Origin of the sequence: Helicobacter pylori (assembly GCF_021062735.1) — a bacterium.
GTDB classification, from domain to species: Bacteria; Campylobacterota; Campylobacteria; order Campylobacterales; family Helicobacteraceae; genus Helicobacter; species Helicobacter pylori_DN.
The window spans coordinates 1-173,240 of record NZ_JAHXLB010000002.1 but is presented as its reverse complement, the minus strand read 5'-3'; the positions used below and the strand labels follow the sequence as shown (position 1 = coordinate 173,240).

Annotated in this window: 154 protein-coding genes, 1 tRNA gene, 1 other RNA gene and 12 pseudogenes; 73 read left to right on the top strand and 95 right to left on the bottom strand. The window is 38.9% G+C overall.

Going from position 1 to position 173,240, the window contains the following annotated elements:
* Positions 1-446: gp7 family phage scaffolding protein (locus tag KX581_RS02110; RefSeq protein WP_231175453.1), on the top strand; the 446-nt coding region annotated here is incomplete at its 5' end.
* An 8-nt stretch (positions 447-454) separates the two neighbouring features.
* On the opposite strand, the gene KX581_RS02105 is transcribed toward KX581_RS02110, so the two are convergent.
* The 12 genes and pseudogenes from KX581_RS02105 to KX581_RS02050 form a co-directional block, all read right to left on the bottom strand.
* Positions 455-1,045 carry a uracil-DNA glycosylase family protein gene (locus tag KX581_RS02105; RefSeq protein WP_231168690.1) on the bottom strand — a complete coding sequence of 197 codons (591 nt, stop codon included), beginning with the start codon at positions 1,043-1,045 and terminating at the stop codon, positions 455-457.
* 44 nt (positions 1,046-1,089) lie between these two features.
* On the bottom strand, positions 1,090-2,496 hold the full coding sequence (gene aspA, locus KX581_RS02100) for an aspartate ammonia-lyase (RefSeq protein ID WP_001217488.1): 1,407 nt from the start codon (positions 2,494-2,496) through the stop codon (positions 1,090-1,092).
* A gap of 57 nt (positions 2,497-2,553) precedes the next feature.
* Positions 2,554-3,822: a UDP-N-acetylglucosamine 1-carboxyvinyltransferase gene (murA, locus tag KX581_RS02095; RefSeq protein WP_231175452.1), complete on the bottom strand. Its 1,269-nt coding sequence runs from the start codon at positions 3,820-3,822 to the stop codon at positions 2,554-2,556.
* Between the two features lie 2 nt (positions 3,823-3,824).
* A complete protein-coding gene (locus KX581_RS02090) occupies positions 3,825-4,232 on the bottom strand; it encodes a hypothetical protein (protein ID WP_231175451.1) in 408 nt (135 codons plus the stop codon).
* A gap of 11 nt (positions 4,233-4,243) precedes the next feature.
* Positions 4,244-5,065, bottom strand: a complete 822-nt coding sequence (galU, locus tag KX581_RS02085) for a UTP--glucose-1-phosphate uridylyltransferase GalU (RefSeq protein WP_120998106.1) — start codon at positions 5,063-5,065, stop codon at positions 4,244-4,246.
* Positions 5,062-6,744: a lytic transglycosylase domain-containing protein gene (locus tag KX581_RS02080; RefSeq protein WP_231175450.1), complete on the bottom strand. Its 1,683-nt coding sequence runs from the start codon at positions 6,742-6,744 to the stop codon at positions 5,062-5,064. Before KX581_RS02080 ends, galU begins: the two co-directional genes overlap by 4 nt.
* 8 nt (positions 6,745-6,752) lie before the next feature.
* Positions 6,753-7,046, bottom strand: a complete 294-nt coding sequence (locus KX581_RS02075; protein ID WP_231175449.1) for a YggT family protein — start codon at positions 7,044-7,046, stop codon at positions 6,753-6,755.
* The gene (gene gltX, locus KX581_RS02070; protein ID WP_231175448.1) at positions 7,043-8,362 is read right to left on the bottom strand and encodes a glutamate--tRNA ligase; all 1,320 of its coding nucleotides are present in this window, start codon (positions 8,360-8,362) and stop codon (positions 7,043-7,045) included. The genes KX581_RS02075 and gltX overlap by 4 nt, the downstream gene beginning before the upstream one ends.
* Positions 8,363-8,525: 163 nt before the next feature.
* Positions 8,526-9,178: pseudogene (frxA, locus tag KX581_RS02065) on the bottom strand (NAD(P)H-dependent flavin oxidoreductase FrxA).
* Between the two features lies 1 nt (position 9,179).
* Positions 9,180-10,037: an NAD(P)-dependent oxidoreductase gene (locus KX581_RS02060; RefSeq protein ID WP_231175447.1), complete on the bottom strand. Its 858-nt coding sequence runs from the start codon at positions 10,035-10,037 to the stop codon at positions 9,180-9,182.
* Positions 10,038-10,051: 14 nt separating this feature from the next.
* On the bottom strand, positions 10,052-10,555 hold the full coding sequence (locus tag KX581_RS02055; RefSeq protein ID WP_231175446.1) for an SRPBCC family protein: 504 nt from the start codon (positions 10,553-10,555) through the stop codon (positions 10,052-10,054).
* 13 nt (positions 10,556-10,568) lie between these two features.
* Positions 10,569-11,777: a CCA tRNA nucleotidyltransferase gene (locus tag KX581_RS02050; protein WP_231175445.1), complete on the bottom strand. Its 1,209-nt coding sequence runs from the start codon at positions 11,775-11,777 to the stop codon at positions 10,569-10,571.
* Positions 11,778-11,839: 62 nt separating this feature from the next.
* Here KX581_RS02050 and queC point away from each other — a divergent pair, with 62 nt between their 5' ends.
* Positions 11,840-12,520, top strand: a complete 681-nt coding sequence (gene queC, locus KX581_RS02045) for a 7-cyano-7-deazaguanine synthase QueC (protein WP_231175444.1) — start codon at positions 11,840-11,842, stop codon at positions 12,518-12,520.
* Between the two features lie 50 nt (positions 12,521-12,570).
* Here queC and oipA read toward each other — a convergent pair whose 3' ends face one another.
* Positions 12,571-13,485, bottom strand: coding sequence for an outer inflammatory protein OipA (gene oipA, locus KX581_RS02040; RefSeq protein WP_231175443.1), 915 nt, complete (start codon positions 13,483-13,485; stop codon positions 12,571-12,573).
* 176 nt (positions 13,486-13,661) lie between these two features.
* On the opposite strand from oipA, the gene KX581_RS02035 reads away from it, so the two are divergent.
* Positions 13,662-14,114, top strand: coding sequence for a hypothetical protein (locus KX581_RS02035; protein ID WP_231175442.1), 453 nt, complete (start codon positions 13,662-13,664; stop codon positions 14,112-14,114).
* Positions 14,115-14,250: 136 nt separating this feature from the next.
* The gene (locus KX581_RS02030) at positions 14,251-14,664 is read left to right on the top strand and encodes a hypothetical protein (protein ID WP_231175441.1); all 414 of its coding nucleotides are present in this window, start codon (positions 14,251-14,253) and stop codon (positions 14,662-14,664) included.
* 4 nt (positions 14,665-14,668) lie between these two features.
* On the opposite strand, the gene hydE is transcribed toward KX581_RS02030, so the two are convergent.
* The 5 genes from hydE to KX581_RS02005 are packed head-to-tail and all read right to left on the bottom strand — an operon-like array spanning position 14,669 to position 20,329.
* The gene (gene hydE / locus KX581_RS02025; protein WP_231175440.1) at positions 14,669-16,207 is read right to left on the bottom strand and encodes a hydrogenase biosynthesis protein HydE; all 1,539 of its coding nucleotides are present in this window, start codon (positions 16,205-16,207) and stop codon (positions 14,669-14,671) included.
* Between the two features lies 1 nt (position 16,208).
* A complete protein-coding gene (gene hydD / locus KX581_RS02020) occupies positions 16,209-16,745 on the bottom strand; it encodes a hydrogenase biosynthesis protein HydD (protein WP_231175439.1) in 537 nt (178 codons plus the stop codon).
* Positions 16,742-17,416: a Ni/Fe-hydrogenase, b-type cytochrome subunit gene (gene cybH / locus KX581_RS02015; protein WP_231175438.1), complete on the bottom strand. Its 675-nt coding sequence runs from the start codon at positions 17,414-17,416 to the stop codon at positions 16,742-16,744. The genes hydD and cybH overlap by 4 nt, the downstream gene beginning before the upstream one ends.
* Before the next feature lie 12 nt (positions 17,417-17,428).
* Positions 17,429-19,165: a nickel-dependent hydrogenase large subunit gene (locus KX581_RS02010; protein WP_180629944.1), complete on the bottom strand. Its 1,737-nt coding sequence runs from the start codon at positions 19,163-19,165 to the stop codon at positions 17,429-17,431.
* A gap of 9 nt (positions 19,166-19,174) precedes the next feature.
* On the bottom strand, positions 19,175-20,329 hold the full coding sequence (locus KX581_RS02005) for a hydrogenase 1 small subunit (protein WP_180629943.1): 1,155 nt from the start codon (positions 20,327-20,329) through the stop codon (positions 19,175-19,177).
* A gap of 160 nt (positions 20,330-20,489) precedes the next feature.
* Between KX581_RS02005 and mdaB the strand changes: the two genes are divergently transcribed.
* Positions 20,490-21,074, top strand: coding sequence for an NADPH:quinone oxidoreductase MdaB (gene mdaB / locus KX581_RS02000; RefSeq protein ID WP_180629940.1), 585 nt, complete (start codon positions 20,490-20,492; stop codon positions 21,072-21,074).
* A 43-nt stretch (positions 21,075-21,117) separates the two neighbouring features.
* Here the strand turns inward: mdaB and KX581_RS01995 are convergent.
* From KX581_RS01995 to ispG, 4 genes and pseudogenes are all read right to left on the bottom strand, one after another.
* Positions 21,118-23,166: pseudogene (locus KX581_RS01995) on the bottom strand (DUF262 domain-containing protein).
* A 206-nt stretch (positions 23,167-23,372) separates the two neighbouring features.
* On the bottom strand, positions 23,373-24,431 hold the full coding sequence (locus tag KX581_RS01990) for a tetratricopeptide repeat protein (RefSeq protein WP_231175437.1): 1,059 nt from the start codon (positions 24,429-24,431) through the stop codon (positions 23,373-23,375).
* Between the two features lie 11 nt (positions 24,432-24,442).
* A complete protein-coding gene (locus KX581_RS01985) occupies positions 24,443-25,648 on the bottom strand; it encodes a 2,3,4,5-tetrahydropyridine-2,6-carboxylate N-succinyltransferase (RefSeq protein WP_180604768.1) in 1,206 nt (401 codons plus the stop codon).
* Positions 25,649-25,650: 2 nt separating this feature from the next.
* Entirely contained in the window at positions 25,651-26,730 is a 1,080-nt protein-coding gene (gene ispG / locus KX581_RS01980; protein ID WP_231175436.1) for a flavodoxin-dependent (E)-4-hydroxy-3-methylbut-2-enyl-diphosphate synthase, read from the bottom strand.
* A gap of 118 nt (positions 26,731-26,848) precedes the next feature.
* Between ispG and KX581_RS01975 the strand changes: the two genes are divergently transcribed.
* Genes KX581_RS01975 through KX581_RS01960 form a run of 4 tightly spaced genes read left to right on the top strand, consistent with a single transcriptional unit; the run spans position 26,849 to position 31,941 of the window.
* Entirely contained in the window at positions 26,849-27,976 is a 1,128-nt protein-coding gene (locus KX581_RS01975) for a succinyldiaminopimelate transaminase (RefSeq protein ID WP_231175435.1), read from the top strand.
* Entirely contained in the window at positions 27,969-29,318 is a 1,350-nt protein-coding gene (gene murC / locus KX581_RS01970) for a UDP-N-acetylmuramate--L-alanine ligase (RefSeq protein ID WP_231175434.1), read from the top strand. Before KX581_RS01975 ends, murC begins: the two co-directional genes overlap by 8 nt.
* Positions 29,318-29,683 carry a hypothetical protein gene (locus KX581_RS01965; RefSeq protein WP_231175433.1) on the top strand — a complete coding sequence of 122 codons (366 nt, stop codon included), beginning with the start codon at positions 29,318-29,320 and terminating at the stop codon, positions 29,681-29,683. The genes murC and KX581_RS01965 overlap by 1 nt, the downstream gene beginning before the upstream one ends.
* Before the next feature lie 14 nt (positions 29,684-29,697).
* Positions 29,698-31,941, top strand: a complete 2,244-nt coding sequence (locus KX581_RS01960) for an endonuclease MutS2 (protein WP_231175432.1) — start codon at positions 29,698-29,700, stop codon at positions 31,939-31,941.
* A gap of 148 nt (positions 31,942-32,089) precedes the next feature.
* Here the strand turns inward: KX581_RS01960 and ppa are convergent, their stop codons facing one another.
* The 6 genes from ppa to KX581_RS01930 are packed head-to-tail and all read right to left on the bottom strand — an operon-like array spanning position 32,090 to position 38,335.
* Complete coding sequence (gene ppa, locus KX581_RS01955; RefSeq protein WP_001047362.1) at positions 32,090-32,611, bottom strand: inorganic diphosphatase; 522 nt, start codon at positions 32,609-32,611, stop codon at positions 32,090-32,092.
* Between the two features lie 55 nt (positions 32,612-32,666).
* On the bottom strand, positions 32,667-33,953 hold the full coding sequence (locus KX581_RS01950) for a glycosyltransferase family 25 protein (protein ID WP_231175431.1): 1,287 nt from the start codon (positions 33,951-33,953) through the stop codon (positions 32,667-32,669).
* Positions 33,954-34,010: 57 nt separating this feature from the next.
* Entirely contained in the window at positions 34,011-35,009 is a 999-nt protein-coding gene (locus tag KX581_RS01945) for a glycosyltransferase family 25 protein (protein ID WP_231175430.1), read from the bottom strand.
* 24 nt (positions 35,010-35,033) lie between these two features.
* Positions 35,034-35,609 (bottom strand): adenylate kinase, encoded by a 576-nt coding sequence (locus KX581_RS01940; protein WP_231175429.1) that lies wholly within the window; start codon positions 35,607-35,609, stop codon positions 35,034-35,036.
* Positions 35,610-35,625: 16 nt separating this feature from the next.
* Positions 35,626-37,359, bottom strand: a complete 1,734-nt coding sequence (aspS, locus tag KX581_RS01935) for an aspartate--tRNA ligase (RefSeq protein ID WP_231175428.1) — start codon at positions 37,357-37,359, stop codon at positions 35,626-35,628.
* A gap of 34 nt (positions 37,360-37,393) precedes the next feature.
* Positions 37,394-38,335 (bottom strand): chemotaxis protein, encoded by a 942-nt coding sequence (locus tag KX581_RS01930; RefSeq protein WP_231175427.1) that lies wholly within the window; start codon positions 38,333-38,335, stop codon positions 37,394-37,396.
* Between the two features lie 78 nt (positions 38,336-38,413).
* On the opposite strand from KX581_RS01930, the gene ligA reads away from it, so the two are divergent.
* Entirely contained in the window at positions 38,414-40,384 is a 1,971-nt protein-coding gene (ligA, locus tag KX581_RS01925; RefSeq protein ID WP_231175426.1) for an NAD-dependent DNA ligase LigA, read from the top strand.
* Between the two features lie 100 nt (positions 40,385-40,484).
* Positions 40,485-40,817, top strand: coding sequence for a ribbon-helix-helix domain-containing protein (locus KX581_RS01920; RefSeq protein ID WP_231175425.1), 333 nt, complete (start codon positions 40,485-40,487; stop codon positions 40,815-40,817).
* Here KX581_RS01920 and KX581_RS01915 read toward each other — a convergent pair.
* The gene (locus tag KX581_RS01915) at positions 40,796-40,945 is read right to left on the bottom strand and encodes a hypothetical protein (protein WP_231175460.1); all 150 of its coding nucleotides are present in this window, start codon (positions 40,943-40,945) and stop codon (positions 40,796-40,798) included. The two genes, KX581_RS01920 and KX581_RS01915, sit on opposite strands and share 22 nt — an antisense overlap.
* A 192-nt stretch (positions 40,946-41,137) precedes the next feature.
* Between KX581_RS01915 and KX581_RS01910 the strand changes: the two genes are divergently transcribed.
* Positions 41,138-41,839 carry an ATP-binding cassette domain-containing protein gene (locus KX581_RS01910; RefSeq protein WP_220846015.1) on the top strand — a complete coding sequence of 234 codons (702 nt, stop codon included), beginning with the start codon at positions 41,138-41,140 and terminating at the stop codon, positions 41,837-41,839.
* Complete coding sequence (locus tag KX581_RS01905) at positions 41,839-42,594, top strand: ABC transporter permease (protein WP_000500917.1); 756 nt, start codon at positions 41,839-41,841, stop codon at positions 42,592-42,594. The genes KX581_RS01910 and KX581_RS01905 overlap by 1 nt, the downstream gene beginning before the upstream one ends.
* A 59-nt stretch (positions 42,595-42,653) precedes the next feature.
* Here KX581_RS01905 and KX581_RS01900 read toward each other — a convergent pair whose 3' ends face one another.
* The 9 genes from KX581_RS01900 to KX581_RS01860 form a co-directional block, all read right to left on the bottom strand.
* The gene (locus KX581_RS01900; RefSeq protein WP_231175459.1) at positions 42,654-52,214 is read right to left on the bottom strand and encodes a vacuolating cytotoxin domain-containing protein; all 9,561 of its coding nucleotides are present in this window, start codon (positions 52,212-52,214) and stop codon (positions 42,654-42,656) included.
* Positions 52,215-52,387: 173 nt separating this feature from the next.
* Complete coding sequence (locus KX581_RS01895) at positions 52,388-52,957, bottom strand: outer membrane beta-barrel protein (protein ID WP_000725042.1); 570 nt, start codon at positions 52,955-52,957, stop codon at positions 52,388-52,390.
* On the bottom strand, positions 52,954-56,040 hold the full coding sequence (gene hefC / locus KX581_RS01890) for an efflux RND transporter permease subunit HefC (protein WP_231175424.1): 3,087 nt from the start codon (positions 56,038-56,040) through the stop codon (positions 52,954-52,956). The genes KX581_RS01895 and hefC overlap by 4 nt, the downstream gene beginning before the upstream one ends.
* Before the next feature lie 12 nt (positions 56,041-56,052).
* Positions 56,053-56,757 carry an efflux RND transporter periplasmic adaptor subunit HefB gene (gene hefB / locus KX581_RS01885; RefSeq protein WP_064432237.1) on the bottom strand — a complete coding sequence of 235 codons (705 nt, stop codon included), beginning with the start codon at positions 56,755-56,757 and terminating at the stop codon, positions 56,053-56,055.
* Between the two features lie 9 nt (positions 56,758-56,766).
* Positions 56,767-58,200: an efflux RND transporter outer membrane subunit HefA gene (gene hefA, locus KX581_RS01880; protein WP_231175423.1), complete on the bottom strand. Its 1,434-nt coding sequence runs from the start codon at positions 58,198-58,200 to the stop codon at positions 56,767-56,769.
* Between the two features lie 9 nt (positions 58,201-58,209).
* Positions 58,210-59,229, bottom strand: a complete 1,020-nt coding sequence (hemE, locus tag KX581_RS01875; RefSeq protein WP_231175422.1) for a uroporphyrinogen decarboxylase — start codon at positions 59,227-59,229, stop codon at positions 58,210-58,212.
* Positions 59,230-59,297: 68 nt separating this feature from the next.
* On the bottom strand, positions 59,298-59,915 hold the full coding sequence (locus KX581_RS01870; protein WP_162967938.1) for a hypothetical protein: 618 nt from the start codon (positions 59,913-59,915) through the stop codon (positions 59,298-59,300).
* Positions 59,912-60,568: a 3-methyladenine DNA glycosylase gene (locus KX581_RS01865; protein ID WP_180604806.1), complete on the bottom strand. Its 657-nt coding sequence runs from the start codon at positions 60,566-60,568 to the stop codon at positions 59,912-59,914. The genes KX581_RS01870 and KX581_RS01865 overlap by 4 nt, the downstream gene beginning before the upstream one ends.
* Positions 60,569-60,695: 127 nt before the next feature.
* Positions 60,696-62,228 (bottom strand): flagellin A, encoded by a 1,533-nt coding sequence (locus KX581_RS01860; RefSeq protein WP_000885496.1) that lies wholly within the window; start codon positions 62,226-62,228, stop codon positions 60,696-60,698.
* Between the two features lie 159 nt (positions 62,229-62,387).
* Between KX581_RS01860 and KX581_RS01855 the strand changes: the two are divergent.
* The 4 genes and pseudogenes from KX581_RS01855 (at position 62,388) to pbp1a (ending at position 68,666) form a co-directional block, all read left to right on the top strand.
* Positions 62,388-64,169 (top strand): annotated as a pseudogene (locus KX581_RS01855) (ATP-binding cassette domain-containing protein).
* A 71-nt stretch (positions 64,170-64,240) separates the two neighbouring features.
* Positions 64,241-65,542 (top strand): chemotaxis chemoreceptor TlpD, encoded by a 1,302-nt coding sequence (tlpD, locus tag KX581_RS01850; RefSeq protein ID WP_231175421.1) that lies wholly within the window; start codon positions 64,241-64,243, stop codon positions 65,540-65,542.
* A gap of 22 nt (positions 65,543-65,564) precedes the next feature.
* Positions 65,565-66,686: an aminotransferase class I/II-fold pyridoxal phosphate-dependent enzyme gene (locus KX581_RS01845; RefSeq protein ID WP_231175420.1), complete on the top strand. Its 1,122-nt coding sequence runs from the start codon at positions 65,565-65,567 to the stop codon at positions 66,684-66,686.
* Positions 66,687-68,666 carry a penicillin-binding protein 1A gene (gene pbp1a / locus KX581_RS01840; protein ID WP_231175419.1) on the top strand — a complete coding sequence of 660 codons (1,980 nt, stop codon included), beginning with the start codon at positions 66,687-66,689 and terminating at the stop codon, positions 68,664-68,666.
* A 2-nt stretch (positions 68,667-68,668) separates the two neighbouring features.
* Here pbp1a and KX581_RS01835 read toward each other — a convergent pair whose 3' ends face one another.
* From KX581_RS01835 to mltG, 10 genes are all read right to left on the bottom strand, one after another.
* Positions 68,669-69,187, bottom strand: a complete 519-nt coding sequence (locus KX581_RS01835) for a tumor necrosis factor alpha-inducing protein (protein ID WP_269201235.1) — start codon at positions 69,185-69,187, stop codon at positions 68,669-68,671.
* A 184-nt stretch (positions 69,188-69,371) separates the two neighbouring features.
* An RNA gene (rnpB, locus tag KX581_RS01830) (RNase P RNA component class A) lies at positions 69,372-69,687 on the bottom strand.
* 35 nt (positions 69,688-69,722) lie between these two features.
* On the bottom strand, positions 69,723-71,195 hold the full coding sequence (locus KX581_RS01825; RefSeq protein WP_231175417.1) for a disulfide bond formation protein B: 1,473 nt from the start codon (positions 71,193-71,195) through the stop codon (positions 69,723-69,725).
* 8 nt (positions 71,196-71,203) lie between these two features.
* Positions 71,204-71,368, bottom strand: coding sequence for a hypothetical protein (locus tag KX581_RS01820; protein WP_000394822.1), 165 nt, complete (start codon positions 71,366-71,368; stop codon positions 71,204-71,206).
* 141 nt (positions 71,369-71,509) lie between these two features.
* Positions 71,510-73,288: an HAD-IA family hydrolase gene (locus KX581_RS01815; RefSeq protein WP_231175416.1), complete on the bottom strand. Its 1,779-nt coding sequence runs from the start codon at positions 73,286-73,288 to the stop codon at positions 71,510-71,512.
* A gap of 113 nt (positions 73,289-73,401) precedes the next feature.
* Positions 73,402-73,956, bottom strand: coding sequence for a 2-oxoacid:acceptor oxidoreductase family protein (locus KX581_RS01810; RefSeq protein ID WP_108303020.1), 555 nt, complete (start codon positions 73,954-73,956; stop codon positions 73,402-73,404).
* Positions 73,956-74,777: a 2-oxoglutarate ferredoxin oxidoreductase subunit beta gene (locus tag KX581_RS01805; RefSeq protein WP_231175415.1), complete on the bottom strand. Its 822-nt coding sequence runs from the start codon at positions 74,775-74,777 to the stop codon at positions 73,956-73,958. The genes KX581_RS01810 and KX581_RS01805 overlap by 1 nt, the downstream gene beginning before the upstream one ends.
* A 1-nt stretch (position 74,778) precedes the next feature.
* Complete coding sequence (locus KX581_RS01800) at positions 74,779-75,906, bottom strand: 2-oxoglutarate synthase subunit alpha (RefSeq protein WP_231175414.1); 1,128 nt, start codon at positions 75,904-75,906, stop codon at positions 74,779-74,781.
* Positions 75,906-76,247, bottom strand: a complete 342-nt coding sequence (locus KX581_RS01795) for a 4Fe-4S dicluster domain-containing protein (protein WP_001096895.1) — start codon at positions 76,245-76,247, stop codon at positions 75,906-75,908. The genes KX581_RS01800 and KX581_RS01795 overlap by 1 nt, the downstream gene beginning before the upstream one ends.
* Positions 76,248-76,430: 183 nt before the next feature.
* Positions 76,431-77,420, bottom strand: coding sequence for an endolytic transglycosylase MltG (gene mltG, locus KX581_RS01790; protein ID WP_231175413.1), 990 nt, complete (start codon positions 77,418-77,420; stop codon positions 76,431-76,433).
* Between mltG and KX581_RS01785 the strand changes: the two genes are divergently transcribed.
* The 20 genes from KX581_RS01785 to KX581_RS01690 all read left to right on the top strand — a co-directional run bounded on the left by KX581_RS01785 (position 77,338) and on the right by KX581_RS01690 (position 96,277).
* Positions 77,338-80,271, top strand: a complete 2,934-nt coding sequence (locus KX581_RS01785; protein WP_231175412.1) for a DUF3971 domain-containing protein — start codon at positions 77,338-77,340, stop codon at positions 80,269-80,271. The two genes, mltG and KX581_RS01785, sit on opposite strands and share 83 nt — an antisense overlap.
* Before the next feature lies 1 nt (position 80,272).
* Positions 80,273-80,503 (top strand): FeoA family protein, encoded by a 231-nt coding sequence (locus KX581_RS01780; protein WP_000174147.1) that lies wholly within the window; start codon positions 80,273-80,275, stop codon positions 80,501-80,503.
* Positions 80,500-81,144 (top strand): endonuclease III, encoded by a 645-nt coding sequence (gene nth / locus KX581_RS01775; RefSeq protein WP_231175411.1) that lies wholly within the window; start codon positions 80,500-80,502, stop codon positions 81,142-81,144. Before KX581_RS01780 ends, nth begins: the two co-directional genes overlap by 4 nt.
* Positions 81,145-81,225: 81 nt before the next feature.
* Entirely contained in the window at positions 81,226-81,597 is a 372-nt protein-coding gene (fliN, locus tag KX581_RS01770; protein ID WP_050843968.1) for a flagellar motor switch protein FliN, read from the top strand.
* A complete protein-coding gene (locus KX581_RS01765) occupies positions 81,594-82,490 on the top strand; it encodes a hypothetical protein (protein ID WP_231175410.1) in 897 nt (298 codons plus the stop codon). Before fliN ends, KX581_RS01765 begins: the two co-directional genes overlap by 4 nt.
* A complete protein-coding gene (locus KX581_RS01760; RefSeq protein WP_231175409.1) occupies positions 82,474-83,445 on the top strand; it encodes an energy transducer TonB in 972 nt (323 codons plus the stop codon). Before KX581_RS01765 ends, KX581_RS01760 begins: the two co-directional genes overlap by 17 nt.
* Positions 83,446-83,448: 3 nt before the next feature.
* Positions 83,449-84,468 (top strand): dihydroorotase, encoded by a 1,020-nt coding sequence (gene pyrC / locus KX581_RS01755; RefSeq protein WP_231175408.1) that lies wholly within the window; start codon positions 83,449-83,451, stop codon positions 84,466-84,468.
* Entirely contained in the window at positions 84,444-85,562 is a 1,119-nt protein-coding gene (locus KX581_RS01750) for a 3-deoxy-d-manno-octulosonic acid hydrolase subunit 2 (RefSeq protein WP_231175407.1), read from the top strand. The genes pyrC and KX581_RS01750 overlap by 25 nt, the downstream gene beginning before the upstream one ends.
* A 6-nt stretch (positions 85,563-85,568) precedes the next feature.
* On the top strand, positions 85,569-86,123 hold the full coding sequence (locus KX581_RS01745) for a 3-deoxy-d-manno-octulosonic acid hydrolase subunit 1 (protein WP_231175406.1): 555 nt from the start codon (positions 85,569-85,571) through the stop codon (positions 86,121-86,123).
* A 5-nt stretch (positions 86,124-86,128) separates the two neighbouring features.
* Positions 86,129-88,156: an LTA synthase family protein gene (locus tag KX581_RS01740; RefSeq protein WP_231175405.1), complete on the top strand. Its 2,028-nt coding sequence runs from the start codon at positions 86,129-86,131 to the stop codon at positions 88,154-88,156.
* Positions 88,157-88,234: 78 nt separating this feature from the next.
* The gene (gene folD, locus KX581_RS01735; protein ID WP_231175458.1) at positions 88,235-89,107 is read left to right on the top strand and encodes a bifunctional methylenetetrahydrofolate dehydrogenase/methenyltetrahydrofolate cyclohydrolase FolD; all 873 of its coding nucleotides are present in this window, start codon (positions 88,235-88,237) and stop codon (positions 89,105-89,107) included.
* A complete protein-coding gene (gene lepB, locus KX581_RS01730; RefSeq protein ID WP_231175404.1) occupies positions 89,107-89,979 on the top strand; it encodes a signal peptidase I in 873 nt (290 codons plus the stop codon). Before folD ends, lepB begins: the two co-directional genes overlap by 1 nt.
* 8 nt (positions 89,980-89,987) lie before the next feature.
* Positions 89,988-90,686: a site-2 protease family protein gene (locus tag KX581_RS01725; protein ID WP_231175403.1), complete on the top strand. Its 699-nt coding sequence runs from the start codon at positions 89,988-89,990 to the stop codon at positions 90,684-90,686.
* A 20-nt stretch (positions 90,687-90,706) separates the two neighbouring features.
* Entirely contained in the window at positions 90,707-91,162 is a 456-nt protein-coding gene (gene rpiB / locus KX581_RS01720; protein WP_231175402.1) for a ribose 5-phosphate isomerase B, read from the top strand.
* A 50-nt stretch (positions 91,163-91,212) separates the two neighbouring features.
* Entirely contained in the window at positions 91,213-91,545 is a 333-nt protein-coding gene (locus tag KX581_RS01715) for a hypothetical protein (protein ID WP_000495089.1), read from the top strand.
* Positions 91,546-91,602: 57 nt separating this feature from the next.
* Positions 91,603-92,142 (top strand): adenine phosphoribosyltransferase, encoded by a 540-nt coding sequence (gene apt, locus KX581_RS01710; RefSeq protein WP_001006106.1) that lies wholly within the window; start codon positions 91,603-91,605, stop codon positions 92,140-92,142.
* Positions 92,143-92,156: 14 nt separating this feature from the next.
* Positions 92,157-92,735 carry a DedA family protein gene (locus tag KX581_RS01705; protein ID WP_000393402.1) on the top strand — a complete coding sequence of 193 codons (579 nt, stop codon included), beginning with the start codon at positions 92,157-92,159 and terminating at the stop codon, positions 92,733-92,735.
* 47 nt (positions 92,736-92,782) lie between these two features.
* Entirely contained in the window at positions 92,783-94,273 is a 1,491-nt protein-coding gene (locus KX581_RS01700) for a leucyl aminopeptidase (RefSeq protein WP_231175401.1), read from the top strand.
* Position 94,274: 1 nt separating this feature from the next.
* Positions 94,275-95,375 carry a redox-regulated ATPase YchF gene (ychF, locus tag KX581_RS01695; protein ID WP_000524599.1) on the top strand — a complete coding sequence of 367 codons (1,101 nt, stop codon included), beginning with the start codon at positions 94,275-94,277 and terminating at the stop codon, positions 95,373-95,375.
* Positions 95,376-95,404: 29 nt separating this feature from the next.
* Positions 95,405-96,277, top strand: a complete 873-nt coding sequence (locus KX581_RS01690) for a radical SAM/SPASM domain-containing protein (RefSeq protein WP_231175400.1) — start codon at positions 95,405-95,407, stop codon at positions 96,275-96,277.
* Between the two features lie 143 nt (positions 96,278-96,420).
* Here KX581_RS01690 and KX581_RS01685 read toward each other — a convergent pair whose 3' ends face one another.
* A complete protein-coding gene (locus KX581_RS01685; protein ID WP_231175399.1) occupies positions 96,421-97,467 on the bottom strand; it encodes an AI-2E family transporter in 1,047 nt (348 codons plus the stop codon).
* Between the two features lie 115 nt (positions 97,468-97,582).
* Between KX581_RS01685 and dapF the strand changes: the two genes are divergently transcribed.
* Both dapF and KX581_RS01675 read left to right on the top strand, forming a co-directional pair.
* Positions 97,583-98,404, top strand: a complete 822-nt coding sequence (gene dapF / locus KX581_RS01680; protein ID WP_231175398.1) for a diaminopimelate epimerase — start codon at positions 97,583-97,585, stop codon at positions 98,402-98,404.
* 90 nt (positions 98,405-98,494) lie between these two features.
* Positions 98,495-99,142 (top strand): YkgB family protein, encoded by a 648-nt coding sequence (locus tag KX581_RS01675; protein WP_231175397.1) that lies wholly within the window; start codon positions 98,495-98,497, stop codon positions 99,140-99,142.
* Positions 99,143-99,164: 22 nt separating this feature from the next.
* Here KX581_RS01675 and KX581_RS01670 read toward each other — a convergent pair whose 3' ends face one another.
* A complete protein-coding gene (locus KX581_RS01670; RefSeq protein ID WP_000418865.1) occupies positions 99,165-99,410 on the bottom strand; it encodes a ribbon-helix-helix domain-containing protein in 246 nt (81 codons plus the stop codon).
* 172 nt (positions 99,411-99,582) lie between these two features.
* On the opposite strand from KX581_RS01670, the gene KX581_RS01665 reads away from it, so the two are divergent.
* From KX581_RS01665 to KX581_RS01635, 7 genes are all read left to right on the top strand, one after another.
* Positions 99,583-100,833 (top strand): hypothetical protein, encoded by a 1,251-nt coding sequence (locus KX581_RS01665; protein ID WP_050824174.1) that lies wholly within the window; start codon positions 99,583-99,585, stop codon positions 100,831-100,833.
* 100 nt (positions 100,834-100,933) lie between these two features.
* Positions 100,934-101,146 carry a 30S ribosomal protein S21 gene (rpsU, locus tag KX581_RS01660; protein ID WP_001117778.1) on the top strand — a complete coding sequence of 71 codons (213 nt, stop codon included), beginning with the start codon at positions 100,934-100,936 and terminating at the stop codon, positions 101,144-101,146.
* Positions 101,147-101,182: 36 nt separating this feature from the next.
* Positions 101,183-101,926 carry a 3-oxoacyl-ACP reductase FabG gene (fabG, locus tag KX581_RS01655; protein ID WP_120872009.1) on the top strand — a complete coding sequence of 248 codons (744 nt, stop codon included), beginning with the start codon at positions 101,183-101,185 and terminating at the stop codon, positions 101,924-101,926.
* A gap of 230 nt (positions 101,927-102,156) precedes the next feature.
* Positions 102,157-102,393: an acyl carrier protein gene (gene acpP / locus KX581_RS01650; protein WP_120872007.1), complete on the top strand. Its 237-nt coding sequence runs from the start codon at positions 102,157-102,159 to the stop codon at positions 102,391-102,393.
* A gap of 103 nt (positions 102,394-102,496) precedes the next feature.
* Positions 102,497-103,735, top strand: coding sequence for a beta-ketoacyl-ACP synthase II (locus KX581_RS01645; protein ID WP_033604981.1), 1,239 nt, complete (start codon positions 102,497-102,499; stop codon positions 103,733-103,735).
* Positions 103,736-103,757: 22 nt separating this feature from the next.
* Positions 103,758-104,696, top strand: coding sequence for an acetyl-CoA carboxylase carboxyl transferase subunit alpha (accA, locus tag KX581_RS01640; protein ID WP_001029386.1), 939 nt, complete (start codon positions 103,758-103,760; stop codon positions 104,694-104,696).
* Positions 104,697-105,170: 474 nt separating this feature from the next.
* Positions 105,171-105,608, top strand: coding sequence for a hypothetical protein (locus KX581_RS01635; protein ID WP_180510444.1), 438 nt, complete (start codon positions 105,171-105,173; stop codon positions 105,606-105,608).
* Between the two features lie 72 nt (positions 105,609-105,680).
* On the opposite strand, the gene KX581_RS01630 is transcribed toward KX581_RS01635, so the two are convergent.
* From KX581_RS01630 to rpmE, 5 genes are read right to left on the bottom strand one after another with little or no spacing between them, the layout of a single operon-like run.
* Positions 105,681-106,502 carry a hypothetical protein gene (locus KX581_RS01630; protein WP_180510446.1) on the bottom strand — a complete coding sequence of 274 codons (822 nt, stop codon included), beginning with the start codon at positions 106,500-106,502 and terminating at the stop codon, positions 105,681-105,683.
* Positions 106,499-107,464 (bottom strand): sialidase, encoded by a 966-nt coding sequence (locus tag KX581_RS01625; RefSeq protein WP_180629243.1) that lies wholly within the window; start codon positions 107,462-107,464, stop codon positions 106,499-106,501. The genes KX581_RS01630 and KX581_RS01625 overlap by 4 nt, the downstream gene beginning before the upstream one ends.
* Positions 107,465-107,476: 12 nt before the next feature.
* The gene (gene rlmB / locus KX581_RS01620; RefSeq protein WP_120871999.1) at positions 107,477-108,160 is read right to left on the bottom strand and encodes a 23S rRNA (guanosine(2251)-2'-O)-methyltransferase RlmB; all 684 of its coding nucleotides are present in this window, start codon (positions 108,158-108,160) and stop codon (positions 107,477-107,479) included.
* Positions 108,161-108,172: 12 nt separating this feature from the next.
* Positions 108,173-109,036 (bottom strand): 16S rRNA (cytidine(1402)-2'-O)-methyltransferase, encoded by an 864-nt coding sequence (gene rsmI, locus KX581_RS01615; RefSeq protein ID WP_120871997.1) that lies wholly within the window; start codon positions 109,034-109,036, stop codon positions 108,173-108,175.
* 24 nt (positions 109,037-109,060) lie between these two features.
* Positions 109,061-109,264, bottom strand: a complete 204-nt coding sequence (rpmE, locus tag KX581_RS01610; protein WP_000715278.1) for a 50S ribosomal protein L31 — start codon at positions 109,262-109,264, stop codon at positions 109,061-109,063.
* 259 nt (positions 109,265-109,523) lie between these two features.
* Here rpmE and rho point away from each other — a divergent pair, with 259 nt between their 5' ends.
* Both rho and murI read left to right on the top strand, forming a co-directional pair.
* Positions 109,524-110,840, top strand: coding sequence for a transcription termination factor Rho (gene rho, locus KX581_RS01605; RefSeq protein ID WP_001005101.1), 1,317 nt, complete (start codon positions 109,524-109,526; stop codon positions 110,838-110,840).
* A 37-nt stretch (positions 110,841-110,877) separates the two neighbouring features.
* Complete coding sequence (murI, locus tag KX581_RS01600) at positions 110,878-111,645, top strand: glutamate racemase (RefSeq protein ID WP_231175396.1); 768 nt, start codon at positions 110,878-110,880, stop codon at positions 111,643-111,645.
* A 155-nt stretch (positions 111,646-111,800) separates the two neighbouring features.
* On the opposite strand, the gene KX581_RS01595 is transcribed toward murI, so the two are convergent.
* Positions 111,801-112,154: a C-terminal helicase domain-containing protein gene (locus KX581_RS01595; protein ID WP_231175457.1), complete on the bottom strand. Its 354-nt coding sequence runs from the start codon at positions 112,152-112,154 to the stop codon at positions 111,801-111,803.
* A gap of 123 nt (positions 112,155-112,277) precedes the next feature.
* Between KX581_RS01595 and KX581_RS01590 the strand changes: the two are divergent.
* Both KX581_RS01590 and KX581_RS01585 read left to right on the top strand, forming a co-directional pair.
* Positions 112,278-112,382, top strand: a pseudogene (locus KX581_RS01590) (RNA-guided endonuclease InsQ/TnpB family protein); the annotation flags it as partial.
* A 268-nt stretch (positions 112,383-112,650) separates the two neighbouring features.
* Positions 112,651-112,902, top strand: a pseudogene (locus KX581_RS01585) (ergothioneine transport permease/ergothioneine binding protein EgtU); the annotation flags it as partial.
* Positions 112,903-112,915: 13 nt separating this feature from the next.
* Here the strand turns inward: KX581_RS01585 and KX581_RS08390 are convergent.
* Positions 112,916-113,486, bottom strand: a pseudogene (locus KX581_RS08390) (Hpy99I family type II restriction endonuclease).
* Positions 113,480-114,200, bottom strand: a pseudogene (locus tag KX581_RS01570) (DNA-methyltransferase). Before KX581_RS01570 ends, KX581_RS08390 begins: the two co-directional pseudogenes overlap by 7 nt.
* 355 nt (positions 114,201-114,555) lie before the next feature.
* Between KX581_RS01570 and egtU the strand changes: the two are divergent.
* Positions 114,556-116,217 carry an ergothioneine transport permease/ergothioneine binding protein EgtU gene (egtU, locus tag KX581_RS01565; RefSeq protein WP_120871987.1) on the top strand — a complete coding sequence of 554 codons (1,662 nt, stop codon included), beginning with the start codon at positions 114,556-114,558 and terminating at the stop codon, positions 116,215-116,217.
* Positions 116,218-116,220: 3 nt separating this feature from the next.
* Positions 116,221-116,862: an ergothioneine transport ATP-binding protein EgtV gene (gene egtV / locus KX581_RS01560; protein WP_120871985.1), complete on the top strand. Its 642-nt coding sequence runs from the start codon at positions 116,221-116,223 to the stop codon at positions 116,860-116,862.
* Positions 116,863-116,873: 11 nt separating this feature from the next.
* Here the strand turns inward: egtV and KX581_RS01555 are convergent, their stop codons facing one another.
* On the bottom strand, positions 116,874-117,053 hold the full coding sequence (locus tag KX581_RS01555; RefSeq protein WP_001874585.1) for a hypothetical protein: 180 nt from the start codon (positions 117,051-117,053) through the stop codon (positions 116,874-116,876).
* Between KX581_RS01555 and KX581_RS01550 the strand changes: the two genes are divergently transcribed.
* The 7 genes from KX581_RS01550 (at position 117,045) to KX581_RS01520 (ending at position 123,455) form a co-directional block, all read left to right on the top strand.
* A complete protein-coding gene (locus tag KX581_RS01550) occupies positions 117,045-117,506 on the top strand; it encodes a hypothetical protein (protein ID WP_120871984.1) in 462 nt (153 codons plus the stop codon). The genes KX581_RS01555 and KX581_RS01550 overlap by 9 nt on opposite strands.
* On the top strand, positions 117,507-119,291 hold the full coding sequence (gene uvrC / locus KX581_RS01545) for an excinuclease ABC subunit UvrC (RefSeq protein ID WP_120871982.1): 1,785 nt from the start codon (positions 117,507-117,509) through the stop codon (positions 119,289-119,291).
* Positions 119,292-119,301: 10 nt separating this feature from the next.
* Positions 119,302-120,567 (top strand): homoserine dehydrogenase, encoded by a 1,266-nt coding sequence (locus tag KX581_RS01540; protein WP_231175393.1) that lies wholly within the window; start codon positions 119,302-119,304, stop codon positions 120,565-120,567.
* Positions 120,567-120,911 (top strand): YraN family protein, encoded by a 345-nt coding sequence (locus tag KX581_RS01535; RefSeq protein ID WP_180629237.1) that lies wholly within the window; start codon positions 120,567-120,569, stop codon positions 120,909-120,911. Before KX581_RS01540 ends, KX581_RS01535 begins: the two co-directional genes overlap by 1 nt.
* An 88-nt stretch (positions 120,912-120,999) precedes the next feature.
* Positions 121,000-121,320 carry a thioredoxin gene (gene trxA / locus KX581_RS01530; RefSeq protein ID WP_180629236.1) on the top strand — a complete coding sequence of 107 codons (321 nt, stop codon included), beginning with the start codon at positions 121,000-121,002 and terminating at the stop codon, positions 121,318-121,320.
* 5 nt (positions 121,321-121,325) lie between these two features.
* Positions 121,326-122,261, top strand: a complete 936-nt coding sequence (trxB, locus tag KX581_RS01525; protein ID WP_000564429.1) for a thioredoxin-disulfide reductase — start codon at positions 121,326-121,328, stop codon at positions 122,259-122,261.
* Between the two features lie 372 nt (positions 122,262-122,633).
* Positions 122,634-123,455: a glycosyltransferase family 25 protein gene (locus tag KX581_RS01520; protein ID WP_231175392.1), complete on the top strand. Its 822-nt coding sequence runs from the start codon at positions 122,634-122,636 to the stop codon at positions 123,453-123,455.
* Positions 123,456-123,690: 235 nt separating this feature from the next.
* Here KX581_RS01520 and KX581_RS01515 read toward each other — a convergent pair whose 3' ends face one another.
* The 7 genes from KX581_RS01515 to KX581_RS01485 all read right to left on the bottom strand — a co-directional run bounded on the left by KX581_RS01515 (position 123,691) and on the right by KX581_RS01485 (position 130,291).
* Positions 123,691-123,939 carry an RNA-binding protein gene (locus KX581_RS01515; RefSeq protein WP_000790557.1) on the bottom strand — a complete coding sequence of 83 codons (249 nt, stop codon included), beginning with the start codon at positions 123,937-123,939 and terminating at the stop codon, positions 123,691-123,693.
* A 324-nt stretch (positions 123,940-124,263) separates the two neighbouring features.
* Positions 124,264-124,944 (bottom strand): F0F1 ATP synthase subunit A, encoded by a 681-nt coding sequence (locus tag KX581_RS01510; RefSeq protein WP_000401209.1) that lies wholly within the window; start codon positions 124,942-124,944, stop codon positions 124,264-124,266.
* A gap of 121 nt (positions 124,945-125,065) precedes the next feature.
* Positions 125,066-126,511, bottom strand: a complete 1,446-nt coding sequence (gene guaB, locus KX581_RS01505) for an IMP dehydrogenase (protein WP_053575352.1) — start codon at positions 126,509-126,511, stop codon at positions 125,066-125,068.
* 9 nt (positions 126,512-126,520) lie between these two features.
* Positions 126,521-127,882: an Asp-tRNA(Asn)/Glu-tRNA(Gln) amidotransferase subunit GatA gene (gene gatA, locus KX581_RS01500; RefSeq protein ID WP_231175391.1), complete on the bottom strand. Its 1,362-nt coding sequence runs from the start codon at positions 127,880-127,882 to the stop codon at positions 126,521-126,523.
* Between the two features lie 58 nt (positions 127,883-127,940).
* Complete coding sequence (gene coaE, locus KX581_RS01495; RefSeq protein WP_180629233.1) at positions 127,941-128,531, bottom strand: dephospho-CoA kinase; 591 nt, start codon at positions 128,529-128,531, stop codon at positions 127,941-127,943.
* 1 nt (position 128,532) lies between these two features.
* Entirely contained in the window at positions 128,533-129,321 is a 789-nt protein-coding gene (locus tag KX581_RS01490) for a spermidine synthase (RefSeq protein ID WP_120828698.1), read from the bottom strand.
* Between the two features lie 91 nt (positions 129,322-129,412).
* The gene (locus KX581_RS01485) at positions 129,413-130,291 is read right to left on the bottom strand and encodes a hypothetical protein (protein ID WP_231175390.1); all 879 of its coding nucleotides are present in this window, start codon (positions 130,289-130,291) and stop codon (positions 129,413-129,415) included.
* A gap of 76 nt (positions 130,292-130,367) precedes the next feature.
* Between KX581_RS01485 and der the strand changes: the two genes are divergently transcribed.
* The 9 genes from der to KX581_RS01440 all read left to right on the top strand — a co-directional run bounded on the left by der (position 130,368) and on the right by KX581_RS01440 (position 138,768).
* Positions 130,368-131,756 (top strand): ribosome biogenesis GTPase Der, encoded by a 1,389-nt coding sequence (gene der, locus KX581_RS01480; protein WP_231175389.1) that lies wholly within the window; start codon positions 130,368-130,370, stop codon positions 131,754-131,756.
* A 141-nt stretch (positions 131,757-131,897) separates the two neighbouring features.
* The gene (locus KX581_RS01475) at positions 131,898-132,182 is read left to right on the top strand and encodes an HU family DNA-binding protein (RefSeq protein WP_001029085.1); all 285 of its coding nucleotides are present in this window, start codon (positions 131,898-131,900) and stop codon (positions 132,180-132,182) included.
* Positions 132,183-132,239: 57 nt separating this feature from the next.
* Positions 132,240-132,316, top strand: a tRNA-Arg gene (locus tag KX581_RS01470).
* A 451-nt stretch (positions 132,317-132,767) separates the two neighbouring features.
* The gene (locus tag KX581_RS01465) at positions 132,768-133,373 is read left to right on the top strand and encodes an LPP20 family lipoprotein (protein ID WP_001236594.1); all 606 of its coding nucleotides are present in this window, start codon (positions 132,768-132,770) and stop codon (positions 133,371-133,373) included.
* Between the two features lie 19 nt (positions 133,374-133,392).
* Positions 133,393-134,010: an HP0838 family lipoprotein gene (locus KX581_RS01460; protein ID WP_025309719.1), complete on the top strand. Its 618-nt coding sequence runs from the start codon at positions 133,393-133,395 to the stop codon at positions 134,008-134,010.
* Positions 134,007-135,770 carry an OmpP1/FadL family transporter gene (locus KX581_RS01455; protein ID WP_231175388.1) on the top strand — a complete coding sequence of 588 codons (1,764 nt, stop codon included), beginning with the start codon at positions 134,007-134,009 and terminating at the stop codon, positions 135,768-135,770. Before KX581_RS01460 ends, KX581_RS01455 begins: the two co-directional genes overlap by 4 nt.
* Before the next feature lie 3 nt (positions 135,771-135,773).
* Positions 135,774-136,757 (top strand): UDP-N-acetylglucosamine 4,6-dehydratase (inverting), encoded by a 984-nt coding sequence (gene pseB / locus KX581_RS01450; RefSeq protein ID WP_120872658.1) that lies wholly within the window; start codon positions 135,774-135,776, stop codon positions 136,755-136,757.
* Positions 136,754-138,031: a bifunctional phosphopantothenoylcysteine decarboxylase/phosphopantothenate--cysteine ligase CoaBC gene (coaBC, locus tag KX581_RS01445; protein ID WP_120872656.1), complete on the top strand. Its 1,278-nt coding sequence runs from the start codon at positions 136,754-136,756 to the stop codon at positions 138,029-138,031. Before pseB ends, coaBC begins: the two co-directional genes overlap by 4 nt.
* Entirely contained in the window at positions 138,031-138,768 is a 738-nt protein-coding gene (locus KX581_RS01440; RefSeq protein ID WP_120872654.1) for a hypothetical protein, read from the top strand. Before coaBC ends, KX581_RS01440 begins: the two co-directional genes overlap by 1 nt.
* Positions 138,769-138,876: 108 nt before the next feature.
* On the opposite strand, the gene thiE is transcribed toward KX581_RS01440, so the two are convergent.
* From thiE to KX581_RS01410, 6 genes and pseudogenes are all read right to left on the bottom strand, one after another.
* Positions 138,877-139,539 carry a thiamine phosphate synthase gene (gene thiE / locus KX581_RS01435; protein ID WP_231175387.1) on the bottom strand — a complete coding sequence of 221 codons (663 nt, stop codon included), beginning with the start codon at positions 139,537-139,539 and terminating at the stop codon, positions 138,877-138,879.
* Positions 139,532-140,341 (bottom strand): bifunctional hydroxymethylpyrimidine kinase/phosphomethylpyrimidine kinase, encoded by an 810-nt coding sequence (gene thiD / locus KX581_RS01430; protein WP_231175386.1) that lies wholly within the window; start codon positions 140,339-140,341, stop codon positions 139,532-139,534. The genes thiE and thiD overlap by 8 nt, the downstream gene beginning before the upstream one ends.
* Positions 140,338-141,117, bottom strand: coding sequence for a hydroxyethylthiazole kinase (gene thiM, locus KX581_RS01425; RefSeq protein WP_231175455.1), 780 nt, complete (start codon positions 141,115-141,117; stop codon positions 140,338-140,340). The genes thiD and thiM overlap by 4 nt, the downstream gene beginning before the upstream one ends.
* Before the next feature lie 87 nt (positions 141,118-141,204).
* A pseudogene (locus KX581_RS01420) lies at positions 141,205-144,197 on the bottom strand (HsdR family type I site-specific deoxyribonuclease).
* A 4-nt stretch (positions 144,198-144,201) separates the two neighbouring features.
* Positions 144,202-144,864: a restriction endonuclease subunit S gene (locus KX581_RS08560; protein ID WP_231175454.1), complete on the bottom strand. Its 663-nt coding sequence runs from the start codon at positions 144,862-144,864 to the stop codon at positions 144,202-144,204.
* A pseudogene (locus KX581_RS01410) lies at positions 144,865-146,436 on the bottom strand (type I restriction-modification system subunit M); the annotation flags it as partial.
* Positions 146,437-146,612: 176 nt separating this feature from the next.
* Here KX581_RS01410 and KX581_RS01405 point away from each other — a divergent pair.
* On the top strand, positions 146,613-147,299 hold the full coding sequence (locus KX581_RS01405) for a phosphatase PAP2 family protein (RefSeq protein ID WP_120872641.1): 687 nt from the start codon (positions 146,613-146,615) through the stop codon (positions 147,297-147,299).
* An 8-nt stretch (positions 147,300-147,307) separates the two neighbouring features.
* On the opposite strand, the pseudogene KX581_RS01400 reads toward KX581_RS01405, so the two are convergent.
* Both KX581_RS01400 and KX581_RS01395 read right to left on the bottom strand, forming a co-directional pair.
* Positions 147,308-148,251, bottom strand: a pseudogene (locus KX581_RS01400) (HrgA protein).
* On the bottom strand, positions 148,248-149,849 hold the full coding sequence (locus tag KX581_RS01395) for an ABC-F family ATP-binding cassette domain-containing protein (protein WP_231175384.1): 1,602 nt from the start codon (positions 149,847-149,849) through the stop codon (positions 148,248-148,250). The pseudogene KX581_RS01400 and the gene KX581_RS01395 overlap by 4 nt, the downstream one beginning before the upstream one ends.
* Before the next feature lie 198 nt (positions 149,850-150,047).
* Here KX581_RS01395 and KX581_RS01390 point away from each other — a divergent pair, with 198 nt between their 5' ends.
* A complete protein-coding gene (locus KX581_RS01390) occupies positions 150,048-151,025 on the top strand; it encodes a GMP reductase (RefSeq protein WP_231175383.1) in 978 nt (325 codons plus the stop codon).
* Between the two features lie 90 nt (positions 151,026-151,115).
* On the opposite strand, the gene gmhA is transcribed toward KX581_RS01390, so the two are convergent.
* From gmhA to cdh, 15 genes and pseudogenes are all read right to left on the bottom strand, one after another.
* Positions 151,116-151,694: a D-sedoheptulose 7-phosphate isomerase gene (gmhA, locus tag KX581_RS01385; RefSeq protein ID WP_180510349.1), complete on the bottom strand. Its 579-nt coding sequence runs from the start codon at positions 151,692-151,694 to the stop codon at positions 151,116-151,118.
* The gene (rfaE1, locus tag KX581_RS01380; protein ID WP_180510350.1) at positions 151,687-153,072 is read right to left on the bottom strand and encodes a D-glycero-beta-D-manno-heptose-7-phosphate kinase; all 1,386 of its coding nucleotides are present in this window, start codon (positions 153,070-153,072) and stop codon (positions 151,687-151,689) included. Before rfaE1 ends, gmhA begins: the two co-directional genes overlap by 8 nt.
* On the bottom strand, positions 153,069-154,061 hold the full coding sequence (gene rfaD, locus KX581_RS01375) for an ADP-glyceromanno-heptose 6-epimerase (protein ID WP_231175382.1): 993 nt from the start codon (positions 154,059-154,061) through the stop codon (positions 153,069-153,071). The genes rfaE1 and rfaD overlap by 4 nt, the downstream gene beginning before the upstream one ends.
* Before the next feature lie 8 nt (positions 154,062-154,069).
* Positions 154,070-154,594, bottom strand: coding sequence for a D-glycero-beta-D-manno-heptose 1,7-bisphosphate 7-phosphatase (gene gmhB, locus KX581_RS01370; RefSeq protein WP_231175381.1), 525 nt, complete (start codon positions 154,592-154,594; stop codon positions 154,070-154,072).
* On the bottom strand, positions 154,581-155,318 hold the full coding sequence (locus tag KX581_RS01365) for a sulfite exporter TauE/SafE family protein (protein WP_231175380.1): 738 nt from the start codon (positions 155,316-155,318) through the stop codon (positions 154,581-154,583). The genes gmhB and KX581_RS01365 overlap by 14 nt, the downstream gene beginning before the upstream one ends.
* Positions 155,309-155,980, bottom strand: coding sequence for a type III pantothenate kinase (locus tag KX581_RS01360; protein ID WP_231175379.1), 672 nt, complete (start codon positions 155,978-155,980; stop codon positions 155,309-155,311). The genes KX581_RS01365 and KX581_RS01360 overlap by 10 nt, the downstream gene beginning before the upstream one ends.
* A gap of 4 nt (positions 155,981-155,984) precedes the next feature.
* Positions 155,985-157,604: a plasminogen-binding protein PgbB gene (gene pgbB, locus KX581_RS01355; RefSeq protein ID WP_231175378.1), complete on the bottom strand. Its 1,620-nt coding sequence runs from the start codon at positions 157,602-157,604 to the stop codon at positions 155,985-155,987.
* A gap of 4 nt (positions 157,605-157,608) precedes the next feature.
* The gene (locus KX581_RS01350) at positions 157,609-158,265 is read right to left on the bottom strand and encodes a tetratricopeptide repeat protein (protein ID WP_231175377.1); all 657 of its coding nucleotides are present in this window, start codon (positions 158,263-158,265) and stop codon (positions 157,609-157,611) included.
* On the bottom strand, positions 158,262-158,699 hold the full coding sequence (gene dut, locus KX581_RS01345; protein ID WP_000694128.1) for a dUTP diphosphatase: 438 nt from the start codon (positions 158,697-158,699) through the stop codon (positions 158,262-158,264). The genes KX581_RS01350 and dut overlap by 4 nt, the downstream gene beginning before the upstream one ends.
* Positions 158,689-159,183, bottom strand: coding sequence for a transcription elongation factor GreA (greA, locus tag KX581_RS01340; protein ID WP_001031343.1), 495 nt, complete (start codon positions 159,181-159,183; stop codon positions 158,689-158,691). The genes dut and greA overlap by 11 nt, the downstream gene beginning before the upstream one ends.
* A 40-nt stretch (positions 159,184-159,223) precedes the next feature.
* Complete coding sequence (lpxB, locus tag KX581_RS01335; protein WP_231175376.1) at positions 159,224-160,306, bottom strand: lipid-A-disaccharide synthase; 1,083 nt, start codon at positions 160,304-160,306, stop codon at positions 159,224-159,226.
* Positions 160,306-160,767, bottom strand: a complete 462-nt coding sequence (gene mua, locus KX581_RS01330; RefSeq protein WP_219026009.1) for a nickel-binding protein Mua — start codon at positions 160,765-160,767, stop codon at positions 160,306-160,308. The genes lpxB and mua overlap by 1 nt, the downstream gene beginning before the upstream one ends.
* Positions 160,768-160,773: 6 nt before the next feature.
* A complete protein-coding gene (gene hypA, locus KX581_RS01325) occupies positions 160,774-161,127 on the bottom strand; it encodes a hydrogenase/urease nickel incorporation protein HypA (RefSeq protein WP_000545280.1) in 354 nt (117 codons plus the stop codon).
* Positions 161,128-161,185: 58 nt separating this feature from the next.
* Complete coding sequence (gene flgE / locus KX581_RS01320; protein WP_000946402.1) at positions 161,186-163,342, bottom strand: flagellar hook protein FlgE; 2,157 nt, start codon at positions 163,340-163,342, stop codon at positions 161,186-161,188.
* Between the two features lie 199 nt (positions 163,343-163,541).
* Positions 163,542-164,359, bottom strand: a pseudogene (gene cdh, locus KX581_RS01315) (CDP-diacylglycerol diphosphatase).
* A gap of 268 nt (positions 164,360-164,627) precedes the next feature.
* Here cdh and KX581_RS01310 point away from each other — a divergent pair.
* The gene (locus KX581_RS01310) at positions 164,628-164,957 is read left to right on the top strand and encodes a zinc ribbon domain-containing protein YjdM (RefSeq protein WP_231175375.1); all 330 of its coding nucleotides are present in this window, start codon (positions 164,628-164,630) and stop codon (positions 164,955-164,957) included.
* Between the two features lie 52 nt (positions 164,958-165,009).
* Here the strand turns inward: KX581_RS01310 and KX581_RS01305 are convergent, their stop codons facing one another.
* The 3 genes from KX581_RS01305 to KX581_RS01295 all read right to left on the bottom strand — a co-directional run bounded on the left by KX581_RS01305 (position 165,010) and on the right by KX581_RS01295 (position 167,847).
* Positions 165,010-165,225, bottom strand: a complete 216-nt coding sequence (locus KX581_RS01305) for a hypothetical protein (protein ID WP_001206520.1) — start codon at positions 165,223-165,225, stop codon at positions 165,010-165,012.
* 84 nt (positions 165,226-165,309) lie between these two features.
* The gene (locus KX581_RS01300) at positions 165,310-166,185 is read right to left on the bottom strand and encodes a twin-arginine translocation signal domain-containing protein (protein ID WP_231175374.1); all 876 of its coding nucleotides are present in this window, start codon (positions 166,183-166,185) and stop codon (positions 165,310-165,312) included.
* A gap of 144 nt (positions 166,186-166,329) precedes the next feature.
* The gene (locus KX581_RS01295) at positions 166,330-167,847 is read right to left on the bottom strand and encodes a catalase (RefSeq protein WP_000247370.1); all 1,518 of its coding nucleotides are present in this window, start codon (positions 167,845-167,847) and stop codon (positions 166,330-166,332) included.
* A gap of 311 nt (positions 167,848-168,158) precedes the next feature.
* Between KX581_RS01295 and KX581_RS01290 the strand changes: the two genes are divergently transcribed.
* Complete coding sequence (locus tag KX581_RS01290; protein ID WP_231175373.1) at positions 168,159-170,534, top strand: TonB-dependent receptor; 2,376 nt, start codon at positions 168,159-168,161, stop codon at positions 170,532-170,534.
* On the opposite strand, the gene ruvC is transcribed toward KX581_RS01290, so the two are convergent.
* A complete protein-coding gene (gene ruvC, locus KX581_RS01285; RefSeq protein WP_180594223.1) occupies positions 170,535-171,008 on the bottom strand; it encodes a crossover junction endodeoxyribonuclease RuvC in 474 nt (157 codons plus the stop codon).
* A 131-nt stretch (positions 171,009-171,139) separates the two neighbouring features.
* Here ruvC and KX581_RS01280 point away from each other — a divergent pair, with 131 nt between their 5' ends.
* Positions 171,140-171,865, top strand: coding sequence for an NYN domain-containing protein (locus tag KX581_RS01280; protein ID WP_000646773.1), 726 nt, complete (start codon positions 171,140-171,142; stop codon positions 171,863-171,865).
* 781 nt (positions 171,866-172,646) lie between these two features.
* Here the strand turns inward: KX581_RS01280 and KX581_RS01275 are convergent.
* Positions 172,647-172,928: a hypothetical protein gene (locus KX581_RS01275; RefSeq protein ID WP_231175372.1), complete on the bottom strand. Its 282-nt coding sequence runs from the start codon at positions 172,926-172,928 to the stop codon at positions 172,647-172,649.
* A gap of 185 nt (positions 172,929-173,113) precedes the next feature.
* Positions 173,114-173,240 (bottom strand): annotated as a pseudogene (locus KX581_RS01270) (DUF3519 domain-containing protein); the annotation flags it as partial.

The following is a 173,240-nucleotide window of genomic DNA, read 5'->3' as shown; positions in this document are numbered from 1 at the left end:
ACCAAAACGCTTATTTAGACATGCTCTATGAAAACCCTTTAAACACCATTGATGGGAAAGCTTACTTTTACCAAGATTTGAGTTTTAAAAAAATCTTAGATTTTTTTAAAACGATTTTAGAAAACGACACGATTTATCACAATAACCCTTCCACTCTTTATCGTGATTTGCATGATCCGTTAGTATCCATTGATGATTTGAGGGTTAATTATGAAAATTTGAGGGTTAATTATGAAAATTTGAGGGTTAATTATGATAATTTGAGGGTTAATTATGATGATTTGAGGGTTAATTATGATGATTTGAGGGTTAATTATGACCGGCTTTTGCAAAACGCCTCGCCTTTATTAGAACTCTCTCAAAACACCACTTTTAAAATTTATCGCAAAGCTTATCAAAAATCCTTACCCTTATTGTGCGCCATAAGGAGATGGGTTAAAAAATAAGGCGTCTTTTAAGACTGATTGAGAAATTGGAGCGCTATTTTAAAATGTGCTAACGCTTCTTTTTTGAGCGTGGGGTTTTTGAGCATGTCCTCTAAAGCATGGGTGCTTAAAAAATGTTTGGTTTTTAAAGACACGATGCGCCCAAAGGATTCTTCTTTAGAAAGGTTTAAAAGGCGTTTGGGCAAAATCTCGCCAAATACCACAATGACTTTTGAAGCGCTGTTGTCTAATTGCCATGTTAAATGAAATAGGCATGCGTTGATTTCTTCTTCTAAATTAAGGCTGTTAGAGTCGCATTTAAGGAGCGATAAAATACTGCAATCTTTTAAGGGGTAGTTAAAAACCTTTTGGATAATGCTCTCTAACATGGCTGCTTTTAAATTGTTTAAGAAATGCAATTGGCTATCCAGCATGGGGGTGAGCGTGATGAAAGCGAGCTTGGAAGTGGGGTTAAAAAGCCCGATCACCGGTTTTGAATGTTGATGGCGTTTGCACAAATTACAATTTTCTATACCCTCATGAACTTGTTTGTTAAGGGGCTTATTTTGGGGCTTGGTAAGGTTGGTATTGGTGTAAGTTTCGCCCAAAAGACGCTCCATATAAAGGGAGCGTAAAGTTTGAAGGCGTGAAAATTGCAAAGCGTTTAATCTTTATGCTTTTTGAAAGCGTGAGGGCTTAGCATGTTTTCTGGCTTGAAAATATCGTCCAGTTGCTCTTTAGTTAAGATTTTCTTTTCTAAAGCGATGTCATAGATAGAACGATCGCTTTTTAAGGCTTCTTTAGCGATCATAGCGGATTTTTCATAACCGATATGAGGGTTTAGCGCGGTAACAATGCCAATGCTGTTAAAGACATAATCGTGGCAAATCTTTTCATTAGCCGTGATGCCTTCCACGCATTTAGTCGTTAAAGTTTCAATCGCACGCCCTAAAATCACAAAGGAATGGAAAAGCTTGTAAGCGATAACCGGCTCAAACACATTGAGTTGCAATTGCCCTCCTTCTGCGGCTAACGCCACGCTCAAGTCATTCCCAATCACCGCAAAGCACACTTGATTGACCACTTCAGGGATCACCGGATTGACTTTACCGGGCATAATAGAGCTACCCGGTTGCATTTTGGGTAAATTGATTTCATTCAGCCCGGCTCTAGGGCCTGAGCTGAGCAACCTGAGATCGTTACAAACTTTAGAAAGTTTGACCGCAATACGCTTTAACACCCCACTCACTTGCACATACGCTCCCGTGCTTTGAGTGGCTTCTATCAAGTTATTAGCCATGACAAAGGGGCGGCCCGTTACTTCTTGGATTTTCTTTTCAATCAAACTGCGATAATCCGGGTGCGAATTGATCCCTGTGCCAATAGCCGTGCCTCCTAAATTAAGCTCTCTTACCCAATTCCTAGCGTCTAAAACCTGCTCAATATCCCTATCAACCATCAAGGCATAAGTTTCAAACTCTTGCCCTAAAGTCATAGGCACAGCGTCTTGAAGCTGGGTGCGCCCCATTTTAATCACATGGGAAAATTCCTTAGCTTTTTGAGCGAAAGCGTCCCTTAAGGCTTTCATGGGGGCGACTAGATTGCTCAAGCGCTCATAAATCGCAATTTTTAACGCGCTAGGATAGGCGTCATTAGTGGATTGAGAGCGATTGACATGGTCGTTTGGGTGGCAAAATTGATACTCGCCCTTTTGATGCCCCATGTATTCTAAAGCCAAATTAGCAATCACTTCGTTCATGTTCATGTTCGTGCTTGTGCCAGCCCCCCCTTGAATCATATCCACAATGAATTGATCATGGTATTTGCCATCAATGAGCAAATCGCACGCATGGCAAATCGCAATTTTAAGCTTTTCATCAATCAATCCTAATTGCGCATTCGCTAAAGCAGCCGCTTTTTTGACTTGAGCGAAAGATTTGATAAAAACAGGATAACTGCAAAGCTTGTCGTTGGTAATGAAAAAATTTTCACTCGCTCTTAAAGTTTGGATCCCGTAATAAACTTCATCGCTAATTTCCATTTGCCCAATGAAATCATGCTCAATACGCATAAAAGCTCCTTATGTAATAATTAAAAAATATTCTAGCTATTGTAACCAAATCTTGGATTATTTTTCTTTTAAGCGCAACACTTTTGCCCCTAAGGCGTTGATTTTATCCTCTAATCTCTCATAACCCCTATCCAAGTGGTAAATCCTATGCACCCTACTCACGCCCTTAGCCACTAATGCGGCTAAAATGAGAGCCGAAGAAGCCCTTAAATCCGTCGCCATCACATCGCTTCCGGTAAGCTCTGTGGATCCGCTAATGGTAGCCACATTCGTTTTTAGGCTGATATTAGCCCCCAAGCGTTGCAATTCGCTTGCATGCATGAAGCGGTTTTCAAAAAGCGTCTCTTCAATCACGCTCGTCCCCAAACACTGCGTGGCTAACGCCATGAATTGCGCTTGCATGTCTGTGGGAAAGCCTGGGTATTCTTTCGTGGTGATTTCAAAGGCTTGTCGTTGTTTGGCCGGATAGATTTCTATAGAATTTTCTTGAATGTCTAGCGAAAAACCAATTTCTATGAGCTTATCCGTGATCGCTTGAAGATGGTTAGGGATGATACGATTGATTTTAAGCTGGCTGTTAGTGATAGCCCCTACGCACAAATAAGTGCCTGCTTCAATCCTATCGGGTATGATTTGAATGTCTTTTAAATTTAAAGCGTCGCTTTCTACCCCCCTAATCTTTAACTCGCTGCTGCCAACACCCTCAATTTCTACCCCCCCACTCTGTAAAAACGCGCACAATTGAGCGATTTCTGGCTCTTTAGCCGCATTAATGATGCGCGTGATCCCTTTAGCTAAGCTTGCTGCCATGAGAGCGTTTTCTGTGCCTGTAACGCTGATTTTATCAAATAAAATATCATTCCCTTTCAAGCCTTTAGGGGCTTTTGCATGGATATAGCCTTGCTCAATTTTGATTTCAGCCCCTAATTGTTGCATCGCTTTTAAGTGCAAATCCACTGGCCTTGCTCCTATAGCGCACCCACCGGGCAAACTCACCAAGCATTCTTTAAAACGCGCTAATAGTGGGCCTAAAACCAAAATGGAAGCGCGCATTTTACGCACCAAATCGTAAGTAGCTTCGGTGTGGCGTAAGGATTTGGCACTGATTTGAAGCGTGTTAGGATCAAGCCATTCTAAGTTAGCGCCTAAATTTTGCAACAATAACGCCATCGCCTTGATATCCACCACTTGGGGCAAAGATTTGATTTTGACTTCCTGTTGGCTTAAAAGCGTGGCGGCTAAAATGGGGAGCGCGGAGTTTTTCGCCCCAGAAATTTCTACCCCCCCTTTTAAAGGGACTTGTCCTACAATCTCTAAAAAATCCAATTCTATCCTTTTTCTTTTTTATTCTTAAGGGCTAAGCCGGTAGCGTTAGCGATTTTTTGCGCATGACTAGGGTTAGCTTTTTCTAATTCTTGCCCAAAATTAATAGCGTCTTCTAATTCAAAAAATTCTGAAGCGACTAAATTTTGAATCGTTTCTAACCACAGAGTTTCTTTGTCTTTGGGGCAAATTTTAAAACGCTCATTGAAGTCGTTTTTCAGTTTTTCTAAAGCTGACGCGCTTTTAAGGTTTTTGATTTGTTCGCTCAAATCTTTTAAAGAGAGGCTTTTATTAGGAAGATTTTGTTTTAAGGGGGGGCGAGAAAGCCTCCAAACAAGCCCCACCAATAACACAGGCAGCAAGCATGCAAAGAGGATCAAATACATGTAAGCATAATAAATCAAATTGCCCATGTTGATAAGATTTACAAGCGTTTTTTATAATAAGCGTTACTCGCTTCAATATAGCCTTCCACGCTCCCGCAATCGTATCGTTTGCCTTTGAATTGGTAAGCGATGATGCGCTTTCTTTTGGCTTGAGTGAGTAAAGCGTCTGTGATTTGGATTTCATTGTTTTTACCCGGTTTAGTCTCGCTTAAAATTTCAAAAATATCCGGAGTTAAAATGTAGCGCCCTATCACGGCTAGGTTGCTTGGAGCGTCTTCTTGATTTGGTTTTTCCACCATGTCTTTAATCTCATACACCCCCTCTTCTAACCATTCGCCCCTGATCACGCCGTATTTTGAAACTTCTTCTAGCGCCACTTCTTCAATGGCTACAATGGAGCATTGGTATTTTTGATACAATGAAGTCATTTGCTTTAACACGCTAGGATAATCATGGCTTATGCATAAGTCATCGGCTAAAATCACCGCAAAAGGCTCATTGCCTATGAGGGCTTCTCCGGTTAAAATCGCATGCCCTAGGCCTTTCATTTGCTTTTGGCGCACATAGGAAAAACAGCATTTCTCTATAATGTTACGAATGCTTTTTAGGGCGTTTTCTTTGTTAGTGCCTTGGATTTGATGCTCTATTTCATAGCTCGTGTCAAAATAATCTTCTAAACTGCGCTTGTTTCTTCCTGTAACAATCGCCATCACTTCACAGCCCGCTTCCATCGCTTCTTCCACAGCGTATTGGATTAAAGGCTTATCCACAATGGGTAGCATTTCTTTAGGAATGGTTTTAGTGATCGGCAAAAAGCGCGTGCCATAGCCAGCGGCAGGAAAAAGGCATTTTTTAATCATGGTTTGTCCTTTGAGTTAAGAGTTTGTTCTAAAAATCCATCAATAGGGATGAAATTCCCAAAAATTTCTTGATAAATCAAGTAATTGAGCATGACCCTAAAGCCATACAAACGGGTTTCGCTATAAGGCATAAGCTCCATGCTAAGCCATGGCTCAAAATGATTTTTTTCTTTAAATCGTTTGGAACTTTCTAACCACCTCCTTAAAAACCCAGGCCCAGCGTTATAAGCGTAGGCGACAAAAAGGGGGTGGTTGAATTCTTTTTTCAAATGGTTCAAGTAATAATTGCCAAGTTTGAGAGCGATGTTGGGGTTAAACATGTCGTTTAGATCAATGTTATCCATGCCAAGGCGTTTAGCGAAAGGCCCTACATTAAAGGGCATGATTTGCATAAGCCCCAGAGCGAACGAGCGCGAAATGACTGCCGGGAGCAAAAAGCTTTCTTGCCTAGCGATCGCATACGCCATAGCCTTTTCATCAACATTTTGCCATTCAATAATGCCTTCATAAGGGGATAAATAATAATAAATCTTGTCTTTATTGTGTTGGCTTAAAAGATAGGTCAATTCAGGGGCGCTTTTTTCATAATACAAGCTTTTTAGCATCGCATTAAACGCGCCCTCATCTTTCAAACTCAAGGTTTTTTCCTTAAAAATTTGCCACGAAAAAGGATCGTAGGTGTTAAAAGGAGGGTCTTCTTGACTTAAATTTTGGATGTGAGAAATGATGCGGTAACTGGGCGTGGTTTGGAGCTTGCGGCTCGCATAAAGACTATAGAGGTTTAAGGCGGGGCTTTGTGAAAGGCGTTCCAAAGTTTTTTTCTTTTTAGAGACTAAATACTGCCAAAAAATCGCTCTGTCTTTTGAAAAATCATCATCTTTAACCACCGCTTCTGAGCGTTCAAAATACTTGAGCGCTTTAGAGGGTTTTTTGCGCAAGATTTCATTAATCCCTAGAATAAAAAAGGTTTGCGCGTTGCTGTGGGTAGCGTTACTTTTAGCCAGAGCGTCTTTAAAATGATCCAATTTAGGATCTAAAATAACTTGATAGATCAAGCGGTTAAACGCCGGGTAATCTTCATCTAAAAGGCGGTTTAACTCTTTAATAGGGATATGCTTTTCAAAAATTTGGAGCTTTTTTTCATAACTCAAATGATTGAAAAGCGTGCTAAACACTTGCGCGTTAGCCTTAAACAAAGAAGCGCTCACATGCTTACTTTGCAAGATTTCTAATTCTTCATAGAGAACGGGGTAAGCCTCTTTGATTTTAATTTGTAAGGGCTTAAGGGTTTGAAGGGGGATTTTATCAAAATCTCTGATTTTTGATTTTAAAGCGATAGCGATACAACTCGCTTGGAAAGTGTCTGTTGTTTCCAACATGCTTTCTAGGGTAATTTGCTTGCAATAAATATCTTCAGGCAATTTAACATCAGGGCTTTTTTCTGCATTGTCTGAGCCTTTTTCTTGCATGGCCTTTTGTAGGGCGTTATTTTTATTTTGAGTCAATTCATAGGCTTTTTTAGCGTTTTCTAAAGTGGTTTTTTTATCGCTAATATAACGCCATAAATAATAATCCCTAACGATCCCGGCGGGCTTTTTTTCTAAATCTTTTAAATTGAACTCGGTTTGAGAAAAACCAACGCCAAGCGCACCGATAAAAAATAAAATAAAAAAACGCATGATTTTCTTTAAAGGTTTTTAGCAAGCATGAAAAACCACTGAATGAGCGTGAGATCCAAGAATTTCAAAACAATGACCACTACTAAAGGAGAGAAATCCAACCCGTTAAACACCAACTTGAATCTAGAGCGTAAAAAATAAAACACCGGCTCACATAAGCGAGAGAGGATTTGCATGATGGGGTTATTAGGGTTAGGCTGCACAAAGCCAATAAGCGAATAAATGATCACCACCCACATATAAATCGTAAGGAGCGAGCTTAAAATCACCGCTATCGCATTAATAAGGGTAGAAAATATCATGCTTTGAGCCTTAAAACTTCTTGATGATGGCTTTGGATATAGGGGAAGATCAAAGGCAATTCAACGCCATGCGAGTTCCCGGTTAAAAGAATGCGCAAAGGTTTGAAAAAATCCTTACCCTTAAGCTGGCTTAATCGCATGGCTTCTTTTTTAAAACTTTCAAAATCCTTATACGCTTGAAAATCCATGCTTTTTAGAGCGTTAAAAAGCGCTAAACAACGCTCTTTAAAATCTTCATTTTCATAAGTTTTAACAATATCCTTTGGCTCTAAAAACAACGAAATTTTTTCTTTCAATTCTAAAAGCGTGCCGCATTCTTCTATAAATAATCTTAAAAGCCCTAGGAGGTTTTTATCTTTTATTGAAGTGAGTTCTAATAACTTTTCATCGTCTAAAAGCTTTAAATGCTCGTGGTTTAAGTGTTTTAAATATTTTAAATTAAAATGAGCCGGGGAACTGGAAAGATTTTCTAAACTAAACCATTCTATCGCTTCATCAAGGCTAAAAACTTCCTTAGGTACTTTATTACCGATAGTGATGAGGTAATTTGCAATCGCAACCGGTAAAAACCCTTGATTCAAAAGCCATTTCACGCTGGAGGCTTCATCTCTTTTGCTCATCTTTTTACCGCTTACTTCATCTAAAATAATGGGCAAATGCGCATAAACAATCGGATCACTTGAGCCTAAAGCTTGCTGGATTAAGATTTGTTTGGGGGTGTTACTCACATGATCTTCGCCTCTAATGATCAGACTGATTTCATAGAGCAAATCATCGCATGCACAAGCGAAATTATAAGTAGGGCTTTTATCCTGTCTCAAAAGCACAAAAGAATCCAATTCATCAGGCTCAAATTCCACTTCTTTTTTAATCGCATCATTGAAAGACACCGCATGATTTGGGGCTTTTAAACGCACCACAGGGGCATGGTTTTTGTCTTTTTCTAAAGTGGCCCACTCGTTTAAATACCTGAAAGGGCGTTTTTCATTCTTGGCTTTTTCTTTTTCTCTTTCTAAAAACTCCGCACTCGCATAACAATAAAACGCTTTATTTTCTTTCAGTAATTTTTCTGCCATTTCTCTGTGATAATCTATGTTATGGCTTTGATACACGAGCTTGTCCCAACTTATCCCCATAAGCTTTAAAATCTCTAAAATTTCTTGGTCTTTGCCTTCAATGTTACGCTCTTTGTCCGTGTCTTCAATGCGAATGAGAAAGGGTTTGTGTTGCTGTTTGGCTACAATGTAATTGAAAATGGCTGCCCTTAAATTCCCTATGTGCATATCCCCTGTAGGCGAAGGCGCAAAACGAAGCATAAAAACCCTTTATTTAAAAATAGTTTTTGATTATACCTAAAGAATACTTAATTGTGTTGTGGTAGTTCTGTTTTATCAAACATGAATGGGCATCATTTAAGAGATTAGCGCTTGGCTAACGCCAAGCTTTTTATGGTTGGTTATCAAAAAGCTAAAAGCGTTTTTATTCAATCACTTCATAAATAACTTCTGTCTTCCAACGGGTTTTAGGGGTGATTTCTTGGTTGCGATAACCAAAACAAGCCATTACCGACACGCCAAATTCCGCCGTGTTCAGATAGCCCTTTTCCTCTAAATAAGCCTCCACTTTTTCTTGATCATACCCTTCAATCGGGCAAGAATCAATCCCTAACATGGCCGCTGCCATCATCATGTTCGCCATTTGGATATAAGTCTGCTTGCTGGCCCAATCAAACAAAGATCGTTCGCTATTGAGTTTCATATCGTTCTCTTGGAAATTTTTGATGATTTGAGCGAACCTGGAATTGGTGTCATAATCCCTTTTTTTAACTTCATGCATCACTTTCTTAACGTAATCGCTGTCATAAGTAACGCCTTTTCGCGCAAGATAAATGACAAAATGGCTCGATCCCTCTAAACCAAAAAGCGCCCCCCAGGCCATCGGTTTTAAATCTTCTTTCATGCGTTCATTTTTCAATAAAAGCATTTTCCATGGTTCAAGCCCGATTGAAGAAGGGGCTAATCTCCCCACTTCAACCAAAGCTTCCCAATCCTTTTGGGAAATACGGCGATTGGGATCGTATTTTTTGCAGCAAATCGTCGGTGCTGTAAAGCAACCACTTGTTCTCTGTCCATTTTAATGTTCTCCTTTTTCTAAATAATGATAAACGGCTGCCATATCCATTTCGCCTAAACCGGATTTTTCCGCTTGAGAATAAAGCTCTTGCGCTTTAGATAAGAATGGTAATTGAATCGCCTCTCCTGCTTCATTGTTAGCTAAACGAATGTCTTTGAGCATGAGTTTCAAACTGAAAGCGGCCGGATAGCTATCTTGCAACCACATGCCTTTTTTAGCTTGAAAGAGAGGCGAATTCATGCCAGATTGGCCAATAATTTGTAAAAACAACTCTGCATCAACTCCTAAATGTTTGGCTAACAGCAAAGCTTCTGAATAAGCGACCCCCATTTGAGCCAAAAGGCTATTAATGGATAATTTAGCCCCTGTCCCTTGACCAATCTTACCCAAATAAAAAGTTTGACTCCCCAAATGCGCCAAAACAGGTTTGAGTTTAGAGATAACTTCTTCATCGCCTGCCGCTAAAATCAATAACGCCCCGGCTTTGGCTGCGCCAACCGATCCTGAAACGGGCGCTTCAAGGTAGGTTACTTGATGCTTTTGAGCGATTTTTTCTAAAGATAAGCTTTCCAAAGGGGCGATAGTGCTCATATTCACCACGATTTTTTTAGACATCTGTTCCCAAAATTCTGGCGCTAAAACAGCATCAATCGCCGTTTTATCCGAAAGCATGGTAAAAATCAGATCAACTTTAGCGGCCAAATCTATGGGGCTAGTATAAACCACTACGCCCTTTTCTTTTAAGGAGACTGCTTTGCTCTCTGTTCGGTTATAAACCGACACTTCTAAATTTGCATCATGCAAGCGAGCCGCCATAGGAGTCCCCATAGCCCCTAGTCCAATCCATCCGATTTTCATTCAATCCTCACTTATTAGCGTGAATACGCCACTAAACCATCTAACCAAGCTTGATGGCCATTTAGCATCGCATTAGGCACAGATTTCGCTAAAGCTTTAGCAGAGACTCCTAACTGAGTTTCTTGGGTTAAAATACGCACACGATCATTATCTAATTTTTCAACTAGCCATGCGTGATAGACTTCAAGATACTCATCGCCTTTAGCTTCATTCCAACCTCTCCAAGCCAAACGCAGTATGGTGTCTTTCAATTCAAACTCTTCCACCTGTGCCTCCACTAAAAAGCCAAAAGTTTCAAAACGGAAACGAGTCTTGTCTTTAAGAATAGTATTGTCTTGATTATGCATGCGGACATTCCCTGAATTTTTGTAATACTTTTCCCAATGGGACGCGTCTCTTAAGTGTTGCACCACTTTATTAAAATCCAAACCTTTGACAATGACTTCATTGGACACAAAATTATCAGTCTCTCCTGGAACCCATTTCTTAGGCCATTGAATCGCATTCATCGTTATCATGTTTTCTCTGTTTTTAATTTTTTCTGCCTATTGGCGAGTGATTTATAGCATCATTAGGTAAATAATGATCTTTAACCCATTTTATCAGCCACTCTAAAGCGTTATTTTTAGGATTTTCAATGACTAAATTTAAGCATGCGTTTAAAATTTCGCCGATTTTTTGGTGCTGATAACCCAAGCTTTGAAGCGCACCGCCCTTAAGGGCTAGGTGCTCTTTTTTAAAAGGCTCGTTAGAATCAAAGATTTCTTTTAATAATCTTTTAATTTTTAAAGCGTGTTTGGGGTTTTTGAGTGCATAAAAATCTAAAGCCAAATTAAAAGGCTCTAAATCGTAGTTTTTCAATAAAAATTTTAACTCTGTTTTGTTATGAATATTTAAAAAAGCTTTATGGCATTCTTTAGCTTGAGTAAATAAAACACATGTTTTTTTAGGGTATCGTAGATTTTCTAAACTTTTTTGATGTTTAAAAAACCCTAACAATCTTAATTCCAGATTGAAAGGCACGTTTTTTAAAAACCCTAAATTTTCTATTTTTTCTTGAATAACCAACTCTAAAATTTCTTGATATTCTTTGGCCACTTCATAGGCGTTTTTCCCCATAAGAAGCTTATTCAACTCGCTTTGTAAGCGCTCTTTGGAGAGGTGTTTTAACAAATCCTTACACGCAAAAACCGCTCTTTTGGTGTTTGGCGCTATCTTAAAGCCTAAAGTCGCGCTAAATCGCAACGCTCTTAAAATCCTTAAAGCGTCTTCAAAAAACCTCAATCGCGCTTCCCCCACGCATTCAATCGTTTGATTTTCAATCGCATTCTGCCCTTTAAAAGGATCAATAATCCCTTTTGTAGGGCTATAAGCGATCGCATTCATGCTAAAATCGCGCCGCTTTAAATCGTCTGTCAAATGAGCGCTAAAAACCAATTCTTTAGGCTTTCGGTGCTTGATATGCCCTTTTTCAATTCTAAAAGTTGTGATTTCATAGCTCTGATGGTTTTTAAGAGCCGTGATCGTGCCATGTTTGATGCCGGTTTCTAGCACCCTAAAATGGCGCTTTAAAAGAAGCTCTTTACTTTCATTGACTAAAGCGTTTGAGGTTAAATCGTAATCTTTTGGGGTAATACCCATTAAATGATCGCGCACGCACCCCCCTACCAAGTAAAGCTCATAAGGGGATTTTTCATAAATGTCAAACAATTCTTTTAATTCTTTGTCTAGTTCAAACACGCTTTTTACTCTTAAAATTTCTTTGTGTTATTATATCTTTTTAGAATTTTCAAGGAATTTTGATGGAACAAGAAATTTGTGCAATCAGTTTTAGTGGCGGGCAAGACAGCACCACTTTAGCCGTATGGGCGAAAAAGCGTTTTAAAAAAGTCCATTTAGTGGGGTTTGATTACGCGCAAAAACACTCTGTGGAATTAGAATGCGCTCAAAAAATCGCTTCTCTTTTACAACTCCCCTATGAAATCATCTCATTAGATTTTTTAGAAAATATCACCCACTCTGCGCTTTTTAAAAACTCTAACGATTTAATAGGGCATTCGCATGCGCAAAATAAAGATTTACCCAACTCTTTTGTGCCTAATCGTAACGCTATTTTTATCACCCTTTTGCATTCTTATGCGCAAAAAATAGGGGCTAGTAACATCGCTTTAGGGGTTTCGCAAGCGGATTTTAGCGGCTATCCGGATTGTAAAGAAGATTTCATTAAAAGCATCGAGCATGCGCTCAATTTAGGATCAAACACGGCGATTAAAATCCTAACGCCTTTAATGTTTTTGAATAAAGCGCAAGAATTTCAAATGGCTAAAGATTTGGGGGCTTTAGATTTAGTCATCAAAGAAACGCACACATGCTATCAAGGAGAGCGAAAGATTTTGCATGCTTATGGTTATGGCTGCGATGAATGCCCGGCATGCCAATTGAGAAAAAAAGGCTATGAAGAGTTTGAATCTCATCAAAAATAAGGCTTTGTTTTAAAAAACCAACTAAAAAAAGCGTGTCTTAATTTTTAAAGTTATTTAAAGTTATATGTATAGTTAAGATAAACGCTCACCACTCTTTTATAATCCAATTTATCCCCATAATTATCGCTATAGTAATTGACTTTAAAAGCTGGCACTTTAACCCCTAATTCAACACTAGAACCCCCAAGATATATTTCATCGCCATAGCGATCAATATCGTATTCATCGCTATTATAACGAACGCCAAATTTTCCTTGTAACTGAAAAATCGTGTGGCTCTTGACTTGATTAAAAGGGGTGAGATTGTTGCTTGCAAACCAAGTGCTAGCCCCTACATCCATGCCAATCACAAGCCCTGAAGATTTTCTAAATACATGCCTTGATACTTTTTTTAATGTATTAGCGTCTAGCGTTCTGCCGGTCATGTCTTTGTAAAATATAGAGAGCCCTTTTACCCTTCGTTCAACATATTCTTGGGACGCTCGCTTATCGTTAGTCCAATTAATGAGCAAATCCGTATTGAAACCATAGGGTAAAAAAACGATTAAACCGCTGCCAGGAACAGAACCAACGCCACCAAGTTGGTAACCGAAAAAAAGAGAGTGCCTAAACCCTATAATCCTTTTTTTACCCAAAAAATATTTATACCCAAAGCTGAGTTCATTAAAAAGACCGCCCGATCCACCATTTCCTGCGAATCGGTTAGCGATTTTTGTTGAATCTTTCACTTTGTTTAAGGCGTTTTGTGCATCTCTTATGGCTTTTGTGTTTTGTTCGGGGAATAATGAATTTTTTGCGTTATTGATCGCTTGATTTAAGGCGTTTTCTGCTGAAGCTTTTTCGCCGATGCTGCCTTGTCCTTTAATATAGCTTCCTTCTGCAAAATTTAAACCCAAATAAAATCCATTCCTTTCAGCGTGGAGCCAAAACAAGAAAGAGAGAAAGAGTAAAAGGGTTTTTTTCATGGTTTTTCTTTGGTTTAAGATTTGATATTATGACTAGGTAGTTTATCATAAAAATAAGATTTTAGTTATTGGGTTTTAATGGAAAACAAAATTAAAATGAAATAGCCACAAAAGCTTAATGGATATTGAATTAAAAACATGTTAATCTTTAGTTATTTTTAAATTTAGGAAATCCCATGCATCAAAACAATAAAACTTTTTTACCCAACCAATCCGCTCACCTCTCTAAAACCATTCTTTTTTTAAACGCTGGCTTTTTAGCCTATCTGTTAAGCGCTTGTGGGGCGAATGTGCCTATAGAAGAAGTGCTAGTTAAAGATCCTAAAGAGACTAAAGCCCAAGAAGTCGCCAGAGAAGAAAAGGCTATCCAGCAAGAAAACGCCACTATTGATGCGCACACCACGCCCTTAATCAATCGTTTCACTAATTATAACGCTTATGGGTCTTTAAACGGCTTTTACAATTCAGTGGATAATCTCAATTCGCCCATGCAAAACGGGATGTATGGAGGCTATTACATGCCTTATTATTACATGCCCTATGGTTTCATGCCTTATGGGTCTGGCCTTATGCCTTATGGGCCTTATGGGTATGGAGCGCCTGGATACTTCCCTTACGCTTTTTATTGATTAGCTTAAAACAGCTTGCACTAAACAATAAGCGTGTTGGTGTTTTTGCTCAAACGCACTTGTGTTTTCTAATGGTTATTTCTAACATGCTAGGGTGGTGTGATAGAAAAAGACTATATTAAGAGGAGATATTCTTATGCGTATAGTTAGAAATTTATTTCTTGTATCGCTTGTGGCTTGTAGTAGCGCGTTTGCAACAGATTTAGAAACCGAAACCAAAAACGGCAAAAAGAGCAGTAAAAAGTTTTACAAACTCCATAAAAACCATGGATTAAAAACCGAGGCTAAAAACGACAAAAAGCTTTATGATTTCACTAAAAATAGCGCTTTAGAAGGCATAGATTTAGAAAAAAGCCCTAAGCTTAAAAGCCATAAAAAAAGCGATAAAAAATTTTACAAACAACTCGCTAAAAACAATATCGCCGAAGGGGTGAGCGTTCCAATCATTGACTTCAATAAGACTTTATCTTTTGGACCTTATTTTGAAAGGACTAAAAGCAAAAAAACCCAATACATGGACGGCGGGTTGATGATACACATCCGCTTTTAAGCCCTTATTCATAATCCAAAAACTCGTGCGTTTTAAGGGCTAGGGTTTTAGGGAAATACCGCACAAACAAATCCAAAAACACTTTTTCGCCAAAGAAATCCCCAGCGATCGTTACTTCTTGGACGCTAAAATTTTGTGCGTTATCCCAAATGAAATTCCCTAAAAACTCCGCTAAAGAATCCAAAATCCCCAAACTCAAGATTTCATTTTCCACGCCTGCGAGCCTGAAACTCATCGCGCTGTGCATGATCTTTGAAAAGTTTAAAGCCATTTTCAAAGAATCGTCTTTAAGGATTTTATAATCAATCCTAGGGCCTTTAGGGCGTAAGCATTCTTTGGCCAAAGGAATAACGCTCTGCGTGCAAAAATCCTCGCTATAACCCAAAACAAACCCTAAAATGCGAAAAAAATCCAATAAATTCGCGCCCCCTAGATTGTATTTAGAAAGCTCTAAAAGGCGCGCGTAAAAATCAGGGAATTTAGTAGCGTAGTTTTGTAGCATTCTGGAGGCTTTTTCATCTTGTTTGAGGAGGTTAAATATTTGATTGAAATCAAAACTAATGCTTAAAAGCGTTTTTAAAGAACCATTAGCATGCAATAACAACCTTGTAGGGCGCTTGAAACTAAAATATAGAACGATAGAATTGGGGGTTGCGCTTAAAAACTCTAATTCATCTTTAAAGGGAAAGGTAGAAAAATTATTTTCTAGCACGAATTTTTTAGTGGGTGTGATCAAGCGTTTAGGGGTTTTAAAAAGCGCTTCATAATGTAACAGCGCTTCACAAGAACGGCTTTCATGCATAAAAACAAATTCTATCCCCTCATCTTGTAAAATACGGCACAATAAATTCAATATGGGGTCATAGGGTAGTTGGGCTATGATTTCATCGTTTTTAAAAGTGTCTTTAAACACGCTTTTTAATGGGGCTTTGATGGATGGTTTTTCCAAACTGGCCAAATATTTAGCGTCCTCTAAAGGCAATTTAGTGCAGCTCAAAACGCTAGAAAGATCGCTAAAAATAACGCTTGGAGAGGGATTTTTTAAAGAAAGGGATAACGCCCCCCTAGAAGTGTGAACAGGGATAAAATCCTGTGTTTTGAGCATGCCTTTTAATTGGGTTAAGCAATCTATAAGCTCTTTAGGGCTATGGATTATAGCCCCCTTAAAAGCGGTGTTTTTGACAAAACCCAACGCATTGGCATACAAAGATGAATTTTTGTCTAAAAAATCTTGATGCTCTTTAGCGTTCATAAAAAGGGGCTTTGAAGGGCTTGTTGTTTGGAAAAGATTTTCATCTAAAGGCTCTGCGATCTCCTTTAAAGACAAAAAGCTAAAATCCAAAGAAAAGGGCAAGATCTCGCTTAATTTTTGCGCGAACTCTAAAGTGGTTTCAGCGCTCGCTTGGAGGTAGAAAGAAGCGGTATTGTCCTTATAAACACTATAAAAACGCGCTTGCAAATCGCATGCCATTTGCTCTAAAAGGGGCGTAAAATTCAGGCTTGTTTCTTCATTAACGCATTTAAAAAGAAAAACAAACGCCAATTCAAAAACCCTTATAAGAGAGTTCAGCAATACATTCTAATGCGATATGATCGGTGCGTTGCATTTGAACTCCCCATGCGTTGAGTTGGTTTTCTATGGCTTTTAAGGCGGTTTCTAAAGCGTTTAAAATCTCGCTTGAAAGCTTGAAAGTAGTCTCGCTCCCTATCACAAAAGGCACAAGCCCCACGATAAAAGTTTTAGGCAGATCCCCTAAAAACTCCGTGAGCCTTAAAGTGTGTAGCATTTCCACCTCATGAGCGCTCCCAGCCCATGTGATTTCTTTAGGAGCGTCCTTAAAATCAAAGGCATAGACTGAGCCTATCTCAACGCCTTTAGCGCTCACGCAATCCAAAATCAAAACCTTTTCATACGAAGTGATTAAAGGAATGAGCTGTTGTGCCATAGTCCCCCCATCTATAATATCCACGCTAGGGAAAAAAGAAAAATTCTTTTTAAGGTAGTGGGCTAGATGCACCCCAATCCCTTCATCGCCAAAAAGGATATTGCCAATGCCTAGAATTAGGATTTTTTGACTCATTCTTTGGTATAACCATAGCCATTAATCATAGAATCCGCCCCCGAACTTTCATACCTAATAGAATGGAAAAACACCATATAAACATGCACAGGGACAAACAAAATAATCCCCCAAGTCGCTAAGTGGTGGATAAAACGAACATTCGCTAACCCCCCACAAAGCACCTCAAACCACTTAAAAGCGCTTCCTAAAAACGCTCCAAGCCCCGCATGATAGACATTATAATACAGCACTATCCCGCTCAAACTCATCAACACGATCAAAACAACCAAAGTGAAATAAGCCACGAGCTGGATAGGGTTATACGCTCCTTTAGTGTGGGGTTTGCCGCTGATAAGAAAATACGCTTTCATCTGATCTATCCAAGCTTTTGGGCTTAAAAGTTGGCTAAAACTCCTGCGTTCCATCAAGCTTTCTTTAGTGAAAAAAAGATAGGTTCTAAAGATTAATGCACTAATGAGCAAAAACCCAAACATGACATGAAAAGAGCGCACATAAGCTTGTAAAAGATACACCCCTTTATAAAAGCTGGAATTAGGCTGCAAAAAAGGGTAAGCAATGTAAAACCCTGTAGCGATTAAAGTAAAAATACTCAAAGCCCTAACCCAATGGAAAAAGCGCACAAAACCTGAATACTCTTTGTGTAAAACGACCTTATTCATTTTATCCATGCGTAACCCTTTTTAGAATTTAGCGAAATTAGGCTCTACTTTAAACTCGTTTAAAGACTGTCCTTTAAAATCCATCACATGCACTGAGCATGCGATGCATGGGTCAAAAGAATGGATAGTCCTAATGATTTCTAAAGGCTGGGTTAAATCAGCGATTTTAGTGCCAATCAAGCTCATTTCATAAGCCCCCCTTTGATTTTGAGAATCTCTAGGCCCCGCATTCCAAGTAGAAGGCACCACCGCTTGATAATTTTCCACCACGCCGTTTTTAATACGCACCCAATGGCTTAGCATGCCCCTTGGCACTTGACCAATATAGCGCCCTTTATATTCTTGATTTTTATCAATGTGATAAGGAACGCAAGTGCTTTGATCGCTTTTTAGATTTTCCACTAACGCATCAAACGCCAAAAGGCCATTATCAGCGATCGTTTTAGCTTCAATACACCTTGCAGCTGTGCGCCCAAGCGTTGAAAACAACGCCTCTAAAGGCAGTTTAGTGTCTTTTAAAAACTTAGTAGCCACTTCAGTAACATAGGGGTTTTTCGCCGCTAAACCTACCACTACGGAACTTAAAGGGCCTACTTCCATGGGCTTACTATCGTATCTGGGCGATTTTATCCAAGAATATTTATTTTTAGTGTCAAGCACTTTAGCAGGGATGATTTTATTTTCAATCCCCACGCTCTCGCCGTCTTTTAAACCGGTATAATGCGGGTTAGTTTGCCCGTCATAAGGGTGGAGTTGCACTTCTTTAGTGTCTTCATATTGATACCAAGAATGCGTAACCTCTTCTTTAATCAAACTCTCATCAATGGGGTGCAGTTTAGAAATATCCCCATCAAGCACCACCCCACTACTCAAAAGGTATTTATCCCTTCCGAGCAACACTTCTTCATAAGCGATAAAATTCCTTAAGCCACAGCCTTTAATGACAGATGGTTCGTTAGCGAACATTTCGCCTGCCATCACCAAATCAGGGTAATAAGCATGGTTGATAAAATTAGCCACCACTTCAAACTTGCTCTTCCATTCAGCCAATCTCGTCGGATCCAATATATCCATAACACTCGTAACACCCCCCACCGTTAGGCTTTGTGGGTGAGGCTGTTTGGCCCCAAAAATAGCGGTCATTTTCGCTGCTTCCCTTTGGATTTCTAAAAGCTTGAGGTAGTGGCTTAAGACGATTAAATTTTGCTCTGGGCTTAAACGATAGGTTTTATGCCCATAGTAGCCGTTACTAAAAGGCCCTAAAGATCCGCCTTTAGCGAAATCATTCAAGCGTTTTTGAACCGCTTTTAATTCGCCGGCACCGGTATTAATGGGATAAGGGCTGTATTTGAAAGAAAGTTTTGCCGCTTGAATGGGATCGGCTTTTAAAGCGCTCATAATATCGCACCAATCAAGCCCATGCAAAGTATAGAAATGCACCACATGATCATGAAAAAGCAGTGCCATGTTCATCAAAGATCGCACCAATTGCGCGTTCAATGGGGGGGTAATGCCTAGAGCGTTTTCTACCGCTGTGATGCCGGCCTTATAATGCGAATAAGTGCATACCCCGCAAATCCTTTGAGCGATGAAGCCTGCATCTCGTGGATCTCTGCCTTTAATGATCGTTTCTAGCCCCCTAAAAAGCGTAGAAGAAGAAAACGCATCAGTGATCACATTATCATCATCTACGATCACTTCAATCCTTAAATGCCCCTCAATCCTGGTGATAGGATCGACTACGATTTTTTTTGACATGTTAATCCCTTACTCTTTGTTTTTGATCGCTTTAGAAAGGAGCACATGCGCGACAATGCCAATAGCGGTTGCGCTCAGCAAAGTCGTGCCTACTTTATCCGCTACTTTATCAGCCCCTAATCCATCAAAGGCGGTTTTAATGGAGCGGTTCGCCAAAGGCTCTTCAAAAGGACTCATCGTATCCCAAAAATTAGGCTCAGAACACCCTATGCACCCATGCCCTGCGCCTATGGGCCAAGAAGTGTGTGAATTGAAGCGGAGTTTGGAGCAATTGTTGAAAGTGTAAGGCCCTTTACAGCCCATTTTATACAAACAAAAGCCCCTTTTAGCGTTTTCATCGCCAAAATGTTCCACAAATTCGCCCGCATCAAAATGTCCTCTCCTTTCGCACAAATCATGGATCCTATTCCCATAAGCCCAAGAGGGGCGGTTATACGCATCCAATTTAGGGAGAGCCCCAAACATCAAGTAATAAAGCACATTGCCCACGATATTTTTTTCACTAGGCGGGCAACCGGGAACATTGATCACGGGTTTATCAATGATTTTATGCAAGGGTTGTGCGTTAGATGGGTTAGGGTAAGCCGCTTGAACGCCCCCAAAACTTGAGCATGTGCCTATGGCAAAAATAGCGGCTGCGTATTGAGCGGCTTTTCTGCACTCTTCAGCCCCCGTTTCAGCGTTTGGGCCTTGAGTGAGAAAGTATTCCGTGCCTTGGGGGATACCGCCCTCTACCATTAAAATGTAATTGTTTTTATGCTTTTCTATGGCGTCATGCAAGCTTTTTTCAGCCTGAAAACCGCTCGCTACCATGATGGTCTCATGGTATTCTAGGTTGATGTAATCAAAGATAATGCTATCAATGGTGGGGTCTGCGCTCCTTAACAAGCTCTCGCTACAGCCGGTGCATTCTGCCATGTGCAACCAAATCACAGGCAATCTGTTAGCCACTTCCACCGCTTTCAAAGTCAAGGGAGCGAAACTAGCCGGCAAGGCTAGAGTTGCGCTCATCATGCCCGCCCACTTCAATAAATCACGCCTGGAAATGCCCGCACCTTTAAACTCATCTTGTAAGTTTTTATGCTCGTTATGGGCGTTAAACGAACTAATTACTTCAAGGCGTTCTTCAATCTTTTGATAGGTCTTTTTTTCATCGTAGAACATGACCACTCCTTAACTATAAATTTTCATTATCTTAACATAATAAAAATAATGTAGTGGCAATTGATTATTTTTTAACTTTTATTTTAGATGAAAGAAATTTCTTTAACATTAAGTTTCATTTGGATAAAATTCCCCCCTATTTTATTAAAAAAGGAACAAAATGAAAAAAGTACTCATCATTAATGGGGGCAAAGCGTTCGGGAGCTCTGGGGGGAAACTCAATGAAACCTTGACTGATCATGCAAAAAAGACTCTAGAGTCTTTGGGGCTAGAAGTGGATACTACGATCGTGGATAAGGGCTATAATCATAGCCAAGAGGTGGAAAAGATCGTTAGTGCTGATGCGACGATTTGGCAAATGCCTGGCTGGTGGATGGGAGAGCCTTGGATTGTGAAAAAATACATTGATGAAGTCTTCACTTCAGGGCATGGGAAGCTTTATGCTAGCGATGGCAGGAGTTCGAAAAACCCCACTAAAAACTACGGGAAAGGGGGCTTGATGCAAGGCAAAAAATACATGTTGAGCTTGACTTGGAACGCTCCCATTGAAGCCTTTAATGATCCTAGTGAATTTTTTGAAGGGGTGGGTGTGGATGTTGTGTATTTGCATTTGCATAAAGCGTTCCAATTTTTAGGGCTTTCAGCGTTGCCCACTTTTATCTGCAACGATGTGGTGAAAAATCCCCAAGTGGAGCAGTATCTTAACTCCCTAACCACGCATTTGCACCAAGCTTTTGGCAAGTGATTTTAAAATTTTTTTAACCCCCCCATTTCTTTGGGGGGCTTGTTTATTCCACAATAAAATCTCTGGGATTAAGATCGCAGCCTAAGATAAGATCCTTAAGATTACTGCCCACCGTTTGATAACTCGCATTGCTCACAAAGTAGAATCCGTATTTTTCAAAAGGCACAACCAAAGTGCCATCTCTATCCCTTAATTGCGCTTTTGCTTTATCCCAACAAATATATCTTTGATATTCATCGTCTGTGTAGCTTTCAAAGGCTTCTCTGGCGTTTTCTAATAAGTAGTCTATGACAGCGCTAGCCAATTCCTTAGCGTTTCTTGCCATGTGCCTTTGGCCATTGGGGAGCTTAACGCTTTGAAGATTATGGGAAGTTAAGTCATCATCAAGGGTTTTGTGAAGCTCTCTGGTGCGGTATTCTTTAGGCAAATCTTTAAACAATCCCACTTGACAGAATTGATCCGCTAAATATTCGCTCCTATTCCTCACTTCTTCTATCCCCCAAGAATGGGTGTTATTGATGAAATAGTCGTTTAAATGCAAGGAGCTGTATTCTTCCATAAGTGCAATTTTTGCCTCGTAAGGTTTGTTGCCAAGCTTTTAATTTTGCCCTGATAAGGTCAGATTCCCAAAATTATTGAGGCAGTCTTGTTCAAAAGTGAAATAGTCCCCCACCATGTCGCGCCATTCTTGGGTGGGGGTTTTTGGGTAGAAATGCTCCACTTCTAAACTCTCTTCTTTTGGCGGTTCAGCGTTACTTAATTTTTCTATCTCAAGCAAGATGAATTTGCACACTTGATTTGCTGCATAAGCGTTACGAACAGCAAACGCCACCTTAATTTTATCGTCATTGGGGAACGCCGCTTGACCAACGCTCTTGCCCAAATACCGCTTCAATGCATCGGCTGAAACATTTTCTAGCTGTCTGTATAAAGAATAAAGAAGTTCAGTAAGTGCAGGGACAGGATCCCCGCACACGCTTCGGCGCACGAAGTAGCTAATAAGGATTTGCAAGATTTCATGGAAGTTTTCATAATCCAATTTGCCTTCTTCAAAATCTCTAGCGCAACGCAAAATAAAGGGCTTTGCCACGCCAAATTTGATTTTCACAAGATCTTTAATGCACAAGCGTAAATTCGCTAACTGTTGCGGACCTCCACGATGTAAAAAATAATGATCTCTGTCTAAAAAGATTTGATAGATTCTGCCATATTCACGCATATCGCTCATAAGACCTTGTATATCATCAGAGAAATTTTCTCTGTGGTGGTCTTTTAGCGCGTAATACACTTCGCGCTCTCCCTCTTTTACCTTATCTTCAAAATAGATCCTAAGGTAAGTTTTGATAAAATCATTCAAGTCTTTTTCACCAAGCCAATTTTCTAAAGGAACCCAATAAGTATCATAGAGATGTTTCTGTCTGTCAGAATTTTCTCCCATCATCAGATAGTTGCGGATGAGATCTAGCCCTTTTAATTGCACGCCTGTAGCGTTGATGCTCTCAAACACCACTTGCGGATCGTCTTCGCCCAACTCTAAGCCTATGGCTACGATTTTAAGCCGCAAAAATGCGCCATAAATCTCTTCTATGCGATACCCTTTGCTGATATAATTGTCAAGCTCTTTGGTGAAAAATTTATAATTATTCCTAATGTGTGATACGCCTTGTATTTCATGCGATCGATTTTGCATGACCAGATCAAAGGCTTCTTTGTCGCTTTTAATGGGCTTGAGACGCAACTTTTGTCCGGAAAGATTGAGTAGTCCGTTAATTTCTTTTTTTATCTCTTCATTTGGTATCTTGGTCTCTATGGCTTTAAGCAAAAGCATGATGGTGGTAATCCTTTGCTGCCCGTCAATGATGACAAATTCTTGCAGTTTCCTTAAGCTCTTTTCATCATCAATCAAATGCAAAATATAAGTGATAGAACCCATGAAATGCGTTTTTTTATTTTGAGAAATACCGATAATATCTTGCAGTAATTTTTCGCAATTTTCTTCTTCCCAAGTGTAGTTCCTCTGGTATACAGGGATAGAAAATATCGTGCCTGTTAAGGCAAAAAAGTCGTTAACGTTGCTTTGTTTCGCTTCCATCGCTTTTCCTTTTAAGTGAGATTATCATTGCACCGAGTATTAAATCAAAAAAAAAGAGCTTAAATTTTTGAAAAAACCGCAATTTGCGGCTGAATTTATTCAAAAAAATAAAAGAGCTTTGCGCAAAGCAAGTAGTAATCTCTTAAAAATGCGATCTTTAGGGGGGTTTAGTTAATGGGAGCGAGAATGATTTCAAAATACCCCTACTAGGGTATCTCATAAGAATTATACGGCATGAACAAGCGCCCGTAATTAGGATTCACGCGCAATAAATGCTCTTTGAAATTCCCGTAATTACGGCAGCTTGACTCAAAACCATTATCGCACGCATACGAGAATAAATCCAAAGCCCTTTGATCGTCTTGAGGCACGCCTAAGCCCTTTTGATACAGCACGCCTAAATTGTTACAGCTCCCCAAAATCCCCCCATCGCATGCCATTTGGAAATATTTCGCTGCGTAGTGGTTGTTCAAAGGAGCCCCTAAATCCCCATTCGCATAAATCCAGCCTAAATTCGCGCACCCCATCATATCCCCCGCGTTACAAGCCAAATAATTCAAATCCACTTGACTGAGCTGTGCCTTATCAATGCCATAAATATTATTCACATTAGACATCAAGCCCAGATTATAACACCCCATATCATTCCCATTCTCGCATGAAAATTTATAATAACTTATCGCTTTGTAATAATCTTTTGGGACCCCACTCCCATTAGCAAACATCCACCCCAAATTATTGCATGCGATCATATCCCCCCCTTGACAAGCCACCGCATACAATTGCAAAGCGTTTTCTTTATCGTTTGAATCAGCGTTTTTTTTGTTTTCATACATTTGAGCCAGATTCGCACAAGCGGTCGCATCGCCCCCACTGCAACCCATTTCATAATAGCGAGCGGCTTTTAATCTGTTGGTTTGGATCCCTACCCCATTAGCATACATCGCTCCCACTGCAAAACACCCGGCCGCATTACCATTATCGCACGATTGGGAAAAAAGCTTGAAAGCCCCTTGATAATCGCCCTTTTTAGCCAAATCAATACCGGCAGAAAGCTCGGTTTGAGCGTTTTCAGGCGAACCTAATTTGTCTAACAGGTTAGAATTATCGTTTTTAGGAGTGATCTGGGTGTTAGGGTTTGGCGCGCCCTTAGCGTTAGCGGGGTTTAATTCAGGGGGCGTGTTTTTTGGGGCTTGATTATTTTCTTCAGCACCGCTAATCTGTAAGACTAAAAAAACAAGCAATAACAAACTTTTTTTGAGCATTCTTTTAATCCTTAATGCAGGTTTTGATTCAACTCAATTTTTTTCACACTCCTAAAAGCAATCAGCTTACCATTTTGGCTATTGGAGCGAAAATGCACGCCATTTTTTCCGGAAAGCTCTTTGCCTTTGTAAAGATTATTGGCATGTTTTTCTAAAGTGCTATTCACTTCTAAAAGCTTTTTAAACTCATTTTCTTCAATTTCTATCACGCTCCCGGCTAATATGGCAACGCCTGCATCCACAATACAGCCATCGCCTAGACTGATTCCGGTAACGCTATTAGCCCCTAGCAAACAATTTTTCCCGATGCTAATGGGGTTGTTATTCCCTCCGCTTAAAACGCCTAAAACGCTCGCTCCCCCACCAATATCAGTGCCTGCTCCCACCACCACCGATGAAGAAATACGCCCCTCATTCATGCACACTCCCATAGCCCCTGCGTTAAAATTCACGTAACTAGCCCCGGGCATTTGAGTGTAACCTCCGGTCCCTAAATACGCCCCAAAGCGCGTTTTTGAGCTATCCAGTAAGCGGATATTGTCAAATTCAGGGATTAATTGCATCAAATAGCGCGGGAATTTATCTATAAAATCAATGCTAGGGAAATGGCCTCGCATTTTTAAAGCCACTTCGTTCGTTCTAAGCCATTCTAATTCATAAGGCTTGTTACCGCTCCAAGCCGCATTAGAAAGCTGGTTAAAAATACCCTCTAAATTCAAACTCCTTAAAGGGGCTTTACCTAAAGAGAGCGCTAAAAGTTTCATATACGCGCTCTCCACGCTCTCGCAAGGCTTGTCTTCAAACAAGATCACCAAACGATAAAGAGACTCCCCATCGCTATTTTTCAAACGATTTTCTTCTAAAGCCTTTAAAAGTTCTAAAACCACTTGGATGTTTTTATGAGCCATTTTATTGGAATAGGCTTCATTCAAAAAGGGCGTATAAAAATCCAACGCTTTTAACACAAAACTTTCATCAATCTCAATGACGCGCTCGCTCGCGCTTTCTTTTAGGATTTTTTCTTTTGAAAGCGAGTTGCAAAACACCGCATAAGAGCCTAAATTTTCATCTTTCCAGTTCAAAACGGGGTAAGTGGCGCATAAAATCTTTTTGGAAATAGGGGCAATATCCACTCTGGCAATGCCAAAGCCTAAAGGCTCTTTATAGTTATTAGATTGCTGGTAGTTGCTCACAAAATTTTTAAACTTATTGATCATGCCTAATCCTTTAAACTTTTTTCTCTTTCTTTAGCTAAATTTTCCACTTCTACCACAAAAGTTTCAAACAAATCCTTTTCAGCCAGTTTGTGAATGACTTTACCCTCTTTAATGATCAAACCGCTGCGATTCCCAAAAGCGATCGCCATGTCTGCATGCTTGGCTTCACCTAAAGCGTTCACCACGCAACCCATCACGCTAATGTCTAAAGGGGTTTTAATGTGGCTTAGGCGTTTTTCTACCCTGCTCGCCATATCCACTAAATTGGCTTCAATGCGCCCGCAAGTGGGGCAAGAAATCCAATTAATCCCTTCTTTCAAACGCCCGCTATGGCGTAAAATCGCTCTGGCCACTTTGATTTCATTTTCTAACTCCCCTGTAATGGATACGCGCATCGTATCCCCAATGCCCTCCATTAAAAGCCCCCCTAAAGCCATAGCGGATTTGATACTGGAGCTAAAAAGATTACCCGCTTCAGTAACCCCCAAATGGAAAGGATAGATCACAAGAGGGCGAAGCATCCTGTAAGCTTCTATGGTGCGAATCACATCGCTCGCTTTCAAAGAAATCTTAAAATTGGTAAAATCCAAATCTTCTAAAAGTTTGGCGTTATACAAAGCGCTTTCTACCATGCCTTTTGGGGTGGGTCCGTATTTTTGATCAAACTGCTTTTCTAAACTCCCGGCATTCACGCCAATTCTTATAGGAATGTTTTTTTCTTTACAAGCATCAACCACCGCTTTGATCTTGTCTTTAGAGCCGATGTTTCCGGGGTTAATTCTTATCGCATCCACGCTTTGAGCGGCAATGAGAGCGAATTTATAATGGAAATGGATATCAGCGATTAAAGGCAAAGGAGACACTTTTTTCAATTCTTTTAAGGCTAGGGCGTCCTTTTCATTACTCACCGCTACCCTCACTAAATCAGCCCCGGCGAGTTTGAGTCGGTCAATTTGATTTTTAGTGCTTTCAATATCAGCGGTTTTGCTAAAGGTCATGCTTTGCGTGCTAATAGGAGCATCACCCCCTATGGCGACGCCACCGATAAAAATTTTCTTGGTCTTAACTCTATTTTCTAGCATTAAACCTCTTCATCAGTTAAATTCTTATCTGCTATTATACTCTTTCTTAATGATTTCATACCATAACGCTTAAATTTTAGGTAAGATCAACTATTCCATTTTAAATTAAAGTAGTCCTATGACCTTTGAGCCTTATCCTTTTGAACGATTAAGAGCCTTGTTTAAAGAGATCACCCCTAAAAAAAAGGGGCTAGATTTAGGCATCGGCGAGCCGCGATTTGAAACGCCTAAATTCATTCAAGACGCTCTCAAAAACCACACCCATTCGCTCAATATCTACCCTAAAAGCGCGTTTGAAGAGGGTTTGAGAGCGGCTCAAAGGGGTTTTTTTAAACGCCGTTTTAAGATAGAATTGAAAGAAAACGAACTCATCTCCACGCTGGGATCTAGGGAAGTGTTATTCAATTTCCCTAGTTTTGTTTTATTTGACTATCAAAACCCCACTATCGCCTACCCTAACCCCTTTTATCAAATCTATGAAGGATCAGCAAAATTCGCTAGAGCTAAAAGCCTTTTAATGCCCTTAACTAAAGAAAATGGTTTCACGCCAAGCTTGAATGAAAAAGAGTTGCAAGAAGTGGATTTAGTGATCTTAAATTCCCCTAACAACCCCACCGGAAGAACCCTTTCTTTAGAAGAGCTGATCGCTTGGGTCAAACTCGCTTTAAAACATGATTTTATTTTAATTAATGATGAATGTTATAGTGAAATTTATGAAAATACACCTCCTCCTTCGCTTTTAGAAGCTTGCATGCTGGCTGGTAATGGAGCGTTTAAAAATGTTTCAGTGATCCATTCGCTCTCCAAACGCTCCAGCGCTCCAGGGCTAAGGAGTGGTTTTATCGCTGGGGATAGCAGCCTTTTAGAAAAATACAAAGCGTTTCGCACCTATTTAGGCTATACGAGCGCTAATGCGATCCAAAAGGCTAGTGAAATCGCTTGGCTAGATGATAGGCATGCAGAATTTTTCCGCAATATTTATGCGAATAATTTGAAACTGGCGCGAAAAATCTTTAAAGACACGCTCATTTATCCTTATAGTTTTTATGTGTATCTGCCCGTTCAAAACGGCGAAAATTTTGCTAAAAGACTTTATCAAAATGAAGGCATTACTACTTTACCGGCTTTGTATTTAGGGCGTAATCATATCGGCGCTGACTATGTGCGTTTAGCCCTTGTCTATGACACCCCCCTTTTAGAAAAGCCTTTAGAAATCATAGAAGCTTACCGAGAAAACCATGCTTGAAACCCCAAAAGTTTTACTCAAAAACTTACAAGATTGCAAGATCCATTTTATCGGTATAGGGGGGATTGGTATTTCAGGCTTAGCTAAATACCTTAAAGCGCAAGGGGCTAAGATCAGCGGATCTGATATTGCCATAAGCCCTAACGTTAAATATTTGAAAGCTTTAGGCGTAGAGGTTAATATCCCGCATGATCCAAAAGCGATTAACAATCAAGATGTCATTATCCATTCAGCCATTATCAAAGAAGACAATACCGAAATACAAAGGGCTAAGGAACTAGAAATCCCTATTTTGTCTCGTAAAGACGCTTTGTATTCTATCCTTAAAGACAAGCGCGTTTTTAGCGTGTGTGGGGCTCATGGAAAAAGCAGTATCACGGCCATGTTGAGCGCGATTTGCCCCGCTTTTGGAGCGATTATTGGGGCGCATTCTAAAGAGTTTGATTCCAATGTGCGAGAGAGCGCGAATGATAGCTTAGTTTTTGAAGCCGATGAAAGCGATTCAAGTTTTTTATTTTCCAACCCTTATGCTGCGATTGTGCCTAACACAGAGCCAGAACATTTGGAGCATTATGATCACGATTTAGAACGCTTTTTCTCCGCCTATGAATATTTTTTAGACCATGCTCAAAAAAGAGTGATTTATAAAGAAGATCCTTTTTTGAAAAACTATTCTAAAGACGCCATTGTTTTAGAAAAAAAAGACATTTATAATATCCAATACATTTTAAAAGACGGCGAGCCTTACACTTCATTTGAATTGAAAGATTTGGGGGCTTTTTTGGTGTGGGGGTTAGGCGAACATAACGCTACGAATGCGAGTTTAGCGATTTTAAGCGCTTTAGATGAATTGAATTTAGAAGAAATTAGAAATAATTTATTGAATTTCAAAGGCATTAAAAAACGCTTTGATATTTTGCAAAAAAACGCGCTCATCCTCATTGATGATTACGCCCACCACCCCACTGAAATTAACGCCACTTTAAAAAGCGCTAGGATTTATGCTAACTTATTGAACACGCAAGAAAAAATTATTGTGATCTGGCAAGCGCACAAATATTCTCGCTTAATGGATAATTTAGAAGAGTTTAAAAAATGTTTTTTAGAGCATTGCGACAGATTGATCATTTTACCCGTTTATAGTGCAAGTGAAGTCAAAAGAGACATTGATTTGAAAGCCCATTTTAAACATTATAACCCCGCCTTTATAGACAGGGTGCGTAAAAAAGGGGATTTTTTAGAGCTCTTAGTCAATGATAATGTGGTAGAAACGATTGAAAAAGGCTTTGTGATAGGCTTTGGAGCGGGGGATATTACCTATCAATTGAGAGGCGAAATGTAATGGGTGCAGCGGTTGTTTTATTTTTAACGCTGATTTTATTGTTTTTAGTTTTAAGGGATTTTGGTTTAGCAAGCCCCAAACAAAAGATTTTAGCTTTTTTAATCGTAGGGGTTATAGGAGCGAGCATCAGCGTTTATACTTACAAGCAAAACCAGCAAAACCAACAAGAAATCGCTTTGCAAAGAGCGTTTTTAAGGGGGGAAACCTTGTTGTGTAAAGGCATTAAAGTGAATAACCAAACCTTTAATTTAGTGAGCGGGACTTTGAGCTTTTCAGGCAAAAAACAAACCCCTATGAAAGACGTTCTTGTGGATTTGGATTCTTGTCAGACGCTCCAAAAAGATCCCTTAATCCAACCCCAATGAATACCCAATGAATAATGAATAATAATACCCCACCAAAACCCCTAGAAGAAAGCCTGGATTTAAAAGAGTTTATCGTTCTTTTTAAAACCTTTTTTGCAAAAGAAAGAGATACTATTATTTTAGAAAACGATCTCAAGCAAACTTTCACTTATTTAAACGAAGTGGATGCGATCGGTTTGCCCACCCCTAAAAGCGTGAAAGAAAGCGATCTTATTATCATCAAACTCACCAAATTAGGGACGCTCCATTTAGATGAAATTTTTGAGATCGTCAAACGATTGCGCTACATTGTCGTTTTACAAAACGCTTTTAAAACTTTCACGCATTTAAAATTTCATGAACGCCTTAACGCTATTGTTTTACCCCCTTTTTTTAATGATCTAATCGCTTTATTGGATGATGAAGGGCAAATCAAACAAGGGGCTAACGCTACCCTAGACGCTTTAAATGAAAGTCTGAACCGCCTTAAAAAAGAGAGCGCCAAAATCATTCACCATTACGCGCGCTCTAAAGAGCTTGCCCCTTATTTAGTGGATACGCAAAGCCATTTTAAGCATGGTTATGAATGCCTTTTATTGAAAAGCGGGTTTTCTAGCGCGATTAAAGGCGTTGTGCTAGAAAGGAGCGCTAATGGCTATTTCTATCTTTTGCCTGAAAACGCGCAAAAAATCGCGCAAAAAATCGCGCAAATTGATAATGAAATAGATTGCTGTATTGTTGAAATGTGTCAAACTCTAAGCCATAGCTTGCAAAAACACCTTTTATTTTTAAAATTCCTTTTTAAAGAATTTGATTTTTTAGACAGCTTGCAAGCTAGGCTTAATTTCGCTAAAGCCTACAATTTAGAATTTGTCATGCCAAGCTTTACTCAAAAAAAAATGATTTTAGAAAACTTTTCGCACCCCATTTTAAAAGAGCCAAAGCCCTTAAATTTGAAGTTTGAAAAATCCATGCTCGCTGTTACCGGCGTGAATGCAGGCGGGAAAACCATGCTCTTAAAATCGCTTTTAAGCGCGGCTTTTTTAAGCAAGCATCTTATTGCTATGAAAATCAACGCCCATCATTCCATTATCCCCTATTTTAAAGAAATCCACGCCATTATTAATGACCCCCAAAACAGCGCGAACAATATCTCTACTTTTGCCGGCAGAATGAAGCAATTTAGCGCTCTTTTATCCAAAGAAAACATGCTTTTAGGCGTTGATGAAATTGAGCTAGGGACTGACGCTGATGAAGCGAGCAGTCTGTATAAAACCCTGTTAGAAAAATTGCTCAAACAAAACAACCAAATCATTATCACCACGCACCACAAACGCCTGAGCGTGTTAATGGCAGAAAACAAGGAAGTGGAATTACTAGCCGCTCTTTATGATGAAGAAAAAGAACGGCCCACTTACACTTTTTTAAAAGGGGTTATTGGCAAAAGCTATGCGTTTGAAACCGCTTTGCGCTATGGCGTGCCGCATTTTTTGATTGAAAAAGCGAAAGCCTTCTATGGCGAAGATAAGGAAAAATTGAATGTTTTGATTGAAAATTCCAGCGCGTTAGAAAGGGAATTGAAGCAAAAAAATGAACTTTTAGAGAACGCTTTAAAAGAGCAAGAAGATTTAAAAAATGCATGGCTTTTGGAAATGGAAAAACAAAAAGAAATCTTTCACAATAAAAAATTGGAATTGGAAAAATCCTACCAACAAGCCCTAAATCTCTTAAAAAGCGAAGTCGCTTCAAAAGATACCAGCTCCATGCATAAAGAAATCCATAAAGCGAGCGAAATTTTAAACAAGCATAAATCAAACCAGGAGATCCCACAAATCATAACGAGCTTTCAAGCCAACGAAAAAGTGCGCTATAAAAATGAAAGTGTGCTGATTGTGCAAATTTTAGACAAGGGCTATTATTGGATAGAAACCGAGCTTGGCATGCGTTTAAAAGCGCATGGGAGTTGGTTGAAAAAAATCCAAAAACCCCATAAAAACAAATTCAAGCCCCCTAAAACAACCATTCCTAAACCCCAAAAGGCGAGCTTGCGTCTTGATTTAAGGGGGCAACGCAGCGAAGAAGCCCTAGATTTACTAGACGCTTTTTTAAACGATGCGCTTTTAGGGGGCTTTGAAGAAGTGCTTATTTGCCATGGCAAAGGGAGCGGGATTTTAGAAAAGTTTGTGAAAGAATTTTTAAAAAACCACCCTAAAGTGGTAAGCTTTAGCGACGCTCCCATTAATTTAGGCGGTAGTGGGGTTAAAATCGTTAAATTGTAGTTTTTGGCGCTTTTTTATGGGGAATTAATACAAAAATCCGCTTTTAAACCATAAAGCCATTTCACACCAACACTAAATGAGAACAAAACCTTTTTAAAAGAGTGCTAAAAGGGCTTTAAGCTTAATTGAGCCAAAACCCTTAAAATCTTTAGCCTTGATAGGCTTTTATCGCTTTCTCTAAAACCTTAATCGCGCTCTCTTTGTTTTCAAACCCCTTGACTTTCACCCATTTATTAGGCTCTAAATCCTTGTAAGTTTCAAAAAAATGCTTGATTTTATCTAAAGTGTGTTTGGATAAATCATCAATGTCTTTGACATAGGAATGCGTGGGATCGATCTTATCTATGGGTAGAGCGAGTAATTTTTCATCCATTCCGCTTTCATCTTCCATGTTCAAAACCCCAACCAAACGCGCTTTCACCACGCTCCCGGCTTGAAAAGCCACATCGCTTAAAACAAGCGCATCTACAGGGTCGCCATCAGATCCTAAAGTGTTAGGCACAAAGCCATAATTGGCGGGGTAATTTTGCGCCCCATAAAGCACCCTATCCACCATTAAAGCCCCGCTTTCTTTATCCAGTTCATACTTGATATTAGAATGCTTGGATATTTCAATCACCACGCACAAAGCGTTAGCGTCATGGCTAATTTCTAGTTTTTCTAAATTCATTGCAATCTCCTTTGAATAATAAAAAAGACTTATTCTAACATAAAGCCCGCTCTTTTTAAACCTCTTTAGGGGTTTTTAAAGGAGCGTATTGTTTGCTGTATTTGTGAAACGCTCTCAAGCACTTTTTGGTGTTTAATTGATGATAAAAAAGATTATCAAAATAAGATTTTTTAGGGGGTTTTAATGAAATATCAGGCTTTTTCGCATTTTGAATGGTGCTATTGAAAGCATGCTTGTTTAAAGAAACAGGGCAAGGCACATAGGTAAAATTAGCAATATCATGGTAAGTGGGGTTGTTTATAAACATATCCACCGGCTCTATGATTTTAAAACGCTCCGTAGCTTCTATAAAAGTTTTAGCACCCTTAGGCGTGAGATAGTAGCCTGCCGTAGTAGAAACATACACGCTAGTGAGGTAAAAATGCTCTAAAAAAAAGGCTTCTTTTTCGCTATCAGCACGCCTTTCCCAAAAGGTCTCTTTGATGTTTGTCTCTTTTGCCAACAAGGATTCGTATTTTCCTGTGAGATCATCGTATTTTCCTGTGAGATCATCGTATTTTCCTGTGAGATCATCGTATTTTCCTGTGAGATCATCGTATTTTCCTGTAAGATCATCGTATTTTCCTGTGAGTTCATCGTATTTTGCCACGAGTTTCTTATACACTTCTGTCCGAGCTAAAATATTTCCAATGAAGTGGTTGAGTTTTCTTTTAATTTTTTTAAAAACCACTTGATTAAAAGAGATTTTTTGGGGCGCTATTTTGCAAGGGTTAGATGGTTCTTTGGGGTTTTGTTGCGTTTCATTAATAAAATCTTGTTGCGTATCTTGTGTGGAATTGGGGGGGGGGGTAACTTCATGGTTTTCAATAGGTGCTTCAGGTGCTTCAGCCTCTGTATAGATAGGGAGAGTGCATAAATTGGTTTTATGGCCTCCCCAATAATGCCCATAGAGTCTCACAAAATCAAAAGGGCTTTTCAAGCAATCTTCTAAGGCTTGCATAAAGTTAGGCTCTAGCATTGCATCATCTTCTAAAATAACGATCGGTTGGTTTGTTTTAACGCATTCTTTCCATAAAAAATAATGGCTTAAATAGCACCCAAATTCTTGGGGCAATAATTCTTGATAACAATAATCAGAATGGAACCAATCGGATTTTAACAAACTTGAAGAATCATAAAGCTCTTGAACGAATTTTTCAAAATCTTCATGTTTAGGGCTAATAGCGTCAAAGATTTGAAAAACACAACGGCCTTTAAATTTTTCATTGGATTCTAAAACGAGTTTTTCAGTATCCAAACGCCTTTGACTTTCTTTTAAAGAAATGATATAAACTTGTGTCAAATGAACTCCTAAATATGGCATTCTGTGACATTCTACCATAAAGTTTTTTCATTCTTTTTAAACCTCTTTAGGGGTTTTTAAAGGAGCGTATTGTTTGCTGTATTTGTGAAAGGCTTTTAAACGCTTTTTAGCGTTAATGCTGTAGTAGAAAAGATTCTTAAAAGTTGATTTTTTAGGTGGAAAGGGGTAAGATTTCAAGCTCTTTTTTTGGGGCTTTTGAATGGTGCTGTCTAAAGAATGCTCACTTAAAGAAACAGGGCAAGGCACATAAGTCAGATTCATTACATCATGATAAGCAGAATTATCCATAAACATATCCACCGGCTCTATGATTTTAAAACGCTCCGTGGCTTCTATAAAGGTTTTAGCGCCCTTAGGGGTTAAATAATAACCGGCTGTAGAGGCCACATACACGCTGGTGAGGTAAAAATGCTCTAAAAAAAAGGCTTCTTTTTCATGCGTTGCGTAATAGCTTTTTTGTATTTTTTTGAGAATATAGTGGATGACTTTATGGGTAGAAAGATTTAAAAATCTAGAAACATCAAAAAATTTTTTAAATTTTTCTAAAATAGGGTTATTTTTAAAATGATAATCAAAGGGAGGAAATACAAATTCTTTGGGTAAAACATGGAATTTTGTCTCGTGGTAATACCAATAGCACCCATAGAGTCTCACAAAATCAAAAGGGCTTTTCAAGCAATCTTCTAAGGCTTGCATGAAATTAGACTCTAGCGTTACATCATCTTCTAAAATGACGACCGGTTGGTTTAATTTGACGCATTCTTTCCACAAAAGATAATGGCTTAAATAGCACCCTAATTCAGGCAAAGTCAAACCAGCGCCCACATAAGAATGATACCAATCAGATTGCAATAAACTTTGAGCGTCATAAAGCTCTTGAAGTAATTTTTCAAAATCTTCGTGTTTAGGGCTAATAGCGTCAAAAATTTGAAAAACACAACGGCCTTTAAATTTTTCATTGGATTCTGAAACGAGTTTTTCAGTATCCAAACGCCTTTGACTTTCTTTTAAAGAAATAATATAGACACCAATCACAGCTCATTCTCTTTGGAACGCATTTTAATTCGCAAAAGACAAAATATACTCTTGCATTTCGCCCACAATCTCTTCAATGCTCCTCTCCCCATTGATCGCTTTATACACTTTCTTATTCTTGTAAAAATTTTGGATTTCAGCTAAGGGATCTAAAAACACCCGCATGCGGTTATGAAACACGACTTCATTATCATCAGCCCCCCTAGAGCGCCCTAAAACCCTTTCTTTAGCGGTGTTTTCACTCACTTTTACTTCAATCACGCTTTTCAAAACCACTTCGTTTTGAGCGTTCAATTCCTTATCCAAAGCCTGCATTTGTTCCACACTCCTGGGATAGCCATCAATTAAAATGATCCCTTTACTAGAGCTTTTAATCGCTGAAAGGATCGTTTCTACCACAATTTCTAAAGGCACTAACTCGCCTTGAGAAGTGAATTTCTCAATCAATAAACCTCGCTCAGTCTTTTTAGCGCTCTCAGCCCTTAATAAATCCCCAGTAGAAAAATGAGCGATTGTTTCGCTGTTATTCTTAGCGATAAGCTCTGCATCAGTGGTTTTACCACTCCCTGGGGCTCCAATAATCAAAAATAGTTGTTTCATATCGTATCCTTTTAAATTATTTTCTCAAGCGAATGTGTAATTCCCTTAGTTGCTCTTCATTAATGGGGCTAGGCGCATCAGTCAATAAACATGAAGCTTTTTGCGTTTTAGGGAAAGCGATCACATCTCTGATGCTACTGGATTTAGTCATTAGCATGATCAAGCGATCAAAGCCTATCGCAAAGCCCCCATGAGGAGGAGCGCCAAACTTTAGCGCTTCTAATAAAAAGCCAAATTTCTTTTGCGCTTCCTCTTCATGGATATTGATTTTTTCAAAGACTTTTTTTTGCATTTCTTCTTTATGAATCCTAATGCTCCCCCCACCAAGCTCCACGCCATTAAGCACCACATCATACGCATGCGCTTCAATCTCTTCTATATCTTCGCATTCTATATTTTTAGGCATCGTAAAAGGGTGGTGCGCGGCATGATAGCCGTTTTCGGTTTTTTCAAACATGGGGAAATTGACTACCCATAAGAAATTCAAAGCGTCTTTATCAATCAAATCAAGCGTTTCAGCCACCTTCAAGCGCAAACGCCCCATGTAATCTAACACGATTTTTTTATCCCCGGCTCCAAAAAAGACAATATCCCCAGTTTGTGCACCAGTTTTTTCTAAAATATTCTTCAGCCCCTTTTCGCTCAAAAATTTAACTAAAGGCCCTTTAACCCCATCTTCTTTAATTTGCAAATACGCCAAGCCTTGAGCCCCAAATTGGCGCACAAATTCTTCTAATTCTTTTAAAACGCTGCGGCTAAAAATCGCATCAGCCCCCTTAACGTTCAAAGCTTTAATGCGTTGGTTTTTAGGATCTTGTGCGATATTAGAAAAAATAGCGTTTGAGCTGTCCATAAAACAATCCCCCACTTCTATTAAAGGCAATCCAAAGCGTAAATCCGGCTTATCGCTCCCATAATTTTCCATCGCTTCCTTATAGGGCATGCGTTTAAAAGGTTTAGAAATATGATGCCCAATCGCTTTAAAAATCTCTTGCAACAAATCTTCCACAACGCCCATCACATCATTTTCACTACAAAAACTCATTTCCGCATCAATTTGCGTGAATTCTGGCTGCCTGTCCGCTCTCAAATCTTCATCTCTAAAGCAACGAGCGATTTGAAAATACCTGTCCATTCCCCCCACCATTAAAAGCTGTTTGAATAATTGCGGGCTTTGAGGGAGCGCGAAAAATTCGCCCTCATGCACCCTGCTTGGCACTAAATAATCCCTAGCCCCCTCAGGCGTGGTTTTAGACAAAATGGGGGTTTCAATCTCTAAAAAGCCCTTTTGGGCTAAAGCGTTACGAGCGATTAAAGCCACTTCGCTGCGCAATTTAAAGATTTCATAAGCATTCAAAGAGCGCAAATCCAAATAGCGGTATTTCAAACGCAAATCTTCATTCACATTTTTATTGCCAATTTCAATCGGTGGGGTAGCGCTTTTATTTTCAATGACTAACTCTTCTAAAACAATTTCAATTTTACCGGTCTTTAGTTTAGGGTTTTCTAAACCGGGCCCTCTTAAACGAGTTTTTCCTTTAGCCACTAGCACAAATTCACTCCTAACTTCTAAAGCCCTTTCATAAGCCTTAGAGCTAGGATCACAGACTAATTGCACTAAGCCACTTTTATCCCTTAAATCAATAAAAACCACGCCTCCATGGTCTCTATAAGTGTTACACCATCCGGCCACTTTGATGGTTTTACCCACATCTTTTTCACTAATTTCTGCACAGAAATGACTTCGCATGTTTTATCCCTTTAAATTAAAACAAAAATTAAATTTATGAAAGCGTTTTTCTAAGCATTTCATGGATTTCAAGAATGTTAGATTTTACCACAAAACCATCCGCTTCTAAAGATTGGGCTAATTGGCGGTTAGAATCGCTGCTCATGGATGAATTGATAATCACAGGAAGATGCTCAGTCCTGCTATCAGCTTTAATGGTTTTTAGCACTTCAAACCCTGAAATAACAGGCATTTCTAAATCCGTAATGACCACGCCGACCTGTTGGTAATGTTCTTTTTCATACAAATAATCCAACAATTCTCTCCCATTTGGAAAGGCTAAATAACGCAATTCTAAAGTTTGAACGATTTTTTCTAAGGTTTTAAGAGCGCTCAAAGAATCTTCAGCGATTAAAATGAGTTTTTGGCTTTGAATGGCTTCTATGCAACGCAAAGTCAAATCGTCTAAATCTTTCAAGCTAGGGAAAACATCGCTAATCATCTTTTCCACATCTAAGATCTGCACCACTCGTTCTTCATCAAAACGAGTGATAGCGCTAAGCTTACCCTCTTCATTAATGCCTTGTTTATCCCCGGCGCTAATCTCAGTCCAATTTTTATGGATGATCCTTTCAATTTTTAAAACCTTTAGAGCGATGGAATGGTTAGAAAAATGGCACACGATCACCAAATTATGGTCGTCTTTAACGCTGCATTCTTTTAAATTGCGGCTCGGATCACTAGCGTTATAATGCAACCACCTTTTCACATCCACTAAAGGAATGGATTCGCCCCTAACGCTAAGAAACCCGAGCATCACGCCATCGCTCCCCCCAAGAATCTCTGTAACTTCTCCGTCATAATGGATGATTTCTCGGATCTTAAAAATGTTCATGCCATAAAGCTGAGCGTCTTTTTCTTTATCCAATCTAAAACACAGAAATTGCGCTTCGTTGTTTAAGTGCAACGAAGTCGTTTTGTCAATACCTCTTACCACCTAATTTCCCCTAAAGCCCTATCAAAAGATTAAATGTTATAATACTACCCTAATTTAGTTTAAAAGGTTTTTACAAAAATGATAAAAAGCCAAAAAGAATATTTAGAAAGAATTGCATATTTAAACACCCTATCGCACCATTATTACAACCTTGATGAGTCAATCGTAAGCGATGCGATCTATGATGAACTCTATCAAGAATTAAAAGCTTATGAAGAAGAAAACCCTAATCGCATTCAAGCTAATTCCCCTACCCAAAAAGTGGGGGCTACTACCACCAATTCGTTCAATAAAAACCCCCATTTAATGCGGATGTGGAGCTTAGATGATGTGTTCAATCAAAGCGAATTGCAAGCGTGGTTGCAACGCATTTTAAAAGCCTATCCTAGCGCTTCGTTCGTGTGTTCGCCAAAACTTGATGGGGTTTCGCTCAATCTTTTGTATCAACATGGCAAGCTAGTGAGCGCGACCACTAGGGGCAACGGCTTAGAAGGAGAATTAGTTAGCGCAAACGCTAAACACATCGCTAATATCCCCCACGTTATCGCTTATAATGGAGAAATAGAAATCAGGGGCGAAGTGATCATTTCTAAAAAGGATTTTGACGCTTTAAACAAAGAGCGCTTAAACGCTAACGAACCCCTATTCGCTAACCCTAGAAACGCCGCATCAGGGAGTTTGAGGCAGCTTGATAGTGAAATCACTAAAAAGCGTAAATTGCAATTCATTCCTTGGGGCGTGGGCAAGCATTCTTTAAATTTCCTAAGCTTTAAGGAGTGTTTGGATTTTATTGTCTCGCTGGGTTTTAATTCTATTCAATACTTAAGCCTAAACAAAAACCACCAAGAAATAGAAGACAATTACCACACCCTAATTAGAGAAAGGGAGGGCTTTTTTGCCCTTTTAGACGGCATGGTGATCGTTGTGAATGAATTGGATATTCAAAAGGAGCTAGGCTACACGCAAAAATCCCCTAAATTCGCTTGCGCTTATAAATTCCCGGCTCTAGAAAAACACACCAAAATCATAGGAGTCATCAACCAAGTGGGGCGCAGCGGGGCGATCACACCGGTCGCTGTTTTAGAGCCTGTAGAAATTGCTGGGGCTATGATTAATAGAGCGACCTTGCACAATTATTCTGAAATTGAAAAAAAGAATATCATGCTCAATGATAGGGTGGTCGTCATTAGAAGCGGCGATGTGATCCCCAAAATCATCAAGCCTTTAGAAACTTACAGAGACGGCTCGCAACATAAAATTGAACGCCCCAAAGTTTGCCCTATATGCTCGCATGAGCTTTTATGCGAAGAGATTTTTACTTATTGTCAAAACCTTAATTGCCCGGCAAGATTGAAAGAAAGCTTGATTCATTTCGCTTCTAAGGACGCTTTAAACATTCAAGGCTTGGGCGATAAAGTCATAGAGCAACTTTTTGAAGAAAAACTCATTGTTAACGCCCTAGACTTGTATACTTTAAAATTGGAAGATTTAATGCGGCTAGACAAATTCAAAATTAAAAAAGCTCAAAATCTATTGGACGCTATTTTAAAAAGCAAAAACCCTCCCTTATGGCGTTTGATTAACGCTTTAGGGATTGAGCATATCGGCAAGGGAGCGAGTAAAACGCTGGCTAGATACGGCTTAAACGTGTTAGAAAAAAGCGAAGCCGAGTTTTTAGAAATGGAAGGCTTTGGGGTGGAAATGGCACGCTCTTTAGTCAATTTTTATGCGAGCAATCAGGAATTTATCCGATCGTTATTTGATTTGTTAAACCCTAAAAACAGCGATATGGCCAAAGAAAAGCAAGAAAGCTCTTCTGTTTTCAGTCATAAAACGATTGTTTTAACCGGCACGCTTTCTAAACCACGGCAAGAATACGCTCAAATGTTAGAAAATTTAGGGGCAAAAATTTCTTCAAGCGTGAGCGCTAAAACCGATTTTTTAATCGTTGGAGAAAACGCCGGCTCAAAACTCGCTCTAGCAAAAAAACATGGCGTGAGCGTTTTGAACGAAGAAGAATTATTAAAGCGCCTTAAAGAATTGGATTAAATTCTAAAGAAAAATTCCAATTTTCATTCTTAATGAATTTACTCACAAAATCCTATTTTATAGTAGAATGCGAAAAATAAAGATATTTTAAGGAACAATGATGGAACACCATAAAGCGCACACAACCATTCAGACTTTACAAGCCAAACGAAAAAAATTGCTAACAGAATTAGCCGAGTTAGAAGCAGAAATAAAAGTGAGCAGCGAACGAAAAAGCAGTTTTAACATTTCGCTTTCGCCGAGTTTGTTAGCCGAAATAGAAGAGATAGAATACGAAGAAAAAACAAGTAAAGAGCGAAGAATCAATCATAGCGTTTTACTTTCGCCTAGTTTTATGGCTAAAGTGGATGAATACATGAAAGAGAAAGGTTTTCCTAATCGCTCGCTTCTCTTTGAAAAAGCGTTGGAATTTTACATGTTAAAACACCCATAAACCAGTAACGGACAAAAAATGAGAGGGTATTTAGGGTTTTGAGAATGGAAAATCAAAAGCTCCGTTTCTCTTTTAGGGTCTTTCTTATTTAAAGCCGTGGCTTTGTCTATTTTTTGGAGTTGGAGCACTTTTTAAAATCGTTTGATGTTGTTTTATGCGATTAGAGTGTGTTTATCAGTAACGTTTTTGGCTCGTTTTAACAAAGATTGATTAATTTTTTAGCAACACTACGCTAAATAAAACCATCGTTTGAGTACAATAACCCTAGATGGGATTTTAAATCATTTCTATCAAAGGAGATTTTATGCAAAGGGAATTTTATGATTTCTAACATCAGCATACACCCAAAAACCATGTTTAAAAACGCTTTAAATATACAAGATTTTTCATTTAAAAGTCATACTAGTACAGCCATTATTGGCACAAATGGTGCTGGAAAATCAACGCTTATCAACACTATTCTAGGCATTAGATCAGACTATAATTTTAAAGCACAAAACAATAATATTCCATACCACGACAATGTTATACCACAACGCAAACAATTGGGAGTTGTCTCTAACCTATTCAACTACCCACCTGGATTAAACGCAAACGACCTTTTTAAATTCTATCAATTTTTTCACAAAAACTGCACTCCAAATCTATTTGAGAAAAATCTTTTGAATAAAACCTACGAACACCTAAGCGATGGACAAAAACAGCGCTTAAGGATTGATTTAGCTCTTAGCCACCACCCCCAATTAATTATTATGGATGAACCAGAAACTAGTTTAGAGCAAAACGCTCTTATAAGACTATCAAATCTCATAAGCTTGCGCAACACCCAACAACTTACAAGTATCATCGCCACTCATGATCCTATTGTCTTAGATAGTTGCGAATGGGTATTGTTCCTTAAGAATGGCAACATTGCCAAATACGAACCTTTAGATTCCATATTAAAATCTGTAGCTAAAACTTTTAACTTTAAAGAAAAACCAACCACAAAAGACTTATTAGCATTACTAAAGGATATTTAGTGGGAGCAATTCTATCTATCCTAAAACTTGAAATCAAATCTTATCTCACCAATACAAGTGCGCTATTTTGGACTTTTATTTATCCTATTTTAATGCTCCTATTACTAATTTTTGTTTTTTCAAAAAATACCACTGAAATTTTTTACTTTAATAACATTATAGGTCTAATGGGACTCCTTATTATTTCTAGCGCGATCTTTGGTCTCACACAAGCTATAACAAGCTCTAGATCGCATAATATATTCTTGTTCTACATGCTATCACCAGCAACTTTCAAACAAATAACTCTAGCATTAATCGCTTCAAGACTAATCGTTGTAATCCTATATGCTTTTATCTTTATTGTTCTCTCTTTTTATGCGCTCAATATCATCACTATTCTTAATTTTAAAGCGCTTATTTTGGGGTTTGTTAGTGTTTTTTCAAGCGCATTGTTTTGTTTTTGCTTGGCAATTTTTGTAGCTAGAATTTTTCAAAACGAACAAAGCATCTTAGGATTTTGTAATATTATCAATCTCTATGCACTAATGTCTTGTAATGTTTTTGTTCCTTTAGAATACCTACCTAATATTGGTCAATTATTTATCAAAACATCTATTTTTTACTACCTTAATCAACTTCTAATCAAAGCTTTTCAAGGGATTGATACTATACTGGTTTTAGCAACTTCAACATTTTTCATTATTGGTGGCATTATTTTATTTTTACTAAGCGCTAATCGCATGTTACTAACACCAAAAGAACGCATGCGTTAAATCCTTAATCCCACCATTGATTTGTTTAATGGCTCAAAAAAGGGGTAAGCCCTAACCCCCTAAAACGCTAAACGCATTCCAATGTTTCCGGTAATGTTGATCATTTTGTAATCCAATCCAAACCTAGCCCCCACCCCAGCATTCGCATAAAAGCTTTTAAACAATCTCACTTCCCCGCCCGTAGTGATGCTCGCAAAAGTGTTATAAAGCTCGCCTTTTCTATAACTCAAAATGTTATCGCCAATGAAACGCACCAATTTATCCCCCATTGATCGCACCAGCAAATCCCTACCAACGCCGCCAATCGCATAAAAATAAGAGTTTGTGTTGAAATAATGGCGGTTCTCTAAAGCGAAATCAATCGTTAAAACGGATTTTTTAGACGGATCGGCGTTCGCTTTAAACTGATTGTAAAGCGCGTTATCCATCACCCCATCTAAACCGGTCATGCCAATATAGTAATACCTTAAACCAATTTGAGGTTTTAAAATGATGCTTTTATTTTTAAACATGAAATCATACCCGTAATTAACTTTCGCGTTCGTCGTCCATGTGCTGTATTGATAAGACTGGTTGATCATAGAAAGTAGAGTGTCGTTGGAGCTGATTTGGGTTTTATTAGCCCCCCAAGTTTCATTGACGCTAAAAGTTAGCTCGCTCTTTTTAATGAAAGCCCTCGCATACAAGCCCACATCCACATTATCGGATTTAGAATTAGTGATGCGTTCATAAAATCCGCTATACCCATAAGCCGCATACCCTCCAACAATCACACCCTTAATGAATCTGTCATAGCCCACATTGACACCATAGAGCGTTCCTGTGCCATTTTCCACAAAACTCACGCCCCCAATGCCGGTCGCCCAAAGGTTGTTTTTTAGTTTATCCCTTTGAGAGTATTTTAAAATCACATCCATCGCGTTAGGGATTGCATCAGCAAATCTTTGGTTTTTAAGGCTGCTCAAGCGTTCGCTAAAATCCGTTGAATCAAAAGAAGCGAAACTGGAAAGCTTGGCTAAACGGCTCATTTGTTGCGTGTAAGTGTTGAGCTGTAAAACATCGGTGGAATTGTTTTTAAGATTGGGTTTAGAAAGCATGCCTAAAGCGCTGCTCACATCTTCCATTAAAGTCACAATGTGTTCAGTGGGATTGTCTTGCAAATAATAAGGAGCGAACAAGGGATTACCCCCCTTAGCCACAAAAAGTGCATTCAGCCACATAAGGGAATTATTGCCCGCAGATTTTATCGCATTCAAACCAGTGCTGCCTTGAATGTATTTGATGTAATACTCCAAACTAGGGGCTTGAATGTTAATGGGTTTATCAGAGACGGTAACTTGAACTTTATCATAAAGGATAGATGAATACACCATTTGCCCTTGAGAATCTTTAAAGCTTACCACAAGACCCCCATCTTTAATATTGACCGGTTGGTTGTCATAGCTTAACGAATCGCCATTTAATTGCATGCGTTTGCCGTTAAAATCAATGAGAGTGTAAAGCTTGAGATAATCGCTCAAGCTCCCTCCAAGAATCATTTGATTATCATAGCCATAAACCATGCGTTTAGCATTAATAAGCGTGTAAGCGCCTTGCTTGAGTTGAGTGTTTAAGTTGATTAAAGCTTGATTATTGTAAGACATGATCGTAGAAGCGCCAGTTACATTAATAATCGTTTGATGGGTGGGGTTATTAAGATTAAAGATTAATGGCCCTTCGCTCTTGAAATCGCCCCCCACATTCAAACCATTTTCATTCGTGCTAAGAGTCGCTCCTTTTACCACATTGAAATTACCGCTGATATTGACCCTGTAATTAGAATTGTTGTTAAAAGCGTTATTCACGATCAAATTGTTGGCTTTAAAAGTGGCGTTTGGCTCTAAATTTAAAGTCCCGATAGTCGTATTTTGCAAGACTTTTGAAAAATCCACTAAGCCATTCGCTCTAATTGCACCTAAGAAAGCGAAATTATTGGCATTCACTTCTAGCGTTTCATCGGTTGGGGCTGTCGCGCTTGAAGAATGAGCTTTTTTCTCGCCCATGCAATCTAAAACATTCACGCAAATTTGACCTTTTTGAACGATAATATCGTTTCGTGGCGCGTTAAGAATTAAACCATTGGTAGCGTTTAAGGTATCTAATGAAATATGAGAAAAATCTTGAGAAATCAATGAAAGCCTGCCCTGATATTGCGTGAAATTAATGGTGTTTTTCCCATTAAAGATAATGGACTTGCCCGCTATAAAATTCAATTCCCCCCCTGTGGCGTTACTAAACGAGCTGTTATTCACAAACACATAATCTTTAGCCACAAAATTGAAATTCCCTTTTTGCCAAAGATTGTGCAAGCCCCTAGAGCCTAGTAAAGATCCCAAGCCAAATTGTTCCAATTCTTTTTGTAAAGATTTAGGGAGTATGGATCCTAAACCTTGATGATAAACGCCTCCTAAGCCCTTATCAGCGATGATTTTATTAATCATTTGCCCTAGGACTTGATTGCTCATGATTTTATTCACTACGCCTTCGCCTAATAAGTCATTTAACGCTTTTTCACCTATGCTAGAAATGGTGCTAGTCAGCTCTTTACTAGAGTTAGTGATGCTATTTAAAGCGATATTGACTAAAACGCTCAAATCTTGTGGGCCTAGCCAAGAAATGAGCTTATTGATTAAGGGGGCTTGTTCAATCATTTGATTGAGAATATCCCCAAAAGTCGTTTTGTTTAAGAAACCCTGTAAGTCTTTGGAATCAGAGCTAGAGCCTATTTTATCAAGGGCTTGATTTAACCCTCCAGGCACAAAATTATTGGCAAAAGAACTCAAACTTTGCTTGCCATACCAAGTATTGATGAAATTCTCTACATTTTCAATCCCTAAAGTTTTAACGATGAATTTTTCAAACCCTGAAGAATGGGCTTGGATTTGCTCTAAAAGCATTTGATCGATTTTTTTTCTTTCCGTAGGATCTAGAGCGTTTAAAAGCCCGTTTTCACCAAAAACATCGCCCACCGTTTTAGAATTTAAAATTTCCATGATCGCGTTTTTGAATGCACTCACGCCTAAGAGGTTATTCACTTCAGTAGGGCCAAGCAAAGAGCTTAAAGTCTTAGATCCAAAATCTTTAGGGATCATACTAGCTAAATCTTTAGGGATAGCGTTATCATTCAAACTCTCTTCATAAATGATATTAGAAAGCACATTCCCTAAACCTTTTTCTCCAAAAAGCTTTTCAATGCCCCCTTGCCCCAGATAAGAAAAGATTTTATCGGTCCCTTGAGCGTCAATATTGGCTTGATTAAGCACTAAATTCGTCGCGCTTTCAAAAGACACATTTGCACTCCCTCCGCTCCCCCAAGCGTTCCCGCTGCCGATGGTTCCGGTAATGTAGATGTTTTTAGCCCTAAAATTAGCATTAATGTAGCCTAAATAAGGCGCGCTAGAATGGAGCAACTGCCCTAAATTAGTCTGCCTAAACATCTGGCAAGTGTTATCCCCAACCGCGCATGGCTCTTTATACCCATCGCCTCCAAACCACACCACGCTTTTAGTGTTCGTTTGCCCTTCTTTGATCGCTCCTACCACGAGATTGCCTTGAGAGAAATGATAATTAGCCGTGTTGGAAAAATTATTGATAATCTTTAATAAGCTCTTCCAATTTGCTTGAGTTAAAGTGATACCGTATTTTTCAAAGATACCAAAAAGAGTTTCAAAACTATTCGGGCTATTGAGATTGAGATTGTCTAAAGCCCCTGAAGCGATAAGCTTAGCCATTTTAGGCAAAAATTCCTTGCCCAAACTGGCAATAACGCTTAAATCCTGCTTAGTGATAGCCTGATTATAAATGTGTAAGGCTTGTAAGGGTTGGTTTTGCGCGTTATAAGTCCCTAGTGTTTCATTGTTTTGATTAAAGCCTTTGATATTGCTCGTTAAATAATGAGTGCCGGCCTTATCGCTTGTGTAATTATAGGAATTAGAGCTTTCATCATAAGGGTTTTTTTGGTAATCATACAAACTAGGAGCGAGATTGAACATCTCATTATTAGAAGCACCGTTTTGAGAGATCTGCACTTTCAAGCGGTTGTTATGCAAAGTTTCTGTAATCGTTTCAGTCGTATTGAGTGGGTTAGTGAAACTCCACGAATGAACGCCGTTATTAAACGAGTAATCAGCCTTTTCAATCTGTATGCCATAAAAACGGATCTTTTCATAGCCGTTATTCCCCATCAAACCCTGAATATTTTGAGCTTGTAAAATATTATAAACTAAGGGCTTGTTTTCTGCATCAAATAAATTCACATTAGACAGATTTAAAATCCCTTGAGTTCCAAAGCTGAAATTCCCGCTTGCATTAATGGATAAAGCGTTAGCGCCATTGCCTAAAAGGTTTAAAGCACCATTTAAAAGAACGCTTTGAAAATTTAGGGTGCTGTTGTTGTTTAAATCAAAAGAAGCGTCTGCATTAAAGGCCGCTAATTTAGTGAAAGAAATTTGAGAATGATTAGCGTAAAAACTCACAGGAGCGTTAAAAACGCTATCGCCATTGAAATTCAACAAGCTTGAGCCGTTGAGGTTGAAATTCGTTTCCCCTTCTACTTTGAGAGCGTTAAAGCTCGCTTGAGAACTTTCAGCTAGATTCATCGTAGAGTTATTTTCAAAAGTGGAAGCCCCTTGGAAATTGATATGGATATTTTTAGCCCTTAAATTGAGCGTGGCTTGATTAAAATTCGTATTCCCTTTGAAATTGATAAGGCGTGTGGAGTTGCCAAAATCAGGCGTTTTACCAAATAGCGGGATGCCATAAAAAGTTACATTAGCGTTATTGAAATTTGCTTGATTGAAGCTTACTTGAGCGTTAGGGTTCAAATTCAAATAAGACACCCCGTTAAAAGCGGTTGTGCCGTTAAAATTCGCCACGCTGTTGTTGTAAAAAGAAAGGCTTGAGGCGTTTTCTAAAGCCGTTTGGGTTTGGCTATCCCCAATATTAATAGCAGCGTTGGGCTTGATCGAAAGCCTGGAATTATTGAAAGTAACATTCCCATTCAATGAAGACTGATTCACATTTTTAGACACATCAATAACCATTTGAGAATTATTGAAAATAATGTTATTAGCTTTCAAATCATAGCGAACACCCCCCCCTAAAATGGAATTAGTAAAAATCAAATCCGTATTCGCAACCATATTCACATACGATGAGCCGCTCTCAGTCGCTCCGTTAATATTAGTCCAGCCGCTAAAAGTGGTGTTTTCAAAAGTGATACGCCCTGAATTAAAATTAAAGCCTCCCCATGTGAAATCCCTAAAGTTAGAGTTTTTAATATCCATAGAAAACCTGGAATTAAAATTCGCCCATGAATGCTGACTCGCACTAGTTTGTAAGCCCATAGCCACGGTTTGGAAATTCGTATAATTCAACCCGTCAGCGTTCAAGGTTTTATCAGCGTTAAAATTAATCGTCGCCCCACCGCCAGCGTTAGGGTTGCCGACATTAAAGTTATTCGTTAAAAAGATATTAGTTGCGTTGAAATTGCCGTGCAAATACAGCAAATTATTCTTACCAAACCAGATAGATCCGCCATTATTATTAGCCTTTTCTTGCGCGCTCCCTAAAAGCAAAGTCCCTACCACCGTAGCCCCAAAGTTCAGCGACCACGCAAAAGCGCTAGAGCCAATAAGGTCTTGATTTTTATAAGGCGCGATATAGCACACGCCAACACACACAGGGGTTTTTCCTGGAATAAAATCAAACTGCTTCCTCACTTGACTCCAAATATCCTTAGAATCAGCGTCTGTGTGGAAAAGCGAAGAGTTGAGCGTAAGGTATTTATAAGTGATAGATCCCGAATTAAAAGTTTCTTCAAAAACAAATTTTTGGCCGTTGCTTTGGGTGAATTGCACAAAAAAAGTATTATTATCCGTCCTTAATAAAGTCCCTCGTTCGCCATCATAATGGATCAAATTCCATAAATTTTTTGAAAAAGCATTATCCGCTAAAGCTTGGTTATTGTATTTGATGCTATCCCCGCTTAAAAGCGTGTAAGTGGTTTTATCGGTCAAGCCCCTTTCAATGTTAAAGATACTATCATTTTCAATAGAAACTGATCCTTTAAGGCGGCTGAAAGGATCGCTGTTAATGAGCGTGTTTGTGCCTTTAAAAGTGGTGTTTTTAGTGTCGTTAAACGAATAGCTACCGCCACTAAACGAGTTGTTGTTGAAAATAAGGTTTTGCACTCTGGCGTTGATATTATAAGAATTGAAGGTGTTATTTTCTAGGGTTAAAGAATTTCCGGCGCTGTTTTCACCCCCTTTATAAATCAAAGTGCCGTTATTGTTGAAAGTTACTCCACTAATGGTGGTTGTGCCATTGCTATTGGCGTTATCCACGCCAAAATTCCCCCCTCCATTCACAGAGCCTTTATCCCAAGTAATGTTATTGGCCTTAAGGTTAAAGCCTCCATGCGGGGTTTGGTTGCTAAAATTTGCGTTTGTTGCATTCAAATTACCATTATTAACAATGAAATTCATCCATGAATCTTGCAAACCGGCTTTATCGTTATTCAAACTAGCGTTAGCGATATTCAAACGCTTTTGAGCGTTAAACACTAAAGTCGCACCCCCACCGGTTTGAGCGCCGTTACCGGAGCGAATCGTGCCGGTAATATCAATTTGATTGGCTTTAAAAACGCCTTGAATATAACCCACTAGCCCCCATTCAGCCCCTGAAGTTTTCCCAAAACTCACCACGCTATTAGAAGTGGGATTCGCCCCAACAAGAAAAGGGGTGGTCTGATTGAACACTAAAACGCTGTTAGCGCCGCTATAATCTTGCGTGAAAACGCCTGTGCCAGCGTTCTTCCAAGTCGTCATGCCGTTGAGATAAAACACGGTGTTACTGGCGTTGTTATTGATATTTTTAAGATGGAATACATCATTATTGATATTCACGCAATGCGTATAGCCTAGAGTGCATAAACGAGTGAGCGTGATCCCATTATTAAAATTTTCTTTGATGTAGTAAGTCAAGCCGTTATCAATGAATTGGACATTATAAATTTTAGTGCTGCTTGGTGCGGATTGATTTTCATCCACTAACTTACCGCTAGGGTTTTCCCCGCTCGTCCAGCGCAACATTTGATACAAAGCGTTATTATTTTTATAATCCACGCTTTTAGCGTTAAGCAATTGATAAGTCGTGCCTACGCTTAGGCTGTTCAAAAGCCCTTGCATGTTGAAAACAACGCCCTTATTGAAAGTAAAAGTTGTTTGAGCGCCGTTTATTTTAAATTGGCTATTCACATTGAAAGTGTCATCAGTAAAACTGACTTTAGAAGTTTTATTAAAATCAAACACGCCCCCATTGAACGAGTTCCCACTAAAATCCACTTGCTTGGCGTTGAAATTAAACGAACCGCCATTAAACGAGTTGTTATTGAAAGCGTTTGTCTGCTCCGCGTGGTTGAAGTTAAACGAACCGCCATTAAATTTGTCTTCATTAAAAGTGTTATTTATGCCATTAAAAGTATAAGAAGCGTCATCTAAAACGGATTTTTCAATGGTGGTCTTGCCTTGAAACTTAAAATTCCCTGCTAAAAAGTTCGTGTTTTTAAAGGTGTAAGTGTTTTTAGGGCCTTGAAATTTGTAATAAGCCTTGTTGAAATTCACGCTATCAAAAGCGCCATTACCGGTAAAATCATACCCCCCACCTGTCCAATCGTAAAAATCAGACTGAGAAACATTGATCTTGCCACTCCCAGAGCTATCCCCTAACGCCATAAAAGTCATGTAAGAATTTTGTGAAGTGGTTTTTAGGTTTTTAAAAGTAGCTCCGGCGATATTAATTTCAGTCGCGCCCACAAAATTCAAAGTCGCCCCCCCACCGGTTTGAGCGCCATTACCTGACATCATGTTACCGGTGATATAAACCCTATCGGCCGTGAAAGTGCCGGTGATATAGCCTGTTTTCCCCCAATTGATTCCCTCATACCCCCCAAAACGCACCGTGCTGTTAGATTTAGGGATTGTGCCATTAGCCCAAGGGGTCGTAGCGTTAAAGACTAAAGCGCTGTTTTTCCCGCCATAGGTTTGAGAAAATCTCGCATTAGTGTAATTCCAAGTGTTTAAGCCGTTAAGATAAAAAATCGCATCAGCTCTATCATCATTAATATTTTTTAAATTAAAGACATTATCATGGATATTCACGCTATTGGTGTAGTAAATATTGTTCGCACCATAATAGACAGATTGTAAAACAATAGAATTAGGGCTAAAAATTTGTCTAAAATTATAGAGTGTGCCGCCTAAATTGTAGGTTACATAGTAAGTGTGGGTGTTGTTATTAGAAGTGGCGTTTTTGTTGTTGTCTTTTGTGGCTTGCGTGTTTTTAAGCCTGATGATATTCCATAAGTTGCTGACATCATTGTAAGTGATGTTGCCATTTTTCATGCTAAAGAGCGTGTAAGCGCTTCCTATGCTAGGCGTGTAATTTTGAATATTAAAAACCGCATTAGGATTAATGGTAACTTTAGCGCTCATATTGACAAAGGGTGAAGTGGGGTTGTTGATCGTGGTTGTGCCTTGAAAATTAACATGAGCATTAGATCTATCAAAAACGAACCAACCCCCATTAAAGGTCAAATTATTAAAGGTAATATTATTTGCATTAAGAATGTAGGCGTTTCCTATAGTATTAATATTACCATTAGGCATGCTCCCTAGAGTGCTGTTATTAAAGGTAACGCTATTGGCGTTAAGATTGAGTTTATAATGATTGATATTAGAGTTAGTAAAGGTGATGCTCCCCCCGATACCATTCCCACCCTTATAAGTGAGCGCGCCATTATTGTTGAAAGTTACTCCGCTAATGGTGGTTGTGCCATTGCTATCCACATTATCAAAGCCAAAATTCCCGCCATTGACAATCCCGCCATTATAAGTGATCTTTCGCCCCATAGCATTAAAGCCCCCATTAGGGGTTTGGTTGCCAAAATCCGTGTTTGTCAAATTCACACTGTTATTGGAAATCAAATTGATCCAAGAAGTTTGTGTCCCGGCTCTGTTATTTTGAAAATAAGCCCCGTTAGTGTTTAATTCGTTTGAGCTTTCAAAAACCAGTATCGCCCCCCCACCGGTTTTCCACTCATTACCTGAGCCAACAGCCCCTGTGATAAAAATGTCTTTTGCCTTAAAAACCCCTGTAATAAAACCGATATAGCCCTCTTTCCCAAACCATATAGAAGAATTATTGGGCGTTGCGGAAGCATTTTTTGTCCCTATATACAATTTGCTGTTGTTGTAGTTTTGCGTAAAACTCCTACTCCCCCCAGCCCAAGTGCGTAAGGGGCTGATATAGTAGGATTTGTTGCTGTGGTTTTCATTCACGCTATTGAGCCAATACACCGAACTATTATAATCTTCAGCGCTCAAAGCTGAAACAAACCCTAGCCCTAAGAAGATTTTTTTGTTAAAAGATACGGAAAAGTTTGAACGCGTTTTTAAGGGATAAATTGTCAAAGACGAGTCTTTGATTTTATATTTTTTAGCGATTTTCTTTTTAACGCCCTTAAAAGAGCGGTTTTTAAAGCGTTTGTTTTTTAAATCTGTTTTATCATTTTTATCAATCATTTTAAACTCTTTCATTTAAACCCTTTCATGCGGTCATGCTAATACTTGCTAATACTTTAATACTTTTTGCACTACCCATTATAACAATTAAAAAAGAATGCGCGATCTCTTTGTGTGGTTATAGGGATCGTATCTTGTAAATGGAAGCCATCATTGGGCTATTTGGAACTTTTTTAAAACGCGTAACTATAAGCCGCATGGATAAAAACGCTCTCTAAAAAATAAGAATTTTTAAAAGAATTTCTGGTGTTTGAAAAAGGGATTTTAGCCCCAAGCTCTATGCGGTGGTGATGAGCAATCGTGCTGCCAAGCCCCACATTAAACAAGCCGTTATAACCCATAAACGAACTATTTTTCATGCCTAAATGGTTGCTTTGATAAAAATACCCTATCCCAAGCCCCCCATACACCCCAAAGCTGTATTTTTTGTAAGTGTAAAAATCGCTCAATACATCTGCATTCAAGCTCAATAAAGAAGTGTTAATCGTGTGCAATGCGGTGGGTTTTATCGCCATAAGGTAGGAAAATTCACCCCTTAGCGCTAGAGCTTTAAAAAAAGCGAATTGATATCCCCCTTTAGCCCCCCATAAAAAAGCCGTATAAGAAGAATCGCTAACGGGTTTTGGGGTTATTTCAATAGGGGCTAAACCCACCATAGCCCCAAAATAAATATGACTTTTTTTAGGCTCAAACGCCCCTAACAAGCCCACCCATAAAGCCAAAATTAAAACAATTTTTTTCATTCTAAAGTTTTTTGGTTTTGATAAAACCGCTTGATTTTGTCGTCTATGGGAGCGAGAAGGCGATAAAACACCGGCACAATGAGTAAGCTTAAGACCATAGAAATCATTAAGCCCCCACTCATCGCAATCCCTATAGGGGATTTCATCGCCGCTCCATCCCCACTCGCCAACGCTAAAGGCAGCATGCCGCAAACCATCGCAATGGTCGTCATTAAAATCGGTCTTAAACGGGTTTTGCCGGCAAACAAAATGGCTTCTTGGATATTCAAACCTTTTTTACGCTCTTCATTCGCCACATCAATTAAAAGCGTGGCGTTTTTACCCACCATACCAATGAGCAAGATCAAGCCTATCATAGAGAACATGCTCAAAGGCTGATGGACTAAACCCAGAGCAAAAAACGCCCCTGAAAAGCTTAAAGGCATGGTAACCATGATGATAAAAGGCTCTAAAATGGACTCATACAACGCCGCTAAAATCATATAAATCAGCACAAACGCTGTCGCTAGAGCGACTAAAAACTCCCCGTTGCTCTCTTTGGCGTTATCCGCTTCTCCGGTGAATCTGTAATTCGCCCCTTCAACCAGCCATTCTTTCGTGTTTTTACTCACTTGCGTTAAGATCTCGCCCAAAGAAACGCCCGCATTCCTATTAGGCTCAGCAAGCACCGTAACGCTGCGTTGGCGGTTATAGCGAGAAATGCTGGACGGGCTTTTAGTTTCTGTGATTTCCACTAAAGCGTCTAAAAACATCAATTTATCGTATTTGTTACGCACTTGCAAGCGTTTGATGTCTTCTACAGAAACGCGCTTGTCATCAGGCACTCTAATGATCATGTCGTATTCTTTACCATCTTCTTTGAACACGCTCGCTTGAGAAGTCCCAGAAAAAGCAGAACTCACCACTGATCCAATGGTTTGAGCGCTCACGCCGTATTTGTTAGCGTTTTGTCTTAAGATTTTCAGTTGCAGTTGCGGTTGCGATTCGCTCGTGCTTGTATGATAGCTTTCAACCTTGCCTTTTAATTCAGGGCTTTCTAATAAGAATTTTTTCAAATTCGCCACGCTTTTATCTACCGCTTCTTGAGAATGGGAAAACACAAAGGTTTGGAAGGGCGAACTATCCCCACCGCCCCCTATAAGAGCAACTTCAGAAAGATTAATAGTATCTAAACCTTTAGCTTCAGGCAAGCTTCTCAACTCTTTCCTTAAAGCGCTCATCAACTCAAATTGCCCCAATTCATGCTCTTTTTTGCGCTCTTTTAAAGGCTTGAGTTGCACAAAAATCTTAGCCTTAAAAGGGTTTTGTGTGGTGCCATAACCCACTTGCAAAGTGGTAAATTCCACCTCAGCATGCTTTTCAATCGCTTTTTGAAAGATCTTACTCTTTTGTGTCATGTAATCTATGCTCACGCCCGGTTTAGCCTTAAGCCACACTAAAAACCTCCCCCTATCTTCTTTCAGCATGAACTCCATACCCAATTTAGAAGCCACAAAAAGCGAACCCACAAACACCAAAACCACCGCTATAAAGATAATGAGCTTGTGGTTTAATACCCATTGGAGTAATTTGGTATAACGAGATTCTAAAGCCTTAAAAAAAGGCTCACTCCACACATAAAAACGAGAATGCCTAGGGTTGACCACGACTGAGCTTACCATGGGGATAATCGTAACGACCACCACATACGATAGAGCGATCGCTAAAGCCACCGTGATCCCAAAGCTTTGGAAAAAACGCCCGATAATGCCTTTCATGTTCCCTATGGGCACAAAAACAGAGAGCAGCATCGCTGAAATCGCCACTAGAGCAAAGCCAATTTCCCTCACCCCCTCATAACTCGCTTTGCGTTTGTTCATGCCCATTTCTAGCTTTTTATGGATGTTTTCAATCACCACGATCGCATCATCAATGATAATCCCTATCGCTAGCGTTAAAGCCACCATGGTGAGCATGTTTAATGAAAAGCCCATCCATTGAATGAGCGCAAAAGTCCCCATGACAGAAATAGGGATAGAGATCGCTGAAACGAGAGTGATCGTGCCGTTACGCAAGAATGCAAACACCACTAAAACCGCCAAAATCGCCCCCAAGACCAAGTCAAATTTCACATCTTCAATAGAGGTGCGGATATAGCCCGTGGTGTCTAAAAAGGGTCTGATTTCATAGTTAGGGCTAATGGCTTGAATGTGTTTTAAAGCTTCATACACCCTATCTACGATTTCAATTTCATTCGCTCCGGCAATCTTTTGGATTTCTAAAATCACACCAGGCTTGTCTTTAAAGCTCGCAAAAGTGTTGTCTTCTTCCAAACCGATTTCAATCTTTGCAATATCGCCAAGACGCACATGATTACCCACTTGGATCTTTTCCACATCCGCCACGCTGTAACTATTCGCATTCACCAAAATAGACAATTCCCTTTGGCTATTAACAATGCGCCCCCCATCAATTTCCACATTCTCCGCTTTAAGCGTGCTGAAAAGATCCGCATAAGTCAGGTTGTATTTATTCATCAAAGTGGGATCTGCATAAATCCTAATCTGGCGTTCCCTAAAGCCATTGAGTTGCACGCCCCCTACCCCATCGATTTTTTGGAGCATGGGTTTAATGGTTTTTTTAGCGTAGTCATTGAGGGTTGTAGCAGGCACGCTTGAACTGCTCACGAATAACGAAATAATGGCTTGGCTGTCGGTATCAAATTTATTGATAGAGGGTTTTTTAATGTTAGAATCATCAAAACGCACCGAAGAAATTTTATTAACCACATCGTTCAAGGCTTCTTCATTAGGCTTTTCTAATTCAAATTCAATGACGACAATGCTCACATTTTTAGAACTCGTAGAAGTAACCTTTTTGATCCCATCAATCCCCATCACCGCTTCTTCAATCTTGTCGGTTACCTTACTCTCTATGATTTCAGCGCTAGCCCCAGGATAAGTCGTAGTAACCACCACCGTAGGCAGATCAATTTTAGGGAAAAGCGCCACGCTCAATTTTTTAAAACCCATAGTCCCAAAAAAGACAATCGCCAAAGCAAACATCAAGGTCGTAATAGGACGATTAATCGCTGTTTTATACATCAAAAGATCCTATTATTTCGTTTGGATAAACCCATCGCCAAAAAGCCCCACTGCCATAGGCTTAGATAAAAGGGCTTCAGCGCTCACTTTTCTGGTGTTTTCATCAACCGTGGGGTAAATTTTAGTGATTTTAGCTTCATGCTGATTGGAATCCCCGTCTATAGAATAAGTGTAAGTGTCCCCCACTTTGACTGCATTAATATATTTAGAATCAAATTCAATAACCAATTTCCTAGCATGGCTGACTAGCCTCAATAACACCGTGTTATTCGCACTCACCCCTTCGCCCACTTGAATGTTTTTACTCGCTATGACGCCATCAAAAGGGGCTCTCAAAATGGTTTTATTCAATAGTGCAATAGAATAAGCGTAATCTGATTCCAAACGCCTGTAATTGAACTCATAACTTTCTAGAGTGTTTTTATCCACAGCGCCCCCAATTTTGCTGTATCGTTGGTATTGCTTTTTAGCGAAAATGAGTTGTTGCTCGGTAGAATCGCTCTGAGCCTGCTTGTCTTGATTATACAAAAGCAACAAAACATCGCCCTTTTTGACCACGCTCCCCTCAGTAACCTTAATGCTATCCACAATCCCTGTGCTGTCTAAGGTGAGCTTGGAGTCTTGCATCGCTTTCACATTGAAAATCGCATACACTCTCTCGCCAGCTTCCAAACTCAAAAGACTCAAAAAAAGTCCCATTAAAATTTTTCGTATCATTTTTATCCCTTAATGCACATAGTCGTCTATTTTATGCCCGCTGTTGAAAATGTAATTAGCTTTTTGCACTTCATAATTGTTGAGCGCTAAATTGTAAGCCACTTCCGCATCAAAGCACGTGGTTAAGCCCCTTAAATAGGTGGTGAAATCCACTAAATTAGCGTCGTATTTTCTTTTAATATTGGCAAAAGAAAGATTAGCCGCATCCAAACTAGCCTTTGAAGATTCAATCTTGGCTCTGGCAATATCAAGCGACTTCCTGTAAAGCTGTTCGTCTTTTTCTTGCTCTAATTTTTTATACGCTAAATTCTTTTCATTCGCTAATCTCCCCAACATGATGGATTGTTTTTGCAAGCTCAACCCTATATCATCAAAAAATTTCATGCTCGCAGTAACCCCAGCCGTATTTTGCTGGCCTGGGTAGAAGTTCCCAAAACCCCCCAAAGCGTAAGCGGGTTTTTGGATCCAAAAAAGCCATGAGTCATAAACATCTATCGTAGGGTAATAGTTGAGTTGTTTGTTTTGGTATTTGAGCGCGGAAATTTGCTCCCTTAAAGAAACTAAATCTTGCCTTTCTCTCAATTGCAAATTAGGCACATCAATCGTAGTCTTTTTTAAATTTTTCACACTGAGGTTAGTGAGATATTCTAAAGTCAAGCGGTTTTGCTCCAAAGCAAATTGCATGTCTAAAATATCGTATTCGCTCAAATTCCCTTGCGCTTTTAGGCTTTGCAAATCATCAATCGTGGTTAGCCCTTTGTCATAGAGTTTGGTAACCCTTTTAATGTCTGTTTTGATTTGCTCTAATTTCTTTTGTAAAGCGATCATGCGAGCGAGATTGTTAAAATACTCATAATATTGTTGCACCACTTGCAAATACACGCTCTGGCGGCTATACTCTAAATTAGCCACAGTGGATCGGTAAGTCGCAGACTTTTCTTTGACATTATTCACATCGCTAAAACCATTAAACACATTCAATTTGACTTGAGCTTGGAGTTGTTGCGTGTTATAATGTTTGAAATTTGGAGTATCCCTAGCTTCATTTTTAAAGTAATAATTCGCATCCAAAGTGGGCAAAAACATCGCTTTGGCGATGGTATGGTTCTTCATCGCTTGCTTGACACTGAGTTCTTGCGCTTGCAAACTGAGATTAGTGGTAGCCCCCTTTAGCAATTCATAAAGCCCCAAAGCGGCTTTATCGCTTTTTTCATGGTATTTAGCAATCTCTTGATTGATAGTGGTCGCTGTTTCTTTAGGCGAGGGCAAAAAACTCGGTGTTGCTTCTAAAGAACTTGTCGGCGGATCAATGAGCTTTAAATTCTTATGACTGTAATTGTTAAGGATTTGCTTGATTTCATCTGGGGTTTTAGAGGGGGTTTGGGCTAGAGCTAAAGCTGCACACAAGCCCCATAAACTAACATATCTTATAATAGTTTTCATCAAGCCCCCCTATCGCCTGGTTTTAGCATGCACTAATTGCACTAAATATTTTGCGTTTTCTCTGGGTAAATCCGGCAGCATCCCATGCCCTAAATTAAAAATATGCCCTTGATGGCCCATGACTTTTAGAATCCTTTCAACCCCTTCTTCTAAAGCGCTTTTATCATAAAGGCGGGTGGGTTCTAAATTCCCTTGCAAAACATACTTATCGCCTAAAATCTTTTTTGCCACTTCTAAAGGAGTGCCCCAATCCACGCCAAACACATCAAATTCCCCGTCTATGCTATCCAAATAAGCGCCAATCCCTTTAGGGAAAAGGATAACCGGGATATGCGTATAGCGTTTTTTAAGCTCTTTAGAGATTTTTTTCAAATAACCCCAACTGAATTTCAAATACGCTTCTTTTTCTAAAGCGCTAGCCCATGAGTCAAAAATCATCACCGCATTGGCCCCTGCTTGGATTTGAAGGCTCAAATACTCTATCAATTCAAGGCTTAATTTTTTTAAAAGCGCTTTTAAAACTTCAGGCTCGCTATAGAGCATTTTTTTGCTTTTGGCATACGATTTGCTCCCCTCGCCTTCTATCATGTAAGTCGCTAAAGTCCAAGGCGATCCGCAAAAACCGATTAACGCTTTCTCTTTAGAAAGCTTTTGGCGCGTTTGAGAAATCGTATCATAGACATAGTTTAGTTGTTTATAAGCCCCTACTTTTAGGCTTTCCACGCTTTTTAAATCCGTAATAGTCTCTAAAAAATGCGGCCCCTTTTTGGGGATAAACTCCAAATTCAAGCCCATTTCCAAAGGCACTACTAAAATATCGCTAAACAAAATAGCCGCATCCACGCCTAAAATCTCTACCGGCTGTAGGGTAACTTCTGTGGCTAAATCGCTATTTTTACACAATTCCAAGAAGCTCCCCGCTTTTTTACGGCTCTTTTGGTATTCGCTAAGGTAACGCCCCGCTTGTCTCATCATCCAAATGGGCGTGTAAGGCGTTTCCTTTCTAAAACATGCATCAATGAAAATCATCATAAATCCTTAAAGGTTTGTCTGATTATTGTTTTTATACTCTATAGTCATTTTTTAAAATGAATATTTTACCCTAAAAATCTAGTAAAATCATAAAAGGTGAAAGTGATACCAATAGAATAGATATTCAATCGTGGCGTGCCAAAGGCTTTAGAAAATTTGCTTTGGATGAAATAAAAAGGGATACCGCCCCTTGCTTCTATGCTCAAGCCAAAATTTTTAGCCGCATTGAAAAACAAGCCCACACTCCCCACCGCTGATTGGATATTGAATTGATACTTATCAATCTTAGCCCCTAAAATTTGAAGCTGATAGCCTAAGGCGATTTTAGGGATAACCCACCCCTTAAAAAGCCTCACCCCAGCCATAAACCCAGCGCTCATGAAATACGAATCGCCCATTCCTGCATCCAAATACCCCCCTAATAAAGCTTTCTTTTTTAAAACGAACCCTGCTTGAAAGCCTAAAGAAGCGTCATGGTAAATTTTATCCATTAAAATAGGCGGGCGGTTTTTAGGGCGGATGGGGGATCTTTTAGTCGTCTCTGCATGCTGGTAAAGATAGCCGATTTTAAAAGAGCCAAAATATTTTTTAGTAGGCTCTAGAGGTTTGAAAAAATCCCCATCCTTTTTGGCCAATAAAACACCTTTTAAAAGGCTTAAAATTAAGAAAAATCTAAAAATCAAAGCTTTAATTCCAATTTTTGTTTGGAAAACTCTACAATCTTTCCATGGAATCTCGCATAAAGTTGCGCTAAAGAAATGGTGTTTTCATAAAGCGCTAAGGCGGAATTTAAATTCTCTTGAACGCCTTTTTCAAAAAAATGTTGCAATTCATCATAATCTTCTATCTCTATGCCTAATTTTTTTAAAAAAAGATAGCTGTATTTATCCACCACCATCACTTCTTTAGCGCACGCATAGCATAAAATCGCATCCGCGCTTTCTTTGCCAATACCCTTTTGGTCTAAAAGCCACTCTCTGGTTACTTCTTGTTTAAAATTTTCAAAACTTTGAAAGTCTTTTAAAATATTCCCGCTCAAATCAATCAATCGTTTGGCTTTTTGGTTATAAAACCCGCTAGGGCGGACACATTCTGCAAGCTTTGAAAACTCCATATAAGCGATTTTTTTAAGATTGATCTCATCATCATTTTCTAAAATAAAAGCGTTTTTTAGATTTTCTAAAGATTTCAAAACGGCTTCAAATTTAGTGTTTTGCGTTAAAACCGCCCCTAATAGAGCTTCAAATTTCAAAGCGTTAGGCCACCACCAACTAGGGGCGTTTTTCAATAAATCCAAGCTCTTTAAAGCCTTTAAAATTTCAAAACTATCTAACACAATAACCGCCTGTAATTAAAGTATAAATAAAGGAATCAAAAAGAGTATTTTATTAAAAAAGAAGTAAAAATTAAAGCAAAAAGCCAACGCTTAAAGCGTTAGCCCCATACAAACACCTTTCTCAAAACTAAGTTAAAAGCCTTAAGATATTTTGTTGGACGGTGTTGGCTTGACTCATCGCATAGCTACCTGATTGCGCCAAAATGTTGTTTTTATTGAAATTCGCGCTCTCTTCAGCAAAATCCACATCCCTGATTTGAGACTCAGCCGCTTTAACATTCACTTGAGTGATGCTGATGTTATTCACGGTGCTAATCATTTGATTTTGCACAGAACCTAAATCAGAGCGGACTTTATCCAACATTTTCATCGCAGACTCGGCAATATCAATCACCACCATCGCACCTCTTAAGGTTGTAACCCCAGATCCCAAGCTTTGGTTACCGCTAGCGATCACGGCGTTATAATTCGCACCACTGGCTGATTTGACATTAGCGTTAAAATTCCCGGTAACATCGCGCAAATTCACCGTGGTTTCTGCCACTTGAGATTCCCCAAAACCAATCGCTGTGAAGCCTAAATGTTGCGAGTCAGAAGCTGAAACAACATTGATGCTCTTAGCGTCTAAGCGTGTAAGAGAAAGCCTCCCATAGTTAGTAGAGCCTTTTGTTAAATCCTGACCGCCATTGACCATCGTTAAAGCGCTAGGCCCATTACTGACGCTATCGGTTTTGATTTCAATCCCACGACCATCTATACTGCGCAAATTCAAGCGCCCTTTTTGATCCGTATAAGCTTCCACGCCGGTTTCTGAAGTAACCGCATTGATCGCTGCGACTAACCTTCCGTCTGAGTCATTTTTCTTAATATCTGCGATATTACCCAAATGAATCCCATTTAAGGTTAAATTACTCAAACTTCCTGACTGGACCGCCACATCGCTTGTGGTGATAACGCTCGCATAAGCTTTAACCCCTGTTCGGTTAGAATTTTTGTTAATCACTTCTGCTAACACGCCAATCCCTGTGCCTGCTGAACTAGAGACTTTCACGCTCTCTAAAGTTACATCATTCACGCCATCCACTTGTTTAAAAGTCAAGCTAATATCCCCAGAAGCGGTGATTAACGCACCTGTAGCGATACGAACCTGACCGATTTTATCGGAAGTGGTAGAGCCGATAGAAGCTTTAATGCTTTGGTTAGAATAAGCCCCTACTTGGAATTCTTTGTTAGTGAATTGACCAGACAATAACGCTTGCCCGTTATAAGTAGTCGTGTTACCGATATTATCTAAACCTTGAATCAAACGAACGATGTCAGATTGAATCGCTTTACGAGATTCCGTAGTTTGCCCGTCTTGAGCCGCTTGAGTCGCTTTAACCTTAACGGTGTCTAAGATTTTCAACTGCTCATCCATAGCCTTATCTGCAACCTGAATAATCCCCATGCCGTCATTCGTGTTGGCAATCGCTTGACCCAAACTGCTTGCTTGTGAACGCAAAGAATCCGCTACCGTCATGCCTGATGCGTCATCAGCCGCTTTATTAATCCTTAAACCTGAACTCAATCTCTCCAATGAAGTTTTAAGCGCATTTTGAGTGAGTGCGGATTGCACATGCGCATTCATCGCATTGATATTTGTATTGACCTGAAAAGCCATTGTTGTAACTCCTTGTTATAAAAAACCCAAAGGCATCCTTGCTTTTGGTTGGAACTATAATCGGTTAAAGTTTGAAATTTTAAAGGGCTTTGTTTTAAAAGCAAAATTTAAAGGAGTATGAAAATGGGCTATATATAATAAAGAAAATTTGATTATTGAATGCACACACCAATGGATACCATAAAAAACATTCCATTAAGGACTTTTGTTTTACTCTACAAAAGCTCACCAAAATGTGTTGTGTTGGCATCAATTACAGTGCTATTTTGTCGGCATTCTTCCATCTCTAAATATCCTTGTTATGATAAAATTGATTGATATTGTGGTGGATCTATTACAAAAGCATACGCATTTTGAATACAGATTGCTGTTACCAACTTTACTACTATGGGGAGCCTTGCTGTTTTTAACGCATGTGTTCTCAGGAATTTTATCAAGCTTGCAAACCATTATTGCCGAACAATTTTCTATAAACATCATCACTCATCTTGCTAATAAACTCACACAAGTTAAAAATCTAAATTTTTTTGAGAATAAAGACCATACTATCAAGCTTAACACTATCCATAACGGACTGCACATCCGCCCCCTAAATTATGTCAGTAATCTTTTTTTCAATCTACAACGCATTATAGGGCTTATCAGTCTGTTTGGGATATTATTTTCCATTAGTATTTATCTACCCTTTATAATGATTTTTGCAACAATGCCTTGTATTCTCATATCCAACCATATAGCAAAAAATATAGCACTTCCACAGATAAGCTTCAAGACCAAAAAGAAAGCATGCAAAATTACCTATACTCTGGACTAGATAACCAAAAGAACAAGGACAACTTGTTATTTAACTTCATGCTAAATTTTCATCATAAATTCATTGAAAACAAAGAATTGTATCTTAATAATTTTGTGAAAATCGCCCAAAAAAACTTAATGCTTACCATATATGCTGATATTTTAATCACCACTCTAAGTGTCGCATTATTCTTCTTAATGGTTTTTATTATCCTTTCAAAATCAATTGGTGTGGGAGCAATTGCTGGGTATATCCAAGCATTTAGCTCTACTAGGCAGCAACTACAAGATTTATCATTTTATGGAAAGTGGTTTTTTGCTATCAATAAATACTTTGAAAATTATTTCTGTATTTTAGATCACAAAACACCAAAACCAGAAACACAAATCAAATTAGAAGAAAAAATCCATAGCATTACATTTGAAAATGTTAGTTTCTCTTATCCTAATTCAAAACCTATTTTTGAAAACTTTAATCTCTCTTTACACTCTAATAAAATTTATGCATTAGTCGGCAAGAATGCTAGTGGGAAAAGCACGCTGATTAAATTATTGCTAGGGTTTTATGCCCCAAATTCAGGTCAAATTATTATCAATAACAAATACTCATTACAAGATTTAGAGCTAAACAGCTACCACCAACAAATGAGCGCTATATTCCAAGATTTTTCTCTCTATGCTGGGTATAGCATTGATGATAATCTTTTCATGCAAAACAACCCCACAAGAGAGCAATTAAAGCAAAAGAGAGAAATGCTAAAATCTTTTGATGAAAATTTTCAAAATTGTCTTAATGATTATAGCAACGCATTATTTGGAACACAGTATAATGGGATAGATTTTTCTCTGGGTCAAAAGCAACGCATAGCCACTATAAGAGCCTTTTTAAAACCAAGTCATTGTGTTGTTTTAGATGAGCCAAGCAGTACTATTGACCCCATTATAGAAAAAGAGTTTTTAGATTTTATTTTTAAAAAATCGCAATCTAAGATGGCTTTAATTATTACACACCGCATGAATAGTGTCAAGCAAGCTGATGAGATTATCGTTTTAGATCAAGGCAAACTAATAGAACAGGGCAACTTTGAAACCCTTATGAAAAAACAGGGATCATTTTACGAATTGTTTTTGAAGCAACAATATTAACGAGCGGTTAAAATGTTTGGTAATTTTGGGTATAATCTCAAAAGATTCAAATTTAAATAAGGAATGCCACCATGTTTGGGAATAAGCAGTTGCAACTTCAAATCAGTCAAAAAGATTCTGAAATTACGGAGTTAAAAAAGGAAGTCAATCTCTATCAAAGCCTTTTAAATTTGTGCTTGCATGAAGGTTTTGTAGGTATTAAAAACAATAAAGTCGTTTTTAAGAGTGGGAATCTTGCAAGCTTAAACAATTTAGAAGAACAAAGCGTTCATTTTAAAGAAAATGCAGAGAGCGTTAATTTGCAAGGGGTTTCTTATTCTTTAAAAAGCCAAAATATTGATGGCGTGCAGTATTTTTCACTAGCCAAAAAAACAGGGGGTGTGGGGGAATACCATAAAAGCGATTTGTTTAAGACTTTTTGCGCGAGCTTAAAAGAAGGCTTAGAGAACGCACAAGAAAGCATGCAGTATTTCCATCAAGAAACCGACTTGCTCTTAAATGCGGCTAAAAATGGCGAAGCGCATTCTACTGAAGGATTAGGGACCGTTAATAAAACGGGTCAAGACATTGAATCGCTTTATGAAAAGATGCAAAACGCCACTTCATTAGCGGACTCCCTAAACCAACGGAGCAATGAAATCACTCAAGTCATTTCTTTGATTGATGATATTGCAGAACAAACCAATCTCTTAGCCCTAAACGCCGCTATTGAGGCTGCGCGAGCGGGCGAGCATGGGAGAGGGTTTGCGGTGGTGGCTGATGAGGTGAGAAAACTCGCTGAAAAAACCCAAAAAGCCACTAAAGAAATCGCCGTTGTGGTTAAAAGCATGCAACAAGAAGCCAACGATATTCAAACCAATACCCACGATATTAATTCTATTGTAGGTTCTATTAAAGGCGATGTAGAAGAGCTTAAATCCACCGTAAAAAATAACATGATTGTTGCGCAAGCGGCAAAATACACCATCTACAATATCAATAACCGGGTGTTTTGCGGTCTAGCCAAACTTGATCATGTGGTCTTTAAAAACAATCTTTATGGCATGGTTTTTGGCCTCAACTCCTTTGATATTACTAGCCATAAGAATTGCCGTTTAGGCAAATGGTATTATGAGGGTGCAGGCAAAGAGAATTTTTCCAACACTTCAGGCTATAGAGCTTTAGAAAGCCACCATGCGAGCGTGCATGCTGAAGCTAATGATTTGGTTAAAGCCGTTCAAGAAGACCACATTACCGATTTAAAATACCTAGAGCATAAAGTGCATTTAATGGAAGATAGCGCTAAACATGTCAAAGAAAATATTGATAAGATGTTTTACGAAAAACAAGATGAACTCAATAAGATCATTGAAAAAATTCAAAAAGGCGAATGATTCCATTCAATGAAGTGTTTTGATGTTTTCTAAATCTTTAGAAGCCCTACGCCATGCCAAACGCTACCGCAAAAGAGAGTTGTTTGACCCTTCATTAAAGGATTACGCTTCTAATGATTATTTGGGTTTGAGCGTTAAAAAAGATTTGCTTCAAAACGCTTTTGATAAGCTCCAATCCTTTGTTTCTCATTCCCCCAAGGCTTCCATGCTAGTGAATGGCTACCACCCTTTGCATGCAGAATTAGAAGAACGATTAGCGGATTTGTTGGGGTTTGAAAGCACTCTTTTAGTGGGGAGTGGTTTTTTGGGCAATCTGGCTCTAATAGACACCCTTTTAGTCAAAAACGCTCTCTTATTCATGGACGAACACTACCATGCAAGCGGGATTTTTAGCACGAAAGCGAAGCCTGATCAAGTGGTTTTTTTCTCGCACAATGACGCTAAGGATTTGAAACAAAAACTCTTTAACGCCCCTAAAAACAAGCTCAAATTCATAGCCATTGAGGGGGTTTATTCTATGGATGCGAGCATCGCTCCTTATGATTTTTATGAAATCATTCAAGAGATTCCTAACGCTTTTTTAATCGTTGATGAAGCCCATAGTTTTGGGACTATCGGCGAAAATTTGTTGGGTTTTTTAGAATATCATCGCATCAAAGAAAAAGACAAAATCATTAAGCTCAGCACTTTTTCTAAAGCCCTTGCGAGCTATGGGGCATGTATTTTAGCCCCCTTACAAGTCATAGAGTTTTTAACTAATCGCGCTAAAAGCGTGATTTACACCACCGCTTTAAGCCTGTTAGACACCGCTTTAACTTTGGCTCATTTAGAATACTTTATCGCGCAAAAACAAGAATTAAAAAATGAGCTTAGCAAACACCAACAGATTATTTTTGAAACTTTAGGTATTAGAACGCTCGCAGGATTTTTTACTTTAGAATTTGAAAGCAATCCCGCTCTTTTAAACGCCCATCATTTTTTGAAAGAAAAGGGGTTTTTAGTGGGAGCTATCCGCCCCCCCACGGTTTCTAAACCCCTTTTACGCATCTCTTTATCTCTCAAAAACAGCTTAGAAGACACTAAAGAGCTTGCTAACACCCTTTTAAATTATTCTAAAATACAATCTTCTTTTAAGAGTGGTTAAATGCTAAAAAAGATTTTTTATGGTTTTATCGTTTTATTTTTGATTATCATAGGGTTGTTAGCCATTCTTATCGCTCAAGTTTGGGTAACTACGGATAAGGATATTGCTAAGATTAAAGATTATCGCCCGGGCGTCGCTTCACAGATTTTAGACCGAAAAGGGCGTTTGATCGCTAATATCTATGATAAAGAATTCCGTTTTTATGCGCGTTTTGAAGAAATCCCCCCACGATTTGTTGAAAGCCTTTTAGCGGTAGAAGACACCCTCTTTTTTGAACATGGGGGGATTAATTTAGACGCTATCATGCGCGCTATGATTAGAAACGCTAAAAGCGGTCGTTACACCGAGGGGGGTAGCACCCTAACCCAACAACTCGTTAAAAACATGGTGCTCACACGAGAAAAAACGCTAACCAGAAAACTCAAAGAAGCGATCATTTCTATACGCATTGAAAAAGTCTTAAGCAAAGAAGAAATTTTAGAGCGTTATTTGAACCAAACTTTTTTTGGGCATGGGTATTATGGCGTGAAAACCGCAAGTTTAGGGTATTTTAAAAAACCCCTTGACAAACTCACGCTTAAAGAAATCACCATGTTAGTCGCCTTGCCAAGGGCTCCGAGTTTTTATGACCCTACCAAAAATTTAGAATTTTCACTCTCTAAGGCTAATGATATTTTAAGGCGGTTGTATTCTTTAGGTTGGATTTCTTCTAACGAGCTCAAATCCGCTCTCAATGAAGTGCCAATCGTCTATAACCAAACTTCCACGCAAAATATCGCTCCCTATGTCGTGGATGAAGTGTTGAAGCAATTGGATCAATTAGACGGGTTAAAAACTCAAGGCTATACCATAAAGCTCACGATAGATTTGGATTACCAACGCTTAGCGTTAGAGTCCTTGCGTTTTGGGCATCAAAAAATCTTAGAAAAAATCGCTAAAGAAAAGCCAAAAACTAACGCATCTAACGAAAATGAAGACAACTTGAACGCTAGCATGATAGTTACAGACACGAGCACCGGTAAGATTTTAGCTTTAGTGGGGGGGATTGATTATAAAAAAAGCGCTTTCAATCGCGCCACGCAAGCCAAACGGCAGTTTGGGAGCGCGATCAAGCCTTTTGTGTATCAAATCGCTTTTGATAATGGCTATTCCACGACTTCTAAAATCCCTGATACCGCGCGAAACTTTGAAAATGGCAATTATAGTAAAAACAGCGAACAAAACCACGCATGGCATCCTAGCAATTATACTCGCAAGTTTTTAGGGCTTGTAACCTTGCAAGAAGCTTTGAGCCATTCGTTAAATCTAGCCACGATCAATTTAAGCGATCAGCTTGGCTTTGAAAAAATTTATCAATCTTTAAGCGATATGGGGTTTAAAAACCTCCCTAAGGACTTGTCTATTGTGTTAGGGAGCTTTGCTATCTCGCCCATTGATGCGGCTGAAAAGTATTCTTTATTTTCTAATTACGGCACCATGCTCAAACCCATGCTCATTGAAAGCATTACCGATCAGCAAAACAATATCAAAACTTTCACGCCCATTGAAACCAAAAAGATCACCTCCAAAGAACAGGCTTTTTTAACCCTTTCAGTGCTGATGAATGCGGTAGAAAACGGCACAGGGAGTTTGGCTCGCATTAAAGGTTTAGAAGTCGCCGGTAAAACCGGGACTTCTAACAACAATATTGACGCTTGGTTCATTGGCTTTACCCCCACCTTACAAAGCGTGATCTGGTTTGGGAGGGACGATAACACGCCTATTAGCAAAGGAGCGACAGGAGGCGTTGTGAGCGCACCTGTGTATTCGTATTTCATGCGTAATATTCTAAGCATTGAACCTTCTTTAAAAAGAAAGTTTGATGTCCCCAAAGGCTTGCGTAAAGAAATCGTGGATAAAATCCCCTACTACTCAACCCCCAATTCCATCACCCCCACCCCTAAAAGAACAGACGATAGCGAAGAACGCTTGTTGTTCTAAGCCTACATGGCTATAGGGACTTTAATGTCTCCGTAATTGACAGAATCTTTAAAGATTTCTTCCACTTTAGCCACAAGGATACTCACCACTTGATTGTCTAAGCCCATTTTATGCAACCCTTCGATCAAAGCGTCCTTATCAAAACCACGCGCGCGCACCAACGCAAACACTTCCTCATTGTTAGGATTGATATAAATCCCTAAACGATCCACATTCATCAAGCTGTCATAAATAGGCTGTGTCATTTGGATAAACATTTCATTAGTGATCTTTTGCTTGATGCGATTGGATTTGGAAAGGTAAGCCTCTTTGAGTTTATGCACAATATTTTGCGCCACTCTTATTGTCGCTCTCTTGGTAGCGATTTTTTCTATCTCTTCAGTTTTCTTGCCATCCACAATGTGCGAGCTATCCACCCCTTGCGTGATATACTCACTGCGATTTTGCAACATCCAATAAGGCACATCTTGCAAGAAAGAATTCCTTTGTGAAGTGTTTGGGCAAGTGCAAGCCTGCAACATCAAAACACCCAATCCGCATAAAAATAATTGCTTGCTTTTTAAAAAAGATTTTTCTAACACATTATCCCCTTTGATTTTGATTTTACAGAGTGTAACACAAATCTTTAAGATTTAAAACAATAATTAGGTAAAAAAATAAAAAAAAATAAAATGATTGAAACTTTATTAAAAAACCAACACGCAGTTGAGCATTAGAATAAGCCGGGTTCTGTCAATGGATGGCCATTTATCTGGGAAATATTTTGCAATATTCCTCAAGCGAAGCGTGTATCAATTTAGACTTACCATGCGCTTCTTGCTACAAATTGGGTTTGCCTAAACAAGCTAAATCGCTTTAGCTCTGGTGGGCTCTTACCCCACCCTTTCACCCTTACCTTAAAAAGGCGGTTTGCTTTCTGTGGCACTTTCCCTTAGCTTGCGCTAGCCATCCGTTAGATGGAATTTTGTCTAATGTAGCCCGGACTTTCCTCTATTCTAAAATAGCGACCATCTTCTAATGCGTTAATATATTAGAAAAAAGTAGCTTTAAAAGAGTTTAAAAATTAAGGGTATAGAGAATATTTTTATTATTCTCATAGCTCACAAGGACAAGCTCATTATCCCTAAACCCACAAGCGCTGATATTTTTAATCTCTTTAGGCAAGCCATAAACTTCAAGGATCTCTTCTTTTATAGGGTCTATAACTAAAAGCGTGTTAAATTCCTTACTGAACGCATAAAGCTTATTATCCTTTAACGCTAGCGCACTGATGACTAATTCGCCCAGTTTCCTTTTTGCTTTAAGTTTGGCATTGCCTAGTTCAAGTAAAAACTCCCCATGCACCTGTTTGTCGCTATTGAGCATGGAAATAATAATCAAATCCTTATAACGCTTGTTAGGAGCGCTGATTAAATAAGTGAATTTAGCCCCTCTTCTTGCAACGCTAACATAATAGTTTTTCGCCCTAGAAGTTTTTAAGCGGCTGCGTTCCACTTCGTCAAAAGAGTTAGCCCCTTCTAAAAAATAAGGGAAATTTTTAAGCGCGTTGGCGTTTTTGTTAGGAGTGATTTCCACGCTCGTTTTATTATTGCCCATGATCACAATGTTTTCATCTTCGTTAAAATCCGCCCCCACGAACGACCCCACCGTCGCACTATAATAGCTATCTAGCACCATATGGCTGTGAATGGTTTTTAAATCGTTACCCACAAGATAAAGGCCTTGGTTTTCTGTGATAAGGATTGCCCTATCTTCATTGAAGCTCAAATCCGTGATCGCTCCGTTCAGTTTTAAAAAAAGCTCTTCTTTTTTTCCAATCTCCAACGCTTTTGTGATTTCTAAAGGCGAACGCTCATAATCATTATCTTTAGGCAAAGCGCTCAATTTCAAAGGCTCACCCACATCTCTTCTGCCCAAAACGCTTCTTGGGAATTTCAAATGATTCCAATTCTCCATAGACCAGACAGATTCTTTTAAATTCCACGAAAAACGCACCGGATCGCTTTGCCCTATATAAGGGAAAGGCCCGGTAGAGAAAAACGCTTGCACGGCGTTAGAGCCCACTACAATAAAGAAAATATAAAAAGCGCTTTTTTGGAGCGTGTTTAACGAATAATCTTTAAAAAGTTGGGTATTAGGGGCAAAAAAGAGTAAAACCGCTAAAAGCACCACCACGCTAAAAAAGACAAAAAGCGCCCAAAACTGCGTGTGCAATCCCAAAATAGCGATCGCAAAGCCCTGCCCCACATCTTCTAAAGCATGGCTACCGGTATGATAAAAGCTCTCATATAACCCGCTACTAGCCATGAGCAATAACAAGGCAATGTATTTAGGCTTAAACCCAAAACGCACCACCAAAAGCGCCACAGCCCCTATTAAAATCATGTTGATGCGTTGCGCCCAGCAAAAAATACAAGGCGAATCTTTCAAAACATAGCCAAAATAAAAATTCGCCAAACCCACAGGAAAGATTAAAATCCCTAAAACCGCCAAAGAAAAAAGATTATAAAATCGGGTTTCTTTATCCATGTATCCCCCTATAGATTCATATTAGGCAAAACGCTAGAGCTGTGGGCTATAAAAATAATAAGCTCCACTAACCACACCACCATCAAAATCCCAAACGCCCAATTTTCTTTTTCAGGCTTTTTAAACGCTATCAAAATAGCGGCTAGACTCAAAAGCAGTCCCAAAAACTCCATGCCGTTCCTTAAAATTTTCGTAGGATTATACTCAAAAACAAACTATTGGATAAATAAAAATATCTAGTGAATAATTTTTAAGAGAATTATTTTAAGGGAGAAAGCCCTAGTTATCCATATTTGATTGAAACAGATCCAATTTTATGATTTCTTTTTTAACTTCCCATAGATTTTTTTAATTAGAGATAATATTTTAAACAATCTCTCTTGCTTGTTTGTCCTAAGGCTTCTTTTTAATACGCTATAACTTTGTGAAGGTTTTAAAATACAAGACAATAAAGAAACATCGTTGCAAAACAAGGGCAGAGCGTTTTTATGCGTTGCATCTGGAAGAAAATAAATTTGTTTAAATTGCTCTTGATCTTGAATACTAGGATTGTCAATAAAGAAATTTACCCATTCTATCACATCATAAATGCCTAAAGAAATTTGACTTTCTTTAAAATATGAAGCATATCCAACAGCCCCTTCTACTATTTTTTCATAAGCTTTAGAGCGGTGTTTTTCACAAGATGAAACATCTTTTTGATAAATTGGAACGCCATTTTCTACATTTAAAATAGGGTATTCAGGGCTTGTTAGCAAAAACTCCATAAAATCCCAATTATGAAAATAAACGGGTTTAGGGTGTGAAAAAGGTAAGAAACTCGTGCAATCATAATTTAAAATTCTTATAAGATCCACATAGTATCCAAAAACTTCTTTATTCAAAGCTTTTTGTATTAACTCTTGCGAAGAGTAGCCCAAAGTAATCGTATCCACAATAGCGATATTTCCCTCTAAATTTGATGAAGACAAGTATTTTCTGTAATTATCTAAACATTTTAACGCTAAATGGCGGCAGTATTCAAAATTGCTGTATATATATATATATGCTTGTTGGTTAGTGGTGATTTGCTTCTTTTTAATTTCTTCTTCGCCTTCTAAAATACGCAAAATTTCCAAACTCTCGCTCTCTACGACTTCTAAAAATACCGCTTTTTTTAAAATTCTGGGAGCATAAATATAAGTAGTTTTATATGAATTTGGATATAAAATATTAAAAATTTTTTGCAATAAATAACCATCTCGTGCAACAAACACTAAAGTATCAATATTTCTTTTATGAATCTCTTTATAGATAAACTGGCAATAAGCAACGGCTACAATTCCTGCTTGCATCGCTCCCAAAAGAAACCAATAATCAAATTTTTCATGTTTTTGAATATAATTTTTATAAAAAACGCATAAAGATCCTAAAATAAAACTTTGTGCAACACTGGTTGGATTAAATGTTTTATATTTAGGAAAAATTTCTTCAAATTGCTTCAATACGCTTTTTCTAAATAGCGTTGCTATGCCTAAACTTTTAGGCATAGCGTCATCTGCCCAAGAATTATCACCAATATGCAACATTTGTGTGTGAGTAATATTTTCTTGTTTTAAAACATGCTTAAACAAATCCTTTGAATGTTTAGTAAGCATTATATGGTTACTGAGATAGAAATTTGTATAACCATCAAAACCCTTAGAAATTAAAATATCTTCAAGGACTTCTAAAGGTAAATACATATCTGATACAATAATCACTCTCTTATTGTTTTCTTTAGCGAAACGATAGAGTTCTAACATCTCTAAGTTTGGAATAAGCACCTCTTTTTCAGTGGCAATTTCTACTCCCTTATATGAATGAAACTCTTTTGGGATTTGATGATAAATTTCATCTAGAGTAATGTCTTGTCTTTTACTGATTTCTCTAGATTGCACTTCTGCCAGGATTCTTGCTTGATGAAAACCTTTAATATTATATTTAGTCTCAATATACCAAAATAAATCTGTGGGTTTAATGAAAGGTCTTAGAAGAAGGGTATCAAAAATATCAAAAGAAATCACATCATATTTTAAAATCTCACTTTTTGCCCCATCCAAAAATTTGTGCATACAAGAATCCTTTGTAAAATTTGAGCATTATATCATTTTTTTTTTTTTTTCAAAAATACAAAAAAAGGGGAAAAAGCTATAGCTAAAGAAAAATAAGATAAGGAGTTACCCCCTTATTTTTTCAAAGCTTCTAAAGCATGTTTTTTGCCAATTTCAAAGGCTTTTTTGTTCGTTTCAGCGACTTTTGCAGGGACTTTTTTAAGCATAGTGTCTAGCACGATATTTTCTTCTACGCATTTGGTAAGCTCCACGGTAATGGCTAACGCTACCACAGATTGCGTGATAATGTTACCCACTTCATCTTTAGCGATGCTGATAATGGGGATTTTATAGATCTGGTATTTTTCTTCGTCTTCTTTAGTGGGCGTTACCAAATTGGGATCAATGACAACGATACCGCCTTGTTTAATATCGCTTTTAAACTGGTTGTAGCTGATTTGAGCGACTGAAAGCATGAAATCAATCTCGCCCTCTTTAGCATAAGGGAAAATAATTTCATCTTTGTCTAGCAAAATATCCACCTTAGTGGGCCCTCCACGCACTTGCGAAGTGTAAGTGGAAGTCTTAGTGCCATAGCCCCCACTCACAATCTTAGCTTCAGCTAAAATCTCTCCCGCTAACAGCACGCCTTGCCCTCCAACGCCCGTAAATCGTAATTGCACTTCCATTATTGTTTTCCTTGTGCTTTTTCAATGATCTCTTGATACGCTTCGCAATATTCTTTCCTGTCCGTGTCATGCTTTAAAACGCCTGTAGGGAATTTATCCACCCTTTCTTCAGGGCTCATGGCTTCAAATTGGCGTTTGCTCACTAATCGGCTTTCCATCCATTTTAGCATTTGAGACGCTTCGCCCATTTTATTTTTGCGTCCTAAATTGATATGGCAATTGCTATGGACATCAAAGAAGCTAAAGCCCTTGTGCGAGAAACCTTCTTTAAGCACTTTTTCTAATTTTTGAGGGTCTAAAACGCTCTCTCTAGCCACAAAACTCGCCCCTGCAGCGGTGGTTAAAGCACATGGGTCAAATTGGTTATCAATATTCCCCCATTGAGCCGTAACCGTCCACATGCCATTAGGCGTGGTGGGCGAAGTTTGGGAGTTGGTCAAACCATAAATGAAATTATTCACTAAAATAAAATTCAAATCAATGTTTCTTCGGCATGCATGCATGGTGTGATTGCCTCCAATAGCAAAGCCATCGCCATCGCCAGAAACCACGATCACATGCTTACTAGGGTTGGCTAATTTAACCCCTGTCGCATACGCTACAGCCCTACCATGCGTGGTATGAACGGTGTTGCAATTCACATACGAACTCATGCGCCCGCTACAACCAATCCCGCTCACCAAACACACATCATCCATTTTCCAACCTAAAGCGTCAATCGTGCGGATAATAGATTTCAAAATCACGCCATCGCCACAGCCCCAACACCACAAAGTGGGTATTTTATCCACACGCAAATATTCATCATAATTAAACGCCATTTTAAAGCTCCTTCAATTTTGCGATGATTTGTTTAGGCGAAATCGTGCGCCCATTGGCTTGCCCCAAGAAATGCACCTTTCTTTGCATAGCCCTTTCAATCTCTTCTAAATACTGCCCTTTATTCAATTCAATCACAAGGATTTTTTCGTATTTATCCCCTATTTCTTTCAAGCGTTTAGCCGGGCTTGGCCATAAGGTTTTAGGCCTGAAAAAGCCGACTTTTTGCTTGCTTTCTTTATGGTAATCTTTCAAGGATTCTTTAACCGCTAGAGAAACCGAACCGTAAGCGATAACAACGATCTCAGCGCCCTCTAAATCCATTTCCTCATTTTCGTTGATAATGTCTTGCTTGGATTCAATCTTATTAAATAATCTGTCAATCAAATCCCCCCCGATTTTAGCGTCTTCAGTAGGAAAGCCAATAGGCCCATGGTGCAAGCCTGAAACATGGTAGCGATAGCCTTTAAAGAAAGGGTTTAAGACAGCCGGCTCATCTTGTGCGACCCCATAAGGTTTGTAGTCTTTTTTATCGCCCAGAAATTCCTTACGATTAATAGTTATCTTTTGCACTTCTTCTAAATCTGGGATTTGCACCTTGCCATACATATGCCCCACGGTTTCATCCATGAGCAAGAATACAGGAGTCATGAGCATTTCAGCCAAGTTAAACGCGCGAACGGTTTCTGTGTAAGCCTCTTCCAAACTAGCAGGAGCGAGCGCGACGGCTTTAAAATCCCCATGTATGGGGTGTTTTAAGAAATTCACATCGCCTTGAGCCACACGAGTGGGCATTCCGGTTGATGGGCCTGAGCGCATCACATCAGCGATCACTAAAGGGATTTCCGCCATGAAAGAATAACCGATTTGCTCCACTTTTAATGAAATACCAGGCCCAGAGCTCGCTGTCATAGACTTCGTCCCGCTCATGCTCGCTCCTAAAGACACGCTAATCCCGCTGATTTCATCTTCCATTTGGATAAAATGGCCGCCGCATTTGGGTAAAGCCACGCTCATCGCATGCATAATATCCGAGCTTGGCGTGATAGGATAGCCCCCAAAAAACCGACACCCCACTTCAATCGCCGCTTTAGCGACTAATTCATTCCCATCAGAAATAATCTCACGCATTACTTGCCTCTCCCTTCTAAAATAGTCTCTTCTAAGAGCATGTATTTATTGGCCTTAACCTTTTCGCTTCTTTCTTGGGCTTCTTTAGAAACTTTAGCGAATTTGAAATCCTTCCTGTCAGCCACATAAATCGCAAAATCCGGGCAGTGCAACTCGCATTGCACGCAACCGATACAACTCTCTGGATAGGCTACTTTGGCCACTTTTCCAAGCACCCTTTCTTTTTCAATCCCCATGCCAAGAACCCCAGCAGGGCATACCGATACGCAAATATCACAACCCTTACACCTGTCTTCATTCACCCAAACGGCAACCCCATCTGGAGCGCTCATTTTAGCCATTCATTCTCCTTTGTGCTAAAAGCTGTTTTAAAGCCCTAGCAATCAAAATTTGCCTAGAATTGTAGCAAGCCTTTTTTAATAAAATCTAAAATGCTTTAATAGTAAGAACTTAAAATTAAAATGAGAAAATACTAAACACTTTTTACTCAATTTAAAAGAAAAAACGCCCCATTAACCTTAATTTTAAAAATGATTATTAGAAAGATTAATGTTTTTTAAATGCTCCTTATAAGTCGCGCTGAAAGCATGTTTTTTATCCGGCATTTTCACAAAATACAAGAAATCCGTTTTTTTAGGGAAAACCACGGCTCTAATCGCTTCTAGGCTCACGCTCCCTACAGGATTTTTAGGCAAGCCCTTAAATTTATAGGTATTGTAGGGGGTGTTATCGGTTTTAATGCGCTCTTTGGTCACTTTAGCGTGTGAAAATTCCTGATAATTCAAAGCCCCATCCATTTGCAAAGGCATGCCTTTTTTCAAGCGGTTAAAAATCACGCTCGCAATCAAGGGCATTTCTTCAGTACTAGCGGCTTCTTTTTGCACAATGGAAGCGAGAATGATTTTTTCAAACCACTCTTCTTTATGGTAGTATCCAAGCCATTGTTTGCTTAAAGCTTCGTGTTTTTTCATGGATTGACTGATTAAAGTTTGCATGATTTTAAAAGCGTCCTCTCCTAAGGGTAAATGATAAGTGTCTGGCCATATCACCCCATCTTCTATCACAGCGCCATTCAATCGTGGAGCGATGCTTTCATAAGCCTGATTGAGATCGCTTGTTTCTAGTTGGTAAGTCTCGCTCAAAATTTGCGTGAAAAAATAGCGGGTTTCTCCAGGGATTAAAGTCGCGCTTTTTTGTGCCGCTTTTGCTTTGATCAAACGGACTAAAAAATCCCCCTTCCTTAAAGCCCCATCGCCCATGTCAATGTAGCCTTTTTTAGGCATGCCCATTAAGCGTAAAAAAAGCAAATCTAAAGCGTTCATATCCACGCCCTGATCTTTTAAAGAAAAAAACACTTTTTTGAGCGAACCTTGCGGGACAACCACCACTTTGTTAGGATAAATTGGTATACTTAAATAAAAAAGAATACTGATGAATAAAAGAAAACATGTATCCAAGAAAGTATTTAATGTCATTATCTTATTTGTGGCAGTATTCACTCTTTTAGTTGTCATTCACAAAACCCTTTCAAACGGCATTCACATACAAAATTTAAAAATTGGAAAGCTTGGCATTTCTGAATTATACTTAAAACTTAACAACAAGCTTTCTTTAGAAATTGAACGCATTGATCTCTCTTCTTTATTCCATCAAAAACCCACTAAAAAGCGTTTAGAAGTTTCTGATCTGATTAAAAATATCCGTTATGGCATTTGGGCGGTGTCTTATTTTGAAAAACTTAAAGTCAAAGAAATTATTTTAGACGATAAAAACAAAGCCAATATCTTTTTTGATGGGAATAAATATGAGTTAGAATTCCCGGGAGTCAAAGGGGAATTTTCCCTAGAAGACGATAAAAACATCAAGCTTAAAATCATCAATTTGCTTTTTAAAGACATTAAAGTCCAAGTAGATGGCAACGCCCACTATTCACCTAAAGCTAGGAAAATGGCGTTCAATTTGATTGTCAAGCCTTTAATTGAACCCAGCGCTGCAATTTATTTGCAAGGGCTAACCGATTTAAAAACCATAGAATTAAAAATTAACACTTCTGTAATGAAAAGCCTAGCGTTTTTAAAGCCTCTTTTCCAACGCCAATCGCAAAAAAATTTAAAAACATGGATTTTTGACAAGATCCAATTTGCTAGCTTTAAGATTGATAACGCTTTAATCAAAGCTAATTTCACTCCCAGCGAGTTTATCCCATCGCTTTTGGAAAATTCTGTAGCCAAAGCCACTTTGATTAAACCTTCAGTCGTTTTTAATGATGGCTTATCGCCCATTAAAATGGATAAAACCGAATTAGTTTTCAAAAACAAACAGCTCCTCATACAGCCCCAAAAAATCACTTATGAAACCATGGAATTAACCGGCTCTTACGCCACTTTTTCCAATTTGTTAGAAGCCCCCAAGTTGGAGATTTTTTTAAAAACGACCCCTAATTATTATGGCGATAGCATTAAGGATTTATTGAGCGCTTATAAAGTCGTTTTACCTTTGGATAAAATCAGCATGCCATCTAGTGCGGATTTGAAACTCACCTTACAATTCTTGAAAAACACCGCCCCCTTATTTAGCGTTCAAGGCAGCGTTAATTTGCAAGAAGGCACTCTCTCGCTCTATAATATCCCCCTTTATACGCAAAACGCTAATATAAGCTTAGATATTGCCCAAGAATACCAATACATTTACATAGAAACTACCCACACCCGCTATGAAAACATGCTGGATTTAGACGCTAAAATCGCTTTAGATTTGAATAAAAAAACCCTTTCTTTAGATTCTTTAGTCCATAAAATACGATTCAACACTAACAATAATATCAACATGCGTTCTTATGGCTTGAATAACGACCCAGATAACCCACAACCTACTAAATTTTCTTTAGATTTAAAAAGCTTGCATTCTATTATTCAAGAGGGTGAAAACTCAGAGGTGTTTAGAAGAAAAATCATAGACACCATTAAAGCCCAAAGTGAAGACAAATTCACTAAAGATGTTTTCTACGCTACAGGAGACACTCTTAAAAACCTTTCTTTGAATTTTGATTTTTCTAACCCCAACCACATGCAATGGAGCGTGCCACAACTTTTATTAGAGGGCGAATTTAAAGATAACGCCTATGTTTTTAGAATCAAAGATTTGAAAAAAATCAAGCCCTATTCCCCTATTATGAAATATTTCGCCTTAGAAGATGGCTCTTTAGAAGTTTCTACGAGCGATTTTATCAATATTGATTTTTTTGCTAATGATTTGAAAATCACTTTACCCATCTATCATAGCAACGGCAAGCAGTTTAATTCCCTCTCTTTATTTGGCTCTATTAATAAAGATGAAATTTCTGTCTATACTCCAAGCAAAAGCATATCTATAAAAGTTAAGGGGGATCAAAAGGATATTACCCTTAATAACATTGATTTGAGTATTGATGATTTTTTAGATAGTAAGATGCCAGCGATTGCGGGATTATTCTCCAAAGAACGAAAAGAAAAGCCTAGCTCTAAAGAAATCCAAGATGAAGATATTTTCATTAGCGCCAAACAACGCTATGAAAAAGCCCACAAAATTATCCCTATCTCTACACGCATCCATGCTAAAGATGTCGTGTTAATCTATAAAAAAATGCCTTTTCCTTTAGAAAATCTTGATATTGTCGCTCAAGATGACAGAGTGAAAATTGATGGCAATTATAAAAACGCCATGATCATGGCGGATTTAGTGCATGGGGCTTTGTATCTTAAGGCTCATAATTTTAGCGGGGATTATATCAACACCATTCTCCAAAAAGATTTCGTAGAAGGGGGCTTATTCACGCTTATTGGAGCTCTTGAAGATCAGGTTTTCAATGGCGAATTGAAATTCCAAAACACAAGCTTAAAGAATTTCGCTCTCATGCAAAACATGATCAATCTCATCAACACCATTCCCTCTCTCATTGTCTTTAGGAACCCTCATTTAGGGGCTAATGGCTATCAAATCAAAAAGGGATCTGTTGTTTTTGGGATCACTAAAGAATATTTAGGGTTAGAAAAAATTGATCTTATCGGCAAAACGCTTGATATTGCTGGCAATGGGATCATTGAATTAGACAAAAACAAATTAGATTTGAATTTAGAAGTTTCCACTATCAAGGCTTTGAGTAACGTCTTAAATAAAATCCCTATTGTGGGCTATCTCGTTTTAGGAAAAGGAGGTAAAATCACCACTAATGTGAATGTCAAAGGCACGCTAGATAAACCTAAAACTCAAGTCACTTTAGCATCAGATATTATCCAAGCACCTTTTAAAATCTTGCGCCGTATTTTCACACCTATTGACATCATCGTAGATGAAGTCAAAAAAAACATTGATTCAAAAAGGAAGTAAAATGACGCTCAATGAAGCCATTAAAGACAAAGTTTATGAAATCGTAGAAATCGCTAACTGCGATGAAACCCTTAAAAAACGCTTTCTCTCTTTTGGTATCCATGAAGGGGTTCAATGCACTCTTTTGCATTATTCCATGAAAAAGGCCACGCTTTCGGTTAAAATCAACCGCATTCAAGTGGCTTTAAGATCCCATGAAGCGCAATACCTTGTCATCAAAGAAAGCGTGTGAAAATGGGTTTAAAACACGCTAAAGCCCAACAAATCAAAGAATTGCTCTTAAAACATTACCCCAACCAAACCACCGAATTGCACCATAAAAACCCCTATGAATTGCTGGTGGCTACCATTTTAAGCGCTCAATGCACGGACGCTAGAGTGAATCAAATAACGCCCAAGTTATTTGAAAAATACCCAAGCGTGAACGATTTAGCTCTCGCTTCTTTAGAAGAGGTTAAAGAGATCATTAAATCCGTTTCGTATTTCAACAACAAAAGCAAGCATTTAATCAGTATGGCTCAAAAAGTGGTTAGGGATTTTAAGGGCGTTATCCCCTCTACGCAAAAAGAATTGATGAGTCTAGATGGCGTGGGGCAAAAAACCGCTAATGTGGTGCTTTCAGTGTGCTTTGATGCAAACTATATAGCGGTAGATACCCATGTGTTCCGCGCAACACACCGCTTAGGCTTAAGCAACGCTAAAACGCCCATTAAGACCGAAGAAGAACTCAGCGATCTGTTTAAAGACAACCTATCCAAACTCCACCATGCCTTAATCTTGTTTGGCCGCTACACCTGCAAGGCTAAAAACCCCTTATGCGGTGCGTGTTTTTTAAAAGAATTTTGCGTTTCTAAGGCTAGCTTTAAAGCGTAGTGGCTTTATTTATTATAAAATTTATAGTAAAATTAAGATTTTATAATCAAAGTCAAATCATTCTTGAAAGAGTAGAGTTTTATGTCAGAAACAGAAGCTAATAAATTGAAAATAGCCGAAAAAGAGAAAGAAAAAGCTAGCAAGGAAAGAGAACTAGAGCTTTCCACTTATTTAGAAGAACTCATCTGCGATTATAAAAATCTTTTAGACATGGAGATTGTTTTTAGCGCAGAACTTGGCTCTACGCAAATCCCTTTGTTGCAAATTTTGCGTTTTGAAAAAGGCTCTGTGATTGATTTGCAAAAACCCGCCGGAGAAAGCGTGGATACTTTTGTGAACGGGCGGGTTATCGGTAAGGGTGAGGTGATGGTTTTTGAAAGGAATTTAGCCATTCGTTTGAATGAAATCCTAGATTCTAACGCCATTGTGTATTATCTCGCTAAAAATTCATGAGATTGTTGTTCTTGTTACTGAGTGCTACTTTGATGTTACTGGCTGAAGAAACCACCTCTTTGAACGCTAAAACGCCCACTGATGACGCCCCCATTAAATTGGTGCATTGGCAAAATGCATTAAAAGAAGTCCAACCTGATTCAAACGCTCTAACAACCCCACCTATAAAGGCCGTGCAAACCACGCTCACTTTTGAAACGCCTTTTAACAAAACGCCTAAAATCATGGAGGTTGAAGGGCAAAAAGTGATCGTTTTAAAAAACGCTAAACTGGATTCTAAAAAAATGATGGATTTTAAAGAAGCCTCTTTAAATGCCTTAGAAATGTTTTCCTACCAAAATGACATCTACCTCTTGTCTAAAAAAGCTAAAGCGGAATTAGAAATCCAAGCCTCAAACAGCAAGGACAAAAAGCAACTCCGCTTTCTTTTTTTACCTAAAGGTTTTCATTTAGCCCCACCGCCTAGCCTGAAAGAACAATCTCAGCATGCCAATCTCGCAAGCCAAGATGGAAAAGAGCGAGCTAAAAGCCCCTTAAACACTCTAGAGTTAAAACCCCCACTGGATTTAAGCCATGCTTATAAGGCGCTAGCAGTTATTGCTGCCTTACTCTTAATATTGTATATAATCAAAAAAAAAATTGTTCCCACACAAGGGTCTTTTTCTGCAAAAGATTTTAAGTTAGAAATTAGCGTTTTGGGTCGTGTTGGTGCGAACCATAAAATCATTTCAATAGAAACCAATAAAGAGCGTTACTTGGTCTTACTAAGCGATAAATACGGCCTGCTTTTAGACAAAATAAGCCCAAAAACATCTAAAGAAGAACTGATTAAAGAAGCTGAAAATAATATAAAGAATTCAAAATTAGGAAATTTATATGCCGGAAAATTCTAAACTACAACCTGCTAAGTTAGGGAAAAATTTTGACCCTGTGGATCATTCTAACAGGAATTTTTTCTTTTCTCTCATTCTGTCTGTATTGTTGCATTGGTTGATTTATTTTTTATTTGAACACAGAGAAGATTTTTTTCCTTCAAAACCCAAGCTTGTTAAATTAAATCCTGAAAATTTATTGGTTTTAAAAAGAGGCCATTCGCAAGATCCCAGTAAAAACACCCAGGGTGCTCCTAAACCCACGCTGGCTGGCCCCCAAAAACCCCCCACACCACCAACCCCACCCATTCCGCCAACCCCGCCAAAACCTATAGAAAAGCCTAAACCTGAGCCTAAACCTAAGCCAAAACCCAAACCTGAACCCAAAAAGCCCAATCACAAACACAAGGCTCTTAAAAAAGTAGAAAAAGTGGAAGAGAAAAAAGTGGTAGAGGAGAAAAAAGAAGAGAAAAAAATCGTAGAGGAGAAAGTAGAACAAAAAGTAGAGCATAAAAAAGTGGAAGAGAAAAAACCTGTCAAAAAAGAATTTGACCCTAACCAGCTTTCTTTCTTGCCTAAAGAAGTTGCACCACCCAGACAAGAAAATAATAAAGGCTTGGACAACCAAACCAGAAGGGATATTGATGAATTGTATGGCGAAGAATTTGGGGATTTAGGCACAGCCGAAAAAGATTTCATCAGGAATAATTTAAGAGATATTGGGCGCATCACGCAAAAATATTTAGAATACCCTCAAGTAGCGGCTTATTTAGGGCAAGACGGGACGAATGCGGTAGAATTTTACTTGCACCCTAATGGCGATATTAGCGATCTTAAAATCATCATTGGCTCTGAATACAAAATGCTTGATGACAACACCTTAAAGACCATTCAGATCGCTTATAAGGATTACCCACGCCCCAAAACTAAAACCCTCATTCGCATCAGAGTGCGCTATTACTTAGGAGGCAATTAAAAAATGGAAATCACGCTTTTTGACCCCATAGACGCCCACTTGCATGTGCGAGAAAACGCGCTTTTAAAAGCGATATTAAGATACTCTAGCGAGCCTTTTAGCGCGGCGGTGATCATGCCTAATCTCAGTAAGCCCTTGATTGACACTCCAACCACCCTTGAATACGAAGAAGAAATTTTAAACCATTCTTCAAACTTCAAGCCTTTAATGAGTTTGTATTTTAATGACGACTTGACTTTAGAAGAACTGCAACGCGCCAAAGAAAAAGGCATCAGGTTTTTAAAGCTCTACCCCAAAGGCATGACCACAAACGCGCAAAACGGCACTTCGGATTTGTTGGGTGAAAAAACTTTAGAAATTTTAGAAAACGCCCAAAAATTAGGCTTTATTTTATGCGTCCATGCAGAACAGGCTGGGTTTTGTTTGGATAAAGAATTTTTATGCCATAGCGTTTTAGAGACTTTCGCCCTTTCATTCCCTAAACTCAAAATCATTATAGAGCATTTGAGCGACTGGCGCAGTATCGCTTTAATTGAAAAGCATGACAATCTCTATGCGACTTTAACTTTACACCATATCAGCATGACTTTAGATGATTTATTAGGGGGGAGTTTGAACCCGCATTGTTTTTGCAAACCCTTAATCAAAACCAAAAAAGACCAAGAAAGGCTTTTATCCCTTGCTTTAAAAGCCCACCCTAAAATCTCTTTTGGCTCTGATAGCGCCCCGCATTTTGTCTCTAAAAAGCATAGCGCTAACATCCCGGCGGGCATCTTTTCTGCCCCTATTTTGTTGCCTGCGTTGTGTGAACTTTTTGAAAAACACAACGCTTTAGAAAACTTGCAAGTCTTTATCAGCGATAACGCTAAAAAAATCTACACGCTAGACAATCTACCCAGTAAAAAAGCGCGTTTGTCTAAAAAACCCTTTATGATCCCTACACACACGCTTTGCTTGAATGAAAAAATTGCTATCTTAAGAGGGGGCGAAACGCTATCTTGGAACCTTCAAGAAATCGCCTAAAGCATGCCGCCTTTTTTGTGGGGCTTTTTATCGTTTCATTTTTAATTATAATGAAGCGCCAAACCCCCCCCTATGCTTTCACGCATAATCAAACCCTTTCAACTGAAAACCCCCCCTATTTCACTCAATTCACTATCCCTAAACCAAATGACGCTTTAAGCGTGCATGCGAGCGCTTTAATCAGCTTGCCTAACGATAACCTCTTGAGCGCTTATTTTAGCGGCACTAAAGAAGGGGCAAGGGATGTGAAAATCAGCGCGAATCTTTTTGATAGCAAGACTAATCGCTGGAGCGAAGCCTTCACTATTTTAACCAAAGAAGAGCTTTCTTTTTATTCGCATGAATATATCAAAAAACTAGGTAACCCCTTGCTTTTTTTGCATGACGATAAGATTTTGTTGTTTGTCGTAGGGGTGAGCATGGGCGGGTGGGCCACTTCTAAAATCTATCAACTTGAAAGCGCTTTAGAGCCGATTCGTTTTAAGTTTGCGCGAAAACTCTCCTTAAGCCCTTTTTTAAACTTAAGCCATTTGATAAAAAATAAGCCTTTAAGCACCACTGATGGCGGGTTTATGCTACCACTCTATCACGAATTAGCCACCCAATACCCCTTGTTGTTGAAATTTGACAAACACAATAACCCACGAGAGCTTTTAAGGCCTAATACCCTAAACCACCAGCTCCAGCCAAGCCTAACCCCCTTTAAAGATTGCGCCATCATGGCGTTTAGAAACTATTCTTTTAAAGATAATCTCATGCTAGAAACCTGTAAAACCCCCACCGCTTGGCAAAAACCCATGCTTACGAATTTGAAAAACTTGAATGACGCTTTGAATTTGATCAATTTAAACAAAGAATTGTATTTGATCCACAACTCTAGCGATTTATCTTTGCGCCGTAAAGAACTCTGGCTTTCTAAATTAGAAAACTCAAACTCTTTTAAAACCTTAAAGATTTTAGATAAAGCGGATGAAGTGAGTTACCCAAGCTATAGTCTTAATCCTCATTTTATAGATATTGTCTATACTTACAACCGCTCTCATATCAAACACATCCGTTTTAATATGGCTTATTTAAAATCCCTTCTCAAGTGATTAACGATGCTTATATCTTCTTCTTACACGCTGAGTTTTATGTGGCTTTTTTTAATTTTCTTTTTTTTCAAAAATAAGGCGTTAAGTTTGAGGTTTTCGCTCTCTTTTGTAAGCGTGATTTTAAGCAATATCGCTTTGAAAGGCTCTCTATCGCTCAATGCATTTTTAAGCAGTTTTACAGCCCCCTTAAGCCCCTTTAGCTGTCTTTTGATCCTTGCTTATGCGCTCTTTTCTTGCCGCCTCCTCCAAAAGCCCCCTTTAGAAACCTTGCAATCTTATAGCGTCATGCTGTTTTTCAATCTGTTGCTTTTGACAGATATTTTAGGGTTCTTGCCTTTTTCAATCTATCATCATTTCATGGCTTCTCTTATTTTTAGCGCGCTTTTTTGCGGCAGTTTGTTTTTGAGTAGCCCCTTATTAGGTGTGATCGCTTTAGTAGCGTTATCCAGTTCGCTTTTGATGCGTTCTAATTTTCAAATCTTAGATTCTTTATTGGATTTCCCCTTGCTTCTTTTTGTCTTTTTTAAGACTTTATATCTTGTTAAAAAAAGGTTGTATTAACGCTCATGAAATCCCTATCTTATGCCCTTTTTTCGCTCTTTTTAAAAGGTTTTTACTTCACCTTTTTTATGAGCTTGTTGTTTGTGTTTAATCGTATCGGCTTTATCCTTTATACTGGCTATTATAAGCATGCTTTAAAAAACCCTATTTTTGATGAAATCATCAAAACCCTATTCAATGGAGCAAGATACGATAATCGTGTGGTTTCAAGCCTAGCGATTCTTTTTATCATCATCGGGTTATTGGGGTTATTTGCCCCTAAACACCAAATTAAAATGCTTAATATCACGGCGTATTTTTCTATCGCTATTATCCTGTTTTTAAATATTGCAAACATTGTTTATTATGGCATTTATGGGAATGTGTTTGATGAAAATTTATTGGAATTTTTGCATGAAGACACGCTCACGATTTTAAAAATGAGTGGGGAATACCCTATTTTTTCTAGTTTTTCACTCTTTGTGATCCTTAGCGTTTTAATCTCTTTCATCTATTTCAAACTCCAAAACGCCCTTTTTAAACCCAATGTTTATCAAACCACCAAACCCCTTAAAACTTTCATTTTATTTGCGCTTTTTTCACTCACGCAAATGTTTTACATTAACGCGCAATTGAGCTTTGTTGGCGCGTCTTTAGACCTCAGCATAGAGCCAGCCAAAGATCCTTTTTTAATGAAAATCACCCCCGGGGCGTTTCGCAACCTTTATCTTTTGGCGCGCAATTACAGACAAAGCCATAACCTTAAATTCAGCGATTTTGCTAAAGAAACGCCTTTAGAAGTGGCGAAAAATTATTTCCATCTTAAAGAAAACCCTTCAAACAACCTCTATGAGTTGCTTTCTCAAACAAGCCACAACGATTCTCTTCAAACCATTCAACATGTTTTCTATATCGTTTCAGAGTCCCTGAGTTCATGGCATTTTGATAAAAAATTTGATTCCATAGGGCTAACGAGCGCTTTACAAGACTTGGTTAAAAAAGAACATGCCCACATGCTTTCTGCTTTTATTGAAAGTGCCCCACGGACCGTTAAAAGCCTGGATGTCCAGATCACAGGCTTACCCTACATCAATGATAATAACTTAGTCAATTCAGGGGTGATCCTCCCTAGCTTTCCTATGGCGATTGGCAATATCACAAAAACTTTAGGTTATAAAAACAACTTTTATTATGGGGGTAGCGGGATTTGGAACAAACTCACTAGTTTCACCAAAAAACAAGGTTTTCACGCCCTTTATTTTAACAATCACCTCTTAGAATTTGTTAAAAATAAGCCCTACCCTAAGCCCATAGAAAGCAACTGGGGAGTGCATGATAATATTTTATTTGACTATATTTTAGAAAACACCAACCCCAATGAAAAAACTTTCAGCATGGTCATGACTTTAAGCAACCACGCGATCAAAAACGTGAATCTCAAAGCCTTTGGCGTGCCTTTAGAAAAAATCCAACAATTTGTGGAAAAAACCCCCAAATCAGAAAATCTACCGGACGCTAATTCTTTAGGGCATATTTACTGGTATGACAAAGTAATAGTCAATTTCATCAAAAAAGCCAGCCAAAAATTCCCTAACTCGCTTTTTATCATCACAGGAGATCACTTTGACAGGAGCTATGAATACGCTAAAAACGATTTATATACCATTAAATCCGTGCCGCTTATTTTATATGCCCCTACTTTAAAGCCTAAAAAAATCAGTCAGGTCGGATCGCATTTAGACATCGCCCCTACGATTATTGAATTAGTCGCTCCTAAAGGTTTTCAATTCGTGAGTTTCGGGAAGCCTTTATTTTCTAACAATACAACAAACCCTCCAAGCCACCCCAATTACGCGCTAGGTTATGAAGCGATCGCTACCAAAGATTATTTTTATAACCCGAGTTTGGGGTTAAGGTATTTGAATGAAAACCCTAAAGAGCCAGAGGATAAACAAAACGACAAAATAGAAGCTTCTAAGTTTTATCAGCAATTAGAATCTTTGAAAGCCCTTAGTTATTACTTGCTCTATCATGGGGTTAATCTTAAAGATTGACAAACTGGGTTTTTATTCCATTAAACGCATGATTTTTGCTACAATAATAGGATTTTAATGGATAAAGGACAAATAAGCATGCCAAATAGGGGCGTTGTTTTATTAGACGGGCAAGCGCTAGCTTATCATATAGAAAAAGATTTGAAAAATAAAATCCAAATAATAACCGCGCAAACGCATAAACGCCCCAAACTAGCCGTGATTTTAGTGGGGAAAGATCCCGCCAGTATCACTTATGTCAATATGAAGATCAAAGCATGCCAAAGGGTGGGCATGGATTTTGACTTAAAAACTCTCCAAGAAAATATCACTGAAGCCGAATTGTTGTCCTTGATTAAAGATTATAATACCGATCAAAGCATTTCAGGCGTTTTAGTCCAGCTCCCTTTGCCCAGACACATTGACACTAAAATGGTTTTAGAAGCCATTGACCCCAGTAAAGATGTGGATGGTTTCCACCCCCTTAATATCGGCAAGCTCTGCACTCAAAAAGAATCGTTTCTGCCAGCTACCCCTATGGGCGTGATGCGTCTTTTAAAGCATTATCATATTGAAATCAAGGGCAAGGATGTGGCGATTATTGGAGCAAGCAATATCATTGGCAAACCTTTAAGCATGCTCATGCTAAACGCCGGGGCTAGCGTGAGCGTGTGCCATATTTTGACTAAAGACATTAGTTTTTACACCCAAAACGCTGATATTGTCTGCGTGGGCGTGGGTAAGCCTGATTTGATTAAAGCGAGCATGTTAAAAAAAGGGGCTGTAGTGGTGGATATTGGGATCAATCATTTGAATGATGGGCGTATCGTGGGCGATGTGGATTTTACCAACGCGCAAAAAGTCGCCGGTTTTATCACTCCTGTGCCTAAAGGCGTAGGGCCTATGACGATCGTCTCGCTTTTAGAAAACACTCTAATCGCTTTTGAAAAACAACAAAGGAAGGGATTTTAATGAAATTTTTACGCTCTGTTTATGCTTTTTGCTCCAGTTGGGTAGGGACGATTGTTATTGTGCTGTTGGTTATCTTTTTTATCGCGCAAGCCTTCATCATTCCCTCTCGCTCTATGGTTGGCACGCTCTATGAGGGCGATATGCTCTTTGTCAAAAAGTTTTCTTACGGCATCCCCATTCCCAAAATCCCATGGATTGAGCTTCCTGTTATGCCTGATTTTAAAAATAACGGGCATTTGATAGAGGGGGATCGCCCTAAGCGCGGCGAAGTGGTGGTGTTTATCCCTCCCCATGAAAAAAAATCTTACTATGTCAAAAGGAATTTTGCCATTGGGGGCGATGAGGTGTTATTCACTAATGAGGGGTTTTATTTGCACCCTTTTGAGAGCGACACGGACAAAACTTACATCGCTAAACATTACCCAGATGCTATGACTAAAGAATTTATGGGTAAAATTTTTGTTTTAAACCCTTATAAAAATAAGCATCCGGGTATTAATTACCAAAAAGACAATGAAACCTTCCATTTAATGGAGCAGTTAGCCACTCAAGGTGCAGAAGCTAATATCAGCATGCAACTCATTCAAATGGAGGGCGAAAAGGTGTTTTATAAGAAAATCAATGACGATGAATTTTTCATGATCGGCGATAACAGAGACAATTCTAGCGACTCGCGCTTTTGGGGGAGTGTGGCTTATAAAAACATCGTGGGTTCGCCTTGGTTTGTTTATTTCAGTTTGAGTTTAAAAAATAGCCTGGAAATGGATGCAGAAAATAACCCTAAAAAACGCTATCTGGTGCGTTGGGAACGCATGTTTAAAAGCGTTGAAGGCTTAGAAAAAATCATTAAAAAAGAAAACGCAACGCATTAAGGTTTTTTGTGCAATTTTTTGATTCCTCTTTAGAAAGTTTTATTACCACCTTAATGAAGATTTTAGCCCTTTTGATCGCTATCATAGGGCATGAGATCATGCATGGCTTGAGCGCGTTTTTATTTGGGGATAGGAGCGCCAAAGACGCTAGGCGTTTGAGTTTAAACCCTATCAGGCATTTAGACATGATGGGTTCGGTGCTTTTACCGGCTTTATTACTCATTTTTCAAGCCCCCTTTTTGTTTGGGTGGGCCAAACCCGTGCCGGTGGATATGCGCTATATTGTCTCTCAAAAAGGCTCTTTGGCATGCGTAGTGGTGAGTTTAGCCGGGGTGGCTTATAATTTCACCTTGGCCGTTCTGCTCGCTTCCATCACGCATTTGAGCTTCCAACAACTAGGGATCAACGCTTTAAATATCAATGAATTGAATCTTTATCAGCTCGCTTTAGTAACCTTTCTCATTCAAGGCATTCTCTATAATCTTGTCTTGGGCGTTTTCAACAGCCTCCCTATCCCGCCTTTAGACGGCTCCAAAGCGTTAGGCTTTTTAGCGTTGCATTTTAAAAGTTCGTTTCTATTGGAATGGTTTTCTAAAATGGAACGCTACGGCTTTTTGGTAGTGTTTATCTTTTTGTTTATCCCCCCTTTATCGGAGTTTTTTATCCATGCGCCCACAAGATTTTTATTTTCCTTACTCCTTTCTTAATCTTTTATCAAGGAGAGTTTATGAATAAGCCCTTAAAGCCTTCTCAAGTTTTTATAGGGAGCGATCATGCAGGGTTGCATCTTGCAGAGTTTGTCCAACATTTTTTAGAAGACAAACATTTTAAGATCCAAGCTTTTTTACCCACTATGAGAGTGGATTACCCCGATTACGCTAAATTAGTGTGCCAAAAGGTCCTAGAAAACCCGCAAAGTTATGGTGTTTTGGTGTGCGCTACAGGGATAGGCATGAGCATGGGCGCTAATCGTTTTAAGGGTATTAGAGCCGCTTTGTGCCTTGATGCTTACATGGCCAAAATGACTCGCTTGCACAATAACGCTAATGTCTTGTGCTTGGGCGAAAAGATTAGCGGTATTGGCGTAACAGAAAGCATTTTAGAAGCGTTTTTCTCTACAGAATTTGAACAGGGCCGCCATGTGTTGCGCATCCAAAAGCTAGATGAATCGCTGAAATCATAAACCTAATGTAGTATAATTGCATCGTTTCGCTAAAAGGATATTTTAATAGAATGTTTACCCAATGGTTTATCATCACTATCGCTATTGTTTTTATCCTTTATATGGGTGTGCGCACTTTCTTTTTTAAAACCGTGGCTAAACGGCAAGAACGCACCAACGCGTCCATGAAACTCACCTTACAAGAAGCTGAAATTTTGATCCAAAAACACCAATTGCAACTCCAAAGAGCTTTGGGTAATATTGATATTCTTACCCAAGAAATGAGCTCGTTAAAAACAGAATTAAAAGCCCTTAAACAACGAAACTCTGAATACAAAGGCGAATCGGATAAATATAAAAATCGCATTAAAGAATTGGAGCAAAAAATAGAAGCTCTCCTTTAAAAACGCTATAATAAACCAAAATTCTACAACCAATCCGTTATATTAAAGGAAATCAAAATGAATGAAACGCTCAAAGAAGAACTTTTACAAAGCATCAGAGAAGTGAAAGACTACCCTAAAAAAGGGATTTTATTCAAAGATATTACCACGCTACTCAACTACCCTAAACTCTTTAACAAACTCATTGACGCGCTCAAAAAACGCTATCTCGCTCTCAATATAGACTTTATCGTGGGCATTGAAGCTAGGGGGTTTATTTTAGGCTCTGCTCTCGCTTATGCGCTTGGGGTGGGTTTTGTGCCTGTGAGAAAAAAGGGCAAGCTCCCTGCACACACCCTGTCTCAAAGCTATAGTTTAGAATACGGGAGCGATAGCATAGAAATCCACTCTGACGCTTTTAGGGGAATTAAGGGGGTAAGGGTGGTGTTAATTGATGACTTATTAGCCACTGGTGGCACAGCTTTAGCGAGCCTTGAGCTTATCAAAGCCCTACAAGCCGAATGCATAGAAGCATGCTTTTTGATAGGGTTAAAAGAATTACCGGGTATCCAACTTTTAGAAGAGCGCGTGAAAACCTTTTGTTTGTTAGAGTGCTAGAATAAGGGTGAATTTTGGAAGAATACATCATTGACTTATGGAATCAGCATGCAGCGACTTGGGGATATCTCATTTTATTTGGGTGGAGCATTTTAGAAGGCGAAATTGGGTTGATTTTAGCAGGGATTGCCAGCTATACCGGTCATATGCATTTAGGGTTAGCGATTTTAGTCGCAGGGATTGGGGGTTTTGTGGGGGATCAGATCTATTTTTACATCGGCCGCACCAATAAAGCTTACATCCAAAAAAAGCTAGAAAAACAACGCCGAAAACTAGCCCTAGCCCATTTATTGTTGCAAAAACACGGCTGGTTTATCATTTTTATCCAACGCTACATGTATGGCATGCGCACCATCATTCCCATTAGCATAGGCCTCACGCGCTATAGCGCTTTAAAATTCGCTATCATCAATCTCATTAGCGCGATGGTGTGGGCGAGCATTACCATTATTCTAGCGTGGTATTTGGGAGAAGAGTTATTGCATGCGTTAGAGTGGCTTAAAAAACACCCTTATGCGCTAATATTACTATTAGTATCTTTCTTGGCGTTAGTGCTATGGTATTTCCAATACTATAGTAAGAAAAACCGCTAGAGTGCAATACAATTCTTGAAAGATATGAAATTAAAAAAGGAGACTTTATGTTAACAATCAAATTAGAAAAAACCACTTTTGAAAACGCAAAAGCTGAATGCGGTTTAGTTTTTATTATCAATAAGGATTTTAGCCACGCTTGGGTCAAAAATAAAGAATTGCTAGAAACCTTTAAATACGAAGGCGAAGGCGTATTTTTAGACCAAGAAAATAAAATCTTGTATGCGGGCGTTAAAGAAGACGATGTGCATTTATTAAGAGAGAGTGCATGTTTAGCCGTTCGCGCCCTTAAAAAACTCGCTTTTAAAAGCGTTAAAGTGGGGGTCTATACTTGCGGAGTGCATTCTAAAGATAACGCGCTTTTAGAAAACTTAAAAGCGTTGTTTTTGGGCTTGAAATTAGGCTTGTATGAATACGACACTTTTAAATCCAACAAAAAAGAAAGCGTTTTAGAAGAAGCGGTTGTCGCTTTAGAATTGCACAAACCTTGCGAAAAAACTTGCGCGAATTCTTTAGAAAAGAGCGCTAAAGAGGCTTTAAAATACGCTGAAATCATGACAGAAAGCTTGAATATCGTTAGGGATCTAGTCAATACCCCCCCTATGATTGCCACCCCGGTTTATATGGCTGAAGTGGCGCAAAAAGTGGCTAAAGAAAACCATTTAGAAATCCATGTCCATGATGAAAAATTTTTAGAAGAAAAGAAAATGAACGCCTTTTTAGCGGTCAATAAAGCCTCTCTTGCTATCAATCCTCCTCGCTTGATCCATTTAGTCTATAAGCCCAAAAAAGCGAAGAAAAAAATCGCTTTAGTGGGTAAGGGCTTGACTTATGATTGCGGAGGTTTGAGCTTGAAACCAGCCGATTACATGGTTACCATGAAAGCGGATAAAGGCGGTGGCTCTGCGGTGATTGGGCTTTTAAACGCGTTAGCCAAACTAGGCGTGGAAGCTGAAGTGCATGGCATTATTGGGGCCACAGAAAACATGATAGGCCCAGCCGCTTATAAACCAGATGATATTTTAATCTCCAAAGAAGGCAAGAGCATAGAGGTCCGTAATACCGACGCTGAGGGGCGTTTGGTTTTAGCGGATTGTTTGAGCTACGCTCAAGACTTGAACCCTGATGTGATCGTGGATTTTGCGACTCTTACTGGGGCATGCGTTGTGGGCTTAGGCGAATTCACTTCAGCGATCATGGGACATAATGAAGAGTTAAAAAACCTCTTTGAAACTTCAGGGTTAGAATCCGGCGAATTATTAGCCAAACTCCCCTTTAACCGCCATTTAAAGAAATTGATTGAATCTAAAATCGCTGATGTGTGCAATATTTCTTCTTCACGCTATGGCGGTGCGATCACAGCGGGCTTGTTTTTAAATGAATTTATTAGAGATGAATTTAAAGACAAATGGCTACACATTGACATTGCAGGCCCTGCTTATGTGGAAAAAGAATGGGATGTGAATAGCTTTGGAGCGAGTGGGGCCGGCGTGAGAGCATGCACAGCTTTTGTGGAAGAGCTTTTGAAAAAGGCTTGAAATGGGCTTGTCTGTAGGCATTGTGGGTTTGCCTAATGTGGGCAAATCCAGCACCTTTAACGCGCTCACTAAAACCCAAAACGCTCAAAGTGCGAACTACCCTTTTTGCACCATTGAACCCAATAAAGCCATCGTGAATGTGCCTGATAGGCGGCTTGATGCGTTGGCTCAAATCGTAAAGCCTGAACGCATTTTGCATTCTGTGGTGGAATTTGTGGATATTGCCGGATTGATTAAGGGAGCGAGCAAGGGGGAGGGTTTAGGCAATCAATTTTTAGCCAATATCAAGGAATGCGAAGTGATCTTGCAAGTGGTGCGCTGTTTTGAAGATGACAATATCACGCATGTGAACGATAAAATTGACCCTTTGAATGATATAGAGATTATTGAATTGGAGCTGATTTTAGCGGATATTGCCACTTTAGACAAAAGGATCGATCGCTTGCAAAAAGCCTTAAAAAGCTCAAAAGACGCTAAAAATCTTTTAGAATGCGCTTTGAGTTTAAAAACGCATTTAGAAGAATTAAAGCCGGCGAAAACTTTTCCCTTGAATACAAGCGAGGCTTTTTTAGAATTGGACAAGGAATTGCGTTTTTTATCTCATAAAAAAATGATCTATGCCGCTAATGTGGGCGAAGAAGATTTAAACGCTCTCAATGAGCATGCCAAAAAAGTCAAAAACCATGCGAAAGCCCAAAATAGCGAGTTTGTCGCCTTGTGCGCTAAATTGGAAGAAGAAATGGTTTCTATGAGTGGAGATGAAGTCAAAGAATTTTTACAAAGTTTGGGCGTAGAAGAAAGCGGTCTAGAAAAAACCATTCGTTTGAGTTTTAAGGAATTAGGCTTGATCAATTATTTTACCGCTGGAGTCAAGGAAGTGCGATCATGGACGATTAAAAAAGGCTCTAGTGCACCTGTGGCTGCTGGGGTGATCCATAAGGATTTTGAAAAAGGCTTTATCAGAGCTGAAACCATCAGCTATGATGATTTTATCGCTTATAAGGGCGAAGCCGGAGCGAAAGAAAAGGGAGCGTTACGCATTGAAGGTAAGGATTATATCGTTCAAGATGGCGATGTGTTGCATTTTCGCTTCAATGTCTAGTCTGTCTTATTACTAATTTCTCATAAGAATTGACACCCAACAAGAAACTTTTTAAAAAAATCTATATAGAATTAAGCGATATTTGCGGGTTGCAATGCAGTTTTTGCTCTAACCCCAAAAATATCAGAGGCGTGATGTCTCTAGAATTATTTGAAAAAGTTTGTAAAGAAGTGGCCCCCTTAACCCAAATGATCACCTTGCATGTTTTAGGCGATCCTTGCAAACTCAAAAATTTAAACCACTATTTAAGCGCCGCTAGACGCTTTTCTTTGAAAGTGGATTTGGTTACTAGCGGGGTGTATTTGCACGATTTTGAAACACTCCTACAAGATGTAATCTATCAAATTTCTATTTCTTTAGACGCAGGGCTAGACCATCATAACAAACTCAACCAGCACCGCTATATCCAAAAAATTTTAGAATTTTGCCGCTATAAATTTGAAAAAAATAGCGAAGTGTTTTTGAATTTACGCATTCAAGACAGCACCCTTGACAAACACCAGAATTTGATCAAGCCTTTTTTAGAAAGCTTTGAATGCGTTTCTTTAGAGGGTTTAAAAACGCAAGGCCGCGCCCATTTGTTTAAAAAAAGTTTTTTGAATATCCAAAAAACCTTTAAATGGCCGAGTTTGAACGCCCCAAATCCTTTAAACCAGAAATCAAAAATCCCCTATTGTTATGGGCTTATTAAACAAGTCGCTATTTTATCTAATGGCGTTGTCGTGCCGTGCTGCATGGACACGCAAGCTAATATCAACCTTGGCGATTTAAACCATATGCCCCTAAAAGATATTTTAAACAGCCAAAAAGCTATGGCTATCAAAACCCATTTTTTAAAGGGCGAAGCGTTAGAACTCTTATGCAAAAACTGCTCCTACCCTTTGATCCGCTATAAAAAATAAAATTTGTATCTATTAAGATATGGGTTTAAATTTGCGTTCGCATTGAATGAGGTGTTTGAAAATTCTTCATAAGAATGGTTATTTCTATAACTCACTCTTATATATCATTTTTAAAAATTTCGTTGTGAGCCATAGGGCTTATATCATTTGCATGCTTTTTGATCGTTTTGGATAAAGTAATTTTCATACAATCGCAGTAACGCAATAAAAAACGCCGTGATAGTAGGCCCCACAATGATCCCCCAAAAACCAAATTGTGAAATCCCAGCAATCATAGAAAAGAAAATCAACATTTCATTGATTTTAAGGGTGGTTTTAAAAATTCTTTTTTTGATGAAGACGATTAAAATTGGCTTGATCACGCTATCAATCAACACGCTAATCAATAAAATGGAATACAAAGCGATAAAAATAGCCTCATTCACATTCCCATGATAAAGCTCATAAATCGCTATAGGGATCCAAATCAAAGCCCCTCCAACAGCCGGCACCAAAGACGCCAGGCCGTATAAAATCCCTAAAGACCAGCCGTCATGCCCAAACCATACGATCATCAACCCAAACGCCACGCCCTCTAAAATAACCGTGATGAGGGAAGTTAAAAGCACGATGCGTAAAATCCCAGCCACTTCTTCAAAAATCTTTTTGCTTTGATGGATTCCAAGAGGCAAGACCCCTAAAAAATAACGATAAAATCTCTCCCCATAGTAAAAAAAGAAAAACAACAGCCCCAAGATAAACAAGGCGTCTGTAATGAGTTTCAAGCTGTATCTCCCCACATAGCTGCTTATTTTCAACAAATAGCCCGTGATTGAAGCGGCGCTAAAATTTTCTAAAAACTTGCTCGCTCCATCATGAATGGTAGGAAAATGCGATAAATTTTCAGTGATTGTCCCTTTAAGCCATTTGATTAGAGCTGAAAATTTTTCAAAATTGATTTCAAAAATGATATTAGAACTTTTATAAACAATAAAATACAACGGCACGATCAAAACGCTCGCTAAAAACAAAACGCATAAAAACGAACTAACAACATTGAAAAAGCGCTTATCTAAAAAAACTTTCACTTGAAAAAACCCCACGCACAAAAGCCCAGCAATCAGCGCATCCATTAAAAAATCTTGATACAGATAGATCATCCAATAAAAACCAATCAAAAAAAGAATCCAAAAGAAATACTGAGCTTTCATAAAATTATCCCCATCAAACTGAACCAAAAATTATCAAATGTTAGCTAAAAAACGCTCTTTTAAGGATAAAAAACCTCTTTTAACTTATAATTAAAATCAAAAAGGCTTATCATAGATGGTGTTTTACAAATATTCAGGGAGCGGGAATGATTTTTTAATCACGCAAAGTTTCAAAAAAAAAGATTTTTCAAATTTAGCCAAGCAGGTGTGCCATAGGCATGAGGGTTTTGGGGCTGATGGGCTTGTGGTCGTCTTACCGAGTAAAGATTATGACTACGAATGGGATTTTTACAATTCAGACGGCTCTAAAGCTGGCATGTGCGGGAATGCGAGCCGTTGCGTGGGGTTATTTGCCTACCAGCATGGTATAGCCCCTAAAGAGCATGTTTTTTTAGCCGGAAAAAGAGAGATTTCTATTTGCATAGAAGAACCCAATATTATAGAGAGCAATCTTGGTAACTACAAAATCCTAGACACCATACCCGCCTTAAGATGCGAAAAATTTTTTTCAAGCGACAGCGTTTTAGAACATATCCCTACTTTCTACCTCATAGATACAGGAGTGCCGCATTTAGTGGGATTTGTAAAAAATAAAGAGAGGTTAAATTCCCTTAACACGCTGGAATTAAGGGCTTTAAGGCATGAGTTTAACGCTAATATTAACATCGCTTTTATAGAGAATAAAGAGACGATTTTTTTACAAACTTATGAAAGAGGGGTTGAAGATTTCACACTGGCTTGCGGGACGGGCATGGCGGCGGTTTTTATCGCTTCGCACATTTTTTATAACATGCCTAAAAAAGCCACTCTCATCCCTAAAAGTAACGAATCTTTAGAGCTTTCTTTAAAAAATGATGGAATTTTTTATAAAGGTGCGGTGCGTTATATTGGCATGAGTGTTTTGGGCATGGGTGTTTTTGATCGTTATTTCTTGTAATGGTAATGATTTTGTTGCAATTAAACATAATGCGCTATCATTTGCGAGCTGTTTTTAGCAATATAAAAAATATCCTAAAGGAATAAAACCATGCAAGCGTTAAAATCATTGCTTGAAGTGATTACAAAACTTCAAAATTTAGGCGGCTATTTGATGCATATAGCTATTTTCATCATTTTTATTTGGATTGGAGGGCTTAAGTTTGTGCCGTATGAAGCCGAAGGGATCGCTCCTTTTGTGGCTAACTCCCCTTTCTTTTCTTTCATGTATCAATTTGAAAAACCTGCATACAAACAACACAAAATGTCTGAATCCCAATCCATGCAAGAAGAAATGCAAGATGACCCTAAAATCGCTGAAAACAAAGAATGGCATAAAGAAAACCGCACTTATTTAGTGGCTGAAGGTTTAGGGATTACGATCATGATCCTAGGCATTTTGGTGCTTTTAGGGCTTTGGATGCCTTTAATGGGCGTGATTGGGGGCTTGCTTGTCGCTGGAATGACGATCACGACTCTATCCTTTTTATTCACAACGCCAGAAGTGTTTGTCAATCAGCATTTCCCATGGCTTTCTGGAGCTGGAAGGCTAGTGGTTAAAGACTTGGCGTTATTTGCTGGAGGCTTGTTTGTGGCAGGGTTTGATGCGAAACGCTATTTAGAGGGGAAAGGGTTTTGCTTGATGGATCGCTCATCAGTAGGGATTAAGACTAAATGCTCTAGCGGGTGTTGCTCTTAAGAGCTGATACCTTAAAGTAGGCTTAAAGCCTACTAGAAGAATCATAATTGATAGAAGAATCTTGGTTAGTGCCTTTTTTGTAAATGATTGTTTTTAAAATGTGGCGTTTGACAAAGGAATTGACGCTTTCTACTTCTTCATCAGCTAATCGTCTTAAGACATCATGCTCGTCTTTAGAGAGATAAAAAGTAACTGAAAAATTGCGTTTCAACTCATCTACAGCGACACGCTTGCGACCGGGTTTTATATTTTTATTTCCTAATTCCATTAAAATTTCCTTTTTTAGTTAGTGTGTAGTAATATCATGACGGCTATTCTAACATGAAATAAACGCCATTTTATATTAAATCTAAAGAAAAATATTTTTAGATGTGCTAGAATACCCATTTGTTACAAGATAAGCTTTTTTATCAAAAATAATGATGACATAGGGATAACAAATGGCAATAAACACCTTTTTAAAACATTCTTTTTTGGTCTGTTTGTTAGCGGTTAATTCTTACGCTTTTGATTGGAATATTTTTAAATACAATCTGGGTTTCAATATGTTTATCATGGACCATGAAGGCTCAACGCCTTATTGGGTCAATACTAACACCAATCTTAAAACCCGTTTGACTCCAAATTTTGGGATCCAATTTTATACAAGAGGTGTGGAGCAAAGCTTGACTGTAGGGGCGTATTTTTTTCAAAATTTCCATAACTACAGCACTAATTTTCCCTACCGTTGGGGGCCTACTATGTATTATAAGGCTAGAGGGAAGCGTTTTACTTTTTATGGAGGGATTTTCCCTAGAAAAAACCTCTTAGGGAGGTATGGTTTGAATATTTTTGCCCCTTATTATTGGTTTATAGATCCAAACGCTAGAGGGTTTTTATTGCAATTTCAAAACCATTATTCGCCTTCAAAACCCTATTATGGGCATGCGGAATTCATGCTAGATTGGTTTGGAGGCAATTGTTACAACACTTGTAAATTCGGGAGAAACCCTTATGGGAACGCGATGGACAGGTTTCAAATGAACGGCTCTGTCGCTTATAATTTCTTTAAGGATTTATTGGGTATTGGAGGGTATTTTGTCTTGTTCCATAATGAAGACAAATACCTTTTGAATGGGGCTGATGGCATGCAGTTTAATGAAAAAAAAGCGATTGACAACAATAATATTTATCTTATGGATCGCCTCTATTTTAACGCTTACATAGGGACAAGCCTTTTAGACATCGCCCCCTTTATGGAAAAGCTCAACGCCAGTTTTGGCATGGTTTCTGAATCAAGCCGATTAAGGCAAATCCACAAAAATGTGCCTTTTATGAACAGCGTGGGCGGGCAATTGGATGTGGAGATTCAATACAAAGGCTTTGGAATACACAATTTATTTTTCTTCGCCAAGACCCCAGAGATGCCTTTTTATAACCAATACCAGTATGTTGAAATGTATTGCACACCTTCGTATTGCCCCACGCCTATTTATCGTGGCGTGCCATTCTTTCAAGCCAACATGTATAACCGTTTTGATTTTTATTACAATTGGAAAAACGACTTCGCATCGGTCCGCATCAACTTCGTGCTTAATGCGATGCGTGGGGGCTTTGATAAGAGCTTGCCTTGGTCAGAATCTTACCAAGTGTATATGACGGTCGCCTTTGATCCTTATAACCTTATTAACAAAATTGCTAGAAAAAAGTGAAAATTCTTGACAACCAGTTAATTCGTCTTATATAATGCTATTTCATTTGTAGCCATTGTTAAGCAATGATTTTAAGCTATGGAAAAGAGGTGATAGCAGTATGCCAGGGATTAAGGTTAGAGAAGGCGATGCGTTTGATGAAGCTTACAGGAGATTCAAAAAGCAAACCGATCGCAATCTGGTGGTAACAGAATGCCGTGCTAGAAGGTTCTTTGAGTCTAAGACTGAAAAACGCAAAAAACAAAAAATCAGCGCTAAAAAGAAAGTCTTAAAGCGTCTTTACATGTTAAGGCGTTATGAGTCAAGACTATAATAAGCTTTGAGAAAAATTTAAAAATTAAGGATAATCATGCAATTCACAGGGAAAAATGTTCTCATTACTGGGGCTTCTAAAGGCATTGGGGCCGAAATCGCCAAAACTCTCGCTTCTATGGGGCTGAAAGTTTGGATCAATTACCGCAGTAATGCTGAAGTGGCTGACGCTTTGAAAAATGAGCTTGAAGAAAAAGGCTATAAAGCGGCTGTCATTAAATTTGACGCGACTTCTGAAAGCGATTTTGTTGAAGCGATACAAACCATTGTCCAAAGCGATGGAAGTTTGTCTTACTTGGTGAATAACGCCGGTGTGGTGCGCGATAAATTAGCGATCAAAATGAAAACAGAAGATTTTCACCATGTCATAGACAATAACCTTACTTCAGCTTTTATAGGTTGCCGAGAGGCTTTAAAGGTGATGAGTAAGAGTCGTTTTGGGAGCGTGGTTAATGTCGCTTCTATCATTGGTGAAAGAGGCAATATGGGGCAGACAAACTACTCAGCGAGTAAGGGGGGGATGATTGCGATGAGCAAGTCCTTTGCTTATGAGGGAGCTTTAAGGAATATTCGTTTCAACTCTGTAACGCCAGGCTTTATAGAAACCGACATGAACGCCAATTTGAAAGACGAACTCAAAGCGGATTATGTTAAAAACATTCCTTTAAGTAGGCTAGGGTCTGCTAAGGAAGTGGCAGAGGCAGTAGCGTTTCTTTTGAGCGATCACTCTAGTTATATCACTGGGGAGACTCTCAAAGTCAATGGCGGGCTTTATATGTAGTCCTAAACAAAGGATTCTTTTAGCGATAAAAGTTTGTAAGTGGCGAAAATCATGCTAACATTATGAGGTTATTCTAAAACAAAGAGGTTATTATCAAATGGGGATTATTTACTTAATATTGTTTCTCATTGTAATTTATTTGTTGTATAGGATTTTAGATGTTTTGGAGCACAAATAAACGCTCCAATGAATGGTTGATTTAATTTTTACAAAACAAGGGAGTTTTAATTATGGCTTTATTTGAAGATATTCAGGCAGTTATTGCTGAGCAGTTGAATGTGGATACGGCACAAGTTACGCCAGAGGCGGAATTTGTGAAGGATTTGGGTGCGGACTCTTTAGATGTCGTGGAATTGATCATGGCGTTAGAAGAAAAGTTTGGCATTGAGATTCCTGATGAGCAAGCGGAAAAAATCGTCAATGTGGGCGATGTGGTGAAGTATATTGAGAATAATAAACTAGCTTAATCTTTTTAACTTGGAGCGTTTGTCTCCAGGTTTTAGTCAAAAATTTGGCTTTAGCTAAAATCTAGTTTTATTGAATGAAAGTTTTTGAAATGAGGAGCTATTGGTGCGTCGGATTGTAGTAACTGGAATGGGAATGATCAATTCGCTAGGTTTAAATAAAGAAGATTCTTTTTTAGCGATCGCTAAAGGGGAATGCGGTATCAAACACATAGAAAGTTTTGATGCGAGCGCGTTTCCTGTGCGTATTGCTGGAGAAATCACTGACTTTGACCCTACAGAGGTGATGAATCCCAAAGATGTTAAAAAGGCGGGTCGTTTCATTCAATTAGCCTTGAAAGCCACAAGAGAGGCGATGAAAGATAGTGGGATTTTAGACGCTCACAATAGATGCCCTGAAGAATTGGCAAATCGCATGGGCGTAAGCTCTGGCTCTGGGATTGGCGGGTTAGGCAATATTGAAGCGAATTCCATTTTTTGTTTTGAAAAAGGCCCTAGAAAAGTCAATCCCTTTTTTATCACTTCTGCGTTAGTGAATATGATTGGTGGTTTCACTTCCATTGAGTTTGGCATTAAAGGGCCTAACCTCTCTAGCGTAACGGCTTGTGCAGCAGGCACTCATGCCATTATTGAAGCGGTTAAAACCATTCTGCTTAATGGGGCTGACAGAATGCTAGTCGTGGGAGCGGAATCCACCATTTGTCCTGTAGGGATTGGAGGGTTTGCGAGCATTAAAGCCCTTTCTACAAGGAATGATGAGCCTAAAAAAGCTTCAAGACCTTTTGATAAGGATCGCAATGGTTTTGTGATGGGAGAAGGCGCTGGGGCTTTGGTGCTTGAAGAATACGAGAGCGCGAAAAAAAGAGGAGCAAAAATTTATGCAGAATTTGCTGGATATGGCGAGAGTGGCGATGCTAACCATATCACAGCCCCGGCCCCTGAGGGCGAAGGGGCTTTTAGAGCCATGAAAATGGCTTTAGAAATGGCAAAAGTGGAAGTAGGCTATGTGAACGCTCATGGGACAAGCACGCATTATAACGATTGGTATGAAAGCATCGCTCTAAAAAATGTGTTTGGCTCTAAAGAAAAAGTCCCTCCCGTCAGCTCCACTAAAGGGCAGATTGGGCATTGCTTGGGCGCTGCGGGCGCGTTAGAAGCCGTTATTTCTATCATGGCCATGAATCAAGGGATCTTACCTCCTACCATCAATCAAGAAACGCCTGACCCAGAATGCGATCTAGATTATATCCCTAATGCGGCCAGAGAAAAGCAAGTGGATGCAGTGATGAGTAACTCATTTGGTTTTGGTGGCACTAATGGTGTTGTGATTTTCAAAAAAGCCTAGTTTTACAAAGTTAGGATTTTGAATGGCTATTTATTTAGATTTTGAAAATCATATTAAAGAGATTCAAAATGAAATTGAATTAGCCCTTATTAGAGGCGATGAGGACGCTAAAGAAATCTTAGAAAAAAGATTGGATAAGGAAGTTAAAAGCATTTACTCCAATCTCACTGATTTTCAAAAACTCCAGTTAGCAAGACACCCTGATAGACCCTACGCTATGGATTACATTGATCTCATCTTAAAAGATAAGTATGAAGTCTTTGGGGATAGGCACTATAACGATGATAAAGCGATCGTGTGCTTTATAGGGAAAATTGATAATGTCCCGGTTGTGGTGATCGGAGAAGAAAAAGGCAGAGGGACTAAAAACAAGCTCTTAAGAAATTTCGGCATGCCTAACCCTTGTGGCTATCGTAAGGCTTTGAAAATGGCGAAATTTGCTGAGAAGTTTAATTTGCCTATTTTAATGCTTGTAGATACAGCTGGGGCGTATCCGGGGATTGGCGCAGAGGAAAGAGGCCAGAGTGAAGCGATCGCTAAAAACCTCCAAGAGTTCGCTTCCTTAAAAGTCCCTACTATTTCTGTAATTATCGGTGAAGGGGGCAGTGGTGGTGCACTAGCGATTGCAGTGGCTGACAAATTAGCTATGATGGAATATTCCATTTTTAGCGTTATATCCCCAGAAGGTTGCGCGGCGATTCTTTGGGATGACCCTAGCAAGACTGAAGTGGCTATTAAAGCGATGAAAATCACGCCCAGAGATTTAAAGGAGGCAGGGCTTATTGATGATATTATTTTAGAGCCTAGCAAAGGGGCTCATAGAGACAAATTTTCAGCCGCCAACACGATCAAAGAGTATTTTTTAGACGCTCTAAGGACTATCCAACAAGACCCTCATTTCCTTGACAATCGCTATCAAAAATTAATGTCGCTTGGTTCGTTTGTGGAGAGCATGAACTAAATATATAAAAAACTTTGCGTTAATGAAGTATTGATAATTGGTTCTTTAACTTTTAAAATTGTGTATTTAAACTTTATTTTAAACCCGTTCTCTTAAAGAAATAAGGAGTGTTTTGAAATCATTCCCCCCTACAACTAAAATCCATCCTAAAAAACGCTTTAAAAAAAATACCGCTTGAATAAAATCAAGCTCTTTACTATCCGATCTTAAAAAATGCAATATTTTTTATAACCAACGCTCAATAAAAACAAAGCCAAATTTTTCACTACTTGCTATCATTTTAGAAAAAAGCGAATATTTTACATAGTTTGTGTAACAATATAAAAAACATCATTATGTTACCAATCTGCTATCTCTATCCTTTTGTTTGAATATAAAAAGACAATCATCATGATCAGAGTATTGAATGAAAGCATTCTTATTTTACAATACAAAAGTTAGGTCTAATGGTATTTTAAAAAAGAAAGAAATCCCATGGTTACACATGAAAAAATCAAAAGCCGCTTTTCTAGGAATTGGTCTTTAAGGGATAGGGGTAGGCATTTTGCATCTGCAAGCGTGTATTTTTTCTCACTTCTTGTCATTACAGCGGTTAATAGAAGTAGCGCAGTTGCTTGGTTATTAATGCCTGAACATTTGATTGGGTGGTTTTTGATTTCTTTTAGTGGGGAATTTGTAGCAGACATGGCGTTTGGCAAAAAAAGTAAGATCTTTAAAACCCGCTTTGGAATTTCTATTGTGAGCGGCATTTCACTATTGCTTGGCGCTTTACCAGCGCATTTATTTTTTGTATGGTTTGGTTTTATTCATTGGTGGGTTGTCTTTTTTATAGAAGCGGGAGCTGATCTATTGGTGGGTTGTGTGATACAAAAGATTTCTTTTGGTAAATATTGGGTGGATCGCTATTATTAAGGCTCTCTTTTTTTAAGCCTGAAAGCGGATTTTCTCATATTCCAATTAAATTGGATAAGGGTTACCCCCTACTTAAGGCATCGCATCAAAAACCACGCTGATCCCATTTTTTAAAACGATAGGGTTTTTTGCGTCAGTGACATGGATAAAACGCACGCCATCAAGCAAATTAAGAGCGATTTCTTGTTGTCTGTTTTCTTTGGCAATGATTTGAATGATCTTTAAGTTTTCATCATAAAAAATGATTTTGGGTTGCCACAAAGGGTTATTAGAGCTTATTTTTAAATACGCGTTTTGATTCACGCTCAGCCAGTATTTCCCGCTCGCTTCCTTAAACTCCACAGGATCGCTACTCAAAACTAAAACTCTCGCATTAGGAAGCTTGATCTTTTGTAAGACAAAGTCGTATTCCCACTCTTTTAAAGACACCCGTCTAATATCCACAAAATCAAAACCATGCCTTTTCATCGTCTCTATCAAAATGTTAGGGTCTAAAACATATTCCGTTTTAAGCTCGTATGAAAAAACATTCTCGCCCAAAGAGCTTTGCATTTTAATGGGCAAAACATACGAATACCCCATCATGCTTAAAGAATTATTGATGCTTTTGGCAAACGCTAGGGGATTGCTTGAAGCCTTGAAAGTGATTTTCAACATGCTTGGCTTGTCAAAATTAAAAGACAAAAGCCCGTTTTCTTTGAGAGTGTTGAGCAGTTTCAAGGAATCCAAACGCCCCATTACATAGAAATCCTTACGATTTTTAAACAAACGCTCTAAAAAAAGCTTGTTCGTATGATAAGCTCGCTCCCCCATTAAATTCTCAACCTTATCGTTTAAAGCATCAGCACTTAATAGCGTTCCCCCAACAATAAAAGCTAAAAAAAGGTTTTTCATTGCTGGAGTTCTTTGTATTGGGCCTCGTTGATGAGCGTTAAGCCTTTATTTGGCTCGTATAAAAACCGCCTAGTTTTGCTGTCGTTATAATCTTGTTCTTGATGGTTGTTTTTAAGGCTAAGATGCCCATGCCCAAAACGCAACAACAGGCGGTGGTTTTTGGTTTCTAAAGAATAATTTTTTTTAAAAACCTTTTGAAAGGAGTTTTTTTTCTCATCTAAATCAATCACTTCTACCCAAACATCTTTTTTAGGGATAATATAAATGGTATTAGGATTTTCTTTGATCGCTTCTTTTTCTTGCTTGTCTTGTTCTTTTGGTTTTTCTTCTAGTTTAGGCGTTGGCTCTGGCTTGTTTTCTTCTGTAGGATTAGCTTTATTGGAAGAACTCTTTTTAGTGCCGGATTTAATAGCGTTTTCTTGCTCTCTTTCTTCTTTTAAAGAAGAGCTGTTTTGAATGATAACGACCGCCAAAATAATGACAATCACCCCTAAAACGATAACAAAGGGTTTCCATTTGGAAGATTTTTTGGATAATGAAGTATTAGCCTGATTGATGCTGTAATCCAATTCAACCTTAAGGGGTTTTTTTGCTGTTTCTTCAGGGTTTGTTTCTTGATTTTTCTCTTCTCCCACGCCCTCTTTAAAAACACACACTTTGTCAAATTCTTTCATCCATGCGCTCAAATCAATTTTATACTCGCGTTCTAAAATTTGTATAAAGCCCCTAGCATGCACCCTTGATAAAGACTCATAGCGTTTTTCCAAGATAGAATGGATATTTTTAGAAGCGATTCTAGTCGCCTTGCAAATTTCTGCCACTCCAACTTCTTTTAAAATCTGCAAATTTTTATCTAAATTTTTAAGCGATAATTCTTCTAAAGCCGCACCAGAAATATCTTTAGAAATGTTTTGAACATCAGAAATATCTAAATTTTCTAAACTTTTTTTATTCTGTTCCATTCAATTGACCACCTAGTTGATTTTATCCATTAAGATCCCTGCTGCCACGCTCACATTGAGCGAATCAAAATCTCTTCGCATTTTTACGCTCAATATAGCGTCCATTTTAGCAAGGATTTTTTTAGACAACCCCTCATGCTCGCTCCCCAAAAAAAGAGCGCATTTTTTTAAGGACAGATTTTCTGCTTGGCTAGAGCCTTGCATGCTCGCGCCCAAACATAAAAACCCGCTCGTTTTCAATTCATTGATTAAATCCAATGTGTTAGGCATAACGCTAAAAGGCAAATCATACATAAGCCCCAAGCTGGATCGCACAATCCCCTCATAAGCCAATTCTTTAGCAAAATCTAAAATAACGCCATCCATTCCTAAGCAATACGCGCTCCTAAAAATACCTCCAATATTCCCCACATCCGTAATGCCACAAAGCACCAAAAGTTTTTGAGCTTTTTTAATTTCTTTTAAAGAAGCGGCTAAGGGCAGTTCCACCTTAGCTAAAACCCCTTGATGATTCCCCCCTTTAGCCAAGCTTTGCGCTTTTTTATTATCCACTTTGATGATATTAGGGCATGCTTTTTTGAGCGCGAAAAAAAGCTTTTTGTCTATTTCTTTAGAAAGATAGATTTCTTGCAATTTTTCTTGATGAGAGTTTAGAAGGTGCATAACCACCTGCTTGCCATAAATTACTGCTTGCATGCTAAACCCCTTTTATTGATCTTTTTCTTCTAACAAACGCTGGAAATAAAGCTCTTTAGCGTTTTTTTGCGTCATAGCGGCTTCAATTTTAGCCTTAATTTTAGGAGGCAAATCCAACTCCAATAACGCCGATAGCCCCATGCAAGGCTCTATTTTTTTCTCATTCAAAAGCACTAAAACCCACTCCCCTTGGATATTGCTCTTTTGTAATTGCGTCATGATTTGAGAAATTTCTCCCAAATAATACTGCTGGTGGAGTTTGGTAAGCTCTTTAGCCGCAAACAAATGCATGCCTTTAGCCAAATCGTTTAAATCCTTTAAAGTCTCCAACAATCGGTGCGGGCTTTCATAAAAAACCACCGGGGTTTTTTCTTCCAAATACGCTAAAGCGTTTAAAATTTTAGCGATTTTTAAGCGCCTTTCCTTACTCTTATGAGGTAAAAAGCCAGCATAAAAAAACCGCCCTTCTAAAAACCCGCTCGCACAAAACGCCGTAGTGAGCGCGTTAGCCCCGGGCAAAACATCGTATTGGATATTGTGTTTTAAAGCGTAAGCGGCTAAACTCATGCCTGGATCGCTCAAACTTGGCATGCCCGCATCGCTCATCACAGCGATTTCTTTGTCAAAAAAAGAAAGCTCTATTTGGTTTAAAAATTCCTGATCGTTGTGTGAATGGAAGGCGATAAACTCCCTTTTTTTAGCAACGATATTGGGGAAAGAATGGCTAATAACAGGGTTTTGTGCGAGCAAGTGCAACAACCTCTTACTCACCCTTGTATCCTCGCATAAAAAAACCTCGCAACGCTCTAAAACTTCTAAGGTGCGTAGCGTGATGTCAGCGAGATTACCTATAGGAGTGGGCAAAAAATACAGCACAAAAAGCCACGCTTTTTAAAAGAGTTACTTCAAGTTGTAGCGTTGCTTGAATTTCTCTACTCTCCCTGCAGTGTCAGCGATTTTATCGCTACCGGTATAGAAAGGGTGGCAAAAGCTAGAAATATCAATACGCATTTCAGGTTTGGTGCTTAAAACTTCAATTTCTTTCCCGCTAGTTACGCAAGTAACTTTGCATGGGATATATTCGGGGTGAATGCCTTTTTTCATCAAGTATCCTTTATTTTTAAATTTAAACTTAAAATTATAGCATAAGTCATAATAAATTAAAACACTCTAAAATTAGAACAAAAATTTGCTTTGTTAAAAAAATTATGATAGCATAGTCGTTACAAAATCCAACACTGTGGCATGGGCCACTTATCAGCATCTTTTGGTTACACTAATTTTTTAAGAATGCCTTAGCTTTTTGTATTTTTATCTTAATTGCAACAAACTAGAAACCTCTTTTTAATTAAAAGGAAATTTAATGAACGAAAACGTGCCTACGCATAAAAGTCCGCACAAAGTCAAAACACACACGCCAGTGAGCGGTTATCACATTGAAGATTTACGCACCTACCCTACTGAAAAGCTTTTAGAAATCGCTAACAAGCTCAAAGTGGAAAACCCCCAAGAATTCAAACGACAAGACTTGATGTTTGAAATTTTAAAAACCCAAGTTACGCAAGGCGGATACATTCTTTTTACCGGGATTTTAGAAATCATGCCTGATGGCTATGGCTTTTTAAGGGGGTTTGATGGGAGTTTTTCAGACGGGCATAACGACACATATGTTAGCCCTTCTCAAATCAGGCGTTTTGCTTTAAGGAATGGCGATATTGTTACCGGTCAAGTGCGATCCCCCAAAGACCAGGAAAAATACTACGCCCTTTTAAAAATAGAAGCCATCAATTATTTGCCTTCAGATGAGATTAAAAACCGCCCTTTGTTTGACAATCTAACCCCCCTATTCCCGGATGAACCAATCAAATTAGAATACGAACCCACTAAAGTTACCGGTAGAATGCTAGATTTATTCAGCCCTGTGGGGAAAGGTCAAAGGGCTTTGATCGTTGCGCCGCCAAGGACTGGGAAAACGGAGCTGATGAAAGAACTCGCCCAAGGCATCACCTCTAACCACCCTGAAGTGGAGCTGATTATCCTTTTAGTGGATGAGCGCCCTGAAGAAGTTACGGATATGCAACGAAGCGTTAAAGGTCAAGTTTTTAGCTCCACTTTTGATTTGCCCGCAAACAACCACATAAGAATCGCTGAATTAGTCTTAGAAAGGGCTAAAAGGCGAGTGGAAATGGGCAAAGATGTGGTGGTTTTATTAGATTCAATCACCCGTTTAGCCAGAGCGTATAACGCTGTAACGCCTTCAAGCGGTAAGGTTTTAAGTGGGGGCGTGGATGCGAACGCCTTGCACAGGCCCAAGCGCTTTTTTGGAGCCGCAAGGAATATTGAAGAAGGCGGGAGCTTAACGATTATCGCTACGGCGTTGATTGAAACGGGATCTAGAATGGATGAGGTGATTTTTGAAGAATTTAAAGGCACCGGGAATAGCGAAATCGTTTTAGCGAGAAATATTGCAGACAGGCGTATTTATCCGGCCTTTGATATTTTAAAATCCGGCACACGAAAAGACAATATCTTGCTTGGCAAAGACCGATTGACGAAAGTGTGGGTTTTAAGGAATGTGATGCAACAAATGGATGACATAGAAGCCTTAAGCTTTGTGTATTCTAAAATGCAACAAACTAAGGACAATGAAGAATTTTTAAATTTAATGAATGAAAAATAAAATCCCTAATTAATCCCATTAAATTAAAAATAGTGTCATGAAAATAGGCGTTTTTGATAGCGGTGTGGGAGGGTTTAGCGTTTTAAAAAGCCTTTTAAAAGTGCAACTATTTGATGAAATCATCTATTATGGCGATAGCGCTAGAGTGCCTTATGGCACTAAAGACCCCACCACGATCAAGCAATTTGGCTTAGAGGCTTTGGATTTTTTCAAACCGCACCAGATTAAATTATTGATTGTGGCATGCAACACAGCGAGCGCTCTAGCTTTAGAAGAGATGCAAAAATATTCCAAAATCCCTATTGTGGGCGTGATTGAGCCAAGCATTTTAGCGATCAAGCAACAAGTAAAAGATAAAAACGCCCCTATTTTAGTGCTAGGGACAAAAGCAACGATTCAATCTAACGCTTATGACAACGCCCTAAAACAACAAGGCTATTTGAACATTTCGCATTTAGCCACTTCTCTTTTTGTGCCTTTGATTGAAGAAAGTATTTTAGAGGGCGAATTGTTAGAGACTTGCATGCGTTATTATTTCACTCCATTAGAGATTTTACCTGAAGTGGTTATTTTAGGTTGCACGCATTTTCCCTTGATCGCTCAAAAAATTGAGGGCTATTTTATGGAGCATTTTGCCCTTTCAACACCCCCCCTACTCATCCATTCGGGCGACGCTATTGTGGAATATTTGCAGCAAAAATACGCCCTTAAGAAAAACGCATGCGCATTCCCTAAAGTAGAATTTTATGCGAGCGGCGATGTGATCTGGCTAGAAAAACAGGCTAAAGAATGGCTCAAATTGTAACGCTAATAAAAATTTAGGGTCAAATAACTCAATTCCCAAAAAGGGCTATCTCTCACACTATAAGGGTATTGTGTTGATTATAAAGCGCTTTAGAGAGATTTATGAAAGCGTTTTGAAGCGAAGAATGCCTAATGATTATCTTTGGAAAAGATTACCTATCTACAGACTTGCAAAATAGCGCTAAAGATATTCTTCTCATCGCTTCGTAAATTCTCAAAGAAAGACTTTTTACCCACAAAAATGAGATTTTCTTTTGCCCTAGAAATAGCTACATTCAAGCGTTTAGAATCTAGCAAGAAAGAAAGATTACCACAAGTTTTCACGGTGGAATAAATAATAATATCTGCCTCTTCACCTTGAAAGGCATCCACAGTGTCTATTTTGAGCTCATCAAAATTCTTGAAGCCGCATTTTTCCACTTCTAATCGCAAGCGTCTTTTTTGGGCATTATAAGGTGTGATAATTCCTATGGTTTTTCTGATTTTTCTTTGGTTAAGAGAGCGATTGATTTGCTCTAAAAGCTCTATGATTTTTTGAACTTGATCTTTGTTATAGCTACTTGTTTTTTCTAGTTTATGCTCTCTTTATAACACTTAATTAATTCCGCACTATAGCCCGACCCACTAGCACAATCAAATTTAATTTTAAGCAAAGGGTTAAGTTTTTTTGGGGTAGGAAATATCCATGCAGACTTTAAAGAACAAAGCTTTTCGTTAGTGTCTGTCGGGATATTTTAAGGTGAAGTGCCCAACCGCTAAAGACGATTGGGCTTCCTAGGCTGATGTTGCCCATAGGGAGAGTTTGGTTCTCACTCTGTGTCCCTATAGTAGGGATTTTACAGAGTTTGAACTCCAACGCATTCCCTACAGGTCTCACACATCATATCTTATAAAGGCGTAACTTTGCACACTTCCTGCGCTAGATACGAATGTATGGGGATATGATACCATGAATTAGGTAGCATTCATCCCAAACACTAAAGATATTTGGGATTTCTGCTAAGGAGTATTAAAAATAAGCATGGTAAAATATTTGGTAAAAGAATTTCATGATCGCTTTATTTATTTTATAGACTTACTCGCGCAGCATTTTATCATCGTTGTGCTTTCTGGTTTTCTCGTGCTGGTGTTTGGGGTTTTGATTGGGGTTTTTGTGTTTTATAACTCAAAGGCCAAGGCGTTCTTGCTCCCTGTGGTGAATTTCCTCTACACCATCCCATCGCTGGCGTTATTCGCGTTATTCATTCCTGTGATTGGGTGTATGAAAGCTATTACTTCTCATATTTTTTCAAATATTCTATGACTTTCTCTAAAAATTTTGGATTATCTTTAAATCTGCCAAGTCCTGTGTTACAACTATCGCAAATCCACTCTCTGCCCCAACCTGTGTCGTGATTGTGATCGCGTACTAGATTTGCTGTAACGCCAACTATACTTCGCTTTTCACAAATAGGACAGATAAAAACACTTCCTTTAGGTGGTGCGATTTCATCCATTTTCTTTTTCTCTGTGGAAGATAATTTCACACCATCAATATTTTTTCGGCATTCTCTGCAACTTGGACGAGTAGTTTTTCTACCTTTGGCATCTGTTTGGTTGACTTCAAAGCCATCTATGTTTTTTAAAATATGGCAAATATTACATATCTTTTTATCATAGCCCTTACCTGTCCTAAATATCTATCACTTCTAGCTCACTAAAATCAACCCTTTTTAACTCATTAAGTCCGATAAATAGCACTATTGCAGTTTTTCCATTGATAGTTCTAATGACACCCACAGAATTTGGTACAATATTACCTAATTGATTTTTTGCGATTACAAAATCATCATTTTTTAGCATACGAATAAGCCTTGTTGATATTGTTGTAATCTTTTTTGGGCTATTTGTATGTATTCTTTGCTTATATCTACGCCTATGAAATTTCTATTGTGCAAAAACGCCATTTTGCAAGTCGTACCCGAGCCACACATAGGATCAAAGACTATATCTCTCTCATTGCTCCAAGATAAAATATGATCAAGTGCTAACTGCTCTGGAAATATAGCTGGGTGATTAAAGGCGATTTTGTCATTTGTGCTACCGCCTAGTCCGACTGCATAATGCCAAATGTTGTTTTTTGTTTTTTGTTTTTTCTTTTTTGAGTTCTTTTAGGATCTTATTGTTTTTTGCATCTGCACCTTTATTAGTGACAAGCATTTCCATTCCATTTCTTGCAGTGGGTTCTTTTAATGGATTGAAAGTTTTTGGCTTTCCTTTGGATAAGACAAACATATATTCATACGCATTTGTGTAAGCATTTGAGCGCATAAAGGGCGTATTTTTCTTTGCATAAATCATCACATCGTGCATATTAAATCCTATTTGCTGAAAATACAATGCTTGTCTAAAACTAGTAAGGCTTTTGTTACCGTTTTTTATTTTATCACCCACAATCCAAACAACAACACCACCTCTTTTGATAACCCTAAAAATCTCATTAGCAATGTTCTCAAACGCAAAAGTATAGCCTTGATAATTTCTCAAATTATCATAAGGTGGCGAAGTGAGAATCATATCAATGCTTTCATTTTGTAATTTGTGTTGCATAAAATTCACACAATTATCTACATAAAAATTATTTAGCAATGATTGTATGTTTGGTTTGATTTTAGCGGTCATACTATGAGCCTTTTATCAAAATTACACCATTCTAACATATAAATATTTAAAATGTAGGAAAAATAGGTAGGATTATATTTTTGCAAATTTTTCACAAAAATTTTTGCGATTTTTTATGCGAAAACCAACCCCTATGGATAGAAGTGAGCACGAATTTAGGCAAACGCACCTTTCAGTTTTAACCTGCAACCAACATTAAAGAATGCCTTTAACATTTTAAAACCCCTTTATTCAAATAAGTTTGGTTATAATGCTAGGCATGGGCGTTTTTAAACAATTGATCAAAGAATTGTATGAATGGTTGCTCCATTCTATAGATGTGGCTACGCAGCATTTAGTTGCTATGGTGTTAAAAATAAGCATGGTAAAATATTTGGTAAAAGAATTTCATGATCGCTTTATTTATTTTATAGACTTACTCGCACAGCATTTTATCATCGTTGTGCTTTCTGGTTTTCTCGTGCTGGTGTTTGGGGTTTTGATTGGGGTTTTTGTGTTTTATAACTCAAAGGCCAAGGCGTTCTTGCTCCCTGTGGTGAATTTCCTCTACACCATCCCATCGCTGGCGTTATTCGCGTTATTCATTCCTGTGATTGGGGTGGGGTTAAAAAACGCGCTTTTAGTGTTGGTCTTATACGGCTTATTACCCATTGTCCATAGCACTTATAACGCTTTAAAAGAGGTGCGAGAAGAGGTGATTAAGGCCGCTATTGGGCTAGGGTGTAACCCCAAAGAGTTGTTTTTTAAAGTGCGATTCTTGCTCGCTATCCCCCAAATTTTAGTGGGTTTAAGGATTGCGGTGGTGATGTTAGTGGCGATGGCTGGGATTGGAGCGCTCATTGGGGCTGGGGGCTTAGGGCAGGCGATTTTTAGAGGGCTAAACACGCAAAACACCACGCTTTTAGTGGCGGGCAGTTTGATCATAGCTCTTTTTAGTGTTTTAGCGGATAAATTTGTGAGCGTCTTTCAGCATGAAAACGCCTTGCAACGCCTATTTTCTCAAAACGCCACCCAAAAACAAAAAAGAAGAGTTTATCTTAATTTAGCGGTGTTTCTTTTTTTATTGCTAGCGAGCGCTTTATGGCTCATTCCTAGAAACGCCATAGAAGAAAAGCCCTTAGTCGTAGCGACAAAACCTAGCAGTGAGCAGTATATTTTGGGCGAGATTTTAAGCCTTTTGTTAGAAAAACACCATATCCCTATCAAGCGGGCGTTTGGCATTGGTGGGGGGACGATGAATATCCATCCAGCATTAATTAGGGGCGATTTTGATTTGTATGTGGAATATACCGGCACCGCTTGGGTGAACACGCTCAAAAACCCTTTGACACAAAAAGTGGATTTTAAAACGATTAAAAAGCGTTATAAGAAGGAATTTAATCTTTTGTGGGTGGGGCTTTTGGGCTTTAATAACACCTATTCTTTAGCGATTTCTAAAGAAGACGCTCAAAAATACGCGATTGAAACTTTCAGCGATTTAGCCTTTCATAGCCCCAATTTTGATTTTGGAGCGGAGTTTGACTTTTTTGAAAGAGAGGACGCTTTTAAGGGCTTAGTGAAAGCTTATCGCTTTCATTTTAGAAGTTTGCATGAAATGGATATTAATTTGCGTTATAAAAGTTTTGAATCCCATAAAATCAACGCTTTAGATGTCTTCACCACAGACGCTCAAATCAAAGAGCTGGATTTAAAGGTGCTTAAGGATGATAAAGGGTTTTTCCCTAATTATCAGGCCGGTATTGTTATAAGAAAAGAAACTATAAAAAAGTATCCTGAAGCACTAGAAATCTTAGAAAAATTGGATTCAAAAATTAACGATGAGACGATGCAGGATTTAAACTATCAGGTGGAAGTGTTGAAAAAAAGCCCTAAAATCGTAGCTAAAGATTTTTTAGAAAGATTAGGGTTATAAAGCATGAAAGAAATCGTCAAAATAGAGAATGTGTCTTTTAACTACCACAATCGCGCTGTTTTTAAGGATTTCAATTTAAGCATTGAAAAAGGGGATTTTTTATGCGTTTTAGGGGAGAGCGGGAGCGGCAAAAGCACGCTTTTAGGCTTGATTTTAGGGCTTTTAAAACCTGATCTTGGGAGCGTTAAAATCTTTAATGAGACCCTTTCAAACAACGCTTTTTTACGCCAAAAAATAGGCTATATCGCTCAAGGCAATTCCTTATTTTCTCATTTAAACGCCATGCAAAACATGACCTTTTGCCTTAATTTACAAGGCATGGATAAAGAATCCGCTCAAAAAGAGGCCAAAGCCTTAGCGTTAAAAATGGGGTTAGAGGAGAGCCTTATGGATAAATTCCCCAATGAATTGAGTGGGGGGCAAGCCCAAAGAGTGGGCATTATTAGGGGGATTATCCACAGGCCAGAACTCATTTTATTAGACGAGCCTTTTAGTGCTTTAGATAGTTTTAATCGTAAGAATTTACAGGATCTCATCAAAGAAATACACCAAAATTCTTGCGCTACTTTCATTATGGTAACGCATGATGAGAAAGAAGCGCAAAAGTTAGCCACAAAAACCCTAGAAATCAAAGCCCTTAAATAAGGGCAATGATTTTAAGGCTGATTTAAAAATTCTGGCGTGGTGTTGTTGGTGGGCGTTTGCATAGAAGAATTAGAGCTGTTTGAAGTTTTTTTAGCGGGTTTTTCGTTGAATGGAGGGGCTTTATAGCCACAAGCTTGAATCGTTAGCGCCACAAGCGTTAAAAAGCATGTTAAGATCAGTTTATGGAACAAAATATTTTCTCCTTACTCATTCAAAAAAAGTCTTATAAAAAGCTTGAAACTCTTTTGAAACTCAAAAAGCTTAAGGTTTTTATGCCTTTAAGTTTACAAGAAAATTTGCTTTTTATCTTTATAAAAGACTCTAAATTGCTTTTTGCGTTTAAAGATCTTTGGGCTTCTAAAGAATTTAACCAGCGATTCGCTAAAGAAATCAGCCATTTTTTGAACACGCAAGGGCATGTTTATGGGTTTGACGGGTTGAATGGGTTAGAAATTTTAGGTTATGTGCCTAAAGACGCGCTAAAAAAAGCCAATTTTTATGCCCCCATTAAAAAACAAGCCCGTTTTTTTCGCCCTAGTGCTTTAGGGTTGTTCCATAACCCCATTAAAGACGCTCGTTTGCATGAATGTTTTGAAAAAGCGCGCGCTTTGATCCACTACCAACGAAGTTTTTTTGAGAAATGAATGGCTGATTTATTGTCCAGTTTGAAAAACCTTCCTAATAGCAGTGGCGTGTATCAATATTTTGATAAAAACCGCCAATTACTCTATATCGGTAAAGCAAAAAACTTAAAAAAGCGCATCAAAAGCTATTTTTCTGTCCGCAATAATGAAATCACGCCTAATCCTCGTGCAAGCTTACGCATCCAAATGATGGTCAAACAAATCGCTTTTTTAGAAACCATTTTAGTGGAAAACGAGCAAGACGCTTTGATTTTGGAAAATTCTTTGATCAAGCAGCTCAAGCCCAAATACAACATTCTTTTAAGAGACGATAAAACTTACCCTTATATTTACATGGATTTTTCCACTGATTTCCCTATCCCTTTAATCACACGAAAAATTTTAAAACAGCCTGGCGTTAAATATTTTGGCCCTTTTACGAGTGGGGCTAAGGATATTTTAGACAGCTTGTATGAATTGCTCCCGTTAGTTCAAAAGAAAAATTGCATTAAGGATAAAAAGGCATGCATGTTTTATCAAATAGAGCGTTGTAAAGCCCCATGCGAGGATAAAATCACTAAAGAAGAGTATTTAAAAATCGCTAAAGAATGTTTAGAAATGATTGAAAATAAAGACAGGCTCATCAAAGAGCTTGAATTAAAAATGGAGCGCCTTTCTAGTAACTTGCGTTTTGAAGAAGCCCTCATTTACAGGGACAGAATTGCAAAAATCCAAAAAATCGCCCCTTTCACTTGCATGGATTTGGCCAAACTCTACGATTTGGATATTTTTGCTTTTTATGGCGCAAGCAATAAGGCGGTGTTAGTGAAAATGTTTATGCGTGGGGGTAAAATCATTTCTTCTGCGTTTGAAAAAATCCACTCTCTCAACGGGTTTGACACTGATGAAGCGATGAAACAAGCCATTATCAACCATTACCAATCGCATTTGCCTTTGATGCCTGAACAAATTCTATTAAACGCTTGCTCTAACGAAGTGCTTAAAGAATTGCAAGAGTTTATCTCTCATCAATATTCTAAAAAAATCGCTCTTAGCATTCCTAAAAAGGGCGATAAGCTCGCTTTAATAGAAATCGCTATGAAAAACGCTCAAGAGATTTTTAGCCAAGAAAAAACCTCTAATGAAGATCTGATTTTAGAAGAAGCACGATCGCTTTTCAATTTAGAGTGCGTGCCTTATAGGGTGGAAATCTTTGACACAAGCCACCATTCAAACAGCCAATGCGTGGGGGGAATGGTCGTGTATGAAAACAATGCATTCCAAAAAAACTCTTACCGGCGCTACCATTTAAAAGGCTCTAATGAATACGCTCAAATGAGCGAATTGCTCACCAGAAGGGCTTTAGACTTTGCCAAAGAGCCACCGCCTAATTTGTGGGTGATAGATGGAGGGAGGGCGCAATTAAACATCGCTTTAGAAATTTTAAAAAGCAGCGGGAGTTTTGTAGAAGTGATCGCTATTTCTAAAGAAAAAAGGGATTCTAAGGCTTATCGTTCTAAAGGGGGCACTAAAGACATTATCCATACGCCCAGCAATACTTTTAAATTGCTCCCTAGCGACAAACGCTTGCAGTGGGTGCAAAAATTGCGCGATGAAAGCCACCGGTATGCGATAAACTTCCACAGATCCACTAAACTTAAAAACATGAAACAAATCGCTCTTTTAAAAGAAAAGGGCATAGGAGAAGCCAGCGTGAAAAAATTATTGGATTATTTTGGGAGTTTTGAAGCGATAGAAAAAGCGAGCGAGCAGGAAAAAAACGCCGTTTTAAAAAAACGAATTTAAAGGAAAAGACATGAAAAAAAGATTGAATATAGGGCTTGTGGGTTTAGGGTGTGTGGGGAGCGCAGTCGCTAAAATCTTACAAGAAAATCAAGAAATCATCAAAGACAGAGCCGGCGTGGAAATTAAAATTAAAAAAGCGGTGGTGCGAGATGTGAAAAAGCACAAAGGTTATGCTTTTGAAATCAGTGATGATTTAGAAAGCTTGATAGAAGATAAAGAGATTGATATTGTTGTGGAGCTTATGGGTGGGGTTGAAGCGCCTTATCTTTTAGCTAAAAAAACTTTAGCCAAGCAAAAAGCCTTCGTTACAGCCAATAAAGCCATGTTAGCGTATCACCGCTATGAATTAGAACAAATCGCTAAAAACACCCCCATAGGCTTTGAAGCGAGCGTGTGTGGGGGTATCCCCATTATCAAGGCTTTAAAAGACGGCTTGAGCGCTAATCACATCCTTTCTTTTAAAGGGATTTTAAACGGCACAAGCAATTACATTTTAAGCCAGATGTTTAAAAATCAAGCGAGCTTTAAGGACGCTTTGAAAGACGCGCAACGTTTAGGCTATGCGGAATTGAACCCTGAATTTGACATTAAAGGCATTGATGCGGCACACAAATTATTGATTTTATCGTCTTTAGCGTATGGCATTGATGCGAAATTAGAAGAAATTTTAATTGAAGGCATTGAAAAAATAGAGCCAGACGACATGGAGTTTGCTAAAGATTTTGGTTATAGCATTAAACTTTTAGGCATCGCTAAAAAACACCCAGATTGCATTGAATTAAGGGTGCATCCAAGCATGATTAAAAATGAATGCATGCTCTCTAAAGTGGATGGGGTGATGAACGCTATCAGCGTTATAGGGGATAAGGTGGGCGAGACTTTGTATTATGGGGCTGGGGCTGGGGGAGAGCCTACTGCAAGCGCGGTCATTAGCGATATTATAGAAATCGCAAGGGAAAAAAGCTCTCTAATGCTAGGCTTTGAAACCCCTCAAAAACTCCCCCTAAAACCCAAAGAAGAAATCCAATGCGCTTATTATGCGCGTTTGTTGGTGAGCGATGAAAAAGGGGTTTTTTCTCAAATTAGCGCGATTTTAGCCCAAAATGATATTTCGCTCAACAATGTCTTACAAAAAGAAATCCCGCATTCCAACAAGGCTAAAATCTTATTTTCCACGCACACCACCAACGAAAAATCCATGTTAAACGCCCTTAAAGAGCTTGAAAATCTACAAAGCGTGTTGGATACCCCTAAAATGATCCGTTTGGAAAATTGATGCGCTTTTTGAATAACAAACACAGGGCAAAGGGCTTGAAGGCTGAAGAAGAAGCTTGCGAATTTTTAAAATTGCTGGGTTTTGAAATAATGGAGAGGAACTTTTTTTCAAAATTTGGCGAAATTGATATTATCGCTTTGAAAAAAGGGGTTTTGCATTTCATTGAAGTCAAAAGCGGGGAAAATTTTGATCCCATTTATGCGATCACGCCGAGTAAATTAAAAAAGATGATTAAAACGATCCGCTGTTATTTGTCTCAAAAAGATCCCAATAGCGATTTTTGCATTGACGCTCTTATTGTGAAAAATGGTAATTTTGAGCTTTTAGAAAATATCACTTTTTAGATTTTTATCCAAAACCCATGCGTCTTCATTAACATTCTTAAGCTAATATAATTCTCGTTAATCAAAATCATATATTTAGGAGTAACCAATGAGTCACTATATTGAATTAACTGAAGAAAATTTTGAAAGCACCATTAAAAAAGGGGTTGCGTTAGTGGATTTTTGGGCGCCATGGTGTGGGCCTTGTAAGATGCTATCCCCTGTGATTGATGAATTAGCTAGCGAATATGAAGGTAAGGCTAAGGTTTGTAAAGTCAATACCGATGAGCAAGAAGAATTGAGCGCGAAATTTGGTATTAGAAGCATTCCTACGCTTTTATTCACAAAAGATGGCGAAGTTGTCCATCAGTTGGTGGGCGTGCAAACTAAAGTTGCTTTAAAAGAGCAATTGAACAAACTTTTAAGCTAGTAGCCATGATAGATTGTGCGATTATTGGAGGTGGTCCTGCGGGTTTGAGTGCGGGGCTTTACGCCACTAGAGGCGGTGTTAAAAACGCCGTTTTATTTGAGAAAGGAATGCCTGGAGGGCAAATCACTGGCAGTAGTGAGATTGAAAACTATCCGGGCGTTAAGGAAGTGGTGAGCGGGTTGGATTTCATGCAGCCATGGCAGGAGCAGTGTTTCCGCTTTGGCTTAAAGCATGAAATGACCGCTGTTCAAAGAGTTTCTAAAAAAGACTCTCATTTTGTTATTTTAGCAGAAGATGGCAAGACTTTTGAAGCTAAAAGCGTGATTATCGCTACCGGTGGTAGCCCTAAACGCACAGGCATCAAGGGCGAGTCAGAGTATTGGGGTAAAGGCGTTAGCACTTGTGCGACATGCGATGGCTTCTTTTACAAAAATAAGGAAGTAGCGGTGCTTGGTGGAGGCGATACCGCCGTAGAAGAGGCGATTTATCTAGCCAACATCTGCAAAAAAGTCTATCTCATCCACAGAAGAGATGGTTTTAGGTGTGCACCTATCACTTTAGAGCATGCCAAAAACAACGATAAGATTGAGTTTTTAACCCCTTATGTAGTAGAAGAAATCAAGGGCGATGCTTCTGGCGTGTCTTCTTTAAGCATTAAAAACACAGCCACCAATGAAACGAGAGAATTGGTTGTGCCGGGGTTTTTTATTTTTGTGGGTTATGATGTGAATAACGCCGTGTTGAAACAAGAGGATAACTCCATGCTATGCAAATGCGATGAATACGGCTCTATTGTCGTGGATTTTTCCATGAAAACGGATGTTCAAGGCTTGTTTGCAGCAGGGGATATTCGCATTTTTGCCCCCAAGCAAGTGGTTTGCGCTGCAAGCGATGGCGCTACGGCAGCCTTAAGCGTGATTTCTTATTTAGAACACCATTAAAATTATAGCTTATAACCCTAGATTTAGGGTTATGAGTCCTCGCTTCAACATTAATTGGATTTTCAAAGCTTGTAAGGCATTTTAGGTTTCTTGTTATTTTAATCTTATTTTAGCCACAATGTCATTTCGTTCTCTTGCTTTGTTTTAATTAAATATTGATCACAAAATTTAAAAACGCTCAAAACATTTTTTACAATCAATATAATAAAAGAACTTGTTTGATCAAAAAAGCACTCCTTAGGGGGTTGTGGGGATTTAGTTGGGGGTTGTAGGGGGAGAACTATTTTAATACCCCCTATTCTCTTAAGAGTTTTATTGCAAAACAGAGCCTAAAAACGATATACTCTATTAAAAATTATGGGAGTTTAAGCTTTGCGTGTTTTTATCATTTCTTTAAATCAAAAAGTGTGCGATACATTTGGTTTGGTTTTTAGAGACACCACGACTTTACTCAATAGCATCAATGCCACCCACCACCAAGCGCAAATTTTTGATGCGATTTATTCTAAAACTTTTGAAGGCGGGTTGCACCCCTTAGTGAAAAAGCATTTACACCCTTATTTCATCACGCAAAATATCAAAGACATGGGGATTACAACCAGTCTCATCAGTGAGGTTTCTAAGTTTTATTACGCTTTAAAATACCATGCGAAGTTTATGAGCTTGGGGGAGCTTGGGTGCTATGCGAGCCATTATTCCTTATGGGAAAAATGCATAGAACTCAATGAAGCGATCTGTATTTTAGAAGACGATATAACCTTAAAAGAGGATTTTAAAGAGGGCTTGGATTTTTTAGAAAAACACATCCAAGAGTTAGGTTATATCCGCTTGATGCATTTATTGTATGATGCCAGTGTAAAAAGTGAGCCGTTGAGCCATAAAAACCACGAGATACAAGAGCGTGTGGGGATCATTAAAGCTTATAGCGAAGGGGTGGGGACGCAAGGCTATGTGATCACGCCCAAGATTGCCAAAGTTTTTTTGAAACACAGCCGAAAATGGGTTGTTCCTGTGGATACGATAATGGACGCTACTTTTATCCATGGCGTGAAAAATCTGGTGTTACAACCTTTTGTGATCGCTGATGATGAGCAAATCTCTACGATAGCGCGAAAAGAAGAACCCTATAGCCCTAAAATCGCTTTAATGAGAGAACTCCATTTCAAATATTTGAAATATTGGCAGTTTGTATAGTCAATAATAAAAATACTAAAGAGCGTTTTAAAGCTTTAGTTGTCCCTATTTGATTAGAATAATTTAATTAAAATAAGACTAATTTTTAATCGCTTTTAAAAATGGATTACAATCTTTAAGTGGATTTTAAAAGGGTTTTTAACCCCTTTTAGCTTCTATAAGCAATCTAAATAAGACATATTAAAAGAATAAAGTGCATTAGAAAATTATTTTCTAATTTTCTAATGCTTTAAGATTAAGACTTTTTAGGATTGGCTTCGGTTACCCTAATCGTTCTGCCCATAAAATCCGTATTATCCAATTTAGCAATCGCTTCGCTAACGCCCTCTTCTTGCATTTCTACAAAGCCAAAACCTTTAGGTTTCTTCGTTTCTCTGTCATAAATCAGTTTGACATTAAACACCTTGCCAAATTGACTGAAAAGCTCCTTGACTTGCTCACTGGTAGCGCTATAAACCAAATTCCCTACATAAATGTTTTTCAAGATAAAATTCTCCGGTAAAAAAATGACAACATACCCATAAGAATATGAAAAAGTTATAAAAAAGTAACACTTCTAAAACCCAAACACATCCAAAACAGAAGTATGGTGGATTTTATCTAATGATTGCTTAAAAAATTATAAAAGCTATTAAAATTGGGTATTGATAATAAAATAGAACTTACACAAGCAAGCGGTAATTTTAAAAAGCGTTATCAAAGGATAAGAGGGAACATGGTTTCAAAACCACCCCCCTATCCTTTTTAAGCTTTACCATAAAACAAAGTTTTAAAAAAACAACATTAAAGCCAAACAAGAATGTTTTGCTTAATGCCCCTCATCAGTTAAAACAGCCCCTGCCAAATACACATAAGTAAGGATCATAAAAACAAAAGCTTGTAAAATCCCCATAAAAAACAAGACCATAAAGGGCGCTACAGGAACCGCCCAAGGCACTAATAAAAGCATGATGAGCAAGAACATGTCATCGCCCTTGATATTCCCAAACAAACGAAACGATAAAGACACGATCCTAGAAAAATGCGAGATGATCTCAATGGGGAACATGAAAGGGGCGAGCCACTTCACAGGGCCTGCAAAATGAGCGAAATACTTAAAAAAGCCCTGCACTCTAATGCCTTCAAAATGGTAATAAAAGAACACAATCAGCGCTAAAACCAGCGTAAAGCTCCAGCTAGCCGTAGGGGATTCAAAACCAGGAATGATGCCTATCATGTTAGAAAAAAAGACATACAAAGCGATCGTGCCAGCTAGGGGGAAGTATTTGCGGGCTAATTCTTCGCCTATAATATCCTTAGCCACGCTCAAAATCGCGCTAATAATGCTCTCATACACATTCTGCAAACCCATAGGTACCATCTGCATTTTGCGCGACGCGCCAAGCGAAATGAAAAACATCAAAACCGCTGTCAAAACGACAAAAAACCCGGTGATAAAATCATGATTGGAGCTAAAAAAATTAGCAATAGTAAATACTCTGTGTTCCATGAAAAAGTTTCTCTAAGCCTTATTGAAAATTTCCTTAATTGTAGCAATTAAGTTTTAAAAACTCATTAAACCAAGCTTTTTAACGAGTTTTTTAACGATCTGTCTTGTTTTCTTTTAAAATTCACCCATAATAATTAGGGGCTTCTTTAGTAATATCCACGCCATGCACATGGCTTTCTTTTAACCCCGCGCTAGTGATTTCTACAAATTCAGCGTTTTGATACAATTCCAAAATATTTTTCGCCCCCTGATACCCCATAGAAGAGCGTACGCCCCCTACTAATTGGAAAATCATATCCGAAACCTTACCACGATAAGGCACACGCCCCTCAATGCCTTCTGGGACTAACTTTTCACTCGCCACGCCCTCTTGAAAATACCTATCAGAGCTCCCTTTTGTCATAGCCCCAATGCTACCCATTCCCCTATAACTTTTATATTGCCTCCCTTGGTAAATCATAAAATCCCCTGGAGATTCTTCTGTGCCAGCGAGTAAAGAGCCTATCATCACGCTTGATGCCCCCAAAGCTAAAGCCTTAGCCACATCGCCTGAATAGCGGATCCCTCCATCTGCAATCACAGGAATATCAAATTTAGACGCCACTTCTACGCAATTATCAATCGCGCTCACTTGGGGCATTCCCACTCCAGCCACAATCCTAGTGGTGCAAATGCTTCCTGGCCCAATACCCACTTTAACAGCGTCCGCTCCCGCGCTAATCAAATCGCTTGTGGCCTCTTTAGTAACCACATTCCCCACAATCACATCTACTACCAAGCTTTTTTTAATCTCTTCTAAAGTGTGTAAAATATTCGCCGAATGCCCATGCGCGCTGTCCAACACCAACGCATCCACCCCCGCTTTAACTAACATTTCAGCCCTATCCAACTGCCCCACTCCAATAGCCGCCCCCACTCTCAAGCGCCCAAAATCATCTTTATTGGCCTCAGGGTATTCAATGCGTTTTTGAATGTCCTTGATCGTGATTAAGCCTTTTAAAACATTATCTTTATCCACAATAGGCAATTTTTCAATCTTATGCTTGTGCATCAAATCGCTCGCTTCATCCAAACTAATGCCCACATGAGCGGTAACTAAAGGCATTTTAGTCATCACATCGCCCACTTTTTTACTCAAATCGGTTTCAAAGCGCACATCTCTGTTGGTTAAAATCCCGATCAACAACCCCTTATCATCTACCACAGGCACGCCTGAAATCTTATAATTATCCGTTATGACTTTAGCGTCCGCTAGCGTCCTGTGCGCATGGATAAAAATAGGATCATTAATCACCCCGCTCTCGCTTTTTTTAACTTTAGTGATTTCTTTAACTTGCGTTTGAATATCCATGTTTTTATGCACGATGCCAATACCCCCAAGGCGTGCCATAGCGATAGCGGTTTTATGCTCTGTAACCGTATCCATAGCCGCGCTAATAAAGGGGATATTCAAACGAATGTTTTTAGTTAGGCGAGACTTTAAGCTCACATCTTTAGGTAAAACGCTAGACTTTCTAGGCACCATCAACACGTCTTCAAAAGTCAAAGCCCTTTGTAAAATTCTCATTTTCTATCCTTAATCTAATTTTAAATCTAATTCTTGCTCTAAAGCGTAAGAAACATCTAAAAGGCTTTGCTCATCAAAAGCCTTAGCAATGAATTGCATCCCTATGGGCAAGCCTAAAGGATCTTTAGCGACAGGTAAGGAAAGGGCCGGCAAACCGCTCAAATTCGCCCCAATCGTGTAAATATCGCTCAAATACATTTCTAAAGGGCTTGCATGGTAATTGAATAAATGAGCGCTCGTAGGGGCTACAGGGGTGAAAATCAAATCCACTTCTTCAAAAATCTTGTTGTATTGCTCTTTGATTATCAAACGCATTTGCTGGGCTTTCAAATAATAAGCGTCATAATACCCACTGCTTAAGACAAAATTCCCTAACATGATGCGCCGTTTCACCTCATCGCCAAAACCTTCACTGCGGCTTTTGAGATACAATTCTTTCAAATCTTTAATATTTTGAGCTCTTCTCCCATAACGCACCCCATCAAATCTGGCCAGATTCGAACTCGCTTCAGCCATGCTGATAATATAATAGATAGAGATTTGATAATGCGAATCCAACATCTTTTTCTCCACAATCTCATGCCCCATTTCTTTCAAGGCTTTAAGGGTGTTTTCATAAGCGAGTTGCACTTCATTGCTCGCATCTTTAATATGATCTCTTAAGATAGCGATTTTAAAGCGTTTGTCTCTGTTAAGGTTTTTAAAGGTTTGCGTGGGTTTGAGATTCGCGCTCGTGGAATCCTTGCTATCATACCCACTAATTGCGTCAAATAAAATAGAAGCGTCTTCTACATTTTGCGTGATAGGCCCGATTTGATCAAAACTAGAGCAATACGCGATCAAACCATAACGGCTCACCCTCCCATAAGTGGGCTTTAACCCCACGCACCCGCAATAGCTCGCCGGCTGCCTGATAGATCCGCCCGTATCGCTCCCTAAAGCCGCCACCGCTAAGCCACCCGCGACTGCTGCTGCGCTTCCCCCGCTACTCCCTCCAGGCACTCTGTTTTTGTCTCGTGGGTTTTTAGTGATCCCATAGCAACTAGACTCCGTGGTGCTTCCCATCGCAAACTCGTCCATGTTAGAAAGCCCAAACCCTGCCATGCTGTTTTGGTGCAAGTTTTCAATCACGCTCGCATGATAAGGAGCGACATAGCCTTTTAAAATCTTACTGGAACAAGTGATTTCCCACCCCTTAACGCTGATATTGTCTTTAATAAGGATCGGCACCCCTTTAGTGCTAGCACCATTAAGGCTAGGGGCTTTAATATAAGCGTTCAAATCTGAAGCTCTAACCTTAGCGTCAATTTCGTTTTTAAGGGTTTCTAATTCATCTTGGGATAAAGAAAGGGCTTGTTTTAAAGTGATCATGTTTTTAGCCTTACAAAAAATTTAATGGTAGTTTAACATGTTTACATATAAAACGAGCTTATAAGAGCGTTTTTAAAAAGCGTTCAACTCGCTTATTTAAATCTTTTAAACTGGAGCCGTTGTCTATAATGTAATCGCTCATGGCGCGTTTTTGCTCTATATCCATTTGACAAGCTAAGCGCTGCAAGATTTCAGCCTCTTTGAGTTTGTCTCGCTCTAAAAGGCGCTCAATTTGTAAAGCTCTTGGTGCATAGATTAACACCACTTTACTCACAGGGTAGCGCTCTTTTCCCCCCACTTCAAAAAATAAAGGGATGTCTAAAAAATACGCTTGATGATTTTTTTCTAATTCATAGGCTTTTTTAAGCATGCACTCACGGATTAAGGGGTGCAAAAAATCCTCTAGCCATTTTAACTCATTAGCCTTTTGAAACACGATCGCGCCAAGCTTTTTTCTGTTAAGAATATCTTTTTCTATAATATCTGATCCAAAATGTTGGGCGATTTTAAACCGGTGCTCTTGCAATAATTGGTGAGCGATCTTATCCGCATCTAAAATCTCATAGCCTTGCGATTCTAATATTTTAATGGTGGTGCTTTTACCGGTGCCTATCCCCCCTGTCAGAGCGATAGCGTTTTTTAAGATCATTTTAAGATTTGATATTGTCTTTAAAGACTTCTTGTAAATTTTTAGGCAAAGCGAATGCAGCCCTATGAATGTCTTCGTTATAGTATCTCACGCTTGTTAACGCTTCTATTTTTGGCGTCATTAGATCTTTTAAAGGGTGGGTTTTAAAAGAAGCGTAAATATAACCTTTATTGCTCAAAATCCTTAAAGGCGCTACAAAAGGCATGGCAACAGCAAAAAAGTCGCCCAAGTTTTTAAGGGCGTTTTGCATGCTCACATGCTCTAATAACGGGTGTTTGGCTACCGAAATAAACACCCCATCTTCTTTAAGCATTCTTTTTAAACCATCTATTTTATGAATATCCGGCTCTTGCAAGCAAAGGATCAAATCGTATTTTTTAATGTCTAAATCTAAGAGTTGTTTAGCGTGCGTGAAATTCTTGTTGTTTTTCACTTCATGGAAATGGGGGAAAAAACTAATGAAGCTATCCAAAATCTTTTCATCCGCTTGCACAAAATCGATATGCGTGTCGTATTTAAAAAGCTGGTGGGCTAATTCCAAATCAAACCCATCCACAATCAAAACTTCTTTAAGCTCTTTCTTGGTGCAACCTCCCATATGAGCGAGCAACTCGCTTTCAATATGCAAAAAATTCTTGAACAATAATTGGCGGTTGAGCATCGCAATTTCACCAAAATCCTTAGATTTAAAAATCTCTAAGATATTATGCTCGCTTCTAACATCTAATAATTTCGCTTCTATGGTGTATTCTTTACGCAAATACGGCGTGATTTCTTGGGTGATCCACATAAACATTCCTTAGCTTACTTTATAACAATATCCATGCCTTTGAAACGCTAACATGCTACCCAAAAAAATCTAAATTGTCGTAATAAACGCCCTAACTTTCCTTAAGGCATTCTAAAAAAAGTTCCGTATCGCTCTTAAAACGCTCTTTTTTAAAATCCAAATCAATACTGATGGCTTTATGCTGGCTGTCTAGTTTATCGGTTGAATGCTTTTTTAACACCATTTGACACTTTGAAATCTCAATCGTATCTAAAGCCTTATCCCCTATCGTATAAACATTATCGCTCTTTTTTTCTAACAAAAAGGATTCATAAAAAGGCCTTAAACTCAAATCGCTGTCATTGGTGGTATAAACATACGAAGAAATTTTGCCCTTAAATTGCGCGATTTGCGTTTTAGTGTCATTAAAAGTGAAAGTTTGGATCTGGCGATCTTTATCGTTTTGATCTTTTAAAAAACGCTTCAAGGCTTTGGATTTGATTCCTATCAGCCATTGATCCCCTTCTCTACTCATCACAATATCCCCATCCTTTAGGGGGTAGAAATCTTGTTGGGAGTATTCAATGAGTTTTGGATTTTTTGTTTTTCTTTTCGGTTTGTAAAGGAATGGGTTTTTTTCATTATTAGCGTTGTTGTTGGGATCGTTTTGGTATAGGAGCGGGTTTTTTTCATTATTATCGCTTGGCTCATTCAATAAAATCACAGAAGTTTCAGGGTTAAAAGAATCGTTTCCATCTTTAGTCAGTTGGAAAAAAGCGTTTCTTTCATTTGTAGGCTGATACACCATGTTTTGTAAAAAAATCGTTTCGCTAAAGACTTCATAATCCGAATCCACATAGCTAGGGCGTTTAGAGCCGTCATTTTCTTGCTCTTGGGCTTTTTTTTGCAACTTAATAAATCTCTCTTGCGAGCAAGCTAAAAAGCATATTAAAATCATTATTACCACGCCTATTTTTTTGACTAAAAACAATGTCAGACCCTTATTTAAGCTTTAAATAACTATAATATTGTAATCTAATTTTGATTAAATTGAAGCGATAAAAAAGATGAATACAAGCCATAAAACTTTAAAAACCATTGCGATTTTAGGCCAGCCTAATGTGGGGAAAAGCTCACTATTTAACCGCCTGGCTAGAGAAAGGATCGCTATCACTTCAGATTTTGCAGGCACTACACGAGACATTAACAAACGAAAAATCGCACTAAATGGCCATGAAGTGGAATTGTTAGATACAGGGGGCATGGCTAAAGACGCTCTTTTGTCTAAAGAAATCAAAGCCATTAATTTAAAAGCCGCTCAAATGAGCGATTTGATTTTATATGTTGTGGATGGCAAGTCTATCCCTAGCGATGAAGATCTTAAGCTTTTTAGAGAGGTTTTTAAGATCAACCCTAACTGCTTTTTAGTGATCAATAAGATTGATAACGACAAAGAAAAAGAGCGATCTTATGCGTTTTCTTCTTTTGGCATGCCAAAGAGTTTTAACATCTCCGTTTCGCACAATAGGGGCATTAGCGCGTTAATTGATGCGGTGTTGAACGTGCTGAATTTAAACCAAATCATAGAGCAAGATTTGGATGCGGATATTTTAGAAAGCTTAGAAACCCCTAATAACGCTTTAGAAGAAACTAAAGAAGAAGAAATCATTCAAGTAGGCATCATTGGGAGGGTGAATGTGGGCAAAAGCTCGCTCTTAAACGCGCTCACGAAAAAAGAAAGGAGTCTTGTCTCTAGCGTGGCTGGCACTACCATTGATCCCATAGATGAAACCATTCTCATAGGCGATCAAAAAATCTGCTTTGTGGATACCGCTGGCATCAGGCATAGGGGTAAAATTTTAGGCATTGAAAAATACGCCCTAGAACGCACGCAAAAAGCCTTAGAAAAATCCCACATCGTGCTTTTAGTTTTAGACGTGAGCGCTCCTTTTGTGGAATTGGACGAAAAGATCAGCTCCTTAGCGGATAAACACTCTTTAGGCATCATTCTTATTTTAAACAAATGGGACATCCGCTACGCCCCTTATGAAGAGATCATGGCAACCTTAAAAAGGAAATTCCGCTTTTTAGAATACGCCCCCGTGATCACAACCAGCTGCTTAAAAACGCACCATATAGATGAAATCAAGCATAAAATCATAGAAGTCTATGAGTGTTTTTCCAAACGCATTCCCACAAGCTTGCTCAATAGCGTGATTTCTCAAGCCACTCAAAAACACCCCTTGCCAAGCGATGGCGGGAAATTAGTGAAAGTGTATTACGCCACGCAATTTGCCACCAAACCCCCTCAAATCTCTCTTATCATGAATCGCCCTAAAGCCTTGCATTTCAGTTACAAACGCTATTTGATTAACACCTTAAGGAAAGAATTTAATTTTTTAGGCACGCCCTTAATCCTTAACGCTAAAGATAAAAAAAGCGCCCAACAGAATTAAATTTTTTATGCGTTAAACCCCCTTAAAAAAGCGTTTTTGCTTGATTTATCTTTAGGATTTGATTATAATTATCGCTCAATCAGTCAAGCTAGGCGATTGAATCGCTTGGTTTTAGCATCTATTAGAAAAGGGGTTATCCACATGAACAAAGCGGAATTTATTGATTTGGTTAAAGAAGCGGGTAAATACAACAGCAAAAGAGAAGCCGAAGAAGCGATCAGTGCCTTTACTCTAGCGGTAGAGACAGCTTTAAGCAAGGGTGAGAGCGTGGAGTTGGTTGGTTTTGGCAAATTTGAAACCGCAGAGCAAAAAGGCAAAGAGGGTAAAGTTCCAGGAAGCGATAAAACTTATAAAACCGAAGACAAACGAGTACCTAAATTCAAACCCGGCAAAATCCTTAAACAAAAAGTTGAAGAAGGCAAGTAAATTTGATCCACTCAGCAAGGGGCTTATCAACAGGTTGTAAGTTTCTTGCTTTCTTATGTCCTTGTAGCTCAGCTGGATAGAGCGTATGATTCCTAATCGTAAGGTCGTGGGTTCGAATCCCGCCAAGGACACCATTCGCACTATTTTTACTATCATAGGAATTTAAAAAAATTTATTTTATTTCTCATCTTATTTAAAAAATATTCAAAGCATTTTTTACAATTAAAAAATCTTGCAAAAAGCAAGCCGTAACCTCTTAAAAAAGCACTCTTTAGGGGGTTTTAAGGGTTGTAGGGGGAAATTTTCAAAATGCCTCCTACCCCCTTAAGAAAATGAATTTAAAAATCAAACTTAAAAAATGAGTTTTATCATTAAAATAAAATCTTAAAACGATAAGCCATTAAAATCCCTTTTTTAAAAAATTGAGTGATCCTTATTAAAAATTTAGGAAAACCAAAAATAGATCATAATCCCCTAGACTTTAAAACCCACTAGCCTTATAAACTTAATAAGAACATCCGCATGACAAATCCATTCAAAAATGATATAATAGACCTGATGAACTCATTTTTTAAGGAAATGCCCATGCGTTTGCACACTGCCTTTTTTGGTATTAATTCATTGCTTGTTGCCGCTCTTTTGATAAGTGGTTGCAGTCTCTTTAAAAAGCGTAACACTAACGCTCAGTTAATCCCCCCTTCGGCTAATGGCTTGCAAGCCCCCATTTATCCCCCAACTAATTTCACCCCCAGAAAGAGCATTCAGCCTCTCCCAAGCCCTCGCCTTGAGAATAACGATCAGCCCATCATTAGCTCTAATCCCACTAACGCTATCCCTAACACCCCCATTCTCACGCCTAATAATGTCATTGAATTGAACGCAGTGGGCATGGGTGTGGCTCCAGAATCCACCATTTCGCCCTCTCAAGCCCTAGCTTTGGCCAAACGAGCCGCTATTGTTGATGGCTACCGCCAATTGGGTGAAAAAATGTATGGTATTAGAGTGAACGCTCAAGACACCGTCAAAGACATGGTTTTACAAAATTCCGTGATTAAAACCAGAGTCAATGCCCTCATTCGTAACGCTGAAATCACTGAAACCATCTATAAAGACGGCTTGTGTCAAGTCAGCATGGAGCTTAAATTAGACGGTAGGATTTGGTATCGTATTTTGAGCGGAGCGAGAGGATAGACCCTCTTACTCTATAGTCATGCGGTATTTTAGAAGCGCTTTTTTATTATTTTTCATGACGCTTTTTTTTACCTCTTGCTCCAAGCACCCTTTTTCTAAGCAAACCCCTAAAACTAGGGAGCAGATCAGACAAGAAGAAGCCCGTAAAAAAAGAGAAGAGACTTTGAATGCCTTGCGCCAATTCAGACTCATTTATATTAACACGCCGGTTTTTCGCTTTTACGATTACGGCACAATTAAAACCGATAAAGACCATAATATTGAAATAACCCTTTATAAGCTCAGCCAAAGAGTGGGCGATATTTATATGACTAAACGAAGCATTTGTTTTAGCCAAAAATGTTCGGCTAAATGGATTGCTGCAAGGGATTTGTTTGGTAAGGTGAGCTATGGGGATTTGTTTGATGACATTGTTTTAGGGAGGGATATTTTTAAGGGATTAGGGAAACGCCACTTAACCCCTGAATATGTGATCCAAAGGTTTCAAAAAAGCGGGGAAATTATCCTTTATGAAAGAAAAAATGGTCTGATTTCTTTCCAAAATTTGACGCAAAAAATTGCTATTAGGATTGAACCCTATGAGCCTTCTTTGCAAGATTTAGAAGATAATGAAAACGCTGACAGCGAGCTCCAATGAAAAACTTTTCCCCACTTTGTTGCTTTAAAAAGCTCAAAAAACGCCATTTAATCGCTTTGAGCCTGCCCTTGCTTTCTTATGCCAATGGCTTTAAAATCCAAGAGCAAAGTTTGAATGGCACGGCTTTAGGATCGGCGTATGTCGCTGGGGCTAGGGGGGCTGATGCTTCCTTTTATAACCCGGCGAATATGGGCTTTACTAACGATTGGGGTGAAAACAGAAGCGAATTTGAAATGACCACCACCATGATTAACATTCCGGCCTTTAGCTTTAAAGTCCCTACGACTAATCAAGGCTTGTATTCAGTGACGAGTTTAGAAATTGATAAAAGCCAACAAAATATTTTAGGCATCATCAACACTATAGGGCTTGGCAATATCCTTAAAGCGCTTGGCAATACGGCCGCTACCAATGGCTTGCAACAAGCTTTCAATCGTGTTCAAGGGCTTATGAATCTAACCAATCAAAAAGTCGTAACCCTCGCTTCATCGCCTGACACTCAAATCGTGAATGGCTGGACGGGAACGACTAATTTTGTTTTACCCAAATTCTTTTATAAAACGCGCACGCATAACGGCTTCACTTTTGGGGGGAGTTTTACCGCTCCTAGCGGACTAGGCATGAAATGGAATGGTAAGGGGGGGGAATTTTTGCATGATGTGTTTATCATGATGGTAGAGCTTGCCCCTAGCATGAGCTATACTGTTAATAAGCGCTTTTCCGTGGGCGTGGGCTTAAGGGGGCTTTATGCGACCGGGAGCTTTAATAACACCGTTTATGTGCCTTTAGAGGGCGCTTCGGTTTTGAGTGCGGAGCAAATTTTAAATTTACCCAACAATGTTTTTGCCGATCAAGTGCCAAGTAACATGATGACTTTATTAGGCAATATTGGCTATCAGCCGGCGCTTAATTGCCAAAAAGCCGGTGGGGATATGAGCGATCAGAGCTGTCAAGAGTTTTACAACGGCTTGAAAAAAATCATGGGTTATAGTGGCTTAATCAAAGCGAGCGCGAATCTTTATGGCACGACTCAAGTCGTGCAAAAATCTAACGGGCAAGGCGTATCGGGGGGCTATAGAGTGGGTTCGAGTTTGCGCGTGTTTAATCATGGCATGTTTTCTGTGGTGTATAATTCTTCAGTTACCTTTAACATGAAAGGCGGTTTAGTGGCTATCACCGAGCTTGGCCCTTCTTTAGGGAGCGTTTTGACTAAAGGCAGCTTGAATATCAATGTTTCACTCCCCCAAACCCTAAGCCTAGCCTACGCCCACCAATTTTTTAAAGACCATTTAAGAATAGAGGGGGTGTTTGAGCGCACTTTTTGGAGTCAAGGGAATAAATTTTTAGTAACCCCTGATTTTGCAAACGCCACTTACAAGGGCTTGAGCGGAACGGTGGCTTCACTAGACTCTGAGACGCTTAAAAAAATGGTAGGCTTAGCGAATTTTAAAAGCGTGATGAACATGGGGGCTGGCTGGAGGGATACCAACACCTTTAGATTAGGGGTAACTTACATGGGTAAAAGCTTGCGTTTGATGGGTGCTATTGATTATGATCAAGCCCCAAGCCCCCAAGACGCGATAGGCATTCCGGATTCTAATGGCTATACCGTGGCTTTTGGGACTAAATACAATTTTAGAGGCTTTGATTTGGGCGTAGCGGGGAGTTTCACTTTTAAAAGCAACCGCTCCAGTTTGTATCAATCCCCAAGTATTGGGCAATTGAGAATCTTTAGCGCTTCCTTAGGCTATCGCTGGTAAAACATGCTAGACAACAAAACGATTTTAATCACCGGAGGCACTGGGAGTTTTGGCAAGCGCTTTGTTCGTAAAGTTTTAGACACCACCAACGCTAAAAAAATCATCGTTTATAGCCGAGATGAATTAAAGCAAAGCGAAATGGCCATGGAATTTAATGATCCTAGAATGCGTTTTTTTATCGGCGATGTCAGGGATTTAGAGCGCTTGAATTACGCTTTAGAGGGCGTGGATATTTGTATCCATGCGGCCGCGCTCAAGCATGTGCCTATCGCTGAATACAACCCCCTAGAATGCATTAAAACCAATATCATGGGAGCGAGCAATGTGATTAACGCATGCTTAAAAAACGCAATCAGCCAGGTCATCGCCCTAAGCACCGATAAAGCCGCTAACCCCATTAACCTCTACGGCGCGACAAAATTGTGCAGCGATAAGCTCTTTGTGAGCGCGAATAACTTTAAAGGCTCTTCTCAAACGCAATTTAGCGTGGTGCGTTATGGTAATGTGGTGGGGAGTCGTGGGAGCGTGGTGCCGTTTTTTAAAAAATTAGTCCAAAACCAAGCGAGTGAAATCCCCATTACCGACATTCGCATGACACGATTTTGGATCACCTTAGATGAGGGGGTTTCTTTTGTGCTTAAAAGCTTGAAAAGAATGCATGGGGGTGAAATTTTTGTGCCTAAAATCCCTAGCATGAAAATGACCGATCTCGCTAAAGCCCTAGCCCCCAATATTCCTACTAAAATCATAGGGATTCGCCCGGGCGAAAAACTCCATGAAGTGATGATCCCTAAAGATGAAAGCCATTTAGCCCTAGAATTTGAAGACTTTTTTATCATTCAGCCCACTATAAGCTTCCAAACGCCTAAAGATTACACGCTCACCAAACTCCACGAAAAGGGTCAAAAAGTCGCCCCTGATTTTGAATACAGTAGCCACACTAACAACCAATGGCTAGAGCCTGATGATTTATTGAAATTACTATGAATTTTTTAGAAGATTTGTTTTACCCCTTAAGATTGTTAGAAAACAAGCGCGTTTTATTGCTCGTGAGCGGATCTATTGCGGCGTATAAATCCCTAGAATTAACGCGCTTGTTGTTTAAAAGCGGGGCTAGTATTCAAGTGGTGATGAGTAAGGGCGCACAAAAATTTATCAAGCCCTTAAGTTTTGAAGCCTTGAGTCATCATAAAGTCTTGCATGATCGTAATGAAAAATGGTATTACAACCACCAAAACAAATTGCACCACAACCACATCGCATGCGCTGCTAGCGCTGATTTACTCATCTTTGCCCCTTTAAGCGCTAACAGCTTGTCTAAAATCGCTCACGCTTTAGCGGATAATACCATCAGCGCGACTTTTTTAGCTTGCACTTCCCCTAAAATCCTAGCCCCTAGCATGAACACTAACATGCTCAATTCCCCTATCACTCAAAGTCATTTAAAACGCTTGAAAGATTCCAACCACATTATTTTAGACACGCAAAACGGCCTTTTAGCATGCGATACTAAAGGCGATGGGGCAATAGCTGAGCCTTTAGAAATCCTTTTTAAAGCCGCTCAAACGCTCCTAAAAGACGCTTATTTTGAAAACAGAGAAGTCATAGTCATGGGCGGCGCGAGTATGGAAAAGATTGACAGCGTTAGAGTTATTAGCAATCTTTCTAGCGGGATTCAAGCGAGCGCGTTAGCCCTAGCGTTATATTTTAAGGGAGCCAAAGTAACTTTGATTGCATCCAACTTCCCCACTCCTTTGCCTAAAGAAATCACAAGCGTTTTAGTTAGCGACACCGCTTCTTATGAAAACGCCTTAAATAACGCCGCTAAAAACTTGCAAAAACATGCCTTAAAACCCCTGCTCTTTAATTTAGCCGCCATTAGCGATTATATGCCTAAAACTTCTTTTAACCATAAGCTTAAAAAAAGCGAAATCGGCGAAACCCTAAACATTGAATGCGTTCAAAATAAGGATTTACTGGCTTCTGTCAATCCTAACCAATTCGTTAAAATCGGTTTTAAAGCCGAAGACGATCAACAAAACGCTATCAAAAACGCTCAAAATCTTTTAAAACCTTCTCAAAATAACGGCAAGGATTGCTCTGTGGTTGCTTTGAATCTCATTAAAGATTCACGCCCCTTTGGCTCATTAGAGAATGAATTGTGGCTCTTTAGCCATAAAAAAACCCAAAAAATCCCTTCTATGAACAAATTAGAAGCGAGTTTTAAAATCCTTGATTTTATCAAAGACAACGCCCTTTAATGCTAGAAGCCCTAAACGCCCTAAACCAACTTAACGCCCTTCATTCCAAAAACGCCGCACACCATTTTAACGCCACTTTACCCATTCTTTTAAAGGTTTTAGAAAAACAAGATAAAGATCTTTTTCTTTTGCAAGTGGGTAATAAAATTATCCCCACCAAAAGCGAACAGGAATTAAAAATCAATCAGCCTTATTTTGCGACTATGCAAAGAGATCGGCTGGGCGATATTGTGCTTAAAAATTTAGTGCCTGCCCCAAAAATCTTAGACGCATTAGACGATTTGCCCGCCCTTGAAATGAATAAATTAAAAGAAATCTTAAGCGCCAAAGACAATACCCCTTTAAAAGAATACAAAGAACTTTTGAGCGAAAAATTAGTCCATGCTAAAAATTCGCAAGAGTTTTTGAATACGGCCAACATGCTTTTAAGCTTGCAATCGCAGGTTTTAAGCTTTGTGGTTGAAAACGAACGCAAAAAAGCCTTTTTACAGATGAAAGCCAAAAAACAAAGCGTTGATTTTTACGCTCTGTATCCTAACTTGGGCGAAATTGGCGGCGTTATTTACTTGAAAGAAAAAGAAAAACAACTTTTTTTAAAAACCACCCTCCAAAGGACTAAAGAGGTTTTAAAAGAGGCTCAAAACACCCTTTTAGGCTTTTCTTTTGTGGAAATCGTGTGCGAAAAAACCCCCATGCTTTTTGCCTTTGAAGAGCGTTTATTGGACACACTAGGGTAAAAGTTTTTAGCGTTTTAAAAACGCCTTTATGATGGATTTAAGCACTTTTAAATCCAATAAAAAGCGATACCCTTTTTTACTTTAATCCATGCGGAATTTTAGAATCTCTCACGCATTGTTTAAAAGTTTTCCAACCGCTAAGGCTTTATCTCTGGCTTGTGTGATCGCGCTAATGACTGCGATACCCCCATATTCGCGCAATTTTGGAGCGTTATGCATCGTGATGCCCCCAATCGCTATAAGGGGTTTTTTTACCCCGCTATCTTGTATTTTTTTTAAAAGCTCTACGCCTACAACTTCTTTAGCGTCTTTTTTAGATGGTGTGGGGAAAATAGGGCCTACCCCTAAATAGGCTACGGCGTCTAAATGGCGCGCTTTTAGGGCTTGCTCTAAAGTATTGACGCTCAAACCGATAAAAAGGTGCTTTTTGCATAAAGTTATTACCTCTTCTATGGCCATGTCTTCTTGCCCCACATGCACGCCATCAGCCTTTAATTCTAACGCAAGTTTTGCCTCGTCATTGACAATAAAAGGCACGCCGTATTTTTTGCATAATTTTTGACACTCTAGGGCTAATCGTTTGATTTGAGTAGGATCTTGTAGGGCTAAATCGCCTTTTTGGCGGAATTGAAACGCTGTGATTTGAGATTCTAAAGCTAATTCTAAAGTGTCTAAAAGCGCGTTTATCCTATCGTTTTTGCCGCCTTTTATGTGGTAGAAGTCTTGCGAGCCGGCCACAAACATGAGTTTCAAACAATCCGCATCAAACATGCTTTTTAATGCTCCATAAATTCAAAGGCCCATGCCCATGCCCAATGTTTAAGGGGTTTTGAATGATGATAGTTAAAAGCTCTTTAGCCTTTGTGATAGCGTTTTTTAAATCCAGCCCTTGAGCGAGTAAGCCCACAATCAAGCTAGATAGAACACAACCTGTGCCATGCGTGTTTTTGGTGTTAAAGCGCTTGGCGTTTAGGATAAATTCAGCGTCTTCTAAAAACACCCAGTCGTTGCTAAATTCCCCTTGAAAACGCTCTGTATGCCCCCCCTTAATCACAGCGTTTTTAACGCCTAAATCCCTTAAAACGCCCATCGCTTTTGAAGCGCTTTTATCGTCTCGCACTTGAACGCCTGTGAGCGCATAGACTTCAGGGAGGTTAGGGGTTAATAAATTGGTTTTGGGTAAAAGGCGTTTTTTTAAGCTTAAAATCGCATCTTCTTCTAAAAGCAAAGCCCCATTCTTTGCCACCATCACCGGATCTAAAACGCACAACCCAAAATCACAAGTTTCTAAAGCGTCCGCCACGCATTCAATGATTTGATTATTGCATAACGCTCCCATTTTGAACGCTTTGATAAAAAAATCATCTCTAATGGCTAAGATTTGCGCTTTCACGCTCTCTACACTCAATGGATAAACCCCATGCACGCCCTGTGTGTTTTGCGCGGTGATGCAAGTGATCACGCTTGTCCCAAACACGCCCAAAGTTTGGAACGCTTTCAAATCGGCTTGTATCCCAGCGCCCCCACCGCTATCGCTGCCAGCAATGCTTAAAACCTGCGGGTAAATTTTCATAACTCTTCCTTAATAAGGCTATTTTCTAACTTTATGGGCAAGCTTAGAGCGTCTAAAAAATAAAACAAGAACGAACCATTAGAGCCGTTATTTTCCAACACTTTTTTTTGCGCACTAAAAGCGGCTTGTTTATAGAGCGCGCAAAGTTGCACCATAGAATCTAAGGGGTCTTTTTTCAAACTTAAAAAGCTCGCGCACGCTGCGGCATGCAAACACCCAGCCCCAGTAATGAGTGCTAAATACTCGCTCCCCCCAGTAATGCTAAAAACTTTTTTCCCATCGCTCACGTAATCTGTTTTACCCGTCATTACCGCTATCACGGAATATTTTTGAGCCGCTCGTTTGATCATTTCTATAGGCGTAGCGGAATGCTTGGAATCTAACCCCTTACTTTCGCAAGAAATACCCACTAAAGAGCCTAATTCGGCAGCATTACCCCTAAGTGCGCTAATTCCTTCGCTTTCTAAAAGCTCTAAGCTTGTGTCATAGCGCAAAGCGCTTGCTGAACACCCCACAGGATCTAACACGATGGGTTTATCCAAAGCCTTGTAATGTTTGATAGCCTCTTTAGCGCATAAAATGGTGCGTTCATTGAGGGTGCCAATATTAATAGCGAGCGCGTCAGAAATTTTTGCTAAATCTGGCATTTCAGCAATCGCATCACTCATTAAAGGCGATGCCCCTAAGGCTAACAAACCATTAGCCACAAATTGCGCCGCCACATAATTGGTGATATTATGCACTAAAGGGCGTTTTTGTCGTAATTCTTTCAACACCACAAGCCTCCTTAAAATTTCTTTTATTTTACAAAAAATCCATTCAACGGTGCTGTCTTTGAGCTTTAATACAAAAGCGTTCATGAACTATTTTTCATTAACCTCATCTTTTTTAACCCCATTTTTCTAAATACAGAACTAGTGAGATCACAAAAGCGGTGGAAAAAACAAGAAAGGCTTGCAGCGACTCTTTCTTTCACCTCTTGATAGCGCGAATTTTTGCCAAACATGGAGGGTTTTTCTTCAATGATTTTAGGGAATTCCATCCCATTAAAGCTGATTTCGCCCCCTTTAAAGGCATGCTGCATGAACGAATAGGCTTTTTCTTCATTCAAGCGGTTTTCTTTTATGATATTTTGGAATTCCTCTTCTCTTTTTTGGTGGATATAATTTTGAAAATGCGCATGGATTTCTTGGTCTTTGTTGTATTTGTCAATGAAACCCATGATCAAATCTTTTTTATTCCTTAACTCTATGCTGGAGTTGATGATTGGCTTTATTTTGGTTTTAACGCCTTGAATTTCCACCCCATGCTCTTTAGCGAACTCTTCAATCAAGTTCAAAATATAGTCAATATTGACTTCCACTTGCTTAATGAGTTCAATTTCAAAAATCAAATCATCATTAATCTCTTCTTTATCCCTCCCTTTTTCTGGCCTCATTTCATCGTAAAAATCAAGGTATTTGCTTTGATAGTCTTGAAAATCCCTGGGGTTGATGTAATCGTCTTTGTTGAAATTTTCAAAGCTGTTTAAAATATTTTCTAATTTCAAAATCTTGCCAAAAAGCTTGATGAAATCCTTTTTCTGGCTTTCTGAAATGATCGGCTCTTTTAAAGGGAATTCGCTTAAAAGCCTTCCAATCAAACCCTCATAGCCCTCGTATTCTTTATGATTATCCGTGTAGCCTTTCAAATAATCTTCATATTTTCTTAATAGCGCAATAGATTGAGCGTCCTTGTTGCCAAAAAGCATGAGCGCATCATTCAAATCCTGCTCCAAATCCCTAAAACACACGATATTCCCATGCGTTTTAACGCTATCTAAAATGCGGTTTGTGCGTGAAAAAGCCTGAATTAACCCATGGTATTTGAGATTTTTATCCACCCAAAGGGTGTTGAGCCTTGTAGCGTCAAACCCGGTCAAAAACATGTTCACCACCATTAAAAGATCGATTTTACGATCCTTCATTTTTTGGGAAAGATCCTTATAATAACTTTGGAATTTTTGATCCGAAGTGTCAAAAGAAGTTTTAAACATCCCATTATAATCCGCAATCGCGCCCTCTAAAAAATCCCTTGAGCTTTTGTCTAACCCGCAAGCGCTTTCATTGTTTTCATCTTCTAGTGCTTCAATTTCTTCATTAGTGCTATAGCTAAAAATGGCAGCGATTTTAAGGTCATGTTTTTCTTCTTTAAAGGCTTGGTAGTATTTTTTCAGCGCTTCTATGCTAGAGCATGCCAGAATGGAATTGAATTTTTTATTTTTAGTGGCTTGATTGAAACGCTCTACAATGCATTTAGCGATTTCTTTGATCCTTCTGTTATCTAAAAGTGCACTTTTTTCATCAACCGCTCTAACCTTATTATCCTTAATGTCCTCTTTAGCTTTAATGGTGTTGTGGTATTCCACTCTAAAGGGCAAAACGTTTTTATCCCTGATCGCATCAATAATGGTGTATTGGTGGAGACATTTCCCAAACTTTTGCTCTGTCGTGCCTAAAGGGTTGTTTTTATCGCAATTAGCTGCGAAAATGGGCGTGCCAGTAAAGCCAAAAAGGTGGTATTTTTTAAACGCTTTAGTGATAGCTTGATGCATGGAGCCTAACTGACTCCTGTGGCATTCATCAAAAATCATCACAACTTCTTCATTAAAAATCGCATGCCCTTTATGGGATTTAACGAATTTGTCTAATTTTTGGATCGTGGTGATAATGATTTTAGCGTTAGAATCTTCAAGCTGTTCTTTTAAAATCTTAGTGCTTGTGTTGGAATTAGTGCAATCTTTTTGGAATCTATCGTATTCTTTCATGGTTTGATAGTCCAAATCCTTTCTATCCACCACAAACAAAACTTTTGAAACGCTCTCTAATTCTTTAGCTAATGTTGCGCTTTTAAAGCTCGTTAAGGTTTTACCGCTCCCTGTCGTGTGCCAGATAAAGCCTTTGCTTTGATTTTTCGTTTTACTATTTTGTGCGGCTTTGATTTTTTCTAAAATCCTTTCGGCCACCACGATTTGATAAGGCCGCATCACCAATAAAACCTCATCGCTCGTGAAAACGCAATAGCGCGTTAAAACATTCAAAAGGCTATGCTTTGCAAAAAACGACCGGGCAAAATCCATTAAATCTTCAATATTATTATTCTTGCTATCCGCCCAATAATTCGTGAATTCAAAAGTATCGGCTTTATGGTTTTTTTCCAGCTGGGCTATTCTTGTGGTGTTTGAATAATATTTACTACTCGTGCTGTTACTGATAACAAAAATCTGTACAAACTCAAAAAGCCCGTCTTCAGCGCTAAAACTATCCCTTTTATAGCGCTTGATTTGATTGAACGCCTCTCTAATCGCTACGCCTCTTCTTTTCAATTCCACATGCACTAAAGGCAAGCCATTCACAAGGACACTCACATCATAGCGGTTCTCATACTTCTCCCCTTTAGCGCTGTATTGGTGGATCACTTGCAAGGCGTTTTTATGGATATTTTTCTTATCAATGATTTTAATGTTTTTGGTTTTCCCATTCTCTAGCGTGAGATTAAAAATCGGATCTTCTTGGATTTTTCTCGTTTTAGCCTTATAGTCATCGTTTTTATTAGCGATGTATTGAGAATAAAGAATCTCCCATTCCTTAGGCGTGAAATAATAATCATTAAGCTTTTCTAACTGCTCTTTTAAATTGTCTTTTAATTCTTGTTCTTTATGGATGTTTTTGAATTCATAGCCTTGTTTTTGTAAAAGCGCAATAAACGCCCTTTCTAGCTCTGCTTCGCTCTCATAAGCGCTTTTCTTTTCATTATCGCTATGATACTCGGCTATCACGGTGCTTTCATTGCTTTCTGCGATAATCTCATAATTCATAATTTTATGCCTTGAGTGGTTTAAAGGTTAGTAGTTTTTCTCTGTAATATTCGTATTGCTTTTTCCTCGCTTTTATTTCAGCCGGGATACCGGCTAATAAATCGGTGGTTAAGGCCAAAAATTGATCCAAAATCTTAACGATCTCTTGTTGGATTTCTAGGGGTGGGATTGGGATTGTTATTTTTGAAAGTAATTGCTTTGAAACATTAAAGCGTGTTACACCATTAGCAACTTTTGAAATATTTTTCCTAAAATTGTAGTCTCTTAAAAAATGTTTAAGAAATGATGGATTAAATAAATTCTTATCAAAAAATCTAAAACCAAAACAAAAACTATTAAGATAAATATCTTTTTCAATCTTTTGAGTAACTACGCAAGACATCGCACAATCCTCTAAATTTTCAGACGAGCCAGTAAAAAGCACATCGCCTAATTGAATTGTATTTTGTTTTTCTTTATCCCCTATTTGAACGCTTTCTAAAGCATTTAGATCTAATTGTGGATTATTAAAAACATTGACATAAGGAACATAAAATTTATTCCCTTGAGAGAAAGATTTTTTACTTTTTCCAACAAGTCCGCTATAAAATTCCCCAATATCCCCCAATTTCCTAAACTCCACCCCCTTAGGCGCTAAAGTTTGGAGTAAGCGCTCTATTTTATGCATTTTGCCTTCTTCTAACTCTTTGATAATACGATCAAGGCTGTTCCTTAAAGCGCTTTGTTTGGCTACGATTTGAGAAATCTCAAATTGAAGCGCTTTAATGTCAATGATCTCTTTAGTGTCTTCTTGCTCCACATAGCGATTCACGGAAAGGTTGTAATCGTTTTCTTTGATTTGCTCCATACTCGCTAGGGCGGAAAAATGCTTGATTGCTTTCCTTTCAGTATAGGTTTGCAAAATCTTTTCTCGGTTGTGTTCTTTGAGCTTGTTTTTCTTGCCTTCTTTGACAAATTCCTTACTCGCATCAATAAAAAGCGTGGTGTCGTCTTGTTTGTTTTTCTTAAGCACTAAAATACAAGTAGCGATACTCGTTCCAAAAAAGAGGTTGTCTGGTAAAGCGATCACGCAGTCAATGAAATTATTTTGGACTAAATATTCTCTGATTTTTGCTTCAGCATTCCCTCTATAAAGCACCCCGGAAAATTCCACGATCGCAGCAGTGCCGCTATTGGACAAATAAGAAAGCATGTGCATGGTGAAAGCGAGATCAGCGGCGTTTTTGGGCGCTAGCACACCGGCTTTGCTAAAGCGCTCATCGCTGATTAAAATGGGGCTTTTATCGCCCTCCCATTTAGTGGAATAAGGAGGGTTGGAAACGATCGCATCAAAAGGCTCATCGTCTTTGTGTTTTGGGTCTAAAAGCGTGTCCCCATGCGCTATGTGGAATTTAGAGTAATTGATGTCATGCAAAAACATATTGATTCGGCAAAGGTTGTAAGTGGTCAGGTTGATTTCTTGCCCAAAATACTCTTTTGAAACGTTTTTATCGCCTAGCACTTTAGAAAATTGTAAGAGTAAGCTCCCGCTCCCACAGCATGGATCATAAACTTTATTGACGCTTTCTTGGCCGTGCAGGGCGATTTTAGCGAGCAGTTCGCTCACTTCTTGGGGGGTGAAAAATTCCCCTCCGCTTTTGCCGGCATTGCTCGCATACATGGCCATTAAATATTCATAAGCGTCGCCAAAAACATCAATCCCGCTTTTTTGATAATCGCCTAATTGCATGCCCCCTATGGCTTGAAGGATTTTAGTCAATTTTTCCACCCTATTTTTATGAGAGCTCCCTAATTTATTGCTATTGACATCTAAATCCGCAAACAAGCCTTTGACATTTTCTTCTGATGGAGCGCCAAGGCTGGATTTTTCTATTTCGTTAAAAATATTTTGTAGGGTTACATTGAGATCTTCGTTACTAGGCGCGTTTTTTAGCGCATTACAAAATAAAGCGCTTGGCGGGATGAAAAAGCCTTTTTCTTCAATAAGGTGTTTTCTTGCACGCTCGGCCTCTTCATCGCTTAATTTGGCGTAATCAAAACTCGGATCAATCTCTCGCTCTTCTTTATTGATGTAATGAGTCATGTTTTCTGAAATGTAGCGGTAAAAAAGAATGCCTAAAACGTATTGCTTAAAATCCCAGCCATCCACTGAGCCTCTCAATTCATTAGCCACTTTCCAAATGGTGTTGTGCAGTTCGTTACGCTCTAATGAAGAAGATTCGTTCGCTTTGTTTTCCATGATAAAAGCCCTTTTTTTGTATTTTGATTGGCGGTTTTGTTTGGCGTTTTTAGCCTTTAAAGGTTTCATTATAGCAAAGAATATTATTTTTTTTATTCCTTGCGTTTTTCCATGCGTTTGTGGGATAAATAAGCTATAATCCCATTTTTCAAAAGACATTTTTAAAAGGGGTTTGAATGGTATTTGACAGAACGATAAGCGTAAGAGAGAAAAAAGCGGCTAAGATTCTTGGGATTATTGGGGTGGTCTTTTTTATTTTGTTTGGCATCGTGATAAGCGGGGTGGCTTTTCAAAAAGAGTGGGTGCAACAATTGGATTTATTTTTTATAGACTTGATCCGCAACCCTGCCCCCATTCAAGGGAGCGCATGGCTTTCTTTCGTGTTTTTTAGCACTTGGTTTGCACAAAGCAAGCTCACCACTCCTATAGCCTTACTCATTGGCTTGTGGTTTGGGTTTCAAAAACGCATCGCTTTGGGGGTGTGGTTTTTCTTTAGCATCTTATTAGGTGAATTCACCTTAAAATCCCTTAAGCTTTTAGTGGCGCGCCCACGGCCTGCAACCAATGGCGAATTGGTTTTTGCGCATGGCTTTAGTTTCCCCAGCGGGCATGCTTTGGCTTCAGCGCTTTTCTACGGCTCTTTGGCGTTGTTGTTATGCTATTCTAACGCAAATGCCCGCATTAAAACGATTGTTGCTGTTATTTTACTTTTTTGGATTTTTTTAATGTCGTATGATAGGGTTTATTTAGGGGTGCATTACCCTAGCGATGTTTTAGGAGGGTTTTTATTAGGGATTGCTTGGTCGTGCTGCTCTTTAGCGCTTTATTTGGGGTTTTTGAAACGCCCTTACAAAAACGCTTAAAGCGTTTTTTAAAAAGAAAGTGATGGGTTAGGGTATAACTCCTCTTTCTTTTTGATCTCATCAAATTCATCTTTATAGCGGTATGAGTGAGCCGGGTCGTAATCCACAACGCTCTTTAAAAAACCGCTGAATTTTTCATTTTTGTCGCTAAGCTCTGAAGCCACGGTGTAATCAATCTTTTCTTTGTATTTAGCGTTCAATAAAATAGCGCTTTTGTCCTCATCAGTTCTTAAATCAATCACGCCAATCCCAAAACTCGCATGCAAACGCTTCAATAAATCCATGAGTTGGGGATTGTGCGTATCAATATGACGGCCCACCAAATACCCCTCATTAGCCCACGAGCTGTTAGAAATCGCTTGAAAATAACACTCCCTGCAATTATTCACGCTGATTTCTTTTTTCAATTCAAAGCTCACCAATTTAACGGGCAAAGTGTCAAATTTCTTAGAAAAAGCGATTAAATTTTCATTGGATAATTCAGCGTGCAAAAACCTAACCCCCACCATGTCCGGATAAAGCCACCTGTCCATGCCTTTTGGCGATTTCAAGCTTCCTTCATGAAAAATGGTTTTCGTGTAGCATTTCAAATTTTCATTATAGCAAGCCATGTAAGTTAAAAAAGGGTGCAAATCCCTTTCATGCGCGATTTTAACGCCTGGAATGCTTGATTTTTGAATGTTTAAAACCGGCTCTTTAGCCGCATCTTTTAAAGCGATTAAAACAGGTTTTTCTTGCACTTTCAAAAAAGGCAGCTCTTCGCCATTGCTTAAGGCTGCATAAATAGAGTCGTAACACGCTCGTGTGGCATTTCACCCCTATAATCAAACATGTTTTCAATCTCGCCTTTTTCAAAAAGCTCTTTGGCTTTATCATAAATCCGCCTAGGGCTAATAGGCTCTTTGATAACCTCTAAAACGCTTTGAATGATTCCAATATTTCGTGGTTTCATTTTTTGCTCGCTAAATACTCTTCATAACTGCCTTTAAAATCAATGATTGAAGCGCCTTTAGGGCCTGGGACTAATTCAATGATCCGGTTAGCATACGCATCAATAAGCTCTCTGTCATGGCTTATGCAAATCACTGCCCCATCAAATTTAAAGAGCGCTTCACCTAGTGCGATAATGGCTTCTAAATCCAGGTGGTTGGTTGGCTCATCTAGGACTAAAAAATTCCCCCCCTCTAGCATGAGCTTGGATAAAACCATTCGGTGTTTTTCGCCTCCGCTTAAAGCGTTCACGCACTTTTCTTGCTCTTCGCCATTAAAAAGCATCCTCCCTAAAGCGTTCCTAACCTCTGCACTTTCAATCTTTTTATTGAAATTAAAAAGCCATTGATACAAGGTCTCTTCGCCGCTGATTTCTTCGCTCACGTTTTGAGGGAAATACCCTCTTAAAACGGTCGCTCCCCACTTCACCACGCCCTTATCCGGCTTTAACTCTTCTACTAAAATTTTACAAAGCGTGGATTTACCCACACCATTTGGCCCTATGAGAGCGATTTTATCTTTAGGCATCACTTTCAGGCTCACTTGATTTAAAATCATTTGCCCATCATAACTTTTAGAGACATTTTCGCACTCTAAAGCTTCATTACCAATGGTGCGTTTGGGTTTGAAAATAATGCTAGGGTCTCTCCTACTGGATACCGCTAAACTTTGAATGTCTAATTTATCCAGTTGTTTTTGGCGGCTGGTGGCTTGCTTGGCTTTAGAAGCGTTAGCGCTAAAACGAGCGATGAATTTTTCCAGCTCTTCTTTTTCTTTGAGTTTTTTATTGCGTTCAGCCTCTTGCTGTTTAGCGATCAGAGTAGAAGCGATATACCAATCGTCATAATTCCCGCTAAATTCGCGCACGCTGTGAAAATCCAAATCCAAAATGTGCGTGCATACCGCATTTAAAAAATGCCTGTCATGGCTGATGACTACCATCGTGCCTTCATGGCGTTTGAGGTTGTTTTCTAGCCATTCAATGGCGTTTAAATCCAGGTTGTTCGTAGGCTCATCTAACAGCAAAATATCCGGTTTAGGGAACAAAACTTGAGCGAGAAGGATTTTAAATTTATCGCTGCTTGGCAAGGTTTTCATCAAATCGTTGTGCCTGGAGCTAGGAATGCCTAAATCTTCTAGGATTTTTTCAATCACCACTTCGCATTCATACATGGGATCTTCTTCCACGCAAATGGTTTCTAACTCCCCTAATCTCGCATTCACTTTATCATCGCTCAAATCGCCTTCGGTGTATAAGCACTCTTTTTCTTTGATAGCGTCATACAAACGCTTATTGCCTATCAAAACCGCATCTTTAAGGCTCAAATCTTCAAAAGCGTATTGATCCTGCCCTAAAACCCCCATCCTCATCCCGCTTGTAATGATGACTTCCCCACTGCTACAATCAATGCTCTTGCTTAAAATCTTTAAAAAAGTGGACTTTCCTGCACCATTAGCCCCAATCAGCCCGTAGCGCTTGTTTTTATCCAGCTTGATATTCACGTTTTCAAACAATTTTTTAGTCGCATAGCGTTGCGTTAAGTTGATGGTTTGCAGCATCTTATGATTTCCTTATTTTTTATGATTAGAGAAAGTTTATTGTAGCGTTTTCTTTGCAATATTGTAACCCTTGCTTATTATGGTTATTCATAAGGCCTTTGACGCCCAAAATTTGATCGAGCCTATATCATTTCCTCTTGATTTTTTATTCAATTTAAGGTAAAAATAATGTTTTTAAAGCAAAAAAGGATCAAGTCATTGAAAGTATTTGATTACGAAGATGTCCAACTCATTCCTAATAAATGCATTGTGAATAGCCGTTCAGAGTGCGATACGACCGTTATTCTAGGCAAACACGCGTTTAAAATGCCCATAGTCCCAGCCAACATGCAAACAATCATTAACGAATCGATCGCAGAATTTCTAGCAGAAAATGGCTATTTCTACATCATGCACCGCTTTGATGGAGTGAAAAGAATCCCGTTTGTCAAAAAGATGAAAGAACGCCAGTGGATCAGTTCAATCAGCGTTGGGGTGAAAAAGGAAGAATATCTTTTGATAGAAGAGTTAGCCAAACAAGGATTAACGCCAGACTATATCACAATCGATATTGCACATGGCCATTCAAATTCTGTCATTGAAATGATCCAACGCATCAAAACGCGTTTGCCCGAAACTTTTGTGATTGCCGGGAATGTGGGCACGCCAGAAGCAGTCCGTGAATTAGAGAACGCCGGTGCTGACGCTACAAAAGTTGGCATCGGGCCTGGAAAAGTGTGTATCACTAAAATCAAAACAGGCTTTGGCACGGGTGGTTGGCAGCTGGCGGCTCTTAGGTGGTGCGCTAAAGCAGCAAGAAAACCCATTATTGCAGATGGCGGCATTCGCACGCATGGGGATATTGCAAAATCAATACGCTTTGGCGCGACAATGGTAATGATTGGCTCGCTTTTTGCAGGGCATGAAGAATCATCTGGAGAAACAAAAATAGAAAATGGTATCGCATATAAAGAATATTTCGGTTCGGCATCAGAGTTCCAAAAAGGTGAAAGGAAAAATGTTGAAGGTAAGAAAATTTGGATCCAACATAAAGGCTCGTTAAAAGACACGCTGGTTGAAATGCATCAAGATTTGCAATCTTCAATCTCCTATGCAGGCGGAAGAGACCTTGAAGCGATTCGAAAAGTGGATTACGTGATTGTGAAAAATTCAATTTTCAATGGGGACACAATCTAAAGAAGATCAATGAAAAGCAATTTGCTTTGACTTGGGTTTTTGTTGTTTTTTGATCCTTTCTTTTTAAATTCAGGTGCATAGCCTTTGAATTTAATTTTTATGAGCGAAATGCCTTTCAATGCAATCGCATAAGATGTGGATCATAAGAATGTGCATTTCTTGGATTCGTGGGGTGTCATCGCTAGGGACAATCAAAGCCATATCGCTTAAAGGCTTCATTTTCCCCCCATCACGCCCCGCTAAGCTAAGCGTTTTCATCCCTAAATCTTTGGCTTTTTCATAAGCTTTTAGGACATTTTTGGAATTACCGCTTGTAGAAATCCCTATTAAAATATCTTCTTTATTCCCTAGCGCTTCCACTTGTCTGGCAAACACTTCTTCATAACCATAATCGTTCGCAATGGCGGTGAGGGCTGAGGTATCCGTGCTTAAACTTATTGCGCTCAAGCCTTTCCTTTCCAGTTTATAGCGCCCGGTCAATTCAGCGGCAAAATGCTGCGCATCGCTAGCACTCCCCCCGTTACCGCAAATAAGGATTTTCCCTTGATTTTCTAAAGTTTCTATCAAAAGATGAACGCTTTGCTTTAACGCTTCTTGCAAACTTTCTAAACTTTTTTCTAACACTTCCTTATGGGCTAAAAATTCTTTTTTTATTAAATCATCAATCATTGCATGTCCTTTTAATTTTTTCTATGATAGCGCTTGTGGAATAACCTTCTTCAAACTCTATCAAACGGGTTTCTTTAGCCAACTCGCTCCCTATGACTTCTTTATTGAGGTAGTCCGCTCCCTTGACTAAAATATCAGGCTTTAGGGCTTGAATTAATTTGATGGGCGTGTCTTCTTCAAACACCACGACATAATCCACGCAAGACAAACTCGCTAAAAGAAACGCTCTGTCTTTTTCGCTCACTATGGGGCGTTTATCCCCCTTAAGCCTTTTAATGGAATCATCGCTATTTAACCCCACAATGAGAATATCCCCTAAAGCTTTAGCCTTTTGCAAATAACTCGCATGCCCTTTATGGAGGAGGTCAAAACAGCCATTGGTGAAAACGATTTTTTGCTGATCTAAAGTTTCTAACAGCTTTTCTAAAGGGAGGATTTTGGGGTGCGTTTGGTTTAAAATCAAAGCGATTTCTTCTAAACTCGCTAACGCGCTCCCCATTTTACCCACCACCACAGCCGCCGCCGCATTGGCAAACTCGCAAGCATCTTTTAGGCTCTTTGATTCTAATAAAGAAAGCGTTAAAGACGCGATCACCGTATCGCCAGCTCCCGTAACATCATAAACTTCTTTAGCGATAGTGGGGCAATTGACTAGCTCGTTTTTTTCTAAAAAAGCGATGCCTTGTTCGCTCAAAGTGACTAAAGGCATAGCGATTTGATAAGTTTCTTTTAAGATTTGGAGCGCTTTTGATAAATTAGCATGGCTGTCTAACTTCAAATGGAGCGCATGCTCTAATTCAGCGCGATTAGGCGTGATCAAACTCGCATGAGCATATTTGCTATAATCCTTCCCTTTAGGGTCGCATAAAATGAGCTTGTGGTGTTGGTTGGCTAGAGCGATCATTGTTTGAGCGAGTTCAAAATCCAACACGCCCTTATTGTAATCTGAAAGGATCACGCCATCTATTTCTTGGATTTTTTCTGTGAAAAAATCTAAAAGTTTTTTTCTTAAATCAGCGTTTAAGGGGTCTTTGATTTCCTTATCCACGCGCGCGATTTGCTGGTTTTGCGCGATGATGCGCGTCTTAAGCGTGGTGCAACGGGTTTTATCTATTAAGACGCCTGAAGTGTCAATCCCTCTTGTTTTTAAAGCGCTAATGAAATGCTTGCCCTCTAAATCATCGCCCACGACCCCACATAAAAAAACTTTAGCTTTTAAAGAAATGAGATTATTAGCCACATTAGCCGCTCCGCCTAAATTCTTGCTCTCTTTTTTGACTTCTAAAACAGGCACAGGGGCTTCAGGCGAAAGGCGTTCGCTCTTCCCCCACAAATAATAATCAGCGATCAGATCGCCTACGACTAGGATTTTTTTCATGTGCGCTGTCCTTTAAAAATCGCATGGATATGGGGCAAATAATCTTTAATACCGCTTTCTAAATCGTATAAAGGGGTGTAATCTAAATCCAAAATAGTAGGCTCAATATGCGCTTGGGTGTGCTTTTGGAAAAAAGCATAAGGGTTTTTAATATAGCTCACTTTAAAATCCCCTAAATGCTCTTTTAAAATGCTAACGATTTCATTATAGCTTCTGGCTTGGGAATAACCCACATTATAAACCCCGCTTTTTTGAGCCTTCATCGCTTTCACGTTCGCTTGGATCACATCTTCAATATAGACAAAATCCCTTAATTGCTCGCCAAATTCAAAAAGCTTGACTTCCTTAAACGCCATTGCGCTTAAAGCGAGTTGCAAAACCATGGAAGCGGTTTTTTCTTTATAAAATTCTCTAGGTCCATAGACATTAAAATACCTTAAGCCCACTTGAATGTTATCGCTTGAATGCGAAAGAACAAATTCGTCCATGCAAAGCTTGGAAAAGCCATAAACGTTTTCAGGGTTTTCGTTTGAGCCTACCACATTGGGGGCTTTGGTGTTGCCATAAACGCCCGCTGAAGAAGCGTAAATCACTTTAGCCTTTTTTGATCGAGCGATTTCTAAAAGGTTTAAAAAAGCCTGATAATTGGTTTTCATCACTAATTCTTGATCCAGCATGGTCGTATCAGAAACAGCGGCTTGGTGGAACAAATAATCAAAATGCAATTTTTCTAAACGCCTTAAATCTAAGGGGTTATTAATATCAGCTACAACCACCTCACCCTTAAAACCGATTAAATTCTTAAAATGCCCTAAAGAACTGGGGCGCTTATTACTAGAGAGTGTGTTACTGCGAAACTTATCCAAAATGACTACTTTAGCTTTAGGGTGGTTCTCTTGAAAATAAAAGGCCAAATTACTGCCTACAAAGCCAGCCCCACCGGTGATTAAAATCGTTTGATTTTCTAATCCATCATCAATATAACGCATTACTATCCTTATTTGATTAGTTCCATCATCTCTTTAAGATTTTTACATTGTATCCAAGAATGAGGAGTTTTTAAAAAATTTGTAGTCAATAAAAGGTTATTTTTAACTTTAGCGTTCAAGCCGGCTAACATGTCGCTCTCCTTATCGCCTATCATAAAAGATCGCTCCAAGCAAATTTGATGCTCTTTAGCGGCTTGTAAAATCAAAAAGGGCTTTGGCTTTCTGCAAGCGCAATTTTCTTCTGGGGCGTGCCTGCAAAAATAGACGCCATCCAGATTAAAACCTAATTCTTTGAGCAAGCTTTCTTGGAGGTATTCGGTGAGGTTTTCAAAATCTTTAAGGGTGTAATAGCCCCGGTTGATCCCAGATTGGTTGGTGATTAAAAGCAGTTTGTAGTCCAAAAATTTCGCATGCTTTAGCAATTCAAAAATCCCTTTTTGAAACTCAAAATCTTCTTTTTGACTCACATAGCCTTTATCAATATTGATAATGCCGTCTCTATCTAAAAAAAGGGCTTTGTTAGTGGCGCTCATGTATTCGCTTGTGATCGTGTTGGGTGGTTTCGCTTGAATGGTGCATCGCATGGGGGTTTTGGTGGTTAATGAGCATGATCCCCATATAAAGAATATAAAGCCCAAAAACCCCCATTAAACCTTTAGACAAAAGATTGAAAAATTTCCTGTAAGAAATGGAAATTTTGCTTAAAAAAACCCCCATTAAAAACAACGGCACGCTAGTGCCAAGCCCAAAAGAAAGGCCTAGCATCGCTCCCATAAATGCGCTATGACTGAGAATCACGCTCGCTAAAAACGAATACACCATCATGCAAGGTAAAAACCCGTTCAACACGCCTAAGAAATACAGCCCTAGAATGTTTTGAGATTGCAAGGTTTTTTTCATCAAAAAAGAGATGAAAGGGATTTGAAAGCTTAATTTTTCCACTTTAGCTCCCAAGAGCGCTAAACCGATCAAAATAATCCCCATGCTGATGAATAAAACACCCCTAAAACCCATGCTCACGCTAAGACTATGCCCTAAACCCGCCACTATAGCCCCTAAAAGCATGTAGGTGCTGATCCTCCCTACATTATAAAGGGCATGGCAAGTGAGCTGGTAAGAAAAGCTTGTAATTTTAGAAAATTTTATTTGACTGAACGCGCTCACAATCCCCCCACACATGCCCACACAATGCCCTAAAGACATGCTCAAAGCGGCTAAAAACATGCCCAAAAAACTCAAATTCTGCATCATTTGCATTCTAGTATCCCTGCTTTTTTAAGAGCGATCTCCATCCCGTCAAAAACCAAACTCTCCTTGCAAACAGAATGGGGTAAAAACGCGCTCAAATACTTCGCATCGCCCCCACAAAGATAGATTTTTTGGTTTTTGGCTAAATGCTGGATACAAGAGATGACGCTCAAAATCATGCCGTAATTCACAGCGTCTCTAGTGTTTTTAGGTAAAACTTCTAAAGAATCTAAGGCTTTGAAAGGTTGCTCTAAAATTTTAGCGCTTTTTTTATACGCATGAATATATTGGGCTAAACCGGGTAAAATACACCCTCCTAAATGCTTGCCCTCTTTAATTAAATCAATCGTAATCGCGCTCCCCGCATCCACCACCACGCCATTATTTAGTGCTAGACACGCCATTTGCCGGTCTATCCCAAGCCCTACATAGTCGGTTTCTAAATGAAAAAATCCTGCAATATTTTTAGCGTTAGGATAACAATTCAAAAGGGCTTTTTCATTTTCTTCATTCACGCTAATGTAAAAAATTTCCTTTTGAATACCCAAACGCTTTAAATCTTCTTTAACGCTTGAAAAGAGCTGGTAGTTTTGCGCGAAATGGATACGCGTGTTGCCTATATCGCATAAAACCAGGTTTTTCAAATCTTTAAAAGATTGCCTAGCTGGCATAGGCCTACTTCTTATTCATTTCTAAAGCTTTTCTTTTTTCTTCAAGCTCTTTTTCATCTCTTTCTTGATGCTCTCTCGCTCTTTGTTCAAATTCTCTCGCTCTTTGTTCGGCTTTGGCTTTTTTCTTTTCTTCTTTCAAGCGGCGTTTTTCTTCTTTAGAATTTAGTTTATTCTCTTCTTTTTGAGCCTTGTTCTCTTTAGGAGCGTTTTTGTTTTCTTGATTTTCTTTTACGCCTTTTTGGATAGCGTTATTTTGATCCCTAATAGGCTCAGGCCTTCTGGTTTTAACCTCTTCTTCTTCAAACCCGCTATTTCTTGGCTTAACTTTGTTTTCTTCTAAAGGCTTTTCTTTAGCTTTATGCCTTTCTTGCAAATAAATAGGAGCGTTCCCTTTTTCGCCTTTTTGAGATTTTTTAGATGCAGGTTTTTCCACAACGGGATAAAGCTTGGGTTTAAAATTATTATAATCTAAATAGTAGCGATCATAATACACCCGATTTTTATCATAAAACACCCCTCTATCCAAACGATTGGATGAAAAAAACTTAAAACTGCCTATAGTTGGCGTTTTATAGACATTATACGAATTAAAATCATTCAAATCCACCTCTATCACATACCCTCGTTTTTCTAAAGAATACAATTTATTATGGTTTAATACAATGGTATTGAGCGAAGCAAAGGGTAATTTCACGCTGTTTAATTCCCTCAAACTCTTATCCATTTGCAAAATCTGCCCGTCTAGCGTGAGCACATATAAAGTCCCCTTATCATAAAGCAAATCCACAATATCCCCATCATAGTTGAACTCTTGACCGCTCACCACTGAGAGTATCCTTTTCCCTGTAGAAGCGATCATGTTATTGCCATCTACGATAAGGTAGGTGATATTGTTAAAAAACTTATCGCTGCTGATAACAATGTTTCTAATAGGCGTAGGGTTTCCATGCACATAATCCACGACCAACAAGCGCCCATCTAGCATAGGGAACACCACGACCGTATCCATAAAAATAGGCATCGCCATTAAAGAATTGATCGTGGTGCTTGGGGAACCTTTCTCACTAAAAAGCAATTTTTGAGAAGTGATGTCGTATAAATTCGCTGAATTGTCCGCTAACACCACCGCTAAAAGATTCCCTTTAACGCTCGCGCTCAAGGCAAAAGTCTCCAAAGAAATAACAATAGATTGTTGGCTGGCGTTAGGGTTATTGCTAATCAATTCCACTTGATGACAGACTTTATCTTGGACTTCCGCTTCAACGCCCTTTAATTTCAATTCCGTTTCTTCAGTCTTAGCCGCCTTGCTTTTGCTTGTTTTTTTATCAATCTTGTTCAAACAATCTTGCGCAAGGATGAAAAACCCTTGACTCTCATTTAAAAAACTGCTTTCGTAATTGAAGTTCTTACCGATTCTTAGCTGCGTTAAACCTTTATCGCCTATAACCGCTCCATTTTTCAAAATGGCTCCATAACGATTAGATGAAACGATACTTTCTTGCAAATGGTTAGGGAAATACGCTTCGCCTTTAACTTGGTGTTTAGCGGGTTTGAAGTATTTTCTCATGTTACAGCCGCTAAAGGCAATTAGGGCTATGAGTAAGATTAAAAATGGTTTATTCATCAAATCAATGCGTTCCTTGAATGGTTTCTTTTTTTAGATTGGTTGGTTTGGAAGGGTTTTGCTGAATATCTTCTAACACGCCATAATGTTTTAAAACAGAGATTATAGCATAGAGTGAAGAACTTATAGGGATAGTGGATAAACTTTGATGCGCTTTTTTAATTGCGTCTTTAGAATTTTCTTCATACAACAAGTTCACTTCTTGTAAAGCGCTCATTTCTTTAAGAATGGGGCTTTTTTCAAGCAGGTTTTTATCTCTAGAAAGCGATGCGTAAGAATATTTGGCGAACGCTTTGATAATTTCATTAGAAGATTGCGAAAGTTTTTTAAACTCGTTTGCATCATTTCTCTCACTCGCTCTGGCGAACTGATACAAGTCATACAACTCTGGGGCGACTTCTTTCAATCTTTTTTGCAAGGCTATATTATTAGGACTCTCTAGCACTTCATTATAAATTTGAGTGATCCGCTCTCTCGTTTGCTCATGCTTATAATCTTGTAATTTTGTATCCCCTAAATAAGCGATAAAAGCCACCACGATAAACAACAACACCCACTTGTAGCGTTTGAAAAACTTTTCTAATCTAAACGCCCCCTCTAAAAGCTTTTCATCGCTTTTGAATTCGTTTTTAACTTGCTCTAAATTTTCCTTAATGCTCATGCCTTGCTCACTCCTGTGCTGCCAAACCCCCCACTACCCCTTGAAGTTTCATCTAATTGTTCGCATTCTATAAATTCGGCTTTATAAGTTTTTTGAACCACCCCTTGAGCGATCCTATCCCCTACTTGAACTTTAAAATCTTTATCGCTCAAATTCGCTAAAATGACCTTAATTTCGCCCCTATAATCATTATCCACCGTGCCAGGAGAATTCAACACCATCACCTGATGATTCAAAGCCAAACCACTACGGGTGCGCACTTGCAATTCATACCCCACTTCTAAAGACAAACAAATCCCTATTTTCACCAACCCCACGCTATGAGGTTTGATCATTACTTCTTCTACAGCATGCAAATCAAAGCCTGAAGAGCCCTCGGTTTGGTATTCAGGGATAAGGGCGTTTGGGTGGATTTTTTGGATTTTAATTTTCATCAAAACAAATCTCTTTATAATAAATGTCTAAAATTTCAAAATCGCTTTCGCCATTAGGCAATTGAATGCTCACCGCATCGCCCTTACTCTTACCGATCAAACTCTTAGCGATTGGCGAACCAAAAGAGATCAACCCTTTAGCCGGATCACTCTCCACGCTCCCTACTATCGTATAAGAAAACTCTTTATCGTTGTCTAAATTAAGGATTTTAATCGTGCTGCCAAAACTCACTTTATTATGAGCCAAAACGCTCGGATCAATCACTTGAGCGTTAGCGACAATTTCGCTTAAATCCACGATTCTCGCTTCAATGAAGCGTTGTTTTTCTTTAGCGGCATGGTATTCAGCGTTTTCTTTCAAATCCCCATGCCCTCTAGCAATATCAATTTCTTTCACAATATTAGGCCGTTCCACCTCTTTTAATTGCTTTAATTCCGCACAAATCTTATTGTATCCATGCATACTCATAGGTTCTTTATTCATTTAATCTCCTAAGCTTATTCAGTAGAGATTATAGTAAAAATTAAGTTAAATTCAGCAAAAAAGCCACCTCTTCGGCGACTTTTCTCGTGCTCCCATGTTTTAAATATTCCCTTAATCTCAAACTTTCTTTAAAATAGCACTCTCTATCCATTTCTTTATACGCTTTTAACAAACCCTCTACGCTCAAAAAATGCTGGATCAATTCCGGGTGCAATTGGCTCTCCCCAAGCCCTGGAGTTTCATCATTTAAGGCGTTATAAAAAATATTAGCGAGTCCTATATAATGCAAATTGACCAACATTCTAGCGATCAAAAAATCCATCGTTTTAGCCCTATACGCTAACACAAAAGGCGTGCCAATCAAAGCGGCCTCTAAAGTCGCTGTGCCGCTGCAAATGAACGCAAACTCCGCTTCAAATAAACTTTTATGTGCATCATAAGAAATTTCAAATAATTGAATGTCTTCTCCATAAAGAGCTTTCAAATCCAACCCCTTAAAGAAACTCGGCACCACTAACACACGCCTTTTAAACCCTTCGTTTTGTTCTAAAATTTGAGCCACTTTGACAAACAAAGGGAACATTTTAGCGATTTCACTTTTTCGGCTTCCTGGCATAAACACTAGAGTTTCGCCCTTAATATCTTTTTTATAGTATTTAATCTCATCTAATAAAGGATGTCCTACATATTGAGCCTTTTTTTGGTAATAGCCCACTTCAAAAGGCAAAATCGCTCCCAAAAAATCGCAGTATTTTTCAAGACTTTTAGCGCGCCATTTTTTCCATGCCCAAACTTGCGGTAAAATATAATACATGATTTTTTTATGCGGATCTTGTTTTTTGATTTTTTTGGCTAGGGGGATATTGAAAGAAGAAGAATCCATTAAAAGCACCATATCCGCTTGTTTGGCTAATTGGACCATTTCTTTATGGGCTTTGAGTAAAAACCCTAAACGGCCTATCACATCTCTAAACCCCATGACAGAAAATTCCCTAGGGCTATAGAGTGCCTCTTTGCTTTCAAACACGCCAATGAAACGATAATCTTTAGGCAAATTGTGGCGTAATTCCTCTAAATGCGCATTAGAGCTCGCTTCTAAAGCGCTCACTAAAATCGTGGGCATTATTTGTCTTTCAAAAGGTTTTGGACTTGATAGAGCTTGATTTCTTTATGCAAATCCCTCAATTCAATTTTGAGTAGCGAATTTTCAAAATCTTTTTTAGAGAGATGGTTTTTTAAAAGCCTGTTTTCGCGCAAAACGCTGCGGTATTGCAAATAAAGCCCTTCATCAAACACGCGCTTGCTTGGTTTTGCCATGATAACCTGATTATCACTAGTGAAAACCTCCACTTCTTCAAGGGCTTTAGGGAAAATCACATCCTCTCCTGTATTTTGCGCTTCTTTGTTTGAGCGGGAGTTTTCTTTTTCTGATTTTTTTTGACAGATTTCTTGCTTCAAACCTTTTAAGGTGCTTTTTTTCTTACGCAAGATTTCTTGGACTTGCTTCAATTCCAAACGGATTTTTTTTAAAACTTCCCTAGTGTCTTCAATTTCTTGCTGGTAAGCGTTCAATTTTTCTTGCATCGGTTTTTATTCCGCTAACATTTCTAAAGACAACAAACGCATTTCATTGCCTTGAGTGATAATGACATTCTTGCTGTGGCATTTTTCGCACACCCCATAATCTAGAGCGTTAGGCTTAAAAACATGCGAACAATCCTTGCATTCTAATTCAACCTTTTCATCTACAATGTCTAAAATAGCGTCTTTACACACCAAAGATTCTTCTCTAAAAGTCTCAAACGCGCTCACAAACAAGCTCTTATCCATAGCACTTCTTTCACCAATACCGACCACGACTCTTTCAATCTTATGGGCTTGATTTTTCTTCGCATGCTCTTCGCAAAGAGCGATTAAAGAAGAAACGACCGAGTATTCATGCATACTAAACCTTAATCTTTAAATTAGCCCCTATTATATTGTATTAGAGTAATCCTTTAGTTTATTGCTTAAGATTCAATAGGGTATTAAGGATTTGATCGGATGTGGTTACCGCTTTAGAGTTCGCTTGAAACCCCCTTTGAACCACAATCAAATTCGTTAAACTCCGGCTCAAATCCACATTACTAGACTCTAGTTTGGATCCTGAAATCGAACCCCTACGCCCCGTATTAGCCGCACCGATTAAGGCTTGCCCTGAGTTTCCGGTTTGAGAAAAGACATTCCCGCCTAAAGCCTGTAAGCCCGCATCGTTAGCGAAATTCGCTAACGCCACTTGAGCGAGCGCTAAAGTCCTGCCATTACTGAACGCTCCTAAAAGCACCCCGTCTGAATCAAAGCGGACATCCATCAAATCGCCCGCCTGATAGCCGTTTTGCTCAATCGCATAAGTTTCAGAAATCTTATCCACGCTCGTTAGCCCATCAAAGCTCCCTGAGGAACCAAAGGCTAAATTGATGCGTTGGGGAGCATCAGCGCCATTTTTAGGGTCAAATTGCAAAAGAGGCGGGTTCATGCCCGCAAGCGATCCGTCGTTATTAAAATGCAAACGGCCTCCTTCAAACACATTAGGCCTAGCCGCTGACCCCCCTACTAATTCCCCAGGCTCAGGCACGATCACCCTAAAATTCCATTCCGCTCCCCCACTCCTATAAAACTCAATGCGCATGGCGTGTTTAGTGCCTAAGCTGTCTATCACATCAATGCTTGTCGCATGCGTAGCGTGGGTGAATTTAGAACTGCTCGCTGACGCTCCCCCTTCAATTAAAGAAGCGGTATTAAGCCCTTTCATCGCGTTTTTAAACAAAACATTGTTCGTTACGCTGTCTGAAGAATACCCGCTCACAAAGATATTGAGATTTTCTTTAATGACATTTTTATTGTCTTTATTATTGATTTCAAACATGCCGTATTGATTGATTGTAACCCCTATAGAAGCCGCTGAGTCCTGGTAATTGTCCGCTAAGCTAGGATCTTTTACGATATTAGCGTCATGCTGGATTAATGCACGCAAGTCTTCAGTGGTCCTAAACTGCCCAATATCCGCATTAGGGCTGATAGAATGCGTGTAGCTGTATTTGAAAGCCGTTACATCTTTATCGCCGTCTAAAAAGTTAGCGAACGCTCCGGTTCCGGCTTGAGTGACCACAATGTTTTTAAGCTTTTCATCGCCATCTAATTCATTGGTGTTTTCCAAACGCAATTGCTTGCCGTCCAAATAAGCTTCAATGCCTGTTTGGCTTTTGACCGCGTTGATCGCATTTTTGGCCGCTACTAGGCTTGAAGTCCTGCTCACCGCTGAATCGTTGGTGAAAGAAATCTTAACCCCATTCAATTCAAGCGTGCTGTTTTCTGCAGAAGGGAGGATGTCTTTGACCATTTTTGCGCTCTTATAACTCACCCAAATCCCTTGATTTTCATTCAATAAAAGAGCGTCGCCATCTTCATTGTATAAAGATCCCATGTCTTCAGCGACTTGAGCAAGATTCGTGCCTGAATCATACACCGGATTAATGCCATCTGAAGGGGTTTTAGCCGAAGAATCCAAAGCAAATATCGCCGCTGTTTGATCCGCATGCCTTCCAGCGTTTAAATTCGCCCTCATAGAAATGCGGTTACTCGCTCTAGCTGGCATCACCATTCCTGGATCAATTCTAATGTTTTCTAAAGGGCCTGTGTTATCCACTTTTAAAGCGTCCGTATCGCTCCCTTTATTGCCGGTATCGCTCCCGTTTCTCACCCACCCTTGCACCACAAGCCCGCCGGTGGTAACCAAACTCCCTTGCGAGTCAAAAAGGAACTCCCCGTCTCTAGTGAAATTGCGCGTGATCCCCCTATCAGGGCTAATAATAAAAAAGCCATCGCCTTGAATCGCTAGATCGGTTTTGACATCTGTGTTTTGGATATTGCCTTGTGAAAAGATTTTAGTCGTCGCATCCACGCCTACCCCAAGCCCCACAGAAAAGTCATTCTGCCCTGCTAACCCGTTTTTATAGGGTGCGGTAGCGATGAGTTTGACTTGAGAGAGCATATCCACAAAAGAAGCCCTAGAATATTTAAACCCAGTGGTATTCACGTTCGCAATATTATTACTCTCAATATCCAAAGCGATTTGGTGGGCTTGCATCCCATTGACACCAGACCATAAAGACCTAAGCATGGTTATCCTTTAATGTAAAGAAATTCAATCTATGCAAAATAAAGCAAAAGTTGTTCCTAAATAGCTTTTTAGAATGATTGGTTGCGGATTTTAAGTTTTATTAATCAAAAAGATCGGTCAAATTCATAAGGGGATAGGGAGTTTTGTAACACTACCCCATAACGCTTTTTAAAGGTTATCGCTCAAAATCTAACCCACCTTAACGCAAAATCGCGCATTCATGATCTTGAATCTCTTCGGCTGAAGCGCGATTGGAAGTCAATGGGTTAAATCGTGTCGCTAATAAGACAAAGGAGTTATCGCTTTGTTGCACCACCGCCAAGCCATAGTCCCCCATGCGTTTATGCACATTAGGCACTTCTTTATTAAGCATGATAAACGGGCTTTTTTGCGCTAATTCGCTCTCTGTTACCCGACGCGCCAAGTATTTATGCCCGTTCAAACCCCCTGATAATGGCGACCAACGGCTGTTGATTTTTTTTAGATTATTGTCCAGCTGTTTGCGCGCATCAAGGCTAATGCAAGAGATGTGGATATGAAAATGGTTTTGCGATCGCCCTTTGCTAGAGTTAATCGTCAAAGAGATTGCGCTATCAGGAATGGGTTTGCCGTATTTTTTACTCATAAAATCACGCGCTTGCCAGGATAAATAAAAAAAGTTAGGCGTAGAAGAATCAAGCAACAAAGGGCTTTCAATACCGCTAATGTGAGTTGTTGGCATCAACAAATATTGCAACGGGCCGTTAATATCTTTTAAAACCACATAGCCGGCATCGGGTTTGACTTCTATGCATGGCGAAGGATTCTGATTTTTCTCATAATTAGGCAGACATTTCTCAAAAACAATCTTACGCAACACATTCGGATCTTTAGCGTTTAAGCTCATAACAACGATAGCCACCATCGCTAAAAAAAGAAAGCCCGCTTTTTTCATCTTTTTTGCTCCTTGTTTTTAATGAGAGTTTTTACAAACCCTCTTGTTATTTTTCTACAATAGTGGTTAAAATCTTTAATCATTATGATTATTTTAATAAATTTTAACTTATTTGTAACATTTGGTAACCTATTTTTAAAAAGAGATTTTTGAATACTAACTAGAAAAAATTTAAATTGATAACATTAAAAAAATCTAAAAGAATTTTTAAAATATTAAATAGCTTGCGTTAAGCAGGTGGTAATTTTTCGTCATGCGATCTTATGGGGTTGGTGCTTATCAAAATAAAGCGTTTTATAACCTTGATTTAGGTAATATCATCAACCTAATACCACTATAAGGACGATTACCATGCAAGATTTACCCCCATGCCCTAAATGCAATGACGCCTACACCTACCATGATGGCACGCAATTAATTTGCTCTAGCTGTTTGTATGAATGGAATGGAAATGAAGTTAATGATGAAGAATTGATCGTTAAAGATTGCCACAATAATCTTTTACAAAATGGGGACTCGGTCACTCTCATTAAGGATTTAAAGGTTAAAGGTTCATCTTTAGTGCTTAAAAAAGGCACTAAAATCAAAAACATCAAACTTGTCAATAGCGATCACAATGTGGATTGTAAAATAGAAGGGCAGAGCCTGTCTTTAAAATCTGAATTCCTCAAAAAAGCTTAGGAGAATACAAAAGCTTAAGAAAAAACTTAGTGGCTTTTTAGGCTTGTAAAAATCATTTTTTAGAAAAAATCAACTTGTCCAGCTTGAAAAAAATCACCGCTCCAATGGTTTGCCCCAAGAAAAGATTGAGCCACAACGGAAAATTGAAATAATAAAAAATCTCCATAAAAGGCAGCATCACCAACGCGCTCAACATCCATCTAAGCCAATAAACCAAAAACAGCTTAGAAGCGTATTCTGTGCCAAGTTTCTTAAAAAATTCTCGCATAAAGACAACCCTTTAAACCCTTTTTGCAAACTCTCCCTAAAAAGGAAAGCCCGCTATCAAGGAATATTTCTAAATTTCATGCCTTTAGACAATCGTATAGGACACTCTTTTTTCAAAAAGTTTGCTCTCGTAATTGCCTAAATCCCTACCATCCACAAGGGCGAAAGCATCGCCAAAAGTCGCCAATAAGGCAGAATCTAACTGCATGTCTTTATGGCGATTCAATGGGATAAAAACTTCCTTGTGATTATTTTGAAAATCAAACGCTAGAAATGAATCTTTCAAATACACTTCCACTCTAGGAGTGTTTTTCACCACGCTGTTTTGACCCAATTTCAAGCCTTGCACTTCAGCGCTTTTAATCCCACACGCATGGCATAAGGACACAAACATGCTCTCTTTTGAAATGGTTGCAAACCAAGGCAAACTCTCGCGCTTAGGCAAATTTTCTTTACCCTCTAAAGCCTTCTGTCTTCTAGGCATCTCATGCTTGATGAACGCATAAAAATTACGAACGCTTTCTTTAGGGGTTATTCCCTTGAGCTGGTTGGCAATATTAGCCACGCTCGCATCGTCTCTTTCATAACGCCCCATTGCTACAAAATCGCTCGTTTCAAACAAACGATCATTCAATTGATAGCTAGCGATCTCATAAGACAAATGGACTTGCTTTTTTTGAGTGCTTTTTAAAAAATCCACTTGCAAATAAGGCACTCCAAAATTGAGCATGCTTTTATAACTGGCATGATTGCCTTGTAAATGCACATTGCTCGCTACAACACTTGGCATGGGAATAAATAAGGAAGTGTTTTCTGCAGAATCAAAATCAATGCTGTATTGAGCTTCTATTTTATATTTTGCAACACTCCCTTTGCTTTCTTCTGCCTGCAAAATCTGTGCTCCTAAAACAGCACCTGTAGCACCTAAAGCAGTCGTTTTAATAAAATCCCTTCGTTTCATAACTATAACTCTTTATTGTAATTTTTAAATTCGTTAAATGAATGAAAAAGTAGGACACACCACCAAAGGATTGATGAGTATCCAAAAACCTAAATTTTGAAAGACAAAGCGTTCCTAAAAAATAAGAACGCTTAAAGAAAAGGGTTACTTTTTCTTTTTTGTGTGGTGCATGTCTTTTCCATGCATGTCTTTCATCATTTTTTGGTGTTTTTCAAGAGCTTTTTTAACTCCCTCAGCGTATTTGGGGTCAGCTTTCTTGAAATGCTCCAATTGTTTATCCACGATTTCCTTATGGGTAACATGAGCTAAAGACTCTCCAATAGTGTCATGCAACCTTTCTTTTTCATCAGCTGGCAGTGAGCGGTAGTAATCACCTGGTTGGGTGTAGTAATCGCTATCATCAGCTCTGTAATCCCAATTCCACACTTCAAACTCTTTCTCAATATGAGCTAAGTTGAACTTAGGATCTCTTGCGCTCTTATCTTCTTTATAGCCAGGCAATGAGCTAGGCGTATAGTTTTGTAAAGAGCCGTAGTACCCGTTTTGCATGTAACCATCTCTGCTAGAAGAGTGGAACGGGCATCTTGGTTTATTAACCGGTATTTGAGGATAATTAACCCCTAAGCGGTAGCGGTGTGTGTCTCCATAAGAGAACAAGCGCCCTTGTAACATCCTATCAGGGCTATAGCCAATTCCAGGAACGACATTAGCCGGACTGAATGCCGCTTGCTCCACTTCTGCGAAATAGTTTTCAGGATTTTTATTCAACTCTACAATGCCCACTTCCATCAACGGATAATCTTGGAGATACCAAATTTTAGTTACATCAAACGGATGGAATCGATATTTCTTAGCATCTTCTTCTGGCATCACTTGAATGCTTAATTTCCATTTTGGGAAATCCCCTCTAGCGATCGCATTGAATAAATCCCTTTGATTGGAATCAGGATCATATTTTCTGACTTCTGCGGCTTCTTCGTTAGTCAAGTGCTTAACGCCTTGCATGGTATGAAAGTGGAATTTCACCCAAAAGCGTTCGCCTTTAGCGTTGATAAGACTGAAAGTGTGGCTGCCAAAACCATCCATGTGGCGGAAAGATTTAGGGATCCCTCTATCGCTCATAACCCATGTTACTTGGTATAAGCTTTCAGGAACATTACTCCAAAAATCCCACACCATGTCGTGGTTAGGCAAATTGGTTTGAGGATCTCGTTTTTGAGTGTGGATGAAATCAGGGAATTTGATCGCATCACGGATAAAGAAAACAGGCGTGTTGTTCCCTACTAAATCCCAGTTACCTTCTTCAGTGTAATACTTCATCGCAAAACCTCTAGGGTCTCTCACTGCATCCGCACTGCCTCTTTCCCCTGCCACAGTAGAAAATCTGAAAAAGCATTCAGTTTTTTTGCCCACTTTAGAGAAAATTTTCGCTTTAGTGTATTTAGTGATGTCTTTAGTCACGGTGAAAGTGCCATAAGCTCCGCTTCCTTTAGCATGCACTACCCTTTCAGGAATCCTTTCTCGATCAAACGCTGCTAATTTTTCCAAAAACCAAGTGCTTTGTAATAAAACAGGACCTCTAGGGCCAGCCGTAATCACATTGTTGTCATCCCAAACGGGAGCACCAAAAGCAGTGGTTTGTTTCACATCTTTATTAACCATCTTTTTTCCTTTATTTGTATTGTAAATCTTCGTAATCTGACACTAATCCGATTACTTGTGGAAATTATCACATAATTTGTTATACAAAGACTAACAAGATTCAATTTCCTTAAAAAATCCTTTTTTTAAGAATGAAAAACCCCCTTAAGTATTTCTATTTGTAACAATTAATGAAAATAATAAAGATTAAAAACAAAATTTTATTTTTAATCTGGTTTTAATAATAATTATCATACTATTCTATCTCAATGCATTGACGGATTTTTTTTGATTTTTATTTTTTGAATTTTCAGATTAAGGAGAATTATTGGATGTTTTTAAGATCATACCCAAAGCTTAGATACGCTTTATGTTTACCCCTACTCACTGAGACTTGCTATAGCGAGGAGCACACTTTAAATAAGGTTACCACCCAAGCTAAAAGGATTTTCACTTACAATAATGAGTTTAAGGTTACTTCTAAAGAACTGGATCAACGCCAAAGCAATGAAGTCAAAGACCTATTTAGGACTAACCCTGATGTGAATGTGGGCGGAGGGAGCGTGATGGGGCAGAAAATCTATGTGAGAGGCGTTGAAGACAGGCTTTTAAGGGTTACAGTGGATGGGGCTGCGCAAAATGGCAATATCTACCACCACCAAGGCAACACCGTGATTGATCCTGGCATGCTCAAAAGCGTGGAAGTGACTAAAGGCGCGGCTAATGCGAGCGCGGGGCCAGGAGCGATTGCGGGAGTGATTAAAATGGAGACTAAAGGAGCGGCTGATTTTATCCCTAGGGGGAAAAATTATGCAGCGAGTGGGGCGGTGAGTTTTTATACCAATTTTGGCGATCGAGAGACTTTCAGATCGGCCTATCAAAACGCGCATTTTGATATTATCGCTTACTACACGCACCAAAATATTTTCTATTATAGAAGCGGTGCTACAGCGATGAAAAACCTTTTTCATCCCACACAAGCCGATAAAGAGCCAGGAACTCCTAGCGAGCAAAATAACGCTTTGATTAAAATGAATGGCTATTTGAGCGACAGGGATACGCTCACTTTCAGCTGGAACATGACACGAGATAACGCCACACGCCCTTTAAGGAGTAACGCTATAGGGTTAGCTTATCCTTGTGAAGCCCCTTTTAGTCCTGATGGCGCTCAAGGGTGTCCTAATGTGTTAGATAGTTTCACAAGGTATTTGTATCACTCTATTAATAGCGCTAACAATCTTTCCTTACAATACAAAAGGGAAGCGGGAAATTCTTTTGGCGACCCACGATTAGATTTTACCCTTTATACAAGCATCAGGAACGCTCAGTTTGATCCCCTATTTGATCCTAATGGCGTTTATGCTAAATTCCCCACTTCTTTAGCGAGCGCATGGGAAAAAGAAAATTACCCATGCGTGGAAGGCGGGTATTGCACCCCAAGCTTTTCAGATGTGGATAAACCAAGCTCGCAGCCTAGGGATTTGTTTTTAAACAACACCGGCTTAAACCTTAAAGTCGCACATGTGATTGATGAAGCCACAGACAGCCTTTTTGAATACGGATTCAATTACCAAAATTTAAGCGTTTTTGACGCTCGTATCCCCAAATCAGAATTATACAGGCCTAATCAAGTTTATACTGATGATAAAGGACAAAAACAAATCGCTTGCACTCTTGTGGATAATAACCCTAATGACCCTACGCTATGCCAAAGAGGGAAAGCCAATGGGAATATTTATGGAGGCTATGTCCAAGCGAATTACTCGCCTCATAAAATCATCACTTTTGGAGCTGGGGTGAGGTGGGATGCTTACACGCTTTATGATAAAGATTGGAACCACCGCTACACTCAAGGCTTTAGCCCTAGCGCGGCTCTTGTAATCAGCCCCATTGAGCCTTTATCTTTAAAAATCACTTATTCTCAAGTTACAAGGGGGGTTATGCCAGGAGATGGCGTGTATATGCGCCAAAACGATTTACGATACGCTAAAAATATCAAGCCTGAAGTGGGCTCTAACGCTGAATTTAATATTGATTATTCAAGCCAGTATTTTAGCGGGAGGGCTGCGGCGTTTTATCAAGCTTTGGATAATTTCATCTCACAATACGCGCAAAATTTGATTGTAACCAATTTGAGTCAAGCGATTAGGATTTATGGCTATGAGGTGGGTGGGACATTCAAATACAAAGGCGTGAGTTTGAATGTGGGGATCTCGCGCACCTGGCCCACCACTAGGGGGTATTTAATGGCGGATAGCTATGAGCTTGCCGCAAGCACCGGTAATGTTTTTATCATCAAATTGGATTACACCATCCCCAAAACAGGGATCAATCTTGCATGGCTTAGCCGCTTTGTTACCGGTTTAGATTATTGCGGGTTTGATATTTACTTGCCTGATTATGGGACGGCTGAAAAACCCAAAACCCCTACCGATTTAGCCAAATGCGGATCCCAATTAGGATTAGTGCATATGCATAAACCGGGCTATGGCGTGAGTAATTTTTATATCAATTGGAGTCCTAAAACCAAAAGCCACTGGAAAGGTTTGTTGCTTTCAGCCGTGTTTAATAATGTTTTCAACAAATTCTATGTGGATCAAACAAGCCCTTATGTCATGAGCCCGGATATGCCAGGCACTGACGCTATTAAAAGAGCGATCGCCGAGCCCGGGTTTAACGCGCGCTTTGAAGTAGCTTGCAAATGGTAGTTAGTGGGGCTTCAATCGTTGCGCATGCGTGATAGCAACGGCTATCGCATCGCTAATATCCAAAGGCTTGATTTCGCTTGTGATGTTAAGCAAGCGTTTGACCATAAAGGCTACTTGCTCTTTAGCAGCTTTCCCGTTACCGGTTAGGGCTTTTTTGACTTGTAGGGGCGTGTATTCGCTAAAATTGCCGATCCTTTCTAAAATCTTTAAGGACAACGCCCCCCTGAATTGCGCGAGCTTGATCACGCTTTTAGGGTTATACGCAAAAAAAATATCTTCAATCGCTACTTCATGAACTTCGTAACGATCCAATAAGCAATCTAAGGCCTCTATCAAATCTAAGATTTGTTCTTGCAAGCGTGTCGTGGTGATATTAATGAACCCGGCCGTGATTAAAGAAAGCTTACTAGAAGTGTGAGAAATGATAGCATACCCGCATTTCCTACTGCCCGGATCTATTCCTAAAATACGCATCAATCATTCCTGTTTATTTATCGCAAGGTTTAAAAAACGCTATTATTATATCCATGTTTCTTGTTGGCACAAAATACAAGATTGCATTAAGAATTTTTAAAAAATTTAGCGTATAAATAAGGGAGCAATAAATGAAAGCAAACACAATCATATTAGTGGATTGGGAGAATTTCAGGCGCGATATTAAACAAACAAAATGCGTTAATTACAATATCGCTTTAGATGTGATCGTTACTATCAGGGCTTTTTTACTAGATGATGAATGGATCAGCCGTATTTACTTTTATACCACCCCACCCTTTGATTTTGAACATGCGTTATGGGATAAGAGGAACGACACCCTCCAAAATGAAAAAAATCCGGGAACAGAAATGAAAATCTTCACAAGCAGCGACATTGAAGAGATCTTACAAAGCAGTGAAGCGACTAAATGGGAGAAGATTTATAGCGATGTGGAAAATTTCCAACACGATCTGGCTTCATTGGATCAAGTGGAATTGAGGTTAGGGAGGACTAAGTTAAACGCAATAAGGGTGGAGTTTGATGGGAGTTATAGGGCGTTATTGGAACAAAAGCAGGTGGATATGCTCATGGGTCTTGACATTCAAAGAATAGCCTTTAAAAAAATAGCTGATAGGATTTTGATATTTTCAAAAGATACGGATCTAATCCCCGCGCTCAAATTAGCTAGAGATGAGGGGTTAAGGGTGGATATTGCCGATTTGTCTAACAGATTGTCTCTTCTTAGTCAGGATTTGAAATACAATTCGGATAAAGTGAGGAAATTGAGCAGTAACGAAGTCAAAGACAAGCTTTTTTCCATCAGAGAAAACCTCACTAAAACCAACTGGGCTTAAACTAAACCATAAAAAGGGTTATTTCATTTTTATAGAGTTTAAAAAATCATTTTTTAAAAACTCAATTATTGGCATTTGATTAGAACAAAGCCAGAATTTTTAAAGGGGTTTTTAGGCTTATTTTTCTCATACTGACTGGGTTGGGTAGTTTATTGCCTTGCTTATTCTTTTGTGGTAGGATTGGGGTTATTAGAGTTTAAAGAAGAAGCTAAACGCTCTCCATCTTTTGTAATTAAGCTAGGGTCTATAAACTTAGCTTGCTCTCTAAGATTTCCTGCTTTCTTTTCAAACCCTATAATAACCCACTCACTCTTTAATGATTCGCCTTATCCATTATCCTTCTCGCTTCTCCTATAGATTTGATTGTAGCTATTGAGTTCGCTTTCTTTCATTTCTTGACTTTTTCAAGTTTTTGTTTTATAGTTTCAATGAGCCCACTCATTGCTTTTTAGCATTTTCAGCTATCTTGCGGAATGAAAGAGTGGATAATGTCCGCCTTGTTCATCTCTGCTTTAACATCGTTTTTTGTTTTTCATTTATTCTCCTTGCGTTCTCCTTGAAAAGATTTAGGTCGTTATTTGACTTTGTTGGGGTTTTTGTGGTAACATTTCTAAAGATGTCGCTATAGGAACTCAACCTATGGTTGCCCCTTAGAGGGTTTGGTGTCTTGCATTAAAGCTTTGATTGATGCATCATTTTTAAAATTAATTCATTTTTCACCCATTGACTCATTAAAGTTTTTTAAGTATTGTTCTTTTTAGCACCACCATGGGAACTCGACCTATGGCTGAACCCTTGCGTTAGCATTGAGTCCGGTACTTGAAAACTTCTTATAAGCGTTGTTATTCTTATAATCTCCGTTACTCTTGAACATTATTTTTAAAACTAATTCACTCTTTCTATTATTTATATTTAATATTTTTGTGCTAATATTGTCAAGGCATGGGTTGGAGAATAACTTTCTAACCCATACTAAAAACACTTTGAGTGTGCCAAGAGACCCTGACACATAAGACGCAAGGGCTTGTGTATGGTCAAGGTGAGGCTTTTTAATGCTTTTCATTCCTTACTCCTTGTGTTTAATTTTTTATGTTAAAGTTTCAAAACACATTAGCTTTATCAAATATGTCTAGCACTCAGCTCATAACTGATGGTCAATTGCTATTCTGAGATTTTGCTAATGTTTTTCTATGGGCTACACTATCCTTATAATTTCGTTTTATGCTTCGTTTTTAGTATTAATTCATACTTTTCGGCGTTGGCTTGTTCTAATAGGCTTAAATTTTTAGCTTCTTGTGTGGTTTCGTTTAAATTTTCGCTTGTTTTTAGTAAATCCTCTTGATCTGTTAGGGGTTTTTGGGCAGGATTCTTTGTA

What these genes read in the sequence shown, in the direction of transcription:
- KX581_RS01805 (WP_231175415.1), bottom strand. Translation starts at nt 74,777, where the DNA reads ATGGCGTTTAATTATGATGAATATTTGCGTGTGGATAAAATACCCACT.
- KX581_RS01975 (WP_231175435.1), top strand. Translation starts at nt 26,849, where the DNA reads ATGACCTTTGAGCCTTATCCTTTTGAACGATTAAGAGCCTTGTTTAAA.
- KX581_RS01745 (WP_231175406.1), top strand. Translation starts at nt 85,569, where the DNA reads ATGCTTATATCTTCTTCTTACACGCTGAGTTTTATGTGGCTTTTTTTA.
- pgbB (WP_231175378.1), bottom strand. Translation starts at nt 157,604, where the DNA reads ATGAATAAACCATTTTTAATCTTACTCATAGCCCTAATTGCCTTTAGC.
- KX581_RS01665 (WP_050824174.1), top strand. Translation starts at nt 99,583, where the DNA reads ATGGCAATAAACACCTTTTTAAAACATTCTTTTTTGGTCTGTTTGTTA.
- KX581_RS01845 (WP_231175420.1), top strand. Translation starts at nt 65,565, where the DNA reads ATGTTTTCTAAATCTTTAGAAGCCCTACGCCATGCCAAACGCTACCGC.
- KX581_RS01810 (WP_108303020.1), bottom strand. Translation starts at nt 73,956, where the DNA reads ATGGAAGTGCAATTACGATTTACGGGCGTTGGAGGGCAAGGCGTGCTG.
- acpP (WP_120872007.1), top strand. Translation starts at nt 102,157, where the DNA reads ATGGCTTTATTTGAAGATATTCAGGCAGTTATTGCTGAGCAGTTGAAT.
- KX581_RS01350 (WP_231175377.1), bottom strand. Translation starts at nt 158,265, where the DNA reads ATGAGCATTAAGGAAAATTTAGAGCAAGTTAAAAACGAATTCAAAAGC.
- KX581_RS01295 (WP_000247370.1), bottom strand. Translation starts at nt 167,847, where the DNA reads ATGGTTAATAAAGATGTGAAACAAACCACTGCTTTTGGTGCTCCCGTT.
- trxB (WP_000564429.1), top strand. Translation starts at nt 121,326, where the DNA reads ATGATAGATTGTGCGATTATTGGAGGTGGTCCTGCGGGTTTGAGTGCG.
- rfaD (WP_231175382.1), bottom strand. Translation starts at nt 154,061, where the DNA reads ATGCGTTATATTGATGATGGATTAGAAAATCAAACGATTTTAATCACC.
- queC (WP_231175444.1), top strand. Translation starts at nt 11,840, where the DNA reads ATGGAACAAGAAATTTGTGCAATCAGTTTTAGTGGCGGGCAAGACAGC.
- murC (WP_231175434.1), top strand. Translation starts at nt 27,969, where the DNA reads ATGCTTGAAACCCCAAAAGTTTTACTCAAAAACTTACAAGATTGCAAG.
- uvrC (WP_120871982.1), top strand. Translation starts at nt 117,507, where the DNA reads ATGGCTGATTTATTGTCCAGTTTGAAAAACCTTCCTAATAGCAGTGGC.
- gmhB (WP_231175381.1), bottom strand. Translation starts at nt 154,594, where the DNA reads ATGAGCGCCACTAACAAAGCCCTTTTTTTAGATAGAGACGGCATTATC.
- KX581_RS01780 (WP_000174147.1), top strand. Translation starts at nt 80,273, where the DNA reads ATGACGCTCAATGAAGCCATTAAAGACAAAGTTTATGAAATCGTAGAA.
- guaB (WP_053575352.1), bottom strand. Translation starts at nt 126,511, where the DNA reads ATGAGAATTTTACAAAGGGCTTTGACTTTTGAAGACGTGTTGATGGTG.
- KX581_RS01835 (WP_269201235.1), bottom strand. Translation starts at nt 69,187, where the DNA reads ATGTTGCAGGCTTGCACTTGCCCAAACACTTCACAAAGGAATTCTTTC.
- dapF (WP_231175398.1), top strand. Translation starts at nt 97,583, where the DNA reads ATGGTGTTTTACAAATATTCAGGGAGCGGGAATGATTTTTTAATCACG.
- KX581_RS01820 (WP_000394822.1), bottom strand. Translation starts at nt 71,368, where the DNA reads ATGGAGTTTTTGGGACTGCTTTTGAGTCTAGCCGCTATTTTGATAGCG.
- KX581_RS01550 (WP_120871984.1), top strand. Translation starts at nt 117,045, where the DNA reads ATGGAACAAAATATTTTCTCCTTACTCATTCAAAAAAAGTCTTATAAA.
- mdaB (WP_180629940.1), top strand. Translation starts at nt 20,490, where the DNA reads ATGAAAAAAGTACTCATCATTAATGGGGGCAAAGCGTTCGGGAGCTCT.
- accA (WP_001029386.1), top strand. Translation starts at nt 103,758, where the DNA reads ATGGCTATTTATTTAGATTTTGAAAATCATATTAAAGAGATTCAAAAT.
- KX581_RS01685 (WP_231175399.1), bottom strand. Translation starts at nt 97,467, where the DNA reads ATGAAAGCTCAGTATTTCTTTTGGATTCTTTTTTTGATTGGTTTTTAT.
- KX581_RS02010 (WP_180629944.1), bottom strand. Translation starts at nt 19,165, where the DNA reads ATGTCAAAAAAAATCGTAGTCGATCCTATCACCAGGATTGAGGGGCAT.
- KX581_RS02080 (WP_231175450.1), bottom strand. Translation starts at nt 6,744, where the DNA reads ATGCGTTTTTTTATTTTATTTTTTATCGGTGCGCTTGGCGTTGGTTTT.
- thiE (WP_231175387.1), bottom strand. Translation starts at nt 139,539, where the DNA reads ATGTTTGATGCGGATTGTTTGAAACTCATGTTTGTGGCCGGCTCGCAA.
- KX581_RS01310 (WP_231175375.1), top strand. Translation starts at nt 164,628, where the DNA reads ATGCAAGATTTACCCCCATGCCCTAAATGCAATGACGCCTACACCTAC.
- murI (WP_231175396.1), top strand. Translation starts at nt 110,878, where the DNA reads ATGAAAATAGGCGTTTTTGATAGCGGTGTGGGAGGGTTTAGCGTTTTA.
- KX581_RS01910 (WP_220846015.1), top strand. Translation starts at nt 41,138, where the DNA reads ATGATTTCTAACATCAGCATACACCCAAAAACCATGTTTAAAAACGCT.
- KX581_RS01360 (WP_231175379.1), bottom strand. Translation starts at nt 155,980, where the DNA reads ATGCCAGCTAGGCAATCTTTTAAAGATTTGAAAAACCTGGTTTTATGC.
- mltG (WP_231175413.1), bottom strand. Translation starts at nt 77,420, where the DNA reads ATGACAACTAAAAGAGTGAATACTGCCACAAATAAGATAATGACATTA.
- KX581_RS01715 (WP_000495089.1), top strand. Translation starts at nt 91,213, where the DNA reads ATGTTTACCCAATGGTTTATCATCACTATCGCTATTGTTTTTATCCTT.
- egtV (WP_120871985.1), top strand. Translation starts at nt 116,221, where the DNA reads ATGAAAGAAATCGTCAAAATAGAGAATGTGTCTTTTAACTACCACAAT.
- KX581_RS01960 (WP_231175432.1), top strand. Translation starts at nt 29,698, where the DNA reads ATGAATAATAATACCCCACCAAAACCCCTAGAAGAAAGCCTGGATTTA.
- rpsU (WP_001117778.1), top strand. Translation starts at nt 100,934, where the DNA reads ATGCCAGGGATTAAGGTTAGAGAAGGCGATGCGTTTGATGAAGCTTAC.
- KX581_RS01815 (WP_231175416.1), bottom strand. Translation starts at nt 73,288, where the DNA reads ATGCACAAATTTTTGGATGGGGCAAAAAGTGAGATTTTAAAATATGAT.
- aspA (WP_001217488.1), bottom strand. Translation starts at nt 2,496, where the DNA reads ATGCGTATTGAGCATGATTTCATTGGGCAAATGGAAATTAGCGATGAA.
- KX581_RS01475 (WP_001029085.1), top strand. Translation starts at nt 131,898, where the DNA reads ATGAACAAAGCGGAATTTATTGATTTGGTTAAAGAAGCGGGTAAATAC.
- KX581_RS01785 (WP_231175412.1), top strand. Translation starts at nt 77,338, where the DNA reads ATGAATAAAAGAAAACATGTATCCAAGAAAGTATTTAATGTCATTATC.
- gltX (WP_231175448.1), bottom strand. Translation starts at nt 8,362, where the DNA reads ATGCTTCGTTTTGCGCCTTCGCCTACAGGGGATATGCACATAGGGAAT.
- flgE (WP_000946402.1), bottom strand. Translation starts at nt 163,342, where the DNA reads ATGCTTAGGTCTTTATGGTCTGGTGTCAATGGGATGCAAGCCCACCAA.
- KX581_RS01440 (WP_120872654.1), top strand. Translation starts at nt 138,031, where the DNA reads ATGCTAGAAGCCCTAAACGCCCTAAACCAACTTAACGCCCTTCATTCC.
- KX581_RS01860 (WP_000885496.1), bottom strand. Translation starts at nt 62,228, where the DNA reads ATGGCTTTTCAGGTCAATACAAATATCAATGCGATGAATGCGCATGTG.
- rfaE1 (WP_180510350.1), bottom strand. Translation starts at nt 153,072, where the DNA reads ATGAAAAAAATCCTAGTCGTAGGCGATCTGATCGCTGATTATTATTTG.
- mua (WP_219026009.1), bottom strand. Translation starts at nt 160,767, where the DNA reads ATGCAAGAAAAATTGAACGCTTACCAGCAAGAAATTGAAGACACTAGG.
- greA (WP_001031343.1), bottom strand. Translation starts at nt 159,183, where the DNA reads ATGAATAAAGAACCTATGAGTATGCATGGATACAATAAGATTTGTGCG.
- KX581_RS01365 (WP_231175380.1), bottom strand. Translation starts at nt 155,318, where the DNA reads ATGCAAATGATGCAGAATTTGAGTTTTTTGGGCATGTTTTTAGCCGCT.
- lepB (WP_231175404.1), top strand. Translation starts at nt 89,107, where the DNA reads ATGAAATTTTTACGCTCTGTTTATGCTTTTTGCTCCAGTTGGGTAGGG.
- KX581_RS01625 (WP_180629243.1), bottom strand. Translation starts at nt 107,464, where the DNA reads ATGGAACAGAATAAAAAAAGTTTAGAAAATTTAGATATTTCTGATGTT.
- aspS (WP_231175428.1), bottom strand. Translation starts at nt 37,359, where the DNA reads ATGCGAAGTCATTTCTGTGCAGAAATTAGTGAAAAAGATGTGGGTAAA.
- trxA (WP_180629236.1), top strand. Translation starts at nt 121,000, where the DNA reads ATGAGTCACTATATTGAATTAACTGAAGAAAATTTTGAAAGCACCATT.
- KX581_RS01635 (WP_180510444.1), top strand. Translation starts at nt 105,171, where the DNA reads ATGGTTACACATGAAAAAATCAAAAGCCGCTTTTCTAGGAATTGGTCT.
- fabG (WP_120872009.1), top strand. Translation starts at nt 101,183, where the DNA reads ATGCAATTCACAGGGAAAAATGTTCTCATTACTGGGGCTTCTAAAGGC.
- folD (WP_231175458.1), top strand. Translation starts at nt 88,235, where the DNA reads ATGCCAAATAGGGGCGTTGTTTTATTAGACGGGCAAGCGCTAGCTTAT.
- KX581_RS01465 (WP_001236594.1), top strand. Translation starts at nt 132,768, where the DNA reads ATGCGTTTGCACACTGCCTTTTTTGGTATTAATTCATTGCTTGTTGCC.
- coaE (WP_180629233.1), bottom strand. Translation starts at nt 128,531, where the DNA reads ATGATCTTAAAAAACGCTATCGCTCTGACAGGGGGGATAGGCACCGGT.
- KX581_RS02090 (WP_231175451.1), bottom strand. Translation starts at nt 4,232, where the DNA reads ATGGGCAATTTGATTTATTATGCTTACATGTATTTGATCCTCTTTGCA.
- KX581_RS01940 (WP_231175429.1), bottom strand. Translation starts at nt 35,609, where the DNA reads ATGAAACAACTATTTTTGATTATTGGAGCCCCAGGGAGTGGTAAAACC.
- KX581_RS01795 (WP_001096895.1), bottom strand. Translation starts at nt 76,247, where the DNA reads ATGGCTAAAATGAGCGCTCCAGATGGGGTTGCCGTTTGGGTGAATGAA.
- oipA (WP_231175443.1), bottom strand. Translation starts at nt 13,485, where the DNA reads ATGAAAAAAACCCTTTTACTCTTTCTCTCTTTCTTGTTTTGGCTCCAC.
- KX581_RS01895 (WP_000725042.1), bottom strand. Translation starts at nt 52,957, where the DNA reads ATGAAAAAAATTGTTTTAATTTTGGCTTTATGGGTGGGCTTGTTAGGG.
- KX581_RS01700 (WP_231175401.1), top strand. Translation starts at nt 92,783, where the DNA reads ATGTTAACAATCAAATTAGAAAAAACCACTTTTGAAAACGCAAAAGCT.
- KX581_RS01540 (WP_231175393.1), top strand. Translation starts at nt 119,302, where the DNA reads ATGAAAAAAAGATTGAATATAGGGCTTGTGGGTTTAGGGTGTGTGGGG.
- KX581_RS01455 (WP_231175388.1), top strand. Translation starts at nt 134,007, where the DNA reads ATGAAAAACTTTTCCCCACTTTGTTGCTTTAAAAAGCTCAAAAAACGC.
- KX581_RS01460 (WP_025309719.1), top strand. Translation starts at nt 133,393, where the DNA reads ATGCGGTATTTTAGAAGCGCTTTTTTATTATTTTTCATGACGCTTTTT.
- KX581_RS01760 (WP_231175409.1), top strand. Translation starts at nt 82,474, where the DNA reads ATGCCGGAAAATTCTAAACTACAACCTGCTAAGTTAGGGAAAAATTTT.
- KX581_RS01900 (WP_231175459.1), bottom strand. Translation starts at nt 52,214, where the DNA reads ATGATTGATAAAAATGATAAAACAGATTTAAAAAACAAACGCTTTAAA.
- ruvC (WP_180594223.1), bottom strand. Translation starts at nt 171,008, where the DNA reads ATGCGTATTTTAGGAATAGATCCGGGCAGTAGGAAATGCGGGTATGCT.
- rpiB (WP_231175402.1), top strand. Translation starts at nt 90,707, where the DNA reads ATGAATAAGCCCTTAAAGCCTTCTCAAGTTTTTATAGGGAGCGATCAT.
- rlmB (WP_120871999.1), bottom strand. Translation starts at nt 108,160, where the DNA reads ATGCAAGCAGTAATTTATGGCAAGCAGGTGGTTATGCACCTTCTAAAC.
- galU (WP_120998106.1), bottom strand. Translation starts at nt 5,065, where the DNA reads ATGATTAAAAAATGCCTTTTTCCTGCCGCTGGCTATGGCACGCGCTTT.
- apt (WP_001006106.1), top strand. Translation starts at nt 91,603, where the DNA reads ATGAATGAAACGCTCAAAGAAGAACTTTTACAAAGCATCAGAGAAGTG.
- der (WP_231175389.1), top strand. Translation starts at nt 130,368, where the DNA reads ATGAATACAAGCCATAAAACTTTAAAAACCATTGCGATTTTAGGCCAG.
- fliN (WP_050843968.1), top strand. Translation starts at nt 81,226, where the DNA reads ATGTCAGAAACAGAAGCTAATAAATTGAAAATAGCCGAAAAAGAGAAA.
- KX581_RS01990 (WP_231175437.1), bottom strand. Translation starts at nt 24,431, where the DNA reads ATGCTCAAAAAAAGTTTGTTATTGCTTGTTTTTTTAGTCTTACAGATT.
- KX581_RS02030 (WP_231175441.1), top strand. Translation starts at nt 14,251, where the DNA reads ATGCGTATAGTTAGAAATTTATTTCTTGTATCGCTTGTGGCTTGTAGT.
- hefB (WP_064432237.1), bottom strand. Translation starts at nt 56,757, where the DNA reads ATGATACGAAAAATTTTAATGGGACTTTTTTTGAGTCTTTTGAGTTTG.
- KX581_RS01535 (WP_180629237.1), top strand. Translation starts at nt 120,567, where the DNA reads ATGCGCTTTTTGAATAACAAACACAGGGCAAAGGGCTTGAAGGCTGAA.
- rpmE (WP_000715278.1), bottom strand. Translation starts at nt 109,264, where the DNA reads ATGAAAAAAGGCATTCACCCCGAATATATCCCATGCAAAGTTACTTGC.
- tlpD (WP_231175421.1), top strand. Translation starts at nt 64,241, where the DNA reads ATGTTTGGGAATAAGCAGTTGCAACTTCAAATCAGTCAAAAAGATTCT.
- KX581_RS01670 (WP_000418865.1), bottom strand. Translation starts at nt 99,410, where the DNA reads ATGGAATTAGGAAATAAAAATATAAAACCCGGTCGCAAGCGTGTCGCT.
- KX581_RS01280 (WP_000646773.1), top strand. Translation starts at nt 171,140, where the DNA reads ATGAAAGCAAACACAATCATATTAGTGGATTGGGAGAATTTCAGGCGC.
- KX581_RS01675 (WP_231175397.1), top strand. Translation starts at nt 98,495, where the DNA reads ATGCAAGCGTTAAAATCATTGCTTGAAGTGATTACAAAACTTCAAAAT.
- KX581_RS02035 (WP_231175442.1), top strand. Translation starts at nt 13,662, where the DNA reads ATGCATCAAAACAATAAAACTTTTTTACCCAACCAATCCGCTCACCTC.
- KX581_RS01305 (WP_001206520.1), bottom strand. Translation starts at nt 165,225, where the DNA reads ATGCGAGAATTTTTTAAGAAACTTGGCACAGAATACGCTTCTAAGCTG.
- KX581_RS01290 (WP_231175373.1), top strand. Translation starts at nt 168,159, where the DNA reads ATGTTTTTAAGATCATACCCAAAGCTTAGATACGCTTTATGTTTACCC.
- pseB (WP_120872658.1), top strand. Translation starts at nt 135,774, where the DNA reads ATGCTAGACAACAAAACGATTTTAATCACCGGAGGCACTGGGAGTTTT.
- KX581_RS01510 (WP_000401209.1), bottom strand. Translation starts at nt 124,944, where the DNA reads ATGGAACACAGAGTATTTACTATTGCTAATTTTTTTAGCTCCAATCAT.
- KX581_RS01300 (WP_231175374.1), bottom strand. Translation starts at nt 166,185, where the DNA reads ATGAAACGAAGGGATTTTATTAAAACGACTGCTTTAGGTGCTACAGGT.
- KX581_RS01395 (WP_231175384.1), bottom strand. Translation starts at nt 149,849, where the DNA reads ATGCTGCAAACCATCAACTTAACGCAACGCTATGCGACTAAAAAATTG.
- KX581_RS02105 (WP_231168690.1), bottom strand. Translation starts at nt 1,045, where the DNA reads ATGGAGCGTCTTTTGGGCGAAACTTACACCAATACCAACCTTACCAAG.
- ychF (WP_000524599.1), top strand. Translation starts at nt 94,275, where the DNA reads ATGGGCTTGTCTGTAGGCATTGTGGGTTTGCCTAATGTGGGCAAATCC.
- ppa (WP_001047362.1), bottom strand. Translation starts at nt 32,611, where the DNA reads ATGAATTTAGAAAAACTAGAAATTAGCCATGACGCTAACGCTTTGTGC.
- KX581_RS02055 (WP_231175446.1), bottom strand. Translation starts at nt 10,555, where the DNA reads ATGATAACGATGAATGCGATTCAATGGCCTAAGAAATGGGTTCCAGGA.
- KX581_RS02075 (WP_231175449.1), bottom strand. Translation starts at nt 7,046, where the DNA reads ATGATATTTTCTACCCTTATTAATGCGATAGCGGTGATTTTAAGCTCG.
- hypA (WP_000545280.1), bottom strand. Translation starts at nt 161,127, where the DNA reads ATGCATGAATACTCGGTCGTTTCTTCTTTAATCGCTCTTTGCGAAGAG.
- thiD (WP_231175386.1), bottom strand. Translation starts at nt 140,341, where the DNA reads ATGAAAATTTACCCGCAGGTTTTAAGCATTGCTGGCAGCGATAGCGGT.
- KX581_RS01985 (WP_180604768.1), bottom strand. Translation starts at nt 25,648, where the DNA reads ATGATCAATAAGTTTAAAAATTTTGTGAGCAACTACCAGCAATCTAAT.
- gmhA (WP_180510349.1), bottom strand. Translation starts at nt 151,694, where the DNA reads ATGATTGATGATTTAATAAAAAAAGAATTTTTAGCCCATAAGGAAGTG.
- KX581_RS01825 (WP_231175417.1), bottom strand. Translation starts at nt 71,195, where the DNA reads ATGGATAAAGAAACCCGATTTTATAATCTTTTTTCTTTGGCGGTTTTA.
- pbp1a (WP_231175419.1), top strand. Translation starts at nt 66,687, where the DNA reads ATGCTAAAAAAGATTTTTTATGGTTTTATCGTTTTATTTTTGATTATC.
- dut (WP_000694128.1), bottom strand. Translation starts at nt 158,699, where the DNA reads ATGAAAATTAAAATCCAAAAAATCCACCCAAACGCCCTTATCCCTGAA.
- hemE (WP_231175422.1), bottom strand. Translation starts at nt 59,229, where the DNA reads ATGATTTTCATTGATGCATGTTTTAGAAAGGAAACGCCTTACACGCCC.
- KX581_RS01630 (WP_180510446.1), bottom strand. Translation starts at nt 106,502, where the DNA reads ATGAAAAACCTTTTTTTAGCTTTTATTGTTGGGGGAACGCTATTAAGT.
- egtU (WP_120871987.1), top strand. Translation starts at nt 114,556, where the DNA reads ATGCTAGGCATGGGCGTTTTTAAACAATTGATCAAAGAATTGTATGAA.
- KX581_RS01965 (WP_231175433.1), top strand. Translation starts at nt 29,318, where the DNA reads ATGGGTGCAGCGGTTGTTTTATTTTTAACGCTGATTTTATTGTTTTTA.
- hefC (WP_231175424.1), bottom strand. Translation starts at nt 56,040, where the DNA reads ATGTATAAAACAGCGATTAATCGTCCTATTACGACCTTGATGTTTGCT.
- pyrC (WP_231175408.1), top strand. Translation starts at nt 83,449, where the DNA reads ATGGAAATCACGCTTTTTGACCCCATAGACGCCCACTTGCATGTGCGA.
- KX581_RS01765 (WP_231175410.1), top strand. Translation starts at nt 81,594, where the DNA reads ATGAGATTGTTGTTCTTGTTACTGAGTGCTACTTTGATGTTACTGGCT.
- coaBC (WP_120872656.1), top strand. Translation starts at nt 136,754, where the DNA reads ATGAATTTTTTAGAAGATTTGTTTTACCCCTTAAGATTGTTAGAAAAC.
- KX581_RS02005 (WP_180629943.1), bottom strand. Translation starts at nt 20,329, where the DNA reads ATGTTCTACGATGAAAAAAAGACCTATCAAAAGATTGAAGAACGCCTT.
- hydD (WP_231175439.1), bottom strand. Translation starts at nt 16,745, where the DNA reads ATGAGTCAAAAAATCCTAATTCTAGGCATTGGCAATATCCTTTTTGGC.
- gatA (WP_231175391.1), bottom strand. Translation starts at nt 127,882, where the DNA reads ATGATCACTTTAAAACAAGCCCTTTCTTTATCCCAAGATGAATTAGAA.
- KX581_RS01920 (WP_231175425.1), top strand. Translation starts at nt 40,485, where the DNA reads ATGGAACACCATAAAGCGCACACAACCATTCAGACTTTACAAGCCAAA.
- KX581_RS01490 (WP_120828698.1), bottom strand. Translation starts at nt 129,321, where the DNA reads ATGTGGATCACCCAAGAAATCACGCCGTATTTGCGTAAAGAATACACC.
- KX581_RS01405 (WP_120872641.1), top strand. Translation starts at nt 146,613, where the DNA reads ATGGTATTTGACAGAACGATAAGCGTAAGAGAGAAAAAAGCGGCTAAG.
- KX581_RS01800 (WP_231175414.1), bottom strand. Translation starts at nt 75,906, where the DNA reads ATGCGTGAGATTATTTCTGATGGGAATGAATTAGTCGCTAAAGCGGCG.
- lpxB (WP_231175376.1), bottom strand. Translation starts at nt 160,306, where the DNA reads ATGCCCACGATTTTAGTGAGCGCTTTAGAAGCGAGCTCTAATGCGCAT.
- KX581_RS01740 (WP_231175405.1), top strand. Translation starts at nt 86,129, where the DNA reads ATGAAATCCCTATCTTATGCCCTTTTTTCGCTCTTTTTAAAAGGTTTT.
- KX581_RS01275 (WP_231175372.1), bottom strand. Translation starts at nt 172,928, where the DNA reads ATGAAAAGCATTAAAAAGCCTCACCTTGACCATACACAAGCCCTTGCG.
- hefA (WP_231175423.1), bottom strand. Translation starts at nt 58,200, where the DNA reads ATGAAAACTATTATAAGATATGTTAGTTTATGGGGCTTGTGTGCAGCT.
- rho (WP_001005101.1), top strand. Translation starts at nt 109,524, where the DNA reads ATGAACGAAAACGTGCCTACGCATAAAAGTCCGCACAAAGTCAAAACA.
- KX581_RS02060 (WP_231175447.1), bottom strand. Translation starts at nt 10,037, where the DNA reads ATGAAAATCGGATGGATTGGACTAGGGGCTATGGGGACTCCTATGGCG.
- KX581_RS08560 (WP_231175454.1), bottom strand. Translation starts at nt 144,864, where the DNA reads ATGCATAAAATAGAGCGCTTACTCCAAACTTTAGCGCCTAAGGGGGTG.
- cybH (WP_231175438.1), bottom strand. Translation starts at nt 17,416, where the DNA reads ATGGATAAAATGAATAAGGTCGTTTTACACAAAGAGTATTCAGGTTTT.
- ispG (WP_231175436.1), bottom strand. Translation starts at nt 26,730, where the DNA reads ATGCTAGAAAATAGAGTTAAGACCAAGAAAATTTTTATCGGTGGCGTC.
- ligA (WP_231175426.1), top strand. Translation starts at nt 38,414, where the DNA reads ATGATAAAAAGCCAAAAAGAATATTTAGAAAGAATTGCATATTTAAAC.